This is a genomic window from Caulobacter hibisci (assembly GCF_016135805.1).
Classification (GTDB): Bacteria; Pseudomonadota; Alphaproteobacteria; order Caulobacterales; family Caulobacteraceae; genus Caulobacter; species Caulobacter hibisci.
This window is the reverse complement of sequence record NZ_JADWOX010000001.1, coordinates 330,022-554,692: the sequence shown is the minus strand read 5'-3', so window position 1 is coordinate 554,692 and position 224,671 is coordinate 330,022. Positions and strand designations below refer to the sequence as shown.

Annotated in this window: 206 protein-coding genes, 4 tRNA genes, 1 riboswitch and 1 other annotated feature (2 of these 212 running past the window's edge); of the genes, 74 read left to right on the top strand and 136 right to left on the bottom strand. The window is 68.9% G+C overall.

The genetic code is table 11. The features are described 5' to 3' along the window. The 4 genes from I4Q42_RS02670 to I4Q42_RS02655 form a co-directional block, all read right to left on the bottom strand. Window positions 1–145, bottom strand: the 5' portion of a protein-coding gene (locus I4Q42_RS02670; protein ID WP_198574509.1) for a hypothetical protein. Its footprint begins 1,262 nt before the window's first position; the window shows 145 of its 1,407 coding nt (coding positions 1–145); the start codon lies at window positions 143–145; the stop codon falls past the left edge of the window. Continuing rightward, window positions 142–1,707: a tetratricopeptide repeat protein gene (locus I4Q42_RS02665; RefSeq protein WP_198574508.1), complete on the bottom strand. Its 1,566-nt coding sequence runs from the start codon at window positions 1,705–1,707 to the stop codon at window positions 142–144. Before I4Q42_RS02665 ends, I4Q42_RS02670 begins: the two co-directional genes overlap by 4 nt. A 293-nt stretch (window positions 1,708–2,000) precedes the next feature. Next, window positions 2,001–3,221, bottom strand: coding sequence for an acyl-CoA dehydrogenase family protein (locus I4Q42_RS02660; RefSeq protein WP_198574507.1), 1,221 nt, complete (start codon window positions 3,219–3,221; stop codon window positions 2,001–2,003). A gap of 14 nt (window positions 3,222–3,235) precedes the next feature. Further along, a complete protein-coding gene (locus I4Q42_RS02655) occupies window positions 3,236–4,369 on the bottom strand; it encodes an acyl-CoA dehydrogenase family protein (RefSeq protein ID WP_198574506.1) in 1,134 nt (377 codons plus the stop codon). Between the two features lie 156 nt (window positions 4,370–4,525). Here I4Q42_RS02655 and I4Q42_RS02650 point away from each other — a divergent pair, with 156 nt between their 5' ends. The 3 genes from I4Q42_RS02650 to I4Q42_RS02640 all read left to right on the top strand — a co-directional run bounded on the left by I4Q42_RS02650 (window position 4,526) and on the right by I4Q42_RS02640 (window position 5,949). Continuing rightward, a complete protein-coding gene (locus I4Q42_RS02650) occupies window positions 4,526–5,080 on the top strand; it encodes a hypothetical protein (protein ID WP_198574505.1) in 555 nt (184 codons plus the stop codon). Between the two features lie 189 nt (window positions 5,081–5,269). Continuing rightward, window positions 5,270–5,578: an autorepressor SdpR family transcription factor gene (locus I4Q42_RS02645; protein WP_198574504.1), complete on the top strand. Its 309-nt coding sequence runs from the start codon at window positions 5,270–5,272 to the stop codon at window positions 5,576–5,578. Next, complete coding sequence (locus I4Q42_RS02640; protein ID WP_198574503.1) at window positions 5,575–5,949, top strand: ammonium transporter; 375 nt, start codon at window positions 5,575–5,577, stop codon at window positions 5,947–5,949. Before I4Q42_RS02645 ends, I4Q42_RS02640 begins: the two co-directional genes overlap by 4 nt. 9 nt (window positions 5,950–5,958) lie before the next feature. Here I4Q42_RS02640 and I4Q42_RS02635 read toward each other — a convergent pair whose 3' ends face one another. Beyond that, a complete protein-coding gene (locus I4Q42_RS02635) occupies window positions 5,959–6,612 on the bottom strand; it encodes an OmpW/AlkL family protein (RefSeq protein ID WP_198574502.1) in 654 nt (217 codons plus the stop codon). 82 nt (window positions 6,613–6,694) lie between these two features. Further along, entirely contained in the window at window positions 6,695–7,597 is a 903-nt protein-coding gene (locus I4Q42_RS02630) for a hypothetical protein (RefSeq protein ID WP_198574501.1), read from the bottom strand. Window positions 7,598–7,695: 98 nt separating this feature from the next. On the opposite strand from I4Q42_RS02630, the gene pepN reads away from it, so the two are divergent. From pepN to I4Q42_RS02600, 6 genes are all read left to right on the top strand, one after another. Continuing rightward, entirely contained in the window at window positions 7,696–10,287 is a 2,592-nt protein-coding gene (gene pepN / locus I4Q42_RS02625) for an aminopeptidase N (protein ID WP_198574500.1), read from the top strand. Between the two features lie 430 nt (window positions 10,288–10,717). Next, entirely contained in the window at window positions 10,718–13,186 is a 2,469-nt protein-coding gene (gene pleC / locus I4Q42_RS02620) for a cell cycle histidine kinase PleC (protein WP_198574499.1), read from the top strand. A 51-nt stretch (window positions 13,187–13,237) separates the two neighbouring features. Then, window positions 13,238–13,615: a VOC family protein gene (locus I4Q42_RS02615; protein ID WP_198574498.1), complete on the top strand. Its 378-nt coding sequence runs from the start codon at window positions 13,238–13,240 to the stop codon at window positions 13,613–13,615. Window positions 13,616–13,719: 104 nt separating this feature from the next. Next, the gene (locus I4Q42_RS02610; RefSeq protein WP_198574497.1) at window positions 13,720–14,868 is read left to right on the top strand and encodes a helix-turn-helix domain-containing protein; all 1,149 of its coding nucleotides are present in this window, start codon (window positions 13,720–13,722) and stop codon (window positions 14,866–14,868) included. 117 nt (window positions 14,869–14,985) lie between these two features. Then, on the top strand, window positions 14,986–15,771 hold the full coding sequence (locus I4Q42_RS02605) for a MipA/OmpV family protein (protein ID WP_198574496.1): 786 nt from the start codon (window positions 14,986–14,988) through the stop codon (window positions 15,769–15,771). A gap of 17 nt (window positions 15,772–15,788) precedes the next feature. Continuing rightward, on the top strand, window positions 15,789–16,574 hold the full coding sequence (locus I4Q42_RS02600) for a CPBP family glutamic-type intramembrane protease (protein WP_198574495.1): 786 nt from the start codon (window positions 15,789–15,791) through the stop codon (window positions 16,572–16,574). On the opposite strand, the gene I4Q42_RS02595 is transcribed toward I4Q42_RS02600, so the two are convergent. Further along, complete coding sequence (locus tag I4Q42_RS02595; protein WP_198574494.1) at window positions 16,558–18,030, bottom strand: SulP family inorganic anion transporter; 1,473 nt, start codon at window positions 18,028–18,030, stop codon at window positions 16,558–16,560. The genes I4Q42_RS02600 and I4Q42_RS02595 overlap by 17 nt on opposite strands. 20 nt (window positions 18,031–18,050) lie before the next feature. Beyond that, window positions 18,051–18,106 (bottom strand) — a sequence feature (sul1 is cis-regulatory element that is thought to sense ions involved in sulfur or methionine metabolism; They are found in Alphaproteobacteria). 162 nt (window positions 18,107–18,268) lie between these two features. Here I4Q42_RS02595 and I4Q42_RS02590 point away from each other — a divergent pair. Continuing rightward, a complete protein-coding gene (locus tag I4Q42_RS02590; RefSeq protein ID WP_198574493.1) occupies window positions 18,269–21,040 on the top strand; it encodes a M14 metallopeptidase family protein in 2,772 nt (923 codons plus the stop codon). A 180-nt stretch (window positions 21,041–21,220) separates the two neighbouring features. On the opposite strand, the gene I4Q42_RS02585 is transcribed toward I4Q42_RS02590, so the two are convergent. From I4Q42_RS02585 to I4Q42_RS02555, 7 genes are all read right to left on the bottom strand, one after another. Then, complete coding sequence (locus I4Q42_RS02585; protein WP_198574492.1) at window positions 21,221–22,327, bottom strand: PfkB family carbohydrate kinase; 1,107 nt, start codon at window positions 22,325–22,327, stop codon at window positions 21,221–21,223. Further along, on the bottom strand, window positions 22,327–23,001 hold the full coding sequence (locus I4Q42_RS02580) for a bifunctional 4-hydroxy-2-oxoglutarate aldolase/2-dehydro-3-deoxy-phosphogluconate aldolase (protein WP_198574491.1): 675 nt from the start codon (window positions 22,999–23,001) through the stop codon (window positions 22,327–22,329). Before I4Q42_RS02580 ends, I4Q42_RS02585 begins: the two co-directional genes overlap by 1 nt. Window positions 23,002–23,423: 422 nt before the next feature. After that, a complete protein-coding gene (ppc, locus tag I4Q42_RS02575) occupies window positions 23,424–26,150 on the bottom strand; it encodes a phosphoenolpyruvate carboxylase (RefSeq protein WP_198574490.1) in 2,727 nt (908 codons plus the stop codon). Between the two features lie 350 nt (window positions 26,151–26,500). Next, window positions 26,501–27,259, bottom strand: a complete 759-nt coding sequence (gene kduD / locus I4Q42_RS02570; RefSeq protein WP_198574489.1) for a 2-dehydro-3-deoxy-D-gluconate 5-dehydrogenase KduD — start codon at window positions 27,257–27,259, stop codon at window positions 26,501–26,503. A 193-nt stretch (window positions 27,260–27,452) separates the two neighbouring features. Further along, window positions 27,453–28,298 (bottom strand): 5-dehydro-4-deoxy-D-glucuronate isomerase, encoded by an 846-nt coding sequence (gene kduI, locus I4Q42_RS02565; protein WP_198574488.1) that lies wholly within the window; start codon window positions 28,296–28,298, stop codon window positions 27,453–27,455. Between the two features lie 25 nt (window positions 28,299–28,323). Continuing rightward, window positions 28,324–29,778 carry a glucuronate isomerase gene (gene uxaC / locus I4Q42_RS02560; protein ID WP_198574487.1) on the bottom strand — a complete coding sequence of 485 codons (1,455 nt, stop codon included), beginning with the start codon at window positions 29,776–29,778 and terminating at the stop codon, window positions 28,324–28,326. A 104-nt stretch (window positions 29,779–29,882) separates the two neighbouring features. Further along, window positions 29,883–30,965: a LacI family DNA-binding transcriptional regulator gene (locus tag I4Q42_RS02555; protein WP_198574486.1), complete on the bottom strand. Its 1,083-nt coding sequence runs from the start codon at window positions 30,963–30,965 to the stop codon at window positions 29,883–29,885. A 158-nt stretch (window positions 30,966–31,123) separates the two neighbouring features. Here I4Q42_RS02555 and I4Q42_RS02550 point away from each other — a divergent pair, with 158 nt between their 5' ends. Further along, window positions 31,124–32,632: a UxaA family hydrolase gene (locus I4Q42_RS02550; RefSeq protein WP_198574485.1), complete on the top strand. Its 1,509-nt coding sequence runs from the start codon at window positions 31,124–31,126 to the stop codon at window positions 32,630–32,632. Between the two features lie 10 nt (window positions 32,633–32,642). On the opposite strand, the gene I4Q42_RS02545 is transcribed toward I4Q42_RS02550, so the two are convergent. Then, the gene (locus I4Q42_RS02545) at window positions 32,643–33,200 is read right to left on the bottom strand and encodes a serine O-acetyltransferase (protein WP_198574484.1); all 558 of its coding nucleotides are present in this window, start codon (window positions 33,198–33,200) and stop codon (window positions 32,643–32,645) included. Window positions 33,201–33,429: 229 nt separating this feature from the next. Between I4Q42_RS02545 and I4Q42_RS02540 the strand changes: the two genes are divergently transcribed. Beyond that, window positions 33,430–34,506, top strand: coding sequence for an acyltransferase family protein (locus I4Q42_RS02540; RefSeq protein ID WP_198574483.1), 1,077 nt, complete (start codon window positions 33,430–33,432; stop codon window positions 34,504–34,506). 20 nt (window positions 34,507–34,526) lie between these two features. On the opposite strand, the gene I4Q42_RS02535 is transcribed toward I4Q42_RS02540, so the two are convergent. Then, window positions 34,527–34,877, bottom strand: coding sequence for a hypothetical protein (locus I4Q42_RS02535; protein WP_198574482.1), 351 nt, complete (start codon window positions 34,875–34,877; stop codon window positions 34,527–34,529). A gap of 212 nt (window positions 34,878–35,089) precedes the next feature. On the opposite strand from I4Q42_RS02535, the gene I4Q42_RS02530 reads away from it, so the two are divergent. Continuing rightward, window positions 35,090–36,538 carry a mannitol dehydrogenase family protein gene (locus I4Q42_RS02530; protein ID WP_198574481.1) on the top strand — a complete coding sequence of 483 codons (1,449 nt, stop codon included), beginning with the start codon at window positions 35,090–35,092 and terminating at the stop codon, window positions 36,536–36,538. A gap of 204 nt (window positions 36,539–36,742) precedes the next feature. Here I4Q42_RS02530 and I4Q42_RS02525 read toward each other — a convergent pair whose 3' ends face one another. From I4Q42_RS02525 to I4Q42_RS02510, 4 genes are all read right to left on the bottom strand, one after another. Beyond that, window positions 36,743–37,108, bottom strand: coding sequence for a PRC-barrel domain-containing protein (locus tag I4Q42_RS02525; protein WP_198574480.1), 366 nt, complete (start codon window positions 37,106–37,108; stop codon window positions 36,743–36,745). A gap of 65 nt (window positions 37,109–37,173) precedes the next feature. After that, window positions 37,174–37,734 (bottom strand): sugar transferase, encoded by a 561-nt coding sequence (locus I4Q42_RS02520; protein ID WP_198574631.1) that lies wholly within the window; start codon window positions 37,732–37,734, stop codon window positions 37,174–37,176. Between the two features lie 7 nt (window positions 37,735–37,741). Then, complete coding sequence (locus tag I4Q42_RS02515) at window positions 37,742–40,822, bottom strand: polar localization protein TipN (RefSeq protein WP_198574479.1); 3,081 nt, start codon at window positions 40,820–40,822, stop codon at window positions 37,742–37,744. Window positions 40,823–41,031: 209 nt separating this feature from the next. Further along, window positions 41,032–41,316, bottom strand: a complete 285-nt coding sequence (locus I4Q42_RS02510) for a hypothetical protein (protein ID WP_198574478.1) — start codon at window positions 41,314–41,316, stop codon at window positions 41,032–41,034. A gap of 172 nt (window positions 41,317–41,488) precedes the next feature. On the opposite strand from I4Q42_RS02510, the gene cysD reads away from it, so the two are divergent. Both cysD and cysN read left to right on the top strand, forming a co-directional pair. Then, window positions 41,489–42,460 (top strand): sulfate adenylyltransferase subunit CysD, encoded by a 972-nt coding sequence (gene cysD / locus I4Q42_RS02505; protein ID WP_408611034.1) that lies wholly within the window; start codon window positions 41,489–41,491, stop codon window positions 42,458–42,460. Continuing rightward, window positions 42,460–44,367 (top strand): sulfate adenylyltransferase subunit CysN, encoded by a 1,908-nt coding sequence (cysN, locus tag I4Q42_RS02500; protein WP_198574476.1) that lies wholly within the window; start codon window positions 42,460–42,462, stop codon window positions 44,365–44,367. The genes cysD and cysN overlap by 1 nt, the downstream gene beginning before the upstream one ends. A gap of 12 nt (window positions 44,368–44,379) precedes the next feature. Here cysN and I4Q42_RS02495 read toward each other — a convergent pair whose 3' ends face one another. The 4 genes from I4Q42_RS02495 to I4Q42_RS02480 all read right to left on the bottom strand — a co-directional run bounded on the left by I4Q42_RS02495 (window position 44,380) and on the right by I4Q42_RS02480 (window position 48,860). After that, entirely contained in the window at window positions 44,380–44,802 is a 423-nt protein-coding gene (locus I4Q42_RS02495) for a YybH family protein (RefSeq protein WP_198574475.1), read from the bottom strand. 58 nt (window positions 44,803–44,860) lie between these two features. After that, window positions 44,861–46,027 (bottom strand): MFS transporter, encoded by a 1,167-nt coding sequence (locus tag I4Q42_RS02490; RefSeq protein ID WP_198574474.1) that lies wholly within the window; start codon window positions 46,025–46,027, stop codon window positions 44,861–44,863. A 210-nt stretch (window positions 46,028–46,237) separates the two neighbouring features. After that, window positions 46,238–47,947 carry a methionine--tRNA ligase gene (gene metG / locus I4Q42_RS02485; protein WP_198574473.1) on the bottom strand — a complete coding sequence of 570 codons (1,710 nt, stop codon included), beginning with the start codon at window positions 47,945–47,947 and terminating at the stop codon, window positions 46,238–46,240. 406 nt (window positions 47,948–48,353) lie between these two features. Next, entirely contained in the window at window positions 48,354–48,860 is a 507-nt protein-coding gene (locus I4Q42_RS02480; RefSeq protein WP_198574472.1) for a hypothetical protein, read from the bottom strand. Window positions 48,861–48,996: 136 nt separating this feature from the next. On the opposite strand from I4Q42_RS02480, the gene I4Q42_RS02475 reads away from it, so the two are divergent. The 3 genes from I4Q42_RS02475 to I4Q42_RS02465 are packed head-to-tail and all read left to right on the top strand — an operon-like array spanning window position 48,997 to window position 50,733. Then, window positions 48,997–49,593, top strand: a complete 597-nt coding sequence (locus I4Q42_RS02475) for a DUF2975 domain-containing protein (protein ID WP_198574471.1) — start codon at window positions 48,997–48,999, stop codon at window positions 49,591–49,593. Next, window positions 49,593–49,853: a helix-turn-helix domain-containing protein gene (locus I4Q42_RS02470; protein ID WP_198574470.1), complete on the top strand. Its 261-nt coding sequence runs from the start codon at window positions 49,593–49,595 to the stop codon at window positions 49,851–49,853. The genes I4Q42_RS02475 and I4Q42_RS02470 overlap by 1 nt, the downstream gene beginning before the upstream one ends. 28 nt (window positions 49,854–49,881) lie before the next feature. Beyond that, a complete protein-coding gene (locus I4Q42_RS02465) occupies window positions 49,882–50,733 on the top strand; it encodes an alpha/beta fold hydrolase (RefSeq protein ID WP_198574469.1) in 852 nt (283 codons plus the stop codon). Between the two features lie 131 nt (window positions 50,734–50,864). Here the strand turns inward: I4Q42_RS02465 and I4Q42_RS02460 are convergent, their stop codons facing one another. Both I4Q42_RS02460 and I4Q42_RS02455 read right to left on the bottom strand, forming a co-directional pair. Continuing rightward, the gene (locus I4Q42_RS02460; protein WP_198574468.1) at window positions 50,865–51,326 is read right to left on the bottom strand and encodes an EF-hand domain-containing protein; all 462 of its coding nucleotides are present in this window, start codon (window positions 51,324–51,326) and stop codon (window positions 50,865–50,867) included. 8 nt (window positions 51,327–51,334) lie between these two features. Then, window positions 51,335–52,117, bottom strand: coding sequence for a DUF4198 domain-containing protein (locus tag I4Q42_RS02455; protein ID WP_198574467.1), 783 nt, complete (start codon window positions 52,115–52,117; stop codon window positions 51,335–51,337). Window positions 52,118–52,281: 164 nt separating this feature from the next. On the opposite strand from I4Q42_RS02455, the gene I4Q42_RS02450 reads away from it, so the two are divergent. The 6 genes from I4Q42_RS02450 (at window position 52,282) to I4Q42_RS02425 (ending at window position 57,627) form a co-directional block, all read left to right on the top strand. Further along, on the top strand, window positions 52,282–54,519 hold the full coding sequence (locus tag I4Q42_RS02450; RefSeq protein WP_198574466.1) for a TonB-dependent hemoglobin/transferrin/lactoferrin family receptor: 2,238 nt from the start codon (window positions 52,282–52,284) through the stop codon (window positions 54,517–54,519). A 260-nt stretch (window positions 54,520–54,779) separates the two neighbouring features. Then, window positions 54,780–55,385, top strand: coding sequence for a YqaA family protein (locus tag I4Q42_RS02445; RefSeq protein ID WP_198574465.1), 606 nt, complete (start codon window positions 54,780–54,782; stop codon window positions 55,383–55,385). Next, a complete protein-coding gene (locus I4Q42_RS02440; protein WP_198574464.1) occupies window positions 55,382–55,942 on the top strand; it encodes a disulfide bond formation protein B in 561 nt (186 codons plus the stop codon). Before I4Q42_RS02445 ends, I4Q42_RS02440 begins: the two co-directional genes overlap by 4 nt. Next, entirely contained in the window at window positions 55,939–56,511 is a 573-nt protein-coding gene (locus tag I4Q42_RS02435) for a demethoxyubiquinone hydroxylase family protein (protein WP_198574463.1), read from the top strand. The genes I4Q42_RS02440 and I4Q42_RS02435 overlap by 4 nt, the downstream gene beginning before the upstream one ends. Before the next feature lie 11 nt (window positions 56,512–56,522). Continuing rightward, window positions 56,523–56,993, top strand: a complete 471-nt coding sequence (locus tag I4Q42_RS02430) for a hypothetical protein (protein ID WP_198574462.1) — start codon at window positions 56,523–56,525, stop codon at window positions 56,991–56,993. Window positions 56,994–57,093: 100 nt separating this feature from the next. Further along, window positions 57,094–57,627 (top strand): VanZ family protein, encoded by a 534-nt coding sequence (locus I4Q42_RS02425; protein WP_198574461.1) that lies wholly within the window; start codon window positions 57,094–57,096, stop codon window positions 57,625–57,627. A 12-nt stretch (window positions 57,628–57,639) separates the two neighbouring features. On the opposite strand, the gene I4Q42_RS02420 is transcribed toward I4Q42_RS02425, so the two are convergent. Then, window positions 57,640–57,924, bottom strand: coding sequence for a hypothetical protein (locus tag I4Q42_RS02420; RefSeq protein ID WP_198574460.1), 285 nt, complete (start codon window positions 57,922–57,924; stop codon window positions 57,640–57,642). A gap of 139 nt (window positions 57,925–58,063) precedes the next feature. Between I4Q42_RS02420 and I4Q42_RS02415 the strand changes: the two genes are divergently transcribed. Further along, entirely contained in the window at window positions 58,064–58,900 is an 837-nt protein-coding gene (locus I4Q42_RS02415) for a carboxylesterase family protein (RefSeq protein ID WP_198574459.1), read from the top strand. A 191-nt stretch (window positions 58,901–59,091) separates the two neighbouring features. Here the strand turns inward: I4Q42_RS02415 and I4Q42_RS02410 are convergent, their stop codons facing one another. From I4Q42_RS02410 to I4Q42_RS02395, 4 genes are all read right to left on the bottom strand, one after another. Beyond that, window positions 59,092–59,358 (bottom strand): helix-turn-helix domain-containing protein, encoded by a 267-nt coding sequence (locus I4Q42_RS02410; protein WP_198574458.1) that lies wholly within the window; start codon window positions 59,356–59,358, stop codon window positions 59,092–59,094. Window positions 59,359–59,616: 258 nt separating this feature from the next. Then, window positions 59,617–60,078, bottom strand: coding sequence for a hypothetical protein (locus I4Q42_RS02405; protein ID WP_232792780.1), 462 nt, complete (start codon window positions 60,076–60,078; stop codon window positions 59,617–59,619). 45 nt (window positions 60,079–60,123) lie between these two features. After that, window positions 60,124–62,952 (bottom strand): ATP-dependent DNA helicase, encoded by a 2,829-nt coding sequence (locus tag I4Q42_RS02400; protein WP_198574457.1) that lies wholly within the window; start codon window positions 62,950–62,952, stop codon window positions 60,124–60,126. Between the two features lie 172 nt (window positions 62,953–63,124). Continuing rightward, on the bottom strand, window positions 63,125–64,798 hold the full coding sequence (locus tag I4Q42_RS02395) for a M28 family peptidase (RefSeq protein ID WP_198574456.1): 1,674 nt from the start codon (window positions 64,796–64,798) through the stop codon (window positions 63,125–63,127). Between the two features lie 129 nt (window positions 64,799–64,927). On the opposite strand from I4Q42_RS02395, the gene I4Q42_RS02390 reads away from it, so the two are divergent. The 3 genes from I4Q42_RS02390 (at window position 64,928) to I4Q42_RS02380 (ending at window position 68,656) form a co-directional block, all read left to right on the top strand. Next, complete coding sequence (locus I4Q42_RS02390) at window positions 64,928–67,522, top strand: ligase-associated DNA damage response DEXH box helicase (protein WP_198574455.1); 2,595 nt, start codon at window positions 64,928–64,930, stop codon at window positions 67,520–67,522. Then, the gene (gene pdeM, locus I4Q42_RS02385) at window positions 67,522–68,229 is read left to right on the top strand and encodes a ligase-associated DNA damage response endonuclease PdeM (protein WP_198574454.1); all 708 of its coding nucleotides are present in this window, start codon (window positions 67,522–67,524) and stop codon (window positions 68,227–68,229) included. The genes I4Q42_RS02390 and pdeM overlap by 1 nt, the downstream gene beginning before the upstream one ends. A gap of 79 nt (window positions 68,230–68,308) precedes the next feature. Continuing rightward, window positions 68,309–68,656: a hypothetical protein gene (locus I4Q42_RS02380; protein ID WP_198574453.1), complete on the top strand. Its 348-nt coding sequence runs from the start codon at window positions 68,309–68,311 to the stop codon at window positions 68,654–68,656. Here I4Q42_RS02380 and I4Q42_RS02375 read toward each other — a convergent pair whose 3' ends face one another. From I4Q42_RS02375 to I4Q42_RS02365, 3 genes are all read right to left on the bottom strand, one after another. After that, a complete protein-coding gene (locus I4Q42_RS02375) occupies window positions 68,657–68,983 on the bottom strand; it encodes a DUF6968 family protein (RefSeq protein WP_198574452.1) in 327 nt (108 codons plus the stop codon). 10 nt (window positions 68,984–68,993) lie between these two features. Further along, on the bottom strand, window positions 68,994–69,455 hold the full coding sequence (locus tag I4Q42_RS02370) for a DUF3429 domain-containing protein (protein ID WP_198574451.1): 462 nt from the start codon (window positions 69,453–69,455) through the stop codon (window positions 68,994–68,996). Between the two features lie 253 nt (window positions 69,456–69,708). Further along, window positions 69,709–72,702, bottom strand: coding sequence for a peptidoglycan-binding protein (locus tag I4Q42_RS02365; protein WP_232792779.1), 2,994 nt, complete (start codon window positions 72,700–72,702; stop codon window positions 69,709–69,711). A 285-nt stretch (window positions 72,703–72,987) separates the two neighbouring features. Here I4Q42_RS02365 and I4Q42_RS02360 point away from each other — a divergent pair, with 285 nt between their 5' ends. Then, complete coding sequence (locus I4Q42_RS02360; RefSeq protein ID WP_198574449.1) at window positions 72,988–73,200, top strand: hypothetical protein; 213 nt, start codon at window positions 72,988–72,990, stop codon at window positions 73,198–73,200. Here the strand turns inward: I4Q42_RS02360 and I4Q42_RS02355 are convergent. After that, entirely contained in the window at window positions 73,175–74,833 is a 1,659-nt protein-coding gene (locus I4Q42_RS02355) for a phosphatidylglycerol lysyltransferase domain-containing protein (protein WP_198574448.1), read from the bottom strand. The genes I4Q42_RS02360 and I4Q42_RS02355 overlap by 26 nt on opposite strands. A 187-nt stretch (window positions 74,834–75,020) precedes the next feature. On the opposite strand from I4Q42_RS02355, the gene I4Q42_RS02350 reads away from it, so the two are divergent. Genes I4Q42_RS02350 through I4Q42_RS02335 form a run of 4 tightly spaced genes read left to right on the top strand, consistent with a single transcriptional unit; the run spans window position 75,021 to window position 78,466 of the window. Continuing rightward, window positions 75,021–76,229, top strand: coding sequence for an acyl-CoA dehydrogenase family protein (locus I4Q42_RS02350; RefSeq protein ID WP_198574447.1), 1,209 nt, complete (start codon window positions 75,021–75,023; stop codon window positions 76,227–76,229). Between the two features lie 56 nt (window positions 76,230–76,285). Next, entirely contained in the window at window positions 76,286–76,720 is a 435-nt protein-coding gene (locus tag I4Q42_RS02345; protein ID WP_198574446.1) for a hypothetical protein, read from the top strand. Beyond that, a complete protein-coding gene (locus tag I4Q42_RS02340; RefSeq protein ID WP_198574445.1) occupies window positions 76,717–77,331 on the top strand; it encodes a 2-hydroxychromene-2-carboxylate isomerase in 615 nt (204 codons plus the stop codon). The genes I4Q42_RS02345 and I4Q42_RS02340 overlap by 4 nt, the downstream gene beginning before the upstream one ends. A 1-nt stretch (window position 77,332) precedes the next feature. Next, window positions 77,333–78,466: an acyl-CoA dehydrogenase family protein gene (locus I4Q42_RS02335; RefSeq protein ID WP_198574444.1), complete on the top strand. Its 1,134-nt coding sequence runs from the start codon at window positions 77,333–77,335 to the stop codon at window positions 78,464–78,466. A gap of 19 nt (window positions 78,467–78,485) precedes the next feature. On the opposite strand, the gene I4Q42_RS02330 is transcribed toward I4Q42_RS02335, so the two are convergent. Continuing rightward, window positions 78,486–78,737 carry a superinfection immunity protein gene (locus I4Q42_RS02330; protein ID WP_332872999.1) on the bottom strand — a complete coding sequence of 84 codons (252 nt, stop codon included), beginning with the start codon at window positions 78,735–78,737 and terminating at the stop codon, window positions 78,486–78,488. A gap of 407 nt (window positions 78,738–79,144) precedes the next feature. Here I4Q42_RS02330 and I4Q42_RS02325 point away from each other — a divergent pair, with 407 nt between their 5' ends. Further along, window positions 79,145–79,843, top strand: a complete 699-nt coding sequence (locus I4Q42_RS02325; protein WP_232792778.1) for a Crp/Fnr family transcriptional regulator — start codon at window positions 79,145–79,147, stop codon at window positions 79,841–79,843. Window positions 79,844–80,015: 172 nt separating this feature from the next. Here I4Q42_RS02325 and pyk read toward each other — a convergent pair whose 3' ends face one another. The 4 genes from pyk to I4Q42_RS02305 all read right to left on the bottom strand — a co-directional run bounded on the left by pyk (window position 80,016) and on the right by I4Q42_RS02305 (window position 88,873). Further along, window positions 80,016–81,446 carry a pyruvate kinase gene (pyk, locus tag I4Q42_RS02320; protein ID WP_198574442.1) on the bottom strand — a complete coding sequence of 477 codons (1,431 nt, stop codon included), beginning with the start codon at window positions 81,444–81,446 and terminating at the stop codon, window positions 80,016–80,018. A 31-nt stretch (window positions 81,447–81,477) separates the two neighbouring features. Continuing rightward, window positions 81,478–83,952 carry a glycoside hydrolase family 3 protein gene (locus I4Q42_RS02315; protein WP_198574441.1) on the bottom strand — a complete coding sequence of 825 codons (2,475 nt, stop codon included), beginning with the start codon at window positions 83,950–83,952 and terminating at the stop codon, window positions 81,478–81,480. Between the two features lie 379 nt (window positions 83,953–84,331). Then, complete coding sequence (locus I4Q42_RS02310) at window positions 84,332–85,843, bottom strand: tryptophan halogenase family protein (protein WP_198574440.1); 1,512 nt, start codon at window positions 85,841–85,843, stop codon at window positions 84,332–84,334. A gap of 78 nt (window positions 85,844–85,921) precedes the next feature. Beyond that, window positions 85,922–88,873 carry a TonB-dependent receptor gene (locus I4Q42_RS02305; protein ID WP_198574439.1) on the bottom strand — a complete coding sequence of 984 codons (2,952 nt, stop codon included), beginning with the start codon at window positions 88,871–88,873 and terminating at the stop codon, window positions 85,922–85,924. 380 nt (window positions 88,874–89,253) lie between these two features. Here I4Q42_RS02305 and I4Q42_RS02300 point away from each other — a divergent pair, with 380 nt between their 5' ends. Further along, on the top strand, window positions 89,254–91,314 hold the full coding sequence (locus I4Q42_RS02300; protein ID WP_332873006.1) for an ATP-binding protein: 2,061 nt from the start codon (window positions 89,254–89,256) through the stop codon (window positions 91,312–91,314). A gap of 157 nt (window positions 91,315–91,471) precedes the next feature. Next, complete coding sequence (locus tag I4Q42_RS02295; protein ID WP_198574437.1) at window positions 91,472–91,999, top strand: hypothetical protein; 528 nt, start codon at window positions 91,472–91,474, stop codon at window positions 91,997–91,999. Window positions 92,000–92,029: 30 nt separating this feature from the next. Here I4Q42_RS02295 and I4Q42_RS02290 read toward each other — a convergent pair whose 3' ends face one another. The 5 genes from I4Q42_RS02290 to zwf all read right to left on the bottom strand — a co-directional run bounded on the left by I4Q42_RS02290 (window position 92,030) and on the right by zwf (window position 98,274). Continuing rightward, window positions 92,030–93,049 (bottom strand): LacI family DNA-binding transcriptional regulator, encoded by a 1,020-nt coding sequence (locus tag I4Q42_RS02290; RefSeq protein ID WP_198574436.1) that lies wholly within the window; start codon window positions 93,047–93,049, stop codon window positions 92,030–92,032. A gap of 234 nt (window positions 93,050–93,283) precedes the next feature. Then, on the bottom strand, window positions 93,284–94,273 hold the full coding sequence (glk, locus tag I4Q42_RS02285; protein ID WP_198574435.1) for a glucokinase: 990 nt from the start codon (window positions 94,271–94,273) through the stop codon (window positions 93,284–93,286). Between the two features lie 17 nt (window positions 94,274–94,290). Then, on the bottom strand, window positions 94,291–96,102 hold the full coding sequence (gene edd, locus I4Q42_RS02280; RefSeq protein WP_198574434.1) for a phosphogluconate dehydratase: 1,812 nt from the start codon (window positions 96,100–96,102) through the stop codon (window positions 94,291–94,293). Between the two features lie 4 nt (window positions 96,103–96,106). Further along, window positions 96,107–96,808, bottom strand: coding sequence for a 6-phosphogluconolactonase (gene pgl / locus I4Q42_RS02275; RefSeq protein WP_408611031.1), 702 nt, complete (start codon window positions 96,806–96,808; stop codon window positions 96,107–96,109). Beyond that, window positions 96,808–98,274, bottom strand: coding sequence for a glucose-6-phosphate dehydrogenase (gene zwf, locus I4Q42_RS02270; RefSeq protein WP_198574433.1), 1,467 nt, complete (start codon window positions 98,272–98,274; stop codon window positions 96,808–96,810). Before zwf ends, pgl begins: the two co-directional genes overlap by 1 nt. Window positions 98,275–98,475: 201 nt before the next feature. On the opposite strand from zwf, the gene I4Q42_RS02265 reads away from it, so the two are divergent. Beyond that, on the top strand, window positions 98,476–98,988 hold the full coding sequence (locus I4Q42_RS02265; RefSeq protein WP_198574432.1) for a GNAT family N-acetyltransferase: 513 nt from the start codon (window positions 98,476–98,478) through the stop codon (window positions 98,986–98,988). 129 nt (window positions 98,989–99,117) lie between these two features. Here the strand turns inward: I4Q42_RS02265 and I4Q42_RS02260 are convergent, their stop codons facing one another. The 3 genes from I4Q42_RS02260 to I4Q42_RS02250 all read right to left on the bottom strand — a co-directional run bounded on the left by I4Q42_RS02260 (window position 99,118) and on the right by I4Q42_RS02250 (window position 101,153). Next, window positions 99,118–99,267, bottom strand: coding sequence for a hypothetical protein (locus tag I4Q42_RS02260; RefSeq protein WP_198574431.1), 150 nt, complete (start codon window positions 99,265–99,267; stop codon window positions 99,118–99,120). Window positions 99,268–99,331: 64 nt separating this feature from the next. Continuing rightward, window positions 99,332–100,228 (bottom strand): transglutaminase family protein, encoded by an 897-nt coding sequence (locus tag I4Q42_RS02255; protein ID WP_198574430.1) that lies wholly within the window; start codon window positions 100,226–100,228, stop codon window positions 99,332–99,334. A 256-nt stretch (window positions 100,229–100,484) separates the two neighbouring features. After that, the gene (locus I4Q42_RS02250) at window positions 100,485–101,153 is read right to left on the bottom strand and encodes a TetR/AcrR family transcriptional regulator (RefSeq protein ID WP_198574429.1); all 669 of its coding nucleotides are present in this window, start codon (window positions 101,151–101,153) and stop codon (window positions 100,485–100,487) included. Between the two features lie 190 nt (window positions 101,154–101,343). Between I4Q42_RS02250 and I4Q42_RS02245 the strand changes: the two genes are divergently transcribed. Genes I4Q42_RS02245 through I4Q42_RS02235 form a run of 3 tightly spaced genes read left to right on the top strand, consistent with a single transcriptional unit; the run spans window position 101,344 to window position 105,529 of the window. Further along, a complete protein-coding gene (locus I4Q42_RS02245) occupies window positions 101,344–103,032 on the top strand; it encodes an MFS transporter (protein ID WP_198574428.1) in 1,689 nt (562 codons plus the stop codon). Next, entirely contained in the window at window positions 103,029–104,159 is a 1,131-nt protein-coding gene (locus I4Q42_RS02240) for an HlyD family secretion protein (RefSeq protein ID WP_198574427.1), read from the top strand. Before I4Q42_RS02245 ends, I4Q42_RS02240 begins: the two co-directional genes overlap by 4 nt. After that, complete coding sequence (locus tag I4Q42_RS02235; protein ID WP_232792777.1) at window positions 104,159–105,529, top strand: efflux transporter outer membrane subunit; 1,371 nt, start codon at window positions 104,159–104,161, stop codon at window positions 105,527–105,529. Before I4Q42_RS02240 ends, I4Q42_RS02235 begins: the two co-directional genes overlap by 1 nt. A 237-nt stretch (window positions 105,530–105,766) precedes the next feature. On the opposite strand, the gene I4Q42_RS02230 is transcribed toward I4Q42_RS02235, so the two are convergent. The 15 genes from I4Q42_RS02230 to I4Q42_RS02160 all read right to left on the bottom strand — a co-directional run bounded on the left by I4Q42_RS02230 (window position 105,767) and on the right by I4Q42_RS02160 (window position 114,582). After that, window positions 105,767–105,843 (bottom strand) — tRNA-His (locus tag I4Q42_RS02230). A 198-nt stretch (window positions 105,844–106,041) separates the two neighbouring features. Continuing rightward, window positions 106,042–106,782, bottom strand: coding sequence for an energy transducer TonB (locus tag I4Q42_RS02225; RefSeq protein ID WP_198574426.1), 741 nt, complete (start codon window positions 106,780–106,782; stop codon window positions 106,042–106,044). A gap of 10 nt (window positions 106,783–106,792) precedes the next feature. Next, complete coding sequence (locus tag I4Q42_RS02220; RefSeq protein ID WP_198574425.1) at window positions 106,793–107,227, bottom strand: biopolymer transporter ExbD; 435 nt, start codon at window positions 107,225–107,227, stop codon at window positions 106,793–106,795. Between the two features lie 5 nt (window positions 107,228–107,232). After that, the gene (locus tag I4Q42_RS02215) at window positions 107,233–108,144 is read right to left on the bottom strand and encodes a MotA/TolQ/ExbB proton channel family protein (protein WP_198574424.1); all 912 of its coding nucleotides are present in this window, start codon (window positions 108,142–108,144) and stop codon (window positions 107,233–107,235) included. Window positions 108,145–108,732: 588 nt separating this feature from the next. After that, a complete protein-coding gene (locus I4Q42_RS02210; RefSeq protein ID WP_198574423.1) occupies window positions 108,733–109,050 on the bottom strand; it encodes an addiction module antidote protein in 318 nt (105 codons plus the stop codon). A gap of 41 nt (window positions 109,051–109,091) precedes the next feature. Next, window positions 109,092–109,394 (bottom strand): type II toxin-antitoxin system RelE/ParE family toxin, encoded by a 303-nt coding sequence (locus I4Q42_RS02205; RefSeq protein WP_198574422.1) that lies wholly within the window; start codon window positions 109,392–109,394, stop codon window positions 109,092–109,094. A gap of 144 nt (window positions 109,395–109,538) precedes the next feature. Beyond that, window positions 109,539–109,614: transfer RNA gene (locus I4Q42_RS02200), tRNA-Phe, on the bottom strand. Between the two features lie 101 nt (window positions 109,615–109,715). After that, entirely contained in the window at window positions 109,716–109,886 is a 171-nt protein-coding gene (yacG, locus tag I4Q42_RS02195; RefSeq protein WP_198574421.1) for a DNA gyrase inhibitor YacG, read from the bottom strand. Continuing rightward, window positions 109,883–110,923: a ribonuclease E/G gene (locus I4Q42_RS02190; protein WP_198574420.1), complete on the bottom strand. Its 1,041-nt coding sequence runs from the start codon at window positions 110,921–110,923 to the stop codon at window positions 109,883–109,885. Before I4Q42_RS02190 ends, yacG begins: the two co-directional genes overlap by 4 nt. Further along, window positions 110,920–111,519, bottom strand: a complete 600-nt coding sequence (locus I4Q42_RS02185; protein WP_198574419.1) for a Maf family nucleotide pyrophosphatase — start codon at window positions 111,517–111,519, stop codon at window positions 110,920–110,922. Before I4Q42_RS02185 ends, I4Q42_RS02190 begins: the two co-directional genes overlap by 4 nt. 13 nt (window positions 111,520–111,532) lie before the next feature. Further along, a complete protein-coding gene (gene infA, locus I4Q42_RS02180) occupies window positions 111,533–111,751 on the bottom strand; it encodes a translation initiation factor IF-1 (RefSeq protein WP_004617696.1) in 219 nt (72 codons plus the stop codon). A gap of 98 nt (window positions 111,752–111,849) precedes the next feature. Continuing rightward, on the bottom strand, window positions 111,850–112,308 hold the full coding sequence (locus tag I4Q42_RS02175) for an arsenate-mycothiol transferase ArsC (protein ID WP_198574418.1): 459 nt from the start codon (window positions 112,306–112,308) through the stop codon (window positions 111,850–111,852). Between the two features lie 2 nt (window positions 112,309–112,310). After that, window positions 112,311–112,787, bottom strand: a complete 477-nt coding sequence (locus I4Q42_RS02170) for a UPF0262 family protein (RefSeq protein WP_198574626.1) — start codon at window positions 112,785–112,787, stop codon at window positions 112,311–112,313. A gap of 21 nt (window positions 112,788–112,808) precedes the next feature. Continuing rightward, window positions 112,809–114,107: a histidinol dehydrogenase gene (gene hisD, locus I4Q42_RS02165; RefSeq protein WP_198574417.1), complete on the bottom strand. Its 1,299-nt coding sequence runs from the start codon at window positions 114,105–114,107 to the stop codon at window positions 112,809–112,811. Window positions 114,108–114,162: 55 nt separating this feature from the next. Next, on the bottom strand, window positions 114,163–114,582 hold the full coding sequence (locus tag I4Q42_RS02160; protein WP_198574416.1) for a hypothetical protein: 420 nt from the start codon (window positions 114,580–114,582) through the stop codon (window positions 114,163–114,165). A 191-nt stretch (window positions 114,583–114,773) separates the two neighbouring features. Here I4Q42_RS02160 and I4Q42_RS02155 point away from each other — a divergent pair, with 191 nt between their 5' ends. Together I4Q42_RS02155 and I4Q42_RS02150 are read left to right on the top strand one after the other, a co-directional pair. Beyond that, window positions 114,774–116,474, top strand: coding sequence for an Hsp70 family protein (locus I4Q42_RS02155; protein WP_198574415.1), 1,701 nt, complete (start codon window positions 114,774–114,776; stop codon window positions 116,472–116,474). After that, window positions 116,471–118,234 (top strand): J domain-containing protein, encoded by a 1,764-nt coding sequence (locus tag I4Q42_RS02150; RefSeq protein WP_198574414.1) that lies wholly within the window; start codon window positions 116,471–116,473, stop codon window positions 118,232–118,234. Before I4Q42_RS02155 ends, I4Q42_RS02150 begins: the two co-directional genes overlap by 4 nt. An 8-nt stretch (window positions 118,235–118,242) precedes the next feature. On the opposite strand, the gene I4Q42_RS02145 is transcribed toward I4Q42_RS02150, so the two are convergent. Together I4Q42_RS02145 and I4Q42_RS02140 are read right to left on the bottom strand one after the other, a co-directional pair. Then, entirely contained in the window at window positions 118,243–119,091 is an 849-nt protein-coding gene (locus I4Q42_RS02145; RefSeq protein WP_198574413.1) for an enoyl-CoA hydratase-related protein, read from the bottom strand. Between the two features lie 63 nt (window positions 119,092–119,154). Beyond that, a complete protein-coding gene (locus I4Q42_RS02140; RefSeq protein ID WP_198574412.1) occupies window positions 119,155–120,747 on the bottom strand; it encodes a carboxyl transferase domain-containing protein in 1,593 nt (530 codons plus the stop codon). Between the two features lie 112 nt (window positions 120,748–120,859). On the opposite strand from I4Q42_RS02140, the gene I4Q42_RS02135 reads away from it, so the two are divergent. Together I4Q42_RS02135 and I4Q42_RS02130 are read left to right on the top strand one after the other, a co-directional pair. After that, window positions 120,860–122,593 carry a patatin-like phospholipase family protein gene (locus I4Q42_RS02135; RefSeq protein WP_198574625.1) on the top strand — a complete coding sequence of 578 codons (1,734 nt, stop codon included), beginning with the start codon at window positions 120,860–120,862 and terminating at the stop codon, window positions 122,591–122,593. A 403-nt stretch (window positions 122,594–122,996) separates the two neighbouring features. After that, window positions 122,997–123,932, top strand: a complete 936-nt coding sequence (locus tag I4Q42_RS02130; protein ID WP_198574411.1) for an IS110 family RNA-guided transposase — start codon at window positions 122,997–122,999, stop codon at window positions 123,930–123,932. 337 nt (window positions 123,933–124,269) lie between these two features. Here I4Q42_RS02130 and I4Q42_RS02125 read toward each other — a convergent pair whose 3' ends face one another. Next, window positions 124,270–125,061 (bottom strand): methyltransferase domain-containing protein, encoded by a 792-nt coding sequence (locus tag I4Q42_RS02125; RefSeq protein WP_232792776.1) that lies wholly within the window; start codon window positions 125,059–125,061, stop codon window positions 124,270–124,272. Between the two features lie 143 nt (window positions 125,062–125,204). On the opposite strand from I4Q42_RS02125, the gene I4Q42_RS02120 reads away from it, so the two are divergent. Together I4Q42_RS02120 and I4Q42_RS02115 are read left to right on the top strand one after the other, a co-directional pair. After that, window positions 125,205–125,357, top strand: a complete 153-nt coding sequence (locus I4Q42_RS02120) for a hypothetical protein (RefSeq protein ID WP_198574410.1) — start codon at window positions 125,205–125,207, stop codon at window positions 125,355–125,357. A 1,431-nt stretch (window positions 125,358–126,788) separates the two neighbouring features. Continuing rightward, entirely contained in the window at window positions 126,789–129,944 is a 3,156-nt protein-coding gene (locus tag I4Q42_RS02115) for a TonB-dependent receptor (RefSeq protein ID WP_232792775.1), read from the top strand. Between the two features lie 258 nt (window positions 129,945–130,202). Here the strand turns inward: I4Q42_RS02115 and I4Q42_RS02110 are convergent, their stop codons facing one another. Further along, window positions 130,203–131,135: a glycine zipper 2TM domain-containing protein gene (locus I4Q42_RS02110; protein WP_198574409.1), complete on the bottom strand. Its 933-nt coding sequence runs from the start codon at window positions 131,133–131,135 to the stop codon at window positions 130,203–130,205. 377 nt (window positions 131,136–131,512) lie between these two features. On the opposite strand from I4Q42_RS02110, the gene I4Q42_RS02105 reads away from it, so the two are divergent. The 3 genes from I4Q42_RS02105 to I4Q42_RS02095 all read left to right on the top strand — a co-directional run bounded on the left by I4Q42_RS02105 (window position 131,513) and on the right by I4Q42_RS02095 (window position 133,666). Beyond that, a complete protein-coding gene (locus tag I4Q42_RS02105) occupies window positions 131,513–131,821 on the top strand; it encodes a hypothetical protein (RefSeq protein ID WP_232792773.1) in 309 nt (102 codons plus the stop codon). 93 nt (window positions 131,822–131,914) lie between these two features. Next, window positions 131,915–132,727 (top strand): hypothetical protein, encoded by an 813-nt coding sequence (locus tag I4Q42_RS02100; RefSeq protein WP_198574408.1) that lies wholly within the window; start codon window positions 131,915–131,917, stop codon window positions 132,725–132,727. Between the two features lie 579 nt (window positions 132,728–133,306). Next, window positions 133,307–133,666, top strand: coding sequence for a hypothetical protein (locus I4Q42_RS02095; RefSeq protein WP_198574407.1), 360 nt, complete (start codon window positions 133,307–133,309; stop codon window positions 133,664–133,666). 57 nt (window positions 133,667–133,723) lie between these two features. On the opposite strand, the gene I4Q42_RS02090 is transcribed toward I4Q42_RS02095, so the two are convergent. From I4Q42_RS02090 to I4Q42_RS02070, 5 genes are all read right to left on the bottom strand, one after another. Continuing rightward, a complete protein-coding gene (locus I4Q42_RS02090; protein ID WP_198574406.1) occupies window positions 133,724–134,884 on the bottom strand; it encodes an isovaleryl-CoA dehydrogenase in 1,161 nt (386 codons plus the stop codon). Between the two features lie 108 nt (window positions 134,885–134,992). Next, window positions 134,993–136,291 carry a lysozyme-family localization factor SpmX gene (spmX, locus tag I4Q42_RS02085; protein ID WP_198574405.1) on the bottom strand — a complete coding sequence of 433 codons (1,299 nt, stop codon included), beginning with the start codon at window positions 136,289–136,291 and terminating at the stop codon, window positions 134,993–134,995. 117 nt (window positions 136,292–136,408) lie between these two features. Further along, entirely contained in the window at window positions 136,409–137,851 is a 1,443-nt protein-coding gene (gene mgtE, locus I4Q42_RS02080) for a magnesium transporter (RefSeq protein ID WP_198574404.1), read from the bottom strand. A 166-nt stretch (window positions 137,852–138,017) separates the two neighbouring features. Then, window positions 138,018–138,102 (bottom strand) — tRNA-Leu (locus tag I4Q42_RS02075). A 99-nt stretch (window positions 138,103–138,201) separates the two neighbouring features. After that, complete coding sequence (locus I4Q42_RS02070) at window positions 138,202–138,453, bottom strand: FliM/FliN family flagellar motor switch protein (RefSeq protein WP_198574403.1); 252 nt, start codon at window positions 138,451–138,453, stop codon at window positions 138,202–138,204. Window positions 138,454–138,529: 76 nt separating this feature from the next. Between I4Q42_RS02070 and lipB the strand changes: the two genes are divergently transcribed. Beyond that, complete coding sequence (gene lipB, locus I4Q42_RS02065) at window positions 138,530–139,255, top strand: lipoyl(octanoyl) transferase LipB (RefSeq protein ID WP_198574402.1); 726 nt, start codon at window positions 138,530–138,532, stop codon at window positions 139,253–139,255. Here lipB and I4Q42_RS02060 read toward each other — a convergent pair. The 5 genes from I4Q42_RS02060 to I4Q42_RS02040 all read right to left on the bottom strand — a co-directional run bounded on the left by I4Q42_RS02060 (window position 139,252) and on the right by I4Q42_RS02040 (window position 143,171). Next, window positions 139,252–139,656 carry a DUF805 domain-containing protein gene (locus tag I4Q42_RS02060; RefSeq protein WP_198574401.1) on the bottom strand — a complete coding sequence of 135 codons (405 nt, stop codon included), beginning with the start codon at window positions 139,654–139,656 and terminating at the stop codon, window positions 139,252–139,254. The genes lipB and I4Q42_RS02060 overlap by 4 nt on opposite strands. An 82-nt stretch (window positions 139,657–139,738) precedes the next feature. Next, window positions 139,739–140,131: a DUF805 domain-containing protein gene (locus I4Q42_RS02055; protein WP_198574400.1), complete on the bottom strand. Its 393-nt coding sequence runs from the start codon at window positions 140,129–140,131 to the stop codon at window positions 139,739–139,741. Continuing rightward, on the bottom strand, window positions 140,128–140,655 hold the full coding sequence (locus I4Q42_RS02050; protein WP_198574399.1) for a DUF805 domain-containing protein: 528 nt from the start codon (window positions 140,653–140,655) through the stop codon (window positions 140,128–140,130). The genes I4Q42_RS02055 and I4Q42_RS02050 overlap by 4 nt, the downstream gene beginning before the upstream one ends. A 76-nt stretch (window positions 140,656–140,731) precedes the next feature. Further along, the gene (locus I4Q42_RS02045) at window positions 140,732–141,151 is read right to left on the bottom strand and encodes a DUF805 domain-containing protein (RefSeq protein WP_198574398.1); all 420 of its coding nucleotides are present in this window, start codon (window positions 141,149–141,151) and stop codon (window positions 140,732–140,734) included. Between the two features lie 43 nt (window positions 141,152–141,194). After that, entirely contained in the window at window positions 141,195–143,171 is a 1,977-nt protein-coding gene (locus I4Q42_RS02040; protein WP_198574397.1) for an acetyl-CoA carboxylase biotin carboxylase subunit, read from the bottom strand. Window positions 143,172–143,311: 140 nt separating this feature from the next. Between I4Q42_RS02040 and I4Q42_RS02035 the strand changes: the two genes are divergently transcribed. Together I4Q42_RS02035 and I4Q42_RS02030 are read left to right on the top strand one after the other, a co-directional pair. Further along, complete coding sequence (locus I4Q42_RS02035; RefSeq protein ID WP_198574396.1) at window positions 143,312–147,100, top strand: LamG domain-containing protein; 3,789 nt, start codon at window positions 143,312–143,314, stop codon at window positions 147,098–147,100. A 44-nt stretch (window positions 147,101–147,144) separates the two neighbouring features. After that, complete coding sequence (locus tag I4Q42_RS02030; protein ID WP_232792772.1) at window positions 147,145–147,576, top strand: GlcG/HbpS family heme-binding protein; 432 nt, start codon at window positions 147,145–147,147, stop codon at window positions 147,574–147,576. A 108-nt stretch (window positions 147,577–147,684) separates the two neighbouring features. On the opposite strand, the gene I4Q42_RS02025 is transcribed toward I4Q42_RS02030, so the two are convergent. Together I4Q42_RS02025 and I4Q42_RS02020 are read right to left on the bottom strand one after the other, a co-directional pair. Further along, a complete protein-coding gene (locus tag I4Q42_RS02025; protein ID WP_198574394.1) occupies window positions 147,685–148,263 on the bottom strand; it encodes a type 1 glutamine amidotransferase family protein in 579 nt (192 codons plus the stop codon). Then, entirely contained in the window at window positions 148,263–148,583 is a 321-nt protein-coding gene (locus I4Q42_RS02020) for a heavy metal-binding domain-containing protein (protein ID WP_198574393.1), read from the bottom strand. Before I4Q42_RS02020 ends, I4Q42_RS02025 begins: the two co-directional genes overlap by 1 nt. A 69-nt stretch (window positions 148,584–148,652) precedes the next feature. On the opposite strand from I4Q42_RS02020, the gene msrB reads away from it, so the two are divergent. Then, a complete protein-coding gene (gene msrB / locus I4Q42_RS02015; RefSeq protein WP_198574392.1) occupies window positions 148,653–149,132 on the top strand; it encodes a peptide-methionine (R)-S-oxide reductase MsrB in 480 nt (159 codons plus the stop codon). A gap of 267 nt (window positions 149,133–149,399) precedes the next feature. Here msrB and I4Q42_RS02010 read toward each other — a convergent pair whose 3' ends face one another. The 8 genes from I4Q42_RS02010 to I4Q42_RS01975 form a co-directional block, all read right to left on the bottom strand. After that, window positions 149,400–149,792, bottom strand: coding sequence for a hypothetical protein (locus tag I4Q42_RS02010; protein ID WP_198574391.1), 393 nt, complete (start codon window positions 149,790–149,792; stop codon window positions 149,400–149,402). Window positions 149,793–149,861: 69 nt separating this feature from the next. Beyond that, window positions 149,862–150,281, bottom strand: coding sequence for a hypothetical protein (locus I4Q42_RS02005; RefSeq protein ID WP_332872998.1), 420 nt, complete (start codon window positions 150,279–150,281; stop codon window positions 149,862–149,864). Between the two features lie 10 nt (window positions 150,282–150,291). After that, complete coding sequence (locus I4Q42_RS02000; RefSeq protein WP_198574390.1) at window positions 150,292–150,645, bottom strand: DUF1428 domain-containing protein; 354 nt, start codon at window positions 150,643–150,645, stop codon at window positions 150,292–150,294. 73 nt (window positions 150,646–150,718) lie between these two features. After that, a complete protein-coding gene (locus I4Q42_RS01995; protein ID WP_332873005.1) occupies window positions 150,719–152,005 on the bottom strand; it encodes a S41 family peptidase in 1,287 nt (428 codons plus the stop codon). An 85-nt stretch (window positions 152,006–152,090) separates the two neighbouring features. Next, window positions 152,091–152,249, bottom strand: coding sequence for a hypothetical protein (locus I4Q42_RS01990; protein WP_198574388.1), 159 nt, complete (start codon window positions 152,247–152,249; stop codon window positions 152,091–152,093). Continuing rightward, entirely contained in the window at window positions 152,246–152,617 is a 372-nt protein-coding gene (locus I4Q42_RS01985) for a zeta toxin family protein (RefSeq protein ID WP_198574387.1), read from the bottom strand. Before I4Q42_RS01985 ends, I4Q42_RS01990 begins: the two co-directional genes overlap by 4 nt. A gap of 82 nt (window positions 152,618–152,699) precedes the next feature. Beyond that, a complete protein-coding gene (gene thiC, locus I4Q42_RS01980; RefSeq protein ID WP_198574386.1) occupies window positions 152,700–154,538 on the bottom strand; it encodes a phosphomethylpyrimidine synthase ThiC in 1,839 nt (612 codons plus the stop codon). A 73-nt stretch (window positions 154,539–154,611) separates the two neighbouring features. Further along, window positions 154,612–154,717, bottom strand: a riboswitch (TPP riboswitch). A gap of 27 nt (window positions 154,718–154,744) precedes the next feature. Beyond that, window positions 154,745–155,968, bottom strand: coding sequence for a rhomboid family intramembrane serine protease (locus I4Q42_RS01975; protein WP_198574385.1), 1,224 nt, complete (start codon window positions 155,966–155,968; stop codon window positions 154,745–154,747). A 180-nt stretch (window positions 155,969–156,148) separates the two neighbouring features. Between I4Q42_RS01975 and I4Q42_RS01970 the strand changes: the two genes are divergently transcribed. After that, window positions 156,149–158,275, top strand: coding sequence for a hypothetical protein (locus tag I4Q42_RS01970; RefSeq protein WP_198574384.1), 2,127 nt, complete (start codon window positions 156,149–156,151; stop codon window positions 158,273–158,275). Between the two features lie 3 nt (window positions 158,276–158,278). Here the strand turns inward: I4Q42_RS01970 and ypfJ are convergent, their stop codons facing one another. Genes ypfJ through I4Q42_RS01955 form a run of 3 tightly spaced genes read right to left on the bottom strand, consistent with a single transcriptional unit; the run spans window position 158,279 to window position 160,140 of the window. Beyond that, entirely contained in the window at window positions 158,279–159,124 is an 846-nt protein-coding gene (ypfJ, locus tag I4Q42_RS01965) for a KPN_02809 family neutral zinc metallopeptidase (protein ID WP_198574383.1), read from the bottom strand. A 15-nt stretch (window positions 159,125–159,139) separates the two neighbouring features. Then, a complete protein-coding gene (locus tag I4Q42_RS01960) occupies window positions 159,140–159,523 on the bottom strand; it encodes a hypothetical protein (RefSeq protein WP_198574382.1) in 384 nt (127 codons plus the stop codon). Window positions 159,524–159,552: 29 nt separating this feature from the next. Further along, window positions 159,553–160,140, bottom strand: coding sequence for a tetratricopeptide repeat protein (locus I4Q42_RS01955; protein ID WP_198574381.1), 588 nt, complete (start codon window positions 160,138–160,140; stop codon window positions 159,553–159,555). Between the two features lie 225 nt (window positions 160,141–160,365). Here I4Q42_RS01955 and cuyA point away from each other — a divergent pair, with 225 nt between their 5' ends. Beyond that, a complete protein-coding gene (gene cuyA / locus I4Q42_RS01950) occupies window positions 160,366–161,367 on the top strand; it encodes a D-cysteate sulfo-lyase (RefSeq protein WP_198574380.1) in 1,002 nt (333 codons plus the stop codon). 27 nt (window positions 161,368–161,394) lie between these two features. Further along, window positions 161,395–162,057 (top strand): cysteate racemase, encoded by a 663-nt coding sequence (cuyB, locus tag I4Q42_RS01945; RefSeq protein ID WP_198574379.1) that lies wholly within the window; start codon window positions 161,395–161,397, stop codon window positions 162,055–162,057. Window positions 162,058–162,948: 891 nt separating this feature from the next. Here cuyB and I4Q42_RS01940 read toward each other — a convergent pair. From I4Q42_RS01940 to I4Q42_RS01925, 4 genes are all read right to left on the bottom strand, one after another. Beyond that, window positions 162,949–163,095, bottom strand: coding sequence for a hypothetical protein (locus I4Q42_RS01940; protein ID WP_198574378.1), 147 nt, complete (start codon window positions 163,093–163,095; stop codon window positions 162,949–162,951). Window positions 163,096–163,175: 80 nt separating this feature from the next. Continuing rightward, complete coding sequence (locus I4Q42_RS01935) at window positions 163,176–165,122, bottom strand: transglycosylase domain-containing protein (RefSeq protein ID WP_332872997.1); 1,947 nt, start codon at window positions 165,120–165,122, stop codon at window positions 163,176–163,178. A gap of 86 nt (window positions 165,123–165,208) precedes the next feature. Continuing rightward, on the bottom strand, window positions 165,209–166,231 hold the full coding sequence (locus I4Q42_RS01930) for a sensor histidine kinase (protein WP_198574377.1): 1,023 nt from the start codon (window positions 166,229–166,231) through the stop codon (window positions 165,209–165,211). Window positions 166,232–166,303: 72 nt separating this feature from the next. Further along, window positions 166,304–166,483 (bottom strand): hypothetical protein, encoded by a 180-nt coding sequence (locus I4Q42_RS01925; RefSeq protein WP_198574376.1) that lies wholly within the window; start codon window positions 166,481–166,483, stop codon window positions 166,304–166,306. Between the two features lie 529 nt (window positions 166,484–167,012). On the opposite strand from I4Q42_RS01925, the gene I4Q42_RS01920 reads away from it, so the two are divergent. Continuing rightward, window positions 167,013–168,650: a pectate lyase gene (locus tag I4Q42_RS01920; RefSeq protein WP_198574375.1), complete on the top strand. Its 1,638-nt coding sequence runs from the start codon at window positions 167,013–167,015 to the stop codon at window positions 168,648–168,650. A 170-nt stretch (window positions 168,651–168,820) separates the two neighbouring features. On the opposite strand, the gene I4Q42_RS01915 is transcribed toward I4Q42_RS01920, so the two are convergent. Continuing rightward, complete coding sequence (locus I4Q42_RS01915; protein WP_198574374.1) at window positions 168,821–170,338, bottom strand: DUF885 domain-containing protein; 1,518 nt, start codon at window positions 170,336–170,338, stop codon at window positions 168,821–168,823. A 191-nt stretch (window positions 170,339–170,529) separates the two neighbouring features. On the opposite strand from I4Q42_RS01915, the gene I4Q42_RS01910 reads away from it, so the two are divergent. Beyond that, the gene (locus tag I4Q42_RS01910; protein WP_198574373.1) at window positions 170,530–172,356 is read left to right on the top strand and encodes a glycoside hydrolase family 9 protein; all 1,827 of its coding nucleotides are present in this window, start codon (window positions 170,530–170,532) and stop codon (window positions 172,354–172,356) included. A gap of 75 nt (window positions 172,357–172,431) precedes the next feature. Here the strand turns inward: I4Q42_RS01910 and efp are convergent, their stop codons facing one another. Further along, a complete protein-coding gene (gene efp / locus I4Q42_RS01905) occupies window positions 172,432–172,998 on the bottom strand; it encodes an elongation factor P (protein WP_198574372.1) in 567 nt (188 codons plus the stop codon). Window positions 172,999–173,136: 138 nt separating this feature from the next. Between efp and epmA the strand changes: the two genes are divergently transcribed. The 3 genes from epmA to I4Q42_RS01890 all read left to right on the top strand — a co-directional run bounded on the left by epmA (window position 173,137) and on the right by I4Q42_RS01890 (window position 175,107). Next, window positions 173,137–174,189 carry an EF-P lysine aminoacylase EpmA gene (gene epmA, locus I4Q42_RS01900; RefSeq protein WP_408611027.1) on the top strand — a complete coding sequence of 351 codons (1,053 nt, stop codon included), beginning with the start codon at window positions 173,137–173,139 and terminating at the stop codon, window positions 174,187–174,189. A 19-nt stretch (window positions 174,190–174,208) separates the two neighbouring features. Further along, window positions 174,209–174,556: a hypothetical protein gene (locus I4Q42_RS01895; RefSeq protein ID WP_198574371.1), complete on the top strand. Its 348-nt coding sequence runs from the start codon at window positions 174,209–174,211 to the stop codon at window positions 174,554–174,556. 110 nt (window positions 174,557–174,666) lie between these two features. Beyond that, window positions 174,667–175,107 carry a VOC family protein gene (locus I4Q42_RS01890; protein ID WP_198574370.1) on the top strand — a complete coding sequence of 147 codons (441 nt, stop codon included), beginning with the start codon at window positions 174,667–174,669 and terminating at the stop codon, window positions 175,105–175,107. Here I4Q42_RS01890 and I4Q42_RS01885 read toward each other — a convergent pair whose 3' ends face one another. Next, window positions 175,108–175,986 carry a LysR substrate-binding domain-containing protein gene (locus I4Q42_RS01885; protein ID WP_198574369.1) on the bottom strand — a complete coding sequence of 293 codons (879 nt, stop codon included), beginning with the start codon at window positions 175,984–175,986 and terminating at the stop codon, window positions 175,108–175,110. Between the two features lie 128 nt (window positions 175,987–176,114). Between I4Q42_RS01885 and I4Q42_RS26285 the strand changes: the two genes are divergently transcribed. The 8 genes from I4Q42_RS26285 (at window position 176,115) to I4Q42_RS01850 (ending at window position 188,112) form a co-directional block, all read left to right on the top strand. Beyond that, window positions 176,115–176,240 (top strand): hypothetical protein, encoded by a 126-nt coding sequence (locus tag I4Q42_RS26285; protein ID WP_269816438.1) that lies wholly within the window; start codon window positions 176,115–176,117, stop codon window positions 176,238–176,240. A gap of 260 nt (window positions 176,241–176,500) precedes the next feature. Then, window positions 176,501–177,541, top strand: coding sequence for a lysine-2,3-aminomutase-like protein (locus I4Q42_RS01880; RefSeq protein WP_198574368.1), 1,041 nt, complete (start codon window positions 176,501–176,503; stop codon window positions 177,539–177,541). Between the two features lie 4 nt (window positions 177,542–177,545). Then, entirely contained in the window at window positions 177,546–178,307 is a 762-nt protein-coding gene (locus tag I4Q42_RS01875; RefSeq protein WP_198574367.1) for a pseudouridine synthase, read from the top strand. Window positions 178,308–178,681: 374 nt separating this feature from the next. Next, entirely contained in the window at window positions 178,682–178,939 is a 258-nt protein-coding gene (locus I4Q42_RS01870) for a BA14K family protein (RefSeq protein ID WP_198574366.1), read from the top strand. Between the two features lie 127 nt (window positions 178,940–179,066). Beyond that, the gene (locus tag I4Q42_RS01865; protein WP_198574365.1) at window positions 179,067–180,368 is read left to right on the top strand and encodes an efflux RND transporter periplasmic adaptor subunit; all 1,302 of its coding nucleotides are present in this window, start codon (window positions 179,067–179,069) and stop codon (window positions 180,366–180,368) included. Window positions 180,369–180,383: 15 nt separating this feature from the next. After that, on the top strand, window positions 180,384–183,515 hold the full coding sequence (locus I4Q42_RS01860; protein WP_198574364.1) for a multidrug efflux RND transporter permease subunit: 3,132 nt from the start codon (window positions 180,384–180,386) through the stop codon (window positions 183,513–183,515). Further along, window positions 183,512–186,715: an efflux RND transporter permease subunit gene (locus I4Q42_RS01855; protein ID WP_198574363.1), complete on the top strand. Its 3,204-nt coding sequence runs from the start codon at window positions 183,512–183,514 to the stop codon at window positions 186,713–186,715. The genes I4Q42_RS01860 and I4Q42_RS01855 overlap by 4 nt, the downstream gene beginning before the upstream one ends. Next, window positions 186,712–188,112 (top strand): efflux transporter outer membrane subunit, encoded by a 1,401-nt coding sequence (locus tag I4Q42_RS01850; protein WP_198574362.1) that lies wholly within the window; start codon window positions 186,712–186,714, stop codon window positions 188,110–188,112. The genes I4Q42_RS01855 and I4Q42_RS01850 overlap by 4 nt, the downstream gene beginning before the upstream one ends. A 6-nt stretch (window positions 188,113–188,118) precedes the next feature. Here I4Q42_RS01850 and I4Q42_RS01845 read toward each other — a convergent pair whose 3' ends face one another. Next, window positions 188,119–188,481 (bottom strand): CZB domain-containing protein, encoded by a 363-nt coding sequence (locus I4Q42_RS01845; RefSeq protein ID WP_198574361.1) that lies wholly within the window; start codon window positions 188,479–188,481, stop codon window positions 188,119–188,121. 259 nt (window positions 188,482–188,740) lie between these two features. Then, complete coding sequence (locus I4Q42_RS01840) at window positions 188,741–191,743, bottom strand: TonB-dependent receptor domain-containing protein (protein WP_198574360.1); 3,003 nt, start codon at window positions 191,741–191,743, stop codon at window positions 188,741–188,743. 226 nt (window positions 191,744–191,969) lie between these two features. Between I4Q42_RS01840 and I4Q42_RS01835 the strand changes: the two genes are divergently transcribed. Beyond that, a complete protein-coding gene (locus I4Q42_RS01835; protein ID WP_198574359.1) occupies window positions 191,970–192,176 on the top strand; it encodes a hypothetical protein in 207 nt (68 codons plus the stop codon). 122 nt (window positions 192,177–192,298) lie between these two features. Further along, the gene (locus tag I4Q42_RS01830) at window positions 192,299–193,552 is read left to right on the top strand and encodes a dicarboxylate/amino acid:cation symporter (RefSeq protein ID WP_198574358.1); all 1,254 of its coding nucleotides are present in this window, start codon (window positions 192,299–192,301) and stop codon (window positions 193,550–193,552) included. A gap of 140 nt (window positions 193,553–193,692) precedes the next feature. Here I4Q42_RS01830 and I4Q42_RS01825 read toward each other — a convergent pair whose 3' ends face one another. The 5 genes from I4Q42_RS01825 to murA all read right to left on the bottom strand — a co-directional run bounded on the left by I4Q42_RS01825 (window position 193,693) and on the right by murA (window position 200,081). Further along, window positions 193,693–194,868, bottom strand: coding sequence for a glycoside hydrolase family 5 protein (locus I4Q42_RS01825; protein WP_198574357.1), 1,176 nt, complete (start codon window positions 194,866–194,868; stop codon window positions 193,693–193,695). Window positions 194,869–194,939: 71 nt separating this feature from the next. Then, window positions 194,940–196,847 carry a M1 family metallopeptidase gene (locus I4Q42_RS01820; protein ID WP_198574356.1) on the bottom strand — a complete coding sequence of 636 codons (1,908 nt, stop codon included), beginning with the start codon at window positions 196,845–196,847 and terminating at the stop codon, window positions 194,940–194,942. A 52-nt stretch (window positions 196,848–196,899) separates the two neighbouring features. Then, entirely contained in the window at window positions 196,900–198,012 is a 1,113-nt protein-coding gene (locus I4Q42_RS01815; RefSeq protein WP_198574355.1) for a hypothetical protein, read from the bottom strand. Window positions 198,013–198,350: 338 nt separating this feature from the next. Then, window positions 198,351–198,788 carry a DUF2948 family protein gene (locus tag I4Q42_RS01810; RefSeq protein WP_198574354.1) on the bottom strand — a complete coding sequence of 146 codons (438 nt, stop codon included), beginning with the start codon at window positions 198,786–198,788 and terminating at the stop codon, window positions 198,351–198,353. 3 nt (window positions 198,789–198,791) lie between these two features. After that, window positions 198,792–200,081 (bottom strand): UDP-N-acetylglucosamine 1-carboxyvinyltransferase, encoded by a 1,290-nt coding sequence (murA, locus tag I4Q42_RS01805; RefSeq protein WP_198574353.1) that lies wholly within the window; start codon window positions 200,079–200,081, stop codon window positions 198,792–198,794. 341 nt (window positions 200,082–200,422) lie between these two features. Between murA and I4Q42_RS01800 the strand changes: the two genes are divergently transcribed. Together I4Q42_RS01800 and I4Q42_RS01795 are read left to right on the top strand one after the other, a co-directional pair. Continuing rightward, window positions 200,423–200,497: transfer RNA gene (locus I4Q42_RS01800), tRNA-Thr, on the top strand. 122 nt (window positions 200,498–200,619) lie between these two features. Next, window positions 200,620–200,907 carry a hypothetical protein gene (locus I4Q42_RS01795; RefSeq protein WP_198574352.1) on the top strand — a complete coding sequence of 96 codons (288 nt, stop codon included), beginning with the start codon at window positions 200,620–200,622 and terminating at the stop codon, window positions 200,905–200,907. 79 nt (window positions 200,908–200,986) lie between these two features. On the opposite strand, the gene I4Q42_RS01790 is transcribed toward I4Q42_RS01795, so the two are convergent. From I4Q42_RS01790 to I4Q42_RS01740, 12 genes are all read right to left on the bottom strand, one after another. After that, window positions 200,987–204,028, bottom strand: coding sequence for a hypothetical protein (locus I4Q42_RS01790; protein WP_198574351.1), 3,042 nt, complete (start codon window positions 204,026–204,028; stop codon window positions 200,987–200,989). Window positions 204,029–204,097: 69 nt separating this feature from the next. After that, window positions 204,098–204,220, bottom strand: a complete 123-nt coding sequence (locus I4Q42_RS26280) for a hypothetical protein (RefSeq protein WP_269816437.1) — start codon at window positions 204,218–204,220, stop codon at window positions 204,098–204,100. Next, window positions 204,220–206,532: a hypothetical protein gene (locus I4Q42_RS01785; RefSeq protein WP_198574350.1), complete on the bottom strand. Its 2,313-nt coding sequence runs from the start codon at window positions 206,530–206,532 to the stop codon at window positions 204,220–204,222. The genes I4Q42_RS26280 and I4Q42_RS01785 overlap by 1 nt, the downstream gene beginning before the upstream one ends. Next, a complete protein-coding gene (locus I4Q42_RS01780) occupies window positions 206,529–206,948 on the bottom strand; it encodes a DUF6950 family protein (protein WP_198574349.1) in 420 nt (139 codons plus the stop codon). The genes I4Q42_RS01785 and I4Q42_RS01780 overlap by 4 nt, the downstream gene beginning before the upstream one ends. After that, window positions 206,945–207,538, bottom strand: coding sequence for a hypothetical protein (locus I4Q42_RS01775; RefSeq protein WP_198574348.1), 594 nt, complete (start codon window positions 207,536–207,538; stop codon window positions 206,945–206,947). Before I4Q42_RS01775 ends, I4Q42_RS01780 begins: the two co-directional genes overlap by 4 nt. Then, window positions 207,535–208,230, bottom strand: a complete 696-nt coding sequence (locus I4Q42_RS01770) for a hypothetical protein (RefSeq protein ID WP_198574347.1) — start codon at window positions 208,228–208,230, stop codon at window positions 207,535–207,537. Before I4Q42_RS01770 ends, I4Q42_RS01775 begins: the two co-directional genes overlap by 4 nt. Further along, on the bottom strand, window positions 208,227–210,269 hold the full coding sequence (locus tag I4Q42_RS01765) for a phage tail length tape measure family protein (RefSeq protein WP_198574346.1): 2,043 nt from the start codon (window positions 210,267–210,269) through the stop codon (window positions 208,227–208,229). Before I4Q42_RS01765 ends, I4Q42_RS01770 begins: the two co-directional genes overlap by 4 nt. Beyond that, entirely contained in the window at window positions 210,269–210,436 is a 168-nt protein-coding gene (locus I4Q42_RS01760; RefSeq protein WP_198574345.1) for a hypothetical protein, read from the bottom strand. The genes I4Q42_RS01765 and I4Q42_RS01760 overlap by 1 nt, the downstream gene beginning before the upstream one ends. A gap of 20 nt (window positions 210,437–210,456) precedes the next feature. Next, on the bottom strand, window positions 210,457–210,981 hold the full coding sequence (locus I4Q42_RS01755) for a GTA-gp10 family protein (RefSeq protein WP_198574344.1): 525 nt from the start codon (window positions 210,979–210,981) through the stop codon (window positions 210,457–210,459). Between the two features lie 2 nt (window positions 210,982–210,983). Next, window positions 210,984–211,427: a phage tail protein gene (locus tag I4Q42_RS01750; RefSeq protein WP_198574343.1), complete on the bottom strand. Its 444-nt coding sequence runs from the start codon at window positions 211,425–211,427 to the stop codon at window positions 210,984–210,986. A 130-nt stretch (window positions 211,428–211,557) separates the two neighbouring features. Then, window positions 211,558–211,980, bottom strand: coding sequence for a DUF3168 domain-containing protein (locus I4Q42_RS01745; RefSeq protein WP_198574342.1), 423 nt, complete (start codon window positions 211,978–211,980; stop codon window positions 211,558–211,560). Window positions 211,981–211,983: 3 nt separating this feature from the next. Next, window positions 211,984–212,499: a hypothetical protein gene (locus I4Q42_RS01740; protein ID WP_198574341.1), complete on the bottom strand. Its 516-nt coding sequence runs from the start codon at window positions 212,497–212,499 to the stop codon at window positions 211,984–211,986. A gap of 159 nt (window positions 212,500–212,658) precedes the next feature. Between I4Q42_RS01740 and I4Q42_RS01735 the strand changes: the two genes are divergently transcribed. Beyond that, on the top strand, window positions 212,659–212,979 hold the full coding sequence (locus I4Q42_RS01735) for a hypothetical protein (RefSeq protein WP_198574340.1): 321 nt from the start codon (window positions 212,659–212,661) through the stop codon (window positions 212,977–212,979). A gap of 215 nt (window positions 212,980–213,194) precedes the next feature. Here the strand turns inward: I4Q42_RS01735 and I4Q42_RS01730 are convergent, their stop codons facing one another. From I4Q42_RS01730 to I4Q42_RS01635, 20 genes are all read right to left on the bottom strand, one after another. Next, on the bottom strand, window positions 213,195–213,617 hold the full coding sequence (locus tag I4Q42_RS01730) for an HK97-gp10 family putative phage morphogenesis protein (RefSeq protein WP_408611042.1): 423 nt from the start codon (window positions 213,615–213,617) through the stop codon (window positions 213,195–213,197). 1 nt (window position 213,618) lies between these two features. After that, complete coding sequence (locus tag I4Q42_RS01725; protein ID WP_198574339.1) at window positions 213,619–214,026, bottom strand: hypothetical protein; 408 nt, start codon at window positions 214,024–214,026, stop codon at window positions 213,619–213,621. After that, window positions 214,014–214,451 carry a DUF4054 domain-containing protein gene (locus I4Q42_RS01720; protein ID WP_198574338.1) on the bottom strand — a complete coding sequence of 146 codons (438 nt, stop codon included), beginning with the start codon at window positions 214,449–214,451 and terminating at the stop codon, window positions 214,014–214,016. The genes I4Q42_RS01725 and I4Q42_RS01720 overlap by 13 nt, the downstream gene beginning before the upstream one ends. Window positions 214,452–214,525: 74 nt before the next feature. After that, complete coding sequence (locus I4Q42_RS01715) at window positions 214,526–214,846, bottom strand: hypothetical protein (protein ID WP_198574337.1); 321 nt, start codon at window positions 214,844–214,846, stop codon at window positions 214,526–214,528. A gap of 9 nt (window positions 214,847–214,855) precedes the next feature. Then, window positions 214,856–215,806, bottom strand: coding sequence for a DUF2184 domain-containing protein (locus tag I4Q42_RS01710; protein ID WP_198574336.1), 951 nt, complete (start codon window positions 215,804–215,806; stop codon window positions 214,856–214,858). A gap of 14 nt (window positions 215,807–215,820) precedes the next feature. Beyond that, complete coding sequence (locus tag I4Q42_RS01705) at window positions 215,821–216,279, bottom strand: structural cement protein Gp24 (RefSeq protein ID WP_198574335.1); 459 nt, start codon at window positions 216,277–216,279, stop codon at window positions 215,821–215,823. An 18-nt stretch (window positions 216,280–216,297) separates the two neighbouring features. Further along, window positions 216,298–217,470 (bottom strand): DUF2213 domain-containing protein, encoded by a 1,173-nt coding sequence (locus I4Q42_RS01700; protein WP_198574334.1) that lies wholly within the window; start codon window positions 217,468–217,470, stop codon window positions 216,298–216,300. Window positions 217,471–217,771: 301 nt separating this feature from the next. Next, window positions 217,772–218,035, bottom strand: coding sequence for a hypothetical protein (locus I4Q42_RS01695; protein ID WP_198574333.1), 264 nt, complete (start codon window positions 218,033–218,035; stop codon window positions 217,772–217,774). Then, complete coding sequence (locus tag I4Q42_RS01690) at window positions 218,032–218,217, bottom strand: hypothetical protein (protein ID WP_198574332.1); 186 nt, start codon at window positions 218,215–218,217, stop codon at window positions 218,032–218,034. The genes I4Q42_RS01695 and I4Q42_RS01690 overlap by 4 nt, the downstream gene beginning before the upstream one ends. Before the next feature lie 3 nt (window positions 218,218–218,220). Further along, window positions 218,221–218,403: a helix-turn-helix domain-containing protein gene (locus I4Q42_RS26540; RefSeq protein WP_408611041.1), complete on the bottom strand. Its 183-nt coding sequence runs from the start codon at window positions 218,401–218,403 to the stop codon at window positions 218,221–218,223. Between the two features lie 48 nt (window positions 218,404–218,451). Continuing rightward, entirely contained in the window at window positions 218,452–219,264 is an 813-nt protein-coding gene (locus tag I4Q42_RS01680) for a minor capsid protein (protein ID WP_198574330.1), read from the bottom strand. Continuing rightward, the gene (locus I4Q42_RS01675; RefSeq protein ID WP_198574329.1) at window positions 219,261–219,653 is read right to left on the bottom strand and encodes a hypothetical protein; all 393 of its coding nucleotides are present in this window, start codon (window positions 219,651–219,653) and stop codon (window positions 219,261–219,263) included. Before I4Q42_RS01675 ends, I4Q42_RS01680 begins: the two co-directional genes overlap by 4 nt. A 2-nt stretch (window positions 219,654–219,655) precedes the next feature. Next, a complete protein-coding gene (locus tag I4Q42_RS01670) occupies window positions 219,656–221,548 on the bottom strand; it encodes a phage portal protein (protein WP_198574328.1) in 1,893 nt (630 codons plus the stop codon). 76 nt (window positions 221,549–221,624) lie between these two features. Continuing rightward, window positions 221,625–221,783 (bottom strand): hypothetical protein, encoded by a 159-nt coding sequence (locus I4Q42_RS01665; protein WP_198574327.1) that lies wholly within the window; start codon window positions 221,781–221,783, stop codon window positions 221,625–221,627. Between the two features lie 31 nt (window positions 221,784–221,814). Then, a complete protein-coding gene (locus I4Q42_RS01660; RefSeq protein ID WP_198574326.1) occupies window positions 221,815–222,228 on the bottom strand; it encodes a hypothetical protein in 414 nt (137 codons plus the stop codon). Continuing rightward, window positions 222,225–222,851 carry a glycoside hydrolase family 19 protein gene (locus I4Q42_RS01655; RefSeq protein ID WP_198574325.1) on the bottom strand — a complete coding sequence of 209 codons (627 nt, stop codon included), beginning with the start codon at window positions 222,849–222,851 and terminating at the stop codon, window positions 222,225–222,227. The genes I4Q42_RS01660 and I4Q42_RS01655 overlap by 4 nt, the downstream gene beginning before the upstream one ends. Beyond that, a complete protein-coding gene (locus I4Q42_RS01650; RefSeq protein WP_198574324.1) occupies window positions 222,848–223,273 on the bottom strand; it encodes a hypothetical protein in 426 nt (141 codons plus the stop codon). The genes I4Q42_RS01655 and I4Q42_RS01650 overlap by 4 nt, the downstream gene beginning before the upstream one ends. Continuing rightward, the gene (locus I4Q42_RS01645) at window positions 223,270–223,593 is read right to left on the bottom strand and encodes a hypothetical protein (protein WP_198574323.1); all 324 of its coding nucleotides are present in this window, start codon (window positions 223,591–223,593) and stop codon (window positions 223,270–223,272) included. The genes I4Q42_RS01650 and I4Q42_RS01645 overlap by 4 nt, the downstream gene beginning before the upstream one ends. Window positions 223,594–223,716: 123 nt before the next feature. Next, the gene (locus I4Q42_RS01640; RefSeq protein ID WP_198574322.1) at window positions 223,717–224,529 is read right to left on the bottom strand and encodes a hypothetical protein; all 813 of its coding nucleotides are present in this window, start codon (window positions 224,527–224,529) and stop codon (window positions 223,717–223,719) included. Further along, window positions 224,526–224,671, bottom strand: the end of a protein-coding gene (locus I4Q42_RS01635) for an SGNH/GDSL hydrolase family protein (RefSeq protein ID WP_198574321.1). 2,425 nt of this gene lie beyond the right edge of the window; 146 of the gene's 2,571 nt are visible here — the last part of the coding sequence; its start codon lies beyond the right edge, outside the window; it ends in the stop codon at window positions 224,526–224,528. Before I4Q42_RS01635 ends, I4Q42_RS01640 begins: the two co-directional genes overlap by 4 nt.

The window sequence follows — 224,671 nt, the reverse complement described above, 5'->3', positions numbered from 1 at the left end:
TCGGCTCCAGCAGCAGGCCGAAGCAGGGTCGGATCTGCTGATCGACCTTCGCGTCGGGCGAGGCCAGTGCGAGCTCGGGTGCGCCGGCCGTCACGACCAGGCCCAGGGCGACGAGCGCCGTCGCGAGCAGGCGAAGGGGCCTCATCGATAGTCCCTCTCAAGATTGGCGGGAGTGGCGGTCGCGGGACCCGCGTTGGCCGGACCGGCATAGGGCCTCGCCTCGTAGGGCCGGGGCCGCTCGCCCGGCGCGCGCGGCGGGCGTGAGACCTGGGCCAGCAGCTGTTGCAGCCGCCAGACCGACGGCTTGAAGCCGGCCAGGGCCCCGTCCAGCTGGTAGACCACCGCCTTGGCGCGATCCTGGTCCGCCACGCCTTGCAGGCCCAGCGAGAAGAAGGTCGACATGGCGTACTTGGCCTCGGGCGAGCCCTGGCGTTCGGCCTCCTCGTACCAATGGTAGGCGCGGGCGTAGTCGCGCGGCACGCCGACGCCTTCGGAATACATCACCGCCAAGACCAGCTGGGCCTTGGACGAGCCGTTGACAGCCGCGTACTGCACCGCCCTCACCTTCTCGATCGGCGTCAGCCGGCCGGTGGTCGGGCGGCCGATCGAGGCCTGGAAGGTCTGGGCGTCGTTGAGGCTCAGCAGCCGCTCGTCGAGCAGCGGCGCGGGGATGATCCGCAGATAGGACAGCGCCTCGCCGACATGGACGAAGGGCAGCTCGTGCAGGCGGGCCAGGGCCGATTCCCGGGCCTCGCCCGACGGATCGCTCTCGTCGGAATGGGGCACGCCGGAATCGGGGGAGTCGGCCGGATAGAACTCGTAGGGCGGGATCCAGCGCTTGGCCTTGCCCTCGACGAAGCCGCCGTAGGAGGCCCGCTGCGGCGAGGACCGCTCGAAGTCCTTCAGCATCACATAGGCCGAGACGTCGCCGGTCTGCACCGCAAGGTAGTTGTAGAGATAGGCGTCGACGTCGTTGCGGCGGAACAGGTCCAGCGCCGCAGGGGCACCGATGCGCTTGCGGTCGCCATAGGCCTCGACGGCCTGGAGGTTGTCGGACGGCTCGCCATAGGGCCCGAAATAGCCGTCGTGCATCCGCGCCAGGGTGCGGAAGCCGTCGGCCCCTTGCGTCGACAGGATGTAGATCACCCGGTTGCGGACCTGCTCGCGCTCCTCGGTCGACATCCGCGACAGCTGGCGGTCGAGGGCGCCGTAAGCGGCGTGGCGCTCATAGGCCCGGCAGTCGTCGAAGCGCGAGGCCGAACGGCCCTTGCCGCGCGGCTCATAGGCGGCGATCGGCGCATAGCCGGCAGAATTGGCCAGGGCCGTGGCGTACCAGGTGGCCGCCTCGACCGGGTCGTCGAGGTTCTTGTCGCTGGCCCGCTGGCCTTCGTAACGACGGGCCAGCTCCAGCTGGGCGAAGAAGTCGCCGCGGAAGCCGCCCTGGCGCAGGTTGCGGATCTCGATCTGCTGCTGGTTGAACTGGCCCGATACCCCTTGCGCCGCCTGCGGACGCGGACAGGCGCTGGCGCGCTTGGCGAACCACTGGTTGACGGAAAGGTCGCAGCCGAACAGCGGCGCGGAGAGCAGCACAGCGGCGGCCACGCCCAATGGCAGCCGGCGGGTCGGCCATCGGCGCGCCGCGACCCACGAGGTCGCCCTGCGCGTCAGCTTGGAGAGGAGCGAAACAGCATCGCTGGCCTCGTGCATCGCTCCCCCTTCAGCACGCCGTTAACCATAAATCGGAGTCACTCATGAGCCGCCCTCGCGGAGGCTGTCAAGCTCGCGAGACCGCCGTTCAGCCACCGTTGGTCGCCGTGCGTGAATTCAAGCGTTAGGGAAGGTCGAAGAGCACCTAATTGTGTGTAATCACACAATTTTCGCCTGTCAGGGGATTGTTGCATTTCCCCTTTCAGGCGAGTTTCGCGGGGCTGCGGCGGGCGTGATTCTCGGCGGCGCAGGCGCCGCTGCCCCCTCTCAACGAGAGAGGGGGCAGCGTTACCTCACCGCCCCGTCGGTATGTCCTTGAAGGCGACGTCCTTGTCGACCCGCACGTCGCCGGGCAGGCCCAGCACCCGCTCGGCGATGATGTTCTTGAGGATCTCGTCGGTGCCGCCGGCGATGCGCAGGCCCGGCGCCCACATCAGGCTCTGCTGGAAGGCCGCGCCGGCCGCGGCTTCGGCGCCGGTGAGGATGCCGTATTCTCCCTGCATCTCGACGGCGGTGTTGGCCAGGTCCTGCAGCTGGTTGGCCGAGATGATCTTGCCGATCGAGCTTTCCGGACCCGGGGTCTGTCCGCGCGACAGGGCGGTCATGGTGCGGAAGCGGGTGAACTTCAGCCCCTGGGAGGCGACGAACCAGTCGGCCAGCTTCTCGCGGAAGGCGTCGTTCTTGAGCGCGGGGCCGTCCTCGCCCGGCAGGGCACGGGCCAGTTCCAGCACCTCGCGGTAGTTGGGGCCGGCCGAGCCGCCGACTGCCAGGCGCTCGTTCATCAGGGTGACCAGGGCCACCTGCCAGCCTTGGCCCACCTCGCCCAGGCGCTGGCTGTCCTTGACCCGCAGGTCGCTGAAATAGACCTCGTTGAAGTCGCGCCCGCCCGACATCTGGTGGATCGGCCGGCACTCGACCGCCGCGTCGCGCATGTCGATCCAGAACATGGTCAGGCCCTTGTGCTTGGGCGCGTCTACGTCTGTTCTGGTCAGGAGAATGCCGAAGTCGCTGTAGTGGGCGCCGGTGGTCCAGACCTTCTGGCCGTTGATCACCCACTCGTCGCCGTCCTTCACGGCCCGCGTGCGCAGGGCCGCGACGTCGGAGCCGCCGGCCGGTTCGGAGAACAGCTGGCACCAGATCTCCTCGCCCTTCACGGCCGGCGAGACGAAGCGCTTCTTGGTGTCGGTGTTGGCGAAGGCCATCACCGTGGGCACGCACATGCCCAGGCCAATGGTGAAGTAGCCGTAGGCGACGCCGGCCTTGCCCTCCTCCTGGCCGAAGATGACCGACTCGATCGGCGTGCCGCCGCCCCCGCCGACCACGGCCGGCCAGGTGATGCAGGCATAGCCGGCGTCCGCCTTGCGGGCCTGCCAGGCCTTGGCGGCGGCCATGTGCTCGGGAGTGTTGGGCTTGGGCTCGCCATGCTGCGCCTTGTGGGCGGCGGCGGCCTCTTGCAGCCAGGCGCGGGCCTTGTCGCGGTAGGCGGCTTCGCTGGGGGAGTCGTTGAAATCCATGATCCTGTTCTCCCTTAAGCCGCGTTCTTCTTCTCGAGCTCGCTGACCAGCCGCTCTTTCCAGAGCCGGGGCGAACCGGCGACCAGGGAGAGCTGCCGCGAGCGGCGGTAGTAGAGGTGGCAGTCGACCTCCCAGGTGAAGCCCATGCCGCCATGCACCTGGACGCTTTCCTTGCTGGCGAACCAGAAGGCGTCCGAGGCGGCGATGCGGGCGGCGGCGGCGGCCGTGGGCAGCTCGGGGGCCCCATTTTCTTTGAGGGTGGAGGCATTGAGCGCCCAGGCGCCGTAATAGGCGTTGGAGCGGGCGACCTCGTTCTTGACGTAGATGTCGACCAGCTTGTGCTTGATCGCCTGATAGCCGCCAATTACCCGCCCGAAGGCGTAGCGACCCAGGGCGTATTCCTTGGCCATCTCCAGGCAGCGGTCGGCGCCGCCCAACTGTTCGAAGGCCAGCAGCACGGCGGCGCGGTCGAGGATGGCCTGGACGAGATCGAAGCCCTCGCCCGCCGGGCCCAGCCGCTCGGCGGCCGCGCCGTCGAAGGTCAGGCGGGCGACCCCCCGGGTCGGATCCAGGCTCTCCAGCGTCTCGCGCGTCACCCCCGCGCCAGTCAGGTCGACCAGGAACAGGCCCGGCTTGCCGTTCTCGGACGCCAGGACGATGGCGGTGTGGGCGACATCGCCGTCTGTGACGGGGATCTTCACCCCGGTCAGCTTGCCGCCCTCGACCTGGGCCGAAAGCGCGGAGGGCGTGAGGGCGCCCGGCCCTTCGCTGACGGCCAGGCAGCCGATCCGCTCGCCCGCGGCGATGGCCGGCAGGATCGCGGCCTTCTGGGCGTCAGAACCGTGGGCCATCACGGCCTCGGCCAGGATGTAGACGGTGGAAGCGAAGGGGATCGGGGCCACGGCGCGGCCCAGCTCCTCGGCGATGGCGCACAGCTCGACGCGACCGAGGCCCAGGCCGCCATGCTCCTCGGCAATGGCCGCGCCCAGCCAGCCCTGCTCGGCCACCGCCTTCCAGAGGGGCTCGTCATAGCTCTTGGCCGGATCGTCGAGCACCCCGCGCACCACGGCGGGCGGACAGCGGCCGCCCAGGAACTTGCGGGCCTCGTCCTTGAGGAACTTCTGGTCGTCGGAATAGTCGAAATCCACGGCCGTTTCTCTCCCTTGGCCGTTCTGACGACGGCCGTTGAAGCGACGATGGACCACGTTTGGAGACGTGGAAAGATTGACCCGGCGTCAAGAATTTCAGGTTCTTATGCGCGGCGAGTATTTGCAGCCGAAGTTCCAGCCGAGTTCCGGAGTCCCATGGCCAAGACCGTCTATCAGCGGAACCAGAAGGTTTGGGTCGAGAGCGTCGGCGCCTGGGCGGTAATCGAGAAGATCGTGCCGATCTGGGCCAAGGGCTTCGACGAGCCGGTGCGGGTGACCTACGACGTCGGCCTGGGCCGCGAGTTCCTGGCCCACGAGCTGAAGCCCGAGGACAAGATGGACCCGCAGGAAGGCGGCGTCCTGTCGAACTGGCGGGTCCTGCGGGCGCGTAACAAGTGGCAGCAGGAAAGCGACTGCCTGCACCACCCCTTCCCCGGCAGCTATCCGGTGGTGGTCACCGACCCCAACGACTGGGGCGGCTGGCGCACGCCGGGGGCCGAGTACGACCGCGACCCGCGCAAGATCGAGTTCCAGGCCCGGCTGATCGCCGCCGCCCCGCGCCTGCACGCCCTGGCCCGCGAGGTCATGGCCCTGACCGGCGACCATCCCGAAGACGCCCCGCCCGCCCTGCTGGCCCTGGCCCAGAAGGCCTCGGCCATCGAGCGCGAGCTGCACGAAACGCCGGCGGTAAGCGGGTCGGTGGAGGGGTAGAGACCCTCACCTTCAATCCGACTATCCCCGCGAAGGCGGGGATCCAAGCTGCCTCTCATAGCGAGGCGCGACCTTGGGTTGACTGTGGACTCGGCTTGGATCCTCGCCTTCGCGGGGATGCTCGGTGGAAAATATAGCTGACAGCCCGCGCCACTTGACTCAATTCGATGATTAGCTAATCATCGCAATATGAGCCAGGTGTTCAAAGCCCTTTCCGATCCGACCCGCCGGCGGGTGCTGCAGCTGCTGCGCCAGGGGCCGATGAGCGCCGGCGAGCTGAGCGACCAGTTCGACGTCTCCAAGCCGACCATGTCGGCCCACTTCGCCGTGCTCAAGGAAGCCGACCTGGTGCACGCCGAGAAGGCCGGCAAGTCGGTCATCTATCACCTGAAGCTGTCGGTGCTCGAAGAGGCGCTGCTGGGCTTCGTCCATTCATTCGGGGTCGGCGAGCACACGCCGGCGCCCATGCCCAAACCCAAGACGGAGAGCGCAACATGAAGAAGGACATCATCGCCGACTTCGCCTGGGGCCTCGGCATCGTGGTGCTGGCCCTGGCCGCGACCCTGGCCCGCAAGCTGGGCTATATCGACACCGACATGGTCAACCGGCTGGTCATGGGCGCCATCGGCCTGATGGTCGCCTGGTCGGGCAACCGCATCCCCAAGCGCTTCGTCCCCAACGCCCAGGCCCAGCGGGCCAGCCGGGTCGCGGGCTGGTCGCTGGCGTTGAGCGGTCTCGTCTATGCCGGCCTGTGGGCCTTCGCGCCACAGGGCGTGGCCGTCGTCGGCGGCAGCGGCGCCATCCTGCTCGGCCTGGCGGTGACGATCGGCTACTGCCTGTCGCTGCGGGACAAGGCGAAAACCGCCTAGACTGGCGATCTAGAACCGCCGCCCGATCCCGACCGAGACCACCGTCGGATCCAGGTTCACCTTGGACTTCAGCGCCCCGCCGTTGATCTTGGCGTCGGTCTCGAACCACACCTTCTTGACGTCGAGATTGACGACGTACGGACCCTTCACGGCGATGTCGGCGCCGGCCTGCAGGGCGTAGCCAAAGCCGTCGTCGAGATCGACGGTGAAGCCGTTGCGATCCTTGCCGCTGTAGAACAGCATGTAGTTCAGCCCCGCCCCGACATAGGGATTGAACCGCGCCCTGGGCGCGAAGTGGTACTGGGCCGAGACCACCGGCGGCAGCACCCAGGTCTTGTGGACCACGACGTCGGTCCCCGGCCCCACGGCCTTGATCGTGTGCTGGGTCGTGCCGGCGATCACCTCGACGGCGAGCTTGTCGGTGAGGAAGTAGGAGACGCCCAGGGTCGGCTTGACGTCGTCCTTGACGTCGGCCTTCAGGCCGGTGGCCGCGCCGGCGGCCGTGACGATCGGATCGCCCGCGTCTGGCAACACGCCGGTGGCGCGCAGATTGACCTGCCAGGTCCCCTTGGCGGCGGGCATGAACGCCTCCTGGGCGTAAGCGCCCGTGCCGGCGGCGGCGAGCGTTAGGCCGGCGAGCAGGGCGAGGCGGAGGGCGGTCATGATCTTATCCCCTTGGAATTCGACGCGTCGAGGCGTCGAAGGGGGTGATGCGCCCGCCAGCCAGGGCGCACATTGATCCGCCTCAAGCCTTGGAGAAGCAGCCTTCCTTCCAGGCGCGCCAGGCCAGCCAGCCGACACCGACGACGCACCCGATCAACAAGAGGACCGAGTTTTCCGGACCCTCGGTTCCTCGCAGCCAGGCGATCAGGATCCCCCGCCCAGGCTCGTAGATGGACGTATCCTCAGCGCAAAACAGAGCAGGACCGCCGATGACCGCCCCCGACAGCGCGCCCCACCCCGTCGATAGGCCAAGCCCAAGCCACAACCGCTGACGGCGAAGCCACAGCAGGCCGAGGATGGCTCCGCCCAGCGTAGCGTTCACGCGCAGGATCGGCGCCAGCTTCCACCCCGGCGATACAAGCCAGGAGGCCAGCAAGGCCGCGAGCACGACGCCCGCGACCGGTCCGAGCGCCCGAGTAGCCAACCGTGCGGTCCCGCCCTGTACGGCCAAGCCCAGCAGCCATCCGCCGAACACGCCCTGGGGCAGACCGCTCGCCAGCGCCCCATACCAGTCGATGGACGTCGTCGGCCGCCAGACCACGGCTCCGCTCAATGTGAGAACGCCCATCAACAGGCCGAAGGCGAGCGCAGCCGCGGTAATCCCCAGGCTCAGTTCGGGAATCGCGAAGGCCGGCGCCAACTCTGACGGCCAGCGCCGTTCAGCCAGCCGAACCAGCAGGATGTAGGTCCCGAGCGCGGCCAGGATCGCCGCCAGAGCGGCCAGGGGCTCTTCGCCCAGAGCGAAGTAGAACGAGAGGCTGGGCGGCGCGAGATGAGCGCTGAAGCCGCCGGCAATGTTCCTGCTCGCCAGCACGACGAGCCCCGCCACACAGGGGACCAGCGTCAGGATCATCGCCCAGACCAGGACGATGATCCGACGGCCTGTTGAAATGCGGCCGCCGCCTTTGGCGAGGGTCTCCGACATCGGCGCCTCCGGTTGAGCTTCGAAACTTAGCCGATAAATCGACAAACCGCGCAACCGCCGGCCTCGCCGCCGCCACGAGGCGCGACTACATTGGCCGTATGCGCACCGAAACGCCCCAGCCGATCCGGCTCTCCGACTATCGTCCGTTCCCGTTCGAGATCGAGACGACGCATCTGTCCTTCCAGCTCGAGCCGTCGGCGACGCGCGTGACGGCCACGCTGAAGGTCAAACGGACGGGCGCGGCCGGCGAGCCGCTGTCGCTGAACGGCGAGCGGCTGAAGCTGATCTCGGTCGCCATCGACGGCCAGGCGCTGAGCGCCAACCAGTACGATCTGGACGACGAGCGGCTGACGATCGACGACGTGCCCGACGCCTTCGAGCTGGTCACGCAGGTCGAGATCGATCCGTCGGCCAACAAGGCGCTGATGGGCCTCTACATGTCGGGCGGGCGGTTCTGCACCCAGTGCGAGGCCGAGGGCTTCCGCACCATCACCTTCTTCCCCGACCGGCCCGACGTGCTGAGCCGCTACACGGTGCGGATCGAGGCCGACGCGGCCTTCGAGCACCTGCTCAGCAACGGCAACCTGATGGACTCGGGCGAACTGCCGGACGGTCGCCACTTCGCCGTCTGGAACGACCCCTTCCCCAAGCCGGCCTACCTGTTCGCTCTGGTCGCCGGTCGGCTGGACGTGCTGGCGGACGATTTCACCACCATGAGCGGCCGCACCGTGGCGCTGAAGGTATTTGTCGACCCCGGCCAGGCCTCGCGCGCCGCCTACGCCCTGGACGCCCTGAAGCGCTCGATGAAGTGGGACGAGGAGGCGTTCGGCCGCGAATACGATCTGGACCTGTTCATGATCGTCGCCGTGCGTGACTTCAACTTCGGGGCCATGGAGAACAAGGGGCTGAACATCTTCAACAGCTCCCTGCTGCTGGCCGAGCCCGAGACGGCCACCGACTTCGATTACGAGCGCATCGAGAGCGTGGTCGCCCACGAATATTTCCACAACTGGACCGGCAACCGCATCACCTGCCGCGACTGGTTCCAGCTGTGCCTGAAGGAGGGCCTGACGGTCTTCCGCGACCAGAGCTTCAGCGCCGACATGCGCGGTGAGGCGGTCCAGCGGATCAAGGACGTCAAGGCCCTGCGCGCGCGCCAGTTCGCCGAGGACGCCGGCCCGCTGGCCCACCCCGTGCGGCCGTCCAGCTATCTGAAGATCGACAACTTCTACACCGCGACCATCTACGAGAAGGGCGCGGAGATCATCCGCATGCTGAAGACCATCCTGGGCGCGCAGGCGTTCCGGGCGGGCCTGGACCTCTATTTCGAGCGCCACGACGGCGAGGCGACCACGGTCGAGGCCTTCATCGCCTGTTTCGCGGAAGCCTCGGGCCGCGACCTGTCGTCGTTCTTTTCCTGGTACGAACAGGCCGGCACGCCTTCGGTGTCTCTGACCCACGCCTATGACGCGGCCGCCCAGGCGCTGTCGATCACCCTGAGCCAGAAGACCGCCCCGACCAGCGGCCAGCCGGTCAAGACGCCGCTGCCGATCCCAGTGACCATCGGCCTGCTGAGCCAGGACGGCGAGCCCTTGCGCTACAGCGAGGTGGTGCTGCTGGAGGGCGAGAGCCTGACGGTGTGCTGGGAGGGCGTGGCCGAAACGCCGGTGATCTCGGCCCTGCGCGGCTTCTCGGCCCCGGTGACCCTGACCACCGACGCGCGCCCGGCCGACGCCTATGTGCTGTTCGCCGCCGATCCGGACCTCTTCAACCGCTGGGAAGCCGGCCAGACCCTGGCCCGCGGCCTGATCCTGTCCCGCGCGGCCGGCGCGCCTGACGAGGTCGGCGAGGAGCGCTACGCCCAGGCCCTGGGCCAGGCGCTGGACGACGAGGCCGCCGATCCGGCCTTCAAGGCCCTGCTGCTGGCCCTGCCCAGCGAGGGCGACCTGGCCCTGGCCGTCGATCCGGCCGATCCGGCCGCCATCCACGAGGCCCGCCGCCTGCTGCGTGCCCGCATCGCCGTGCACCTGGGCGAGCAGCTGGGCCGCATCCACGGCGCCATGCAGAGCGATGGCGAGTTCTCGCCCGACGCCGCCTCGGCCGGCCGCCGGGCCCTGCGCAACGCCTGCGTCGACCTGCTGGCCGCCGATCCGCACGCCGACAACGTGCAGCGCATCGTCGGCCATTTCGAGAGCGCTTCGGCCCTGACCGACGCCATGGGCGGCCTGTCGGCCCTGCTGGCGGTCGGCGGCGAGCCCTGCGAGACGGCCCTGGCCGCCTTCCACGCCAAATGGCGGCACGAACCGCTGGTGCTCGACAAGTGGTTCTCGGTGCAGGCCCGCGATCCTTCGGAGGGTGCGCTGAAGCGGGTTCTGGCCCTGACCGAGCACGCCGACTTCGACGCCGGCAATCCCAACCGCTTCCGCGCCCTGGTCCAGGGCTTCGCCAGCGCCAACCCGGCCCGCTTCCACGACCCCAGCGGCGCGGGCTACCGTTTCCTGGCCGACCAGATCCTGGCCGTGGACGGCTTCAATCCAATGACCGCCGCCCGCCTGGTCGAGCCCCTGGGCAGTTGGCGGCGCTATGTGCCGGCGCTGGGCGACCTGATGCGGCGCGAACTGGAACGGGTGAAGGCCGCGCCGGGCCTGTCGAAGAACGTGCTGGAGCTGGCCGGCCGGGCGCTGGATTGAAGTCCATCCCCAGCAAGCTGTACTAAAAGCTCCATATTATCAAAGTCATCGCCCGGCTCGTCCGGGCGACCCAAGCGGCGTCTCAGCTTCTGGCTGGCTCGGCTTGGGTCGCCCGCATGAAGCGGGCGATGACTTTCTAAAAATAAGGGCGGTCGAACACGCCTCCGGCCGCCCCCTCTCCCGCAGAGGGGGAAGGACACCGGGGACGAGAGCCTCAGGTGATTCCTCCGCGCAACGGTTGCGACCAATCCGCTCAGCCCCCAGGGAATTGACCCACGCCAGGGTGACGCCGACCGAACGGGTACGGTAGATTTACCATGACTGGCGAACTGACTCGCCTGGGGTGCGGGAGTTCGTGGCGTTGCGGATTGGCGGGGCGAAAACCGGAAGGACGGCGAAGGCCGGACTTACGGCTGCGGGCGTGGCCCGCATGCGCGCCGCCCGGTCGTCGCAGGCCTATGTCCGCATCGTGATCCTGGCCGCCCTGCTGCTGCTGGCCGTCTACACCGCCCTCGGCGCCCACAAGCTCCAAAAGGAAGCCGCCGCCCCGCCCGGCGGCGCGGCCCTGACGGCCCAGGCCCAGATCCTGGCCGGCAAGGTCGAGACCAACCTGGCCGCCCAGCGCGCCGGCCTGTCGGCGGCAGGCGACCTGCTGCAACGCGATCCGACCGCCGCCATGGACGCGGCCGAAACCGCCCTGCGCGCCGCCGGCGGCGAGGCCATGGCCGTAGCCGTCACCACCACTGGCGAAGTCATGGCCGTCGCCGGCCGTGATCCTTCCGCCGACTGGCGCGCGGCCGCTCGCGCCGCCGCCGCTTCGGGCCGCAGCGTGTGGGTGGGCGGCGTCGGCCGCAGCGGACGCCTCTATGTCGCCATGGCCGCCCAGACCACCGCCGGCCCCGGCTATGTGGTGGCCGCCGGCGATCCGTCGCGCCTGCTGGGCGAGACCGAAAAGACCCGCTCCACCGCCCTCTTCCTGCCGGACGGCGGCCTTCTGGTCGGCCTGGGCCGCGCCGTCCAGGGCGCCGCCAGCCTCGACCAGGCCTACGCCTTGACCATCGACGACCTGCAAGGCGGGGCCGCCGCCCTGACCGGCAAGGGCCTCGACGGCTCGGGCCAGGACGTGGCCTTCGAGCCCCTGGCCCAAGGCGCCCTGATCGCCGCCGTCAGCGCCCCCAGCCACACCGTCGCCAATGTCGACCGCCGCCTGATGGAAGGGGCGTTGTCGCTGCTGATCCCGCTGGCGGCCGGCATCGCCCTGGCCCTGATCCTGATCCTGCAGAGCCGCCGCGCCGAAAACGCCCAGCGCGAGTTCCTCGACAGCGAGCAGCGCTTCCGCCTGGCCGTCGAAGCCGCCCGCTGCGGCATCTGGGAATGGGACCTGCGCTCGGACGAGGTCTACATGTCCGACGTCACCGGCGCGATGTTCGGCTGGGGCGGCGGCGGCGTCGCGCCCGGCCAGGACCTGATCGAGCGGATCTCGGCCGACCACCGCGACCGGGTGCGCCAGGCCCTGGCCAACGCCGCCCAGTTCGGCGCCTTCGACGTCTCGTTCCGCATTCCCGCCCGCGAGCACGGCGGCCGCTCGATCTGGGTGGACGCCCGCGGCCAGGGCTTCGGCAAGCCGGGCGAGGACGGCTATTCGCGGATCATCGGCGTGGCGCTCGACGTCACCGAGGAGCGCCTGGCCCAGGCCCGCGCCCAGGCCGCCGAGATCCGCCTGCGCGACGCCATCGAGAGCGTGTCGGAAGCCTTCGTGCTGTGGGACCGCCAAGGCCGGCTGCTGATGTGCAACCGCAACTACCGCGACGTCTTCTCGATCGAGCCGCGGGTCCTCAAGCCCGGCGCCGCCCGCGCCGAGGTCAACCGCTTCGCGGCCCTGGCCATCCGCCAGGAGATCCCCGATCCGAGCGGCGCCAAGGGCGTGCGCGAGGCCGAGATGAACGACGGCCGCTGGATCCAGATCAGCGAGCGGCGCACGGCCGAGGGCGGCCTGGTGATGACCGCCGCCGACATCACCGCCATCAAGACCCAGGAAGAAGCCCGTCGCCGCAACGAGGAGCAGCTCCAGAACGCCGTCGCCGGCCTGGAGCGCAGCCAGGAACAGCTGGCCGAGCTGGCCCGCAAGTACGAGATGGAGAAGGTCAAGGCCGAGGGCGCCAACAAGGCCAAGAGCGAGTTCCTGGCCAACATGTCCCACGAGCTGCGCACGCCGCTGAACGCCATCAACGGCTTCTCCGAGATCATGATGAACGAGATGTTCGGCCCGCTCGGCGACCAGCGCTACAAGGGCTACAGCCTCGACATCCACAATAGCGGCCAGCACCTGCTGGCCCTGATCAACGACATCCTCGACATGTCGAAGATCGAGGCCGGCAAGATGAACCTGAAGTTCGAGCCGCTGCACATGGAAGACGTCACCGAGGACGCCGTGCGCCTGGTGCGCAACCGCGCCGAGGCCGCCGGCCTGAAGCTCGAGATCGACTTCCCGCCCCTGCCCGAGATCGAGGCCGACTATCGAGCGGTCAAGCAGGTGCTGCTGAACCTGCTGTCGAACGCCATCAAGTTCACCCCGCGCGCCGGCCGCGTCACCGTGCGCGCCGAGATCCGCCGCGACCCGCTGGGCGAGCGCATCAAGGTGTCGGTCACCGACACCGGCATCGGCATCGCCGCCGAGGATCTGGCCCGCCTGGCCCGTCCGTTCGAGCAGGTGGAAAGCCAGCACTCCAAGACCACGCAAGGCACGGGCCTTGGCCTGGCCCTGACCAAGTCTCTGGTCGAGATGCACGACGGCGCCCTGGAGATGGTTTCCAACCCCGGCGAAGGCACGACGGTCAGCTTCATCCTGCCGGTCAGCCAGAGCAGCCCGATGATGCTGCGCGACTACGCGGTGGCGTAGGCCCGGGGTTCGATGCCAAGCTCTGGGCAGGACAGCTCAGGGGCTCAGACCGTGCCAGCCATCTCCGGAACACCCGTCGCCTTCATCCATGTCGGCGACCGCCAGCGCGCCCTGGCCTTCTATGGCGAGACCCTGGGCCTGACCCTGCACAGCTCCGATGGCTTCGGCGATTTCCTGGCGGCCGAGGGCGCGCTGATCCGCCTGACCGCCCTGCCCGACTTCAAGGCCGGCGCCCATCCGGTGTTCGGCTGGCACGTGCCCGACATCGCCGCCGCCGTGCGGACTCTGCGCGAGCGGGGGGTGGTCTTCACGATCTACGAGGGCTTTGGCCAGGACGAGCTGGGGATCTGGACCGCCCCGGACGGCGTCGCCAAGGTCGCCTGGTTCGCCGATCCCGACGGCAACGTGCTGAGCCTCTCTCAAGCCTGAGACCTGAAGCCTGAGACCAACGTTCGCTCGATTGCGCCGGCGCACGTTCCGCGACACTCTCCGCGCCGCTTCGCACGGGAGGGTCCACGCGGGGATTCGGGGGAATGACGGACGGAATGACCGGCTCACTGGTGCTGATCCTGTCGTCGGCCGCCGCCGCGATCGGCCTGTTCGCGGCCGCGCAACTGGCCCTGCGTCCCGGCTGGCGCGCCGCCCCCTCGACGGCCCTGGGCGTCTTCCTGCTGCTGAGCGCGTTGTCGGGCGTCGACCTGATCCTGGATCGGGGCGGCGTCTATGCCGTCGCGCCGTGGGCCACGGGAATCTTGTGGTCGACCTCGCTGTTTCTGGGGCCGGCGATCCTGTCCTATGTGGTGGCCATGACCGGGGATCCGGAAGCGGGCTGGAGCCCGCTCCGCATCGCCCGCCTGGCCTGGCCGGCGGGGATCGCCCTGCTGCTGGCCCTGCCGTTCTTCCTGCTGCCGATCCCCACGCGGATCGCCATCTATACCGGCGTCGGGGCGGAGACCGACGTCTGGGCCGGCCCGCTGCAACTGGCCTTCGTGGCGCTGTTCCTGGTCACCACCCTGGGCTATCTGGCCGCCGCCTTCCGGGTGATGGGGCGGCATGTGCAGCGGGTGCGCGACCTGTTCTCCAACATCGAGAACCGCACCCTGAGCTGGCTGCGGGTGCTGCTGCTGGTGATGCTGGCGGCCTGGATCTGGGGCGCGGTGAAGTCGGGGCTGGCGCTGAACGTCGCCCACGCCAGCTGGCTGGACGTCGCGGGCGCGGCGGTCGAGCTATTCTGGACGGCGGCGATCGGCCTGTTCGGCCTGTCGCAGCAGCCGATCTTCACGCCCCAGACCGAAACCCCCAAGGCCCTGCCCGCGCCGGAGAAATACGCCCGCTCGGCCCTGCCGGGCAGCCGTCAGGCCGAGATCGCCGCCCGGCTGGACCAGGCCATGCGCGCCGACCACCTGTATCGCGATCCGCTGCTGTCGCTCAGCGCCCTGGCCGCGCGCATCGGCGTGACGCCCAACCACCTGTCCCAGGCCCTGAACGAGCACCTGGGCCAGAGCTTCTTCGACTATGTGAACCGCTGGCGGGTCGACGAGGCCGTCGAGCGGATCCGCGCCACCGACGAGGCCATACTGTCGATCGCCTACGACGTCGGCTTCAACTCGCGCTCGACCTTCAACGCCGCCGTCGAGAAGCACGCCGGCCGTCCCCCGAGCGCTTTCCGGCCTGCTGCCTGACGTCCGATCCTGCCGGATAGGAAGCCTTCCACCTTCGAGCCTACCCGTCCGGACGACGTATCGGCGGGACCTCGCCCATCGTCGTGACTGTCCCCTCCCCGTTCGAGAGAAACAGTCATGATCCTCCGCCTCAAGGGCGCCGCCCTGGCCGCCTGCGCCCTGGCGCTCCACCCGTTCGCCGCCCATGCGGAGACCGAAGAGCCCGACCACCTGCTGCTGCTCGGGGCCGGCGTCTACGCGACCAGCAACCCCTACGCCTCGGCCCGCGAAAAGACCGAGACCGGCGTCCTGCCGCTGTTCTTCTACCAGAATCGCTACCTGACGGCCGACCTGTCGGGCCTGGCGGTCAAGGCTTACGAGACCAGGCACTTCAAGCTGGAGGGTCGCATCAGCCCGCGCTTCCAGTTGGTCGATCCGAAGGACACCCGCGACTTCGCCTTCCTGAAGCGCGACACCGGCGTCGATGTGGGGGCGCGGTTCAGCGGCATGGCCGGGCCGGCGACGCTGAGCCTGGAGGTGCTGGCCGACGCCACCGGCGAGACCGAAGGCCAGGAGCTCAATCTCGACCTGACCCTGGCCGCCCGGCCCACCGAGCGGCTGTCTCTCGAAGCCGTCGCCGGCCTGTCCTGGAAGGACGAGAAGCTGGCCACCTGGCTCTACGGCCTGCGCGAAAACGAAGTCAGCTCGGCCCTGGCCTATGAGTTCGGACGCACGCCCCGCGCGCCGTCCGGCGGCGTGCTCGTGCCCTCGCTCGGCGTTCAGGCCCGCTACCAGCTGACCGAGCGGCTCTATGTCATCGCCGCCGCCGAGGTCGAGGTCTTCGACAAGGACATCAAGAACAGCCCGCTGATCGCCAAGGGCCAGACCACCGCCGGCTTCGTCAGCCTGGTCCGCCGGTTCTAGGCGTGCGCCCGGTACATATGACGCGGATCTTCGTCGTCCCCAGCGGTCTGGCGACCGTCTGGGAGACCACGGTCATCCTGCTAATCTGGCTGGCCGCCGTCGCGCCGATGGGCGTGCTGGCCTGGGTCGTCGCCCCGGCCCTGATGGCGCCGGGCGACCCGCTGCCGGGGCTGGTGTTCTGGCGGATGGTGGTGATCGGCATGGCCTGGCAAGGCGTGCTGGCCCTGGTCGTGCTGAGACTGGAGGGCGTGCCGTTTCGCCTCTCCGCCCTGCGTCGGCGGCTGTGGCTGAAGGCGCCGACCTGGCGGTCCACCGGCCGGCCGTTCGCCTCGGCCTACTTGCTGGTCCCGCTGTTCGTGGGCCTGGGCTTCCTGGGCGACGAGGCGGTGACCGCGCTGTTCCAGGCCACGCCCTGGGGCGAGCGGCTGGCGGCGCTGGCGCCGCCCTTCGCCCAGATCGAGCACCTGATCACCCCCGACGCCAAGGGCCGCTGGGACATTCTCGCCCTGGCCCTGGTCTCCAGCCTGTTCAACTACGCCCTGGGCGAGGCCCTGCTGTTCCATGGCGTGCTGCTGCCGCGCATGGAGCGGGCCTGGGGCCGCTGGGCGTGGCTGGGCAACGGCCTGCTGATGGCTGCCTATCACGTGCACAAGTTCTGGGTGATGCCCGGCCTGGTGATCAGCTGCCTCTGCTACAGCCTGCCCGCCCAGGCCTTCCGCTCCAACTGGCTGGCCGTCGTGATCCACGGGGTGGAAGGCGTAGTGCTGATCGCCGCCGTGCTAATCGTCATCCTGCAGCCGTAAGGGTGCCGTCGGGCGCGCCCAGCCTGCCCACCAGCGCCGTTCCCGCCGGATCCAGGCCGATGACGGACACCGCAGCGCCCTGGCGGCGATAGCGCGACACCACCTTGTCCAGCGCGCCGACGGCGGTCAGGTCCCACAGGCGCACGCCGGTCATGTCGATCTCGACCCGCTGCGGATGGCCATGGAACTCGAAGCCGGCGGCGAACAGTTCGGCCGAGACGAAGAACAACTGGCCCTCGGCGACGTAGCGGCGGACGGTCTCGTCGCTGTCCGCCCGCTCCTTCACCGCGATCATCTTTCCGACCTTGCGGGCGAAGAACAGCACGCTGAGGAGCACGCCCAGCACGACGCCCTTGGCCAGGTCGTGGGTCAGCAGCACGGTAACCGTCGTCGCCAGCATGACGATGGTCGATTGCAGCGGCGTCGAACGCAGCTTGCGCACTGAGTTCCAGTCAAAGGTCGTGAACGACACCATGATCATCACCGCCACCAGGGCGGCCATCGGGATGCGCGCCACCCAGTCGCTCAGCACCAGGATCAGGATCAGCAGGAACAGGCCCGCCCAGAAGGTCGACAGTCGCGAGCGGCCGCCGGACTTCACATTTATGATCGACTGGCCGATCAGGGCGCAGCCGGCCATGCCGCCCAGCAGCGGCGAGACGAGGTTGGCGATGCCCTGGCCGCGGGTCTCGCGGTCCTTGTCCGACGGGCTGTCAGTCAGGTCGTCCAGCAGGTTGGCGGTCAGCAGGCTCTCCAGCAGGCCGACGAACGCCAGGGTCAGGGACACCGGCGCGATGATCCTCAGGGTCTCCAGCGTCAGCGGCACGGCCGGCAGGTGGAAGCCCGGCAAGGCAGTCGGCAGCTGGCCCATGTCGCCGACCGTGCGCACCGGCAGGTGCAGGGCGACGGCCACAGCGCTCAGCGCCAGGATCGCCACCAGCGACGAGGGCATGGCCTTGGTCAGGCGCGGGAACAGATAGATGATCGCCAGGCCCGCCCCCACCAGGGCGAAGGTCTGCCAGTTGCCGCCGATCAGCTGGGGCATTTGCGCCATGAAGATCAGGATCGCCAGCGAGTTGACGAAGCCGCTCATCACCGAGCGCGACACGAACTTCACATAGCGGCCAAGGCGCAGGGTCCCGATGACGATCTGGATGAGACCGGTCAGCAGGCTGGCGGCGAACAGGTACTCGATGCCGTGCTCGCGCACGAGGCCGCCCATCAGCAGCGACATGGCCCCGGTGGCGGCCGAGATCATCGCCGGCCGGCCGCCGACGAAGGCGATGGTCATGGCGATGACGAACGAGGCGTAGAGGGTCACGGCCGGATCGACACCGGCGATGAACGCGAAGGCCAGGGCCTCGGGGATCAGGGCCAGGGCGACGACCGTGCCGGCCAGCAGGTCGCGGCCAGGATTGGCGAGCCATTGCTGGCGCGTCTTGGCGAGGAAGCTCATGGAGATCTGTCTTGGGTGCGGGTTTCCCGAGGGATCGGCGCCCGGGGTAGCCATCCGGCGCGAGGCCGGATCCGTTGTGCGGCCTGCTGATGCCGCATCCGGCGGCGCGGGGCAAGCCTGGCCGCGGCGAACCATTTTTTGCGTCCCGACTGGCTCCACATGCGGTTTCATGCTCCGCCTGCGTCAAGCTAGAGGGGCCAGCGAAAAACGCGCCCCGCTTTGGTGGATGGGGAGTGCGATGACGCGACACGTAGCGATGGCCGGGGCCGCCCTGGCGCTGGTGATGAGTTTCAGCGGCCAGGCCGCATACGCCGCAGAGATCACCCCGCCCGCCCAGGCCTTCGCCCAGGACCCCGGCAGCGACTACTTCCTAGCCGACTACACCGCCTACGAGGCCTATCTGAAGACCCTGGCCGGCCAGTCCGACCGCATGAAGCTGGTCGACATCGGCAAGTCCGAGGAAGGCCGCACCCAGTGGGTGGCCATCGTCTCCTCGCCCGCCAACCTGGCCAAGCTGGATGAGTATAAAGAGGTCGCCCGCAAGCTGGCGCGCGGCGAGGTCTCCAGGGAAGAGGCCGAGAAACTGGCCGCCACCGGCAAGGCCGTGGTCTGGATCGACGCCGGCATGCACGCCACCGAGACGGTGACCTCGCAGGGCCAGATCCAGGTGCTCTACCGGATGCTGACCAAGACCGACGCCGAGACGATGCGCATTCTCGACGACGTCATCGTGCTGTTCGGCCACGACAATCCGGACGGCATGGAGCTGGTGTCCGACTGGTACATGCGCAACGCCGACCCGCAGAAGCGCGAGTACAACTCGATCCCGCGCCTGTACCAGAAGTACGTCGGCCACGATAACAACCGCGACAGCTTCATGTCGCAGATGTCCGAGACCACCAACGTCAACAAGGTGCTGTTCCGCGACTGGTATCCGCAGATCATCTACAACCAGCACCAGCCGGCCCCGAACGGCATGGTGGTGTTCGTGCCGCCGTTCCGCGACCCCTTCAACTACAACTACGACCCGCTGGTCATGACCTCGCTGCAGGAGGTGGGCATGGCCATGCACAGCCGCCTGGTGGCCGAGGACAAGCCGGGCTCGGGCGCCCGCAGCGCCGCGCCCTACTCGACCTGGCACAACGGCATGGAACGCTCCATCGCCTATTTCCACAACGCCGTGGGCCTGCTGACCGAGATCACCGGCGGCCCGACGCCGATGCCGCTGAATCTGGTGCCGGACGTGCAGCTGCCCAACGGCGACCGTCCGATGCCCGCCCCGCCGCAGACCTGGCATCTGGCCCAGACGGTCGAGTACCAGTGGAGCCTGGACCGGGCGGTGATGGACTACGCCTCGCGCAACCGCGAGCGGATGCTGTTCAACATCTGGAAGATGGCCAGCAACTCGATCGCCAAGGGCAGCAAGGACAGCTGGACGATCACCCCCACCGAGATCGACGAGCTGAAGGAAGCCGGCGCCAAGGTGAAGTTCGACGGCAAGGTCACCGGCTCGCCGACCTCGGCCTCGGTGGATCCGTCGCTCTACAAGACCATTTTGCAGGCCCCTGAGAAGCGTGATCCACGCGGCTATATCCTGACCGCCGACCAGGCCGACAAGCCGACGGTCGTGGCGTTCCTCAACGCCCTGATCAAGGCCGGCGTCGACGTCGACGAGGCGACCAAGCCCTTCACCGTGGCCGGCAAGACCTATCCGGCCGGCTCCTACGTGGTGAAGACCGCCCAGGCCTATCGCCCGCACATCCTCGACATGTTCGAGCCGCAGGATCACCCGCACGACGCCGAATATCCGGGCGGCCCGCCCAAGGCCCCCTACGACGTCACCGGCTACACCCTGGCCTACCAGACCGGGATCAAGTTCGACCGCGTGCTCGACGGCTTCGACGGGCCGTTCGCCCGCGTGCCCGACCTGATCGCCGTCAAGCCGGGCGCCGTGAAGGGCTCGGGCAAGGCCGGCTGGCTGATCGACCACGCGCCCAACAACGCCTTCACCCTGACCAATCGCCTGCTCAAGGCCGGCGCCCAGGTCTCGTGGTTGAAGGACGGGGCCAAGGCCGGCAAGCAGAGCTTCGCGGCCGGGGCCATCTGGGTCCCCTACTCGCCCGCCGCCGCCACCGTGATCGCCGACGGGGTCAGGGAGCTGGGCATCGACGCCTGGGCCGTCGGCGCCAAGCCGGGCGGCTCGGCCCTGCCGCTGAAGCCGATCCGCGTCGGCGTGGTGGACGTCTACGGCGGCTCGATGCCCTCGGGCTGGAACCGCTGGATGTTCGAGAAGTTCGAGGCCCCCTTCCAGGTCGTCTACCCGCAGCGCCTCGACGCCGGCGACCTCGCCAAGGACTTCGACGTGCTGGTGTTCGCCGACGGCGTGGTCCCGGCGCCGGCCGGCGGTCCGTTCCGCGCCGGCCGCGGCTATCCGCAGCCCAAGCCCGAAGAGATCCCGGCCGAGTTCCGTCCGTGGCTGGGCACGGTGACCGACGAGACCACCCTGCCCCAGCTCAAGGCCTTCGCCGAACAGGGCGGCACGGTGATCGCCATCGGCGCCTCCACCCGCCTGGCCACCGCCTTCGGCGCGCCGGTCGAGGTGGCCACCGCCAAGACCGAGAACGGCAAGCTGGTGGGGCTGTCGACCAAGGAGCTCTACATCCCCGGCTCGGTGCTGCGGGCCAAGGTCGACGTCACCCAGCCCCTCGCCTACGGCATCCCGGCGGACGTCGACATCTTCTACGACCGCTCACCGACCTTCACCCTGAAGTCGGACGCCAAGGGCGTGGCCAAGGTCTCGTGGTTCGACAGCGCCAAGCCTCTGCGCAGCGGCTGGGCCGTCGGCCAGGAACGCCTGAAGGACACCACGGCGATCCTCGACGTCGATATCGGCAAGGGCAAGCTGTTCGTCATGGGCCCGGAGATCACCCAGCGGGCGCAGTCGTACGGGACCTTCAAGTTCCTGTTCAACGGCATGCTGTACGGGCCGGCGGTGAGCGCGGGCAAATAACGTCTTCAGACCCTTCTCCCCTTGCGGGAGAAGGTGTCGCCGCAAGGCGACGGATGAGGGGTCGCACTCACGAAAAACGCCGCGACGGCCGATCGGCTGTCGCGGCGTTTTATGTTTGAGAGACCCCTCACCCGACCTGCTTCGCAGGCCACCCTCTCCCGCAAGGGGAGAGGGAACAGGTCAGCGAATAACCCGCGCCCCCGCGCCCTTAACCAACGCCTCGACCTCCTTCAGCCGCACCATTGAGGTGTCGCCGGGGGTGGTCATGGCCAGGGCCGCGTGGGCGGCGCCGTAGTCGACGGCGGCTTGGGGACCGAGGTTCTCCATCAGGGCGTAGGCCAGGCCCGAGGCGAAGCCGTCGCCGCCGCCGATGCGGTCATAGATGGCCAGGCCGTCGCGCATCGGGGCCTCGTAGAACCCGCCGTCGGCCCACAGGATGGCGCCGAAGTCGTTGACGCTGGCCGAGCGTACGGCCCGCAGGGTAGTGGCCAGGACCTTCAGGTTCGGGAAGGCCTTCACCGCCTGCGGAGCCAGGGTCTTGAAGTTCGCCGGATCAGTGGGCGGCAGCCCCTTCACCAGGCCGTCGATCTCCATCCCCAGGCAGACCACGAAGTCATGATCGTTGCCGATCATCACGTCGGTCATGGCGGCGATCTTGCGGTTCAGGGCCTGGGCGGCGTCGAGGCCGCCGCGGTCCTTCCACAGCGAGGCGCGGTAGTTCTGGTCGAAGGAGACGATCACGCCGTGCTTCTTGGCGACCTCCAGGGCCTCCAGAACCACCTCGGCCGTGTTGGACGCCAGGGCCGTGAACACGCCGCCGGTGTGGAACCAGCGCACGCCTTCCTCGCCGAACAAGCGCTCCCAGTCGATCTCGCCGGGACGCAGCTGCGAGGCGGCCGAGTTGGCGCGGTCGGAAACGCCCAGGGCCGGGCGCACGCCGAAGCCGCGCTCGGTGAAGTTCAATCCGACCCGGGTGTTGCGGCCCAGGCCGTCGAATTCGCGCCAGACCACGTGGGACATGTCCACGCCGCCCTGGCCGATCAGGTCCTGGGCCAGCCAGCCCAGGTCGCTGTCGGGCAAGGCCGTGGCGACGGTGGCGCGCTTGCCCCAGCACTTGCTCATGCCGCGGGCGAAGTTGTACTCGCCGCCGCCTTCCCAGACCTGGAACTGGCGGGCGTTGCGCACCCGCCCGTCGCCGGGATCGAGCCTCAGCATCACCTCGCCGAGGGCCGCGCAGTCCCAGCGGGTCTCCGACGCCGGGCGAAGCTTAAGGATCGGATCGCTCATCAGGCCTTGCCGCGCACCTTGGCGATCAGGTCGACCGTCTCACGCACCTTGCGGGAGATGCCGGCGTAGTCCTTGGCGTCGAGGGCTTCCTGCGTGATCAGCTTGGAGCCCATGCCGGCGGCGACGATGCCCGCGCCGAACCACTTCTTGATCGAGGCCTCGTCGGGATCGACGCCGCCGGTCGGCATGATCTTGGTCCAGGGCATCGGACCCAGCACCGCCTTGATGAAGTCCGGGCCGCCGACCGACGAGCCGGGGAACACCTTGACGATCTCGCAGCCCAGTTCCTGGGCGTAGGAAATCTCGGTCGCCGAGCCGCAGCCGGGGCTGTAGGGGATCATGCGGCGATTGCAGAGCTTGGCGACGTCGGCGTTGACGATCGGGCTGACCATGAACTTGGCGCCGTTGGCGATGTAGAGGCCGGCGGTCGGCGCATCGACGATCGAGCCGACGCCCAGGATCACGCGCGGGTCGGCGGTCTCGAAGTGGCGGGCGACGTCATAGAAGACGTGGGCGGCGAAGTCGCCGCGGTTGGTGAACTCGATGCAGGGCGCGCCGCCGTCGGCGCAGGCCTGGATGACGTTCTTACAGATCTCGACGTCCGGGTGGTAGAACACCGGCACCACGCCCTGGGTCTCAAGGGCTTGCAGCACCGCCATACGGTTCTTCAGCATTCTCGTACTCCTCCCGGAAGGGATGGTCTTGCGCGATGCGCCGCTTTGCGCCCCGCGCGTGGAAGATCTGTTCGGCGATCCCTTAGCCCGCGCGCGCGGCTTGCGCCACAGGCCCGGGCTGCCGCCACGTCAATTTCGCCGGAGCGCTGGGCTCCGGCAAAATGAAGGGCGTCGAGCCGAAGCCCGACGCCCTGGAAAGTTTGCGCAGGAGCGAACTCAAAGAGCCGCCGGACGCCAGGACCGGGGAGCCAGTCCGAAACGTCATGACACCGGTATCAAATTGAGCTCGGCTCGCGTTGTCACCGGTGTCATGAACAGATAAGCGTAGTTTCGGCATTTGAGCAAGCCTGTAGAAAACGCAGGTTCGGCGGTCTGTGGATTTTTGACGGGCGCGCCGATTTGGCCAGCGCGCCCTTCCCTGATCAGCCGGTGTTGCGCAGGCCGGCGGCGATGCCGGCCACGGTCAGCTGGATGGCCAGGCGGACCTCCTCGGCCTGGTCGCCGCCGCGACGGCGGGCCAGCAGCTCCAGCTGCAGGTGGTTCAGCGGATCGACCGAGTGGCCGGCCAGGGCCACCGACTCCGCCAGCTCCGGCTGGTTATCGAGCAGGCTCGCACCGCCCCGGATCGCCAGGGCGATGGTCGACGCCGCCTCGTGCTCGCGCTTGATGGTCTCGAAGATCCGCTGGGCGTTGGCCTGGTCGGGCGACAGGGCCACGTAGCGGGCGGCGATGCCCATGTGGCTCTGGGCCAGAGCCAGCTCCATGTTCGACAGCAGCGAGGCGAAGAAGTCGAAGTCGCCAGCCAGGTCCTGGAGCTGTCCGGTCGACAACCCCGCCCGCTCGACGCCCGAGGCGAAGCCGTACCAGCCCGGCAGCATGAAGCGGGCCTGCGACCAGGAAAACACCCACGGAATGGCGCGGAGATCCTCGATCTTGCGGCTGGCGGTGCGCGACGCCGGACGGCTGCCGATGTTGAGGCCGACGATCTCGCCGATCGGGGTGGCCGACCAGAAGAAGTCCTCGAAGGCCGGATCGTCATAGACCAGGGCGCGGAAGCCGTGGAACGAAGCCTCGGCCAGGGCCGTCATGGCCGCCTCGACCTTGGGATCGGCGCGGTTGACCGGGCGCTGGCTCGACTGCACCACCGCCGCGGCCAGGCCGTCGAGGTTGCGGCGGGCCGTCGGCTGGTCGCCAAAGCGGCGGGCGATCATCTCGCCCTGCTCGGTCATGCGGATGCGGCCCTGGACGGTGCCGGCCGGCTGGGCCAGCACGGCCTCGGCGGCCGGCCCCCCGCCCCGCCCGACGCTGCCGCCGCGACCGTGGAACAGCTGCAGGCCCACGCCCATGCGGTCGGCCTCGAACGCCAGGGCCGAGGCGCCGCGCGCCACGCCCCGACGCGACGCGACATAGCCGCCGTCCTTGTTGCTGTCGGAATAGCCGAGCATGATCTCCTGCACCGGCCGGTCGCCCAGGATGGTGCGGCTGATCGGCAGCTCCAGCCACTGGCGCAGCACGCGCGGGCCGTTCTCCAGGTCTTCGATGGTCTCGAACAGCGGAGCGATCTTCAGCGACGAGCGCGGCGCCGCGCCGCCCCAGACCAGGCCGACCTGCTTGAGCAGCACCAGCGGCTCGAGAATATCCGACAGGGTCGCCGACTTGGAAATGATGTAGGCGCCGATGCAGGCGTGGCCGTAGTCGCGCACGGCCTGGGCCGCGGCTTCCATGGTGGCCAGCTCCTTGGTCGTCTCCTCGCCATAGGCGGTGAACGGCGAGACCAGGGGCCGCTGGTGCGACAGCTCCTCGATCAGCAGCTTGGAGCGGGCGTCCTCGTCGAGATCGAGATAGCGCACGCCCGAGCCGGCGCGCTGATACAGCTCGTGGATGGTGCGCTCGTGGACGTCGGCGTTCTGGCGCAGGTCCAGGCTCATCAGGTGGAAGCCGCAGGCCTTGGCCACGGCCACCAGGGTGCGCAGGGCCGAACCGACCAGGCGCTCGCCGCCGCTGGCTTCCAGCGAGTCGATGACGATCTGCAGGTCGGCGACGAAGGCGTCCGGATGGGCGTAGGGCTCGACGTCGGTGCGGCTGGTGGCGTAGGCGACCCACTGGTTGGTCAGCTTCTGCGACACGGCGGTGAGGCGGTCGAAGATCAGCTCCAGGGCCAGGCGATAGGGCTCGTCCAGGCGGTGCACCGACGGGTCCTTGGCCTGGGCGGCCAGGGCCAGCAGTTCCTGCGACACAGGCGTGTAGGCGGTCGAGACCGCCAGGTTCGACCACAGCTTGCGCACCTCGCCGGCGTACCAGTCGAGGATCACCCGCGACTGCGACGACAAAGCCAGCTTCAGGGTGTCGCCGTTGACGCCGGGGTGGCCGTCGCGGTCGCCGCCCAGCCACGAGCCCATCTTCAGCAGCGGCGCGATATGGCCGTGGCTGCCGATCTTGCCCGACCATTCCTCGTACAGGTCGACCAGGGCCGGCAGGATCGAGGTGCGGACGATCGACAGGGCGTTGCGGATCTCGTCCTTCACGGTGATCCGCTCGGGCCGGTACAAGCGCGTGCGCCACATCAGGGCGATCTCGCGGAACAGGCGCTCGCGGATGTCGGCTTCCAGGTCGGCCGGCAGGTGGTGGCGGCGCAGGCTCATCAGGCGTGAGATCTCGGTCTCGCGATCGACCATGCTGCGGCGGCGCACTTCGGTCGGGTGGGCGGTCAGCACCGGCACCACATTCATGGCGGCGAAGATCCTGGCCAGGTCCGCGTCCGTCTTGCCCTCGGCCTTCAGGGCCGCGACGGCGTCGACCAGGGTGCGGGCCCTCTCGTCGCCCGGCTGGGCGTCGGCCTCGGCGTGACGACGGCGACCGGCGACATCCTCGCCGATATTGGCCAGCAGCGAGTGACTGGCGAAGGCGCGGGCCAGAAAGATCGCCTGGTCGTTGGACAGGTCGGCGAACAGGTGGTCGAGGCCGGGCGCCTCGCCGTCGGCGGTCTCGTGCGACGCGGCCTTGCGGGCCTTGGTCACCAGCTCGCCGGCCTCGTCGCCCTCCAGATAGGCGATGGCTTCGATCAGCAGTTCGCCCAGCAGGTTGGCGTTCTGCCGGACGTTCCGGCTCGTGGGGCGGCTTGAGCCGAGGGAGAGGGCCGAGTCGCGCATGCGCATGCTCCATCACCGCCGCGAGGAGGAACGGCGGATCGTCGGGACTAGAACTGATCTAACGGTTCTTGCGTCCAACCCGGCCCGGACAGACGCTAGGCGCGTCTAGCGCCCTTCGCCGCCCGGGGGAAGCCGGGCGGCGACATGGTTGCGCTACCATCCACTTTTTGTGCGCGAAGAACGCATCCGCGTCGCGGCGCTTTCCCCTAAACCGAGCATCCCCGCGAAGGCGGGGATCCAAGCCGAGTCCGCGGATGGACCCGCGGCCGCGCCACAGTAGGTACGCCAGCTTGGATCCCCGCCTGCGCGGGGATCAGTCGGATTAGAAATAGAGCTGGAGACCGGCCGCCTTAGCGGGCCAGCCAGCCGCCGTCGACCGGCAGGGTGACGCCCTGGATGTAGTCGGCGGCCGGCGAGGCCAGGAACACGGCCGCGCCGCCCAGGTCTTCCGGACGACCCCAGCGGCCGGCCGGGATGCGGGCCAGGATCGAGGCGTTGCGGTCGGCGTCGGCGCGCAGGGCCTCGGTGTTGTTGGTATCGAAATAGCCCGGCGCGATGGCGTTGACGTTGATGCCCTTGGTCGCCCACTCGTTGGCCAGGATCTTGGTCAGGCCGGCCAGGCCCGACTTGGCGGCCGTGTAGGACGGCACGCGGATGCCGCCCTGGAACGACAGCAGCGAGGCGATGTTGATCACCTTGGCGCCGGTCCCTTGAGCGAGCGCCTGCTTGGCGAAGGCTTGCGTGAGGAAGAACACGACCTTGAGGTTGGTGTCGATCACCGCGTCCCAGTCGGCTTCGGAGAATTCGATCGAGTCGGCGCGGCGGATGATGCCGGCGTTGTTGACCAGGATGTCGACCTTGCCGAGGGCGGCGACGGTCTCGTCGACCACGCGCTGGACGGGCTCGATGGTCGAGAAGTCGGCCTTGATCGACACGAACTTGCGGCCCAGAGCCTCGACGGCGGCCTTGGTCTCGGTCGGTTCGCTGCGGCCCGCGGCGGCGATGTCGGCGCCGGCCTGAGCGAGCGCGATGGCGATCCCCTGCCCGATGCCGGTGTTGGCGCCGGTGACGAGCGCGACCTTGCCTTCGAGGCTGAACGGATTGGCCATATGATGTTCCTTAGTCGTCGAGATCGGTTCGGCGGGAACAGCGGGACCGCCCCGCCCGATCCCCACCAGAAGTCATCGCCCGGCTTGTCCGGGCGACCCAAGCTGACCTTACCGATCGGCCGGTTCGGCTTGGGTCGCCCGCATGAAGCGGGCGATGACGTCAGTTAGAGGGCATGAAGAAGAAGGGCGAGCCCTACTTCAGCTGGCAGATGTCCAGCACGTTCATGTCGGTATAGTCGAGGTTCTCGCCGCCCATCGCCCAGATGAAGGTGTAGTTGGCGGTGCCCGAGCCCATGTGGATCGACCACGGCGGGCTCATGACGGCCTCTTCGTTGGCGATCACGATGTGACGCATCTCATCCGGCTCGCCCATATAGTGGAACACCCGGTCGTTCTCGCCGAGGCCGAAGTAGAAATAGGCTTCCGAGCGGCGGTCGTGCAGGTGGGGCGGCATGGTGTTCCAGACGCTGCCCGGCTTCAGCACGGTCATGCCCAGCAGCAGCTGGGCCGACTTGCAGGTGGTCGGCACGATGTACTGGTAGATGGTGCGCTCGTTGGAGGTCTCCAGCGCGCCGCGCTCCAGCGGGATGGCGTCGGCGAAGGCCAGCTTCTTGGTCTCGAACGCGGCGTGGGCCGGCAGGCTGACCAGGTAGAAGCGGGCCGGGGCCGAAGCGTCGACGCCTTCGAAGATCACTTCCTTGGCGCCCATGGTGACGTACAGGCCGTCACGCGGAACGATCTCGTAGACCACGCCGTCGACGGTGATCTTGCCGGTGGTGTCGCCGACATTGATCACGCCCAACTCGCGGCGCTCCAGGAAGGGGTGACCGGCGGCCGAGGCCGGTTCGGTCTGGTCGGGCAGCTTGACGGCCGCGCCGGCCACGACGCCGCCGACGACGAAGCGTTCGGCGTGATTGTAGGTCAGGACGACCTCGCCTTCGACGAACAGGTCCTGCATCAGGTAGCGGTCGCGCAGGTCGTCGTTGCCGACGGCGAACATCATGTCCGGATGGGTGGCGTGATAGGTCTTGGCGAACATCGAGAATACTCCGGAAGTGGTGTTCTTATTCGGCGGCGAGAGCCGGGGCCGGGAGGGGCCGCGGCTGGTCGAGCTTGTAGGCCTTCTTAGGCAGATTGTACGTCAGGTCTACGATGAGCTCCTGAGCTTCCACCAGATCCATGCGGTGCTCGGTCACCATGCGCGCCAGGAAGGCGCTGTCGACGCGTCTGGCGACATCGTGGCGGGCCGGGATCGACAGGAAGGCGCGGGTGTCGTCGTTGAAGCCGACGGTGTTGTAGAAGCCGGCGGTCTCGGTGACCTGCTCGCGGAAGCGCATCATGCCTTCCGGGCTGTCGTGGAACCACCAGGACGGGCCCAGCTTCAGCACCGGATAGTGGCCGGCCAGCGGGGCCAGTTCGCGGCTGTAGGTCGTCTCGTCCAGGGTGAACAGGATGATCGACAGGCGCGGGTCGTTGCCCAGACGCGTCAGCAGGGGCTTCAGCGCATCGACATATTCGGTGCGCATCGGGATGTCGGCGCCCTTGTCGCGGCCGTGGCTGTCAAGCAGGCCGAGATTGTGGTTGCGGTGCGAACCCGGGTGGATCTGCATCACCAGGCCGTCCTCGAGGCTCATCTTGGCCATCTCGGTCAGCATCTGGGCGCGGAACAGCTCGGCCTTGGCCGGCGTGACGTTGCCCTTCACCAGGTCGGCGAACAGGCTTTCCGTCTCGGCTTCCGACAGGTCGGCCGTGGCGGCGGTCGGGTGGCCGTGGTCGGACGAGGTGGCGCCGGCCTCGATGAAGGCCTGACGGCGGATGCGGTGGGCTTGCAGATAGCCCTTCCAGCTGTAGACGTCCTGGCTGGAGATCTCGGCGAAGCGTTCGAAGGCGCGCGGGCTGCGCTCGTCCTCGAAGTCGATGACCGCGTCGGGGCGATAAGCGGTGATGACGTGGCCGCCCCACCCGCTCTCACGGATCGCCTTGTGATGCTTCAGCGGATCGTGCGGGCCCTCGGTGGTGGCCAAGGTCTCGATGTTGAAGCGGTCGAACAGGGCGCGCGGGCGGAAGGCGTCGGTCGCCAGGGCCTCGTTGATGCCGTCGAAATAGGCGTCGGCGTTGTCCTCGCCGAGGAATTCGGTGAAGCCGAACACCTTGGAGAACACGTGGTTCAGCCAGATCCACGACGGCGTGCCGCGGAACAGGTGGAAGTTCTTGGCGAACACCTTCCAGGCCGCGCGCGGGTCGGTGGCCGGCACGCCCGACTTGCGAGGCACCTTCAGGTCGTCCAGCGCCACGCCCTGGCTGTAGAGCATGCGGAAGACGTAATGATCGGGCGCCAGCAGCAGGTCGGTGGCGTCGCGGAACGGCTCGTTTGTCGCGAACCAGGCCGGATCGGTGTGGCCGTGCGGGCTGATGATCGGCAGGCCGGCCACGGTCGCATAGAGCTCGCGGGCGACTCCGCGGACGGTGGGATCGGCCGGGAACAGGCGATCGTCGTGCAAGATCAGGGGCCGGGCCATGGCGTGTCTCCTCGTCCCTTCGCCTCGAACCCTAAAGGGTCGCTTCGAGGCGTTTGGTAACCGGTGTCAAAGCTTGGTGCAAGGTGCAGGGCGCGGCGCGCACCCTACACAGGTTTGGGAGCGGCGGAAGACTCCCGCACCACAAGATGGGGGATGATGCTGGCTGGATCACCGGGCTCGTGGCCCTCACGGGCGATCAGCTTCTCGGTGGCCATGCGGCCGACCTGGCGCGTCGGGATGTGCACGGTGGTCAGCGGCGGCCAGACGGCCTGGGCGATCTGGAAGTCGTCGAAGCCGACCACGGTCAGGTCTTCCGGCACGGTCAGGCCGGCGCGGCGGGCGGCCTGCAGCACGCCGGCGGCCATTTCGTCGTTGCCGGCGAAGATGGCGGTGGGCCGGGGCGTCTTGGCCAGCAGCGCCTCGCCGGCTGCCAGGCCCGATTCGAAGGTGTAGGCGCCCTGCACAACATAGTCGGCGTCGAGCTTCAGCCCCGCCGCCGCCAGGGCGTCCTCGAAGCCCCCCTTGCGCTCGTGCGACGAGCGGAAGCTAGGCAGGCCGGTGATGAAGCCGATCCGCTGGTGGCCCAGGCCGACCAGGTGCTCGCCCATGGCCTGGGCGCCCAGCCGGTCGTGGCCGACGATCATGTGCTCTTCCTCGTCCAGCGGGACCGAGGCGATGCGGATATATTCGCAGCCGATGTCGCGCAGCAGGTCGGCGACGCGCTCGTCTTCCGACACCGACGGCGGCAGGATCACCCCGAACAGCTTCTGCCTCTCGATGAACATCCGCACGTCCTGCAGGAAGGTCGGGCTGGAGCGGTCGCAGGGGTGCACCACCAGCTCGAAGCCCGAACCGCGCATGCCGTCCAGCAGGCCCAGCTGCATGTTGACGACGTACTGGGGGTTGGGGTTGTCGTAGATCATGCCGATCAGGAACGAGCGGCGGAAGGCCAGGCCCCGGGCCTGGGGATCGGGGGCATAGCCCCACTCGGCGATCACCGCCTCGATCCGCTGGCGGGTTTCCTCGCGCACGAACGGCGACTGGTTGATGACCCGCGAGACGGTCTTCTTGGAGACCCCGGCCAGGCGGGCGATGTCGTTGATGGTGGCGCGGCGACGACCGCTTTCCAGAGCAGCGTTCGCATCCGTGTCGTCGGCGGACTTGTTGGGCGTCTTTGACGAGGTCACGGCGCTTCCATGCAGTGGTTTTCGTTTTTTGTCATACTCCAGCGCCGGAAGCGTCGCCAATCAAGCGGCAAAAAGCGCGCTGGCGAAGCTCTTGACACCGGTTTCCACTCCCTTAGGACCGGATGGCAGCACAAAAAGTCGCAAAGACAAAGACCCAGATGAGCGAAACAGCCTCCCTCCCCGGCGAATCGATCCACGGCGTCGACCCGCGCGACCACGTCGCCACCGCCCTGCGCCCGCTGACGGCCGGCGAGAGCATCGACCTGCACGGCGTGCCGATCCGGGTCCGGAGCGACATCCCCAAGGGCCACAAGATCGCCGTCCGCGCCGCCGCTAAAGGCGAGGACGTCCTGAAGTACGGCTGGCCGATCGGCCGGGCGACGCTCGACATCGCCGTCGGCGACCACGTGCACGTCCACAATGTCGAGACCCGGCTGAAGGGCGTCGAAGGCTACGCCTACGCCCCGGCCGCGACCGACAACACCGAGGTGGTCGGCGACCGCAACTTCCTTGGCTATCGCCGCAAGAACGGCCGAGTCGGCACCCGCAACGAGATCTGGGTGCTGTGCACCGTCGGCTGCGTGGCCAACACCGCCCGCCGCATCGCCGAGAAGGCTAACGCCCGCTTCGCCGGCCGCGTCGACGGCGTCTTCGCCTTCCCCCACCCGTTCGGCTGCTCGCAGCTGGGCGACGACCTGTCCCACACCCGCCAGCTGATCGCGGGCCTGGCCGCCCATCCCAACGCCGGCGGCGTGCTGATCCTGGGCCTGGGTTGCGAGAACAATCAGCTCAAGGCCCTGCTCGACAGCGCCCCGGACCTGGATCCCGAGCGCCTGCGCTCCTTCACCACCCAGTTCGTCGAGGATGAGTACGAAGAGGGCCTGGACGCCATTGAGGCCCTGGTCGCCATCGCCGAGCAGGACCGCCGCGAACCCGTTCCGATCTCCGAACTGGTGGTCGGCCTCAAATGCGGCGGGTCGGACGGCTTCTCGGGCGTCACCGCCAATCCCCTGGTCGGCCGCATCGCCGACAAGGTGGCGGCCGCCGGCGGCACGCCGGTGCTGACCGAGATCCCCGAGGTGTTCGGGGCCGAGAACGTGCTGCTGCAGCGGGCGGCCAGCCGCGAGATCTTCGACGAGGCCGTCGCGGTGATCGACGACTTCAAGCGCTACTTCATCGACAACAACCAACCCATCTACGAGAACCCCTCGCCCGGCAACATCGCCGGCGGCATCACCACCCTGGAGGAGAAATCCCTGGGCGCTGTGCAGAAGGGCGGCCGCGCGCCCTTGGCCTCGGTGCTGCGCTACGGCCAGCGGGTCGGCCCGCACGGCCTGACCCTGCTCGAGGCGCCCGGTAACGACGCGGTGTCGTCCACCGCCCTGACGGCGGCCGGCGCCACGGTGATCCTGTTCACCACCGGCCGCGGCACGCCCCTGGGCTTTCCCGCCCCGACCTTGAAGATCGCCTCCAACAGCGCCCTGGCCGCCCGCAAGCCATCGTGGATCGACTTCGACGCCGGTGTCGTGCTGGACGGCCAGACCATGGACCAGGCGGCCGACTCCCTGCTCGACCTGGTGGTGGCCACGGCCTCGGGCCAGGAGACCAAGGCCGAGCGCAACGGCGAGCGCGAAATCGCCATCTGGAAGTCGGGCGTGACGCTATAGGCGGCGAGCGTCAGAGACGCTCGTTCACCTTCACGCCGTCCCGATTGATGATGACGGCGGGATTGCCCACCACTACGCAGTTGGGCGGTACATCCTTGGTTATCACCGCCCCAGCGCCGATCGTCGCATGGTCGCCGATTTCGATCTCGCCCACCACGATGGCCCCAACTCGGATAGTGACGTTGTCACCTATGGTCGGGCCGTAGGCGGTGCCGTTCACGCCGATGGTGACCATCTGGTTGACATGGAAGTTTGCGCCGATCCGGCGCGCGACTACGATCGTCGAAAATCCGTGTTGGATGTAGAGGCCTGGCCCGGTCGACGCGCAGTAGAAGTAAAAAGCCGGCGAACCCGGCGCCAGGAAGCGCAGGAGCTTGGCCTTGGGAAATCGGTAGTAGAACAGGCTGCGAAATTCGGGTTCACGCATGGACCGCAGGAAGAACCGCAAGCGATCTCCAAGCGTCTTCAGTTCGATCTTGGCTCTTACAGCCCAACGATCGAGATCCGCGTTGAAGGTCGGATTCCGCGCAAGCGCGTAGATGACCACATGTGGCAAGTGATTCAGCAAACTTCGAGTCTCCGCAGACGCCCTACCGCTCCGTAGTCGTAGCCAGAGCATCGCATTGGCATCAGGGGCCAGTCGAAAATAGAGGCGGCGCGCTGTTTTGTTGCAGCGCACACCGAAATCGACATAATTGTCCGGCAAAACTCCACAATGATGCGCCCTTGCAACCCCGGGGCTGGCGCGCCCTTTTGAGCGCACGCAACGTCCTAACTTCTCTAACTGAAAGCAACCGATGAAGGCACGCATCCTGGGTTTTGACGGACTGCGCGCCATCGCGGTGTTGCTGGTCATACTCACCCACAAGACCAGCCAAGGCGACAAGCTGGGGTTGGGCGGCTATGGCGTGCACCTTTTCTTCGTGCTCAGCGGCTTCCTTATAATCGGCATTCTCCATGGCCGTCGCCAGGCGCTGGAGACCGGCGCAGCTTCCTGGCGACGAGAATTCCGCCACTTCTACGAGAACCGCTTGTTCCGGATCTGGCCACTCTACTACTTGGTGGTCACGGCATGCATCATCCTGGGTCTCGTCGGCGCCTGGCGTCAGATGTCGCCCTCGGAACTTGTCGGGACCCTGACCTACACCTCCAACTGGTTTCAGGCTTATGTCTGGAAGGCCTATCCGCATCACTTCGGACACCTCTGGAGCGTGGCGATCGAGGAGCAGTTCTATCTGTGGGCGGCGCCCGTGTTCCTGCTGACGCCGCACCGTCACTTCAAGACGATCTGCCTGGCGGTTATCGTGCTGGCCGTCACAGTCGGCTCCGCGCACATCGCCCTGGGCTTTCCCAATCGCGCCAACTACGTGGGATCTTTCACCAATTTCGGCCTGATGGCGCTCGGAGGTTGGGCGGCGGTGGCGATCAAGCCGAACCGGCTGCTCGCCCGTGCGGCGCCTTTCGCGCTGCTGCTCTACCTGATCGCGCCCGTGGCGGCGTATGTGGTGGGCAGGGGAAGCCTGACCGGAACGGTCATCTTCTGGAGCAGCGGCCTCCTGATCGCCCTCGCGCTTCCAGGGATCGTGGCCGACCAGAAATCGCTTCTGGTGCGGATCCTCAGTCTGCCGCCCGTGGCTTACTTCGGAATGATCAGCTACGGCGTCTACATTTTCCATCCGATGATTGAGCTGGCCGACTACGGGTTTGATCTTCCACGGCCTGTGGCCGGTGCAATCGAAACGGCGCTCACCTTCATCGTGGCCAGCATCAGCTGGTTTGTTCTTGAAAAGCCCCTGCTGAATTTGCGCGACCGTCTGCGCCGACGTTCCGAAACTTCGCTCGCCCAAGGCGGCGCCAGAACCTCGGCGGCCTGAGGAAGGAACTCGCCGAGAATCTAGCGGCAATCTGCGGCCACCTTTGCCAGCGGTGACCCGTCGTGGATCCTGGTCGTGTTGAAGAGAACTCGTTCTTCCGCGGGAAGGGTCGGCAGGGCGCCGGCGTAGCCGTCCTGGCGGCCCCGGGCGTAGTTCTCAAGCGCGGTCATGGCGGCGGGCGACAGCTGGGCCTGCAGGACGTTGGCCGCGCAGGCGCAGCCGATGCGGTCGTACTTGAGGCCGAACCTGGTCAGCTTGCCGTCGACGCAGGCCCGGGCGACCACCGCCCGCTGGGCGGCCGGCGCGTCGTTCGGCGCGCGCTCGCAGCTCCACGCGGCCAAGGCGGCCGCCATAATCAGAAATAGACGCATGCTCTTCCCCTACGGTGGCGCAGGATGGTCATGCACGCTTCGGTTTTATGTGAAAATTGTAACGCCGCGCCGGTTTCCGCATGCGACGCCGCCGCTACGGAAGCATCAAGGCAAGGTGCCATGCAAAGCGCCATTGCCACCGGTGTCTTGGCGCCTCATCTAGGCGTCCGGGCGGGCCGCAGATCCGCCGCAGCATTATCGAGGCGCCTTCCGTGACCACCGACACCGCCGCCCCCTCGTCCCTGCGCCTGCGCGCGTCCAGCGTCCCGGCCGCCGCGCCGGGTACGGCCGCGCCCGGCTATGATCGCGACAAGGTGCAGATCGGCGTCGTCCACTTCGGCCCCGGCGCCTTCCACCGCGCCCACCAGGCCTTCTATTTCGACCGACTGCTGGAGACCGATCCGCGCTGGGGGATCTGCGCGGTGTCGCTGAAAAGCCCCGGCGTGCGCGACGCCCTCGCGCCGCAGGACGGCCTCTACACCCTGGCCCAGCTGGACCGCGAGACCAGTTTCCGCGTCATCGGCTCGATCCTCGAAGTTTTGGTCGCTCCCGAGGACCCCGAAGCGGTCTTCGCCCGCCTGGCGTCGCCCCAGACCCGTCTCGTCACCCTGACCGTCACCGAGAAGGGCTACACCCTGACCGGCGAAGGCAAGCTCGACACGGGCCATCCGGACATTGTCCATGACCTGGCCTCGCCCCGCCAGCCGGTCAGCGCCGTCGGCTACATCGTCGAGGGTCTGCGCCGCCGCTTCGCCGCCGGCCTGCCGCCCTATGCCGTGGTGGCCTGCGACAACCTCGCCGACAACGGCTGGCGGCTGAAGGCCGCCACCATCGCCTTCGCCCAGGCCGTCGATCCGGCCCTGGCCGCCTGGATCGAGGCCGAGGCCGCCTTCCCGCGCACGATGGTCGACAGCATCACCCCCGCCACCGACGACGCCCTGCGCACCCGGGTCGAGGCGGCCACCGGCCTGCACGACGCCTGGCCGATCCAGCGCGAGGCCTTCACCCAGTGGGTGGTCGAGGACGTGCTTGGAGACGGCGCTCCGGACCTCGCCAGCGTCGGCGTCACCCTGACCGACGACGTGCGCGGCTTCGAGCGGGCCAAGCTGCGTCTGCTGAACGGCGTGCACTCCACCCTGGCCTATGCCGGCCTGCTGAAGGGCCACGAGACGGTGTTCCAGGCGGTCGGCGACCCGGCCCTGGAGGCCCTGGCCCGCGACCTGATGGTCCAGGACATCATCCCGACCCTGACCGCGCCGCGCGGCCTGGACCTGACCGCCTATGCCGAGGCGATCCTCGACCGCTTCCGCAATCCCGAGATCCGCCACCTGCTGAGCCAGATCGCCTGGGACGGCTCGCAGAAGCTGCCGTTCCGCATTCTCGGCACAGTCAAGGACGCGCTGGAGGCCGGCCGGCCGGTCGACCGCCTGGCCGTGCCGATCGCCGCCTGGTTCCAGTTCCTCAAGGCCCGCGCCGCCGAGGGCGTCGCCGTCACCGACCCGCTGGCCGGGCAACTGCTGGCCGTGATCCAGGCCCTGCCGGGCGACGCGAAGGGCGACGTCGTTGCGCTTCTGGCGATCGAGGCGGTGTTCCCGGCCGACTTGGCGGAGGACGCGCGCTTCGTGGCGGCGGTGGAGAAGGCGTACGGGGAACTGGGCTAAAGCCAGCCTAGTCCTTCGCCTTCGCCCTCGCCCTCGCCCTCGCCCTCGCTTAAAAACTCCCGTCATTCCCGCCCCTGTGGCGGGAAGCCTTGGTTCCGCCGACATGTGACGCAAGCGGCGTGCTGAGCACGCCGCCCCATCCGCACCTGCAGCTGACAGAGGGGTTCCCGCCACAGGGGCGGGAATGACGGGAAGAGGTAGAGTCTACGGCTTCCATTCCGGCAGGTTTGTCAACTGGTCCTTGGTCAGCTTGGTACGCACCAGGTAGTCGTTCGGATCGCCCGCCTCGGGCGCCACCGAGATGTCGGCCAGGGCGACCGAGACCTTCTTGTCGGGGCCCACGCGGTCGATCTCGATGATCACGGCGGTCGGCTTGCCGGCCGCGTCGAGGATCACATGCTCGACCTCACCGGCCTTCTTGTTGGCCGAGTCGATGACGTCGGCGTCCTCGATCTGGCCGACGGTGAAGGCGCCCTTTGCGGCCAGGGCCTCGTCGCGGGCGATGGCCTGGGCCATGGCCCCGCTGGCGATCAGGGTGAGCGAAAGGGCGATCGGTGCGATGTGCTTCATCGGTATGTCCTCCGAAACGGTTGGCACAAGCCAACGCTCCGTGCACGGACGCCGTTCCGCTAAGCCTAGCCCCGCACGCCCTTGCCCAGCAGCACCGGCGCGACGGTGCCGATCAGGATCTTCAGGTCGAACAGGAACGAGGCCTTGGCCAGGTACTCGGCGTCCAGCGCCACCTTGCCCTCGATGGAAAGCTCGTCGCGGCCGTTGATCTGGGCCCAGCCGGTCACCCCCGGGCGCAGGGCGTCGACGCCGGCGGCGGTGCGGGCGGCGACGAGGTCGTCCTGGTTGAACAGGGCCGGGCGCGGGCCGACCAGGCTCATGTGGCCCACGAGCACGCTCCACAGCTGCGGCAGCTCGTCGAGGCTGGTCTTGCGCAGCAGCGGCCCCACCGGCGTCAGCCAGCGACGGGGATCGTCCAGCAGGTGGGTGGCGACCTCGGGCGTGTCGATCCGCATGGTGCGGAACTTGGGCATCGGGAACAGGCGGTTGCCCCGCCCCACCCGCTGCGACCAGTAGAGCGCCGGCCCGGGCGAGGTGGCGCGCACCAGGATCGCCACGATCATCAACGGCAGGGCCAGCACGAGAAGGCCGGCGCCGCTGGCGACCGCGTCGAAGGCCCGCTTCAGCACGAGATCAGGCCAGGTCGCTGGCCGCCGCGTCGAGCAGCAGATAGGCGCGGCCGGCTTCCGAGGCCAGCAGAGCGGCCACCAGGAAGCCCTCGCGGTCCTGCTGGGCGGCCTCGTTGATCATGCCGGCGTAGCGGCGCACGAAGCGTTCGGCGTTGGCCTTCAGCGGCGCGTCCGAGAACAGCCGGCGGACCAGGCGGCGAATGGCGGCCGGGGCCAGCTTCTTGACCACCTCGCGGGCCCCGCCCTCGTCGTGGGTCTGGATGGCGGCGGCGATCTCGTCGATGCGGCCGCGCGGCAGCAGGGCCGACGGGTCGATGCCCATGGCCAGGATCTCGCCGGCCAGCTTTTCCCCAAGCGCCGCGTCGCCGGGCGAGCTGGTCTGGGCGTCGCTCAGCAGGTTCTTCCAGCTCCAGCCGCCTTCGTCGTCGGCCGGCTCGGGCGGAGGCGGCGCGGGGCCGCGACCGCCGGCCGCGTCGAACATGGTGCGGAACTCGTCGTCGGTGGCCGTGGGCGTCAGCTTCAGGCGCTGGCGCGGCGGCGGCTCCAGCGGCGCGAAGTCCTCCCCCGGATAGGGCGGCGTGTAGGGCGCGGGCGGCGGGGTCTGGGCGCGCGGCGGCTGCGGTTGCACCGGCGGCGGGGCCTGGCGCTGCTGCGGCGGCGGAGCTTGCGGCGCGGGCTGGGGAGCCGGCTGCGGCGCGGGTTGCGGCTGACGCACCAGGCCCGCCGCGCCCCGGTTCTGCGGCGGGGCGGCGAAGCTCGGCGGCGCGGCGGCGGCCGCGGCGTTCATCGTGCTGACCGCCTCGGCCAGCATCTCGTAGTTGCGACGCACGCGCTCCTGGAAGGCCTGGTCGATGGCCGCCGTCTCCTCGGCGGTCTTGCGGGCGGCGGCGCGCAAATCATCGATGCCCTTCTCGATCTGGGCGCGCACCTCGGCGGCGCGGGCCAGGGCCTCGCCCGGCATGGCGGCGCTGCGCTGGCCGGCTTCGGCCAGCAGGCGCTCCATCTCGGCGATGGAGACACGGGCGGTCTCGACGCTCTCGGCCAGCTTCTGGGCGGTGCGGGCCCCGGCCTGCTCGACCACCTGGGCCGAGTTCTCAATCAGGTCGCGGGCCTCGTCCATCCGCGATTCGAACACCGCGTCGGCCTTCTGGCCGGCGGCGAAGGCGATCTCGTTCAGCTGGTCGACGCGGCCGCGAGCGGTCTCGACGCGCAGTTCGACGCCCTCCCCGGCCCGCTGGGCGGCGTCGGTGATGGCGTTCATGGCCCGGGTCAGCTCGCCCTCGAGATCGCCGCGACGATCGGCGGCGGCGGCTTCCAGGCGGGCCAGGGCTTGTTGCGTTTCGGCGGCCAGGGCCTCGCGCTCGGCGCGGGCGGCCTCGGCCATCTCGCGCAGTTGGTCGCCCGACGAGACGATCAGGCCGCGCAGCACCTCGGCGCCCATGGCGGCGATGTCGCCCAACTCCGAAGCGCCGACACGGGTATAGGCCACGAACTCGGTGAGCTGGGCGGTGCGGGTCTCGGTCTCGGAAGAGAAGTCCTCCTGGTCCGAACGCAGGGCCTGGGCGGCGGCCACCAGGGCGGCGCGCTGCGAGGCCAAGCTGCGCTCGACGCTGCCGATCTGGTCCCCGACGCCTTGGCCGGCGGTCTCCAGCCGGGCGATCTGGCGCGACAGGTCCTCGGCTCCGACGCGGGCGGCGTCCGAGGCTTCGGCGGCGGCGGCGGCCAGGTCGGCGGCGCGGGCGGCCAGGGCCGCTTCGGCTTCGCGCAACTGGGTTTCGGCCAGATCCGAGGCCTCGGCAACCATCCGAGCCTGGCTGCCGATGGCGTCGACCACCGAGGTCGACTGGGCGTCCAGCGTGCTCGACAGCGCCTGCATGGCGCTGCGCTCGTGGCCCAAGCCCTCGGCCAGTTGCCTGGCCATGCGGCTGGACGAATCGGCGGCCTCGACTAGGCGGGCGGTTTCTTCGGCCAGGGCCTGGCGCAGGGTGACGATGCGCTCGCGGGCGGCGTCGGCGGCGGCCGTGGCCGCGTCGATCTGGACGCTGAGGGCGTCGACCACGCCGGTGGCGCCGGCGGCGGCCAGGGTGGCCGGGGTCAGCAGTTGGTCGGTCAGCTGGCGCGTGCGGCGCAGCTCGGCCGACATGGCCAGGGCCTGGCGCAGCATGTAGGCGGCCAGCAGGATGAAGGCGGCTGGGCCGGCGGCGAGGGCGGCGAACACCGCCAGGGTGATCGTCATCGGCATGGCCGGTCCGTAGCCGAGGGCGAACATCACCGGGGCCACGGCCCACAGGGCGGCGACGCAGACCGACAGGCTCCAGTAGAGGCCGCCCGGCATGGGCTTGCGCTCGGTGGTCTCCGCCAGGGCGTGGATCGGACGCCCGGCGGGTTGGGCGGGAGTCTGGGCCGCGGTCTGGTGCGCGACCGACTGCTTGGCAGGCTCGGGCTTGGCGGGCGGTTCGGGTTCGGCGCGCGGCGCGGGCGGCTGGGCGGCGGCGGGCGCGGTCAGGAAGGTCGGCAGCGGCGACAGGTCGTCGGCCGGCGAGCGCTCGCGCTCGGCCTTCCAGCGGCTGCGCGGCGGTTCGGGCGCGAACTCGGGCAGCGGCTCGGGCTCCGGCTCGGGCGCGACCTCGGCCACGGGCTCGGGTTCAGGCTGAGGCTCGGGCTTGGGCGTCGTGCGGAAGAACGAGCGACGGGCCGTGCTGCGATCCTCGCGCAGCACCGGCTCGAACGGATCGGGCGAGGGCTCGACCGACGCCTCGGGCTCCGGCTGGATCTCGGGTTCGGCTTCGGGCGCGATGGCCGAGGTCAGGGGCTCGGGCGCCGGCTCGACCTCGGGCTGCGGCTCGGGGCGCTGGTAGGACGGCGGTCGCGCGCCGCGCGGCGGAGCGGCCAGGAACCCGGCCTCCGGCAGGTCGGCGATGTCGAGATCGTTGTCGGGCTCGGTGACCGGCGCGTCGGGATCCGGCTCCGGGACGCGCGAATCCAGTTCGAGTTCGGGCAGACCAGAGGGGGGCGCCGCATCCTCGCGGGGCGTCTCCACCGGCAGGGTGGAAAAGTCGAGCGGTCGGCGCTTCTTAGGCTTCATACGCAGCCACTGTTCCCAAGGCGAACGACAAGGGGGCCTCTCACAGCGATGCAGCGCGCAAGCCCCTTCTTCGCGCAGGCGAATAAACCTAGCCGCGAAAGACGCCTGCGCATAGCCGCTTGCAACGGTTTTCCCCAAAGCAGACCGTGTCTTGCGACCACCGGGCGGGCTTGGAGCGAGGTTCGGGAGGCGATCCTAGGCCGGAAGGATCAGGCGCGGACGAGGCGGGCGTCGCGTTCGGGGCAGACGATCTGCGGCGGCGTGTCGATGCGCGCGGCCGCCCGCGGCGAGCGCGCGACGGTGCGCTCGGCCTTCGGCTTTACGAGCTTTTCCTCGATCACCACGCCAAATTGGCAGAGGGCCATGGCCGAGAGCCACAGCACGATCGCCGCGAAGATTTCAGTCAGAAATGACATCGGTTCACCCATCGGTCCGATATCGTCGTTATGCCGCAACCCATGGCCAAGCCCGAATGAACTTTTGGTCATGTTCACGCAATGCGAGGCCCGCACAACGCCCACACTTGCTGCCCACACTTGCTGATAGCGACCCTAGATTTCTGCGCCTTGCTCCAACGGGCCTGGGGACCTAGGTCGCAGGCTCCCCCGGTTCTTCGTCTCCCGCCGTCGGCGCGAGGCGAAGTCTTTCTGTTTGCGGACGACCGTCTTGGCCCCTACCCAGTTAGCATCCCAGGCGTCCGCCGTCGCTTTCGAGCCGTCCATGCCCGTGATCTCGCCCGCCCGCCTCACCCACCTGCAGCGCCTGGAAGCCGAGAGCATCCACATCATGCGCGAGGTCGCGGCCGAGTGCGAAAACCCGGTCATGCTCTATTCGATCGGTAAGGACAGCGCGGTCATGCTGCACCTGGCCGCCAAGGCCTTCTATCCGTCCAAGCCGCCCTTCCCGCTGCTGCACGTCGACACGACCTGGAAGTTCAAGGCGATGTACGCGCTGCGCGACAAGGTCGCCGAGCAGCTGGGCTTCGACCTTCTCGTCCACAAGAACCCCGAGGCCGAGGCGCGCGGCATCAATCCGTTCGACCACGGCAGCGCCCTGCACACCGACCTCTGGAAGACCGAAGGCCTCAAGCAGGCCCTGGCCAAGTACGGCTTCGACGCGGCCTTCGGCGGCGCCCGCCGCGACGAGGAGAAGAGCCGGGCCAAGGAACGCGTGTTCAGCTTCCGCTCGGCCGAGCAGCGCTGGGACCCCAAGAACCAGCGCCCCGAGCTGTGGAAGCTCTACAACACCCGCAAGCACCCGGGTGAGAGCCTGCGCGTCTTCCCGATCTCCAACTGGACCGAGCTGGACGTCTGGCAATACATCCACCTGGAGAACATCCCGATCGTGCCGCTCTACTTCTCGGCCCCGCGGCCGGTGGTCGAGCGCGACGGCGCCCTGATCATGGTCGACGACGAGCGCTTCCGCCTGCGCGAAGGTGAAGAGCCGCAGATCAAGAGCGTCCGCTTCCGCACCCTCGGCTGCTACCCGCTGACCGGCGCCGTCGAGAGCACCGCCTCGACCCTGCCCGAGATCATCCAGGAAATGCTCCTGACCACCACCAGCGAGCGCCAGGGCCGGGTCATCGACCACGACCAGTCCGCTTCGATGGAGAAGAAGAAGCAGGAGGGCTATTTCTGATGGCGCACCAGTCCGCTCTCATCGCCGAGGACATCGAGGCCTATCTCGAGGCCCACCAGAACAAGTCGCTGCTGCGCTTCATCACCTGCGGCAGCGTCGACGACGGCAAGTCCACCCTGATCGGCCGGCTGCTCTACGACAGCAAGATGATCTTCGAGGACCAGATGGCCGCCCTTGAGGCCGACTCCAAGCGCGTCGGCACGCAAGGCGGGGCGATCGACTTCGCCCTGCTGGTCGACGGCCTGGCCGCCGAGCGCGAGCAAGGCATCACCATCGACGTCGCCTACCGGTTCTTCTCGACCGACAAGCGCAAGTTCATCGTCGCCGACACCCCCGGCCACGAGCAGTACACCCGCAACATGGTCACCGGCGCCTCGACCGCCGACGCGGCGGTGATCCTGATCGACGCGCGCAAGGGCGTGCTGACCCAGACCCGTCGTCACAGCTACCTCGTGTCCCTGCTCGGCATCCGCAATGTGGTGCTGGCGGTGAACAAGATGGACCTGGTCGGCTGGGACCAGACGGTGTTCGACGCCATCGTCGCCGACTACCGCGCCTTCGCCGAGAAGATCGGCCTGTCGGTCTTCACCCCGATCCCGATCTCGGGCCTGGGCGGCGACAACGTGGCCTCGCGCGGCGAGCACACGCCCTGGTACGACGGCCCGATCCTGATGGACTGGCTGGAGAGCATCGAGGTCGAGGACAGCCTGCAGGCCCAGCCGTTCCGGATGCCGGTGCAATGGGTCAACCGTCCGAACCTGGACTTCCGCGGCTTCTCGGGCCAGCTGGCCTCGGGCGTCGTCAGGCCGGGCGACCGGGTCAAGGTGCTGCCGTCTGGCCGCGAGAGCCGGGTGTCGCGCATCGTCACCCTGCCGGGCGACCTCGACCAGGCCGTCGCCGGCCAGTCGGTGACCATCACCCTGGCCGATGAAGTCGACGTCAGCCGCGGCGACGTGCTGGTCGCGGCCGACAGTCCCTCGGCCGTCGCCGGCCAGTTCGAGGCCACCCTGGTGTGGATGGACGACGAGCCCCTGCCGCCGGGCCGCTCCTACCTGCTGAAGATCGGCGCGCGTCTCGTGGGCGCCAGCGTCACCGAGATCAAGCACCGGGTGAACGTCAACACTCTGGAGCACACGGCCGCCAAGCGGCTGGAGCTCAACGAGATCGCCCACGTCAACATCTCGCTCGACCAGGCCATCCCGTTCGAGGCCTATGCCGAAAACCGGGATCTCGGCGGCTTCATCCTGATCGACCGGATCAGCAACCGCACCGTCGGCGCGGGCCTGCTGAACTTCGCCCTGCGCCGGGCCGACAACATCCACTGGCAGCACACCGACGTCAGCAAGGCCTCGCGCGCGGCCCTGAAGAGCCAGCGCGGCCGGGTGGTCTGGCTGACCGGCCTGTCGGGCGCGGGCAAGTCGACCATCGCCAACCTGGTGGAAAAGCGCCTGCACGCCCTGGGCCGCCACACCTACCTGCTGGACGGCGACAACGTCCGCCACGGCCTCAACAAGGACCTCGGCTTCACCGAGGAAGACCGCGTCGAGAACATCCGCCGGGTGGCCGAGGTCGCCAAGCTGATGGTCGACGCCGGCCTGATCGTGCTGACCGCCTTCATCTCGCCGTTCCGGGCCGAACGCCAGCTGGCGCGCGAGATCCTCAACGACGGCGAGTTCGTGGAAGTCTTCGTCGACACTCCCCTGGCCGTGGCCGAGAGCCGCGACGTCAAGGGCCTCTACAAGAAGGCCCGCTCGGGCCAGCTGAAGAACTTCACCGGCATCGACAGCCCGTACGAAGCCCCTGAGGCGGCCGAACTGGTCATCGACACGACGAAGGTCGACCCGGTCGCCGCGGCCGAGCAGATCGTGGCGTGGCTGGAAGGCGAAGAGATCTCTTACGATATCTGAGGTCGGAAGGCCCTAGGCGCCCGGCGGCTTGGGGTCGGCCAGCGGGTCGGCGTGGCGATGGATCATCTTCCAGTCGCCGCCCTCCCGGCGGAAGATCTCGGTGATGCGCAGGTGCATCTCGACCGCCTCGGACTTGCCTTCCATCCGCACCGTGGCGTGCTGAAGGCCGGTCCAGTAGGCGAGATCGCCGTCGGCCTCGCTGTGCAAAATCTCCAGGCTGGTTTCGCCGCCGCCGGCGAAACTCCTCGCACCGCGGGCGTTGACCGCGATGACGTGGCCGGCCCCCTCCTCCCGGCCGCCGTTCGGTGGAAAGAAGCTGGCCGGCTCGGCGCGGGCGGCGATCTCGGTCAGCGGTCCCCCGTCACCGTTGACATAGGCCTGCGCCACCCGGCGGCGCTCTTCCAGAAACGCGGCGAAGTCGCTGTCCTGCGGCATTGGTTCCTCCTCGGACGTCCGGCGTCGAGGCCAGAACGCGCGACGTCGCCCGGCGGGTTCAAGCCGCCGCCTTCACCCGCGCGCTGCGGCCGAGCACCAGGGCGCCGGCCAGGCCCGCTGCTCCCAACGCCGCCATCGCCCAGTAGCCCTTCACGCCCAGGGCGTCGAACAGCGGCCCCGAGGCCAGGGTCGCGGCTCCCAGGGTGAAGCCCTGCGACACCGCCGAATTCAGGGCCTGGGCGGCCGAGGCGCTGCGCGGCGGGGTCAGGCGCTCGATCAGCTGCAGCGAGGCCAGGAAGCTGGCGGCGAAGGTGAAGGCGTGCAGGGCCTGCAGCGGGAACAGCGCCCACAGCGGCGGGGCGAAGGCATAGGCCGTCCAGCGGATCACCGCCGCCCCCGCCCCCATGGCCAGCAGCTTGCCGGGGCCGACGCGGCGTCGCCACGGCTCCAGAAACCACATGAACCCGACCTCGGCCGCGACGCCGACGCCCCACAGCACGCCGATGACCGGCTCGGGGATCTCCTGGCGCCGCCAGAGCAGGGTCGAGAAGCTGTAGTAGAAGCCGTGCGCGCCCTGGATCAGGCCGGCGGTGACCACCGCCAGCACGAACACCCGGTCGGTCAGCAGCGCGCCCAGGCCCTTCCAGCGGTCGCGCTTGGCCGGCGCCTCGCCGTCCTCGTGGACGCGCTCGGGCGGCACCAGCACGAAGGCGGCGGCGGCCGCCAGCAGCGCCGCCACGGTGATCCAGACGACGATGACGTCGGCCCCGACCAGGGTCAGCACCACGCCCATGACGAGGTTGGCGGCGATGAAGGCGCTGGATCCCGATCCGCGCGGCAGGCCGTAGTTGAACCCCTCCAGCCGCGCCCGGCGCAGGGTGACCACGTCGATCAGCGGCGAGATGGTCGAGAGTAAGGTGGCGCCCAGCAGCCAGCAGACCAAGAGACCCCAGAATCCCGGCGCGACGAGCATGGCGATGTAGGCGACGGCGGCGGCGATCGCCAGCAGGATCATTGGCGAGCGGCGAAGCTTGAACCCGTCGGCCCATACGGCCAGCACCGGTCCGGTGAAGGGCTTCAGCAGTAGCGGCGCGGCCAGCACCGCCCCGATCTCGGCCCCAGACAGGCCCCGCGCCCGCAGGAAGGTGGCGATGTAGGGCAGGCTGACGCCCGTGCCCAGATAGATGGCCACGTAGAACAGGCTGAGGCGGGCGACGGGCGGCATGGCCCGTCCGTAGATCGGCGTTGGGCGAAGGGGAAGAAAATCCTTCTCCCCTTGTGGGAGAAGGTGTCGGCGAAGGCCGACGGATGAGGGGTCGCACGAACGGAAAACGCCGCGACGGCGGTTCGGCTGTCGCGGCGTCTTGCTTTTGAGAGGCCCCTCACCCGACCTCCTTCGGAGGCCACCCTCTCCCGCAAGGGGAGAGGGATCAGCTCATTCAGCGCCCCCAAACCGCGCGGCCCATTCGGCGATCATGTCCTCGTCGATCTTCTTGAACAGCACCTCGGGCGCGCGCACCGCCTGGCCGGCGGGCACGGTCGAGAGCTCGGCCGCCACGTCCGACGTCGGCCAGGCCGGCGGCCAGGGCTGCGCGAAGGCCTCGCCGATCTTCTCGGCGGCGAACGGGATGAACGGCGCGGAGATGCGGGCGTAGAGCGCGGCCAGGTTCAGGGCCGTGCGGACGATGACGGCGGCCCGATCACGGTCGGTCTTGATCGCCGTCCACGGGGCGGCTTCCTGCAAGTACTCGTTGCCGACCACCCACAGGGCCCGCAGCGCCTGGGCGCTCTTGCGGATCTCGATGGCGTCCATCTGCTCGGACAGGTCGGCCAGGCGCGCGGCGACGTCGGCGTAGAGCTTCTCCTCCAGCGGACCGATCTGCCCGCCATCCGGCACGAGGCCGTCGAACTTGCTCTCGTTGAACTTCAGGATGCGGTTGACGAAGTTGCCCAGCACGTCGGCCAGGTCGCGGTTCACGGCGCTGGCGAACTGCTCCCAGGTGAAGGCCGTGTCGCTGCCTTCCGGCGAGTTCGAGGTCAGGTACCAGCGCCAGAGGTCGGGCGGCAGGATGTCGAGCGCGGCGTCCATGAACACGCCGCGCTTATTCGACGTCGAGAACTTGCCGCCGTACCAGTTCAGCCAATTGAAGGCCTTGAGCATGTCGACGCTCTTCCACGGCTCTTCGGAGCCGAGGATGGTGGCCGGGAAGCTGACGGTGTGGAACGCCACGTTGTCCTTGCCCATGAACTGGACGTAGCGGACGTCGTCGGCCCCGGCGTCGGTGCGCCACCACGAGCGCCAGTCGCGGCCCTCGCCCGCCTCGGCCCATTCCTGGGTCGCGGCGATATATTCGATCGGGGCGTCGAACCAGACGTAGAAGACCTTCTCCTCCATGCCCGGGCGCGGCAGGCCGTCCTTGGTCACCGGCACGCCCCAGGCGAGATCGCGGGTGATGCCGCGATCGATCAGGCCTTCGTCCAGGTGCTTGTAGGCGATCGACTTGGCCAGGGTCGGCCAATCGGGATGGCTGTCGACCCAGGCGCGGATGCGCTCGGCCATCTTGGTTTGGAGCAGATAGAGGTGCTTGGTGTCGCGCACCTCCAGGTTCCGCGAGCCCGAGATCACCGAGTACGGATCCTTCAGGTCGGTCGGGTCCAGCAGGTTGCCACAGTTGTCGCACTGGTCGCCGCGGGCCTTTTCGAAGCCGCAGTGCGGGCAGGTGCCTTCGATGTAACGGTCGGGCAGGAAGCGACGGTCGTCGATCGAGTAGACCATCTGGTCTACCCGCTCCTCGATCAGGCCCTGGGCCTCCAGCACCTCGGCGAAGTGCTGGGTCAGACGATGGTTCTGCGGCGAGGACGAGCGGCCGAAATGGTCCCACGACAGGCCGAAGGCGCGGCCGACATCGTGCTGCAGCACGTGCTGCTCTTCGCAATAGGTGGCGACGTCCTGGTCGGCGGCGGCGGCGGCCAGCTCAGCCGGGGTGCCGTGTTCGTCGGTGGCGCAGATATAGAGGGTCTCGTGGCCCCGGGCCCGCTGGAAGCGCGCATAGACGTCGGCCGGCAGCATCGAGCCCGCGAGGTTACCCAGGTGCTTGATGCCGTTGATGTACGGCAGGGCCGAGGTGATCAGGATGCGGGCCATGGGACGGGACGTCTTTCCGGGAGAAACAGGAAGCGTCCGCATATAGAAGCCCCGGGGCCGGAGGGAAAGCGTCGGCCGCTTCACCGCCCCCCTCCGGGCCACCTCCCCCAGCGGGGGGAGGATCTGGTTGGCGCGGCGTTCTCAAGATGCTCCCCCTCTGGGGCAGGGCTATCGCATATGGAAAAACGACTATTTCAGTTTGCGGCAAGGCAGATTGAAAACGGCTGATATGAGTAGCGGAGCACCCCAGCTTTCGCCTTCGGCGGTGGGAAAAGCCAGTTTTGGACTGGCTTTGTTCCGCCTTCAACAAGAGGTTTTTTCTATCCAACCGGATCCATCGAGAGGTTGGATCCATATGCAATAGCCCTGCCCTCTGGGGGAGCTGTCGCGGAGCGACTGAGGGGGTCTAGCGCGAAGCCGCCACGTCCACCCGATACCCCGCCCCGGCCGGCGTGTAGCTGAACACCAGCCCGCCGACGGCCGCCTGGGCCGGTTCGGAGGCGTCGGAGAAGATCTGCAGCCTGTGGGCGGCGGCTTCGGCTTCCGAAGCCAGGTGCGGCGGGAGAGCGGCGACCACGAAGTTTCGGATCGGCGAGCCCTTGTCGATCGAGGCCGGCCGCTCGGCCGCCGACAGGGTATAGCCGGCGGCGGCCCCGGTCGGGGCGTCGCGGGCGGTCAGCACCAGCCCCTCCCCGGCCGTGGCCGTCCAGAGGCCTGGCCCAGCGGCGGACCAAGCGGCCTTGGGGCCGAGGAAGCGCTGGGGAACCACGCGGCCGAGCAGGGTGTCGCGGGTCGGCAGGCCGTCGGCTTGCCACGCGGCTTTCTGTGACGCCCCGCCACCGGCGGGAAGGCAGCCGGCCAGGGGCGACAGGCCCAGCGCCAGGATCATCACCACCTCGGTCTGCCGTCGCATGTAGACCCTCGCGCACCGTCTCCCGCATCAATGGCCTGGGCCGCCCGGACGTTCCGCGCAGACCGCTTCGCCATATCGATTGACAGAAATTATTTTCTGTAAGAACGATGATCGACCAGATGTCGAGGGGAGGTCCATGTCCACCGTCGTATCCCTGCGACCGCCGCCGGTCGAACCGCCGCCGCCCTCGGCCAGCCACCGTCGGCTGCGGCTGGGCAGCCGCGCCCTGGCCTGGCTGCTGACCGCCCTGCTGGCGCTCACCGGCCTGATCGCCGGGACCCTGATCCTGGCGGTGCTGGCCTATCCAGGCGACAATTTCCGCATCGGCCCGACGGCCGCCTGGATCGGCAAGGGGCCGCCCGACTCGGTCGCCTTCGCCTCGCTGTCGATCCCGCACCGCATCGCCTACGCCCTGGTCGGCGCCGCGCGCATCGCGCCGGTGCTGGCGATCCTGGCCCACCTGCGGGCCCTGTTCCTGCTCTATGCCGGCGGCGAGGTGTTCGGCGCGGCCAACGCCCGCCACATCGGCCGCATCGGCGCCTGGCTGTGCGCCTACGCGGTCTCGCCGTTCCTGTGCCACCTCTTCCTGTCGGCGACGGGCTGGGAGATCGACAGGAACTGGTTCCACCTCTCGAGCATCCAGGGCCTGATCCTGGGCCTGCTGGTCTTCGTCATCGCCCAGGTGATGCAGGTCGGCCGCGAGATCGAGGAAGACCGGGACGCGTTCATCTGATGCCGATCCTGCTGCGCCTCGACGTCATGCTGGCCCGCCGCAAGGTGCGCTCCAACACCCTGGCCCGCGCCGTCGGCATCACCGACGCCAACCTGTCGCTGCTGAAGTCGGGTAAGGTGAAGGGCCTGCGCCTTTCGACGCTGGACGCCATCTGCCGCTATCTCGACTGCCAGCCCGGCGACATCCTCGAATACCTGCCCGACGACGGAACCCAAGGCGGGACCCAAGACGGGCCTCAAGAAATCCGCGACGCGGGCTAACCGCCCTTCCCCACACAGGAGACGAAAGATGCGCCTTCCCTCAACGCCCGCCTGGGCGATCGCGGCCGCATGCCTGCTGCTCGCCGCACCAGCCAGGGCCGAGCCGCCCGCCGAGGCCTTCATCCAAATCGGCGACGCCAAGCTCGCCTACGAGACCTGCGGCCAGGGCCAGACGACCCTGGTGCTGCTGCACGACGGCATACTGCACAAGGCCGCCTTCGACGCCGCCTGGCCGGCTCTTTGCCAGCGCTACAAGGTCGTACGCTACGACCGGCGCGGCTTCGGCGCCTCGACGCCCGCCGCCGCGCCCTACCAGACGATCAAGGACCTGGAGGCGGTGATCACCGCCCTGAAGATCGAGCGGCCGGTGCTGGTGGGATCCTCGGCGGGCAGCGGCCTGGCGGTGGACTACGCCCTGGCCCATCCGGACGGTGTCGCGCGGCTGGTGCTGGTCGGCCCCTTCGTGGCGGGGTTCAAGCCGTCGGCCGGCTTCATCGCCCGGGGGCTGAAGCTGATGGCGCTGTTCAAGATTGGCGACATCGAGGGTGCGGCGCGCGATCCCTACATCCTGACCAAGGACGCCGACGCTCAGCGCAAATGGGTGGTCGATCAGTTGAAGGCCCATCCGGGCAACATCGGCGCCAACCAGAAGGAGCGCTTCGCCGTCGACGCCAAGCCGCGGCTGGCGGAGATCAAGGTCCCGACCCTGATCCTGGTCGGCGAGGTCGATATCGACGACGTGCAAGACCAGGCAAAAGCCCTGGAAGCCGCCCTGCCCGACGCCAAACGCGTCGTGATCCCGGGCAGCGGTCATTTCCTCTATCTCGAACGGCCGGAGGCCTTCGTGCGGGCGATCGAGGATTTCGTCCCGGCGAGGTGAAGTATCGCCCCCGGCTCCTCAAGGGGATGAACGGAGCCGGGGGCGGCGGCGGCCTCAGCCCTCAAGCCAAGCGCGGCGGTCGCTGGGACCGCGCGCGCTCCAGGCCGCCGATTTCAGTCGATATCCAAGGCTCAGTTGGTGTCGGCGGGGACCGGGTCGGCCGCCGAGACGGTCCCATCCTTGTTGGTGTCGTGGGTCACGAACATCCGCCAGCCCGAATAGGCGAACTCGGCGGCGGTGATGGCGCCGCTCTTGTCGCTGTCGAGCACGCCGAAGCGCACGTCGGCTTGGCGCATCTGGCGAACGCGCTCCTCTTCCTTCTTCTCGGCCGGGTCGGTCGAGGCGGCGAGGCGCTTTTCGAGGCGAGCCTTGAACTCGCCCACATATTCTTCCTTCGACAGCGAGCCGTTCTTGTCGGCGTCGATGGCCTTGAACAGCTGGTCGCGGGTGATGACGAACTCTTCCTTGGAGACAACGCCGTCGCCGTTGACGTCCTGTTCCTTGATGAAGGTGTCGCGGGCGTGCGAGGCGGCGAAGGCCGGGGCGGAAACGGCGGCCAGGGCGGCGGCCAGGATGAGGCTCTTGCGGATCATGTCGGTTCTCAGCGCAGGGATTCGAAGGTCAGGGAGTAGGTGTGGCTCTGGCCGGGCTGGCCCTCGGCCGCCGGGGCCACGCGGTAGCGGGCCTGGATCTGGTAGACGCCCGAGTGGTCCGGCTTGATCTGGAAGCGGCCCTGGGCGTCGCTCTTGACGGTGACCGGGGCGAACTTGACGTCGGCGTAGCGGTCGCCGCCGGCGCTCAGGGTGACCTCCTGATCAGCCACCGGCTTGCCGTCGTACAGCACCACGAACTTGGCCGGCTGGCCGGTGGTGATGTCGCTGGGGTGGGTGATCGCCTGGAACTCCAGACCCTTGCCGACCGGGGCCAGGGCGCCGGTGCTCGGCGCGCCGCGGGTCACATAGACGTCGGCGGTGGTGATGCTCTGCATGTCCACGACCTGCACGCCGGCCGGGGCCTTGCCGGGTTCCATGAACTCCCACTCGCCCTTGATCAGGGCGGCCTTGCCGACGCGGCCGGCGCGCTGGCCGGTGGTGACGCGATAGGTGCCGGCCGCCTCGACCGGAACCTCGACCAGGGCCAGCTCGCGCAGATAGGTCGCCGTCAGCGGCTTGCGCGCGCCGTCGGGACCGATCACCGCGTAGCTGTCGGACTTCATCGCCACCTCGGGGATGAAGAAGCTTTCGGTGAACGAGCCCTGGACGGTTACCACCTTGCGGTCGGAGACGTCGAAGGTGCTGGGCAGCATGTAGGGCGAGTGGGCGTGCGCCAGGCCGGCCAGGCCCAGGCCCGCCAGCAGCGCCGCCGAAGCGAGCATGGTCTTCATCGGAATCCCCCTTCCAGGACGATCGGTGTGTTGGAGAGGGCTCTATTGCGGATGAATCTTAGAATCAATCGCAAATAGCTTGACCAGGTCGCCAGACGGTTTTAGCACCCCCGGCAACGAATGCGAATAATTCGCATCAGAGGCCGAAACTGGGGGTTCCTTTCTTGTCGCGCAACACGCTGTTCTTCGCCGCCGCATCCGCCGCCGCCCTGCTCTGCTCGGCGGCCGCCCACGCCGCCGACACGCCCGAGGCTCCCGATGCGGCCGCCGCCGAGGTCGACAAGGTCACGATCACCGCCACCCGCTCGGAGAAATCCGTGCTGGCCGTGCCCGCCACCGTCAGCGTGATCACCGAGCGCGAGATGGAAGACGCCCTGGTCGCCGACATCAAGGACCTCGTCCGCTTCGAGCCCGGCGTTTCGGTGCGCAGCGCGCCGGCCCGCTTCACCGCCGCCGGCGCCTCGACGGGCCGCGACGGCAACGCCGGCTTCAACATCCGCGGTCTGGAAGGCAATCGCGTGCTGGTGCTGGTCGACGGCGTGCGCGTTCCCGACGGCTATGCCTTCGGCGCCCAGTCGGCCGGCCGTGGCGACTATGTCGACCTGGACGTGCTGAAGTCGGTCGAGATCGTCCGTGGTCCGGCCTCGGCGCTCTACGGCAGCGACGGCCTGGCCGGTTCGGTCAACTTCTTCACCAAGGATCCGTCCGACATCCTGAAGGGCAAGAGCTTCGCCGGCCGCGCCCGCGTCGGCTACGGCTCGGCCGACGAGAGCTGGAGCGAAAGCGCCCTGGTCGCCGGTGCGACCGGCCGCTTCGAAGGCCTGTTGGCCTACACCCGCCGCGACGGCCACGAGACCGAGACGCAAGGGACCAACGCCTCGCGCAACGTCACCCGCACGGTTGCCAACCCCGAAGACAACAGCTCCAACGCGGTGCTCGCCAAGCTGGTCTTCAACCTGGACGACCGCAACAAGTTCTCGCTGACGGTCGACCACCTCGACCGCGACGTCGACTGGAACGTCCTGTCGGGGCCCACCTATGTGGCCGCCGGCGCCTCCCCGGCCTCCACCGCCGTCATCGGCCTGACCGCGTTCGACAAGCTGCGTCGCGACCGCGTCAGCCTCGGCCACGTCTTCACCGGCGGCCAGGGCCTGATCGCCACCGCCCGCACCAACCTCTATTACCAGAACAGCACCACCCGCCAGTTCTCGGCCGAGGACCGCTACACCGCCGCCGACCGCACCCGCGACGCCAAGTTCGACAACGAGGTGTTCGGCGGCGCGGTCGAGCTGACCAGCAAGGCCAGCTTCGCCGGCATCGACCACAGCTTCGTCTGGGGCGGCGACGCCTCGCTGACCCGCCAGGAAGGCCTGCGCAACGGCACGGTTCCGCCGGCGGGCGAGACCTTCCCGGCCCGCGCCTTCCCCAACACCGACTACACCCTGGTGGGCGGCTACGTGCAGGACGAGTTCGCCGTCGGCCCGGTCACTTTCTACCCGGCCCTACGGTACGACTATTACAAGCTCGACCCGAAGAACGACCCGCTGTTCACCGCCAACGTGCCGCAGGGCCAGAGCGACTCGCGCTTCTCGCCGAAGCTGTCGGCCGTGTGGCAGGCCACCGACCTGATCAGCGTCTTCGCCAACGCCGCCAGCGGCTTCAAGGCGCCGGCCCCCTCGCAGGTCAACACCGGCTTCGCCAATATCATCGCCAACTACAAGTCGATCTCGAACCCCGACCTGAAGCCGGAAACCAGCCGCTCGTTCGAGGCCGGCATCCGCCTGGTGCAGCCGACCTGGACAGTCAGCGTCACGGGCTTCACCGGCAAGTACAAGAACTTCATCGAGCAGATCCAGGTCGGCGGCGCCTTCACCGCCGCGAACCCGGCGATCTACCAGTTCGTCAACTTGGCCGAGGCCGAGATCAGCGGCGCCGAAGCGCGAGGCGAGGTCTATCTCGGCGGCGGCTTCGCCCTGATGGGCGCGGCCTCCTACGCCCGCGGCGCCTCGACGACCAACGGCGTCAACACCCCGCTGCCGACCATCGACCCGGCGAAGTTCACGGCCGGCCTGGCCTATCGCGACCCCGCCGGTCGCTTCGGCGGTCAGCTCAGCACGATACACGCCAACAAGAAGACCGTGGGCCGCGCGGGAGTCACCTGCACCGGCGGCTGCTTCGTGCCGCCCGAGTTCACCGTCGTCGACGCCACGGCCTACTACAACCTCACCGACGCCATCACCCTGCGGGGCGGCGTCTTCAACCTGACCGACGAAAAGTACTGGTGGTGGAGCGACGTCCGCGGCCAGTCGGCTTCACCCACCTCTACGGTTCCCGCGGTGGTGGTCGACGGCTCCTCCGCCCCCGGCCGCAACTACAGCGTCTCGCTGTCGCTGAAGTTCTAGGCCTTTCCATAGCCTGGGGCGCGTTCGCGCCGCCCCGGGTCCCGAGATACGCGGTCGTAATGTTGCGGCGACCGCGTAGCCCCGTCCTCCTCGCGCCAAGTCGGCCCGGCGCTTGGAGGGCGGGGCGTTTTACTGCCCGGAGGGCCGTGAAACGCCCGTCTTCGCATCGCAGCGAAAAGAACCTCGCCTCGCGCTCGCATCGCTCGCGACAAGCGCGCCGGCCCCTGCTAGCAACGGGCGCATCCGCAAACGGAGTCCGCATGCTGCGTCGCCTTTACGACTGGGTCATGGGCATGGCCGCCTCGCGCCACGCCCCGACCAGCCTGTTCGCCGTCTCCTTCGCGGAAAGCTCGTTCTTCCCCGTTCCGCCCGACGTCATGCTGGCCCCGATGGTGCTGGCCCGGCCCGACCGCGCCTGGCGCTACGCCTTTATCTGCACCCTGGCCTCGGTGCTGGGCGGCATTCTCGGCTACGCCATCGGCTATTTCCTGACCCCGGTCGGCCAGTGGATGATGGCCGCCACCGGCCACGCCGGCGGCCTGGTCGAGTTCAAGTGCTGGTACGACAAGTACGGGGTGTGGGTGATCCTGGCCAAGGGCCTGACCCCCATCCCCTACAAGCTGGTGACCATCGCCTCGGGCCTGGCCCAGTTCAGCTTCCCGATGTTCATCTTCGCCTCGGTCGTCACCCGCGCCGCGCGCTTCTTTCTGGTCGCCTTCGTGATCAAGACCTTCGGCCCCACCCTGCTGCCGATCATCGAGCGGCGCCTGGCGATGGTGGCCGGCGGTTTGATCCTGCTCCTTGTCATCGGTCTCGCCGCGAGCCATTTCCTGGGAGGAAGCAGCGGAGGCGCGTGCGCCGTATGACCACCGACACCCCGACGATCCAGGCCGGCCCGCTGGTTCCCAAGCGACCGCCGCTGGACTGGATCGCCCGGCATTGGCCGGCCCTGGCCCTGGCCGCCAGCGCGACCATGCTGGGCGCGGCCCACGCCTTCGAGAGCTTCGGGGGCCTGGCGCCCTGCCACCTCTGCCTGAAGCAGCGCGAGGTCTATTGGGTCGCCGGAACCGTCGGCCTGATCGCCACGATCCTGCAGCGCACCGGCCTGTGGACCCGTCTACGCCGTCCGACTCTGTGGCTGCTGGCGGTGATCTTCCTCTACGGCGCGGGCCTGGCGGCCTTCCACGCCGGGGTCGAATGGAAGTGGTGGCCCGGTCCCAGCACCTGCACCGGCGGGGGCTTGGCCACCTCCGACGACCTGGTGGCCATGCTGAAGGGCGCCAAGATCGCCGCGCCGATGTGCGATAAGGCCGCCTGGGTGTTCCTGGGCCTGTCGATGGCCGGGTGGAACGCCCTGGTCTCGCTGGGCCTGGCCGTCGTCTCGGCCTTCTCCGCCCTGCGCAGCAAGGAAGCCGTGCAATGAGCGCCGCTCAGCAGAAAGCCGTCCCGCCCCGTCCCGGCCGCGGCGCCCAGGCCGCCCGCCTGGCCGAGATCCTGCGCGTCGACCAGGCCGGCGAACTGGCCGCCGTCCACATCTATCGCGGCCAGCAGGCCGTAATGAAGCACGCCCGCGGCCGCGAGCGCATGGCCGAGCAGCTGAAGGAGATGGAGGGCCATGAGCAGGTCCACCTGTCGCGCTTCGACGAGCTGCTGTCCGAGCGCAAAGTGCGCCCCACCCTGATGTCGCCCCTGTGGCGGCTGGCGGCCTTCACCCTGGGGGCCGGCACCGCCCTGATCGGCGACAAGGCCGCCCACGCCTGCACCGAGGCCGTCGAGTCGGTGATCGAGAAGCACTATGCCGGCCAGATCGAGGAGCTGAAGGACCGCGATCCGGCCCTGGCCGCCGAGCTTTCGAAGTTCCGCGACGACGAGCTGATGCACCGCGACCTGGCCATCGAGGAAGGCGCCCACGAGGCGACCGCCTATCCCCTGCTCAGCGCGGTGATCCAGGCCGGCTGCAAGGCGGCCATCAAGCTCAGCGAGAAACTCTAGGAGACGGGCGCATGCTGGTCCTGGTCGCGGCCATGTTCCTGCAGGCGTCTTCGCCGCCTCCGCCGCCCTCCCCGCCTGAAAGTCACTGCTTCGTCCGGGAGCAGACGAATGGACACGTCTTCGTCCGCTATCTCGGCGACCGGGCCTGCGTCGACTTCGCCCCGGCTCGCACGATCTCCGGCGTCTGGATCGACCAGTTCGAGGGCTCGTCTTTCTATGAAGGCGCGACCAGCCTCTCCGACATCGCCGGCCGGAAGCACACCACTTGGCTGACCCTCGACGCGCAGACCGAGCTTCCCGCCGGCTTCGTGCGGAAACGTCCTACGGCGCGCGCCTATCGCCTGACCTTCGTCGGCCGCAACGCCCGGGACATGGATCGACTGCCGCTGGAGGGCTACGGCCATTTCGGCGTGTCGCCCGGCCTGGTGCTGGTGGATCGGCTGACGGTCTGGGAAGACCTGGGACCTGCGCCTGGCCGCTGAAGCCGCCGAGCACCCTGGTCATCTTCCGTTGACCCTCTTCCTTCACCGTTTGCTCGGCATAGGGCCTTAGGAATCGAGGCTCCACAGCGAGCTTGAGTCCATGCTGACCCCAAACCACGTCGTGACCATCGCCAAGACCGTGCTCTTCCTCGGCGCGGCGACCGCCGTGACCCTGATGCTCGGCCCGTTCCAGCACCTGGAAGAGGTCATCGGCCTCAGCGACAAGACGGCCCACGCCATCGCCTTCGGGGCGCTGACGTCGCTGTCGTTCCTGTCGTTCCCGCGCATGCGCCGCACCGACCTGGCGATCGCAGCGGTGATGCTGGGCGCCAGCATCGAGATCGCTCAGCTGTTCACCCATCGCAGCGCCAGCTTCGGCGACCTGGCGGCCGACGCCATCGGCGTGGGCGTGGTCTTCCTGGCCAGCCACATCGAGGCCGTCCGCCGCGACGCCCGCGAGCGTGGCAAGATGACCTTCGCCGAGATGGCGGCCCAGGATCAGCGCCGTCGCCGCCGTCGTCGCGACGCGGCCGCCGCCAAGCCGACCACGATCAGCGCCATGGCGACCGAGCGCAGCGCGCCGCGCGGCGGCTTCGCGGCCCGCGCCTCCGCGCACTTCCCGCGCGGGGCATGAGCGTTCTCCTGATCAGGTGATGCGCTTTACGCTGACGGGGTCGCTGCCCGGGAAGCTCTCTTCCAGGCCCTCGTCGAGCAGGGCTTCCTGACGGCTTTCCGAGCAGTCGACCTTCTCGGCCAGCTGGTCATGCTTCTCGCCTTCAACCAGCGGCTTCTCGGCCAGCTTGGCGTGCGGGGCCTCGATATGGCGGTCCTCGGGCTTCAGCTTGGCTTCCGAGGCGGCGTCGGCGGTGCTGGCCGCCGTGCCGTGCGTGAAGTGGCGACCGTCTTCCTGAGAATGCTTGTGACCGATCATGACCGGTTTCTCCCGTTCTTCGCCCGAAGGGGCGTCGGGAGTTAAACCCGCCGACCATGGCGAGGGTTGCCGCGCCTCGCACGAATGGCTTGGCTGTCGCCTACCAGACATTCTTCGCGAAGCAGTTTATGCAAACGGCATGCAAAAGCCGTTCGCCCTGCTCGCTTGCCTTCTGCTCGGCGCCTGCGCCGCGACGCCGGGTCCACGCCCGGCCGCGCCGAGCCTGGCGGTCGAGATGCGCAGCTATGCGGCCACGCCCCTGCCGCCGCCGGTCGACCTGCCGCCGGTCGAGGCCTTCGCCGCCGCCAGCTTCACCGCCCCGGACGGTGTGCGTCTGCCCTACCGCCTGCTGTCGCCGAACACCAAGGAGCGACTGCCGCTGGTGATCGTGCTGCACGGCTCGGGCGCGGTGGGCGGCGACAACCGGGCCCAGATGGGCGCCTTCGCCCGCGACTGGGCCCGGCCCGAGACGGCCAAGGCCTTCCCCGCCTTCGTGCTCGTGCCCCAGGCGCCGACCCGCACCGCCGACTACGCCAAGGGCGCCGACCGCCTGCTGGCCTCGCGCCCCGGCGCCAGCCTGCCGGCCATCCTGGCCCTGATCGACGACCTGGCCACGCGCCTGCCGATCGACCCCGACCGCATCTATCTGGTCGGCTTCTCGATGGGCGGCTCGGCGGCGATGAACGCCGCCGCCGTGTCGCCAGGCAGGTTCGCCGCCGTGGCCGCCTTCTCCGGCGTGCCGCCCGAGCGCAGCCAGGCCGCCAAGGTCGCCCCGACCCCGGTGCTGATCGTCCACGGCGACAAGGACCGCGAGAACCCCTACGCCCCGGATCTGGCCTGGGCCGGCGCCCTGGCCGACGCCGGCGGCGCGGTGCGTTTCGTCTCCTACAAGGGCATGGCCCACGTGGTGCCGCCGGACATGATGCACAACGCCGACTGGCGGGCGTGGCTGTTCTCGCAGAAGCGCGGGAAGTGAGGGGGGCGGCCCCTCTTCTCGCACGCTCACCTTTAATCCCGTCATTCCCGCCTTGTGGCGGGAAACCCTGTTTCCGCTCGCATGTGAAGCGCCAGCGGATCGCCAGCGATCCGCCTCTTCTGCACTTGCGGCTGACAGAGGGGTTCCCGCCACAAGGGCGGGAATGACGGGAGTTTGGGAAACGCGGAGCCCTAAACCCCCGCCCGCGTCAGCGCCTCGCGCACCACATCGGGCGCGTGATCGATGACCCGCAGATAGGCCAGCATGGCCGCGTCGGGACGAGCCTCGCCGTGCTCCAGCTCGCTCAGCGTCGGCAGGGGAATGGCGAAGGCGCGGGAAAATTCACTCTGGCTGAGCCCGCTTCGCCAGCGGACCGCCTGCACCAAGGCGCGGGAGGACCGAACCTCGCTGGGCGCGGCCTGATCGTCGATGGCGAGGTCGATGGTGGTCACGGCCATAAGGATCGCTCCCGTCGCTGCGTTGTCTCCCCACGCGATCTCTATACCCGCTCGATTGCACAAATTCGACGGTCGAGAGTCGTCAATACGACGGTTCGAGGGCGGGTGCCGCTTCCTCCAAAACCACCTCTCCAAAAGAAGTCATCGCCCGCTTTATGCGGGCGACCCAAGCCGAGCTGGCCCGAGACTTCCTGTTGAGTCTGCTTGGGTCGCCCGGACAAGCCGGGCGATGACTTCCAGAGGAAGAAGACGCGGGCCTCAGCCCTTGGGCTGCGACAGCAGCGCCCGCGCCTTGAGTTCCACGGCCTCGACGCCCTTCAGCGGGTCGCCGGCGTCGTCGAGGATGTTGGAAAAGCGCTTCAGGTCCTGGGTGCTGATCCGCTTGATGCGGCGGTCGCGCGCCCATTCCATGCCGATCATCTGGCCCAGCTTGCAGGCCTTGGGCAGCAGGGCCGGCTTCTCCGACGCGCCGCCCTTGATGACCAGCTTGGTGACGATGTCGTTCCAGTTGGGCGAGCCGGGGAAGCACAGCGACAGGTCCTGGCAGTTGCCGGTCCAGAAGCGCTTGTACCAGCGGGCGTGCTCGTCGTTCTCGAAACGCAGGCTCTTGGTCGGCTGGACCACGCCCATGCAGTCGCCGCGCACGAATTCCTGCGCCGAAGCCGAGCCGGCCATCACGCCGGCGAGCACCAGGGCCGTCGCCCCAAACCGAAACCTCAACTCGTCCTCCTGGATCCTCCCCCCACGGAGGATGAACACGCTGCTTTAATCTCGTGCTTCGGACAGAAATGCGGCCGTCGCTTCAATGACTTCGACGAGCGTGAGTCGCTCTATCGTCACCCCTTCGGGCAAGCTTGAAAAGAGCCGGGTGGGCGCGGCCGCGTCGAGCATCACGAACACGCCGCGGTCGTCGGCCCGGCGGATCAGGCGGCCGAAGGCCTGGCTGATGCGGGCCCGGGCGATCGAGTCGTCATAGCCCTTGCCGCCGAACTTGGTGCGCCGCGCCTTGTGCAGGATGTCCGGCCGCGGCCACGGCACCCGGTCGAAGACCAGCAGGCGCAGGGACCGGCCCGGCACGTCCACGCCATCCCGAATGGCGTCGGTGCCCAGCAGGCAGGCGTCCTCCTCGGCCCGGAAGATGTCGACCAGCGCCCCGGCCTCCAGCGGGTCGACATGCTGGGCGTAGAGCGGCAGGCCCTTGTCGGCCAGCGGCGCGGCGATGCGCTCGTGCACGGCCTTCAGCCGGCGGATGGCGGTGAACAGGCCCAAGGCCCCGCCATTGGCCGCCAGGAACAGCTCGCGCATGGCGGCCGAGACCTGGCGCGCGTCCTCCTTGTTGACGTCGGTGACGACGAAGGCGCGGGCGTTCTTCTCGTAATCGAAGGGCGAGACCAAGCGCAGCACCTTGGGCGGCTGCGGCAGGCGGGCCGCGCCGGTGCGCATCTCGGCCAGGGCGAAGGGATCCTCCAGCGCCGGATCGACCAGGGTGGCGCTGGTCACTAGCACCCCGTGGGCGGGGCTCAGCACCGCCGCGCGCAACGGCTCGGTCGGGTCCACCCAGTGGCGGCGGCAGGCCGCATCAACGACGCGGCCGTAGAGGAACGTCGCCTCGAACCAGTCGACGAAGTCGGGATCGTCCTCGGCGTCCTCGTCGATGGCCTTGAGGATCGAGCGCCAGGCCGGGAGGGTCATGCGGGCCCGGCGGTCCAGGCCCCGCAGCGCGCCCTCGATACGAGCGCGCTCGGACGGACCAAGGTGCTCGGCGTCCTCGTCGAGCACATCTTCCAGCTGGCGGGCCAGGGCCAGCAGCGGCGCCTCGACGCCGGCCAGGGCCCGGGCGGCCTCGCCGGCCCGCTCGCGCACCAGGTCGACGGCCGGACGGGCGGCGCATTGCAGGCCAAGCTCCGGCCCGCCGCGTTCGCTGGACCGCGCCCGCAGCTGTTCGATGACGGCGACGAGGTAGTTCTCGATCGGCCCGATCGGATTGACCTGGCCGTCCGGCGGCGCGATCCGCCCCGACCAGCCTTCGCCCGGCAGGGCGGTGGCGGCCTGGATCACCGCGCTCAGGGCCTGGCGGGCGCTTTCCTTGTCGCCCAGGATGTCGAGCAGCCGGGCTTCCAGCCCCCGGCCCCGTCGTCCGCGCCCCTCGGGTCCGCGGATCCAGCGGCGCAGCTCGGCGGCCTCGGCGCCGGAAAGCGCGGCGGAGAAGGCGCTGTCGGCGGCGTCGAACAGGTGGTGGCCCTCGTCGAACACCACCCGCTTGACCGCCGTGGTCTCGTTGTCGCCCTTCAGGCCCCGCGCCGTGCGCGCGCCGTCGAAGGCCGCCTGGGTCATGACCAGGGCGTGGTTGGCGATCACAAGGTCGGCGCGCTTGGAGGCCCGCACGGCCTTTTCGATGAAGCAGACGCGATAGTGCTGGCAGCCGGCGTGGATGCACTCGCCCCGGCGATCGACCAGATTGGCGGCGCTGGCTTGAGCGGACGGCGGCACGGAAAACAGGGTCGGCAGCCAAGCCGGATAGTCGCCGCCGGTCATGTCGCCGTCGCGGCTGACCCGCGCCCAGCGCGCGGCCAGGGCCAGGCCGACCAGATCGCCATTGCCCAGCTGGGCGCTATTGGCCTGCTCCTGCAGGTTCAGCAGGCACAGGTAGTTCTCCCGCCCCTTGCGCACCACCGCCTTGCGGGCGCGCACCAGCGGGTCGGGATAGATGGCGGCGCTCTCGCGCTCGATCTGCCGCTGCAGGGCGCGGGTATAGGTGCTGATCCACACCGACGGCCCGTTGGCCTCGGCCCAGACGCTGGCGGGCGCCAGATAGCCCAGCGTCTTGCCGACCCCGGTGCCGGCCTCGGCCAACATCATCCGCGGCTCGCCTTCGCGATCGCGCGGCTGGAAGGCGTACGACGTCTCGCGGGCATAGGTGTCCTGGGCCTCGCGCAGTTCGTCGAGACCAGCGCGGGCCAGTAGCGACTTCAGGCGCTCCGACGCAGCCTCGGGATCGATCGGACGCGACAGCGGCTCGCCGACCGGGGCTTGGTCCTCCCACTCCACCAGCCGCGCCCAGACGTCGAGGCCGGAGCTGCGGAACTGGTTGCCGACCGGAACCGAGCGCAGGGCGCCGACCACCGCCGGTCCCCAGGCCCAGCCGGCCCGGGCCAGGGTCTCGGCCACGGCCAGGGCTTCCTCCCGCGACGGACGCGGGGTCAGGGCCAGCTCGCGCAGCAGGACATCGGCGGCCTCGCGCAGGGTCTGGGCCTGGGCCGCCGCGCCCTTCGGCTCCGGCAGGCCCAAGGCCATGGCCAGGCCCACCGACGAGGGCGCGCAGAAGGTCGCCGGCCGGGTGAAGGCGTAAAGCTCCAGCACGTCGAAGATGGCCGGGCTGCGATAGGGCGCGTGCAGGTTCAGGCGCTTGGCGGTCATGGCCGCGTGGGCCACCAGCACCGGCCCGTGCTCGAACAGGTCGCGCGCGTCCGGCGGCCGGATCACCCGCCCGCCCAGCTCGCCCGGTCGCGTGCTCCCGTCGGCCACGCCGGCGCGCGGGCCCGGCAGCACCACCAGGGCCGGGGCCAGATCAAGACTCGCAGGAAGGGCGCTCACGAGGGGTAATTAACACTTCGCGGCGAGGAAACGAACGGGGAACTCAGCGCGCACACGCCCGCCCCCGTAAAATCCCCGCGAAAGCGGGGACCCAGGTGTTTTATCGTCGAGCGCGGCGGGTGGCAGAAAAGCCTGTGTCCCCGCTTTCGCGGGATTGTTCGGATTTTGGATCCTACTTCCGCTCCGCCGCGCTCGCCGCGCGCACCGGCTTGAACTCCGACCCGGCGTTCCAGTCCGGCCAGACCCGCGAATTGGCGATCGCCTTGCCGGCCTCGTAGACCAGGGCCACGTCCTGGGCCGCGCCGCGCAGGTCCCAGTCGGGGCTCCAGGCGTCGCAGGGCTGGTGGTAGCAGCGGGCGGTGTAGTCGGCGACCCAGGCGTCGCCGGCCGCTCGGCCGCCGTTCAGCAGGTCGGCCCCGCCGCCCAGGCCCATGACCAGCAGCACCGGCACCCCGCGCTTGGCCAGCGAGAAGTGGTCGGCACGATAGAACAGCGCCCGCTCGGGCTTGGCGTCCGGCGTCACCGTGCGCCCCTGCGCGGCGGCGGCCTTGGCCAGGCCGTCCTCCAGCTGGTTCTGCCCCGCCCCGACCAGCACGATGTCCTTGGCCGGGCCGGCGGTTTGCAGCACGTCGAGCGTATAGTTGGCCGCCATCTTGCCGAGCGCCGCGTCACCCGCCTTCACCGCGTAGTACTCCGAGCCCAGCAGGCCCCGCTCCTCGCCCGTCCAGGCGGCGAACAGGATCGAGCGCTGCGGCGCCGGACCCTGCTTGAAGGCCCGCGCCACCTCGATGACGCCGGCCACGCCGATGGCGTCGTCGGCCGCCCCGGCCCGGGTCGTCTTGCCCTGCGGATCGGGCGCCCCGACGCCATAGGCGTCCCAGTGGGCGGCGTACATCAGGCTCTCATCGGCGTGGGTCGTGCCCGGCAGCTTGGCCACGACGTTGTGGCTGACCATCGGCTCGTGGGCGACCTTGTAGGCGGCCGAGAAGCTCGCGCCCTTCAGGGCCACCGGCTTGAAGCCGGGATCGCGCGCCGAACGCTTCAGCACCTCGAAATCCAGGCCCGAGCGCTTGAACAGATCCACCGCCACGTCGCGCTGGATCCAGCCCTGCAGTTGCAGCTTCTCCTTGGCCGGGTTCGGACGGACGATGTCGTAGCCCTCGCCGTTCGAGGCCTTGACCGTGCTCCAGCCATAGCCCGCGCCCAGGGTCTCGTGGACGATCAGCGCCCCGACCGCGCCGCGCCGCACGGCCTCCTCGTACTTGTAGGTCCAGCGGGCGTAGTAGGTGGCCGCCTTGCCGCCGAACTTGCCGTAGGCGGGCTCGCCCTCAGCCGCTTCGAGGTCGGGGTCGCTGATCAGGAAGACGGCGACCTTGCCCTTCAGGTCCGCACCCTTGAAGTCGTCCCAGCCGCGCTCGGGGGCGCTGACGCCGTAGCCGACGAAAACCAGCGGCGCGTCCTTGATCGCCACCTGATCGACCGGCAGCAGCGTCATGACCTGGGCCTGGTCGCCCTGGGCCACGCTCACCGGGCCTGCGGCAGTGGCGAAGCTCATGCTGACGGGCCCGTCGATGCGGGTGTGCACCAGCGGCACCTTCTGTGTGTAGCTGCCCGCGTCGCCAGCCGGCTCCAGGCCGAGCGCCTTGAACTGGGCGGCGATGTAGTCGGTGGTCTTCTGCTCGGCCGGACCGCCCGGCGCGCGGCCGAGAAACGCGTCGCTGGACAGCACGCGGGTGATTTCCGACAGCCGCGCGGGATCGATCGGGCCGGTGTCGACCTTCTGGGCATGGGCCAGGCTCGGCAGCGCGAGAGCGGCGGTCAGCAGGAGGGCGGCGCGGCGGGACATGGACGAACTCCGGAAACTTGCGGCCTGACCCTAGGGAGCCCCGCCGGCCAGGGCAAACTTCGCACGCCGTTCTCCCGCTAAGTCGATTTCCCGGCAGAAACAGAACAGGAACATGCTATAGCCCCCTCGATGGTTCCGGCCGACCTGCTTCCCCCGCGCTTTTCAGAGTGGTTCGCCGCCCGCGGCTGGGCCCCGCGCGCCCACCAGCTGTCGATGATCGCAAAGGCCAAGGCCGGGCGCGACGCCCTGCTGATCGCCCCGACCGGCGGCGGCAAGACCCTGGCGGGCTTCCTGCCCAGCCTGATCGAGCTCTACGAGCGCCCGCCGCGCAATGCGCCGGCCGGCATCCACACCCTCTACATCTCGCCGCTCAAGGCCCTGGCCGTCGACGTCGAGCGCAACCTGATGACGCCGATCCGCGAGATGGGCCTGTCGATCGTCGCCGAAAGCCGCACCGGCGACACCGGCGAAAGCCGCAAGGCCCGCCAGCGGATCCGTCCGCCCGACATCCTGCTGACCACCCCCGAACAGCTCGCGCTGTTCTGCGCCTGGGAAGGCGCGCGCGAATACTTCGCCGACCTCTCCTGCGTGATCATCGACGAGGCCCACGCCATGTGGCCCTCCAAGCGCGGCGACCTCCTGGCCCTGGCCATGGCGCGCCTTCAGGTCTTCGCACCGCGCCTGCGCCGGGTGGGGCTGTCGGCGACGGTGGATGATCCGGACCTAGTGCGGAAGTGGTTGGGACGAGGCCCGATCCAAAACGAACCTCCCCCTGTGGGGGAGGCGGCGCCTAGCGCCGGTGGGGGGGCGGTTTCAGCTTCAGCAACGCCGGAAATACTCCCCCCTCCGTCGGCTTCGCCGACACCTCCCCCACGGGGGGAGGTTCCTTCCCTTGCAGGCTCGTCGGTCGACCTCGTCCTCGGCTCCGGCGGCGCCCAGCCGGTGGTGGAAGTCCTGGTCTCCGACGGCCGCGTGCCGTGGGCCGGCCACACCGCCCAGCACGCCATGGCCGAGGTCTATACGATCATCGCCGCCAGCCGCACGGCCCTGATCTTCGTCAACACGCGCTTCCAGGCCGAGTTCGCCTTCCAGGAACTATGGAAGCTCAACGACGAGGGCCTGCCGATCGCCCTGCACCACGGCAGCCTGTCGGCCGAGCAGCGGCGCAAGGTCGAGGCCGCCATGGCGCGGGGCGAGCTGCGAGCCGTGGTCTGCACCTCGACCCTGGACATGGGCATCGACTGGGGCGACGTCGATCTGGTCATCCAGCTGGCCGCGCCCAAGGGGGCCTCGCGGATGGTCCAGCGGATCGGCCGCGCCAACCATCGCCTCGACGAGCCCAGCCGCGCCCTGTTCGTGCCCGCCAGCCGCTTCGAGATGCTGGAGTGCCGCGCGGCCGCCGACGCCATCCTGGAGAACCACCTCGACGGCGAACCGGCCCGCATCGGCGCCCTCGACGTCCTGGCCCAGCATGTCATGGGCTGCGCCTGCTCCGAGCCCTTCAAGCTGCTCGACCTCTATGACGAGGTTCGCACCGCCGGCCCCTATGCCGACCTGTCGTGGGAAGACTTCGAGACCGTCGTCGATTTCGTCTCCACCGGCGGTTACGCGCTGAAGACCTACGACCGCTTCCGTCGGATCGTGGAGGACGCGGACGGCCTCTGGAAAGCCCGCAACGCCCAGGTGATCCAGCGCCACCGGATGAACGTCGGCGCGATCGTCTCGCCCGCCGTGGTCAACGTGCGCATCGGCGGCGGCCGCAGGCCGATGGGCGGACGCAAGATCGGCGAGGCCGAGGAAGGCTATTTCGAGCAGTTGGCGCCCGGCGACACCTTCGTTTTCGCCGGACAGGTCTGGCGCTTCAACAGCCTCGTGGGCGCCGACGCCTTCGTGACCCCCGCCCCCGACAAGGACCCCAAGATGCCCAGCTGGGGCGGGTCGAAGTTCCCGCTCTCGACCTATCTGGCGTCGCGCGTGCGCAAGATGATGCACGACGAGGCCGAATGGCTGGCCCTACCACCCGACGTCCAGGAGTGGATGGCCTACCAGAAGGCCCGCTCGCTGATCCCGGACGAGGACGAGATGCTGCTGGAGACCTTCCCGCGCGGGAAGCGCTTCCACATGGTCTTGTATCCGTTCGAGGGGCGCCTGGCCCACACCACCCTGGCCATGCTGCTGACCCGCCGGCTCGACCGACTGGGCGTCGGGCCGCTGGGCTTCGTCTGCAACGACTATGCGCTGAACGTCTGGTCGCTGCGGCCGATGGACGAACTGGATCTGGCCGACCTGTTCGACCAGGACATGCTGGGCGACGACCTGGAGGACTGGCTGAACGAAAGCTTCCTGATGAAGCGCGCCTTCAAGGCCTGCGCCCTGATCGGCGGGCTGATCGAGCGGCGCTATCCCGGCGAGGAGAAGTCGGGCCGCCAGGTCACCTTCTCGACCGACCTGATCTACGACGTTCTACGCAAGCACCAGCCCGACCACCTGCTGCTGCGCTGCGCCCGCGCCGATGCGGCGACCGGTCAGCTGGACGTGGCGCGGCTGGGGGATCTACTGGCCCGCATCAAGGGCCGCATCCGCCATGCGGCGCTGGACAAGGTTTCGCCCTTCGCCGTGCCGATCATGCTGGAGATCGGCCGCGAGCGCGCGCCCGGCGACGCGGCCAGCGACATGATCCTGGCCGAGGCGGAGGAAGACCTGATCGCGGAGGCGCTTTCCTGATGACGAGGTTCCAGCTCAGCGACTGCGGCGGCCTGACGGTCATGGTGTCCGAGCGGCTGGTGCTGCTGCGCGGCTCCGGCGCCCTGTGGCTGGAGGCCGAGCGCGCCCTGGTGGTCGCCGACCTGCACTTCGAGAAGGGCTCGTCCTACGCCGCGCGGTTCGGCCAGATGCTGCCGCCCTACGACACCCGCGAGACCCTGACCCGCCTCGAGGCCGAGGTCGCGGCCCTGACGCCGGCCACCCTGATCTTCCTGGGCGACAGCTTCCACGACGGCGCGGCCGAGGAGCGCCTGGCCGCTGATGACGCCGACCGCCTGCGGGCGCTGGCCGTCGGCCGTGACCTGATCTGGGCGGTGGGCAACCACGACGCCGACGGCCCGCGCGCCCTCCCCGGCCAGGTCATCGACGAGCTCTCGATCGGCGGCCTCACTCTGCGCCACGAGCCCGAGCCCGGCGTCCAGCCCGGCGAGGTGGCCGGCCACCTGCATCCGGCCGCCCGCGTCACCAGTGGTCGCGGCAGCGTGCGCAAGCGCTGCTTCGTCACCGATGGCCAGCGGCTGATCCTGCCGGCCTTCGGGGCCTATACCGGGGGTCTCAACATTCTCGACCAGGCCTTCTCCAACCTGTTCGCCGCCCCGCCCCTGGCCGGCGCCCTGGGCGGCAAGCGGGTGCACGCGGTGGGGCCGCGCTCGCTGCTGCCGGACTGAACGCCAAGCGCCGCCTTAGGATCGCTCGCCCCGCAGGCGGCGTTTGCCCGGAGACATCCACACGGGAGACCTCCGCCCCATGCGCCCGCCGATCCCGAGCCTCGCCGTCCTGCTGCTGTCGGCCTGCGCCACCGCGCCGGCCCCGAAGGACACCATCGCCAAGCTCGACAAGACCCAGCCGGCCTATGGCAGCCCCGAATGCCAGAAGGCCCGCGCCGAGGCCGAGCAGTACAACGATCACCGCATCGTCCGCGCCGTGGTCGGGGTCGGCGGCAATGTCGTGGCCCCCTTGGCGGGCGCGGCGGCCGGCACGGCCCTGACCCAGCGACTGGAAAAGAAGAAGGCCAAGCTGAACCACGCCGTCGCCTCGTCCTGCCTCAGCGATCCGCTGGCCGGCGGCGATCCGAAGGCGGTGGCGACGCGGTAGCTAAACTTTCGGCGGGGCCGACGCCCCAGTCTCCATCCAGGCCCCGAAATAGGGCTCGAAGCGAAAGACCTCGCCATCCATCAGAAGCTTTCCACCCCTGGCGACGAAGTCCTCGAGAAGCGTTTTCGATAGACGCATCGCCAAGCAAAGCGCCTGCAGAGAGTCGCTTCCCGTCTGGTCGATCAATTTCTGATGGAGCGGCCGCACTTCGACTGGGCAGCGCCAAGTCATTAGCTCGTCGTCGAGATAAGGCGTTCCCACGCCGATTGTGAGCGGAAAGCGTCGACCATCTGGTGCGATAGCCTCAAGTTCGAGACTGGCGATCATCGAACGCCCCCTACAGCGCCAGCGCCTGCTCAAGCGCAAAGGCCAGCGACAGGGCCGCGCCGGTGGTCAGCAGGGTGCGCAGGCGGGGCCGCCAGGCAGGGCCCTCATGGCTGGTGACGTCCCACAGCCATTGCAGCAGGAACACGAACAGGAAGCCGGAAAGCTGCCAGGCCGCGCCGAAGCGCTCGGCCCCGAGCATCAACGCCACACCGGCCAGCGGCGGCAGCCACGACAGCGCCAGGGTCGCCCAACGCGGCTGGACGTGGCCGATCTCGAGCCCGCAGCGCACGCCGCCCAGATAGGACAGCATGGCGGTCGAATAGGCCAGCAGGGCCACCAGGGCCGGCGCGCGCTGGCCGGCGGGGCCATAGCAGAACAGGCCCGAGGCGATGACGAAGGGAACCAGAGTCGCCAGGCCGAACACCCATACGGTGCGCGGAACAGGCACGCGTTCGCTCACGTGGTCCGTCATCAAGTCTGCACTCCTTCGGAAGGTCCGAGAACCTTCCCCCCGCCCCGTCCACGGTCGTCAGCGTCCCGGCCGACCGCATACTCACAGCAACGATAGCTCAAGCCCGGCGTCCAATTGTTTCGCCCGCCGGGCGTTTGCGTCGAAACGATGACTATTACCGAGGCGCGCGCCGACGTCCACGCGCGATCTGCATGCGAAAACGCCCCCGGGACCGGGTCCCGAGGGCGTTCTCAAGCGCTTGATGTCGCTCGACTTATCGCGCGAAGGCCGACAGTCGGTCGAGGGTGTCGCCGTCCAGGGCGCCCGAGGCGGCCAGGTTCTGGTCGCGCTGATAGGCCTGGATGGCCATCCGCAGGGCCGGCGAAGCAGCCCCGTCCTGGGGGCCCTGATAGTAGCCGAGGCGCGACAGGGCGCGTTGGGCGGTGACCATGCCGGCCGCCGGCGGGACCGCCGCCGTCTGCGTCACGCGCGGCGCGGCGGCCAGGCGCGAGCGGAAGGATTCGGCCGAGCGTTCGGCGATGCGCTGGCTTTCCGGGGTCAGCTGGCCGCGCAGGGCGGTGGCCCGGGCGCGGGCGTCGGCGTCGCCCGAGCGGGCGGCGATCAGGTACCAGCGATAGGCCTCGGCCGGGTTCTGCGCGACGCCGCGGCCCTTGGCGTAGAGCTGGGCCAGGTTGAACTGGCTGTCGACCAGGCCGGCCTCGGCCGCCTTGCGGAACCAGGTGGCGGCCGTGGTCCAGTTTTCCGGGCCGCCCTGGCCGCGCGAGGCGAACAGGCCGACATTGTGCATGGCGCTGGCGTCGCCCGACTGGGCGGCGCGCTCGTACCAGCGACGGGCCTCGGTGAGGTCCTTCTTCTGGCCGCCCTCGCCCATCTCGTACATCTTGGCCAGCAGGAACTGGGCCTTGGGCAGGCCCAGGTTGGCGGCCTTGCGCAGCGGCGCGATGCCGGCGCGATCCTTGGCTTCCAGGCGACGGACGGCGTCGGCGAACAGGGCCTCGCCATCGGCGGCAGCGGCGCTTTCCGGATCGGCGGCGGTGGGCGCGACCGTGGTCGCCGCGACGGCCCGGGCCGCCGGCTGGACGGTCGGGCTGGCGACGGCGATGGCCACGCGCGGCTGGCTCGGAGTGGTATCGACCTCGGCGGTCTTGATCTCGACGTCGGAGGCGCGGCCGGCGATGGCCTTGGCCACGCGGTCGTTGACAGCACCTTCGCCGTCCTTGGGCAGCATGGAGAAGCCCGCCGCGCCCACGCCCAGCGCCGCGGCGCCGGCCGAGACCAGCAGCATGGTCACCAGGGTCGAGGACGCGCCGCGCTTGGCCTTCTTGGGCAGGGCCTTGCCGAAGCCTGCGAACAGCGACTTGGCGGGCGCCTTGTCGGCCTTGGCCTTCGTCTTGGCGTCGGCGCCGGCGGCCGCGGCGCGGGCGGCGGCGCGGGCCTGCTCGATGACTTCACGGGTCGACAGCGGACGGTTCGGCGCGGCCGGGGCCTGCGGCTCGGGATCGAACTCGTCAGTCTCGAAGGATTGGGCTTCGAAGGCCGGAGCCTCGAAGGACTGGGTTTCGAACGCTGGCGCATCGAACGACCGATCTTCGAAGGCCGACTCCTGGGCCGACGGCGCGGCGCCGAAGCCGTCGGCGGCCTCGAAGTCCTCGGCGGCGAAGCTCGGGGCTTCCGGTTCGTCGACCGGGAACTCGGCCTCGAAGACGTTCGAGGGAGCGGCCGGGGCCACATAGGTCGTGGCCGGAGCCAGGGCCGCGTGGGCGATCGGCGCGGCGGCCGGCGGGAAGCTCGGCTGCGGGAAGGTCGGCTGCTCGAACACGTCCTCGCTGACGGCCTCGCCGCCGAACGAGAAGCGGTCGTCGTCGAAGGGCGACGGTTCGGCCGAGCGACGGGCCGGGGCGGCCGGGGTCTCGACGAGGCGACGCTGGGCGTCGGCAAGGCGGGTGTCGATCTTCTCGCGGGCCTCGTCGAGCATGCGCGCGGTGCGCTCCTCGGACTGGCGGATGCGGTCGATCAGTTCCTGCGAGCTGCGCTCGGCGCGCTGGTTCAGGCGGTCGGTGACGCGCACGACCTGTTCGCCGACGTCGTCGATGGCCTGGGCGTTGCGGCGCTCCGAGGCGCTGATGCGCTCGGCCAGCTTCTCGGTGATGCGGGCGATCTCGACGCCCAGCTTCTCCAGGGCCTGGCCCTGGATGCTGTCGGCGCGATTGAGCTTGTGCTCGACGCTCGAGGCGATGCGGGCCACTTCGCCGCCGACCTGCTCGATGGCGTTGGCCTGGCGGGCTTCGGAGGTCTGGATGCGGCGGTTGAAGGCGTCGGCCAGGCCGACGACCTCGCGGCCCATGCGCTCGATCGCCTGGGCCGAGCGATGCTCGGCGGCCTGGATGTGGGCGGTCATCTCGCCCAGCTTGCGCTCCATGCGGTCGAAGCGGCCGTCGGCTGTCTCGCGCAGCTTGGCGGCCATCTCGGCGCGCGCGGCTTCCATCTTGGCCGAGAGGCCGCCGGCCAGTTCCTCGAGACGCTTCTGGGCGCTGCCGCCCTCGCCTTCGACGGCCGACAGACGGTTGTCCAGGGCCGAGAACGACCCGCCCAGCGCCTGCAGCGCTTCGGCGGTGCGAGCCTCGGCGGCCTCCAGGCGTTCTTGCAGGCGAGCCACGACCTCTTCGGCCACACCGGCGGCATGGGCCGGCGCGGCCTCTTTGGCGGCGACCTTGGCTTCCAGGGCGGCCAGGGTCTCGCGGGTGCGGCCCTCGCCTTCATAGAGGTGGTTGGCGACGCGGCCGACGGCGCTTTCCAGCGCGCGCAGGGCCTCGGCCGAGCGCGGACCGGCGGCCTCGTTCTCGATGCGGCGCAGGCGTTCGGCGTTGCGGGTCTGCTCGGTCTTGATCTCGTCGGCCAGGCCCTCGAAGCGGGCGGCGACGGCGATCTGCTCGCGCTCGGAGCTCGACAGGCGTTGCAGGGCGCCGCGCACCGACTGGTCGATGCCGCTGATGGCGTTGGCCGAACGGGCCTCGGCGGCCTCGATGCGCTGGGTCAGGCGGTCGAGCGCGATCGTCATGCGCCCCACCTCGTCGGCGGGATGCTCGGGCGCTTCTATACGCGCCGGCGCCTCGACGCGGTCGTTTTCAAGGTAAACGGGGCGGCCGTTCGAACGGCCGGTATCGTTAAAGGAGTCGTTGCTGGCGGCTTCAAAACCGGGGGCGTCGCCCTCGATGATCATCCGGTTCAGCCACTCGCCAAGGGTCATGCCCGAGCGACGCGCGAGGTCTTTGGCGACCTCCCGTGCTTTCGGGTCAATTCCCTTTACGCTCCACGGAGCAGCGGCAGTCATGCGAATCGTTCTCCCCGCACCTGGGGACCCACGCTAGTCACCGATTCCTAGCGTGTAAACGCGACCAAAAACGCTAGATGTAGCGTTCTTGTGGATGGTTAACAGACACAGTTACCAAGGTATGTACAGATGATTTGGTTCCCGTGTGTTAATGCACGTTAACCTATTGCCAGGCCGATTGTCGCAGGTCATTTGCGCCTGATGGAAATGATCCCGACCCTGATCGCCGGCGCGACCACGATCGCCCTGACCGTGCTGTTCGGCTGGCTGGGCGCGCGCCCTTCCAATCCAGCAAAGGGTCCGCGCATGGCGCCGTGGCGCCCGATGATGATGGTGACGGCGGTGGCGACCCTGCTTTTGGCCGCTCACGCGCTCAATCTGCTGGGCCTTAAGACGGGCGACCCGCGCTATTAGGTCGCGGCCGTTTGGCCAGGCCCGAGACCCCGCCCGACGACAGCAGGCCGATATCGGCCAGCAAAAAAGGGATCGCCCAGCGACGAGGCGCCGCAATGTAGCGCGGTTGCCACATGGGGTCGTACTTGTCCTTGTAGCGCCGAACGCCCTGGAAATTGTAGATTCCCTCGCCGCGCTCGTAGAGCAGGCGGCCCACGCGCGACATGATCGGGGCCAGCGGCCGGTCGTCCAGGCCCGCCAGCGGGGCCATGCCGAACTCGAACGCCGTATAGCCCTCCGCCTTGCCCCATTGCAGGAGCTCGACGAACAGGTAGTCCATGATGTTCTTGGGCGCCTCGTCGGAGTAGCGCATCAGGTCCATCGAGAACGCGGCCTTGTGCGGCGTGGTCCACAGGGTGGCGAAGGCGACGATGCGGCCTTCCGAGCGCACCAGGGCGACCGGGAACTCGGCCACGTAGCGCGGATCGAACCCGCCCATCGAGAAGCTCTTCTCGCCGCCGGAGTGGTGGCCCAGCCAGGCGTCGGAGATCACCCGCAGCTCGGCCATCACCGTCATGGACGCGCCGGCCGGCAGCACTTCGAAGCTGGCCCCGCCCTCGCCGGCCTTGCGCCAGTTGCGGCGCAGCACCTCGCGACGGCGGCCGGCGAGCGAGAAGCTCTCCAGCGGCACCGCGGCGCTCTCGCCGGTCTTCTGGATCGCCAGGCCCAGATCGACGGTGTCGGGCAGGTCCTCGGGACCCAGGGCGTAGAAGCCGGCCCGCGCCGCATGGGCGTCGGCCAGCTCGCGGAAGCGCCAGAACAGCTCCATCCGCTCGTCGTGGCGACCCACGGGCGGTCCCATGGCGATCCACGAGCGGCGGCGCACGCCGAACATCAGGAAGCTCTCGCCCGAGGCCGAGAACAGGAAGCGCTTGTCGCCCAGCAGGGCCAGGCTCGACGACGGCTCGGACGCCTCGGCCTTGGCCAGGATCGCCCGCACGCGGTCGAAGTCGGGATCGGTGTCGTCGACGACCGGCGGCGTGGCCGGGGTGGCGATCAGCCGCCACAGGCCGATGCCCATCAGCACCACCGCCGCGGCGATCGACGAGCGGATGGCCCGGGCGGCGTCCTGGTCGCCCATGATCCGCATCCACGAGCGGTCGGCATATTCGGTGTGGTGGAACATCCACCAACCCAGGAAGGCCGCCCCGCCGATGGCCGCGGCCGCCGACAGCAGCCAGCCGGGGGTGATCTCCATCCGCGACAGGGCCGCCTTGCGCGGGAAGGCCTCGTGGAACGGCACGATGGCCAGGAAGAAGACGCTCAGCGTCGCCGTCTCTTCCCAGTTCAGGCCCTTGAAGATGGCCAGCACGGCGCCGGCGGCCAGCATCACCAGGGTCGCCCACCAGGCCGCGTCCAGCCGCGAGCGCAGGCCGAAGGCCAACAGCACCAAAACGAGACCGAGGATCGACGAGAAGAAGTGGCTGATCTCGATCAGCGCCGACGGCGCGAAGGCCAGCAGAATGGCGAAGCGGGTGGGCTCCGACGGGGTCGCGCCAGAAGCCAGCAGCAGCACGCCGGCCGAGGCGGCGAGGATCGCCGAGAGGCTCGGGGCCACCGCCAGAAAGGCAGGTCTCAATTCGGGCGCGGACATCAAGACCCCTGATCGGCGAATCCCGGCCGGGAAACGTCATCGGCGTCTCTATAACGCGCCGGGAGCCCTCCCGTCGCGCATCGCGATGCGAACGACCGTTTGAATCGACTTGCTCCCGGCGTCGCCTCGCGTAGTCTGCCGCCTGAAGCGGGCCGCCAGCGCTCGCCGCCTGACAGGGAGTGCAGCCATGGCCGACTTCGGCGCCACCGAACTCGACACCTTCCGCGCCGAGACGCGCGCCTGGCTGGAAGCCAACTGCCCGCCCTCGATGCGCACGCCGATGGCCGACGAGAAGGAAGCCCCCTGGGGCGGCGCCAAGGCGCAGTGGAAGAACCCCGACGCCAAGCTCTGGCTCGACCGCATGGCCGACAAGGGCTGGACCGCCCCGATGTGGCCCAGGCAGTACGGCGGCGGCGGCCTCTCCAAGGCCGAGAACAAGGTGCTCGAGCAGGAGCTGCGTCGCATCAAGGCCCGCCCCGCCCTGATGAGCTTCGGCGTCTGGATGCTGGGTCCCGTGCTGCTGGAATACGCCACCGAGGAGCAGAAGCAGCGCTTCCTGCCCGGCATCGTCCGCGGCGAGACCCGCTGGTGCCAGGGCTATAGCGAACCCGGCGCCGGCTCCGACCTCGCCTCGCTGCAGACCAAGTGCGAGGACAAGGGCGACCACTGGCTGATCAACGGCCAGAAGGTCTGGACCAGCTACGCCGATCAGGCCGACTGGATCTTCTGCCTGGTGCGCACCGACACCTCCAAGAAGCACGAGGGCATCTCGTTCGTGCTGTTCGACATGACCTCGCCCGGCGTCGAGGCCCGGCCGATCAAGCTGATCAGCGGCTCCTCCCCCTTCTGCGAGACCTTCTTCGACAATGTGAAGGTCCCCAAGGAGCAGCTGGTCGGCAAGGTCAATGGCGGCTGGGACATCGCCAAGCGCCTGCTCCAGTACGAGCGCCAGAACATCTCGGCCTCGGGTTTCGGCGGCGGCGGCGGTCTCGACCCGGTCGATGCGGCCAAGACCCATGTCGGCGTCGACGCCGAGGGCCGCATCGCCGACGGCGACCTGCGCGCCCGCCTCGCCGCCCACAAGATGGACGCCCACGCCTTCCTGCTGACCGTGCGCCGGGCCGAAGCCGAATCCAAGACTGGCTCTGGCCCCAGCGCCGCCGTCTCGATCATCAAATACGCCGCCGCCAAGATGAACCAGGAGCGCACCGAACTGCTGGTCGAGGCCCTTGGCCTGCAAGGCCTGGGCTGGGAAGGTGAAGGCTTCGCCCCCGACGAGATCGCCGCCCTGCGCGCCATGCTCCGCGCCAAGGGCAACTCGATCGAGGGCGGCACCAGCGAGGTGAACCTGAACGTCGTCGCCAAGCGCGTGCTTGGCCTGCTGGATCACCAGTGAGACGCTGTCGCTGACGCCGGACCACCGCCCGGTCAATTGGAACGATACGCAGCCCCATGATCAGCGCCGAGAAACTGCCCGACGAGATTCTGAGCCGCGCCTCGCTTCGCGGCGGGGAATACGCATGGCCGTTGGCCGACATTCCGGCGGTCATAGAGGCGGCGCGCGCGGCGAACCTTCTGAATATCGGGGGGCAGCTGCAGTTTCGCCTGCCCGACCAGGCCATCTGCGAATGCTACTGGGTGGAGGTCGACACCTATCGCACGGTCTCGAAGAAACAGTCGTGGAATGGGCGGGTCGAAGCCGCGGCCGCCGACGCGCTCTCGGCGTTCCGGCAATTGCCGGATGAGTATGACTTCCTCGCCGAGGGCCAGAAAGCCTTCGCCGAACATTTGGACGCCTTGAAAACCACGGGCCGCGATCCGCGAGATGCGATGTGCTTCGCTTGGTACGTCGCCGGCGCGGAAGACGAGAGAGGGGAAGCCCCTTGATCGAGTTCTGGTACGAGTTCGCCTCCACCTATTCCTATCCCGCCGCCATGCGGGTGGAGGCCCTGGCCGAGCAGGCCGGGGTGGCGGTGGCCTGGCGGCCGTTCCTGGTCGGGCCGCTGTTCCACGAGCAGCAGGGCCTGACCGACAGCCCGTTCAACACCTTCCCGGTGAAGGGCGACTACATGTGGCGCGACCTCCAGCGGGTCTGCGACCGCGAGGGCCTGCCGCTGCACCATCCCAGCCAGTTCCCGCGCAACGGGCTCCTCGCCGCCCGCGTGGCGATCTGCGGCCTGGAGGACGGCTGGACGCCGGCCTTCAGCCGCGCCGTCTATCAAGCCAATTTCGTCGATGACCTCGACATATCGAGCCCCGAGATCCTGGCGCCGCTGATCGCCAGTGTCGGGGCCGGCCCCGAACACGTCCTGGCCGCCGCCCAGTCCGCGCCGATCAAGGACCAGCTGAAGGACCACGTCCGCCAGGCCCGCGAGCGCGGCCTGTTCGGCTCGCCCTCCTTCGTCACCGCCGACGGCGAGCTCTTCTGGGGCAACGACCGTCTCGAACAGGCCCTCGACTGGGCCGTCCGCCACCATCATGACCTGGAGAGCGCCTGACATGGCCGTCCTGACCGAAGAACAGACGATGCTGCGCGACGCCGCCCGGAGTTGGGCCCAGGAAAGCGCGCCGGTCTCGGCCCTGCGCAAGCTGCGTAACGAGGGCACGAAGGCCAGCTTCGATGCGGCCGCCTGGAGCGAGATGGGCCAGATGGGCTGGGCCGGCGTGGTCGTGCCCGAGGCCCATGACGGCTCGGGCTTCGGCTATCTGGGCCTGGGCCTGATCCTGGAGGAGACCGGCAAGACCCTGGCCGCCTCCCCGCTCCTCTCCACCGCCCTGATCGCCGCCAGCGCCCTGGAGCTCGGCGGCTCCGACGCCCAGAAGGCCGCCTGGCTGCCGAAAATCGCCAGCGGCGAACTGGTCGCCACCCTGGCCGTCGACGAGCACGCCCATCACAATCCCACGCGGATCAGCCTAATCGCCGGCGAAAAGGGCAATGGCTTCGTCCTGAACGGAACCAAGACCTTCGTCCTCGACGGCGCGGCCGCCGACCTGCTGATCGTCGCGGCCCGCACCGGCGGGACGACCGGCGACACCGACGGCATCACCCTGTTCCTCGTGCCCGCCCACGCGCCGGGCGTCACGCGCACCCACTTAGCGCTGGCCGACAGCCGCGGCGCGGCCCGCATCGTGTTCGACGGCGTCGAGGTCGGGGCCGACGCGGTGCTGGGCGAGGTCGGAAAGGGCTGGGCGATCCTCGAACCCGTGCTCGACCGCGCCTATGCGGGCCTGGCCGCCGAGATGCTGGGCACGGCCACCGCCGCCTTCGAGATCACCCTCGACTACCTGAAGACCCGCACCCAGTTCGGCCAGGTGATCGGCACCTTCCAGGCCCTGCAGCACCGCGCCGCCAAGTGGTTCACCGACCTGGAGACCACCCGTTCCTGCGTCGAGGCCGCGCTCGAGGCCCTGGACGCCGGCGCCGACACCCGGGCCCTGGCCTCCCTCGCCAAGGCCAAGGCCAGCGAGGTGCTGCACCTGGCCTCCAACGAGATGGTCCAGATGCACGGCGGCATCGGCATGACCGACGAGCACGACGCCGGCCTCTACATGAAGCGCGCCCGCGTCGCCGAAGCCCTGTTCGGCGCCGCCGCGTTCCACCGCGACCGCTACGCCCGGCTGATGGGGTTCTGAGGTCCCGGGGAAGCCCGCCTCAGCGGGGCGGGCTTGCCGCCAGGTCGTGGATCCGAGCTTCGGACGCGGGCCGGACGAAGGCCCAGATCAATGCGCCGATCCAGCCGAACACGGTCCAGCCCAGCAACAGGTTGAGGATCAGGATCGGCGTCTTGTGCGGATGGCCGCGCCCGGCCGCCACCCAGAACGGGATCAGATAGAGCAGGCCGATCAGGAAGATCCGCGCGGCCACGATGCCGTAGATCGGCAGAAAATAGGTCAGATCCTGCACGCCGCCCCTCCCCACGCCAGGCGGGCAGTATGCACCGCGCCGACACGCGAAACGAACACACGGCGAGCGCTTACGTAGGCGAACGCGGACGGCCTTCGACGCCGCCGATCGCGACCGCCCTGGTCGCCTCAGGCGACACCGCGCGAACTCTATCCACGCCGCGCCCGCCTTTGGATTTGCTGTAGATTCGGCCGACCCCAGCACTCTTTGTCGGGAACCCGACATACGCCATATGTTATGAGGTCTAGGGCGTTCAGCAGTCACTATATAACCATCGTTCGATTTACCTCGGACGACCACTGCATTGCGTCGGCTACCTGACAGCGCCGCACCCCAGTCCTGCCTATAGCTTGCAACCCTTGCCGCAAGCCGGCGTTCGATTCGCCATGACAGGGCCACTCCACCCCTTGAAGAACCGTCTGCTCGCTTCCCTTCCCCCCGAGGACTTCGGCTACATCGCCGCCCAGCTGTCCCATCAGGACCTGGAGAAGGGGAAGCTGCTGTACGATCCCGGCGATCAGATCGACACGGTCTACTTCCCGCACGACTGCGTCATCTCGCTGATGACGCTGATGGACAATGGCGCGGCCATCGAGTCCGCCACCATCGGCCGCGAGGGCGCGCTGGGGCTGATGGCCGCCATCGCCCCGCGTCAGTCGCTGTCGCGCGCCATCGTCCAGGCCCCCGGCGGGGCCTCGCGGATCAGCGCCGCGGCCTTGCGTGAGGGGGTCGAGCGCAGCCCGATCCTGCGCGACCTGATCGACCGCCACAACGAGGCCCTGTTCGGCCACGCCATCCAGTCGGTGGCCTGCAACGCCCTGCACGGGGTGGAAGCGCGGTTCTGCCGCTGGCTGCTGGGCTTCCGCGACCGCATCGACGTCGACACCATCAGCCTGACCCAGGAATTCCTGGCCGACATGCTGGGCGTCCAGCGCACCACGGTCACCGCCGTGGCCGGCGCCCTCCAGGCCAAGGGCCTGATCCGCTATCGCCGCGGCGTCGTCGACATCCTCGACCGCGCCGGCCTCGAGGCCATCGCCTGCGAATGCTACGGCTCTGTCCGCAAGGGCTACGAGCGGCTGCTGCCGGAGCCGTTTGGATCCTGATCCTTCTCCCCTTGCGGGAGAAGGTGTCGCCGATAGGCGACGGATGAGGGGTCGCACCAACCAAAAACGCCGCGACAGCTGATCGGCTGTCGCGGCGTCTTGCTTTTGAGAGACCCCTCACCCGACCTCCCTCCGGGAGGCCACCCTCTCCCGCAAGGGGAGAGGGAAAGGATCAGCGCTTCCGCACCGGGAACGGCGCGTGCGCCAGGCGCAGCAGGTTGGCCGCCCCGGGCGCGCCGAAGGGCGTACCGGCGACGATCAGGATGCGCTCGCCGGGCTTGGCCAGGTCCAGCTCCAGGGCCCGGGCGGCGGCGTCGGTGGTGACGACCTCCAGGCTGTCGGGCTGGGCGGCCACGCGCGGCTCGACGCCCCAGACCAGGGCCATGCGGCGCACGGCCTCGATCTTCGGCGACAGGGCCAGCACCGGTTGCAACGGCCGCTCGCGAGCCAGACGACGTGCGGTCGCGCCCGTGGTGGTGAAGGCCACCAGGCACTTGGTCGAGCCCGACTTGGCCGCGCCGGCGGCGGCGACCACCAGCACGTCGGCGTCTTCGTCGACATGCGGCTGCTCGGCCTGCATCAGCTCGGGCCAGCGCGGATCGCGCTCCACCCGCTCGATGATGCGGTTCATCATCGCCACCGACTCTTCGGGATAGTCGCCGGCCGCGCTCTCGGCCGACAGCATCACCGCGTCCGCGCCCTCATAGACGGCGTTGGCCACGTCCGAGGCCTCGGCCCGGGTCGGGGTCGGCGAGTTGGTCATCGACTCCAGCATCTGGGTGGCGACGATCACCGGGATGCCGCGCTCGCGCGCCGCCCGCAGGATCTCCTTCTGGGCCACCGGCACTTCTTCCGGCGCCATTTCGACGCCGAGGTCGCCGCGCGCCACCATCACGCCGTCGCAGAGGTCGAGGATCGGACCCAAGGTCTGCAGCGCCTGTGGCTTTTCGATCTTGGCCAGCACCGCCGCGCGTCCTTCGACGATGCGGCGCAGCTCAGCCATGTCTTCGGGCGCCTGCACGAACGACAGGGCGATCCAGTCGACGCCGAGACGCAGGGCGAAGGCCAGGTCCTCGCGGTCCTTTGGGGTCAGGGGCGACATCGGGATGATGACGTCCGGCACCGCCACGCCCTTGCGCTCCGACAGCTTGCCGCCGTTGACGACCGTCGTGTTCGCATAGCCGGGACCGGCCTCGGTCACGGTCATCCGCAGCTTGCCGTCGTCGAGCAGCAGGGTCGCGCCCGGCTTCATCGCCGTCAGGATCTCGGGGTGGGGAAGATGAACCCGCGTCTCGTCACCGGGGGTCGGGTCGGAATCGAACCGGAAGGCCTGGCCGGGCTTTAGCTGCACGGGGCCGTCGGCGAACTTGCCGACGCGCAGCTTGGGGCCTTGCAGGTCGGCCAGGATGCCCAGGGGACGCGCAACCACCGCCTCCGCCGCGCGAATGGCGGCGTAGACGGCGGCGTGGGTCTCGTGGGCGCCGTGGCTGAAGTTCAGCCGGAACACGTCGGCGCCGGCCTTGGCCAGCTTGACGATCATTTCCGGCGAGGCCGAGGCCGGACCGATGGTGGCGACGATGCGGGAACGACGCGCGCGGATCATGCGGCCGCTCCTTTGTTGTTTTTGGGGGATTTTACTTGGGACAGAACGCGTCGCCCTCGTTGGACGCCAACTGGATCTCGGTCAGAGAAACGGTCAGCGGCCCCGAGGTGCTCAGGCCGAACGGAGAGGAAACGTGCGCCATTTGGGCGCCCGCTGCCTGGAAGCAGGAAAGTTTGATCTTGGCGCTGCGCCATTCGCCGATTTTCAAGCCTGACAACGTTGACGTTACGTCTAGCCGTCCACCGCAGGATTCGCCACAACCGACAGTCAGATAAACCGGCGCAACCGGCGCCTTGTCGACTCGCCAGCGAACCAGAATCGCCATGTCGCCCGTCGTCTGGCGCGACAGGTCGACGGGCGGTCCCTGCACGGCCAGAAGGCCTTCGCCCTCGCCCGTCCAGGTCGCCTGGCGACCGTTCTCCTGGGCCCCGGCGTCGATCGACTTGACCGCGCCAGCGCCCGAGAAGCTCAGCATCCACGGCGCCGGCGTACGACCGGCCACGAAATAGCGATCGACGCTGGCGGCGGTTCCCAGGTCGCCGGCGTTCTCCGACAGCTCACCCACCTTGGCCGGCTTGGCGTAGGACAGGCCGTAGCCGTAGGCGAACTGCGGGTCGTAGCCGCTCTGGCCGCGGTTCAGCGGGCCCTGGTCGGCGCGCTTGGGCCAGCTGAACGACAGCTTGCCGGTGAAGTCGCGCTTGGACTTGCCGTCCTTGCCGGCCACCAGCACGTCGGCGACGCCGCCGCCTTCCGAGCCCGGCAGCCAGGCCGCCACGAAAGCGTCCGAGGCGTTGATCTCGGGGTTGGTCCACAGCGGCCGGCCGCTCAGGAACACGGCCACCACCGGGATGCCCTGGGCCTTCAGCTTCTTCAGCAGCGCCAGGTCGGTCTTGCCGTTGGGCTGATAGGCGAGGTTGGCAACGTCGCCCTGGAACTCGGCATAGGGGTCCTCGCCGAACACCACGATGGCCACGTCAGGCTTGTCGGTGAACGACCCGTCCTTGGCCAGCGTCGCCTTGCCGCCGGCCGCCTCGACGGCCTCTTTCACGCCGCCCCAGATCGACTGGCCGTTGGGGAAGTCGCTGTTCTTGTTGCCCGTGCCCTGCCAGGTCAGGGTCCAGCCGCCCGAGGCCTTGCCGATGTCGTCGGCGTCGCCGGCCACAAGCACCTTCGCGCCGGCCTTGATCGGCAGCACGCCGTCGTTCTTCAGCAACACCAGCGACTTGGACACGGCCTCACGGGCGATCGCCCGATGATCGGCCGAGCCGAGACGGTCGAACTTGCCTTGCACCTGCGGGGCGACGCGGTCGAACAGGCCGGCCTTGACCTTGACCCGCAGGATCCGCCGCACGGCGTCGTCCAGCCGCGCCATCGGGATCTCGCCCGCCTTCACCTGCTTCAGCGTATTGTCGTAGAGCCCCTTCCAGCTGTCGGGGGCCATGTACATATCCAGCCCGGCGTTCATCGCCTGCGGGCACGAGACGTTCGAGCAGCCCTGGAGTTGGCCGTGGGCGTTCCAATCGCTGACCACGAAGCCCTCGAAGCCCAGCCGGCCCTTCAGCACGTCGGTGATCAGGGTCTTGTTGCCGGTGATCTTCTGGCCGTTCCAGCTGGAGAACGAGGCCATCACCGTCAGGATGCCGGCGTCGATGCTGGGCGGATAGCCCTGGGCGTGGACGGCCACCAGTTCCTGCTCGGAGATCAGGGCGTCGCCCTGGTCGCGGCCGTCATGGGTGCCGCCGTCGGCGAGGAAATGCTTGGCGCTGCCCGCGATGCGGCCCGGCGCGATGGGCTTGCCGGGAACCAGCTTGCCTTGCAGGCCCAGGGTCATCGGACCCGAATAGCTGGCGACGATCTCGGGATCCTCGCCATAGCCCTCGTAGCTACGGCCCCAGCGGTCGTCGCGGGGAACGGCCACCGTCGGGCCGAAGGTCCAGTCGCCGCCGACCACCGCCACCTCCTCGCCGGTGGCCTGGCCGATGCGCTCGATCAGGACCGGGTCGCGCATGGCGCCCAGGCCCACATTGTGCGGGAAGATCGTCGCGCCGACGATGTTGTTGTGGCCGTGCACGGCGTCGATGCCGAACAGCAGCGGGATCGGCGTGCGGCCCGGATGCTTGGCCAGGGACTCCTTGCGATAGGCGTCGACCAGGTCGGTCCAGGCCTTGGGCGTGGCGCGGTCGTTGCCGTCGGGGGCGGAGTTGCCGCCGGCCAGGATGGAGCCCAGCGGATAGGTCGCCAGGTCGGCCGGGGTCATCGAGGCGATGTCGCCCTGGATCGTCTGGCCGACCTTTTCCTCAACCGTCATCTTCTTCATCAGTTCGGTGATGAAGGCCTCGGTCTTGGCGTCGGTGATGCTGGCCGGGCTGTGAGCCTTGGGCCAGGCTTCGGGATGGGCCGTCGTCTGCGGGGTGGTCGCGACCAGGGGCTGGGCCAGCACGGGCAGGGCCAGGCCCGCGGCCAGGGTCGGCAGCGAGGCGCGAAGAAGCAGGCGACGAAGGTTCATGGCGAGGCCCTAAACGGAAATCTGGAAAAGAACGGCGCGGCGAATCCGCCGCGCCGCAGTGGGAGCAACCCCTTGCAGGAGGGGTCTCCAGCCAACCGCCCGACGGCCGGGGGGGACCGGCGGCCGTCGGGCGTCATCCCCGCCGACGCGGAGCGTCGACGCTGGAGCGGGATGAAGTCGAACGCGTTGAACTGACAGGCCCCGGCGCGGTCGCGCGCCGGTCGGCCCCTGTGGTTTCCTTCCCTTGTTCTTCTCGTTTCGCCCTCGCCGTCAGCCTCGAAAGGCGCGCTGCGATAGCGGTCACATTAATCAGACACCATGAATTGACAGCGCTGTCCATCCTCTTTTGAGGATCTTCGGCGCGGTTGATTTCGATCGCTCATGCCGCCGGCCTGGCCTGGGCGGCGACCGCGTCGAGCACCGCGTCATGGGTCGCCGCGCCGCGCACGGCCTCGTCGACCTTGGCCCGCCAACCGGCCAGTCCGGCCCGCGTTTCGGCGAGGTTCGAGTGGTCCACCAGCGGGTCATAGGCCGCCGGCCGCACGCCCACCCCCTCCAGCACGTAGAACCAGGAGAGGTCGGTAAAGAGCTCGCCCGGCCGAAACGGAATGCGGCCCGTGCCGCGATAGAGCTCCAGCCGCGCGGCCAGGCTGTCGGGGATCGCAGCGCTCGCCCGCTCCCGCCAGAACGGCTCGTCCCGCCGGGTTGGCTGGTAGTGCAACACCAGGAAGTCGCGCGCGGCCTCGTAGTCGGCGATCAGGGCGGTGTTGTAGGCGGCGATGTTGGCCGGATCGAAATCCTTGTCGGGGAAGTGGTCGAGCAACTTCATCAGGCCGCTGGTCACGAAGTGGATGCTGGTCGACTCCAGCGGCTCCAGGAAGCCCGACGCCAAGCCCAGCGCCACGACGTTGCGGTTCCAGAACGCCTTGCGCCGGCCGCCGGTGAACTTCAGCACCCGCGGCTCGGCCAGCAGCGGCCCGGCCTCGCGCGTCAGGTCGGCCAGGGCCTCGTCGTCGCTGACATGGGCGCTGGAATAGACATAGCCGCTGCCGGTGCGATGGCGCAGCGGGATCTTCCAGCGCCAGCCGGCCGGCCGCGCCGCGGCCAGGGTGAAGGGGGCGGGATTGGCCTCGCGCGGCGTCGGCGCCGCCACCGCCCGGTCGCAGGGCAGCCAGCGTTTCCAATCCTCGTAGCCGGTCTTCAGCGCCCCCTCGATCAACACGCCGCGAAAGCCGCTGCAGTCGATGAAGAAGTCGGCCGCCAGCCGCTCGCCGCCGTCCAGCACCAGGGCCTCGACGAAGCCGTCGTCGCGCAGGGTCGCGCCCTCGACGCGCCGCTCCACGCGCTTGACGCCGCGCCGCTCGGACCAGGCCCGCAGGAAGCGCGCCACCAGGCCGGCGTCGAAATGCAGGGCGTGACGCAGGCCGCCGGTCGGCCCCTGGCCGCCGGCCCGCGGATCGTTGAACGCCGCCTTGCCCGCATCGCCCAGGGCGGCCGACAGGTTGTAGGCCTCGACCTTGGGATCGTCGCCCGCCGCCCGCAGCCGGTGCCACATGTTGTGAAAGGGCCGCCGGTCGATGGTCGGCCCGAAGGTTCCGAACGGATGCCAGTAGCGCTCGCCCGGAACGGTCCAGTCCTCGAAGCGAATGCCCAGCTTGAAGGTGCCCTCGGTGGCGACCATGAACTGGGCCTGGTCGATCTCGAGCAGGCGAAGAAAGTCGATGATCGGCGGGATCGTCGCCTCGCCCACCCCCACCGTCGGAATTTCGGGCGACTCGACCAGGGTGATCGTCGTCCCCGTGCCGCGCAGCAGCTGGGCCAGGACCGAGGCGGCCATCCAGCCGGCCGTGCCGCCGCCCAATATGGCGATGGAGCCGATCGCGCGATCCATCTCAGCGCCCTCCCCTAGGTCGCTCCCGAAGAAAAGAACGCCGGCGGCGGCTCGCAGCCCGCCGCCGGCGCCTGGCCCTTACAGGCCCAGCTTGAACCGGGCGCCCAGCACGATCCGGCGGTCGCCGGTGGCGTAGCGGAACGGCAGGTTTTCCCACTGCAGGTAACGGCCGGTCGGCTCCTCGGTCAGGTTGATGCCTTCCAGCACCACCTTGATCGCCGGGGTCACCGCATAGCCGATCTGGGCGTCGAGCTGGCCATAGGCCCGCTCCCAGGTGCCCAGGTTGTGGCGGTCGGCGCCCGAGCCGAACGCGAAGTCGCCCTGGTAGCTCTTGTCGCGCCAGGCGTAGGAGACGCGGGCCTCGAAGCCGTGGCCTTCGTAGTAGCCCTGCAGGTTGAAGGCGTTCTTGGCCACGCCCGGGATCGGCAGGTTGTTGTCGTAGTCGTTCGACTTGTCGGTCTCGGAGTCGGAGTAGGTGTAGTTGGCGTTGAACCCGAAGCCGTTTTCGAAGGCGTACTGAGCCGCCAGTTCGATACCCTTGATGGTGCCGCCCTCGCCGTTGATCGGCTGGGTGAAGATGCCCAGGGTCGCGCCCTCGACCGAGCCGTCCGCGACGGTGCGCGGCGCGGTCTCGTCCTGGATGAACGAGTCGACGCTCTTGTAGAAGAACGCCCCCGAGATGATGCCGCTGGCGCCGATGTAGCGCTCATAGGCGATGTCGAACTGCGAAGCGCGATACGGATCGAGCTCGGTGTTGCCGCCGCTGCCGTTGGTATAGAGGAAGCGGTTCTCGTTCGGCCCCGGGGTGGTGCTGCGGGTGTAGTTGTAGGACGCGCCCTGGCCCAGCTGGAACAGGTCCTGGCGGGAGACGACGCGGGCCGCCGAGACGCGCACCTTGTCGCTGTCGTTGACGTCGAACACCGCGCTCGCGCTGGGCAGGACGTCGGTATATTCGCGCGTCGTCTTGATCGAGTCCGGGTTGGCGATGACGCCGTTCCAGCTGTCGGTGCCCCAGTACCAGGGCGAGGCCGGCGTATCGCTGGAGTCGATGTTCAGCTCGGTGCGGACCACGCGGACGCCGGCGTTGACGTGATAGCGATCCTCGCGGCCGCCCAGGTCGACCATGCCGTAGCCGGTGGTGGTCTTTTCCTTGATCCGGAACGACTGGATCGGATCGACGAACTTCTTGAACGGCGTCGAGGAATAGAGGCCCGACAGCCAAGCCGTCGGATTGCTCATCTGGCTGCGCTTCTGGAACAGCGCGTTGATGCCGCCCACCGTCAGGGTTTCGAAGCGCTCGGGATTGGTCGCCGCGGTTTGGTAGGGCGTGATCAGGGCCGGCGAGTCGCCGAAGCGGCCGCCCGCCGAGCAGGTCGGGCGCCCGGGGGTGCCAACCGGCAGTTCGCACGACTTGAAGCCGATGGCCCCGTCCTGGAAGTAGCCGTACGGCGTCCAGTCCTGACCGAAGGAGCGACCGTTCAGCTCGCCCTTGCCCGAATAGTCGGCCAGCAGCTGCCAGAACTCGGAGTCGATCTTGCGCTCGGCGTAACGGACGCCGGCGGTCAGCACCAGGTTGCCGCTCTCGCCGAACTCGGGACGGAACTTCAGGTCGCCGCGGATCGAGGTGTTGTCGATCTGGGTGTCTTCACCAAACACCCAGTGCGACTTGGCGAACACGCTGGAGGGCGTGGTGAACTGGGCCGGGTTGGCCGGGGTGAACTTCGGATTGTCGCCGTTGGCGTAGCTGTAGGTGAAGGTCGCCGGCGCGGTGGCGTTGGGCACCAGGCCCGCCGAGGTGCCGTTGCGCACGGTGTATTGGGTGTAGCGCACGTCGTTGTTGGCGCTTTCGCTGGTGTAGTCGGCCGTGGAGTAGGCCGCGCGCACGCTGCCGCTCAGTCGGCCGCCGTTGTCCCAGTTCAGGGCGACCTGGAAGTTGTCGGTCTTGGCCTCGGCGTTCTGGAAGTACGAGGTGCCTTCGGCCGAGTTGGCGGTCAGCGTGCCCGATTGCAGCACGCCGTCGCCGTCGACGCTGGCGCCGGCCGCATAGGTGGCGTTCTCGTTGGCGAACGGGAACTTGATCGAGGCTTCGCTGGTCTTGATCTTGAGATCCGAGTGGAACCAGTCGCCGGTCAGCTGCAGCGAGTCCGTCAGGGCGAAATCGAGGTTCAGCGAGGCGCCGAGACGCTTGCGCTCCTGGTCGCGATAGGTGGCGTAACGATATTCCGGCGACCACACGTCGAGGGTCGCGCCGCCGGCCACCGGGCGGTCGTTATAGGCCCAGCCGCCGCGGTTTTCGCCGCCCAGCACGTCGGTGTGGATCTCGGTCTTGTCGTACGAGATCGTGCCCAGCACGGCGAAGCGGTCGCTGAACTTGTAGCCCAGCACCAGCGAGCCGGTCGGGTTCCAGTCGGTGTCGCCGGCCTTGTTGGCGCGCAGGTCGCCGGCGATCGTCACGTCGTCGCGCAGGGACCGGGCGTTGCGGGTCTTCAGATTGACGACGCCGCCCAGGCCGCCTTCCAGCAGCGAGGCGTCGGGCGACTTGTAGACATCGACCCCGCCGATCAGTTCGGACGGAATGCCTTCCAGCGAATTGGTCTGCTTGCTCTTGCCCTCGCCCAGGCGGAACAGTTCCAGGCCCGAGACGAAGATGTCGTTGTTCAGCACCGTGACGTTCTGGTCGAGGCCGCGGATGCGGACCTTGGTGCCCTGGCCGTTCTCGCGGTCGATCTGCACGCCGGGCAGGCGCTGCAGCGACTCGGCGATGTTCTGGTCGGGGAACTTGCCCATGTCCTCGGCCGTGACCGACTCGATGATCAGGTTCGAGTTCTTCTTGGCGTTCAGCGCGCTCTGCAGCGAGGCGCGGAAGCCGGTGACGATCACCTCCTCAACCTGTGAGGGTTCCTGAGCCGCCGCCGGCGCGGCCGCGGCCGAGGCCGGCGTCTGGGCGAAAGCCTGGCCGGCGCCCAGCAGGACGACCGAGGAAGCCGCCGCCATCAGCGCGGACCTGGTCGCGTAAGTCTTCGAAATCATGAGCATTCCCCTAGGTTACGGCCGCAGAGAGCCGATCTCCGCCGACAGGGTCGACGCAGTTAAGTCGCCAAGTTTTTCGGGATGCCTTGCGCATCCTCCCTTGTTCTCCGGCCCTTCTTGGGAGCCGGCGACTGCAACCTATGAGTAACGCGACAGCGCTGTCAATGGACAACGCTGTCAATCGCGTAACAAAATTCGTTGACCGTAATTGTACGAATTATCCGCTTAATGCGCGAAGCCAGGCGGGAAAAGGGACTGCGCGGTCCGCCCATAAATTGCGGATCCCGGCGCCCCCCTTCACCTTATAGGCGTGCATCTGCGCGAATTTGCTCGCGATTTCGATCGAGTTCAGTGGGTCGAGGACGAGCGTCTTGAGTGCAGTGAAACGATTCGAGGGCGAGCCTCGCCAGACGCGCCTGCTACTGGCGCTGATCGTCACCTACGCCGTCGTGATCGGCTATTGCGACCTGCTCACCCGAGGGCCGTCCGGCATGGCCTCGCTGTGGCCCTGCAACGGCGTGCTGGCCGCCGGCCTGCTGATGCTGACGCCGGGCCGCGCAGCGATCCTGTTCGCCGTCAGCGCCATCAGCCATCTGGTGCTCGACACCATCGGCGGCACGCCGCCGGCCATGACCGGCCTGTTCACGTCGCTGGATTCCATCGAAGCGGTGCTGATCGCCCTGGTGCTGGGCCGCGTCTATGGCGGCCCGCCCCGGCTGAAGACCCTGCGGCGCGCCCTCACCGTGGTCGGCCTCGCCCTCCCCGTCAGCGTCGGCCTGGCGGTGTTCGGCGCCTTCGCCAGCGAGCCGATGCTGCACGTCCCCCTGCACGTGCTGATCAAGAACTGGCTGTTCATCAACCTGCTGGGCATGACCGTCGGCCTGCCCGTCACCCTGATCCTGTTCGATCCCGACATTCCGCACGGCTTCGAGCGGTCGCCGTGGGAGAAGCTCGCCTGCTACCTGGCCGTCGCCGTCGGCGCGGGGCTGGCCTTCGGCCGCCCGGGCCACACCTTGCCGTTCCTGGTCTTCCCGGTCGGCGTGCTGGCCGCCTTCAGGCTGGGTCCCAAGGGCGCGGCCTGGGCGACGGTGATCATCGCCGCCATCGCCGCGCCGCTGAACGTGCTGGGCCTCACCGCCGAGGCCGCGACCCGCGCCCAGGCGTCTGAGCGGATGCACGCCCTGCAACTGCTGATCAGCGCCCTGCTCTTCACCTGCATGACCGCAGCCCTCGCCCTGGCCAACCAGCAGCGGCTCAAGCGCCTTCTGGTGCGCCGCCAGGGCCTGGCCCGCAAGGCCCAGGCCCGCGCCCAGGCCGCCAGCCAGGCCAAGACCGAGTTCCTGGCCACCATGAGCCACGAGATCCGCACGCCGCTGAACAGCGTGCTGGGCTTCACGCGCCTGCTGGCCGACCGCGACGACCTCGCCCCCGAGGCCCGCCGCCATGTCAGCCTGATCGACGGCGCCGGCGGCGCCCTGCTGACCCTGGTCAACGACGTGCTCGACTTCTCGCGGGTCGAGGCCGGCCGGGTGGAGCTCCAGATCGCCCCGGCCAGCGCCGAGGCCGTGCTGCGCGACGCCGCCGCGATCGTCGCCCAGGACGCCCAGGCCAAGGGGCTGGCGCTGGATATCGAGGTCGCCGGAGAGACCGGCCGCCATCACGGCCTGGACGCCGCCCGCCTGCGCCAGGTGCTGCTCAACCTGCTCAACAACGCCGTCAAGTTCACACCGGCCGGCCGCGTGACCGCGCGCCTGTCGGTCTCGGCCGGCGCCGGAGCCGACGCCCTGCGGGTCGAGGTCAGCGATACCGGCATCGGCGTGCCGCCCGAACTGCGCGACCGGCTGTTCCAGCGCTTCTCCCAGGGCGACAGCTCGGTCACCCGCGCCTTCGGCGGCGCGGGCCTGGGCCTGGCGATCAGCAAGGCGCTGGTCGAGCTGATGGGCGGACGCATCGGCATGATCGCCCACGCGGGCCAGGGCTCGACCTTCTGGATCGAGCTTACGGCCCAGCCCTGCGAGGCGCCGGCGCCCGCCGCCGACACGGGCTTGGAGCGCACGGCCGCGGCCCGCATCCTGCTGGTCGACGACCACCCGATGAACCGCGAGATCGGCGGCGCCTTCCTGACCGTGGCCGGCTGCGAGGTGGTCACCGCCGAGAACGGCCTGCAGGCGGTCGAACTGGCCAAGGCCGGCGGCTTCGACATCGTGCTGATGGACATCCACATGCCGGGCATGGACGGCCTGACCGCCACCCGAGCCATCCGCGCCCTGCCCGGTCCGGCCTGCGCCGTGCCGATCATCGCCATGAGCGCCGACGCCCTGCCCCAGCAGATCGCCCTGTGCCGCGAGGCCGGCATGGTCGACCACGTCGCCAAGCCGATCCAGAAGGAAGTGCTCTACGCCAAGGTCGACGCCTGGCTGCGCGAGGGCGCGGCGGTCTAGGCCGCCGGCCGCCCTTCCGAAACTCAAACCCTCGTCATCCGAAAGTTCGCGGTCTACCCGACCTATCGTTGGGCCGCACGCAAATCACCACATGGTTGAATTATTCAATAACTCACTCAGTGGGCGACCTAAGCTCTAGCTTTCAGAGGAGGGTGAAATGAAACTGTTACCCCTTTTGGTGCTTAGCGTATCAGCTCTGATGACCTCGGGATGCGCTGGCACCCTCTATCAGGTGTTCAACCGTCCAGTGACCTCGGACCACCTCGACACGGACAAAGGCCCCAATAAGCTCAAGACCGTTTCGGGTGATCGAAGACTAGTGCGCGCCGCTCGCGTTCTAGGATCCAACGGAGAAATTAAGGCGTACATTATTTGCGCTGAAACCCAGGCGGACGCCATATCGGCTCGATCAGCGAAAAGCGACCTATCCGTCAAATCTGGGCAGGCTTTGAAGGAAGAATACTCAGAGCTACTCTCAAAAACCGTGGAAAGATCCGAAGTATCGGACGTCGTCAGGCAGCTTTCCTGGCAGATATGTAACGCTCAAATGAACGGGTATCTGCAAAACGGATCTTACGAAAAGATGCTCGGCTCCATAATCGACCGAGCCTTTACGACGCTCGACGAAAAGGGCAAGACAACGACACAATCGAACACTGGGAAGCCTGGCACGGGGTCGCAATAGACCTCGATCTATCGCCTCAAGCTGGAAATTTCAGACCGCCGGCCCCGTCGACTCCCGCACCACCAGATCGAAGTCGAGCAGGCGCGAGGGCGGCGAGGAGCCCTCGTCGACGCGCGCCGCGCCGCTCAGCAGCAGGTCGGCCGCCGCCGCCGCCATGGCCTGGATCGGCTGGCGCACCGTGGTCAGTTGCGGCCACACCACCTTGGCGCCGGGCGTGTCGTCGAAACCGGCCACCGACAGGGTCTCGGGCACGTTCAGCCGCAGGCGGTTGGCCACGGCCATGACCCCCAGAGCCATGTCGTCGTTGGAGGCGAAGATGGCGGTCGGGCGGTCCTCGCCGGCCAGCAGCACCTCGGCCGCCTCGAAGCCCGAGCGGAACGAGAAATAGCCCTGGGCCACGCGGTCGTCGCGCACCGCCAGGCCGTGCTCGGCCATGGCTTTCGCATAGCCGTCATAGCGCAGGTGGGCCGCGCCGTGGTCGGGGTGGCCCTTGATGAAGGCGATGTCCTTGTGGCCCAGCTTGATCAGGTGGGCGGTCATCTCATAGGCGGCGGCCACGTCGTCCATCCGCACATAGGCCGAGCGGTCGAGATCCTTGTCGGGCGAAAGCCGCACATACGGCACGCCCTCGGCGTCCAGCACGGCCAGCACCCGGGCGTCGTCGCAGACCGGCGGGGTCAGGATCACCCCGTCCATGCGCAGGGTGGCCAGCATCGGCGCCACCTGCTCCTCGACGTCGCCGGCCGAGTCGAGCGGCTCGACGATCAGGTGATAGCCTTCCGTCCGGCAGCGTCCGATGGCGCCCAGCTGCACGTCGGTGACGTAGGCGGGGCTGGGGTTGTCGAAGAACACGCCGATCAGATAGGCCTTCGAGCCCGCGAGGCTGCGGGCCGAGATGTTGGGCCGGTAGTTCAGCGACGCCACCGCCTCCTGCACCCGGTCACGAGTGTCGGCCTTGACGTTGGGCTCGCGGTTGAGCACCCGCGACACGGTCTTGATCGATACGCCCGACAGGCGGGCGACGTCGTGGATCGTAACCTTGGCGTTCAACTAGGGGCCTCGCGCGGCGTGATTCAGCCTTCAAGCGAGACAACAGGCCATGACAACCTTGTCAAGGCGACCCCTTTTTGGACGGGGGTGCTGAAAACGGAGGTTTTGGGAGCGCGCCTCGTGCCGGAAACCTCGTCCTTCGACGGGCTCAGGATGAGGTTTCTATACGTCCTGAATGCTGGCCATGGTCCTCACCCTGAGCTTGTCGAAGGGCGAGGACCACGCACAGAATCCCTACGAAATCGAAGCCTGCCCGTCCGGCGTCATCGCCACCGCCGCGCCGATCAGGGCGGTGTGGGGATGCAAGATCACGTGGGTCGGGATGGCCTTCACATAGTCCGACAGCCGGCCCTTGGCCTCGAAGCGGGCGCGGAAGGCGCTGGCTTCCAGCAGGTCGACGATCCGGGGCGCGATGCCGCCGGCGATGAACACCCCGCCCCGCGCGCCGAGCGCCAGGGCCAGATCCCCCGCCGTCGAGCCGAGAATGGCGCAGAACCGCTCGACCGTGGTCTTGCAGCATTCGCGGCCGGCCACGGCGCCTTCGGTGATGGCCTTGGCGGCCAGCTCCTCGACCGGACGGCCCTCGATCTTGGCCAGCAGGACGTGCAGGTCCTCCATGCCCTGGCCCGCCAGGATGCGCTCGACCGACACGCGGCCGTACATCGCCTGCAGGCCGCGCAGGATCTCGATCTCGAGGTCGTCGACCGGCGCGAACGAGATATGGCCGCCCTCGGTGGTCAGGGGCGTGTCGCAGCCATGGCGACGCACCATGCCGGCGGCGCCAAAGCCCGTGCCCGGGCCGATGATCGCCAGATCCCCTTCGCCCGAGGTCGGCAGCGGGCCAAGCTGGCGCAGGTCCTTCGGCGATAGGCGCGGCGCGGCCAGGGCCTGGGCCGTGAAGTCGTTGATCAGCCGGGCGTTACGGAACCCGCCCGTGCGACGCAGGCTGTCTTCCGACAGCTTCCAGTCGATGTTGGTGAAGTGAACGGCGCCATGCTCGATCGGGCCGGCCACCGCGACCACGGCCTGGTCGGGGTGCTTGACCCCCACCTTGGCCAGGTAGTCCTCGATGGCGTCCTCGGCCGTGTCGTAGTCCGCGCCCTTATAGGCGGTGGGCTCGATCAGCCGGGGATCGGGACCGTCGAAGTCGACCAGGGCGAAGCGGGCGTTGGTGCCGCCGATGTCCCCGACCAAACCCAGACCATTTGCGTTGGCGCCGTTCATTGGGTTTCCCGTTCCCTTTATGCAAACAGCACGGAGGCGCCGGCGTCGGCGGCGCCGACTCCGTGTCGCATCCAGCCGAAAAGTTCGCGCCCGAAGCCCGGCTTGGACGCCGGGACTGGTGCAGGCGTGCGGGCGAGGAGTTCGGCCTCGTCCACATGGATGAAGAGCTCGCCGGTCTCGGCGTTCATGGTGATGACGTCGCCGTCCTGGACGTAGGCCAGCGGCCCGCCCTTGGCGGCTTCCGGCGTCACGTGGATGGCGGCCGGCGTCTTGCCCGAGGCGCCCGACATGCGGCCGTCGGTGACTAGGGCCACCTTGAAGCCGCGGTCCAGCAGCACCGAAATCGACGGCGACAGGTTGTGCAGCTCGGGCATGCCGTTAGCCGACGGGCCCTGGAAGCGCACCACCACCACGACGTCGCGCTCAAGCTCGCCGCGCTTGAAGGCGGCGATGAAGTCTTCCTGCTCCTGGAACACCGCGGCGGGCGCGGTGATCACGTGGTGCTCGGGCTTCACGGCCGAGATCTTGATCACGCCGCGACCGAGGTTGCCGGCCAGCAGCTTGAGGCCGCCTTCCTTGCTGAAGGGGTTGTCGACCGGGCGCAGGATGGCCTCGTCGAGCGAGACCTCCGGGCCTTCGCGCCACTTCAGCTCGTCGCCGTCCAGGTAGGGCTCCTGGTGATAGTTCGACAGGCCGGGGCCGGCGATGGTCAGCACGTCCTCGTGGGCCATGCCGGCCTTCAGCAGTTCGCGCACCACGAAGGCCATGCCGCCGGCGGCCTGGAAGTGGTTCACGTCGGCCGAGCCGTTCGGATAGACCTTGGCCAGCAGCGGCACGGCCTTGGAGATGTCGTCCAGGTCTTCCAGCGTCAGCAGGATCCCCGCCGCCCGGGCCATGGCCACGATGTGCAGGGCCAGGTTGGTCGAGCCGCCGGTGGCCATCAGGCCGACGACGCCGTTGACCACGGCCTTCTCGTCGATCACCCGACCGACCGGGATCCAGTCGTTGCCCTTGTGGGTGACGGCGGCGACGCGGCGGGCCGACTCCTTGACCAGCGCGCTGCGCAGCGGGGTGTTGGGATGCACGAAGGCCGAGCCCGGCAGGTGCAGGCCCATCAGCTCCATGAGCATCTGGTTGGTGTTGGCCGTGCCGTAGAAGGTGCAGGTGCCCGGGCCGTGATAGCTGGCGCTTTCGGCGGCCAGCAGCTCGTCGCGGCCGACCTTGCCCTCGGCGTAGAGGGCGCGGATGCGGGCCTTCTCGGAGTTCGGAAGACCGGACGTCATCGGACCGGCCGGCACGAACACCGCCGGCAGGTGGCTGAAGGCCAGGGCCCCGATCACCAGGCCCGGCACGATCTTGTCGCAGACGCCCAGATACATGGCCGCGTCGAACGCGTCGTGGGTCAGGGCGACGGCCGTGGCCATGGCGATGACGTCGCGCGAGAACAGCGACAGCTCCATGCCCGGGCGCCCTTGCGTGACGCCGTCGCACATGGCCGGCACGCCGCCGGCGAACTGGGCCGTGGCGCCGACCTCGCGGGCGGCCTCCTTGATCAGCGCCGGATACTCTTCCAGCGGCTGGTGGGCCGACAGCATGTCGTTATAGGCCGAGACGATGCCCAGGTTCGGCGCGTTCGGATCCAGCGCCCGCACCTTGTCGGCGGCCGGCGAGGCGGCGAAGGCGTGGGCCCAGTTGGCGCAGGACAGCTTGGCGCGGCCCGGCTGGGCCAGGGCGGCGGCTTCCATCTGGGCCAGATAGGCCTCGCGGGTCGGGCGGCTGCGCTCGACGATGCGCTGGGTGATTTCGGCGATGACGGGATTGAGGGCCATCTGACTACTCCGCCCAGAGAATGCGGACCGGCACGCGGTCCTGATCGAGAATCCTGGCCACCGGCAGGCTCGGATCGACCGGGCCTTCCAGCAGCTTGCGCTTGGCCTCGCCCGTGACGAGCAGGACGATCAGCGACGTTTGAATCAACGCCTTGAAGGTCAGGCTGATCCGAGGAAGGTCCGGGGCCGGCTCGCCTTTCGGCACGGCCAGCACCAGACGCTCGGTCTCCAGGTCCAGACCCTCGGACAGAACCGGGTTGCCGGGGAACAGCGAGGCGAAGTGGCCGTCGCCGCCGACGCCCAGCAGGGTTACGCCGAACGGCAGGGCCTCGGCCACGCCGGCTTGCGCCGCGTCGGCCGCGGCTTCCGGCGAGGCCGGGTCGGCATAGAGCGGCGCGAAACCGGCCTTGGCGGCCTCGCCCTGCAACAGCGAGCGGCGCACGAGGCCCTCATTGCTGCTCGGGTCCGAGGCGGGCACGAAGCGCTCGTCGGTCAGGGTCACCGTCACCTTGTCCCAGGGCAGGGTCAGGGTGGACAGGCGCTGATAGACCGGCTCGGGCGTGCTGCCGCCGGTGGCGGCGAAGCCGGCCTTGCCGTGGCTGGCCACCGTGGTGGTCAGGGCGTTGGCCAGGGTCGAGGCCGCGGCGTCGTACAGGGCGTCGCGGGTCGGGAAGACTTCGATCTTGGGCATGTTGCGCGCACCCATCACGATTTCCAGGCCCGGCCCTGCGGCGCGATCAGCGAGGCGGCGCTGGGCGGACCCCAGGTGCCGGCGGCATAGGGCGCCGGCTCGATGCCGGCCTCGGCCCAGGCCTTGGCCACGCCGTCGACGAACCGCCACGCGGCCTCGACCTCGTCGCGACGGACGAACAGGGTGCGGTCGCCGCGGAAGGCGTCCAGCAGCAGCTTCTCGTAGGCGATCCGGCGACGGCTGCCCGGGGCGGCCATGTTCAGCTTCAGCGACAGCGACTGCAGCCGCATGCCCTCTTCCGACAGGCCCGGACGCTTGGTCATCACGCTCAGCGAGATGTCTTCTTCCGGCTGCAGGTCGATGACCAGGCGGTTGGCCTGCATCTCGCCCTGGGTCACCTGGCCGAAGATGTTGTGCGGCACGGGCTTGAACTGCACGACGATCTGGGTGCGGCGGTCGGGCAGGTTCTTGCCGGTGCGCAGGAAGAATGGCACGCCGGCCCAGCGCCAGTTGTCGATGGCCACCTTCATGGCCACGAAGGTCTCGGTCTTGGAGCCCTTGCCCACCTCGTCGAGATAGCCCGTGCGGGCCGTGCCCTCGACCACCCCGGCCACGTACTGGCCGCGGACGGTGTCGTGCGCCACGTTCTCCTTGTCGAAGGGCCGCAAGCTGCGCAGCACCTTGACCTTCTCGTCGCGCACGGCGTCGGGGTCGAAGCCCGACGGGGCCTCCATCGCCACCAGGCACAGCAGTTGCAGCAGGTGGTTCTGCAGCATGTCGCGCAGGGCGCCGTACTCGTCGTAATAGGGCCAGCGGTCGCCGACCTTCTCGGTCTCGGCGATGGTGATCTGGACGTGGTCGATCGAGTTGTGGTCCCACAGCGGCTCGAACAGCACGTTGGCGAACCGCAGGGCCGTCAGGTTCTGGACCGTCTCCTTGCCCAGATAGTGGTCGATGCGGAAGATCTGGCTCTCGTCGACCACGGCGCCGACGGCGGCGTTGGTGATCTTCGAGCTCTCGAGATCGCGGCCGATCGGCTTTTCAAGGATCAGGCGCGTCGAGGGGCCGGTCAGGCCGGCGGCCTGCAGCGCCAGGCAGGCGGGTGGATAGAGGCTGGGCGAGACGGCGAAGAACACCACCAGCGAGTCGTGCGCGCCGATCTTGTCGGCCAGGGCCTGAGCCCCCTCTTCCTTGGTGATGTCGACCGAGAGGTAGTCGAGGCGGGCGGCCAGGCGCTCCCAGGCGGCCTCTTCGACATTGGCCCGCTTGCCCAGGTGTTCGCGCACCAGCTTGCGATAGCTGGCCGCGTCGTGATCGCCGCGGGCGACGCCGAAAATCTTCAGGTCGTGCGGCAGCAGCCGGTCGACTTCCAGGAAATACAGCGATGGCAGCAGCATGCGCAGGGCCAGATCGCCGGCGCCGCCAAGCAGCACCAAAACCTCGCGGCCCGTTTCGCCGTTCTCGGTCTTTTTCTTGGTCACTTTTCGTCCACCCTATGACAACGTTGTCATGACACGCCCGTGCGCGCTTGGCAAGCACGCGGTCGACCAGGCCCCTTGGGCGACCGGTAGCGCGGCCCCTACCTAGGCGGTTTGTCGGCCGGTCGCCATAAGACCAATCGCTTTTCGAAAACGCGCGACGGCGCTTGTCCGCCCCGCCTTTTTCGAGGCATCACCTGCGCCATGAGCACGACCCTGCGCCGCGCCGTCGCCGAAGACGCCCCGATCCTGTCCGCCCTGGGGGCGCGCACCTTCACCGAGACCTTCGCGCACCTCTATCCGCCCGAGGACCTGGAGACCTTCCTGGCCTATGCCTACGGCCTGGAGCGCACGCAGCGCGACCTCGCCAATCCCGACAAGGCCTGCTGGATCCTGGAAAAGGACGGGGACGCGATCGGCTACGCCCTGGCCGGCCCCTGCGACCTGCCCCACCCCGACGTCCAGCCGGGCCATGGCGAGCTCTACCGAATCTATGTGCTCAAGGCCCACCAGGGCGGCGGCGCCGGTTCGCTGCTGCTGAACACAGCCCTGGACTGGCTCGAACAGGACGGCCCGCGCCCGCTGTGGATCGGCGTCTGGTCCGAGAACTACGGCGCCCAGCGCCTCTACGGCCGGCTGGGTTTCGAGAAGGTCGGCGAATACTTCTTCCCGGTCGGCCGGGTGCAGGACCTGGAGTTCATCCTGCGGCGGGGGTGACATCCATTTCTGAAAGTCATCGCCCGGCTTGTCCGGGCGACCCAAGCGGCGCGTCAGTATGGAGCCAACTCAGCTTGGGTTGCCCGCATGAAGCGGGCGATGACAGCTGAGAGATGGAGACCGCCTCGCTCAATGCCCCGGACGCGGCTCGAACGATCGCTTCTCGTCCTTCAGCTCGACGCATTCCTTGGCCGGCTTCTGGCCGTGCTGGGCCTTGGGTTCCGACTTCGAAAACGCGAAGTCGGTCATCGGCTTCTGGTGCTGGAACATCTTGATCATGGCGACGCCTCCCATCTGCAAGTCTTAGTCTGCGCGCCCTAACCGCGCGTCTCGTTGATCTTCCTCAAGCCGCCTCGCACAGCCCGTCCAGCTGCTGCACGTCGACGACGACGCTGAGTTCGGAAAGTCCCGGATCGCCGATCACCGTGCCCGAGACCGGCAGAGCCTCGGCCGGCGTGCGGGTGGCGGCCACCCGGATCAGGTCCTCGGATTCGGCGATGCCGTTGGTGGGGTCGAACTCGGTCCAGCCCAGGTCGGGCAGGAACACCTCGCACCAGGCGTGGGTCGCGCCGGCCCCGCGGATCTTGCCGCCGCCGGGATTCTGGCCATGGCCGGGGCTGTACAGATAGCCGGTGGCGAACACCGCCGCGTAGCCCAGCCGCCGCAACGCCTCGACCATCAGCCAGGCGAAGTCGCGACAGGTGCCCACGCCGCGCGCCACGGTCAGGGCCGGGCTCTGGGTGCCCTCGGCCGCGCGGGCCTGGTACTCGAACTGGTCGTGGATCGTCGCATTGAGCCGCAGCAGGAAGTCCAGCGCCGGCTCGTCGGGCCGCTCCATCTGCTCGCGCAGCCAACGCAGCATCACCCGGTCGGCGTCCTCGGTGGCGGGACGGATGAACGGGTCCAGCACCGCCCGGTCCTCGCGGCCGTAGACGATCGGCGAGACGGTGTGTGGGTCGGCCACCGCGGAGTCGGTCAGGGGCGCGGGAAAGCGGTCGATGACCAGGCGGCTGGTGATGGTCAGGTGGTTGGCCTTGCCCTCCGGCTGGAAGGTGCAGACGCAATTGCCGTTGGCGTCGTACGACCAGCGCCTCTGCCCCGGCAGCGAGGTGGCCAGCGAGGCCTCGACGATGCGGATGGCATGGCTGTCGCGCGGCCGAATCAGCAGCCGATGCGGCCCGAACGCCACCGGGCGCTCGTAGCTGTAATGCGTCTCGTGAGTGATGCCGAGCCGAGCCATGGGGCCACCTTAACCCGCTGACACGACGAACGTTCCTCACATACCAGTGATTCGTGCAGGTGATCGGAATGGGTGGTGGTGCGCGTTTCGCAAACCCTCTCCCCCTGTCCGCCCGTCATTCCCGCCCTTGTGGCGGGAACCCCTCTGTCAGCCGCAAGGGAGGTAGGGGCGGATCGCCAGCGATCCGCTTGCGCGGCACGTGCGGGCGGAAACAGGGTTTCCCGCCACAAGGGCGGGAATGACGGGACAAAAGGCTTCAGGCCGCGAACCCGGCCTCGGCGAAGCTCAGCATCCGCTCCAGCAGGGCCACCACGTCCGCCTCGCTGGTCTGGCCTTCCGACAGCACGTTCAGCCGGTCGAACTCGGCGAAGCGGTTGTTGTGCAGCATGCCCAGGGTGAAGTGCAGCCGCCAGTAGACGTCTTCGGCCGACAAATCAGGCCGCGCCTTCAGCAGGGCGTCGGAGAAGCGGCGCAGGTGCGAGACGTCGGTCTTCAGCACGGTGCGGATCTCGTCGGTGCCCTCGCTGCGGGCCCGGATCAGGAACTGCAGCGAGATGCGGCGCTCGTGGTCGGGCGCCAGCCAGCGCAGCGGCGGGGTTAGCAGGGCCGCCAGGATCTCGCGCACCGGCGGCGCGCCCTCGTTCCGATCGTTGGCCTCGTGCAGCATCTTGGCCCGCTCGCGATTGAGCTCGGCCGTGCGCCGCTTGAAGATGTCGAACAGCAGGGCGTCCTTGGAGCCGAAGTGATAGTTCACCGACGCTAGGTTCACGCCCGCCGCGGCGGTGATGTCGCGCACCGAAACGTTCTGGAAGCCGTGCAGGGCGAACAGCCGCTCGGCGGCCGTGAACACCAGGTTCTTGGTGACGGCTTCGGTTTCCCCCGCATCAGCCTCGTGGCCGGCGGCGATCTCGGTAGACGGACTCAAGACTTCAATCCCCTTTACCCCTAGGGAACCCTTACAAGCGTTTGATTTCGGCGCAAGCATCAAGATGCGCCGCCGACTGAGGAAATTCATTCAAGACCCGCAGCAAAACTGCGGCGAGTCTCCCGTCACACGATATTTGACCGCCGTCGCGGGGCGTCCCACAGTGCCGTCGTCAGCATCATGAGGCGCGATGCCCCAGCACGGCGAGACGATCGGCCAGACCCCGGATTGGCTGCCGCACGAGCGGCCGCTGCTGCCCGGCTCGCCCTCGACGCCGGACTTTCCCCTGCCCTTCCGCATCATTCACGGCCTGATGGCGCTGCTGATCGGGATCACGGGATCGCTGGGCACGGCGCTGATCTCGGTCAACCTGCCGGCCATCCAGGGCTCGCTGGGCCTCACCCCCACCCAGGGCGCCTGGCTGACCACAATCTACGTGATGACCAACATCTCGATGAACCTCTTGCTGGTGAAGTACCGCCAGCAGTTCGGCATCCGCCGGTTCGCCCTGGTGTTCCTGACCCTCTACACGGTCGCCGCCTTCGCCCACCTGGCGCTCGACAACTACCCCATGGCCCTGGCCCTGCGGGCGATCAGCGGCGTCGGCGCGGCCGCCCTCACCGCGCTCGCCATGTTCTACATGCTGCAAGCCTTCCCGGCCTCGTTCCGGATGGGGGCGCTGGTGCTGGGCGTGGGCGTCTCGCAGCTGGGTTCGCCCCTGGCCCGGGTGATCTCCACCGGTCTGCTCGACGCGGCCTACTGGCACGGCCTCTACGCGCTGGAGGCGTGCCTCGCCGCCGCGTGCCTGGCCGCCGTGCTGCTGTTCCGCCTGCCCCAGGGCGTGCGCATCCACGTCTTCAAGCGGACCGACGCCCTGACCTTCGGCCTGCTCGGCGGGGGCCTGGGCCTGATCGTCGCCGTGCTGGGCCTGGGCCGCATCGTCTGGTGGTTCGAGGCCCCGTGGCTGGGCTGGTGTCTGGCGGCCGCCGTGGTGATGATCGCCGTCGCCTCCCTGGTCGAGCACGGCCGCGTCCACCCGCTGATCGACACCCGCTGGGTGGCCACCGCCGCCTTCCTGCGTTTTTGCCTCAACGTCGCCCTCGTGCGGGTCATCCTGTCCGAGCAGAGCGTCGGCGCCGCCGGCCTGATGAACGCCCTGGGCCTGGCCGCCGAGCAGCAGCGCTGGCTCTACGGCGTCGTCCTGGCCGCCACGGCCGCCGGCGTCGTGGTCAGCGCCGCGACCCTCAACCAGAAGACCCTGGCCCCGCAGTTCCTGGGCTCGATTCTGCTGATCGCCGTCGGCGCCTTCCTCGACGCCCGGGCCACGGTGCTGACTGCACCCGTCGACCTGTTTCTGAGCCAGGCCCTGCTGGCCTTCGCCGCCGCCATGTTCCTGGGGCCGGCCTTCATGTTCGGCATCGGCCAACTGCTGACCCGGGGCCTGGGCTCGATCATCACCTTCTCGGTGATGTTCGGGGTGGCCCAGAACCTCGGCGGCCTGTTCGGCGCCTCGCTGCTGGGCACGCTGCAGACCGTCCGCGCCCAGCATCACGCCGTCTATCTGGCCGAGCACCTGACCGGGTCCGATCCCGCCGTCGCCGCCACCTTGCAGGCCTATGGCGGGGCCTACGCCGCCACCCAGGGCGACGCCGCCTTCCGCGCCGCCGACGGCGTCGCCCTGCTGACCCAGCAACTGATCCAGCAGGCCAATATCCTGGCCTTCAACGACGTCTTCCGGGTGATCGGGATCATCGCCGTCGCCCAGTTCTTCTATGCCGCCCTGCTGTTCGTGCTCCTGGCGCTGCGTAACAAGCGAACGGCCGCCCAATCCCCCACGCCTTCCCCGACACCTTCAAAGCCCGCTTCGGAACCCACATGACCGACGCCGCCGACCCGCCGCCCCCGAAGTCGCCCCAGCCGGAGGACCGCGCCGCCGCGGCCGCGCCGCCGCCCTCTCGCCCGCCGCCGCCGGGCGTGCGCGCCATCGTCGTGACGGCCCTGGTCACCCTGGCCCTGGTGCTGCTGATCCTGTTCCTGTGGAAGCTGCCGCCCTTCGCCGGGACCGTGCAGCGCACCGACAACGCCACCGTCCGCGGCCAGGTCACCGTCGTCGCGCCCCAGCTCAGCGGCTACGCCGTCAAGGTGCTGGTCCAGGACTTCCAGACCGTCCGCGCCGGCCAGCCCCTGGTCGAGATCGACCGCCGCATCTACGCCCAGCGCCTCGACCAGGCCCAGGCGACCCTGGCGGCCCGCCAGGCCGACCTCGCCAACTCCGCCCAGGCCCAGGCCTCGCGCCAGGCGGCCCTGGCCAGCCGCCACGCCGACATCGGCTCGGCGGAAGCCCAGCTGGAACGGGCCCGCGCCGACATGGCCCGCGTCGCCGACCTGGCCACCGACGGCTCGGTGTCCCTGCGCGAGCGCGACCAGGCCCGCGCCGCCCTGCGCGCCGCCGAGGCCCAGGTCGTCTCGGCCCGCGCCGGTCGCGACATCGCCCAGCAAGACATCCGCTCGGTCGGGGTCTCGCGCCAGGGGCTGGAGGCCGCCGTCGCCGCCGCCCGCGCCGCCCTGCGCCTGGCGGAGATCGACATGGACAACACCCTCGTCCTCGCCCCGACCGACGGCCAGCTGGGCCAGATCGGCGTGCGCCAGGGCCAGTACGTCACCGCCGGCACGCAGCTGGTTTCGCTGGTGCCGCCCCGGCGCTGGGTGATCGCCAACTTCAAGGAGCGCCAGGCCGGCCGCATGCGCCCCGGCCAGGTCGCCTATGTCACCGTCGACGCCTTGGGCGACCAGCGCTTCCGCGGCCGCATCGAGCAGATCTCGCCGGCCACCGGCTCGGAGTTCAGTATCCTCCCGGCCCAGAACGCCACCGGCAACTTCACCAAGATCGCCCAGCGCCTGCCCGTGCGCATCGTCCTCGACCCCGGCCAGCAGGATCTCGCCCGCCTGCGCCCCGGCATGTCGGTAGAGGTCGAGGTCGACACCGCCGGCGGGACCCGACGCTGATGCGGCCCGCCCTTCCCGTCCTGGCCGCCGGCCTGTTGCTGTCGGCCTGCGCCACGCCCGGCCCCAGGACGACGCCGCCGCGCGAGGCCGCCCTGTCGCCGCCGCCCGTCTGGCGCGCCGATTCGCCGGCCGGGCCGGACGCCGTCTCGGCCGACTGGTGGAAAGCCTTCGGCGACCCGCGCCTGTCCGACCTCATCGCCGCCGCCCTCGTCCGCAACGCCGACCTGGGCGCGGCCGAGGCCCGGGTGCGCGAGGCCGAAGGCCTGGCCGCCCAGGCCCGCGCCGCCTTGCTGCCGTCGATCAACGCCACGGGCGGGGTGCAGAAGCAGCGCGAGCTGTCGGCCTTCGGCGTTCCCACCGAGCCCCTGGCCGCGCAAGGCCAGCTGCAGGCGGCCTACGAGATCGATCTCTGGGGCCGCGTGCGGGCCAGCGACGCCGCCGCCCGCGCCAGCCTGCAGGCCAGCCGCTACGCCCGCGACGCCGCGAGGCTCTCGGTCGCCGCCGCCGTCGCCCGGGCCTATGTGTCGCTCGCCTCGCTGGACGCCCAGCTGGCCACCGCCCGCGCCACCCTCGCCTCACGCCAGGAGGCCGAGGGCCGCGCCCGCCGCCGGGCCGAGCGCGGCGTCACCTCCGACCTCGAACTGCGCCAGGCCCAGGGCGAGCTGGAAGCCGCCGCCCAGCGCGTCCCGGCCCTCGAACTGGCCGTCCGCCGCCAGGAGGCGGGCCTGGCCCTGCTGGTCGGCGACGCCCCCGGCGCCATCACACGCGGATCGCTGGACGCCCTGTCCATCCCCCAGCCGGCCGCGCCCCTGCCCGCCGCCCTGCTGGCCCGCCGCCCCGACATCGCCCAGGCCGAGGCCAGCCTCGTGGCCGCCGACGCCAGCCTGGACGCCGCCCGCGCCGCCTTCCTGCCGCAGGTGCGCCTGTCGGCGGCCGGCGGGGGGCTGAAGGTGCTGCACGTCGATCCCCTGACCACCTGGAGCCTGGGCGGCAGCGCCCTGGCGCCGATCTTCGACGGCGGCCGCCTGCGCGGGGCGTCCGACGCCGCCGCCGCCCGCCGCGACCAGGCCGCCTTCGCTTACCGCAAGGCGGCGCTCACCGCCTTCAACGAGGTCGAGAGCGCCCTGGAGGGCCAGGGCCGCCTGGCCGAGCAGGAAGACCACGCCCGCCGGCAACGCGCCGCCGCCGCCCGCACGCTGGAGCACGCCCGCAAGCGCTACCAGGCCGGCTATGTCAGCTATCTGGAGGAACTGGACGCCCAGCGCGCCCTGCTGGCCACGGACCTGGCCCTGTCGCAGGTCCGCGAGGCGCGCCTGCTGAACGCCGTGGCGCTATACCAGGCCCTGGGCGGCGGGTGGACGGAGCGGTAGAGCCCGCACCCCCTCTCCCGTCATTCCCGCCCTTGTGGCGGGAAACCCTCTGTCAGCCGCGAGGTGGATTGAAGCGGATCGCCAGCGATCCGCCGCCTCTTCACGTGCAAGCGGAACCAGGGGTTCCCGCCACAAGGGCGGGAATGACGGGAGGAAGAGGATCTACCCAGCCAGGCGTCATCCACGCCGGCAAACGAAAAAGGCCCGGCGTCGCCGCCGGGCCTTTTCATCGTCGCGTGGTACCACCTCTCGGGCTCGAACCGAGGACCTCTAGATCCACAATCTAGCGCTCTAACCAACTGAGCTAAGGCGGCTCCGCGAAGAGGCGTGTTCTTAGTCGCAGCCGCTTTCGGGATCAAGCGGCGAAACGCCGCCGCCCCCAAGAAAAACGGCGCCGGAAAAACGACGGCTGCAACAACCCCGCCGGAAATCCGCCTCAAGCCGCGCCCAAAGAAAAACGCCCCGGGGCGCGAGCCCCGAGGCGTCTTCTTGGGATCGTTCCCAGGCCGTCGCTATTGCGGGACCTGGAAGGTGATCGGCACCGTGATCTCGCCGCCGTCCACCGGAGCCCCGTCGAGGGTCTTCGGCTTCATGCGGAAGAGGCGCGACAGCTTCAGGGCCGCGTCGCCGAAACCGTAGTCGGCCGGAGATTCCGACACGACCGAGCAGTTCTCGAGCGAACCCTTGGCGTTCACCGTACAACGGATCGTCGCACGACCACCCGTTTCCGTCCGCTGTGCACGGTCCGGATAGTACCGGGCCATGTCGTCGGCGTTCGGCTTACGCGCCCAATCGGGACGCGTCACGACCGAAGCCCGGGCGGGCGGGGCCGTCACCGGCGCCGGCGGAGCCGACGAGATGATCGGCGGCGCCGTCTGCTCGACCCGCTCCTTGACGGGCGGGATCGGGAGCGGCGGCGGCGGCGTCACGTCCGGCGGCGGCGCGATCGGCGGCCTCGGCTGCACCACCGCCGGAGGCGGAGGCGGAGCGTTGGTCGGCGGCGGCGGCGGCGGCGGCGGAGGCGGCGGCGGAGGCGGCGGAGGCGGAGGCAGCTCCACATCCACGGCTTCGTCGCTGTACTCCTTCAGCGCCGCTTCGAACTTCTGCCCGGCCAGGTAGACAAACAGGGCCAAGTGGAAGCCGACGACGATGATCGTGGCGACGCCGAAGGTGCCGAGGCCCTTCTTGCGACGCGGACCTTCCGACGTGAGCGGGTCGTAGTGGCGATGCTCGGGCGCTTGTTGTTCAGCCATGCATCACCCCTCAGCTATTCTCATCCCGGCCGATAAGGGCCACGCTGTAGAACCCGTTGTCCTGGAGGGTGTTCATCACCTCCATGAACGAGCCATAGCGAGTCTTTTCGTCCGCGCGGATGAAGATGCGCTCCTTGGAGGGATCGCGTCTGCCGATGCTCTTCGTGAGGTCTTCACCCATGGTGTCGATCGAGGTGCGGTCGTCTCCGATATAGAGCTGACCATTGGCCTTGATCGAGATGTAGACCGGTTTCGGCGGGTTGGGGGTCGCTTTCGCTACCGCCGGCGGCAGGTTCACTTCGATCGACACGGAGGCCAGCGGGGCCGCCACCATGAAGATGATCAGGAGAACCAGCATGACGTCCACGAAGGGCGTAACGTTGATCTCGCTGTTCTGTTCGACGTTGAACCTGTCGCCGCCGCCACCCGAAAGTTTGGCGGCCATCGGTCTTACGCCCCCTTGTCGAGCTGACGCGAGATAGCGTTCATCAGTTCAGCAACGAAACCTTCCGAGCGAGTGCCGAAGGCCGAGATGCGGGTTTGGAAGTAGTTGTAGAAGATAACGGCCGGGATAGCGGCAAACAGACCGATACCGGTGGCGAGCAGCGCTTCGGCGATACCCGGGGCCACGACGGCGAGGTTGGTCGTGTTGGTGTTCGCGATGCTGATGAACGAGGTCATGATCCCGTAGACCGTACCGAACAGACCGATGAACGGACCGCCCGAGCCGACCGAGGCCAGGAACACCATGCCGCCCGACAGGCGCTTGGCCAGCGAGGCTTGCACCGCGTTGATGGCGTAGGTGGCGCGAGCCAGGGTCGAGTCACGGTGCTCGCCGGCGACTTGCAGGCCAGCTTGACGCGACAGTTCGACTTCCTGGGCGGCCGCGGCGGCCATGTCGGCCAGCGGGTTGCCTTCGAATTCTTCCGACGACCCGATGCGGGCGATGTCGGCGATCGAGCGAGCGCCGCGGAAGGCTTCCAGGAACTGGTCGGTTTGCTTGTTCAGGCTGCCGAACTCGAGGAGCTTGGTGATCAGCAGAACCCACGAGAAGACCGAGGCCAGCAGCAGGCCGATCATGACGACCTTAACGACGATGCCGGCCGCGAGGAACATGCCGACCGGGGTCAGCGAGTGCGACTTCATCTTTTCGGTGGCGGCTTCACCGGCGTTTTCGCCTTCGGCCGGAGCGGCTTCAGCGGCCGGGGCCGGGGTTTCGGCCGGGGTCGCGGCCGGAGCGGCGGCTTCGGCGGCAGCCGGCGCGGGAGCGGCGGCGTCCTGAGCGAAGGCCGGGGCGCTCACCATCAGCGCCATGGCGCCGACGAGAGCGATGAGGGGGGTCTTCCGTTTAATGTCGAGCATCTGTCGCCAGTTCCTGATTGGTCTAGCACGTTTGGACCGAGGGTCGTCGCGCGAGAGCGTCTCCACCCTAACTTGAAAAGCCCGCTTTCCCATCCGATCTCTCGGAAGATGGGCGGACCCGCTTCGCTGCGCTCGACCCGTTACGCCCCCCTCGCCGAGCTCATGCCCGACTAGAAGGATCGTTTCGAAGCGCGAGTGACCGCAGCCCCTTTCGAGGCTCAGGTCTTACCGCAATGTTAGAATTGCGGCAGGGGTCCTTTGGCAACCCCTTTTCGCACCGTCAAGGGGGCGGCTTGGGCATAAATTTACGACAGTCAGCGCTCGAAAGCGGTTATTGCTGCACTGCACAAAAGCCAAATCAACATTTCAAGGCGGTTTTTCCCTGTCAAAGGGAATACCGGCGCCGCAGCGCAGCATGCCGACAAAACAACGATCTGTCGCCGACTGCACGGAAGGTGGTCAGACATCCGCCAAACCAGGCGCCGCAGAATCCCTGGCAGCGCTCTCAGATGTCCTGACCGGACAAGAATCCGTCGGCTTGACGCCCCAGGCCGGCGATTGGTCAGACCTGATCGGACGCACCTAACGCTAGGCGGCGTCCGCGGGCTCTTCCAGGCGCACCGTCAGCTGCAGGCCGAGCGCCTGCATCACCTTCAGCACGGTCTCGAAGCGGGGATTGGCGCCGTCCTTGAGCGCCTTGTAGAGGCTTTCACGGCCCAGGCCCGCCCTCTCCGCAACCTCGGTCATGCCGAGCGCCCGAGCGGCGACGCCCAGGGCGTGCTGGATGTAGGCCGCATCGCCGGTCTCCATCGCATCCGCCACGAAGAACGCGACGTCCTCCGGGCGGTCGAGCAGCCGAGCGGGATCGAAAGGAAGCGTCTCCGTGGGCGCGGTCTTCTGGGTCATGGTCATCCTCTCCGTTGGCGGCGGCGTCCGCCCTCCCCTCTTCATCCGGGCGGGGGAAGCCCGCGGGCGAGTTCCTTGGCCTTCGCGATATCCCGGTCCTGGGTCGACTTGTCGCCGCCCGCCAGCATCACGATCACGACGTCGCCTTGGCGCACATAGTAGAGGCGGTAGCCTGGCCCCGTGTGGATCCTGAGCTCGCTCACCCCTTCACCGACCGCCTTGGCGTCGCCGAAATGGCCGTAACCCAGGCGCGCCACACGGGCGGCGACCTGTCGCCTGGCGATCGGATCGCGCAGCGCGTCCGACCACGCGCTGAACCCAGCGGTCTGGCGAACCTCGATCATGCCCGCATGTATCCACATGGATACTCAAGCGTCAAGCGCGGTGTATCCGTACGGATACAAGCCCCTGAAACGAACTCGACGACGGACCGTTCAAGCTCCAAGCGGAGGCTCGACAACACGATCAATTTTAAAGGAAAAAGAAGGTGGTGCCTGGGGCCGGAATCGAACCAGCGACACGCGGATTTTCAATCCGCTGCTCTACCAACTGAGCTACCCAGGCCCTTGGACCTTGGAGGCGGTTAAGGCCGCCCCGGCCTCGCCCTGCGGCGAGGAGCCGGGTCTATAGGAGAGCCCGGCGGGCTTGTCCAGCGCCCTTTTCGACTAATCTTCAAAGTCTGTGGACAGTGGGTTTTCGTCGTCATCCTGGCCGCCGGGCACGACGTAGCGGTCCGACAGCCAGCGCTGCAGATCAACGTCCGCGCAGCGCTTGGAGCAGAATGGACGGGCCTCCTGGGTCGCCGGCTTGCGGCAGATGGGACAGGGGCTGCTCATGACGCGGAGACCTCGAGGCGGTCGTTGGACCAGCCGGATACGGCCGTGACCGTGAAGCGCCGGCCAAGGCGGTCGGCGAGGCCGGCGTCGAGCGCGGCGAAGGCCTCGAGCACGGCGGGGGCGCAGCGGGCGACGAGGCGACCGCCGGGATCGGCCCGCCCTTCCCGCTCCAGGGCCCGCGCCAGGCGTCGGGCGGCGTAGGCCGGCGTCCAGGCCCCGCCGGGACCGACCAGCCGCTCCATGACCGGCTTGGCGCGCCGCGGCACGGCCATCTCCAGCGCCCCGAATTTGCTGAGCGCCCCGATGGCCACGCCCGGATTGTCGGGCGCGAAGGCCACGCGGGCGGCCGTGGTCAGGGCCTGGCCGTCATGGCCGCGCCCCACCAGGTCGAACACCACCAGGCCGCCCAGGCCCTTCAGGCGCATGACGCGGGCCGCCACGCCCAGGGCGGCCATGTTGGCCTGGCGGGCGGCGCGCTTGGCGTCGCCCTCGCGGCCGCCCAGGTCGACGTCGATCGAGACCAGGGCTCGCGTCGCCTCGACGGCGATGTCGCCGCCGCCGGGCAGCGGGAAGACGGTGTCGAGAATCTCGGCCTCGGCGGCCTCGACCGCCTCCAGCGCCCGCTCGCCCGTGGTCGGGGAGCCGGCCTTCACGTGGTGGCGCAGCTGGTCCTCGACGCTGGGCGCCGTCTCCAGCACGCGCGGCTCACCGTCGGCTTCGGCGATGAACCGGGCCACGGCGGCCTTGTCGGCGCGCGAGGCGGTGCGGATCTCGATTTCCACGAGCCCGCCCTGCACCAGCTTGGGCATGTCGGGCTTGAGCGGCAGCAGCACGTCGGCGCCGCCCGGCAGGGCCACGAAGGCGGCGGCGAAGGCCCGCTCGATGGATTTCACCCGGGCCACGCCGCGAACGCCCTCGGCGTCCAGCACGTCGTCGCTGGGCCACTGGACGATCAGGCGCTCGGGCCGGCCGTCCAGGGTGACGACGCCGACGGTCTCGCCGACGCCCTTGTGGAGATAGGCGCGACGCTCGCTCATGCGGCGGCCTCGCGGCGGGTCCAGCCCCGGCCTTCGAGCATGCAGAGGGTCTCGTAAAGGGGCAGGCCGACCACGCTGGGATAGGAGCCCTGCAGGTCTACGATGAAGCCGCCCGCCACGCCCTGCACGCCATAGCCGCCGGCCTTGCCGCGCCATTCGCCGCCGGCGACGTACGATTCGAATTCGCTCGCGGACAGGCGCTTGAACACCACCCGGGTCTCGACCACCCGCGAGCTGATCCCGCCGTCCGGCCCGATCAGGGCCACGCCCGTCAGCACCTTGTGGGCGCGGCCGGTCAGCAGGTTCAGGCAGTGGCGAACGTCGGCCTCGATCTCGGCCTTGGGCAGGATGCGACGGCCGACGGCCACCACCGTATCGGCGGCCAGCACGAAGTCGCCCGGCGCACGGGCGGCGACGGCGCGCGCCTTCTCCTGCGCCAGGCGCAGGGCGTGGCGGCGCGGGGTCTCGTCGCGCAGGGGCGACTCGTCGATGTCGGCGGGATCGACCCGGTCGGGCGTGACGCCGACCTGGGCCAACAGGTCCAAGCGCCGGGGGCTCGCACTGGCCAGGACCAGCTGAGGCTGGGCGACCGTCATGTGCGCGCCCGGCTTACTTGAAGCGGTAGGTGATACGGCCCTTGGTCAGGTCGTAGGGGGTCATTTCCACGAGCACCTTGTCACCGGCCAGCACGCGGATGCGGTTCTTGCGCATCTTGCCGGCGGTGTGGGCGATGATCTCGTGATCGTTCTCGAGTTTCACGCGGAAGGTGGCGTTGGGCAGCAATTCGCTGACCGTGCCGGGAAACTCGAGCAGTTCTTCCTTAGCCATCAGGCCTCTCAAAAGGGGTTCAATAGCAACGCGGCCCGCGCGACCCGAAAACGAGTCGTGACGCGAGCCGCGGCTGCGAGGCGGGGCTTATAGCGCATTCACCCCCCGAACGTCGATGGTGTCCCGAAGCGAGCGCGAATCGCGGCCGAAAGCGTGTCGCGAACCTCGCGATAGGCGGCCAGCATGGCCTCACGCGAGCCTTCGGTCACCAGGGTGGGGTCGTGGGTCGGCCAGTACTCGATCTCGACCGCCCGGTCGCGCGACAGCTCCACGGCCCGGTGCTGGGCTTCGGGGGTCAGCGAGACCACCACGTCGAAGCTGTCGTCCTCCAGTTCGGCGAAGGTCTTGGGCCGGTGCTTGGCCACGTCTACGCCCAGCTCGTCCATCACCGCCACCACGAAGGGGTCGATCCCCTCCCCGGCCGGATCCGACTTCAACCCGCAGGAATCGACATAGGCGCTGGTGCCGTAGAAGCGCTTGAACAGCGCCTCGGCCATCGGCGATCGCACGCGGTTGTAGTTGCAGGTGAACAGCACCGCATCGGGCAGCTCGACCACCCTCAGCCCCGCCAGTGCAGCGCGCAGATCAGGGTGAACAGCCGCCGGGCCGTGTCGAGGTCGGTCTTGACCTTGCCCTCCAGCCGCTCGCGCAGCAGGTTGGAGCCCTCGTTGTGCAGGCCGCGCCGGCCCATGTCCAAGGCCTCGATCTGCTGCGGCGTCGAGTTGCGGATCGCCTGGTAATAGCTGTCGCAGATCATGAAGTAGTCGCGGATCACCCCGCGGAACGGCGACAGCGACAGCAGGTGGCGCTTCTCGTAGCCGCCGCCGGTGATGTCGAGCGCCAGCCGATTCTCGATCAGCGACAGCTTCAGGTCATAGGGGCCGGCCTCGGCGTCGGCGGGCTGGAAGTAGTTGCCGTCCAGCAGGTCGAAGATCGCCACCTGGCGCTCCTGCTCCTGGTCGCGCGAGGCGGCTGCCAACGAATCCTCGTCGATGGCGATGGTCTTCAGGAAATGCTTGCTGGCGTCGTCGGACATCTTGGCCACGAGGTTGGCGCGTCAGCTCTTGGAAGGCAACCGGCCCGGAAGCCGAATAGACGCCGACAAGGCGTGGGCCGGCAGGCCCTCGGCCTCCGCCAGCGCCGCCGTGTGCGGTCCCAGGATGCCGAACGAGGCCGCGTCGCACTTCACGATCGAGGTGCGCTTGATGAAGTCGTAGATCGACAGGCCCGACTGGAAGCGCGCCGCACGGCTGGTCGGCAGCACGTGGTTGGAGCCGGCCACGTAGTCGCCGATCGCTTCCGGCGTCAGGCGGCCCAGGAAGATCGCCCCGGCGTGGCGCACGCGGTCGGCCAGCCGTTCGGGCTCGTCGAGGGCGAACTCGACGTGCTCGGGGGCGATGGCGTCGACCAGGGCCGGGCTCTCGTCCAGCGGCGCGATGATCACCGCGCCGTGGTCGCGCCACGAGGCGGCGGCGTCCTCGCCGGTGGCCAGGGTCTTCAGGCGCGCGATCACGGCCTCTTCGACGGCGGCGGCGAAGGCCTCGTCGTCGGTGATCAGGATCGACTGGGCGGCGGGGTCGTGCTCGGCCTGGCTCAGCAGGTCGGCGGCGATCCAGTCGGGATCGTTCTTGGCGTCGGCGACCACGACGATCTCCGACGGCCCGGCCAGGGCGTCGATGCCGACCACGCCGTACAGCCGGCGCTTGGCGGCGGTGACATAGGCGTTGCCGGGGCCGACGATCTTGTCGACCGGCTGGATCGGTCCCGCGCCATAGGCCAGGGCGGCGACGGCCTGGGCCCCGCCGATGCGCCAGATCTCGGTGACGCCGGCTTCCTTGGCGGCCGCCAGCACCGCCGGCTGCAGCTTGCCCGGCGGGGTGACCATGGCGATGCGGTCGACACCAGCCACCTGGGCCGGCACGGCGTTCATCAGCACGGTCGAGGGATAGGCCGCCCGGCCGCCGGGCACGTAGACGCCCACGGCCTCCAGCGCCGTCCAGCGCCAGCCCAGCTCCACCCCGGCCTCGTCGGTCCAGGCCTGGTCGGCCGGACGCTGGCGGCTGTGATAGACGCGGATGCGTTCGGCGGCGAAGGCGATGGCCTCGCGCACCTCCGGCGAGCACTCGGCCGCGCCCGCCTCGATCTCGGCGGCCGTGACGCGCACGGTCTCGGGCGTCAGCTCCACCTTGTCGAAGCGGCGGGTGTAGTCGAGCACGGCCTCGAGACCGCCATGCTTGACCGCCTCCAGCACGTCCGCGGTCGCGGCGTCGACATCGGCCGGCGAACCGCGGCGCTCGTCGAGGAAGGCCTTGAAGGCCTGGGCGAAGTCGGGGCTGGAGAAGTCGAACCGGCGCATGGCGCCTAGATGCGCGTTTTTACGGCGGGGGCAAGGGGTTTCGGGACCGGAAGGCTCAACCGATCTTCGCGCGCACCTGCTCGGCCAGCGCGGCCGAGCGCGCCTCGCAGGCCGGCTTCTGCCTGGCGCTGGGGCAGAACGAGACCGGCACGACCACGGTCTCCCCGACCGGCAGCTGATGCGAGCGGATGACCATCTGGTCGGCCATCCGCAGGGCCGAGTCGGCGAAGCCGTAGCCGGCGGGCGTCTCCAGCTCGACCCGGCAGCCAGTGATCCGCCCCTCCGGCGCCTGGATGCAGACCAGGATCGCCGCGCCCTCGACGTGGTTGAACACGGCCTTGCGCGAGGTGAACTGCTGGTCGGATGGCGAGGCCGCCGGGCCGCCCCAGTTCTCGCCGGCCACCTTCTCGGGAATGCAGCCGCAGAGCGCCAGACCGCTCGCCGCCAGGACTGCCAGCACCGCACGCGAAACCATCGTCTTCCCCCGAAGCCGCTCCACCGCACATTGATCGAGCAGTAAGCCAGACTTGGCGCTGGCGTGCGAGCCCCAGGCCCAATGGCCGCGAGGCGGGCGCCCCGGGCGCTCCTCCGCCCTTGAGTTCCCGCCGCCGACAACGCTAAACCCAAGCTTGAGTTTGCGTACATTGGGCGTGACGGGGGCGTGGCGTGATCATCGGCATCGATCTGGGAACCACCAACAGCGCCGCCGGCGTCTGGCGGGACGGCAAGGTGGAGCTCATCCCCAACAGCCTGGGGGCGGTTCTGACGCCGTCGGCCGTGGGCCTCGACGACGACGGCGCCCTGCTGGTCGGCCTGGCCGCGCGCGAGCGCCGCTCGACCCACCCGCAGCTGACCGCCACCACCTTCAAGCGCTACATGGGCACGACCCGCGCCACCCAGCTGGGCAGGCAGTCCTACCAGCCTGAAGAACTGTCGGCCCTGGTCCTGGCGCGCCTCAAGGCCGACGCCGAGGCCTATCTGGGCGAGCCGGTGACCGAGGCCGTCATCACCGTGCCGGCCTATTTCAACGACAAGCAGCGCAAGGCCACCCGCCGGGCGGGCGAACTGGCCGGCCTGAAGGTCGAGCGCCTGCTCAACGAGCCCACCGCCGCGGCCCTGGCCTACGGCATCCACGAACTGGCCGACGAGACCCGCTTCCTGGTGTTCGACCTGGGCGGCGGCACCTTCGACGTCTCGGTGCTGGAGATCTTCGAGGGCGTCATCGAGGTGCGCGCCTCGACCGGCGACAACCGCCTGGGCGGCGAGGACTTCAACCGGCTGCTGGTCGACCGCCTGCGCGCGGCCCACCGCGAGGCCCTGGGGGCCGACGCGATGAACGAGGCCCTGACCACCCGCCTGGAGGCCGCCGCCGAAAAGGCCCGCCGCGCCCTCACCCAGGCCGAGCGCGCCGAGATGGCCGTCACCTGGAAGGACCGCACCCACACGATCGAGATCACGACGGAAGACTTCGAGGCCGCGGCCGCGCCGCTGCTGGCCAAGCTGAAGGAGCCGGTCAGCCGCGCCCTGCGCGACGGCGGCCTGGGCCCCAACGACCTGAAGGAGATCATCCTGGTCGGCGGCGCCACCCGCATGCCGCTGGTGCGCCGCACCGTCACCCGGATGTTCGGCCGCTTTCCGTCCACGGCGGTCCACCCCGACGAGGCCGTGGTCGCCGGCGCGGCGATCCAGGCGGGCCTCAAGAGCCGCGACGCCGCGCTCAAGGACGTGGTGATGACCGACGTCTGCCCCTATTCCCTGGGCGTCGACGTGGCCGAACCGGGCCCGATGGGCTCGATGCGCACCGGCATCTTCTCGCCGGTGATCGAGCGCAACACCGTCGTCCCGGCCAGCCGCGCCAAGATCTTCGGCACCCTGCAGAACAACCAGCGCAAGGTGATCTTCGGCATCTACCAGGGCGAGGCCCGCATGGTGGCCGACAACGTCCGCCTGGGCGAGGTCGAGATCCCCGTGCCACCCGGCAAGGCCGGCGAGGTCGCCGTCGAGTGCCGCTTCAGCTACGACGTCAACGGCCTGATCGAGATCGACGTCCTGGTGCCCCAGACCAACGAGCGCCGCCAGCTGGTGATCGTCGACGAGGACGACCAGCGCTCGTCCGACCTGGAACAGCGCCGCGCCGCCCTGGCCGCGCTGAAGGTCCATCCGCGTGACACCGACGCCAACCGCGCCGCCATCGCCCGCGCCCAGCGCTGCTACGAGCTGTTCCTGGGCGAGACCCGCGAGCATGTCGGCGCCCTGCTGTCGCAGTTCGAGGGCGTGCTCGAGGGCCAGGATCCCCGCCAGATCGAGATCGCCCGCCAGCAGCTGCTGACCGCGCTGGACGCCCTCGAAGGCGAGAGCTTCCTGTGAGCGACGACATCTGGGACGTCCTGGGCCTGGCGCCGACCCGCGATCGCGACCAGATCCGCCGCGCCTACGCCCGCAAGCTGCGCGCCACCAATCCCGAGGACAACGCCGAGGGTTTCATGCGGCTGCGCGAGGCTCATGACGAGGCGCTCGAGCGTATCCGGCACGACTGGATGTGGGACGACGAAGGCGAAGACGCAGACGAAAGCGGCGCGGAGGCCGGCGGCGCTCCGAGCCTGGTCCTCGATTCCACCTCGCTGCAGACCCTGCTGCGGACCGGCCGCATCGCCCAGGCCGAGACCTTCGCGCCTCAAACCGCCCTGCCCCCAACCGCCCTGTGCGACGCCGCCACGCCCGAGGCCGAGGAACTGCGGGCCCGGTTCGACCGCCTCGAAAGCCTGCTGCGCGCCGCCGAGCGACCGCCCGTCAGCGCGCTCGAGGCCGCCTTCCACGCGGTGCTGAACGCCGAGGCCCTGGACGAGATCGCGGTCGCCGCCGCCGTCGAGGCGCGGATCGCCGACCTGCTGCTGCACGGCCTGCCCCGCGCCGACCCGCTGCTGGCCCCGGCGATCGACGCCTTCCGCTGGCGACGCAACGACCTGCGCTTCGAGCCCGGCCCGACCGTCGAGGCCCTGGTCGCCCGCCACGACTTCGTGGAAAGCCGCGCCCGGATGCTGAAGTTCGACGACTACACCCGCAAGGTGGTCGAGCTGCTGCAAGGCCCGCCGTCGGCCAAGCCGCCGCTGCTGTGGCGCTTCGATCCCGGCTTCGACCGCGCCATGAAGGACATGCTTGGCCGGATCGGCGACGGCGATGGCGCGCTGGCGGCCGATTTCGACGCCCGGACCCTGACCCTATGGCGCGAACGCTACGCCCGGCCGCGCCTTTCGGCGGGAATGGTCGCGGCCATCGGCTCGGCGGCCCTGCTCGGACCGGTATTCGGGGTTTTTCTGGACAAGGGACTGCCTGGCGTCATCGCCAGCGCCCTGGCCGCGCCGACCTTGGTTCTCGCCGGCCTGATGGCCTATCTCCATGGCTATCTGCGCCTGAAGACCGCCTGGGAAGACCACCGCGCCTGGCGCGCCGGCATTCTGGAGCGGACCGGCTGGTGGCCGCTCAGCCTGGCGTTGCTGCTGGCCTCGGCCCTGCTGCCCGATACGCTGGCGAGCGCGGGGATCGTGGCCGGCCTCGCCGCGCCCATCCTGGCCTGGACCTTCATCACCGCCGCTCCGCTTTTACCCCCGGCGCCCCTTCACCATCGGCTATTGGCGCAGGTGGTGCCTTTCGCCTGGGCGTTGACTCTGCCGCTGTTCGACATCGACGTCGTCACCCAGCCGGTGATCGTCGCCCTGGCCGCGGCGGCGGCCGTCGACCTGCGCGGCGGCGCGCTGTCGAGCCAAGTCTGGCACACAGAGATCGGCAAGATCGGACGCGTCGTCGGCGCGCTTGCCATGTTGGCCGCGGCGATCGCCCTTGGCGTAACCGCGTGGCGTATGGCCGGCGAGACGCCGCCGACCTGGGCTCCGCTCTGCGTCGCCGGGATCCTCGCCCTGGCCATCGCCCACCGGCTGCCGGTCGCCATCCTGGGCGAGGATATCGCGAAGATGCGCTACTATGGCATGTTCGCCCTGTTCTGGATCATCAAGGGCTTCGACGCCCTTGTCGGCTCCTGGCTGGTGACCAGCTCGCTGTGGATGCTGACCGGCATGGTCGCGGGCTTGATCCTGTCGCTCGCCATTGAGGCTCGCGACAGAACCCGCTGACGCCTCGGCTATTGGCTCTCAGCGATCCAGCTCGGTTTCCGCTTGGCCAGGAACGCCCTCAAGCCCTCCTGGCCCTCGTCCGACACGCGCCGGCGGGCGATGCGGCGGGCGCTGTCGTCGATCAGGCCGCGGTCGATCTTCTCGAAGGCGAAGTCGTTGACCAGGGCCTTGGCGTCGCCGATCGCGCCGGGGGCGCAGGGGGTCACCTCCTCGATCAGGGCGTCCTGCGCGGCGACCAGGCCCTCGACATCGTCGAACACCTCGTCGACCAGGCCGTAGCTCCAGGCCGCGTCGGCGTCGAACACCCGGCCGGTGGCGAACAGCAGCTTGGAGGTGCGCGGCCCCAGGGCGGCGATCACATAGGGGCTGATGGTCGCCGGGGTCAGGCCCAGCTTCACTTCCGAGAAGGCGAACTTGGCGTCGGCCGTGGCCAGGGCGTGGTCGCAGGCCGCCACCAGCCCCGCCCCGCCGCCGAAGGCCGCGCCCTCGACCAGGGCCACGGTAAGGGCTGGCACGTCGTGCAGCGCCTTCAGCATATGCGCCAGCTCCAGCGCGTCGGTCCGGTTGTCGTCCTCGCTCCAGTCGGCGGCCGCCGCCATCCATTCCAGGTCGGCGCCGGCGCAGAAGGTCCCGCCCACGCCGCGCAGGAACACCACCCGCACGCCCTCGGCCCCGTGCAGGGTCTCGAACGCTTGAGCAAGAGCGGCGATGGTCGCCGAATCGAAGGCGTTCTTCTTTTCCGGCCGATTGATCCACACCGTCACCGCCCCCTCGGGCGTCGAGTCGATATGGACCAGCGGGCTCATGGCGTCGGTGTCCGGCACCTCGACGATCGGGTCGGCGATGGGGTTGGTCATGAGCACGCTCCTTCTAATGGGAAGTCTAATGGTACGCCCAAAGCCGAGGTTCCGCTTGAACCGTCACATCCTGAAGACGCCGAAGGTGGTCTCGGGAATCGGCGCGTTGAGCGAGGCCGATATGGCCAGGCCCAGCACGTCGCGGGTTTGCGCCGGATCAATGATCCCGTCGTCCCACAGCCGCGAGGTGGCGTGGTACGGATTGCCCTCGTCCTCGTAGCGCTGGCGGATCGGGGCCTTGAAGGCCTCGGCTTCCTCGTCGGTCCAGGTGGCCGCATCACGATGCACCGTGGCCAGCACGCTGGCGGCCTGCTCCCCGCCCATCACCGAGATCCGCGAATTGGGCCAGGTGAACAGGAACCGGGGTGAATAGGCCCGGCCGCACATGCCGTAGTTGCCGGCCCCGAAGCTGCCGCCGATCAGCACCGTGAACTTCGGCACCTCCGCGCTCGCCACCGCCGTCACCAGCTTGGCCCCGTCCTTGGCGATGCCGCCGGCCTCGTACTTGCCGCCGACCATGAAGCCCGAGATGTTCTGCAGGAACACCAGCGGGATCTTCCGCTTGCAGGCCAGCTCGATGAAGTGCGCGCCCTTCAGCGCGCTCTCGGAAAACAGCACGCCGTTATTGGCCAGGATCGCCACCGGCTGGCCCCAGATCCGGGCGAAGCCGCAGACCAGGGTCGTGCCGTACAACGCCTTGAACTCGTCGAACACCGAGCCGTCGACGATGCGGGCGATGATCTCGCGCACCTCGTAGGGGGCGCGCACGTCGGTCGGCACGACGCCGTAGATCTCCTGCGGGTCGTAGAGCGGCGGCTCGGCGTCGGTGACCACCGCCTCGTGACGCTTCTCGGCGTTGAGGTTGGAGACGATCGAGCGAACGATCTCCAGCGCGTGCTCGTCGTCGTCGGCCACGTGGTCGACCACACCGGAACGGCGTCCGTGAGTGTCGGCCCCGCCCAGCTCTTCGGCGCTGATCACCTCGCCGGTGGCGGCCTTCACCAGCGGCGGGCCGGCCAGGAAGATGGTGCCCTGCTCGCGCACGATCACCGTCTCGTCGCTCATCGCCGGCACATAGGCCCCGCCGGCCGTGCACGAGCCCATGACGCAGGCGATCTGGGCGATGCCCTTGGCGCTCATCCGGGCCTGGTTGAAGAAGATGCGGCCGAAGTGGTCGCGGTCGGGAAACACCTCGGCCTGGTGGGGCAGGTTGGCCCCGCCGCTGTCGACGAGGTAGACGCACGGCAGGCGGTTCTGCTCGGCGATCTCCTGGGCGCGCAGATGCTTCTTCACCGTCATCGGGAAATAGGCGCCGCCCTTCACCGTGGCGTCGTTGGCCACGATCATCACCTCGCGGCCCGACACCCGGCCGATTCCCGCGATGATCCCCGCGCCCGGCGCCTCGCCCTTGTAGAGGTCGAAGGCGGTCAGCTGGCCGATCTCCAGGAACGGCGAGCCGGGGTCGAGCAGCCGCTCCACCCGCTCGCGCGGCAGCAGCTTGCCGCGCGCCACATGGCGTTCGCGGGCGCCCTCGGGGCCGCCCAGGGCCGCGCTCGCGACCCTTTCGCGCAGTTCCTCCGCCAGGGCCGTGTTGTGCGCAGCGTTTTTCGCGAACGAAGCGCTGTTCTTGTCAATAAGCGTGTTCAGCTTCGGCATAGGCGAGGCATAGCCTTTTCCATTTCACACCGAAAGCGGCGATATTCGACCTCGATAGCCAAGGTCACCGCATCGGTTTAGCGTCCCGTCCGTGGTCACCCTTCCAGACTTCATGGCCGATACGGCCCTGGCCCGGTTGTTCTCGCGCGAGCGGCGCGAGGGCGACGCCGCCTGGTTCTCGTTGCCGGGCGGCTCCCTACTCTATGCGCCCGGCGAGGCCTCCGACCACCTCTACTTCCTGCGCACCGGGCGCCTGGGGGCGTTCCGGCGCGAGGAGGGCCAGGAGCCGCAGTTCCTCGGCGTGATCCGCCCGGGCGAGCCGGCCGGCGAGATGGCGATGATCGCTGGCGCCCCGCACTCGGCCCACATGGTCGCCCTGCGCGATTCGGAAATCCTGGCCCTGCCCCGTGCCGCCTTCTTCGAGGCGGTCGAGGAAGACCCCGCCGTGATGATCGAGCTGTCGCGGCTGATGATCCGCCGCGCCCGCCAGGCCGGCGCCCACGCCTCGATCGGCGATCCTTCGGTCTACGGCTTCATCGCCGCCGGCGACTGCCACGCCATCCGCCCCGTCGTCGAGCGCATCGGCCGCTGCATCGCCGCCCTGGGCTACGCCGTCACCGTCGAGGGCGGCGAGAGCCTGCTGGCCCCCACCGAATGGTTCAGCCGTGTCGAGCGCTCCCACGACTTCGTGCTCTATGTCGCCGAGGCCCACGAGACCGCCTGGAAGCACGTGGTCGGCCGCCAGGTCGACCGCCTGTTCCGCGTCGGCCGCGGCGACCAGGCCCCGCCGCCCGAGCCGCCGGCCTACGCCTCGCGGCCGCTCCAGGCCCAGCGGCTGATCGACCTGATCCTGCTCCAGCCGCCCGCCGCCGAGCGGCCGCAGGGCTCGCAGGCCTGGCTGGAGGCCACCGACGCGGCCCGCCTGTTCCACCTGCGCGAAAACCGCCTGGCCGACGTCGAGCGCCTGGCCCGGGTGCTCACCGGCCAGTCCGTGGGCCTGGTCCTGTCGGGCGGCGGCGCGCGGGCCTACGCCCATATCGGCGCCATCCAGGCCCTGCGCGAGCGCGGCATCCCCATCGACTTCGTCGGCGGCGCCTCGATGGGCGCCATCGTCGCGGCGGGCCTGGCCATGGGCTGGGACGACGGCGAGATGGAGGCCCGCATCCGCAAGGCCTTCGTCGAGACCAGCCCGCTCGACGACATCGCCTTCCCGCTGGTGGCCATGACCCGGGGCGACAAGGTCAAGGCGCGGCTGCACGAGCATTTCGGCGACATCGACATCGCCGACCTGTGGCTGCCGTTCTTCTGCGTCTCGTCGAACCTGACCTCGGGGGCCTATCACCTGCACCGCTCGGGGCCGCTGCACCGGGCGCTGCGGGCCTCGATCTCGCTGCCGGGCGTGCTGCCGCCGGTGGCCGACGGCGACCAGGTGCTGGTCGACGGGGCGGTGATGAAGAACTTCCCGGCCGACGTCATGCGCGCCTTCCAGCTGGGCCCGATCATCGGCGTCGACGTCACCCGCGGCCGCTCCATCACCGCCGCCGACATCGACCGCCCGCCGTCGCTATGGACCTGGCTGGTCTCCGGCGAATGGCGCAAGGGCCCGCCGATCGTCGCCCTGCTGATGCGCGCCGCCACCGTCTCCACCGGCCGCGACCTCGCCGCCAGCCGCGAAGCCAGCGACGTCCTGATCACCCCCAAGCTCGAAGGCGTCGACATCCGCGACTGGCGCGCCTTCGAACCCGCCGTGGCGGCGGGCTTCGAGGCGGCCGCCATGGTGCTCGACAGCCTGGAGATCCCCGTAGCCGAGCTGCGGCGGAGGAAGAGCCTGGCGGAGATGGGGTGAGGTCTGTTTTCCCTCTCTCTTTGAGAGAGGGAGGGGCCCGCCGCGGAGCGGTGGGAGGGTGAGAGGTTTCACCGCCAACCGGCAAACCTCTATCCCTTCAGCTGCGCGTGAAGTCCCGCGACAACTGGCGAACGCCCGCCTGATCGCGCGTCATTCGGACAGAGTGTAACCTCTCACCCTCCCACGCCTGCGGCGCGGGCCCCTCCCTTGTATCTGGATCGCAGCGCCATTGCGTGATGGCTTGGTGCTGTGAAGGGACCGGCGGCCACCGGTCCCTTCACGCGGCGCGCGTCGCCCGTCTTCCCTCTGGCCTCAACCGCGAGAGAGCTAAGGGACCGCCGCCGCAGTCACGCACGACCGAACAGTCGCTTGATCTTCGATCGCATGCACAAGGCAGGTTACCGTGGCGAACATCATCTGTGGAGTGGACGTCTCGTCGGAGACGCTGGACTGCCGGATCGGCGGGACGACCCTGGAGGCGAGGGTGCGGCGTGATCCGGAAGGGATCGCGGCGTTGGGCCGGTTCTGCGTCGAGCACGGCGTGGCGCTGGTGGTGATGGAGGCGACCGGCGGCTACGAGAAGCTGCCGTTCGGGCTGCTGTGGGAAGCGGGCGTGCCCTGCGCGATCGCCAACGCCCGGTCGGTGCGGCGCTTCGCCGAGGCGATGGGCGTGCTGGAGAAGACCGACCGCATCGACGCGGGGATCATCGCCGACTACGCCCGGGCCAAGGGGCTGACCGCCCAGGCCCCCGAAGGCCCGGCCCAGCAACGACTGCGGGCGCTAGTGACGCGGCTGCGCCAGCTCACCGAGCTGAAGGTGGCCCAGGCCAACCAACGTCGCCTGGTCCTGGAGCCGACGGTCCTGGCGATCATCGACGAGATGCTGGCGCTGATCGCCCGGCAGTCGCGGGCGCTGGAAGTCCAGATCGCCGAGTTGCTGAGCCAGGACCCGCTATGGCGCGCGCTGGATGCGGCCTTCCGCGAGATCAAGGGCGTGGCCGGCCGCACCGTGGCCCGGCTGATGGCCGAGATGCCCGAGATCGGCACGGTGTCCAACAAGGCCGTCGCCAAGCTCGCGGGCCTGGCCCCGATCGCCAGCGACAGCGGAAAGCGCCAGGGCAGGAGATCCGTCCGCGGCGGCCGCGCCCAGGTGCGCTCGATCCTGGTCGTCGTCGCCGGCGTCGTGGCCCGGCATGATCCGGACCTGGCCGCCTTCCACCAGCGCCTCATCCAGGCCGGCAAGCCCAGGATGAGCGTCAGGATCGCCGTCGCCCGCAAGCTCCTCGTACGTCTCAACGCCAAGGCCAGAGACGCTCGAGCCCTACTGCTCGCCGCTTGACGATCCAGACAGTCGCTCTCCCTAAGAGAGAGGGAGGGGCCCGCCGCGGAGCGGTGGGAGGGTGAGAGGTTTCACCCTAAACCTGCAAACCTCGATTCCCTTTTGCTTTCCTCGTCATCCCGGCCGAACGCCCGCGAAAGCGGGCGGTAGAGCCGGGACCCAGGGGCCGCCGCCGGGCGTCGGCCAAGGCTTGGGCGGCGCCGCTTCTCCCGCATCCAGTCCCCTGGGTCCCGGATAAGCACTGCGGGCTTTCCGGGATGACGAAGAGGGGGCGAAGTCGGACAGAGTGTAACCTCTCACCCTCCCACGCCTTGCGGCGCGGGCCCCTCCCTCTCTCTCAGAGAGAGGGATCAAATACCCCTACCGCCGCGCCACCACGAACAACCGCGTGAACGGGCAGCGTGATTCCGTCCGCGCGCCAGGGGTAATCCACCGCCAGCCGCTCGCGCCAAGCCGCCAGGAACGTCCCCTTCTCGCCGTCCTCCAGCCGCTCCAGATACGGCCGCAGGCTCGTGCCCGAGGTCCAGTCGATGATCGGGTCCTCGCCCTCCAGGGCGTGGACATAGGTGGTCGTCCAGACGTCCAGGTCGGAAGCCAAAGGCGAGAGCCAGTCGTGATAGGCGCGCGGGTCGTGGCCCGGGCGCACGCCGTCCAGATCGGCCAGCCGCGCCGCCCACGGCCCGTCGGCGGCCACCTCGCGCAGGCTGCGCCGCCAGCCGGCGTCCTCGACCTGCGGGATCTGGCAGGCCAGCACCCCGCCGGGCGCCAGGCTCTCCAGCAGGCGCGGGAACAGCGCCGCGTGCCCGTCCAGCCACTGCAGGGCGGCGTTGGTGAAGATCAGGTCGGGCGGAACCTCCGGCGACCACGGCCCGATGTCGCCCAGAACCCAGTCGACGTCCGCCCCCTGCCCCTTGGCCCGCGCCAGCATCTCGGGGCTGGAATCCAGGCCGTGGACCGCCGCTTCGGGATGCCGCGCGGCCAGCAGGGCCGCGTGCTCGCCGGTCCCACAGCCCAGGTCCCAGATCTCGCGCGGATCCAGGTCGCGGGGGATCTTCAGCATCAGGTCCAGGGCCGGCCGATCACGATAGGCGCGGTAGCGCGAATAGACGTCCGGATCCCAGGCGGGCATGGCGAAACTCCCTGCGACAATTCGCGCACGGCCCCAGGGCCCTACGACCGTTTTGTCGCATATGAAACTATCTGGCGACTTCCTATCTTTACTAGGACAGAGGCGCACGCAGTCGGCGCCCTTTTTTGGAAGGAATCGTCGCCGTGGCCCGCATCATCGCTCCCGCCCTCTCCGCCCAGACTGAGCGCCCGCGTGCCCAGACCACGGCCGTGCGCGTGAACGGTGCACCCCTGGCGGCGCTGACGCTCAACATCGGTCTCTGGACCGCGATCCTCCTGGCCTGGCGCGCCCTCTAGCCGGTCCAGGAGCTGCGGCTCCGGGTCGCGCATCGTCCCCCCTTTGCGCGACCCGGGGCCGCTCCCCCGCTCCAAGGCCGCGACGCCGACGTCGCATCGCCCCTCTTGCCAAGACCCGCCGCGCACCCAACCTTAGTCCTGCGTCAGGGTGTGACGCGCAGCCGAAAGGAGGTGACCCAGTGTCTCATTTGTCGATCGCGAATGCGCTGGAAAGCTCCGTGAAGATCGAAGGTCTGAACTGACCCCAGCGCTTTAGCGGACAAATGCCGTCTTTCGGTCGCGCATGAGCGCCGGCCGACGAACGGATCGGGAGCCCCGGACATGTTCCGGGGTTTCTTTCGTTCAGGCCTGTCGATGGTCAGGTCGATGTTCAGGAAATCTGAGGTCGCGCGTCCCACGCGCGAGGCGGCCCACAGGGCGCGCCGCGGCCCTTCGAGGCCGAAAGTCGAGACCCGCCAAGCGCTCTTCACGCCTCGGCGAGTCCCCCCAGTAGATAAATTGTCCCGCTCCCTGCGGAGCGGAGACCAAGTCCCGGACGTGCCCGCAACCCCTTGCGAAACGCGCCCGTCGGATGGCGTTGACCCACGGCACAAAAACACATCGCCGAGTAACGCCGCCCATATCGCTGTAGTTAAAGACCGCTCAAAGACACCGGTGTCGTCACTGCGCGGAACCGTGAACGAGTCCCTTGGATGCGCCGTCGATCCGACCGGTGGAAATCTTGTCCCTCCCTGCTGCCTACCCCGAACAGCCGGCGATCAGGGGCGGGCGAGTGGAGGGGCGGAAGGGGCGCGTGGCCATCTCCTGTCGTCTCCTCTCGATCCGATCTTGTCGTCGGCCGGGCGCGCGGACGCGCCGAATGTCGACACGATGGGCAGGGTAAGCGCCAAAATCAAGCACTAATCCCGATTGTTGCATGCTCATTCCACCATATGGGAACATGGTGCTTTAATTGTCACATGATTGCAGCTAGCCCCCGCCGCCGCGCAAAAATGTCGCCACGACATTGACTCTTTGCGTCAGCTTGGAAATGGATGGATCCGCCTCGTAGCAGAGACCAAAGGTCCGCGAAGGGCGACAGACCGCCTCAATGAAGCGACGCCGCGCTCCCGCTGACGCGCACGCTCGCCAGACGATCGAGACACCGGCCCTGCGGCGAACAGCCGCCTGGGGTCGTTAGGCCAGCCCCTACCCCGTGCTCGCCATCAGGATTTCGCCCCTCGAGCGCCTCGCGCCGCGGACGGCGACGTCCCGTTCTCGATCCCGCGCATCGCCACGGTCCTGGCCCCCGCTCCCCGATTCGACTGCCGGTCTTCATCGGACGCGCCACCGCCTCGGCTTCCATTTCACCAGAACGGTCGGCCGCGCCTTGAGGCGCCGCACGGCCCGAAAAGACAGGGCGGCGACGTCCCCGCACTTGGAGGAATACTAATGATGGTCAACAGCAAGATCCGGCGCGAAGCCGGGCTCATGCGCACCACCGGGATGGCCGCCATCCTGCTGATGGTCGGCGGCGGCGCCGCCTTCGCCCAGACCGCCCCCGCGCCCGAGCCCGCCCAGGCCGCGGCCGACGCGAACGTCGAGAACGCCGTCGAGGAGATCGTCGTCGTCGGCACCCGCGCCAGCCTGCAGTCGGCCATGAGCCGCAAGAAGCGCGCCGGCACCGTCTCCGACTCGATCGTCGCCGAAGACATCGGCGCCTTCCCCGACAAGAACGTCGGCGAGGCGCTGGGCCGCGTCACCGGCGTGCAGCTGGCCCGCGACTTCGGCGAAGGCAACAGCGTCTCCATCCGCGGCGTCGAGCCCGACCTCAACCGCGTCGAGATCAACGGCGTCAGCGCCCTGTCGACCGCCAGCAACCTGTCGGTCTACGGCGGCGGCGGTCGTTCGAACGACTTCCGCGAACTGCCGTCGGAAATGGTCAAGTCGATCGACGTCTTCAAAGGCTTCACCGCCGACATGACCGAAGGCGGCGTCGGCGGCACGGTCTCGGTGACCACCCGCAAGCCGCTGGACTTCAAGAAGCCGACCCTGTCGTTCACCGCCTCGGCCCAGAACCTCGACACCCTGCCCGGCTGGAAGCCGCGCACCAGCGTGTTCGGCGCCACCCAGCTGTTCGACGGCCGCCTGGGCCTGATGGGCAACGTCAACTACGACCGCGTCCTGACGCGCGGCGACTTCGTCGACAACAACGCCTGGGCCCTGCTCGGCGACTTCGACAACTCGGCCGAAAAGACCCTCGACTACTACAGCCAGACCTACGGCCGCGCCGTCAGCGACTACATCGCCGGCATTCAGACCGAGGCCGGCTGCGCCACCGCCGTCACGCCCGACGCCGCGCTGCTGACCACCGCCCAGACCCGCACCGCCTGCGAAAGCCAGTGGTACGACTACAGCCCGCGCGTGCCGCGCTACCGCGTCTGGACCCGCGACGACACCCGCACCTCGGCCGAGTTCACGGCCCAGTACAAGTTCAGCGACAATCTGAGCGCCTTCGTCACCTATCAGAAGAACAAGCGCGAACAGGTCCTAAACGACATCAACTACGGCACGGGCCTGACCGTCCTCGATCCGTTGAACCGTTCGGCCAACAGCTGCGCCCGCGTCACCGCGGCCACGGCCCAGAACGTCCCGGGCGTTAAGGTCGACGCCAACCACAACGTCACCGAATACGTCGTCGGCGACTGCCTGACGACGGCCAACCGCGGCGGCAACAACGCCTTCAGCATCTCGTCGCGCGACTTCAAGCAGACCAACGATTCCGACTACATCACCTTCGGCGCCAACTTCCAGAACGAGCGCTGGAAGATCGATTTCGTCGGCGCCCGCGGCAAGACCAAGACCCTGAACCTGACCAACAACGCCTCGGTGTCGTTCAACACCCCGGGCCTGAAGGTCACCGTCGATCCGAACAATGACTCGGTTCCGGTCTTCACCTTCGCCCAGGGCTTCAGCCCGGCCGACGCCGCCGCCGTCAACCAGTGGCAGATCCAGTACCGTCCGTCGGACTCCAAGAACACCGAGGACCAGTACAAGATCGACCTCGAATACCGCGCCGACCTGCCCTTCCTGAAGAGCGTCAAGTTCGGCGGCCGCTATTCGAACGCCGAGACGGGCGGCTACGGCTACGGCGGCTTCATCGTCAGCGGCGGCGCCAACCTGGCCAGCAACCTCGACGACACTGTGATCTACGCCAACTCGGTCAACTCGACCGCCACCGTGGTCAACACCCAGGCCGCCGACCAGACCGCCGCGATCCTGGGCAACGCCTACCAGACCACCTACTGGAACTCGACCGAGACCTGGTCGCGCGCCTTCTCGAACGCCCTGTTCGCCCAGGCCATGGTCGACCTGCCCGACAGCTTCTACTACGGCGGCGGCGGCCTGCCGAACTCGTGGAAGTATCCGTCGTTCAACGCGATCTCCCAGTACCTGGATACGTCGCACTTCAACCTGGACAACCTGTACACGACCACCGGCAACGACGGTAAGACGTACAACCAGATCCCGTACAACGTCACCGAGAAGAGCGACGCCCAGTACATCCGTCTGGACTACGGCTTCCCGCTGCTGGGCCGCGAGATCATCGGCAACTTCGGCGTCCGCCGCGTCCACACCCAGACGACGGCCGCCGGCCAGTACACCCGCCGCGAGACCCGCCTGGTCAACGGCGTGGCCTCGACCGCCGTGGTGGCCAACACCCTGACGTCGATGACCAAGGACTACACGGTCTATCTGCCCAGCTTCAACATCCAGGGCTGGCTGATCGACAACCGTCTGAGCGCGCGCTTCGGCTTCGCCCAGCTGATGGCCCGCCCGCTGGTCAACTACCTGATGCCCAGCATGACCTGCACCATCAACTACACCAACGACGGCACCTCCGACGACGGTCCCGACAGCTGCGACGCCGGCAACCCGGCGCTGAAGCCCTACCGCGCCAACCAGTACGACCTGTCGTTCGAATGGTACCCCGACAGCGACACCCAGCTGTCGGCCGGCTTCTTCTACAAGGACATCCGCTCGTTCTACCTGTCCTCGCGCTCGAACCTGGGCCAGCAGGACGTGTTCGGCGACGGCACCCTGTACTTCTACAACACCTACGTGAACGGCGACGGCGCCAAGATCTCGGGCGTCGAGCTGACGGCCAAGACCGCCTTCACCTGGCTGCCGGGCCTGCTGTCGGGCCTCGGCGCCGACGTCAACTACACCTACCAGAAGGCCTCTGACGTGGGCGTCTTCAGCGGCGTCGACGGCTCGGCCCTGCCCTATCCGGGCCTGTCCAAGAGCAGCTACAACGCCACCCTGTGGTACGAGAAGGGCCCGATCAGCGCCCGCCTCGCCTACAACTACCGCTCGGGCTACCTGCTCACCGCCTCCGACACCCTCGGCCAGCCGGTGTTCAAGGACGCCACGGGCTATCTCGACGGCAAGTTCACCTGGCGTCCGGGCCCGCAGGGCCTGTCGCTGTTCGTCGAAGGCAAGAACCTCACCAAGGAAGACGAATCCAGCTGGGCCGGCGACACCCGCCTGATCAACAGCAACTATTCGGGCCGCCGCTTCTTCGTCGGCGCCTCGTACAAGTACTAATACTAACCACTAGGCAGACTCACGTTTCGGCGTGACGGGCCGCTCCGGGAAACCGGGGCGGCCCTATTTTTTGGCCCTGACGCGGACGGCGGCGGGGCGCGGCCCGGCGAATAGCCGGAACGCCAGGGGCAAGGCGAGCGCCGTCGCCACGCAGGCGGCGGCGGTGATGAACAGGAACGTCATGAGGGGCCTTTGTCTGATGCGGCCTGGGCGGCTCCGCCATCGTGGCGGGCCGCCCAGGCCGGTGAACCTGTTGGTCTAGCGGTCGTCGCGGATGTCGCCGCTGATGCTGTCGCTCAGCCGATCCAGCCGCGCGGTGATGATGGCCCGGCCCTTGGGACCCAGCGCGCCCTGTCGGGTGCGCAGCGACCGCTCCTGGCGCTCGATCGCGGCCAGGGTCCGGGTCGCCTGGCCCGCCTCGGCCCGGCTCAGCCGGCCGCTATAGGCGCCGCGGTTGATACGCTCGGCCAGCTGGGCCTGGCGGTCGTCGATGCTGAGCCCCGCCCGACCATTGGGATACTGGCCGGCCGGATAATCGACGCGCCGGGCGCGGCCATCCGTCGAGATCCAGGCGCCGCGGGCGTCGTAATAGCCCACCGCCTCGCCGCGCACCCAGCGCCCCTTGTCGTAGTGGCCAAGCTGGGGATCGGCGATCCAGGCGCCGCTGACGTCGCGCCGCCCGCTCGCCTGACCGGCCATCCAGCGCCCGTCGGCGTCGTAGCGACCCGTCGCGGGGCCCGCGACCCAGCGCCCGGAGCGGTCGTAATAGCCCGAGGCCGTCGCATCGACCCACTGGCCGCCCCGGCCGTAATAGCCCTGGGCCGAGGCGGGCGCCCACAGGCCGTCGGCGTAGTAGCCGGCCGTCTCGACGTCGGCGCTCGCCTGCACCCATCGCCCGTCCTCGGCGTAGTAGCCACGCGGCGCGCCCGCGACCCATTCGCCGCCGCGGTCGAAATAGCCGACGGCCTGGCCGCGAGCGACGGTGGTGCTGGCGTGCCACGCCCCTTGATCGTCGTAATAGCCGTAGGCGCGAGCGCAGTCGGCCCCGCCCGTTTTCCCCTTGGCTGCCTGGTTGCCGATCAGCGCGCCGGCGACGCCGCCGATCACCGCGCCCTTGCCGCGATCGTCGCGGCCCGCCACGGCCGCGCCCGCCACCGCGCCGAGACCGGCGCCGGCGACCGTTCCAGCCACGCGACTTGCCTGCCGCTGCTCGCAGGTCTGTTGAGCGAGCGCGACGGCGGGTATCAACGCCGCGGCGCAGACGCCCGCGACCAAAGTTTGAATACGCATTGTGTGGGTTTCCTTGGGATGAGACGGACTCTTCCCGACAAACCCATGTGGCTACGATGCGTACAATATTCAACGAATTACGATAATTATTATTTGAAGTTCATAAAGCTTCACCGCCAAAACGATATATTTGAAAATACTTATCCAGATACACGGAACAAAATCATCGGCGCGAAAACATAACTTTATTGCCACTGAGCGACACGACTGAACCATCGACCTGTTCGTACGCTTTTCAACAGGCGCTTCACACGCATCCAGCCTGATGCGAGCGCCGTATGAAAGGGTTCGACATGCCGGCCTTCGAAGAGTCGCTTGAAGTCGTCCTCGGCTATCTCGACCACCCTCCGACCGAGGGAACGCTGGAGGACGCCGCCTTCCTCGCCGCGCTGGACCATGTCCTCACGGCCTCACTGCCAGAGGACGACGACGAGGACCTCATAGACAGCCTCGGCCTCGACGACGACCTGCGCTCGCGGCTCGAAGCCGTGGCCCTTCGCCGCCACGCGTCCCATCCGTTCGGCGAGCATCCCGGCGGCATCGGCCCGACGCTGGGCATGGACCTGCGCCTCAAGCGCCCGCATTAGCGGCTGACGAGCCGCCCGCCCTCGAAGCCAAACGCGATTGGAATAACGTTGGTTTTCAAATAGCCTCGCCGCACGTTCGGAAGGGGGCTTTCGATGCCGTACCGTCATGCGCACTTCTACGTCCTGGCCATCTTTCCGCTGGCGGGACTGGCCTTCTGGCCGGCCTACCTGTCCCAGGTGACCACCGCCTCGATCGAGTTCCACGCCCACGGGATCACCGCCACCCTGTGGCTGGCCCTGCTGGTGACCCAGAGCGCCCTGATCCACGGCGGCAACCGGCCCACGCACCGCGCGCTGGGTTTTGCCAGCCTGGCGCTGTTCCCGCTGTTCCTGGCCGGCGGCTCGGGGATCTTCCTGGGCATGGCCCGCCGCCTCGCCGCCAACGTCTCGCCGTTCTACGACCTCTACGCCGCGCGCCTGGCCTGGCTGGACATCGTCACCGTGGCCGGCTTCGCCTGGTTCTATCACCAGGCCCTGGCGCGCCGTCGGACCACGCCCGTGCACGCCGGCTACATGCTGGCCACCACCATCTTCCTGCTGCCGCCGATCCTGGGCCGCCTGGCCCCAGCCCTGCCGCCCCTGGCCATCGCCGGCCCGCAGGACTTCTGGAAGCTGGGGATCGGCTTCCAGCTGGCCAACGCCATCGCCGCCGCCATCGCCCTGGTCGTCGCGGCCCGCGCCCGGGGTCACGGCCGGCCGTTCCTGGAGGCCGCCGGCCTGACCCTGGTCGGCGCCCTGGCCTTCCAGTTCGTCGGCCCGTTGCCGGCCTGGCGGGCCCTGTTCACCCAGGCCGCGGCCCTGCCGCCCCTGCCCTTCGCCCTGGCCGCCGCCATCGCCGGCTGCGTCATCGCCTATGCCGGCTGGCGGGCGGGGGAAGACCCCGCGCCCCGCCCGGCGACTGCCTGATCCCCCCAAACCCGGCATCCCGGAAAGCCCGCAGGGCTTATCCGGGACCCAGGGACCCGGATGACGAAGGAAAGGCTCAGCGCACACCTCTCCCGCCCCCAACCCCTTGAAATCCCTACCCCTGCTCCACCTCCATCCGCCCCTGCTCCCGCCGCCGCATAATCACCGGGTCTCGAGGCGATGGGGAGGGCGCGCGGCCAGCGACCTTCGCGGCCCCGGGATGCTGTCGAGCGGGACTGGGGCGGGCGAGGAAAGCCCGTCGTGTCCGGGACCTGGCGCTGGCCAGGCCCGCCCGCCATCCGCTGAGGCGGGGGTTACGGGCGGCCCAACGGTCGCCTCCCCGCCGCTGTCGGCCTCGGGAAACCGGGGCCAGCGACTTCCAGTAAGGCGCCAACAACGCCATCGACCGGAGGCGGACGTCAAAACGGCGGCGCGGAGCGCCTCGGCTTCGTCGAAACGGTACACACAACAGCACCTCCGGGCGTCGCCCGGGCGCTCCGCTCCCTCCCCGTTCGCGGCTTGCCGCGCGCGGACGTAGGCGCGCGCCATTCCGGCGCCGCATCCCGAAGGGAAACGCCATTGCCCGCTCCAAAATCGAAAAAGCCGCGCGGTCCGCTGAGGAAGCCGCCTCGCCTGGTCTTGCTGGACGCCTCGACCCGCCAGAAATCCGAACGCGCCGCCGTCGAGGCGCGGGCGATGTGGGCGGCCTGGATGGCCGAGAACAACATCGGTCCGGACAACCGGCGGACCATGGTCGAGCTCCCGCCCCTGCCGCCCGAATTCTGGCTTCGCCGTCAGGAGGCCCTGCCCTTCATCGAGGAGCGCCATTTGTCGGCGGCCTGGGCGGTGCATCGCCAACACGTGAGGAAGGATCGCCGCGCCAAGGCCAGAGCCGCCAAAGCCTCGGGGCGAGCCAAGCCGGTTCGCCGGAGCTTCTAGACCCCCTCGATAAGACTCCACTCTCGCGAGGATTTTACGGGAGAGAGCGTAAGCCTCCTAAGCCCCCACCAGCTCCCGGCCGATCAGGAACCGGCGGATCTCGTTGGTGCCCGCGCCGATGTCGTAGAGCTTGGCGTCGCGCAGCAGGCGCTCGACCGGCCATTCCTTGGTGTAGCCGGCTCCGCCCAGGGCCTGGATGGCCTCCAGAGACACCTTCACGGCGTTCTCGCTGGCCATCAGGATCGCGCCGGCCGCGTCGAAGCGGGTGGTCTTGCCGGCGTCGCAGGCGCGAGCCACGGCGTAGACATAGGCCCGGGCTGAATTGAGGGCCACGTACATGTCGGCGACCTTGCCCTGCATCAGCTGGAACGAGCCGATCGCCTGGCCGAACTGCCTGCGCTCGCGCACGTACGGCAGAACGTAGTCGAGGCAGGCCTGCATGATGCCCAGGGGGCCGGCGCTGAGCACGGCGCGCTCATAGTCGAGGCCGCTCATCAGCACCCCGACGCCGCCGCCCACCGGGCCCATGACGTTCTCCTCGGGGATCTCGCAGTCCTCGAACACCAGCTCGGCGGTGTCGGACCCGCGCATGCCCATCTTGTCCAGCTTCTTGGAAACGCTGAACCCCTTCATGCCCTTCTCGACGATGAAGGCGGTGATGCCCCGGCTGCCGTCGCCCGTCTTGGCGTAGACCACCAGCGTGTCGGCGTGCGGCGCATTGGTGATCCAGAACTTGGTCCCGTTCAGCACGTAGCGGTCGCCGACAGCTTCCGCCCGCAGCTTCATCGAGACGACGTCGGAACCCGCGCCGGCCTCGCTCATCGCCAGGGAGCCGACATGCTCGCCGCTGATCAGTTTCGGCAGATAGCGCTGCTTCTGCTCGGGAGTCGCCCAGCGGCGGATCTGGTTGACGCAGAGGTTCGAGTGCGCGCCGTAGGACAGCCCCACCGAGGCCGAGGCGCGGGAGATCTCCTCCATCGCCACCACGTGCTCGAGATAGCCCAGGCCCAGGCCGCCAAACTCTTCCTCGACCGTGATGCCGTGCAAACCGAGGTCGCCCATCGGGACCCACAGCTCGCGCGGGAAGGCGTTGGTCTCGTCGATCCGGGCCGCCAGGGGCGCGATCTTGTCGGCGGCGAAGCGGGCCGTGGTCTCGCGAATCGCGTCGGCCGTCTCGCCCAGGGCGAAGTCCATCGAGGGTGCGGTTTGCAGCGTCATGCCCGCAGCCATAGCACAAACGCCCGCCGATCAACGAGACCGGCGGGCGTTCATGCTCTTTTTCACGACGAACCGGGGATGAACCCGGTCTTTTCGAAACGCCGTTCTCTACTCGCCGTCGTCATCGATGTCCGGGCCGCCCAGCTTGCGCAGCAGCAGATAGGCCGAGACCGCGAAACAGATCACGCCGATGACGCTGGCGCCCCAGCCGAACATCCGCACCGGGGTGAGGCCGGGATCGGAGGCCACCGACAGGTTCCACAGCACCCCGCCGCCGAACAGGGCCAGGCCCAGCAGGCCCAGGCTGACCAGCAGGCTGGAGCCGCCAAATACCGGCCGCTCCGGCGGGGTCAGCGGCACGTCCAGGGTCTGCAGATCGACCTCGGCGCCGCTGGTGGAGAAGCCGCCCAGATTGAACGGCGAACGCGAGGGCTCGCGCGCGGTCTCGAACAGGGTCGGCTCGACCGGAGCCTGGGGCGCGGCGGGCGCAACGGGCGGATCGGGCGTGAACAGCGGGGCCTGGGCCAGGATCGGCTCCTCGGGCGTCAGGCGGAACGGCTCCAGGGTCGGCGCGGCCTCGACGGGCGCATGCAGCACCGGCGCGGGCTCGCTGGCGGCCACGGGCGCGATCACGGGCGCCGCGGGCGGCGGCTCCGGCACGACCAGGTCCTCCACCGGCTTGGCGACGGGCTTGGCGGCCGGCTCGTCGGCCAGGATCTTCTCCAGGCGGGCGCTGACGCCGGCGGCGGCCACTTCGGTGGCGGTCGGCGCATCCTCTTCCGGCTCGACCGGAGTCAGGGGCGCGGCGACGCCCTCCTCGCGCTCGGCGACGGCCTTGTCGCCCTCCAGCCGGGTCGAGACCGCGGCCGGGGTCTGGCGAGGGATGGCGCAGGTCGCATCGTAATCGACCTTGGGCCGCAGCACGGGGCTCGGCGCGGGCACCCACTGGCCGTCGGGCGGGGTCAGGAACAGGGTCTTCTCGGCCGCGCGGCGACGCACCAGGGCGTCGATGACGATCCGCTCGCCCTCGAAGTCGGCCTTGCGCCACATCTCCATGGCGCAGGCGGCCTGCAGCAGCGAGCCCTCGTTGATCCGGCGCAGCACGCCCGAGCGCAGAAAGTTCTCCGTCCCGATATTGAACGCAAAGCAGGTCAGGGCGTCGAACTGGTTCTGGTTCAGCGGCGCATAGCTGTTCTCGTTCACCGCATGGGCCACGGTGATCAGGTCGTAGAGCAGCAGGGCCTCGGCGTCCTGTTCCGAGACGGTAGCGCCGCCCCGGGCGGTCAGGGTGTGCCCATAGCCGATCGTCCAGCGCCCGTCGGGCAGCTGGGCGGCTTTCTGCCGATAGCCTTCGAACCTCTTGATGAGATCGACGGCGGCGCGGGAGACCTGATGACGCGGTTTCATCGCGAACTGACCCAATTTGAAACGCGGGCGGATGCCCTCGCCCGGTCCCGCGCAAGACCGGCGCCGTTTTTTAAGGTTCAGGTAAGGAAATTTACGCGAGCCCTGGCCCGCTTGGCGTCAGTTGAACAGCAGCGCCGCGATCAGCAGCACCGAGAAGAAGCCCGCGAAGTCGGTCAGGAAGGTCACGAAGATCGACGACGACACCGCCGGGTCCCGGCCCATCTTCTCCAGCGCCAGCGGCGCCAGTATGCCGCCGACGGCGGCGGTGAAGATGTTGGCGACCAGGGCCAGGGCCACGGTCAGCGAGAGCTTGGGATTGTCATAGAAGACATAGACCGCCGCCCCCATGACGATCGCCAGGGTCAGGCCGTTCATGACGCCCACCAGAAGCTCGCGGGTGATGATCCGCGAGGCGTTGGCCGCCGTCAGCTCCTTGCTCGACAGCGCTCGCACGGCCACCGCCAGCGTCTGGGTGCCGGCGTTGCCGCCCAGCGACGAGACGATCGGCATCAGCACCGCCAGGGCCACCAGCTTGGAGATCTCTTCCTGGAAGAGCGCAATGCCGGAAACCGAGATCGTCGCGGTCAGCAGGTTGAGCAGCAGCCACGGCAGGCGCGAGCGCACGATCTCCACGACGCTGGCGTCGCGGCCCACGTCCGACACGTTGGCCAGCGCCAGAATGTCTTCCTGCGCCTCTTCACGGATGACGCCGACGATGTCGTCGACGGTGATCTGGCCCACCAGCCGCCCACCGGCCTCGACGACCGGGGCGCTGATCAGGTGATACTTGTCGAAGATGTAGGCCACCTCCTCCTGGTCCATGTCGACGGTGATCTCGGTCACCGGTTCCATGATCTCGGCCAGGGGGGTCTCCAGCTTGCTGGTCAGCAGCAGGCTGATCGGCAGGGCGCCGACCGGGGTGAACGACGGGTCGACCACATAGACGTCGAAGAACAGCTCCGGCAGGCTGTCGCCCGACTGGCGCACGTGCTCGATCGTGTGGCCCACGGTCCAGAACTGCGGCGCGGCCAGGAACTCGCGCTGCATCAGGCGGCCGGCGGTCTCGTCCTCATAGGACAGCGTCGTCTCGATGGCCGCCCGGTCGGTCTCGCCCATGGCCGCCAGCACCTGGAAGCGCTTGGTGTCATCCAGATCGTCGATGACGTCGGCGGCGTCGTCGGTGTCCAGTTCCTCCAGCGCCCGGGCCAGGGTGACCGACGGGGTCGCCTCCAGCACCTCTTCGCGGATATTGTCCTCCAGCTCGGCGATGATCTCGCCGAGAGCCAGGGGATCGAGGACCGGGATGACCTCCTCGCGATAGGCGGCCGACAGGAAGCCCATCAGGTCGGCGACGTCGGCGGGATCCAGCGCCCCGACCAGCTCGGCCAGGCGCGCGGTGTCGCCGCGATCGGCCGCGTCGACCACCATCTCCACATAGTCGGGATTGAGGGCGTAATCGTCGCCGAGCGCCAGGTCCTCGAGGTCCTCGACGACCTCGGGCTCGGGAATGGTCAGGGCGTGGCGCGCGTCGTCGCTCAGGTCGGCTGTTTCCCGGGTCATGGGGACCTCCTGAACTTGATGCGAGGCTTAAGCTGCGCGCGCGTGATCCGAATGATTGAAAGCCGAAGCTCGGCAGGCGGTTGCCCGCAAACCTTGGCCTAAAAATGGTTAGAGCGCGGAAGGCGATTCGGAAACCGAAGCCTGCCGCGCTCTACGCAAGTTCACCTGGTGCGGTCGAGAAGACTCGAACTTCCACGGGTTGCCCCACAGCGACCTCAACGCTGCGCGTCTACCAATTCCGCCACGACCGCTCGTGGTGAGGCGCGGCAGGTAGCAAACTGAATCGGCTTTGGGAAGAGGAGAGTTCGAGAATGTCGAACCAACCCACAGGCTTCTTGGTCGCAGGCCCCTTAGGCGCCGCCGGCCATGTAATCGTAGACGTCGGCCGGGCCGGTCACCTGGATGGCGATGCGATCGTCGTTGATCTGGATCTCGCCCCGGGCGATCGGGTGATTGTTGGCCAGGATCCAGACCTCGTCATTGGTCCGGGCGTCCAGCGGGATCACCGCGCCGCGGCCCATGCGCAGCAGTTGCTGCATCGGCAGGATCGACCGGCCGAGCAGAACGGAGATCTCGACATTGACGGCGTTGACCTGGCTCACGAACTAAGGCCCCTGGAACTGAAAATTGCCGATGGCGGAAAAGCCCGCGCCTCGGCTCATGCAAGACTAAGGCCGCATGCTTGATCGCCCGTTAAACCTTGAAGATAAAGGTCTTCCCGATCTGTCACGCCCCGACGGGGGGGCGGCGGGGTGGGCGGTTTCGACCGACTACGTCCCCTACCCGGCAGCCGTTGCCGCCATGGAAGCCCGCGCGGCCGCCATCGCCGACGGGACGGCGGGCGAGCTGATCTGGCTTCTGGAGCATCCGCCGCTCTATACGGCCGGCGTTTCGGCCAAGACCGCCGACCTTCTGGAGCCCGAACGCTTCCCGGTGTTCGATAGCGCCCGCGGCGGCCAGTTCACCTATCACGGCCCCGGCCAGCGCGTGGCCTATGTCATGCTCGACCTGACCCAGCGCGGCCGCGACGTGCGCGCCTTCGTCGCCGCGCTCGAAGCCTGGATCATCGACGCCCTGGGCGTCTTCAACGTCGTCGGCGAGATGCGCGAGGGCCGGGTCGGCGTCTGGGTCGAGCGCAAGGGCGCTGGCTGGTCGCGCGAGGACAAGATCGCCGCCATCGGCGTCAAGCTGCGCCGCTGGGTCAGCTTCCACGGGATCAGCCTGAACGTCGAGCCGGACCTGAGCCACTTCTCCGGCATCGTGCCCTGCGGCCAGACCGAGCACGGCGTCACCAGCCTCGTGGATCTCGGCCTGCCCGTCACCCTCGACGAGGCCGACGAGGCCCTGAAGGCCAGCTTCCAGAAGGTGTTCGGGGCCGTGGAGGCCGCGCCGCCGCCGGTCTAGATCGCGGGGGCCTTCAGCGGCGGCTGGCCGTAGCGGTTGGCGCCCTGCTCGCCGCCCATGACGCCCAGCTCGACGATCGCCCAGACCAGGACGATGGCGAAGGCGAAGTCGAGGAAGTGCTGCGGGGTCGGCCAGACGGCGACCATGGCCGCCAGCACCAGGGCCGCCCACCAGCCCGACCGTCCCCGGTCGTGCAGACGCTTGGACAGGACGCAGGCGCCCGAATACAGCAGGGCCGAATAAACCAGCCAGCCGGTCAGCAGCCGCAGCACGTCGCCGGCTATGGCCTCGTACAGCACCGCGACGCCGACCAGCACGGCCGAGGCGATCAGGAACGGCGTGCGCGCCAGCCTGCCCGTTGAGGACAGGAACAGCTCCGCCCAATCGATCCGACCGTTCATGCTCGCCAAGGCTCCGCGACTCTCTTCGAGCGGAACCTAGGCGGAGCGGGCGCGATGCGGAAGTCGCGACGGGGTCACACCGTCAGGCGAAAACGTCGTCGAGGCTTTCATCACCGAGCGGCGAAGGCCCGAAGCGGTTGGCGCCGGCCTGGCCCCGCAGAAAGCCCAGCTCGATCACGCTCCACCCCCAGCCCAAGACAGGGACCAGCACGAACATCAGCAACCAGAAACGCCCCTTGCCGCGATCGTGACAGCGTTTGAGGCCGATCGCGTACAGCGCCCAGATCAGCGGCGCCGAAAGCGCCAAGCGCAGAAAGGCCGGACCACTGTAGGCCGCCTCGCCCGGGCCGGCGCCGACCGTCACCAGCAGATTGACCGCGATCAGTCCGATGAAGGCCGGCAGGCCCAGCCGCCACCAGTCGCCCCGCGCCAGCCGCCCGCCAAAGCCGAACAGCTTCCAGGCCAGCAACTTCAAGCGAAGACCTTGGCCACGTCCTGCTCGTCGGGACCTTTCACGCCCTTCGGCGAGGGCCCAAACCGGTTGCGGCCCTTGGTGCCGTCCAGGCAGCCGTAGTCGACGAACCAGTAGATCGCCAGGATGACGTAGACGAGCCAGACCGAGGCGAAAGCCAGCAAGGCCCCCGGGTCGGGATTCTGTCCGGCGGCGCTGATCGGGCCCATCAGCAGGATCATCGCATAGCCGAAGATCGCCATGATCACGGTCAGGACGATCGAATAGAGGGTGGCGCGGTTGCGATCATGTCCGCGCCGGACGGCGAACGCCATGACCGGCCAAAAGAACAGCACGTCCACCACGAACCGCACGGCCACCGTCCGCGAATCCGCCATGTCCCCGCCGATGACGCTCGAAATCACCAGGGTCAGCAGGAACTTGAACACGCCCATGCCGATGCTCATCAGCCAGAACTCGGACCGCCGCATGCGGCCCTCGAGCCCGAACAGTCCTTCGATCAGAAAATGTGTGCGCTTCTTGGCCATGGCGAAGCTTAAGCACGCGGCGCGGCGATTGACAAACCAGAGGTTGACCACCGCGCCGCAAACCTTTCGACCTGGGTCAGGCGAAGACCTTTTCCAGGTCCTCTTCGGCGGCGCCGACACCCTTGGGCGATGGACCGAAGCGGTTGCGCCCCTGCGTGCCGTCCAGGAAGCCCAGTTCGACGAAGCTCCAGATCCAGCCGACGATCGGGACCAGGATGAAGAACGCCACCCAGCCGCCGCCCTTGTTGCGATCATGGCAGCGCTTGAGCATCAGGGCGATGCCGATCCACACGGTCGGAACGTAAAGCAGGATGGAGATCACGCCGCTCAGGCCCGACGGCTCAGACCCGAGCATATCGACGTTCCAACCGCCCAATGCCAGGGTCTGGAGGATGTCGATGAGAGCGATGCTGACATTGGCCGCGATGCTGAGCAGCCAATAGTCGCGCCGCCGGATACGGCCCGAAGCGCCAAACAGCTTGTGCGTCAATTTCATGGAATCGCCCCCGCTACACTAGAGGCAGAGCTAAGCACGCAGCTCACGCGAACTCCACCAGCACCTGGTCGGCGGCGACCGGGTCTCCGGCCTTTGCGTTGACGGCCTTGACGACGGCGTCGCGCTCGGCGCGCAGGATGTTCTGCATCTTCATGGCCTCGAGCACGCAGACGATCTCGCCCTCGCGAACCTGCTGGCCGACCGCGACGTCCATCGACACGACGAGCCCCGGCATCGGCGACAGCACCAGCTTGGACGTATCGGCCGGCGCCTTTGCCGGCAGCTTCTCGTGCAGCTCGGCGCTGCGGGCGGTCAGCACCAGCACCCGGGCCTTGGCGGCGCGGTGGCGGATGGTGAAGCCCTCGGCGGCGGGCGCCACCTCGGCGGTGAAGGCCGCGCCGTCCAGCTTGGCGCGGAAGGTCGCCAGCCCAGGCCGCCAGACGATGTCGGTCAGCGCGAGGCTGCGGCCTTCGTCGAGCAGGCTGACCGTCAGGCCCTGGGCGCTCTCGGCCTCGAACCGCACCCGCCGCTTGGCGTGGCCGACCACCACCGTCCAGTCGGTGCGCCTGGACCCCAGCCGGCGGGCCAGCACCCGCTGCAGGGCGCAGCCGGTGGCGGCCAGGATGTCCAGTTGGGCCGGCGTCGGCTCGGTCCCGGCGAAACCGTCGGGGAATTCGTCCTTGATGTAGCTGGTGGCCAGCTGGCCTGAGATGAAGCGCTCCTGGTCCATCACCGCGGCCAGGAACGGCACGTTGTGGCTGGGCCCCTCGATGTGGAAGTCCTCCAGCGCCCGGGCCATGCCCTTGACCGCCTCGGTCCGGGTGGGAGCCCAGGCGCACAGCTTGGCGATCATCGGATCGTAGTACATCGAGATCTCGTCGCCCTCGCGCACCCCGGCGTCGTTGCGGACGAGATAGCCGTCCTTCTGGCCTTCCTCGGGCGGCGAATAGCGCACCAGCCGGCCGATGCTGGGCAGGAACTTGCGGTAGGGATCCTCGGCGTAGATCCGGCTCTCGACGGCCCAGCCGTTGATGGACAGATCCTCCTGCGCGAACGCCAACGGCTCGCCGGCCGCGCTGCGGATCATCTGCTCGACCAGATCCAGGCCCGTGATCAGCTCGGTGACCGGATGCTCCACCTGCAGGCGGGTGTTCATCTCCAGGAAGTAGAAGCTCTTGTCCTGGCCGGCCACGAACTCGACGGTGCCGGCGCTGTCGTAGTTCACGGCCTGGGCCAGGGCGACGGCCTGGGCGCCCATCGCTGCGCGGGTTTCAGGATCGAGCAGCGGCGACGGCGCCTCCTCGATGACCTTCTGGTTTCGCCGCTGGATCGAGCATTCGCGCTCGAACAGATGGACGACGTGACCGTGCTTGTCGCCCAGCACCTGGATCTCGATGTGGCGGGGGCTCTCGATGAACTTCTCGATGAAGATGCGGTCGTCGCCGAACGCCCCGGCGGCTTCGGCCCGCACGGCCGGGAAGCCTTCCTCGACGTCCTGCCGGTTCCAGGCCACCCGGATGCCCTTGCCGCCGCCGCCGGCGCTGGCCTTGATCATCACCGGATAGCCGATCTGCGCCGAGATCGTCAGCGCCTCGGCGACGTCGGCGATCTCGCCGATATGGCCGGGCACGCAACTCACCCCAGCCGCGGCGGCGAACTTCTTGCTTTCGATCTTGTCGCCCATCGCCGAGATCGCGCCGGGATTGGGACCGATGAACACGATCCCCTCATCAGCGCAGCGCTGGGCGAACTCGGCCTTCTCGGAGAGGAAGCCGAAACCCGGATGTACGGCCTCGGCTCCGGTCTGCTTGCAGGCGGCGATGATCTTGTCGGCGACGAGATAGCTCTGCGCGGCCGGCGAGGCGCCGATGTGCACCGCCTCGTCGGCCATCTCCACCGCCAGGCTGTCGGCGTCGGCGTCCGAATAGACCACCACCGTGGCGATCCCCAACCGACGGCACGTCTTGATCACCCGCACCGCGATCTCGCCCCGGTTGGCGATCAGGATCTTTGAAAACATCGGCCCATCCCTGCGCGGCTTTTCGCCTTGTCCCTAGGCGTAACAGGCCAAGGCCGGTTTGCAACGCGGACGGCTCGCGCTAAAAGCGTCGCAGGAACCATGACACCGGTTTCCAATAAGAACGACTTAGGGAGTGACGCGTGGTGAAGCAGGCGCTTTTTCTAGCCTCCGCCTTTTCGGTCATCGCCGCCGCCAGCGCGGCCGTAGCCGCAGGGCCGCCTGAACCCGCCCTGCTCTTCCACGTCTCCGGCGACAAGGGCCTCAAGGCCGACTACGCGGCCGGCGACGCCATCCCCAACTTCGCCGACAAGGTCGCCGTCATCCCGACCGGCAAGGCCGGCCCTGCCCTCTCGGCCCAGGACGACGGCGTCCTGGCCTGGAACGCGCCCGGCAACATCCAGGCCCAGCGCGGCACGCTCTCGTTCTTCTGGCGCTCGGGCTATCCGGTCGGCGTCGCGCCCTTCGTGATCTTCCGCGTCGGCTATGCCGACCACACCAGCTGGGACATGGCCTTCCTGCGCATCGACTGGAACGGCCACGGCTTCGACGCCTTCGTCACCGACAACGGCCTGGCCCGTACCCGCGTCTCGTTCAAGCTGGACAAGCCCCCGACCGCCGACGCCTGGACGCACCTGGCCTTCACCTGGGACGAGCAGACCGGCGTCCAGCTGTTCGTCGACGGCAAGCCCGTGGCGAAGAAGGAAGCCAAGCGGGTCTATGACGCCGGCCTCGACCAGTTCGGCGTCGCCGGCCGGGTGATCGCCCCGCACCAGGTGCAGAGCCGCTACAACTTCCTGCGCGGCGGCGACCTGGACGAGATCCGCGTCTACGACCGCGCCCTGGACGCGGCCGGGGTCGCCGCCCTGGCCCGCAACGAAATCCCGGCCGCGACCGCGCCGGTCCCGACGCTGGACGATCCGGCCACGCACGCCGCCTGGAAGCTGCGCTACGGCTGGACCGGCGAGGCCCCGCCCCTGCTGACCGATCCGGCCACCCGCATCCGCAAGGTCGAGTTCACCGACGCCAAGGACCTCAAGGAATGGATGTGGCGGGCCAACGACGGCATCCCCGAGACCACCTGGCCCGGCGTCTACAACCGCTCGCGCCTGGAAGGCCGCGACGACTATTTCCAGCTTCCCGACTGGAACACCTATGTCGAGGGCGGCAAGGCCCTGACCCTGGCCCTCCCCGACGAGCCGATCAGTCGGCTGGAAATCCAGGGCGCGGCCTATGGCGACCTGACCTGGGCGGCGAAGGCCGGCGACAAAGCCACGAAGGTCGGCGTCCGCGCCAAGGGCCTGGCCCGTTCGGTCACGACCCTGGCCCAGCCGCTGAAGGGCGGCGTGCTGACCTTCACCAACACCGACCAGGAAACCCCGATCCAGGAGATCTGGACCTATGACGTCAGCGCCGGCAAGGAGCCCGACGGCGTCTTCAAGATGGCCTACACGGTCCGCGCCGACGTCGCGCCGGACTATCTGAACCTGGCCGACCTCAACGCCTATGTCGCCGGGCGCTTCCCGGCCAGCGAGCGCGCGACGGTCGTAGCCATTCCCGACGCGGCCCCGCAGCGCAAGCGTCCGGCCGCCGACCTCACCGCAAAAGGTCTGCCGATCGTCCACGTGCTGATCCCGTCGGGCTTCGGCGACGCCCCGGCCGCTCAGGCCCTGGCCCGCAACTGGGCCTATGGTTGGGAGAACGCTCGCGACGGCCTGGACGGTATCGCTATCGACATCCCCGCCCTGCCCGGCGCGGTGGGAACGACGATCCCCCTGAACATCCAGGTCAAGGATCCCATCTGGCCGGGCCGCAACATGATCGACGTCTCGGTTTCGGTGAAGGCCGGCGAGGCGCGCACGCTGTGGCTCGACCTGCGCGACCGGATTCTCACGGCCGACAGCCTGTACCTTACGATCGCCGCCGACAGCGCCGAGTTCGGCCCCACGGCCCTGGACGGCGCCAAGATCCGCCTGGTCTTGAAGGCCCGCGAGGACGCCAAGGCCGAGCACGTCGCCGACCGCTTCAACCAGGTGAAGGACAACTGGGCCTTCCTGGTCGAGGAGCACACGACCTCCAAGCGCCAGGGCCTCTATCGCCGCCTCTACGCCGACATCTCCGACCTGCTGCGCGTCGATCCCGACCACAAGGAAGGCCGCGAATACTGGGGCGACATCACCTATGGCAGCCAGGGCTGGCCGGCCTTCGAGCAGCCCAAGGCGCCGGCGGGCGTGCCGCTGTGGGCCTTCCGCCAGACCGAGGATCTCAAGCGGGTCGCCAAGTTCATCAACTGGTGGATCGACGAGCGCCAGGTTCCCTACGGCGACTTCGGCGGCGGGCTGTCGGACGACAGCGACCTGCTGCAGCAGTGGCCCGGTCTGGCCCTGATGGGCGTCGACCCCGACAAGGTGCGCGACTCGCTGAACAGGTTGACCGACGCGGTCTATCGCAACGGCATGTTCACCAACGGCCTGTCGACCATCGTCACCGACGAGCTACACGCCTACGAGGAGGGCATCAACTCCAACAGCGAGGCGATGTATCTCGACTACGGCGACCCGCTGGCCGTCGAGCGGCTGTTCACGACGGTGAAGGCCCTGCCGACCATCATCGACCGGAACCCCGCCGGCCACGTCCACTTCAACACCAACTGGTACAGCGGCGCGATCTCGTACCGCGAAGGCCCGTGGGAGTGGCAGAAGCCCTACTCGTTCGGCGTCGTGCACCCCGCCATCCTGATCGGCGACTACAACGGCGACCGCACGGCGCGCGACATCGTGCTGGGCCTGGCGGACGGCTACCTGGCCCACGCCAAGGCCGACGGTTCCTATCCCAATGAGATCAACTGGCGCACCGACGCCGAGCGCGGCGGCACTGTGCTCCAGGGGTCCGGCGCGAGCGGCCCGTTCCAGATCTTCTGGCAGGCCTGGCGCTGGACCGGTGACGCCAAGTACCTGGCGCCGATCCAGTGGCGGATGGGCAAGAACGGCGTCAAGTCGCTGAACGACCTCAACGACAACGCCCTGTCGATGCTGGGCCTGGGCGAGGCCAACAAGGACGCCATCGTCAAGTCGGCCGCCAAGGGCGCGGCCATCGAGCGCTTCGCCGCCTGGAGCCTGACCGGCGACAAGGCCTGGCTCGAAAAGGCCTATGCCGACGAGATCCAGTGGGCCGACCAGCACATGTACATGCACACCGACGGCCACTGGTGGTCGGACCGGGTGGAGATCCCATCGGACGTGTTGCAACGCTCGCGCCTGGGCGGCATCGCCAACAAGCGCGGCCAGATGAACCCTGGCCACCTGGTCAGCTGGCGCTTCGAAGGCGGCGCGAAAGGCGAGGACGTGGCGATCCTGGTCAAGGACGGCACGGCCAAGGGCTTCAAGGTCGTGGCCTACAACCTGTCGGACAAGCCGGTGACGGCGGTCATGACCGGCTGGAACGTCACGCCCGGCCAGTGGAGCCTGGCGCAAGGGATCGACACCAGCGGCGACGATGCGATCGACGGCGCCGGCGAGACCCGCCAGGTGGCTTTCGAGCGCACCAAGGCCGTGACAATCATCCTGCCGCCCGGCCAGACGACGATCATCGACATGGCGCTGGCGACGGCCGGCGACGATCCCGCCAGGCGCGCCGACCTCGGCGTCGGTCGCGGCGACGTGGCGGTCAAGGGCTCGGCGATCACCGCCAAGGTCCACAGCCTGGGCGCCCAGGACGCGGCGGCATCGCGGCTGGAGCTGGTCGACGCCGCTGGCAAGTTGCTCGCCTCGGCGGCCGTGCCCGCCCTGGCCGCGCCGAAGGACCTGCTGCCCAAGACCGCCACGGCCCGCCTGAAGATCCCGGCCGGGGCCAAGCCGTCCGAACTGCGCCTGCGCATCGTCAGCGCCCAGCCGCAGATCACCGCCCTCAATGACGAGGTGAAGCTGCCATGAGCCGCAGCATCGCCGCCGCCCTTGCCGTTCTTGGAGTGCTCTCGATGTCCGCCCCCGCCGCGCTTGCCGCCGACGCCCTGGAGTACGGGCGCAACATCACGCTGAACGAGGCCAAGGCGGCAGCGAACGCCGCCGAGGCCGAGGCGCGGAAGAACGGCTGGGCCGCCGTCATCACCGTGGTCGAGCCCAACGGCCAGACCGTGCTGTCGTGGAAGATGGACGGCGCCTCCTACGCCGCGCCGGGCGTCGCGCGCCGCAAGGCCGAGACCGCCGCCGGCTTCAAGCGCCCGACCAAGGCGTTCCAGGACGCGGTCAAGGCCGGCAACCTCAACGCCCTCTCCAACGGCGCCCTGGCCATCGAGGGCGGCGAGTTGCTGATCGCCGACGGCAGGATCGTCGGGGCGATCGGCGTGTCGGGCGCCACGCCAGAGCAGGACGGGATCATCGCCCGCGCCGGCGCGGCGGCGGTGAAATAGGCGGCGTGAATTCCCCGCCCTTCGACAGGCTCAGGGTGAGGCATTCAAACCGACCACGGAAATCACCCTCATCCTGAGCCTGTCGAAGGACGAGGGTGACACAAAAGGTCAGCCCTCGCCGAACTCCTTGGCGAACATGGCGATGTAGCCGTCCAGCCGCTCGGAGGCCTCCGGCGCGATCAGCCGCGTGACCTCGGCCGCGAAGGTGACCGGGGCCGAGCCGGGCGCGGTGACGATCTTGCCGCCGACCACAGCGCGGGGGCTTTCGACATAGCGCTCGGCGCCCGCATAACCCGGCGCCTGCTCGGCCAGCCAATCCTTGCCGTTCGAGGTGTGGGCCTTGCCGGCCAGCAGTCCGGCCCGGGCCAGGGCGATGGTCGCCCCGCAGATACCGGCGACGATCTTGCCGTCGGCATGGGCCTGGCGCAGCAGGCCAAACAGCGCCTCGCTCTGATAGGTCTGCCAGGCGTCCGAGCCGATCAGCAGGAAGACGTCAGCGTCGGACAGCACCGGGTCCTCGAAGCCGTAATCGGCGGCGGCCAGGATGCCGCCGATCGAGGTCTCCGGATCGCCGGTCGGGGTGGCGATCTCGATCTGGACCTTGAAATATTCGCGCAGCGAGGCCAGCACGGGACCGGCTTCCCAGTCGGCCCAGCCAGGCTGGAGAAAAGCGACGGCGACGGTCATCAGCGCAGCTTCACGGCGGTGCCGGCCGCCGTGACCATCAGCATGCCATTGTCGGCGCCCAGGGCTTCATAGTCGAGATCCACGCCCACCACGGCGTCGGCGCCCAGGCGGCGGGCCTCGTCGATCATTTCCTGCAGGGCGATGTCGCGCGCCTCGCGCAGGGCCTTCTCGTAGCCGCCGGCCCGGCCGCCGATGATGTTGGTGATGCCGGCGAACAGGTCGCGGAAGATGTGCGCGCCGATAATCGCCTCGCCCGAAACGACGCCCAGGGTGGCCACGGTCTCGCGCTCGGCTATGTGCGGAGTGGTCGAGGTGATCATGAGCAGCTTTCCGTCCCTTGATGCGGACCACCCTACCGGCGGACCGTTCGAAACCCTAGATTGGCATCCATGACCCAAGCCGCCACCCTTTCCTCCACAGGTTTCGACCTGACCCCGCCCACCGAGCCCGAGCGCGAGCGCCTGGAAGGCGACCTCACCGCCGAGGAGGCGCGCGTCCTGCTGCATCACGGCACCGAAGCGCCGTTCTGCGGCGGCCTGCTGGGCGAGAAGAGCCCGGGCGTCTACGGCTGCCGGCTGTGCGGCCTGCCGCTGTTCAAGCACGAGACCAAGTTCGAGAGCGGCACCGGCTGGCCCAGCTTCTACGCGCCGTTCGACGAGGACCACGTCAAGGCGGTGCGCGACACCTCCTACGGCATGGTGCGCATCGAAACCCGTTGCGCGCGCTGCGACAGCCACCAGGGCCACGTCTTCCCCGACGGCCCGGCGCCGACCCGGCTGCGCTACTGCATCAACTCGGTGTCGCTGCAGTTCGTGAAGGCCGGCGATCCCCTGCCCGACCCGCTGCATCGCGGTGATCGGATACCCTGACGACGCCTCAAGCTTCCTCAACGGAAGTTCGACCGTCGGTGGAAAAAATGGGTTGCCCGACACAACTATAAAGAGCACGGTCAGCTCGACGCCGAGGGATCGGCGACTCACTCGGGCGACGTCCCCCTAGACGATTTGCCCGAACCGCCCGCGTACAGCCTCCGGCAGGGTTGTGACGCTCCATGGCGGACGCGTCGGAAGGGGGCCCTTCCCCCCAACCTCCTTCCGACGCGAACCCCTCTTCAGGTTCAGGGCGCGTCTTGAGGGTCAGGGCTGCGTGGATGGGCCGTAGGCGACGTAGCCGCGCTCGACCATCCGGCGCAGGGCCTCATAGGCCGTCGACAGTTCATCATAGGCGTTGCGCAGGCTCGCCAGGGTCTCGACTTCCGAAGGCTCGGGCGCACGGCCCGACTGGCCGATGGCCAGGGCGGCGGCGGCCCAGCGGGCGCGGGCCTGGGCCGTGGTCACGGCCAGCTTCTGGAAATGCCCGGCGTCGAGCCGCCCCAGGGCCTGGGCCATGATCTCGCGGTTGGAGACGAAGGCGGTGTAGTCGATCTGCTCGAGATGGCCGCGCAGGCGCCGCTGCTCCTGCGGATCGATGTCCTGAGGCTCGAAGTGATCGCTGAAACGCCGGGTGCTGGACGTGACGGTGGACGACATGACGGCCTCCCTGACCGCATCGCATAGGCAAGGGAGTCTGCGCCCGAGGCCTTAAGCGGTCCTTACACGTCAATCGGGCGTGAACAGTCCCTGCAACCCGACGATCATGGCGATAATCCCGAAGATCGCCAAGACCAGTCCCGCACCCTGCGAGCCGCTGGTGCCCAGGCGGCGGGCGACCGCCCCGGCCCGCAACCGATCCCACAGCAGCAGGACGCCAACGGCCAGGCCGACGATCTCGAAGTGGAAGACGCGCGGTCCCGAGATCAGGTGCACGACCAGGAAATAGCCGCCGCAGACGAGGGCCACGATCCCGACGATCCAGCCGAACGGAGCCAGACGGCCGGCGAACCGGCCCAGGTCGTCGCCGGCGCGCGGCAGCAGGGCCAGCAGGCCGATCGCCAGCAGGAAGCCGCCGAGGATGTTGCAAAGGTCGAGAAGCAGTTCGAGCATGACCGTGGAATGCCGGCCGGCGGGCAGGCGTTCCACGGCCGGGACCTCAGTACTGCACGATGCTTTCGAAGCCGCCGAAGATCATCCGCTTTCCGTCGAACGGCATGTTCTGCATGTACGGCTTGAGGCGCTCGTCCTCCATCACCTTGGCCATCACCTCGTCGCGCTTGGCCTTGCTGTCGTAGGTGATCCACGAGAACACCGTGATCTCGTCGTCCTTAAGCTGCACGGCGCGGGGAAACGAGGTGACCTCGCCATAGGGCGTGTCCTCGGCGATCGCCTCGACATAGGACAGCGCGCCGAGCTCCATCCAGATCGAGCCGGCCAGCGTGGCCATCTCCTTGTAGGCCTCGACATTGGCCTTGGGCACGGCGAGCACGAAACCGTCGACATAGGTCATGGGATCCTCCCTGGTGTTGTCGTTCCCTAAGGACGATCAAACGTCCGGGACGCCGACATGGGCGAGGAAAAGTTCAGCGACCTTGGATCAGCGCCAGCAGGCGGTTCAGGGTTTCGGCATGCCCACCGCCGGGCGCATCGGAGGCCGAGACCGGCAGCGGCATCTGCGGCGTCAGCCCTCGGCCCTCCAGTTCGGCCCCCGACGAGTCGCGATAAAGTTCCGCCGGCAGGGCGAAGGCCCAGCCGTTCGGCAGCGGCTTGGGAAGCTGATCCGACAGCGCGCCGCGTGTACGCGTCCCGACCTGACGGACGTTCGGCAGGCTTCGCATCATCAGCACGAAGGTCTCGCCGGCGCTGACCGTGATCGGGCCGGTCAGCAGCCAGACGGGTCCGAGATAGCGCGGCCCTGGCGCGGGCTCGATCGTCAGGGGCTGGGGAACCGCCATGACGCCGGCCGGCCGCTTGGACCCGACGACATGCCGCGCGTCCGCGAACCGCCCCGCGATCCGGCGGCTGACTAGGTCGTAGCCGCCGCGATTGTTGCTGACGTCGACGATCACCGCCTTGGCGTCGGCGAAGGCTGCCATCGCCTCGTCGAGCGTCGCATCCAGCGCGACCATGTCGTCGTCGCCCGCCTCGGCATCGAAGCCGCCCATGGTGACGACGGCAAGGTATCCGACCTCGCCCTCGCGCCCCCAGAAGATCCTGCCATTGGCGACGCGGCGCGCCTTGAACGGCGCGGCCAGCACATCGTCCCGCCAGACCCGCCCCCAGGCGGCCTCGCCGCCGGGTCGTCCCTGGGCCTGGAGCAGCACCTTGGCCTCGCCGAAGCGGCGGCTGCGCGGCTGTCCGTCGACCACGCCATCCAGCTCCACATGGGCGTCGTCGATCCCGCGCAGCAGGACGCCCAGCGCCTTCCACAGATCGGCGTCCGTCGGCGAGCCGCCCAGCGCGGCGATCGCCTCTCGCCGCCGCACCGACCAGTCCAGGCCGCGCTCGGCCGACAGCGGATAGTAGGCGGCGAAGGTGTCGGCGACCGCGGACAAGGTCCGCTGCGGCGTCCACGGCGCGTTGGCCAAGCAGGCGGCCGGCAGGGCCTTCAATCGATCGAAGCGATAGAGCGTCCCGTCTGGATCGCCGGCGGTCTCGACGACGCCGCCTCCGGCCTGCCGCCACAGCTTGAACACGCCGTCCGGATCGGCCTCCGATCGCGGATCACGCCAGCAGTCCTCGCCAGCGACATGGTAGAGAACCGGCCCCGCCGCCTCGAACCTTACGATCCAGCCATAGCCACGCGAGCGCCAGACGCCTTGCAGCGGCTTGGCGACGACGGCGTTCTCGAAAACAGGATTGAAAGACACTGCAGCCAAGGACGGTGCGCCGACAGCCAGCCCCGTAAGAAAGGCAATGCTGGTAAGTGCTTTCATGAGGTCGCAGCGATCAGTCTCAACCGACCTTCTTTTGAAGAGCGGCGACTGCCTTCTCCACCGCGACCTGACGCCCCAAAAACTTGCCCGCCCGCTCCTCACGCGTACCGTGACGCGCCTTCCAGGCGGCCTCCTTCAAGGCTTCCTCGACGAGCTTGATGTCGGTTCTCTGGCTCATGACAGGCTTGAATCTAGCAGTTCCAAACCTTCCTCGCCACTCCGCCAGACCTGCCAACTGTCGACGAGCGGTTTGTAGATTTTGTCGAGATATTGGAGGCTCTTTGGAAAACGACGCCGAATATCCCGCTCGGGAATATCATGCCCTCCCATCGCCACCCGACGACGGACGCGGGCTAGCAACTCCTCGACGTTTGCCAGGCGCAGATAGACGAGCTCCACTCGGTAGCCGACGGCTCTCCAGTGATCGATGCGGCGAGCGTAGGAAAGGCTGGCGAGGGTCGTCTCGAGCGCTATGTCTCGTTGTTCTTCCGTCAGCGCCGCCAGAAGTTTCAACATCTCCCTGCCCGCGATCACGACTGACGGCATGGCCCCCTGCATGACGAAGGCCCGGCTCTAAAGAACCGGGCCCCGTCAGCTTCACCTCAAGAGAAGCGGTTGGAAAGCCGCCCTACTCCGTCTTCAGGTAGATCTCGCTCCCCTGCTCTTTGAACTTCTCGCTCATCTCCGCCATGCCGAGGTCGGCCGCGTTCGGGGCCTGGGCGGCGGCGAAGTCGCGGACTTCCTGGCTGATCTTCATCGAGCAGAACTTGGGACCGCACATCGAGCAGAAGTGCGCGGTCTTGTGCGCCTCCTTGGGCAGGGTCTCGTCGTGGAACTTGCGGGCCGTCTCGGGGTCGAGGCCGAGGTTGAACTGGTCTTCCCAGCGGAACTCGAACCGCGCCCGGCTGATGGCGTCGTCCCACATGGCCGCGCCGGGATGGCCCTTGGCGAGGTCGGCGGCGTGGGCGGCCAGCTTGTAGGTGATGACGCCGGTCTTGACGTCGTCGCGGTCGGGCAAACCGAGGTGCTCCTTGGGCGTGACGTAGCAGAGCATGGCCGTGCCGAACCAGCCGATCATCGCCGCCCCGATCGCCGAGGTGATGTGGTCGTAGCCAGGAGCGATGTCGGTGGTCAACGGACCGAGGGTGTAGAAGGGGGCCTCGTGGCAGTGCTTCAGCTGCTCGTCCATGTTGGCCTTGATCTTGTGCATGGCCACGTGGCCCGGCCCCTCGATCATCACCTGCACGCCGTGCTTCCAGGCCACTTTGGTCAGTTCGCCCAGGGTGCGCAGTTCCGAGAACTGGGCCTCGTCGTTGGCGTCGGCGGTCGAGCCGGGACGCAGGCCGTCGCCCAGCGAGAACGACACGTCGTAGGCGCGCATGATCTCGCAGATCTCGTCGAAGCGCTCGTAGAGGAAGTTCTCCTTGTGGTGGGCCAGGCACCACTTGGCCATGATCGAGCCGCCGCGGCTGACGATGCCGGTGACGCGCTTGGCGGTCATCGGCACGAAGGGAAGCCGCACGCCGGCGTGGATCGTGAAGTAGTCGACGCCCTGCTCGGCCTGCTCGATCAGGGTGTCGCGGAAGACCTCCCAGTTCAGGTCCTCGGCCACGCCGTTGACCTTCTCCAGCGCCTGATAGATCGGCACGGTGCCGATGGGGACGGCGCTGTTGCGGATGATCCAGTCGCGGATGTTGTGGATGTTGCGGCCCGTCGACAGGTCCATGACCGTGTCGGCGCCCCAGCGCGTGGCCCAGACCATCTTGTCGACCTCGTCGGCGACGGTCGAAAGCACCGCCGAGTTGCCTATGTTGGCGTTGATCTTGACCAGGAAGTTGCGGCCGATCGCCATCGGCTCAAGCTCGCCGTGGTTGATGTTGGCCGGGATGATGGCGCGGCCCCGAGCCACTTCCTGGCGCACGAACTCCGGCGTCACGAAGTCGGGGATGCTGGCCCCGAAGTCCTCGCCGTCGCGCACGCAGGGGCGGCTCTGCTCGCGGCGCAGGTTCTCGCGGATGGCGACATATTCCATCTCGGCGGTGATGATGCCGGCGCGGGCGTATTCCAGCTGGGTGACCAGCTTGCCCTGGGTTCCGCGATAGATCTTGCGGCCATTGTCGGGGAACTGCGGGGCCAGGTGCTTGCCCTGGGCGAAGCCGTTGTCCTCGGGCTTGACCTCGCGCGGGTTGGCGACCACTTCGACGTCGCCCCGGGCGATGACCCAGGCTTCGCGTGCGCGTTGCAGGCCCTTCTCGATGTCGATGGTCACGGTCGGGTCGGTATAGGGACCCGACGGGTCGTAGATGGTCACCGGCGGCTCGTTGGCCGACGGGTGGACGGCCACCTCGCGGAACGGCACGCGGATGTCCGGGAACAGCTCGCCGGCCTGATGGACCTTGCGCGACCCGGGAATGGGGCCGGTGGCGACGTCGCTGGTCGCCGGGATGATGGGGGTTTGGGCGTTCATGTTGCGGGCTCCTCAAGCATTGAAGAGACCCGGACGTGTCGAGCTAAGTCGGTTTACGGGCTGGAATAGACGCCTCCAGACCGCGTTCCCTCCCTTCGCCGGCATGACCCGGATCAGGTTCGACGGGTCAGGGCTCAAGCCCAATCTCAGCCGCGACAGCGACCCCCCGGTGAACAGGGCGGACACTAGGGATGTTGACGCCTAGGTCAAGGGAGCGCGGGACAAAGCCCGTCGCTGCGGACCAGCTTGTCCAGCGGCTTCAAGGCGGGATCGACGTCCTTCAGGGCGCAGAGCGGGCGGGCTTCTTCCGTGGCCTCCTGGCGACGCCCCTGGGCGGCGACCAGGGCGACGAGGTGGTAGCGCAGCAGCAGTTCGAACTTCGTCGGCAGATCCTCGGTCAGAATCTCGCGCTCGGCCAGGGCCAGGCGGACTTCCCGTTCGCCCTCGGCCAGACGGTGAGCCTGCAGGTGGGCGCGGGCGAGCAGCAGGCGCGTCCGCGGATCCCGCGGATAGGCCGCGACCAGGGCGGCGATCTCGCGCGGGTCGGACTCGACCTTTTCCGTGAACAGGTCGCCGGGCGCCAGCAGGCGGCCGCGCTCGATGTAGCGATCATGGCGGGTGGCCACGAGGGCGAAGGCCGTGACCGCCAGCGCCAGGCCCGCGCCGCCGATAAACCAGAGCCAGCGGCCGGCGCTGGGGTGGTCGGCCTCCTCGTCCCAGGTGGCCAGCAGCAGGAAGCCGATGGCGCCGCCGGCGACGGCGCCGCCCAGATGGCCGTTGTAGTCGATGTTCGACCCGGTCAGCGCCCCGAACGGGATCACCGACGGCACGAACAGGCGCAGGGTGATCCAGCGCAGGCGCTTGGCGTGCTCGTGCATGCTGGGGTGCAGGCTGATCGCCAGGATCATCGCCAGCAGGCCCATGATCGCTCCCGAAGCGCCGACCGTGACCGTCCGCGGATCGTTGAGCAGCAGCGACCCGATGGAGCCCCCGATCGCCGAGACGACGAAGGCCGCCGCCAGCCAGGCGCGGCCGGCCACCCGTTCCAGCGTGATCGCCGCGAAGGCCATGACCACCGCGTTGCCGACGATGTGGGCCAGGTTGGCGTGCAGCAGGGGCGCGGTGAAGATCCGCCACCACTCGCCGCCTTCGACGACCAGTCGCCGGCTGACGCCGCCCACGGCCATCAGGTTATGGAGGGCCAACTCCATGCCCTGGCCCATCGGCAGGCCGCGCGTGGGCTCGAACACGAAGATCAGCGCCAGCAGCGTCAGCAGGGCGACGCTCAGATACGGGGTACGGTCGGGAACGGCCTCGGGCTCGGCGGCCGCCGCCTGCGGCGCGGACGATCGGATCGGCGGCAGGTCCCAGGCGTCCGCCAGGGATTTGGGCGGAACGGCCCGTTTGCCGAAGGTTGAGGTTGCAGACATGGGCTCCGGCCTCGCTCAACCTCCGGAATACATGCCGCGTCCTTACGTCGCATGAATCGGCATGGTTAGCGGATCGCAACCGCCGGCTCCTTCAGGCCTGCAGCCGAGCATTCACATTTACAGGTTGCACGATTAGGCGGATACATCTTCAGCGACAAGCGCCGTGGCGAGGGGAGCCGCATGGGCGAACGTTCCGAACTTCTGGCCTTCTTCGAGCGGTCCAAGGTGCCCGTGGGCCTGCCCCTGCTGGCGGCCGGGACGATCCCGGCGAGCCTGATCGGCCTGCTGCTGTTCTATCTGCCCGACCTGCCGCTGGACCTGGCCTTCTTCGGCGGCTGGCTGGCGCTGCTGTCGCTGGCCGCCCTGATCTGGGCCACCGTGCTGTGGGGCCTGGTCGTGGCCGTGACGCCGCAGAAGCAGGCCCTGACCAGCGCCTCGGTCGTGGCCGTGGCCATGTCGCTGGCGATCGCCTCGGTCGCCTCGCCGCCGGCCATCGGCTCGCTGGCCCAGAAGACCGGCCGGGTGGTCGAGGCGGCCCTGGCCTGGACGCCGGCCCTGGTGTCCCAGGCGGTCAGCGGCGTGGATCCCTGCTCGGGCGGCGTGCTGAAGCCGGAACAGCGCCGCCAGACCGTGCTGAAGGGCCGGATAACCGGCGTGCTGCACGGCTTCATCAGTCGCGGCGACCGGGGCTGCACCCCGGCCGACCTGATCCCGGCCGGCCTGTCGTCCGCCCCCGCCGGAACCATGACCGGCGGCGCCTGGATCTGGTTCCTGATCGTGTTCGGCATCTGCCTGGTGCTGGCCCGCGCCATCGCCGAGGCTCGCACCGAATGGTATCCGGCCGACGGCTCGCGCGAGCCGATCATCGCCTATCCCAAGTGGATCGCCGCGGTCGTCTACACCGCCATCCTGATCCCGGCCTCGTACCTGGCCATCGGCTCGCTGCTACTGTTGACCCAAGAGACCACGGCCGTCGACCAGGCCGAACTGAACCGAAGGCTCGACGACGTCGAGGCCAAGGCGATGTCGAGCCAGAGCATGGAGCCCCTGCCCGTCAATACCGGCCTGCTGCTGGGCCAGGCGGTCAATGCGGCCAACGCCGTGCCGCCTACGCCGGCGCCGATCGCGGCGCCCGGCCCGGAGGTCGGCGGAGAGGCCAAGCCCGCCGCCACGCCGGCGGCGCTGGCCGTGACCCCGGCGGTGGACCAGGCCGAGCAGCTGCGGATCATCGTCCAGGGCGTCAACGACTACCAGAAGCTCAGCCAGCGGTTCGAGCAGTACCGGGTGTCGCGCAAGCTGGAGATCGTCCGCGACTACAACGAGGCCGTCGGCCGGTTCCCGCCCAGCCAGCTGCCCGGTTATGTCGACATCCTGGTCGAGCGCTATCGCGAGCAGGTCACGACGCGCCGGTTGCAGCTGCGCCAATGCCTGGGGGCGCTGTCGGGCGTGCAGACCGTGTCGATCGTCGATCGCAGGATGAACCTGCGCAACCTCGCCGCCGCCGCGCCCTATACCGAGGAGATCAAGAAGACCTGCAAGGCGCCGGTCGAGGTGGCGACGGCGGCCGGATCGACGATCGAGGCCGATCGCAACCTGCGGCTGGGCAACCTGATCGAGCGGGTGCTGTATCGCTGGCTGATCGGCGTGCCGGCCTCGACCCTGCTGATCCTGGGCCTGATCGGCTTTGGCCTGTTCGGCGCGGCGATCCGGATGCTGGGCCGGCCCGACCGTCCCGAGCTGAACGCCGAGCCCGACCAGCCGGTCGATGCGGAAGCCCGCGTCCAGGTCGACGCCCTGTTCGCCCGCAGCGAAGCCCTCAGCCATGCCCCGCCGCCGGCCGAGGACGACGTCTCGTCGCGGGCCCAGCGCGAACGGCAGTTGCGCCGGCAGGAGATCCTGGCGCTCAAGGCCCTGGCCCTGCGGATCAACGCCGCCTCGCGCTCGGACCATGCCGGCAGCAACAACATCGTCTATTTCCGCGCCAACTACGTCGTGGGCGACGACGGGCTGGTGCGGGTGGGCGAGCGGGTGGCGGTCAGCGGCGCCCCGGCCCGGGTGCTGGTCCACGGCATGGGGGCGGCCTTCACGATCTTCCTCCTCAGCGAATGCGGCGCGCGGCTGTTCAACGAGGGCGGCCAGACCAATCCGATCGGCATGCTGGCCATGGGCTTCATCGGCGCGGTGTTCGCCGAAGACATCTGGAAGCGGGCCCGCGAAATCCTCGGCGAGAACCTCAAGCGCAAGCCCGAACCCAAGGAGCAGCCGCAGGCGCCGGCTGCGGCGCCCGCGGCCCTGCCTGCCGAATAACCGCTAGAGCGTCGCCGCAGAGAAGGTGTCGCAGGCCGCCGGCTTGCCCGCGTCATAGCCCTTGCCGAACCAGCGCATGCGCTGGGCGCTGGAGCCGTGGGTGAAGCTGTCGGGCACCACGCGCCCCTGGGCCTTTTCCTGGATCGTGTCGTCGCCGACGGCGGCGGCGGCGCCCAGGCCGTCCTCGATGTCGGCGCGGGTGATCTGGATGTTGGAGACCTCGGGCGCATGTCGCGCCCAGACGCCGGCGTAGCAGTCGGCCTGCAGCTCCAGCCGCACCGAGCCGCTTTCGGCGCCCTGGCGGCCCAGTCGATCGGCCTGGCGGTTGGCGCCCAGCTGGTTCTGGATGTGGTGGCCGATCTCGTGGCTGATGACATAGGCGCGAGCGAACTCGCCCTTGGCGCCGAAGCGGCTTTCCAACTCGTTCCAGAACGACAGGTCGAGATAGACCTTGCGGTCGGCCGGGCAATAGAACGGCCCCATGGCCGACTGGCCGGTTCCGCAGCCGGTGCCGGTCGAGGCGTCGTAGAGCACCACGGCCGACGGCGGCACGTACTTGCCGCCCGAGCGGGCGAAGATCGGCCCCCAGACGTCGGCGTTCGAGGTCTCGATGACGTCGACGAAGCGGCCGCCTTCGTCCTGGGTGGAACCCCGCTCGCCTTGCTGCTGGGCCGCCGGTTGCTGGGCGCCGTTGACGACGCTGAGCGTGGTCTCGGGACTGATGCCGAACACCAGATAGCCGACCACGGCCAGGGCCACCGCCCCGATGCCGCCGCCGGCCACGCCGACCGGACCCAGACCGCGCCGGTCCTCGATATTGCCGGAGCGCCGGCCGCCTTCCCATTCCATGCGTTCAGCGCTCCCTTAGCGTTCGGAGGCGGGCTTGATGGCCCGGATGGCGGCATTGCTCCGCGCCAGGCGGGCGTCGGTCAAGCGGTCAAGCTCGTCGAGGCGCAGCGACTGGGCCGCGGCCGGATCGCCGCGCTCGGGCAGGGCCCTGAGCGGACGCGGCGAGGCGGGCGCCGTCGCCAGACCGTGCACGGCGGCGCCGGCGGCGGCCCGATCGCGAGCCGCCTGGACCCGCCGGGCCGAGGCCAGCTGGTCCTGGCGCAGGCTGTCGATCTCCATCCGCGCGGCGTTGCGGTCGCGCAGAGCCCCCGGATCGACCTGGGCCAGGGCCGCGCCGCTCCAGGGGGCGCCCGCCAAAGCCACGGCCAAGGCGGCCGCCCCCATCGATCGTCCGGTCATTCCACGCCTCCGCGTCGTTCCCCCTGCCGTCAGGGGCTCTCGATCGAGAAACGCGCCAGCTCCTCCTTCGGCGCCGCCCAGTCGGGATCGAGTTCGGAGGCCCGGCGGTAGTCGCGATAGGCGGCCGGCAGGTCGCCCAGGTTCTCGTGCGCCAGGCCGCGGTTGTAGAAGGCCCGTTCCGGCGAGACGACGCCCAGGGCCAGGCCTCGATCGATCTCGGCCAGCCCCTCGACGAACCGCTCCTCGGCCACGAAGGCCGCGCCGCGATTGACATAGGCCTCGCCCAGCTTGGGATCGATGCGGCCGGCGGCGTCGAAGTCGTCACGGGCCTCGACATAGGCCTTGCGGCGCAGCTGGATCACGCCGCGATTGACCAGGGTGCGGGCCCGGTCGCCGGACTTCAGGGCCTCGACCTCCAGGGCCGAGGTGCACAGGCGCATCGTCGTGTCGTCCGAACGGCCGCGGACCACGGCTTCCGAACAGTCCTGGGCCATGCCGCCGCCGAAGATCAGCGTCGAGGCGCCGGCGCCGCCAGGCGGCGTCAGCAGGGCCAGGGCGGCGACGCCCAGGATCCAGCCGCGAGCGGGCGGCCGAGACTTCGCAGTCTGGGTGTTCATGCGTTTTCTCCCAACGTTCACCCGGCCTTCCGGCAGGCCCGCGGGATGGGAGAACCCAAGCCGCGGACGTGCGGGGACGGGCTTTTCGAACCGGTCGACGTCGAGGCCGTCCGGCCGGGCCAGCATAGCACCGGACGGGAGCGGGCGGCGCGGCAAAACGCCCGAAAACGCTTTGCCAGCCGACGGGCGGCGGCCTATCTCGGAGCGGTCGAACGGAGTTCCCGCATGCATCTGGCCCGCTTTCCCCGCGCCCGCTTCGCCCACCTGCCGACGCCGCTGGAGCCGCTGCCCCGGCTGGGCGCGGAACTGGGCATCGACCTGTGGGTCAAGCGCGACGACTGCACGGGCCTGGCCGGCGGCGGCAACAAGACCCGCAAGCTGGAATTCCTGCTCGGCGAGGCCCTGGCTCTGGGGGCCGACACCCTTGTGACGCAGGGCGCTGTTCAGTCCAACCACGTGCGCCAGACCATCGCGGCGGGGGTGCGCTTTGGCCTGCCGACCGAAGTCATTCTCGAGGAGCGCACGGGCTCGAAGGCCAGCGACTATGTCGGCAACGGCAATGTGCTGCTCGACAAGCTGATGGGCGCCTCGATCCGCTTCGTGCCCGGCGGGACCGACATGAACGAAGAGCTGGAGGCGACCGCCGAGATCGTCCGTCGGCGCGGCGGCAGGCCCTATGTGATCCCCGGCGGCGGCTCCAACACGGTCGGGGCCCTGGGCTATGTCGACTGCGCCCGCGAGTTGGTGGTGCAGGCCGATGCCCTGGACCTGAAGATCGACCGCCTGGTCACCGCCACCGGCAGCGCCGGCACTCATGCGGGCCTGGTCGCGGGCTTCGCCGCCCTGTCGGTCGACATACCGATTCTGGGCTTCGGCGTGCGCGCGCCGAAAGTCAAACAGGAGGAAAACGTCTTCAATCTGGCCGTTGCTACCGCCGAGACCATCGGCGCGGCGGGACGGGTGAAGCGCGAGGCTGTGGTGGCCGACTGCGACTATGTCGGCGAGGGCTATGGCCTGGTGGACCAGGGGGTGATCGACGCCCTGGCGCTGGCGGCGCGCACCGAGGGGCTGCTGCTGGATCCGGTCTATTCGGGCAAGGCCATGAAGGGGCTGATCGACCAGGCCCGCAAGGGAAGGTTCAAGAACGAGCGGGTGGTGTTCCTGCATACGGGCGGGGCCCAGGGCCTGTTCGGCTACCAGTCGGTGCTGGAACCGGCGCTGGGCTGAGGGACCCTTGGCTGAAGGAACAAGACGATGAGCAAGATCCTCGGCGTGCTGGGCGGCATGGGACCGGCCGCCACCCTCGACTTCCTGGCCAAGCTGCAGGCGGCCACGCCCGTGGTCCGCGAGCAGGACCACATCCGGGTGCTGGTCGACATCAATCCCAAGGTTCCCGACCGCAACCACGAGGGCGACGCGGCCGGGCCGGTGCTGGCGGCCATGGCGGCGGGGCTGCGGGACGCGGGCGCGCAGGTGCTGGCCATCGCCTGCAACACCGCCCACGCCTTCGCCGATGAGGTGCGCTCCAGCGGCCTGCCGCTGATCGACCTGCCGGAGACGGCGGTCGAGGCCGCCCGGGTGCACGGCGCGACGCGGATCGGCGTGCTGGGCACCGGCTCGGCGCTGTCGATCTATCGCGACCGGCTCTCGCACCTGGGGCTGGAGGCCGTGACCCTGGGCGACCACGAGCAGGTCGAGTTCATGGCCCTGCTCTATCGCATCAAGCGCGGCGACCTGTCGGACGGAGCCCGCGAGACCATGGCCGCCCTGGCCCACCGGCTGGTGGGGCTGGGCGCCGAGGCCGTGGTGGCGGGCTGCACCGAGGTTCCGCTGGTGCTGGGCCAGGGTGATCTTGTCGTGCCTTTCGTGGATGCGACGCAGGCGCTGGCGGCGCGGTGCGTGGCGGTTTGCACCTGATCTTTCCTTCTCCCCTTGCGGGAGAAGGTGGCGGCGAGGGCCGTCGGATGAGGGGTTTCTCAGACAGGAGACACTCCACCCGGCCCGACCGCTGCTCGCAGCTTCGAGGTTTGAGAGACCCCTCACCCGACCTGCTTCGCAGGCCACCCTCTCCCGCAAGGGGAGAGGGACATGGGTGAGCGTTCTCCCGCGCGAATGCGCGTTAGGTCGGGAAGGCGCGGAGCGGTCGGGCGGAGCCCGGAGACCGTAGGGTTTGTTTGCGTTTCGGCTTCGTCTGACCGCTCCGCCACATCGTTGGCTCGAAGGACCGGGGGCGTAGGCGCTATTTCAGCCATTGGCCCGGCTAGCCCTCGGACGGGCAGGATCGACAGCCCCGCGGTAATCCGGCGCGGCCTCGGCTGATCCTGTTGAACCGGTTTGAACGTTCCCGGCCTGTCGACCCGCTTGTCGCGTCACGGAACGGCTGGCGGTCCAGTCACGCCTTCTGAGCGATCCTGCAAACCCGCCCTTCCCATGACGCAACAAGCGGCCCCGCTCGATGCGATCACAGCCGCAACTTGGGCCGGTACCAAGAGCCCTCCCCATGGCTGGGATGGGTTTGAGTATGGGGGCGGTTTGAGTGGGTGGGGATAAGTTGGGGTCGAGAAAGTTTAGAGCGTTGATTTTGCTGGACTCTTTTCCGAGTTCGCCGTGTGAGCAGCGTGCGTAAGGCCGTCCTCAAACCGTAAAACCCCCGCGAACGCGGGGCCCCAGGTGTTTTATCGTCTGGCGCCGAGGGTTGCAGAAAAAGCCTGGGTCCCCGCTTTCGCGGGGATTTTACGGAGGGGGGTGGGACCGCAGGCGGCGTACCCCCTCACCCTCCCAGGCTCTCGCCTGGGCCCCTCCCTCTCCCTATGGGAGAGGGTTCAGATGCACGATGATTTCCGTCGCGGCCTTGGCGGCTTCGCGGGCTTTGGCGGCCTTGGCGTCGCGTTGGGCCTGGCCGGCCTGCATCGCGGCGGCCCATTTGGTTTTCGGGGGTGGTTTGGGGAGCGGCATGGCGTCCTCCGTGGATCAGCCGCAGCAGGTCACGGCCGCGCCTAACCGTCCAATCACGACTCTGCGACACAGAGCACCTATCAGCCGCCGAACAGCCGCTTCAGCCAGCGGGGGATGCCGTCCACGGCGCGGTCGATATCGCGGCCGACCTCGTCGTCCTCGGACGGCGGGGCCGCTCGGGGAACCGGGGCGCGGTCGCGGGCGATCAGGCCGGCCTTGAGGCCCGAACCGACGAAGTCGCGCCAGATCTGGGCCGGCAGGCCGCCGCCGGTGACGCCGTTCATCGGCGAGTGGTCGTCATTGCCGACCCAGACCCCGACCACCAGGTCGCCGGTGAAGCCGACGAACAGGGCGTCGCGATGGTCCTGGGTGGTGCCGGTCTTGCCGTAGGTCAGCTGGCCGGTGCGGGCGGCGCGGCCGGTGCCCTCCTCGACCACCGCCCCGAGCAGCTCGTAGAGGGCCGCGCGCTGGGCGGGATCGAGCGCCTGGCTGGGCGGCGGCGCCTGGCCGGCCGGGCGCGGACGGCCGTAGGGCGCAACGGGCGTATGTCCCGAGGCGACGGCGGCGTAGGCGCTGGTCAGTTCCAGCAGCGTCGTCTCGGCCGTGCCCAGCGACAGGCTGGCGTCGGTCGCCTTCAGCGGCGAGGTGATCCCCAGGTCGCGAGCGGCCTGGACGACGGCCTCGCCGCCGGCGGTCTGCCAGATCCGCGCGGCGATGACGTTGTTGGACTGGGCAAAGGCGTCGCGAAGGGTCAGGTCGGTTCCCGCCCCGCCCTCGTAGTTCTTCGGGGTCCAGCCGCCGATGGTGATCGGATCGCCGACCACCCGCATGTCGGTGCGGGCCCCGTCGCGCAGGGCGGCCAGGTAGACGAACAGCTTGAAGGCGCTGCCCGGCTGGCGCTTGGCCTGGACGGCGCGGTTGAACTGGCTGGCGGCGTAGGAACGGCCGCCGACCATGGCGACGACCTTGCCGTCGGGGCGCATGGCGACCAGGGCCGCCTGCCCCGCCTTCAGCCGGCCGCCGGACTTGGCCAGCGCCCGGTTGACCGCCTGCTCGGCCCGGCGCTGCAGGCGGCCGTCGAGGGTGGTGGGAACCTTGACCTCGCCATAGCGGGCGGTCTCGAAGGCGTCGGCGATCTGGGGCGAGACCCAGTCGGCGAAATAGCCGCCGACCGGCAGGCTGGCGCGCACGGCCCGGGCGCGGGCGCCATGGGCGGCGGCGGCCTGCTGCGGCGTGATGGCCTTGGTCTCGACCATGTCGGCCAGGACGAGGTTGGCGCGGGCGGCGGCGGCCTTGGGGTTGTCGACTGGATCCAGGCGGCTGGGCGCATTGACCATGCCGGCCAGGATCGCCGCCTGGCCGAGGGTGAGCGTCTCGGGCGGGCGGCCGAAATAGTGCCGCGAGGCCGCGCCCAGGCCATAGACCCCGTCGCCGAAATAGATGCTCGACAGATAGCGGGCGAGGATCTCGTCCTTGGACAGGCGCAGTTCCAGCCAGATCGCGATCACCGCCTCCTGCGCCTTGCGGCGAAGCGTGCGCTCGTTGCTGAGGAAGGCGTTCTTGGCCAGTTGCTGGGTGATGGTGCTGGCGCCCTCGCGCGCCTCGCCGGCCTTGATGTTGACGGCGGCCGCCCGGCCCATGCCCCAGAGGTCGAGGCCGAAGTGATGGCGAAAGCGCCGGTCCTCGATGGCGATGAAGGCGTCGGGCACGTAGGCCGGCAGGTCGGCGACGACGACCGGGGCCTCCTTGTAGGCCCCTCGGCGGGCGAAGGGCTTGCCCTGCGCGTCCAGCAGCACCACCGCCGGGCTCGGCAGCGGCTCCAGCGAGCGCGACAGCGGCAGACTGACCCCGACCCAGACGAAGGCGGCCAGCAGCACGACTAAGACGAAGCCCAGCGCGGCCATCCAGCGCGGATGGCGACGGACGAAGGCGACGACGCCCCGAACTCTCGCGGCGACGAAAGCGACTACGGTCAGGGCGACATGACGCGCCTTCACCGTCCAAGCTCGCCAATCGAAGTCGGCCACCCGGCCCCCGTTTCCTGTTCAGCCCAACCCTGGATGGCAGGCACTTGCGGCAGGAAAGCGTCCGGACACGGTCAAGGTTGCGCGGCTCAGCTCTGCAGCGTCATGAACGAGTCGACCTTGTCCAGCGCGGCCAGCGGCGCGTGGATCCTGCAGACCAGGCCCTCGGGGCGGTAGTCGAGAACCACCTGGCCGTCGAGCTCGCTGGCCAGGGCCAGTTCGATGATCCGCGAGCCGAAGCCGCGCCGGGTGGGCCGGACCACCGGCGGTCCGCCGTACTCGGTCCAGGTGATGGCGATACGCGCGCCGGGCTCGGAAGCCCAGCCGACCTCGACCGAACCGCCGGGAACCGACAGGGCGCCGTACTTCAGGGCGTTGATGGCCAGTTCGTGGAAGGCCAGGGCCATGACCACGGCCGGCTTGGGCGAGACCATCAGGTCGGGGCCGGCGATCGTCGCCGCGTGCTCGCCGCCGAGATACGGCTTCAGCGAACCCTCGACGATCTGGCGCAGGCTGGCGGCGGCCCAGTTCTCGTCGGTCAGCACGTTGTGGGTGGCGGCGATGGCCATCAGCCGGCCCTCGAAGGCCCGCCGCACGGCCGGATCGACCCCGGCGTTGCGCAGCGACTGGGCGGCGATCGACTGGACGATGGCCAGGGTGTTCTTGACCCGGTGATTGAGCTCGTTGACCAGCAGCTGGCGATGGCGCTCGGCCAGCATGGCGGCGGTGACGTCGCGCGAGGCGGCTAGCACCCGCACCACCCGGCCCGCTTCGTCGAGCACCGGCGAGACGGTGGTGTCCCACCAGCGGATATTGCCCCTGGCGGTCGGGCACAGGGCGCGGAAGGCGGCCGAGCCGCCGGCCAGGGCCCCGTTCAGGGCGCTCTCGACGGCGGGGCGGCTTTCGGGCGGCCACAGGTCGGGCCAGTACTGGTTGCGGTTGCGGCCTTCGAAGTCGTCGATCTCGAAGAGCTCGCGGCCGCGGGCGTTCATGTATTCGACGCGGCCGGCGGCGCTGATGACCCGGATGCAGTCCTGGCTGGCTTCCAGCACGCTGTGGAAATAGACCCCCGCGTCGGCCAGCACGCCCATGTCCGCTTGGTCGTCCGCCATTCCCCCTCCATCGCTCGGCAGCGAGAGTTGCGCGAGACCGCGACGCTCGTCAAAGGCGCATGTGAGACGGCCTCAGAACGAGATGCTGGGCGCGTCCTCGGCGCAGGCCTCCATCAGCCCGACCATGGCGGCGGTGACGCGCGAGGTCTGGGCCATGCGGCGAAGGGCTTCGCGGGCGTGGGCGCTGTCGGCGATCTCGGCCTGGCGCTCCAGCCGTTCGGCTTCTTTGAGGTGTTCGTGTTGGCTCGGCATGGGATGATTGTTTACTGGAGATGAACGCCGTTCTCCATGCGACCGCACGACGCAGCTCAGCGAACTTTGTTAGCGCTCACGGGAGCTTAGAGTGCGATTGCACGCGACCGGCGTCACGGCGGTGCGAGGGGCCGGAAATGAAAACACCCCCGGGTCCTTGGGACCCGGGGGTGTCGTCCTGTTCCCCAACAGGACGGCGTCGCCCGCTGCCATCCGGCGCGGCGGCGTCGCCTCATAAACCGATGGTCGTCATTTCGGGGATATCGCGCCTGGAGACAACGTGGCGGCCTGTCACACACGCGCCAGGGGATTTTTCCGGCCGGCTCGCCCAGAGCGTGCTTGCCATTGATGACACCGGTGGACATCATGCCGTCCAACACGCGCCGGGCCAACGGCGGCAAGGACTCGGGACATGGTTCCGATCGGGGAAGGAAACCAAGGCGACGCTTCCTGGAAGCGGGCTTTTCGCGTCTCCGCCCCCGCCGCCTGCGTCCCTGCGCCGCGCCTGGTTTTCCTGGAGTTCGCGTCGATGCCGCTCAGCCCGCTTTCCCGCCGCCGCCTGATGGCGACCACCGCGGCCGCCTTCGCCGCCTCGGCGGGTCTCGCGCCATTCAAGGCCCTGGCCGCCGAGGCGCCGAGCAAGGCCCAGGCGCTGGAGACCATGAAGCGAGCCACGACCTTCATGGTCGACAAGGTCGCCTACCAGGGCGGCTACGTCTGGAGCTACCTGCCCGACTTCTCGCGCCGCTGGGGCGAGATGGAGGCCTATCCGACGATGATCTGGGTGCAGCCGCCCGGCACGGCGACCATGGGCCACCTGTTCCTCGACGCCTATCACGCCACCGGCGACGCCTATTATTACGAGGCCGCCAAGCAGGTCGCAGACGCCCTGATCAAGATCCAGCATCCGGCCGGGGGCTGGAACTATCTGGGCGACCTGGCCGGCGAGAAGTCGATCAAGAAATGGTACGACACCATCGGCAAGAACGGCTGGCGGCTCGAGGAATTCCAGCACTATTACGGCAACGCCACCTTCGACGACGCCGGCACGGCCGAGAGCGCCCAGTTCCTGCTGCGGCTGTATGTGGAAAAGCACGACAAGGCCTTCAAGCCGGCGCTGGACAAGGCCATCGCCTTCGTCCTCAGCAGCCAGTACCCGGTCGGCGGCTGGCCGCAGCGCTTCCCGCTGAAGGACGAGTTCCACCATCACGGCCGGCCCGACTACACCGGCTACATCACCTTCAACGACGACGTGGCCGGCGAGAACCTCGAGTTCCTGATCATGGTCTGGCAAGCCCTGGGCGACCCGCGCGCCCTGCCCGCGATCCACAAGGCCATGGACAGCTTCCTGGCCTGCCAGCAGCCGCAGCCCCAGCCGGGCTGGGGCCTGCAGCACCGGGTCAGCGACCTGAAGCCTGCCGGCGCCCGCACCTATGAGCCCGAAGCCTTCGCCACCCACACCACGGCCGCCAACATCACCGCCTGCATGGGCTTCTACGAACTGACCGGGGATCCGAAGTACCTGGCGCGCCTCTCCGAGGCGCTGGACTGGCTGGAGACCCTGCGCCTGCCCGTGGAACACCAGAAGGGCCGGGCCTTCCCGACCTTCGTCGATATCGGCACGAACAAGCCGCTCTACGTGCACCGCACTGGCAGCAACGTCGTCAACGGCCGCTACTTCGTCGACCAGAACCCCGAGAACACGGTGGCGCACTATTCGTCGTTCCGGGGGATCAACATCCCGGCCCTGCGCAAGCGGCTGGAGACCCTGAAGGCCACGCCGCCCGAGGTGATCAGCAAGGCCTCGCCGCTGAAGGCCGGCCGCCAGGCGCTGCCGAAATACTTCACCCTGAAGGACGTGTCGGTGTCGGACCTCAATGTCGGGGCCCTGAAGGGCGACACGACCGCCAGCGCGCCGGACAAGGTCGCCGGCCTGATCGCGGCGCTGAACGAAGCCGGCTGGTGGCCGACCGAGCTGAAGGCGACGTCCAACCCCTATATCGGCGACGGCTCGGCCACGCCCGCGCCGGGGGATTTCAGCAGGACGCATGTGGGCGACGCGTCGGACACCTCGCCCTATGTGACCGACAAGCCGAAGATCGGGATTTCGACGGGCAGCTACATCGAGAACATGGTGACGCTGCTGAAGTATGTGGGGGCGGGGTGAAGCGCGCCCTTCTCCCCTTGCGGGAGAAGGTGTCGGCGCAGCCGACGGATGAGGGGTCGATAGGCCTGTCCATCGCGAAAAGCGGATAAGCCGGGTGGGGCGTCTCGTGTTTGAGAGACCCCTCATCCGACGGCCTTCGGCCGCCACCTTCTCCCGCAAGGGGAGAAGGGTCAGAGGAGCGCCAACGGCAGCGTCCCGCGATCCAGCACCCGGCTATGGAACTCCCGCAGGGTCCCGCGCCAGCCCTGGCGCAGGCGAGCCAGCTCCAGCCAGTAGAGCCCCTGCCCCGCCGCGGCTCCCGGCGCGATGGCGGCGCGCTCCACTTCCTGGGTGAAGGGGGCAAAGATCACCGGGTCGCCCTGGGTTTCGGCGAGGAAGGCCATGGCCCGCTCCGGGGTCCAGCCTTCCAGGTGAATGCCGAGATCCATGCGGGCGCGGGCGGCGCGGAAAAGGATCCAGTAGAGGCCGCCGATCTCGGCCAGTGGCTCGCCGTCGAAGGCGCCGGTTTCCCAGAAGAGGTGCTCGGCATAGACGGCCCAGCCCTCCATCGCCGCCGGGCAGGCGACGCGCGTGCGGTACGGGTGCGCGCCAGACGCCTCCTCCAGCGGGATCTGCAGCATGTGGCCGGGGATCACCTCGTGGTGGACCACGGCCGGCAGGCTCCAGCTGGGACGGCGGCGAATCTGCTTGAGGTCGAGATAGTAGGCGCCGGGCTTTGAGCCGTCCGCCGAGGGCAGGTCGCGATAGCCTTGGCGGCCGGCGGCCTCGTCGGCGGGCGACATGCGGCGCACCGAGACGGCGTCGACGGCGGCGGGCAGGCCCTTGAAGCTTTGCGGCAGGCGGGCGCGGGCCTTGGCCAGCCACGGCGCCATGTCGGCGACGGCGCGGTCGCGGCCGGCGTCGTCGTCGCTGTAGAGCCAGCGTTCGTCGGCGGCGAGAGCGCGCAGGCGCTCGCCCACCCCGCCGCTCGTCAGGCCCTGGGCCTTCAGCAGGACGTCGGCGCGGGCGTGCAGAGCGCGGATCACGTCGTCCAGCCGGCGCCGGGCCTCGGCCGGCGCGACCGCCGCGCCAAGCTGGGCCTGCAGCATCATGGCGTAATAGGCCTCGCGGTCCTTGAAGCGGACGCCGGCGGCCCTTCCGGCGCGGGGCTTGAGGGTGGACAGGGTCTCGGCCTGCCAGGTCAGCGAGGTGGCGAGCGCCGGCGCCGCGGCGACCTTGCGGGCGACCTCGACAATGGCTGTCTCGAGGCGAGCGATCTGGACATGCGGCAAGATCACGCCCCGCGCGGCGTCATGCTCGATCTGGTCGGTCTCGGCGTCGATGCGCTTGACCAGGGTCGCTTCGGCCTCGGGCTTGCCTACCGCCTCGGCCGCCTTCAGCCAGGCGCCGGCGCGGGTGGTGACGACATAGGGACCGGCCAGGCCCGCGCCGAACGGAAAGCGGCGAACCAGGGCCGCCTCGCCCTCGGCGGCGATCCGCACGGCGTCGTGGTCGATCCGGGCATGCGGCGACAGGGCGGCGGCGTCGATCGCCGCCAGCGCCTTCAGCCGCTCGGCCGCCGTGCCGCCCTTGGCGAAACCGTCGAGCAGAACTTTCAGCGCCGTGTCGGCGTCCGTCTCGCGCGCGGTGGCGGGCCCCGCCGCCAGCCCGGCGGCGGCCAGCAGCATCATCGCCCGACGATCGATCATTTCCCGGCCGCTCCCTTGTCGTTGTTGACCCCTGTCGTAGTGGCAAAGACACCGGTGTCCAGGGGCGTCGGTCGCGGATTTCACGGTCAGAGGGGTGACGGGCGCAGCGCGTGACAACGCTGTCAGACATCGCCTAGAGTGTCGGCGGGGCGCGATAAGACGCCCGGTCCATTCGCGTCCCGGAGGAAGCCTTGCCATCCCGTCCAATCCTCGCCCTGCTGGCCGCCTCCGCCCTCGCCGCCTCCGCCGCCTTCGGCGCCCGGGCCGCCGAGCCCCTGGCGCCGATCCGGCTGAACCAGGTCGGGGTGCTGGCGAACCTCGGCAAGCAGGCGGTGCTGCCCGAGGCTTCGGCGACGCCGCTAGACTGGACACTGGAGGACAAGGTCGGGGGCGTCGTGCTGAGCGGCCAGACCCGCGTGATCGGCCCGGACGCCGCCTCGGGCGAGAGCCTGCACCGGATCGACTTTTCGGCCGCGCCGGTCGGCGACGGCTACCGCCTGAGGGTCGGCGAGCGGGCCAGCCGGCCGTTCGCGGTCGCCGCCCATCCCTATGCCCGGCTGAAGCGCGACGCCCTGGCCTTCTTCTACCAGAACCGCAGCGGCATACCGATCGAGGCCCGGTTCGGCGACGATCCCAAGCTGGCCCGCCCGGCCGGCCACGCGCCCGACAAGGCCACCTGCTTCCACGGCAAGGACGAGCGCGGCCAGGCCTGGGCCGGCTGCGACTACACGCTCGACGCCAGCAAGGGTTGGTACGACGCCGGCGACCAGGGCAAGTACGTGGTCAATGGCGGCATCGCCGTGTGGACGCTGGTGAACTATCACGAGCGGCTCACAGCCCTGGGCCGGCCGGACGCCTTCGGCGACGGGACCCAGCGCATTCCCGAGGCCGGCAACGGCGTCTCCGACCTGCTGGACGAGGCGCGATGGGAGCTGGAGTTCCTGCTGGCCATGCAGGTTCTAGCCGGCACGACCATGGCCCTTCCGGTCGGCCATCAAGGCAAGGGGCCGCTGGCCCTGACGCCGATCGACGCCTCGGGCATGGCGCACCAGAAGCTGACCGACGTCTATTGGACCGGCCTGCCGACCGCGCCGCACGAGGATCCGGCCCCGCGCTTCCTCTACCATCCGACCACGGGCGCGACCCTGAACCTGGCCGCCGTCGCGGCCCAGTGCGCGCGGGTGTGGAAGACGATCGATCCGGCCTTCTCGGCCCGTTGCCTGGGCGTGGCCCGATCGGCCTTCGAGGCGGCGCGGCGCAATCCGGAGATCTACGCCCACAGCCAGTTCACCGGCGGGGGCGGCTATGGCGATCCGGAGCTGTCGGACGAGCTGTTCTGGGCGGCGGCCGAGCTGTGGGCGACCACCGGCGAAGGCTCCTACGGCGAAATCGTGCGGGCCTCGCCGTTCGCGCCGGCCGCGGGCAAGGCCGCCGAGGCGCCGGGCTGGGGCAACACCGCGACGCTGGGAGTGATCAGCCTCGCGCTGTCGGACAAGGTTCCCGCCGAGGTGCGCGACGCCGCCCGCCAGGGGCTGTCGCTCGCCGCCGACCGGTATGTGACCGAGGACGCCCGGTCCGGCTATCGGCTGCCCGACAACGGGACGCGCTATTCCTGGGGGTCGAACGGCGGCCTGATGAATCGGGCCATGGTGCTGGGCCTGGCCCACGACTTCACCGGCAAGCCCACCTATCGCCAGGCCGCGGCCGACGCCATGGACTACGTGCTGGGCCGCAACCCGCTGGACCAGTCCTATGTGACCGGCTGGGGCGCGCGGCCGATGAAGCATCCGCACCACCGGTTCTGGTTCGGCCAGGGCAAGTATCCCGCCCCGCCGCCGGGGGTGATCTCGGGCGGGCCCAACAACACCGCCTTCGGCGACGAGGTCGCCCGCAAGATGCAGGGCCAGTGCGCGCCCCAGACCTGCTGGACCGACGACGTCGGGGCCTTCACCCAGAACGAGGTGGCGGTGAACTGGAACGCGCCGTTCTTCTGGGTGGCGGCGTTCCTGGACGAATAGGCGCCGGCGCAAACAAAAACCCCGGCGGCCTCGCGGTCGCCGGGGTTCTGCAAGCTTCGGATCGCGAAAGGACGATCAGTCCTTGGCGCGTTCCTGATAGCTGTTGTCTTCGGTCAGGATGACCACGCGGGTGCCCACGGCGATGTACGGCGGGACGGTGGTCTTGACGCCGTTGCTGAGCAGGGCCGGCTTGTAGGACGAGCTGGCGGTCTGGCCCTTCACCGACGGTTCGGTGTCGACGACTTCCAGGATCATGGTGCGCGGCAGTTCGATGGCGATCGGCACGTCGTTGTGGGTCGACAGCTGGACCGTCATGTTCTCCTGCAGGTAGGGCGCGGCGTCGCCGATCACTTCCTCGGTGGCCACGAGCTGGTCGTAGGTTTCCGGGTTCATGAAGTGATAGCCGTCGCCGTCCTGGTACAGGAAGGTGTGGTTGCGCTGGTCGACGAAGGCGCGCTCGACCTGCTCGGTGGTGCGGTAGCGTTCCGAAACCTTCACGCCGTCGCTGATGCGGCGCATGTTCAGCTGGGTCACCGGGGTGCCCTTGCCGGGGTGGATGTTGTCGACGGTCAGGACGACATAGAGCTTGCCTTCCATGTCGACGACGGCGCCCTTGCGGAGCGAACTGGCGGCTACCTTCACGTGAGAGTCCTCGAAGATCGGGCGACGGCGCGTTGAGACCGCGCGCGCGTGTATTGCAGATGAATCCGTGTGCCCCTCTATAGCGAACGGGGCTAGATCGCCAGCCCTTCCGTCGTTTCGCCCTTTGCGAGCCCGCCCGTGTCAGCCCCCCCTTATTCTCCCTGGTGGAGCCCGAGCAAGCACCAGGACCGCCGGCCCTTCCTGCTGGCCCGCAACCGGATCACCGCGGCGGTGCGCGACTGGTTCGCTCAGCGCGACTTCCTGGAGATCGACGCGGCCTGCCTTCAGGTCTCGCCCGGCAACGAGGCGCACCTGCACGCCTTCTCGACGGAAGCGATCAGCCTTACCGGCGAGCGCGCGGCCCTGCACCTGCATACCTCGCCGGAATTTGCCTGCAAGAAGCTGTTGGCGGCGGGCGAGCAGCGGATCTTCAGCCTGGGCAAGGTGTGGCGTAACCGCGAGCGCGGGCCGCTGCACCATCCGGAGTTCACCATGCTGGAATGGTACCGGGTCGGGCAGCCCTACGAGACCCTGATGGACGACTGCGCGGCTCTGCTGGCCCTGGCGGCGGAGACGGCGGGGACGAGGCTGTTCTCGTTCCGCGGCCTGGACTGCGATCCCTTCGCCGCGCCCGAGCGGCTGACGGTGGCGGAGGCTTTCACGCGCCATGCCGGCGTCGACCTGCTGGCCAGCCTGGGCGACGGCGGGCAGACCGATCGCGACGCCCTGGCGGCCTCGGCCACGGCGGCGGGGATCCGTGTGTCGGCCGACGACACCTGGGCCGACGTCTTCAGCCGGGTGATCGTCGAGAAGGTCGAGCCGAACCTGGGGATCGGCCGGGCCACTGTGCTGTGCGAATATCCCACGGCCGAGGCGGCCCTGGCGCGACCCAAACCGTCCGATCCACGCGTGGCCGAGCGCTTCGAGCTCTATGCCTGCGGGGTGGAGCTGGCCAACGCCTTCGGCGAACTGACCGACGCGGCCGAGCAGCGCCGGCGGTTCGTGGCCGAGATGGACGAGAAGCAGCGGGTCTACGGCGAGCGCTACCCCATCGACGACGACTTCCTGGCGGCCCTGGAGCACATGCCGCCCGCGGCGGGCTCGGCCCTGGGCTTCGATCGCCTGGTGCTGCTGGCGACCGGCGCGCGGCGCATCGACGAGGTGCTGTGGGTTCCGGTAGCGGAGGTTTGAGGCGATGAAGCGGCTTGCCTTGACCTGCCTCGTCGTCGCGGTCCAGGCCTGCGCGCCCAATGCTCAGGATCAGCGCCGGGCGGCAGCGCGCGAGGCCGCCGCCGCCGCCGGCTTCGCCGACGCCCGGTTCGAGCGCGGCCAGTCGCCGACCTTGCTGAGCCTGTGCGACGTCGGCCAGGTCCGCAAACGGGGCTGGGCCTTCCATTGGCGAACGGAGGCCGCCGAGGGCCTCTACTGCGCCCGCGACGACGGACGGGCCGACACGATCATCCTGCTGGAAGGCTCCCCGCCCTCGGCCCCGGGCGGCGGCGCGCCGATCGAAACGGCCACGCCGCAGGCGCGAAAGCTGGCCCGGACCGTACGCTGATCCCGAGGCCAAGCGATGGCCTTGCGATTTTTGTCGGCGGAATGTCGGTTCCGTCGGCGGCCGCGCGTCCTATTGTCCGGAAAACAGCCGCGGAAAAAGGGAGAGCCGCCATGAAGATCGTCACCAGCCTCAGCTTCAAGGGCGAGTGCCGCCAGGCCTTCGACTTCTACGCCCAGGTGCTGGGCGGCAAGGTCACCGCCGCCATGCCGTTCGGCGACGGCCCGCCGGACATGCCGATCGACGCCAAGTACAAGGACTGGCTGATGCACTGCTGGCTGGAGGTCGGCGATCAGGCCCTGATGGGCGCCGACATGCCGCCCGAGTTCGCCCCCAATATCGACAAGCCCAAGAACGGCTTCGACGTGACCTTCCACTCGGAAGACGCCGCCGAGGCCAAGCGGGTGTTCGACGCCCTGGCCGAGGGCGGCAAGGTGGGCATGCCATTCGCGGCCACCTTCTGGTCGCCGGGCTTCGGCGGCCTGACCGACAGGTTCGGCATCCCGTGGATGATCAACACCGTTCCGGGCGCGGACTGGAAGCCGGGGCAGTAGCTACCCGACTTCTCGCCCCACCTCGGCCAGCAGCCAGTCGCGCACCTTGAGGATCCGCGCCAGCCGGGGCGCGTCGGCGCGCCAGACGACGTGGTGGCCGGTCTCGACCTCGACCTCGCCGGGGAAGGGCCGCACCAGCCGGCCGTCGCGCAGGTCGCGTTCGGACAGGCCTTTACGGGCCAGGGCGACGCCGATCCCCTGCGCGGCCGCGTCGAGCATCACCGAGGTGTCGTCAAAGGCCAGTCCCGTGATCATCTGCGGGGGCTCCAGCCCCATGCCCCGGAACCAGACCGACCAGTGGACGCCGGTGTGGCGCAGCAGCGGCACGGCCTGGAGGTCGGCGGGTTCGCTGATCGGGTTTTTTTCCAGAAAGCCTGGCGAGCAGACGGGAAACAGCCGCTCGCCCAGCAGCGGGATCGACTCCAGCTCGGGCCAGGGGCCGCGCCCGAAGCGCAGGGCGATATCGACGCCGTCGGTGCGCAGGTCGGCCTTGCGGTCCTCGATGCGCAGCTGCAGGTCGGCCTCGCCGGTGTCGGCCGCCAGGCGGGCCAGGCGCGTGACCAGCCAGCGGCTGGCGAAGGCGGCGGTGGCGCTGACCACCAGCGGGCCGTGCTGGGTCTGGCGGGCGCTCTCGACCCCGGCCCGCAGGGTCGACAGGGCCTCGGCCACATGCTCGGCGAGGCGCCGGGCGGTGAGCGTAGGGACCATGCCGTTGCCCTCGCGCTGGAACAGGGTGGCCCCCAGCTCGTCCTCCAGCTTGCGGATCTGCTGGCTGACGGCGCCGTGGGTGACGTGCAGCTCGTCGGCGGCGCGGCTGTAGCTCTGGTGGCGGTAGGCGGCCTCCAGGGCGACCAGGGAGCCGAAGGGCGGCAGGCGCATGGGGAGCAGTCCCGTTAGCTGGACTCACAACCTGGCGGAGAAGCCATCGTTCGTAAAGCACGCCTGAATTTGAGATCGTCTTCCTGCGGCCGGCCTTCCCCACGACCGCATCTAACAGGATCAAGACGATGAAACTGCTGCTTGCCGGCGGCGCCCTTGTGCTCGCCCTGCTCGGCGCGATCGACCTCGCGCCCTCCTCGCCCTTCCGCGCCGAGCCCTGGCCCGGCAGCGTTCCCATCCACAGCCCGCGGTGATCTCACTTCTCTTCCTGTCATTCCCGCCCCCCGGGACCAGCCGAAGGCTGGCCCGAGGGCAGGCCAAGTGGCGGGAACCTCTGGTTCCACCCGCACGTGAAGCGCAAGCGGCGTGCCGAGCACGCCGCCCCACTCGCCCTTGCGGCTGACAGAGGGGTTCCCGCCACAAGGGCGGGAATGACGGGACTGAGGGAGACGCCGAGCCACAATAGCCCCCAGATTTGCCAACCTCGCCCGTTCGGCGCATATCCCCGGCGATCATGATCGCCGCCAAGACCCTTCGCAGCGCCAGCGCCCTGGCCGAGGCCGGACTCGTCGACGCCGAGCGCCTGCCGTCGCTGGAGCGCGTGGCCGCCCAGTACGCGGTGGCCATCACGCCCGACATGGCCCAACTGATCGACGAGGCCGACCCGCTCGACCCGATCGCCCGCCAGTTCGTGGCGACCGAAGCCGAGCTGACCACCCTGCCCGCCGAAAGCGCCGATCCGATCGGCGACTTCGCCCACAGTCCGGTCGAGGGGATCGTCCACCGATACCCCGACCGCGTGCTGCTGAAGCCGACCCACACCTGCGCGGTCTATTGCCGGTTCTGCTTCCGCCGCGAGATGGTCGGGCCAGAAGGCCTTTCCAACCTGTCGCCCGCACAGCTGGACGCCGCCTTCGCCTATATCGCCGCCCGCCCGCAGATCTGGGAGGTGATCGTCACCGGCGGCGATCCGCTGGTGCTGTCGCCGCGCCGCCTGGCCGACCTGATGGACCGGCTGGAGGCCATCGAGCACGTCAAGGTCGTGCGCTTCCACACCCGCATCCCGTCCGTCGATCCGGCGGCGGTGACCCCGGAGCTGGTGGCGGCCCTGAAGCGCGGGAGCAAGGCGGTCTATGTCGCCCTGCACGCCAACCACGCCCGCGAGCTGACGCCCGCCGCCCGAGCGGCCTGCGCGCGGCTGGTGGACGCCGGCGTGCCAATGATCGGCCAGACCGTGCTGCTGAAGGGCGTCAACGACGATCCCGAAAGCCTGGGCGCCCTGATGCGGGCGCTCGTGGAGACCCGGATCAAGCCCTACTACCTGCACCAGGGCGATCTGGCCCCCGGCACCAGCCACCTGCGCACCACCGTCGCGGAAGGCCAGGCGCTGATGAAGGCGATCCGCGGCCGGTTCTCAGGGCTCTGCCAGCCGACCTATGTGCTCGACATCCCCGACGGCCACGGCAAGGTGCCGATCGGCCCGACCTATCTGGACGACGGCGCGGTGGAAGACCCGCGCGGCCAGACCCACGCCTATCCCCCGAAAGCCGACTGATCCCATGGCCTGGACCCGCACCTACGACGAGGCCGAGCCTCAGCGCGTCAACAAGTGGCTGGCCCAGAGCGGGGTCTGCTCGCGCCGGGAGGCCGAGGCCCTGATCGGCCAGGGCCTGGTGACCATCGACGGCGAGGTGGTCGAAGACGCCGGCCGCAAGATCCTGCCCGGCCAGACCCTGGTGCTGAACGACGGCGCCACCGCCCAGCTCGGCGCGGCGATGACGGTGATGATCCACAAGCCGATCGGCATCGTCTCGTCCCAGCCCGAGGGCGAGCAGATCCCGGCCGTGCGCCTGCTGACCCGGGGCGCCCAGTTCGGCCAGCCCGGCCCCATCCCCGGCCGCGACAGCAAGCTGGCCCCGGTGGGCCGGCTGGACATGGACTCGCGCGGCCTTTTGATCCTGTCCGAGGACGGGGTGGTGGCCAAGGCGGTAATCGGTCCGGAATCGACGCTGGAAAAGGAATACCGCGTCCGGGTGCGCGGCGAGCTGACCCGCGAGAAGATCGACTGGCTGCGTCACGGCCTGGAGCTGGACGGCCGCAAGCTGAAGCGCGCCGTCGTCGACCGCCTGGGCCAGGAGACCCTGCGCTTCGTGCTGACCGAGGGCCGCAACCGCCAGATCCGCCGGATGTGCGACCTCGTGGAGCTGGACGTCATCGACCTGTTCCGCCACCGCGTCGGCCCGATCGTGCTGGGCGACCTGCCCGAAGGCCGCTGGCGCCCGCTGACCAACGCCGAGCGCGAGGCGCTGATCCGGGGTTAGAATCCCTCTCTCTTCGAGAGAGGGAGGGGCCCGCCGCGTAGCGGTGGGAGGGTGAGAGGTTTCACCCTCGGCAAGCCTATCCCAATGCCGCCATCAAGCCTCAAGACCGGGCGGCAAGATGTGCGACGAACACCCATGTGTAAGAAGCGCCGGCTGAACGACGGTGCTTCAATCGGTGAGACTGTAACCTCTCACCCTCCCATGGCTTCGCCATGGGCCCCACCCTCTCTCAAAGAGAGAGGGACTATCGTGGCCCCCCTGTACCGAAAGTTTCCGGCCATTTTTGCGCCTTAGACGGACGCCGTTTCAAAGCGGCAACATCGCCGCCATTTCGCGTTGCTAGCCGTGCGGTCCCCCTAAGTTAGGAGACCGACATGAAAGCCGTTCTCGCCGCGCTCGCCCTGAGCGTCGCCGCCGTTTCTTCCCCCGTCCTGGCCCAGCCGCAAGGCGGCCACGACCAGCACGGCGCGCAACCCGCGCCGGCCACCCAGCAGCGTCACGACGCCAAGCCGGGCAAGGAGTCCAAGCAGGACCGCCACGTCCGCGCCTGCAAGGCCAAGTACCGCTCGTACGACGCCAAGCGCGACGCCTTCCGTGGGCCGAACGGCAAATGGATCAAATGCCGCCTCTAGCAGTTTAGCTTGAGCATCGGGTCGCCAAGGTCGGCGACCCGACACTTCGCCTATAGTCCAGCCATGGCCGCCGCACGACGCGCCGGCCCGTCTCCGCCGTCCGCCCGCCCGCGCCCAGAGGCCGTCCATGACCGATCCCCGCCCGTCCCTCCCCGTCCGCAAGCCCAGCCGCCGGTCGCGGATCATCGGCGGCGCCGTCGCGATCGCGGCCCTGGCGGGCGTGGGCGTCCTGGCCTGGACCCTGCTGCACAACGACACCGGCGGCGGCGACATGGGCGGCGGACCGGGTGGTCCCGGCGGCCCGGGCGGCGGCGGCGGTCGGCGCGGCCCGGCCAGCACCGTTGCGGTGGCGACGGCGGCCAAGGCCGACCTGCCGGTGATCATCGAGGCTCTGGGCACGGTGACCCCGGCCGCCACGGTCACGGTCAAGCCGCAGGTCTCGGGCGTCATCACCCAGGTGCTGTTCCGCGAAGGCCAGCTGGTCCAGGCCGGCCAGACCCTGGTGCAGATCGATCCGCGCCCGTTCCAGATGAGCCTGATGGAGGCGCAGGGCAACCTGACCCGCGACGACGCCCAGCTGTCGGTCGCCCAGCTCACCCTGAAGCGCTACCAGACCCTGCTGGCGCAGGACTCCATCGCCCGCCAGGAGGTCGATACCCAGGCCGCCACCGTCAAGCAGCTGGAAGGCACGGTGATGGCCGACCGCGCCGCCGTCGGCACCGCGCGCCTCAACGTCGGCTTCGCCCGCATCGTCGCCCCGGTCAGCGGCCGGGTCGGCCTGCGCGTGGTCGACGTCGGCAACTACATCGCCTCGGGCGACTCCAGCGGCGTGGCGGTGATCACCACCCTGTCGCCGATCGACGTCGAGTTCACCGTGCCGCAGGACGACGTGCCGCGCATCTCGCAGCGGGTGTTCGGCGGCGCGACCCTGCCGGTCACCGTGCTCGACCGCACCCGCGCCAACACCCTGGACCAGGGGACCTTCTCGACCCTCGACAACCTAGTCGACACCGGCACCGGCACGGTGAAGGGCAAGGCCCGCTTCCCCAACACCGGCGGCAAGCTGTTCCCCAGCCAGTTCGTCAATGTCCGCATCCAGCTCGACACCCTGAAGGACGCCATCGTCGTGCCGGCCACGGCCGTGCGCCAGGGCTCGGACGGCTCGTTCGTCTGGAAGCTGAAGAGCGACCAGACCGTCACCAAGACCAAGGTCACCACCGGCCAGGCGACGACGACCCAGGTGGCCGTGACCCAAGGCCTCGCCATCGGCGACAAGGTCATCACCGAGGGCGGCGACCGCCTGACCGAAGGCGGCAAGGTTCAGCTGCCGGGCCAGGTGCAGCGTCAGGGCGCCGGCAAGGGCGGCAAGGGTGAGCGCGGCAAGGGCGGCCCTTCTGGCGGCGGTGAAGGCCGTCGGCGTCCGGAATAGGCCGGAAGCCGCCCCATGAACCCCTCGCGTCCCTTCATCCAGCGGCCGGTCGCCACGGCCCTGTTCATGGCGGCCATCGTCCTGGCCGGCCTGGTCGGCTTCAAGCTGCTGCCGCTGTCGGCCCTGCCGGAGGTGGATTACCCCACCATCCAGGTCCAGACCCTCTATCCCGGGGCCAGCCCCGAGGTGATGAGCCAGACCGTCACCGCCCCGCTGGAAAAGCAGCTGGGCGAGATGTCGGGCCTGACGCGGATGAGCTCGGTCAGCACGGCCGGGGCCAGCATCATCACCCTGCAGTTCGGCCTGGGCGAGACCCTCGACGTCGCCGAGCAGGAAGTGCAGGCGGCGATGAACGCGGCCAATTCGCTGCTGCCGGCCGACCTGCCCGCCCCGCCGACCTACGCCAAGGTCAATCCGGCCGACGCGCCGGTGCTGACCCTGGCGATCACGTCGGACACCCTGCCGCTGACCGAGGTGCAGAACCTGGTCAACACCCGCCTGGCCCAGAAGATCAGCCAGGTCTCTGGCGTGGGCCTGGTCTCGCTCAGCGGCGGCCAGAAGCCGGCCATCCGCATCCAGGCCGACACGCAGGCGATGGCCTCCTATGGTCTGACCCTGTCGAACCTCGAGACCGCGATCAGCAACGCCAACGCCAACAGCGCCAAGGGCAGCTTCGACGGCCCGACCCGCACCTACACGATCAACGCCAACGACCAGCTGCTGAGCGTCGACGACTATCTGAACCTCGTCGTCACCTACAAGAACGAGGCCCCGATCCGCATCCGCGACGTGGCGGGCGTGGTGCAGAGCGCCGAGAACACCCGCCTGGGCGCCTGGGCCGGCAAGACCCCAGCGATCATCGTCAACGTGCAGCGCCAGCCCGGCGCCAACGTCATCCAGACGGTCGACGCCATCAAGGCCAAGCTCCCCGAGCTGCAGGCCGGCCTGCCCGCCACCCTGAAGGTGCAGGTGCTGGCCGACCGCACCACCGGCATCCGCGCCTCGGTCCACCACGTGGAGATGGAGCTGGTGCTGGCCGTGGTGATGGTCGTGCTGGTGATCTTCTTCTTCCTGCACTCGATCCGGGCGACGATCATCGCCAGCCTGGCGGTGCCGATCTCGCTGATCGGCTCGTGCGGGGTGATGTACCTGCTGGGCTTCTCGCTCAACAACCTGTCCCTGATGGCCCTGACCATCGCGACCGGCTTCGTCGTCGACGACGCCATCGTCATGATCGAGAACATCATCCGCCACATGGAGAAGGGCGAGCGGCCGATGCAGGCGGCGCTGAAGGGCGCGCGCGAGATCGGCTTCACGATCATCTCGCTGACCATCTCGCTGATCGCCGTGCTGATCCCGCTGCTGTTCATGGGCGACGTGGTGGGGCGGCTGTTTCGCGAATTCGCCATCACCCTGTCGATCACCATCCTGATCTCGGCCGTGGTGTCGCTGACCCTGACGCCGATGCTGTCGGCCCGCTGGCTGAAGAGCCACGACGAGGAGGAAAAGCCGAACGGGATCGGCCAGAAAAGCCAGCAGCTGTTCGAGAAGATCGAGGCCCGCTACGAGGTCGCCCTGGCCTGGGTCATGGCCCGGCAGAAGGCCACCCTGGTCGTCGCCGTGGCCACCCTGGTGCTGACCGGCCTGCTGTACATGGTCATCCCCAAGGGCCTGTTCCCGACCCAGGACACCGGCCAGCTTCAGGCCCGCACCGAGGTCGAGCAGTCGGTGTCCTACGAGCGCATGGCCGGCCTGCAGCAGCAGGCGGCCGAGGCGATCCTGGCCGACCCGGCGGTCGAGAACGTCGCCTCGTTCATCGGGGTCGACGGCGCCAACAACAGCATGCTCCACACCGGCCAGATGCAGATCAACCTGAAGGCCGACCGTTCCGGCTCGCAGGAGAAGATCATGCAGCGGCTGCGCGAGCGCGTGGCCGGCGTGCCGGGCGTGACCCTCTATCTCCAGCCGACCCAGGACCTGACCATCGACGCCGAGAGCGGCCCGACCCAGTACCGCCTGTCGCTGGAAGGCGCCGACACCGCCACGGTCAAGGAATGGGCCGGCAAGCTGGCGGCCAAGCTCGCCGAAGTGAAGGCCGTTCGCAACGTCTACAGCGACGCCTCGGCCACGGGGTCGGCGGCCTATATCGACATCGACCGCGACACCGCCGCGCGGCTTTCGATCACCGCCTCGGACATCGACGACGCCCTCTACAGCGCGTTCGGCCAGCGGATCGTCTCGACCATCTTCACCGAGACCAACCAGTACCGGGTGATCCTGGAGGCCAAGCCCGGCCTGCTGACCGACCCGACCTCGCTGGGCAACCTGAACCTCAAGACCGGCGGCGGCTCGCCCGCCCCGCTGGCGGCCTTCTCGACCATCAAGGAACAGCAGGCGCCGCTGCAGGTGACCCACGTCGCCCAGTTCCCAGCCACCACCATCGGCTTCGACACCGCCTCGGGCGTGTCTCTGGGCCATGCGGTGGACGAGATCCGCACGGCGATGAAGGCCATCGGCATGCCCTCGTCGGTGACCCACACCTTCCTGGGCGCGGCCGGGGCCTACGAGAACTCGCTGTCCAACCAGCTGTGGCTGATCCTGGCGGCCGTGGTCTGCGTCTACATCGTGCTGGGCGTGCTCTACGAGAGCTACATCCACCCGCTGACCATCCTGTCGACCCTGCCCTCGGCCGGCGTCGGCGCCCTGCTGGCCCTGTGGCTGACGGGCAATGACCTCGGCGTAATCGGGATCATCGGCATCATCCTGCTGATCGGCATCGTCAAGAAGAACGCGATCATGATGATCGACTTCGCCATCGAGGCCGAGCGCAACGAAGGCAAGTCGCCGCAGGACGCCATCTTCCAGGCCGCCATCCTGCGCTTCCGCCCGATCCTGATGACGACGCTGGCGGCCCTGTTCGCCGCCGTGCCCCTGATGCTGGGCTTTGGCGAAGGCGCCGAGCTGCGCCGTCCGCTGGGCATCGCCATCTTCGGCGGACTGCTGGTCAGCCAGCTGCTGACCATGTTCACGACCCCTGTCGTCTATCTCGCCTTCGACCGCCTGGCGCCCAGCGCCCGGGGCCGCCGCGAGGACGGACAGGCCGACGAGGGCCGGGTCGAGCGTCCGCTGCCGGGCCTGCCGTCATGAACCTGTCGGCGCCCTTCATCCGCCGGCCGGTGGCCACGGTCCTCCTGACCGTCGGCCTGGCCATGGCCGGGATCTTCGCCTTCTTCGTGCTGCCGGTCTCGCCCCTGCCGCAGGTGGACTATCCGACCATCTCGGTGTCGGCCAGCCTGTCGGGGGCCAGTCCCGCGACCATGGCCTCCAGCGTCGCCACGCCGCTGGAGCGCCGGCTGGGCACCATCTCGGGCGTCAACGAGATGACCTCGCAGAGCTCGTCGGGCTCGACGCGGGTGACCCTCCAGTTCGACCTCAACCGCAAGATCAACGGGGCCGCCCGCGAGGTGCAGGCCGCCATCAACGCCGCCCGCGCCGACCTGCCCGCGACGCTGAAGAGCAACCCGACCTATCGCAAGATGAACCCGTCGGACGCGCCGGTGATCATCCTGGCCCTGACCTCGGACACCAAGACCCCGGGCCAGATCTACGACGCGGTGTCGAACATCGTCGCCCAGCGGGTCTCGCAGGTGAAGGGCGTCGGCGACGTCGAGATCGGCGGCGGCTCGCTGCCGGCGGTGCGGATCTCGGTCAATCCGTTCCTGCTCAACAAGTACGGCGTCAGCCTGGAGGACGTGCGCGCCTCGATCCAAGCGGCCAACGCCAACCGCCCCAAGGGCGCGGTCGAGGGCGACGGCAAGCGCTTCCAGATCTACACCTCGAGCGGCGGCCGCAAGGCGGCCGACTATGCCGGCCTGCTGGTGGCCTGGCGCGGCGACGCCGGCGTCAAGCTGTCGGACGTGGCCGAGGTCAAGGACAGCGTCGCCGACACCCGCACCCTGGGCCTGTTCAACGGCAAGCCGGCGATCATCGTGCTGATCACCCGCCAGCCCGGCGCCAACATCATCGAGACCGTCGACAGCGTCCGCGCCTCGCTGCCCGAACTGCGCGAGCAGTTGCCCAGCGACATCAAGGTGCAGGTGGCCAGCGACAGCACCAACTCGATCCGCTCGTCGCTGAAGGAGATCGAGATCACCCTGCTGATCTCGATCATCCTGGTGGTGCTGGTGGTCAGCGCCTTCCTGCGCAGCGCCCGGGCGACCTTCATCCCGACGGCGGCGACCATCGTCTCGCTGCTGGGCACCTTCGGCGTGATGTACCTGATGGGCTTCTCGCTGAACAACCTCAGCCTGATGGCCATCACTGTGGCGACCGGCTTCGTCGTCGACGACGCCATCGTCGTGCTGGAGAACACCCAGCGCCACATCGAGGCGGGCATGGACCGCTTCAAGGCCGCCGTGCTGGGCGCGCGCGAGGTCGGCTTCACGGTGCTGTCGATCAGCGTCTCGCTGGTGGCGGTGTTCATCCCGCTGCTGTTCATGGGCGGCCAGGTCGGGCGGCTGTTTCGCGAGTTCGCCGTCACCCTGTCGGCGGCGGTGCTGATCTCGCTGGTCATCAGCCTGACGACCACGCCGATGATGTGCGCCTATCTGCTGAAGCCCCCGCCCGAGGGCCATCGCGAAGGCCCCATCGCGCGCTTCTTCGAGAAGATGTTCGACCGCATCCAGGCCCTCTACGCCCGCTCGCTGGACTGGGCCCTGGCGGCCAAGCCGTTGGTGCTGCTGATCCTGGTCGCGGTGATCGGCATGACCGTCTGGCTCTACATCGCCGTGCCCAAGGGCTTCTTCCCGCAGCAGGACAGCGGCCAGCTGCAGGCCGGCATGCGGGCCGACGAGAGCGTGTCGTCCCAGGCCATGCAGGGCAAGCTGCGGGCGGTCGTCGACATCATCCGCAAGGACCCGGCGGTCGACACCGTGGTCGGCTTTACCGGCGGCAACCGCGCCGGCGGCGGCTTCATGTTCGTCAATCTCAAGCCCGTCGGCGAGCGCAAGGAAAAGGGCAGCGCCGTCATCGCCCGCCTGAAGCCGCAGTTGCAGAAGGTGACGGGCCTGTCGCTGTTCCTGAACCCGGTGCAGGACGTGCGGATGGGCGGCCGGTCGAGCAACTCGACCTACCAGTACACCCTGACCAGCGACTCCAGCGCCTCCCTCAAGGAATGGGCGCCGAAGCTGGCCGAGGCGATGAAGGACCATTCCGACGTCATGACCGACGTCGACAGCGACCAGGCGGAGAACGGGGTGGAGACCCTGGTCACCATCGATCGCGACAGCGCCTCGCGCATGGGCGTCACGCCCCGGGCCGTGGACAACGCGCTGTACAACGCCTTCGGCCAGCGCCAGGTCGCGACCATCTACGAGGACGTCAACCAGTACGGCGTGATCCTGGAGTGGAACCAGAAGTTCGCCCAGGGCCCCGAGGCGCTGAACGATCTCTATGTGCCGACCTCGACCACCGACACCACGACCACGGCCAGCACCAGCGGGGCGTCGGTCAATCCGTCGCTGCGCGACGCCTCGACCGGCTCGACGCTGAACACCTCGGCCACCCCGATGACGCCGCTGACCGCCATCGCCAGCGTCGCCCAGAACGCCACCCCGACCTCGGTCAACCACCAGAACGGCGAGCTGGCGACCACCGTGTCGTTCAACCTGCCCGACGGGGTGTCGCTGTCCCAGGCCCAGGCGGCCATCACCCAGGCCGAGGCCGATATCGGCCTGCCGACCAATGTGCGCGGCAGCTTCCAGGGCAGCGCCCGCAGCTACAACGAACAGATGAAGCAGCAGCCCTATCTGATCGCCGCGGCCCTGGTGGCGATCTACATCGTGCTGGGCATCCTCTATGAGAGCTACGTCCACCCGGTGACCGTGCTGTCGACCCTGCCGGCGGCCGGCGTCGGGGCGGTGCTGGCCCTGCTGATGTTCGGCATGGAGTTCTCGATCATCGCCCTGATCGGGGTGTTCCTGCTGCTGGGCATCGTCAAGAAGAACGCCATCCTGATCATCGACTTCGCCCTGGAGGCCCAGCGGGCCCGGGGGCTGACGGCGATGGAGGCGGTGCGCGAAGCAAGCCTGCTGCGCTTCCGCCCGATCCTGATGACGACGCTGGCGGCGGCCCTCGGCGCCCTGCCCCTGGCCATCGGCTTTGGCGAAGGCGCGGAACTGCGCCGGCCGCTGGGCATCACCATCATCGGCGGCCTGATCGCCAGCCAGCTTCTGACCCTGATCACCACCCCGGTCGTCTACGTCTACATGGACCGCCTGCGCGGCAAGCGGCGCAAGGACGAGCGCGACCTGACCCACATGCCCTCCGCTCCGGAGCCCGCCCAATGACCGCCCGCATCCTGACTTCGCTTCCGCTGCTGGCCCTGGTGGCCGCCTGCTCGACCGCGCCGGCCTATGAGACGCCCAAGCTGGCCTCGCCCACGCCCGCGACCTGGAAGGCGCTGGACGGCTGGAAGGCCGCCAGCCCGTCCGACCACCTCGACCGCGGCGACTGGTGGACCCTGCTGGGCGATCCGCAGCTGGACGCCCTGGCCCAGCGGGTGAAGGTCAACAACCAGACCATCGCCTCGGCCGAGGCCGCCTATCGCCAGGCCCGGGCGCTGGTCAAGGAGCAGCGCGCCTCGCTGTTTCCGACGATCGACCTGTCGGGCTCGGGCACGAAGACCGGCGGCGGCGGCGCGGGCTCCAGCAAGGGCGAGCGCTACCAGGCCGGCATCGGCGCCAGTTGGGAGCCGGACGTCTGGGGCCGCATCCGGGGCGCCGTCAACAGCGCCGGGGCCAGCGCCCAGGCCAGCGCCGCCGACCTGGCCGCCGCCGAGCTGTCGGCCCAGGGCGAGCTGGCCACCAACTATCTGGGCCTGCGCCAGACCGACGCCGAGATCGCCCTGGTCGCCGCCACGGTCGAGGCCTACCAGCGCAGCCTGACCATCACCCAGAACCGCTACGCCGCCGGCATCGCCCCGCGTTCGGACGTGCTGCAGGCCCAGACCACCCTGGCCAACGCCCAGTCGACCCTGGAGGGCCTGGCCCAGACCCGCGCCACCTACGAGAACGCCGTGGCCGTCTTGGTCGGCGAGCCGGCCAGCAGCTTCACGATCGCCGCCGACCCGAACTGGAGCGCCAGGCTGCCGGAGATCCCGGTCGGCCTGCCCTCGGCCCTGCTGGAGCGCCGTCCCGACGTCGCCGCCGCCGAGCGCCGCGTGGCCGCCGCCAACGCCGAGATCGGCGTGGCCCGCGCCGCCTACTTCCCGACCTTCACCCTGTCGGGCGACGGATCGAGCAGCGCGACCAAGCTGGGCGACCTGTTCGCGGCCTCGACCAACACCTGGTCGCTGGGCCTGGCCGCCGCCCAGACCCTGTTCGACGCCGGGGCCCGCAAGGCCCAGGTCGCCCAGGCCCGCGCCTCCTACGACGCGGCGGCCGCCGACTACCGCCAGACGGCGCTGGAGGCCTTCCAGGATGTCGAGAACCAGCTCACTGCGGTGCGGGTGCTGGAGCGCCAGTACGCCCTCTTGCAGACCGCCTCGACCGCCGCCGACCAGACCGAGCAGATGCTGCTGAACCAGTATCGCGCCGGCCAGGTGGCCTATACCGACGTCGTCACTGCCCAGGCCTCGGCCCTGTCGGCCCGGCGCGAGCTGGCCACGGCCCGAGTGTCGCGCCAGGCGGCGGCCGTGGCGCTGGTGCAGGCGCTGGGTGGTGGATGGACGGGGGTGGAGGGGTAGGCTCCCCTACCCCGCCGTCGCCTCGGTGGCGATGCGCATCTTGCGCAGGGCCGAGGCCAGTTCGGTCTTGGCCAGGGCCAGGGTTCCGCCGTTGCGCAGGGACTTGCGGGCGTCGGCGGTCGCGCCGCGATTGATCATGTCGGCGACCTGGCCGGCGGCGCGGTGGAAGTCGCGATGCGCCTCCAGGCAGTGCAGGTGCAGATGGCTGCCCGGCATCCGGCGATGGCCCTCGCCATGCAGCCATTGGCCCGCAGCGCACTGGCGTTCGGCCCGGACCGCGGCCGCATCGACGGTCGCGCCGGCGGCCAGGGCGGTGTCGAGCTCTTCGCAGATGCGATTATGGAAGTGGGTCTGTTCCTGGAAATCCATGGCCGGGCCCCGAATTGATGCAATCGGGCGCGGAATGGCCGCTTTCGGTTACGTCCGTATTGCACTTCCATTGCGGGAGTAATCGGCGCGAGCGGCTCGTACGCCACGCCTGTTCCGTGGACGGATGACAAGCCGCCAGGACGAGAAAAGGGCGCCGGCCCGCCAAAGACCGGCGCCCCGCTTCGCCGCCGCCGGGGGGAGATCGGCGGCGAAGGCCGGGCGCGTCAAAGGGGGCCGACGCGCCCGGGATGTCGAGACGTCAGAACCGCTTGCGGACGCCCAGATAGTAGGCGCGGCCCAGCACGTCGTAGTTCTGGGCGTCGTAGTTGCCCTCGGTGTCGCCCACCTGCGGCGGGGCCTTGTCGAACAGGTTGTTGACGCCGAAGCGCAGGTCGGTGTCCCACGGCAGCTTGACGCGGCCGTTGAGGTCGAAGGCGTTGTAGGCCTCGACGCCGCGCGAGGTGCTGGTCGGGGTGACCACCTTGGCGGAGTTGTCCATCGCCTCGATCCAGCGCCAGCGCAGGCCCAGGCTCGCCGGACCCCAGGTGTAGGTGGTCGAGGTGACCGCCTTCCACTTCGGGTGGGCGGTGCCGGCGGTGCTTTCCACGCCCGTGCCGATGGTGCCGGCATAGTCGTAGGTGGCCGCGCCGGGCAGGCTCTGGATCTTGAACTTGTCGGTGTAGCCGAGGGCGACGTTGACCGACAGCGAGCCGGGGACCTTGTCGAGCAGAGTGTCGGCGAAGTCGAAGCTCCAGTCGACCTGCACGTCGACGCCGGTGGTCTGGAACTGGCCCAGGTTCAGAAGCGGCTGGACGGGGTTGGTCGGCACGCCGCTGGCCGAATTGCGGGTCAGCAGCGAGCAGTAGTAGTTGCTGGGATCATAGCTCGGGTTGGCGCCGCCCGAGTTGAAGCAGAACTGGAAGGCGTTGACGATCGACAGGCTGCCGATCGCGTCCTTCACCTTGATGTCGTACCAGTCGATCGAGGCCGTCAGGCGGCTGAGCAGCGGGGTCTCGAACGGCGAGCGCAGCACGGCGCCGAACGAGTAGGTGTCGGCGGTTTCTTCCTGCAGGTCGGGGTTGCCGCCGGTCAGGGCGAAGACCTGGGCCGTGCCCAGCTGGTAGCTGTCGATGATCGCCGTCGGCACGCCCTGCGCCAGGCAGAGGGTGCGGACCGCCGCGGCGTTGGCGCCGGTGCGGTAGGACGAGCGGACGTCGCAGGGGTCGCCGTTGGTGGTGGTCGACGAGGCCGTGCCGATGGCCACCGAACCCGTCGAGACCGGCGCGTAGAGCTCGCCGACGCTGGGGGCGCGGATGGCGCGGTTGTAGCCGCCGCGCAGGCGCACCGGCTCGATGATCTTCCAGTCGAAGTCGGCCTTGTAGGTCTGCACCCCGCCCACCGAGCTGTAGTCGGAATAGCGGTAACCGAGGTCGAGGTTGAACTCCTCGACGAAGGGCAGGTCCTTGACGATCGGCACCAGCAGCTCGCCGTAGACCTCGTAGGTGTCGACCGAGCCCGAGGCGTCGCGCAGCACGCTGTAGCCGAGGATGTCGCTGGTGCCGTCAGGCTGGTTCAGCTGGCTGTCGGGCTTGAAGGTGTATTCGTTCGAGCGGTAGTCGGTGCCGGCGGCGAACTTCACCGGGCCGGCCGGCAGGTCGAACAGCGTGCCCGAGACGTTCAGTTCGACCATGCGCTGCTCGAGGCTGTTCTGGTTCAGGGTGCGGCGCGACATGTAGCGGGCGCACTCGGCCGACGGGGTCAGGTTGCCGAAGGGATTCCAGCCGCCGGCGCAGTATTCGGTGCCGCCCGTGGGGCTGTTGAGCAGGCGCGAGATGGCGCTGGCGCTGGCCCCGCCGGTCTGCTCGTTATCGAACTTGGCGCGGCTGAACGAGACGTAGCCGTCCCAGGTCCAGTCGCGGAAGCCGGTGTCGCCCGACAGGCCGTTGGTGAACTGGAAGACGTCGTAGCTGTACTTCTGGACGCGCGGACCCAGGATATCGAGCGCCTTGTAGAAGGTGAAGGCGGCGTTCGGGGTCGGACGCGAGGCCAGGATCGCCTTGAAATCGCTGGGGATGAACGGGTTGGTGACCGGTACGGTCAGGCCATAGACGTTCGAGGCCAGGGTCGGGTTGGACACGCCCACCGAGGTGTAGTCGGTGAAGGTGAACTGCGAGAAGAACCGCAGATTGTCGGTCAGATTGTAGTCGACCTTGGCGAAGACGGCGTAGCGGTCGAGGTCCGACTGCATCGAGCTGCCGTTGTAGCCGAAGTTCACCTGCTGCGAGGTGCCGGCGGCGTTGGCGTTGACGATGTAGGCGTTGTCGGTCTGCGGGTCGCGGAAGTTCAGGACCGGCACGCCCGAGGTCGAGAACAGGGTCTGGTCGGTGTTGAAGCCGATCTGGCCGGTGTAGCGGCCGGCGCTGTTGCCGGTCAGGGCGGCGGTGCCGTAGGTCCCCTGGAACAGGCTATTGACCGCGGCCAGGGTCGGCAGGTTGGCGCCGAACAGCACCGTGCCTTGCGGGATGGTCGACAGGCCCGGGGCGCTGGTGCGGAAGATGTAGTAGTCGCGGGCGCTCTGCAGGGCGCGGTCGCGGTTGGTGTAGTCGAACGACAGCACCGCCCGGCCCTTGCCGTCGGCGAAGGACGAGCCGCCGGTCACCGAGAAGCGGAACGACTCCGCGTCGCCCTTTTCCGAGATGCCGTACTGGGTGTCGGCGGTCAGGCCCTCGAAGCTGCGCTTGAGCTTGAAGTTGACGACGCCGGCCGTGGCGTCCGAGCCGTAGGCGGTGGAGGCGCCGCCGGTGATGACCTCGACGTTCTCGATCAGGGCTTCGGGAATGATGTTGAGGTCGACCGAGCCGTCGGGGTTGGACGGCTGCAGGCGGCGGCCGTCGAGCAGGATCAGGGTGCGCTTGGCGCCGAGGCCCCGAAGGCTGGCGTAGGACTGGCCGCCGTTAAGGCCCGTGCTGGTGCTGCCGGTGTTGCCCTGGCCGAACGAGCCGGTGAACTGGGGCATCTGCGACAGGGCCTTTTCGACCGTCACCTGGCCGGTGGCTTCGATGGCCGCCGCGCCGACCGTCTGGATCGGGCTGTTGGCCACATAGTCCTGACGGGCGATGCGCGAGCCGGTGACGACCACGGCCTCGACGGCCTGGGGCTCTTCCGGCGTCGCCTCCTGGGCGTAGGCGCCGTTCGCGCCGATCATCAGCGCGCCCAAGGCGCAGCCGCCGGCCATCATCGCTCGCAAGGTGCTGGATCGCATCGCTTAAGTCCCCTTCGTATCGGTCGCGCCCCTCGCGCTTCCGAACTTCAAGACGCAGCCTGTTGCGGAACCCACATCTTCCCGACGACATTTTGCCGTAAAGCCAAGTCACGGATTGGTAAGGAGAAAATATTTTGCCGTCAGACGTGAGGAAACGTCGCGCACCTGCGTCTTGATAGATGCGGGCCGCTTATGTCGGCCTTCTGAACAGAGCTACGGGACCGTTATGCCGGACGTGATCCAGATCCCCGCCGAACACTTCGAGCGCTTGAAGAGCCGCCTGCCCGCGATCACCCGCGAGCACCTCAACAACGTCTACGGCATCAGCGAGACCACCTGGACCAAGCTGCGCCGAGGCGAGCCGATCAAGCGGGTCACCTGGGAGCGGCTGCTGAGCCGCTACGAGCGCCTGCAGAAGGCCGTCGCGTCCTGACGACCGCGCGGCGGCGTCGAGCCTGAACGGCTGCCGCCACTCACTCTTCCTGAAAATTCACGAGCTTCCGGACGCCTGTGCAAGAGGCGGCTTGCCGGCCGCCTGCGTAGAGGTCCCGCCCGATGAACAAACGCTTCGCCTATCTGATCATCGGCGCGATGGTGCTGGGGGTGCTCGTCGGCTGGGGGTGCAACCAGTTCCTCGACGCGGCGGGCGCCAAGGCGGCGGCCTCGAACCTCGGCTTGATCACCGACATCTTCCTGCGGCTGATCAAGATGATCATCGCCCCGCTGGTGTTCACCACCCTGGTGGCCGGCATCGCCCACATGGAGGACGCCGCCGCGGTCGGCCGGATCGGGGCCAAGACCCTGGGCTGGTTCATCGGCGCCTCGGCCGTGTCGCTGCTGCTGGGCCTCTTGATGGTGCACCTGCTGCAACCGGGCCATGGGCTGCACCTAGTGGAGGCGGCGGTTTCCTCGAAGCCGGCGGCCACCACCGAGGCCTTCACCCTGAAGGGCTTCATCACCCACCTGGTCCCGACCTCGATCTTCGACGCCATGGCCAAGAACGAGATCCTGCAGATCGTGGTGTTCAGCCTGTTCGTCGGCACCGCCGTGGCCGCGCTCGACGACAAGGCCCCGCAGGTGCTGCACCTGGTCGAGCAGTGCGCCCAGATCATGCTGAAGGTCACCGGCTTTGTCATGAAGCTGGCCCCGCTGGCGATCTTCGCGGCCCTGGCCTCGACCATCGCCACCCAGGGCCTGGGCATGCTGGCCACCTACGCCAAGTTCGTGCTGGGCTTCTACGCCACCATGGCCACCCTGTGGGTGCTGCTGTTTGGCGCGGCGTTCCTGATCCTGGGCAAGCGGGCCATCGCCCTGTTCGGGGTGATCCGCGAGCCGGCCCTGCTGGCCTTCTCGACCGCCAGTTCCGAGGCCGCCTACCCCCGCATTCTCGACACCCTGCCCAAGGTGGGGGTGCGCCGCCGCATCGTCTCGTTCGTCCTGCCGCTAGGCTATTCGTTCAATCTCGACGGCTCGATGCTCTACTGCACCTTCGCCACCATGTTCATCCTGCAGGCCCATGGCGTGCACCTGACCATCCAGCAGCAGATCTTCATGCTGCTGCTCTTGATGGTGACCTCCAAGGGCATCGCCGGCGTGCCGCGCGCCTCGCTGGTCGTCATCATGGCCACCCTGACCTATTTCGGCCTGCCCGAGGCCTGGATCGCCCTGGTGCTCGGCGTCGACCACCTGCTCGACATGGGGCGCTCGGCGACCAACGTGGTGGGCAACTCGGTGGCCGCCGCGGTGGTGGCCAAGTGGGAGGGGGAGCTGGAGGATATCCAGCCGGAGGGCGAGGCGGCCACGGCCTGATCAACCGCCCTCATGCCCTATTACCCGAGCATCCCCGCGCAGGCGGGGATCCAAGCTGACTCTCAGGAAGGGCGAGGACTTTCCGGCAGCTCGGCTTGGACCCCCGCCTTCGCGGGGGACTTTCGGGTTAGGGGTGGGGATCAGCGAACGGCCTTCCCCGTCAACGCCTCGACCACTTTGGGATCGGCCCACTTGCCCCAGGTCGGATCCAGCAGGCCGTAGGGCTCCACCGCCCCGACCGTGCGGTTGTACCCGCCCGACTGCGTGCCGTTCAGCGGCCACCAGGCGAAGTCGATGCCGGTGTCCCGCGCATACTTCGCCAAGGCCTGGACGAAGGCGATGCGATCGGGCTTGCAGGGTTGGCCGTCGGGGCCGTTCTGGGTGCAGCCGCCCCACTCGCTCATATAGACCGGCGCGGTCCAGGGCTGGCCGGGGTCGCGGACGAAGCCCCAGCGCTCGTGCGACCGCCGCGCGAAGGCGGCCGGGTCGGACAGTTCCTCGGGCTTGCGGTTCCAGGCGTAGTCGTGGGCCGCGTAGACCAGCTTGCGCGGGACCGACAGGGTGACCAGCTGGTCGCGCACCCCGGCCAGGTTGCTCTGATAGTCGATGCCGCCGACGACGATCAGCAGCTTCGGATTGACGGCCAGCACAGCCTCCGCGCCGCGCATCGAGGCCGCCCGCCAGTCGGTGCGTGGATCGCCGCCGCCCCAGACGGGCTTGAGGCCCAGGGACGGGTCGGGGCGGATCTCGTTGCGCAGCTCGGCGGCGACCACGAACGGGCGGCCCTTGTAGCGGGCCGTCACCGTCTTCCAGTCGGCCAGCCAGGCGCTTTCGGGATAGGCGGGCGTCCACCACAGGCCGTCGCCATGGGCCTCGTCGCAGCACCAGTCGCCGCGGCTGCGATGGTTGTCGAGCACCACCATCAGCCCCTCGCGGCCGAGGGCGTCGACCACCGCGTCGAACACGGCCAAGGCGGTCTTGCCCTTCAGAGTCGGGTTGGCGGCCAGGAAGCGGTCCTCGACCACCGGGTTGCGCTCGACCAGCTCGTTCGACCACGGCAGGCGCACCGAGTTGAAGCCGCCGGCCTTGATGGTCTTCACAATCGCGTCGAGCGGCTGCCTGTCGAGCCCGCCGACCACGAACTCGCCCGACTCCGCGCCGAACCAGTTGACGCTGACCAGCCGGACCTTCGCGCCCCTGGCGTCGACGATGTCGGAGCCGCGCGTCGAAAGCGGATATTTGGGCGCCGCCAGGGCGGGCGTCGCCAGCAGAACGCAGGCCAGGGCGGCCGCGAGGCCTCTAAGGAATGCCGACAAGAAAACGCTCCGCCACCAGCAAGGGGACGGAGCGCATTCATCCTACAATTCTGTAGCGGCGCAAGCGGCCCCTACTTCACCGTCTTGTCGACCGTCTCGCGGGTGACGGCGTGATAGAGCGGCCGGGACTGCGCGTAGATGCGCTTGGCGATCGGCTGGCCCCAGTCGCCCTGGCCCCACAGCGACACGAACAGCGGGGCGACGAACTTGCGGCGGCCCTGGCCGGTCAGGAACAGCTCCAGCGACGACACGGCCGGCTCGTAGCGGTTGGCGATGGCCAGCTGCAGCCAGGCAAAGCGGATCTCGCTATTGCCCTGGGCCGAAAGACCGAACGCCGTATCGACGGAGGCCAGCTGGGCCGGCGTCAGCTTGCGCGGCAGTTGCCCGACGAACCGCACCCGCTCCGAGGTGCCCCAGCCCTTCCAGGCGTCGAGGGGCGCGGGACCGCCGGCCGCGAACGCCTTGGCCTGGGCGTCCACTGGCTCGAAGGCCTTGGACTGGATGTGGACGGCGTTCTCGGGAAGGCCCGGCTGGTAGATCCAGCGCTGGACGTCGATCTTGGCCTCCAGGGCCTTGTCGCCCTTGAACAGGTTGGCGCGCAGGTCGGCGATGAAGCCCTCCGCGGTCTGCGGCTGGAAGGCGTGGCGGTCGAAATAGCCGCGCAGATAGGCGTCCCACTTCGCCCGGCCGACCTCCTTCTCGATGGTTCGCAGGAAGGCCGCGCCCTTCTCGTAGGGGATGTCGGTCATGCCGTCGTCGGGATCGCGGCCGGTCAGGTCGATATGCAGGCGGGTGTCGGGACCGGTCATGCCGCCCGCTTCCTCGATCGCCTCATGCAGGTCGGTCCAGCCCAGGTCGGCCAGCATGGCGGCCGTGTCCTTGCCGTACAGGCTCTCCATGATCCGGTTCTCGAAATAGACCGTGAAGCCCTCGTTGAGCCAGAAGTCGGCCCAGGTGGCGTTTGTCACCAGGTTGCCCGACCAGGAGTGGGCCAGCTCGTGCGCCACCAGGCTGACCAGCGAGCGGTCGCCGGCGATGATGGTCGGGGTGGCGAAGGTCAGGCGCGGGTTCTCCATGCCGCCGAACGGGAAGGACGGCGGCAGCACCAGCAGGTCGTAGCGGCCCCAGCGATAGGGGCCGTAGAGCGCCTCGGCGGCCTCGACCATCTTCTCGACGTCGGCCAGCTCCCAGGCGGTGGCCTTCATCACCGACGGCTCGGTGTAGACACCGGTGCGCTTGCCCAGCGGCTGGAACGTCAGGTCGCCGATGGCGATGGCGATCAGGTAGGGGGCGACCGGCTTGTCCATCTTGAACCGATAGGCGCGGCCGCCGCCGGCCACGGGCTCGCCGTCGGGGGTCAGCATCTCGGCGCTCATCACCGCCTTCAGGCCTTCGGGCGCGACGATGCGGGCGGTCCAGGTCTGGCGGATCCCGGGGCTGTCCTGGGTGGGGATCCAGGTGCGGTTGAGGGTCGCCTCGCCCTGGCTGAACAGGTAGGGCTTGGCCTTGCCGGCCGTCTGCGAGGGCGACAGCCATTGCAGGGCCGCGCCACCCGGGGCGCTTTCATAGGCGATGACGATGCGCTTGGCGCCGTCCAGCGTCACGGTCAGCGGCGAACCCAGGTGCGGGTCGGCCGCGCCGAGGGTCCACTTCAGCGCCTGGCCCTTGGCGTTGGTGATCGACTTGATCACCAGGCCCTTGCTGTCGAGCACAACCTCTTTCGCGCCGGGTGCGAGCTTCAGGTCGAGGGCGGCCGTGCCGACCATCTTCTTGCCCGCGAAGTCGGCCGTCAGGTCGAGATCGACGTGGGTGACGCGGGCGATCGTGGGCTGGGCGTAGGAGTGGATGTCCTTGGCGTCAGAGCGGGTCGACAGCGGGGCGACCATCGGCTTGGCCTGCGCCAGGGCCGGAACGGCGGCCGCGCCGAGCAGGGCGGCCAGCACGAGGGCGCGCGAGGTGTTCGAGATCAGGCGGGGCATGGGCCATCCGTGGAAGCGGAACGTTTGCCCCCCTTATTCCAGATGCCGGGGCCTACAGATAGTCGAGCAAGCTCATGCCGGTCTTCAAGGTCCCGTCCTCGCCGAACATCGAGGAAAGCTTGGCCGAGAGGGTCTGCAGCGAGATCATCTTGTCGTATAGCGCCGGGGTCCAGCCGACCGCCTCGCGCTCCTCGTCGCTCATCGAGACGTATTGCGACACCAGGGTGCGGCCGAAGGCGGCGCTGTCGCCCGACTGCTGGGCCGACTTCCAGGTCGAGGAGACGCCGTCGCGGTTGCGGGTGCGGACCTCGTCGGCGGCGGCCTTGGCCTCGTGCTCGGAGAACTGGCCGCCCTTGTTCAGGGCGATGGCCGACAGCGAGCGGTCGTCGAAACGTGTGAAGTCGATGGTCCCCGCGTCTGCGTCGGTCGCCATGCCCTCCCCGGTCGCAAGGCTGTACTGCCGGTCCAGGGCGGTGCGGACGTCGGAGACTAGGGCGTCGATGTCGCGCGAGCGGGGATTGGAGACGACGCCGCCGTTCTCCTTCAGCCAGGCGGGGATCGGGTCGTTGGCGACGCCGGTCGGGGCGGTTCCGGGCTTGGCGGTGGCCTGGCGCAGGCCCTCGACCAGGGCGGCCTTCTCGTTCTGCCAGGCCAGGGTCGCCTTCTCCTCGGTCCCGGCGGCCTCGTGGCGGGTCAGGGCGGCCTTGTAGAGGCCAGCATAGTCGCCGGTGACGCGGAGGCTGGCGGCGGGCGCGGCCAGGGCGGCGTCGTCGCCGGCCTTCAGCTGGAGGCTGGCGACCACCTGCTCCTCGATCGGAAAGCTTCCGCCCTGGTTGGACGCCACGGCGTAGAGGGATCGGCGATCGAGGCCGGACACGTCGATGGTCGCCTTGCCGTCCTTCAGGGCGCTGGTCGCCTTGGCGGCCGACAGCAGGGCGTCCAGGCTCTTGCGGGCGTCGGCGACGACGGTGTCGAGGCTTCGGGCGTCCAAGGTGGTGGCGAGGGCCGCCTGGGCCTGCGCCGACAGGGTGACGCTGACGCTGGACGCGGTCGTCTTGGCCACCTCCGCTGCCTTGGCCTGGTCGGCGGCGATGCCCGTCTGGCTGCTCGTCGCTCCGGTATAGGCGTAGGCGGCGGCGTAGCCCTGAGAGCCGATCCTGGTCATCACGCACTCGAAGTCGATTCAACTGCGAGTTAACGTATCAGGTTGGACGCGGTTTGAAATGTTTGGAAATCAGGGAGGTTGGGTGGTTAACGGCCTTTCCCGTGGCATTGGCGCCGTCCCATTTCCCTCTCTCTTAGAGAGAGGGAGGGGCCCATGCGCAGCATGGGAGGGTGAGTGGTTACACCCTCAACCGGCGTGCCGGCACATCGCCTGCAACAGCGCCAAGATCGTCGCCAAGATCGTCCAAGGGCTTCGCCTACCCACTCACCCTCCCACGTCTACGGCGCGGGCCCCTCCCTCTCTCCATGAGAGAGGGGGCGAAGAAAGGGGACCGAACCCTACCCCTCGTGTCCCGGCTTCCTGGGCGTGGCCCAGGGCTCGGACACGTCGGCCAGGGCCGCTTCGACGCAGTCGACGGTGACCCGCAGGTCGCCGCCGCCGGCGAAGGTCAGCAGGATCACGCCGCCCGGAGCTTCCTCGCCCGGCTCGAAGGTGACCGACAGCAGCTCGACCACCGCCTGCTTGGCGTCGCGGCGCAGGTTGCGGGCCTGGACGCCGACGACGTCGCCCAGTTGCAGGGCCGAGCGCACGCGCTCGCCGCCCTGCTTCTTGCCGCCGACTTCCCAGCGGAAGCGGTTGCAGGCCAGGGTCAGGGTGCGGGCGGCCGCGTCCCAGCGTATGTCGCCGATCTTGGCGACGGCGTCCTGCAAGGCGGCCGAGATCACCGGCAGGTCTTCCGGCTCGTGGGCCAGCAGGCGGAGGGGCGCGGCGCTCATCGCTTACAGCTCCGGCTCGCCGTCGCCCTTGATGCGGCGCACCTGGGCTCCGCAGGCGCCGAGCTTCTCTTCCAGCCGCTCGAAGCCGCGGTCGAGGTGGTAGATGCGCGACACCACGGTCTCGCCGCGGGCCACCAGGCCGGCGATCACCAGGCTGACGGAGGCGCGCAGGTCGGTGGCCATCACCTCGGCGCCTTCCAGCTGGGCGACGCCGCGCACGCGGGCCTCGCCGCCGTGCACCGAGATGTCGGCGCCCAGGCGCATCAGCTCGGGGGCGTGCATGAAGCGGTTCTCGAAGATGGTCTCGCGGATGCGGCTCTCGCCGTTCGCCGTGGTCATCAGGGCCATGAACTGGGCCTGCAGGTCGGTGGCGAAGCCAGGGAACGGCGCGGTCTCGAGATCGACGGCGTTGAGGCGCGAGCCGTTGCGCTTGACGATGACGCCGTCCTCGGTGCGGACGACGGTGGCGCCGGCCTCCTCGAGCTTGACCGACAGGCTCTCGATCAGTTCCGGGCGAGCCTTGGTCAGGCGCACTTCACCGCCGGCCATGGCGGCGGCGACGGCGTAGGTGCCCATCTCGATGCGGTCGGGAATGACCGAGTGGCTCGCGCCGTTCAGGCGGGCGACGCCGGTGATGGTGACGGTGGGGGTGCCCGCGCCCTCGACCTTGGCGCCCATGGCGTTCAGGCACTCTTGCAGGTCGACGAGTTCCGGCTCGCAGGCCGCGTTCTTGATCACCGTCACGCCGTCGGCCAGCACGGCGGCCAGCATGGCGTGCTCGGTGGCGCCGACCGAGACGATCGGGAAGACGATCTCGGCGCCCTTCAGACCGCGCGGGGCCTGAGCGTAGACGTAGCCTTCATGCAGGTCGATCTTGGCGCCCAGGGCCTCGATGGCCTGCAGGTGCAGGTCGACCGGGCGCGCGCCGATGGTGCAGCCGCCGGGCAGCGAGACCTTGGCCTGGCCCGAGCGGGCGACCAGCGGGCCCAGCACGTTGAACGAGGCGCGCATCTGGCGCACCAGGTCATAGGGCGCGAAGCCGCTGGTGATCTCCGGCGCGTGCAGCACCGTTTCCTGGCCGTCGGGACCGTCGCTTTCGGTGACGCTGACGCCCAGGCGGGTCAGCAGCTTGCCGAGGAATCGCGTGTCGGCCAGGCGCGGCATGTTGGTCAGCCGCAGCGGCTGATCCGTGAGCAGGCTGGCGGCCATCAGCTTGATGGCAGAGTTCTTGGCGCCGCTGACGGGGATGGTCCCGTTCAGCTGCGCGCCGCCGGTGATGGCGATGCGATCCAATGAAATTCCCTCGAACGCGCGGAAAAGCCGTCTGCCGCGCGGGTCACATGTGAGGTCGCGGTTCTAACGCTTGCAAGGGGGCATGCAAGAGGCCGCGCCGATTCCTATTCCGAAGCCGATTCCGGCTTGGCCGAAGCGCTGGCGGGCGCCTTTCGACGGCGAAGGTTGGTTCGCAGGGCCTGGGCCAGACGCGCCTCGCGTTCGGCTTTTTCCTTGTCCTGGCTTGGGTTTGGCTTCGATGACTGACTCATGTGTCCACAGGTGAATGGCCTGCGACGTTCAGTCAACGCGATTTGGGCTTTGCAATCCCCGAAATCGTTGGCTATACGCCCCTCCTCGTCGCCGCCGTAGCTCAGTGGTAGAGCGCATCCTTGGTAAGGCTGAGGTCGGCAGTTCAATCCTGCCCGGCGGCACCACGGGGACCCCAAGCCAGATAAGGCTTTGGGGTCCCCGCCAATCCTGCGACGAGACTTCCCGAATTGTCAGAAGTTTGCGAAACGTTCCGCGAACACGCTGCCCAGGTTGGGAGATTTGTGGGATGATCGACTCAGGCGTCCCCCTAGCCCACTACCGCCAGCACAAGGCCGACGTGCTGCTCGACTGCGACAACTGCATGCTCAGCCGCTCGATCCCGCTAGAGATCGTCATCGAGCGCCTGAACGCACGCGGCCTGGACGGCGAAAATGTCGGGATCCGCGAGGTGGCGCGCTATACCAAGGGCCCCTGCCCTCGGTGCGGCAAGCGGGCTTGGTCCACCCGCCCCGACTTCCCCGGATGGCCCGGCCAGGACGGCTTGCCTAGGGACTGGGATCGGCGTCAGCGCTGATGGCCGCCCCGCGCCGGCCTTGGAGCCGAAGAAGGTATATCGGGCGGCGACGGTAGCTTCCGACCGTCGAAACCGTCGCCTATGCGACCCTGACGACCCCGTTGCGAACCACGCGTAGCAGCCCCATCGTCCCGCCCTTGGACACCTTGCCCGGCGCGGCGGCGTCGATGCTGAAGGTGTCGCCGAACGCGGTTGACGCGCCGTCGGTGCGGATCAGGTTCTCCAGCGGCTCTTGTCCGGCGATGTGGACGCGCCCGTAGTCGCCCGGGATGATGTCTTCCCAGGCGACGCCAGCGTAACGCCAGGCCGGGTCGGTCGAGGTCATGAGACGGATCGTCCGGTTGTTCTGGTCATAGGCGCAGATGGAGCCCATCGGAATGCCGACCGCCGAAGTGTTCTTCAGCGCCTGCTGCTCGGCGAGGAACTGCGGACGATACCGGGCCGACAGATTGTAGAGGCTGGCGGTCGCGTTGGCGCCCAGGGCGGCGTTGATGATCCCCAGGACCGTCGCGTTGCTCTGGGCGGTGTGGTTGGCGCTGAAGGTGACCACGATCGGCGAGCCGCCATTGACCACGACCGACAGGGTCTTGGAGACGCTGGAGCAGTCGCCGAGGCGCTGTCCAAGTCTCGTGATGATGACGTCCTCATTAGCGCCCACAGCGATACCGGAGACATCGACGGAGCCGTAGGCATAGCCCTTGATCCCGCCGCCGCCGGGCATGGTTGTCGGCTCACCGAAGATCGCGGCGACAGCCGAGCCGGAAACCGCGATCGAGGATCCGCCGGAAGTCGACGCGCTCTCGATCTTCAGCGCCCGCGCCTCGTCGTCGGTGAAGTAGAATGGCGCGTCGACCGGCCCACGCGCCGTAATGGCGAACTCCATCCGCGACGACGGCTGATAGGCCAGCGTTTCCGGGAGCCAGGACGCGCCGCTCACATAGATGTCGCCGCCGTAGCGGTTGCCGTCGAGGTCGACGACCGTGACCAGACCAGCGCCAAGAGCCTGGAGCGCCACGGCGTGGCCGACGTCGTCGGTGGTCTGCAGGTCGCAGCCGTACAGCTCCAGGCGGGCCGTGCGGGTGAAGGCCAGTTGGTTGTGCGCGTAGACCGCCGAGGTCGGCGAGCGGAACGTGCTGTTGCGCGCCCGCAGGGTGCCTCCGCTGGACAGGCCGCCTCCCAAAGCATGCTGCGTCGGCCAGACCGCGTCAGGAGCGCCCAAGTGCTCGATCCAGCAGTTGTCGATCTCGATCAAGCGGTCCTTGAGCACGCCGGAACTGTCGGAGTGCACCGGATAGCGCATGTTCAGCGCCGTCACCTTGACGTTGGCCAGGCGGTTGCGGTTGACCAGGTTGATAGTGGAGTTGCCCTTGATGTCGGCGTCGGGAGCGTCCGAGGCTTGCACGCCCTTCAGCCAGACCCGGTCGCGGTCCACACCCACCAGATCCATGTCATCGGGTAGGAACCACTGAACGTCGGTGTAGACGCCGGCCGCCGTCCTGATCTCGGTCGTGTTGGTGATCCGCTCGCCGATGACGGCTTCCGCCGCCGCCTTCGGGCTGGTGTAGTTTGCTCCGCTCGGCGCGACGGTGACGAAGCTGGGACGCGAGCCGTGCACGATCTGCAACAGAGCGGACGCCAGGGCGCTGCGCGTGGCATAGCCCAGCGCCATGTCCAGATTCTCTTCGGTGAGCGTCTGGGCGTCGCTCGCGCTGCTCACGATCTGGAAGGTCAGGGTGTCGAGCTCGACCCACTCCTCGACGCCAACTGTGCCGCTGACGTTGCTTTGGAAATAGGGTTGAACGCTGAGCAACTCGTCGGGCAGATCAGCCGAGAACTCGATGATATGGCGAGTGCCGTTCTGGGTGTTGCGCACAACCGCAGCGGCCAGGTTCTCGGCCGGATCGCTCAGCGGATCGACCTGAAACACCGGCGTGATGGCGCGGCTGTAGTTGGCCGAGGTGTTGAAGGCGGCCTGAATGCGCAGGGTACGGCCAACCAGCGCCGCGACCTCGGTCGGATCGACCGGCACCACCACTTGCAGGTAGCTGTTAAGGCCGGTCTGCCCCGCAGGAATGGTCCAGCCCCGAGGGCGACCAAGTTCGTCGTAGCGCACGGTGGCGCCGCCGGCCGGATTGGATGCGACCGAGGCGCTGTCCAGAACCGGACCCATGGTCGCGATGAGCGGCGCTAGCCGCTGATCCAGCATCGCATCGGCCGGAGACGTCGCTTTGGCCAGCAGCGAGGCGTCATCGGCGAAGGTGGTCGAGATGACCTGGATGCTATGGGTCGATCCGGCCGCGCCGGCGCCGCTCGGCATCTGGATCGAAACCCCGATCGCCACCTCGTCGCCGATGACGGTGTAGAGGTCTTCCCGGGTCATCACCGTCCCGACCTGGGCGGTACGGTCGACCGAACCTTCGTTGATGTCCTGGGAGCCGTCGGCTCGGAAGACCCGCACGCCCAAGGCGGACGGCGTCTTGATCGTCAGGAAGTCGGCGGTGACTTGGTACTTGGTGATGAGGCGGATGACGTTGCCGACGCGGCGGGCCATGTCGGCGGGCGAAACCGGCATCATGGCGATCAGAGAGCTGTTGGCGCCGGTCTGGCCGCTGGGGATGGTGAAGCCGATGTTTCGGCCCTCGCCGTCCTGGATGGCGGTGGAGCCGTTGGAGAGGCCCAGCAGGATGTTGGCGACCTGGAACTTCTCGCCGGCGGTGATGATAGCCTTGGCGGCTTGCTCACGCGCGGCGGCCGTGGCCGCGTCGGTGGCGTCCTGGATAACCGTTCCAGACAAGGGATAGGCCGTCAGGGTCCACGAACCGGCTCCAGAGCCGCCGGACTTGACGTAGACCCCGATCTTGGCCGGGTCAGGATCGTCGTAAACGACGCCAAGCGTGTTGGCGGCATGAGCCAGATCGGCATAGAGCAGCGCGCGGGTCGAGTAGAAGACCGCATTGCCCAGAATAAGCCCGTCGAGAGCCGAGCTGACGGTCTGATCGATGGTGGCGAACAGGGCGCGGATCTCCGACTTCACCGGATCGTGGTCGCCGCTGGCTGGAACGCCATCGATGTTGTCTTCGCGATACACGCTGGCTCCGAGACTGGAGATGTTGCCGACCATGATGTCTCTCTCTCTGAGCTGCGGCGTCGCCCGACGCTGCATGGGAGTAGGTATGCCGACCTTTGTCGCTTACCGGAAGGCCACGACCTTGCAGGCGATGGCGTAGGAGGTTGCAATGGCCAGTAGGATCGGGTTCAGGGCGCCAGCACCGGGCCGCAGGCCGCCTAGCACCTTGACGAGCGTAAACACCATCAGGTCACCGTCGCGGTCACCGGCCCAACCGGACCAGAGCCGTCCCCATTCGCGTTGAAGGCCTCGATCCAGTAGCGATAGGTTCCGGCCGCGACCGTGTCGGTCACGCCCATGACCTCGCCCACGCCACCAACGATCGGCGACCCGATCGGAGAGGCCGATCCGAACGAGGTAGAGGTCCCGCGGTAGAGGACCAGGTGATCCAGGTTCAGGCTCGACGGGTTGCGCCAGCTGACCATGGCCGATCCGGATCCGCCAGTAGCGGCAAGGTCGGTCGGCTGGCCCGGCGCGATCTGATCGGTGGACGTCGAAACCGTCTCGGTTTCCGACCACGCCGCCTTCGTGCCGCCGCCGGTCTGGTAGGTGATCTGGAATTCGATGTCGGTCTCGGCCGGCAAGAACTCGCCGGTGTCCATGGAGACCGCGGCGGCCGGGTCGGTGTCGGTGCCTTGGCGCTCGGTCCAGCTGGTCGAGTCGACCGCGCGCCAGCGATAGAACCAGGTCAGGTCGCTGCGATCGGGACCGGCGCCTTCGATGCGCATGCGCACGCCGTCACCGCCGGTGCCGGTCGAGGCATAGAACGGCGTCAGGTCGGTGATCTCGGGCGCCTCCAGAGCCTCGGGCGTGGAGGTGTACCCCGCAACCGGCCCGTCGCCCTCTTCGGTGCCAGCATTCCATGCGTAGCGTGCCGCCGTAGCGAGGCGGCCCGTCCAGACGATGGAGCAGGTGCTGAACTCGATGCGGGGCGGCTCGGTCACCTCCATCACCGCGTCGTTCAGGTCTTCCTCCTCCTCGATGCGGATTCCGATGTAGCGCTCGCCCAGGGCCCGGCGGGACGACAGGGGCGTGCGCAGCGTCACCTTCGGCGCATAGGCGCGGTCCATCTGCGCCTTAGCCAGGCGTCGGATCTGGCTGTTGTGCTGCACGCCCTTGAGAACAAGATCAGTCGCGTTCTCAGCCCCCTCCGAGGTGATCGCGTCTTCGTTGCGCCATGCGTCGGTGTCGGTGCGGGTATAGCCGGCGACCGGGTCGTCGAAGGCCAGGGTGTAGATGTTGCTCTCGTCGCCCGGCATGGGGCTGTGATCAAGGCTGTAGTCGATCACCTCCTCTTCGCCGAAGATGACCGTGGGCTCCTCGTATGAGCCGGCGCGGATCACATAGGCGCCGTCTCGGCGCACTCCGAACCATCCATCCATGGACAGGCGCAGCCATTCGCGGACCTGCTTCTTGGCGACGCCCGCCTCCCACCAGAAGCCGACCTGGTAGCGGGGCGCGTAGACGGCCACGGCGTTGATCCAGCGCACCGGTGCGAAGTCGGGCAGGTCCGCATCGAGATTAGGGGTGTGATAGACCTTGTTGCCCGAAATGCTGGTGACTGTGAGCACTTGGCCGCCGGCTGTGAACTCGGCGCCGTTGGCCAGTCCCGCAGTCGAAAAAAGCGTGACGTTGTTCGACCCTTTGTTGGCCTGGCCATGGACCTGACTTGAACCGACACGCTGGAGCACAGGCTCGTCGCAGACGTCGGCCGCGGCGGTCAGCAGATCGAGCACAGGAGCAAAGCGCTTTTCCCACCTCGCACCGAACCGGCGCCACTCGACGTTCACGAACCAGACCACCGGGTTCATGGTGAAGTCCCAGGTGGCGTAGGCCGCGTCCTTCTCCGCCGCCGTGGCGTCGTCCGCAAACCTGCGCTGGGCGCCTGAACCGCCCGCAGTGTCGTCCTTGCGCCAGTCGTAGGCCAGTCCGAAGGCCTCGCGGGTCAGCTCGGTCAGCGCGCCGGCCGGAAACTGCTTGCGCGCGTCTTCCTGCTTTCCGTGCTCACAGGTCAGCTTGTTGCTGGGGACGCCGTCGCCGCGGTGCTCCTCGGTCCAGCCCACGTTCTCCAGGTCAGGATAGGCGGTCTGCACCTCGTAACCCAAGCGCTCCGCGACCCGGGCGCGACCGCTCTCGTAGCGACCGTCCGGCAGGGCCAGGATCCGGCCGTCTTCGTCGATCGTCACCTCGTCCTCGTTCAGCCAGGCCTTGCCGAACGACTGGAGGGGCCCTTCGGGATAGGCGAAGACCTGCAGGTAGACATTCTTGCCCGCACGGCGCAGGGCGTAGGCGCCGGACACGCGGGTGCGGCCGACCAAGAACCGCCGCACCGGGCGTGGCTGCTTGACGTTGGTCTTGCTGGCCTCCGGGCTGCTCTCATCTCGCCCGGTGAGCGATTGCACCGCCGCGTCGATCGCCACGGTGACAGCGACCTCCACGGCGAGTTCGATCGCGGCGACGGCCAGGTCTTCGAAAAAGTCGCCGGCGGACTCGCTCATGACAGGCTCCAGGCAGCGATGCAGCGGGCACGGATCGACGCGCGCAGCCCGGTCGCGGTGAGCATGACCCAGCGTCGACGGGTGCGGATCGCAGCCACCGGTTCAGGTCCGGCGGGCGTGACCTGCATGACCAGCCCCACGTCGCCCACCTGGGGCGTTTCAGTGCGGGCCAGACCGACGGCGGCCAGGCCAAAACCCATGATCGCGTGCATGCCGCCCTCTCGCCTTACGAGCCGGGCGCAGCCAAGTGCGGTGGAGTAGCGGCCGCGCCAAGGGGCGGCGGGGTCAGTGCCCCGCTCCTGCTCGACCCAGCGCGCCACCAGGCCAGAGGCGCAGTCCCAGCCGCGTTCATAGCTGAAGGGCTGACGCGCCGCCCAGGCGAGATAGACCGCGAGACGCTTGGCGATGTCGCTCATTCGGGCCACTTGATGATCATGAAGTTGGCCATCTGAGGCGTCTGGTCGAAGAACCGATCGCCCGGCGAGCGCACACGTTGGGCCGGGGGCGACCAGAAGTTCAGGGCCGATTGGTTGCGATCAAAGGCGTCGGTGACCACGGGAAGAACGATGGTGCGCAGCGCCTTGCCGTCCTGCCAGATCCGCGAACTGCGCGGCGCGCCGGCGATGCCCTCAAACAGCCAGTCGACCCCACCGACCGGCTGTTGATCGTCGTCCAGATCCATCACGCCCAGAAAGACAGAGGAGCCCTTCACGAGGGCTCGGTCCACGCCCAGCAGGCGCACCGCCGTAGCGCTGACGCCCGAGACGCCGAAATCCACGCTCGAGGCCTGCCCGTTGACGGCCAAGTCGAGGTCGGGGATTGCGGTGGGGAAGTCGAGGCCCTTGTAGAGGCCGCCGGTCGTGTCGGTGTCGTCAGGATCCAGCGCGAAGTCGCCCGCGCCAGACCAGACGCGGACCCAGTTGTCAGACGCGCCTACCTGGAGAACCCAGAAGAGGGCGAAGTTGCCCGTGTCGGGCACATAGCCGGCGTCGCTGGTGAAGCTCATAGCCTGAAGGTCTCCCGGAAGACCATCGAGACGTCGGCGTGCCAGGCGGGGTCATATTCTGGCCAGGCCGTGCCGTCGGCCATTCGGGCGCGCATCAAGCAGCGGGGGTCGCCGAAATCCACCTCCGCGCCGGCCGGATAGGCCTCACGCGCCGGCTTGGCGAACAGGACGGTGTAGGTGTTGGTCTCCACATCCACGGCGAGCACGCGGCGCACGCCGTAGAGCCGTTCCTGGTAGACGTTTCCGACCAGCGTGAAGGGTTCGCCGCCTAGAAGCGCGGCGCCCTCGGGCAGGATGATCTGCGCCGTCGTGTCGCGCAACGCCAGCGGCGCGGCCAGGGCGCCGAAGTGGCCGCCGGCATAGAGCGTCCCGTCGCTGAACGGAGTGCCGTCGCTGTGGGTCACTCGCGCCAGCGGCCGGGCGAAGACGGCCTTCAGCTTGCCGGCGCAGCGCGGCACGACAACCTTGGTGTCGCCCATGCTCCAGCCTAGGATGAGGGCTTCCCAGGTGCGCTGATCAGCCTCGGTCTCCAGGCGGATCCCCGAGCACGACGCCACCCAGGCGCCGCCGCCGTTGGCGCTGCGCTCCTGCTCTTCGCCGAAGATCGGCGCGCCGCCGGTGATGATGCCGCCGGTGTCGCTCCAGCGGAGCGCGTCAGGAGCCGCGAAGGCGTGGGGGAGGCGATCGGTCATCCGCGCTGCTTCTGGCTCTTGGCGACGGCCGCAGGGGCACGGCGAAGGCTGTCGCTGGTGGCGCCGACCCGGGCGCTATTGGCGGCGCGGTCGGCGTAGCGGTAGGCGCTGGCCAGAGCGTCCTCTGCGACCAGGGATCCGCTGAAATCCTGGTAGAAGCTCTGGTGCACCGTAGTGCCGCCACGGCCCGCCAAACGCGCAGCCGGGACCATCTGGCCCGAGACCGGCGGAACGAACACCTCCGGCCGCCCCTCGTTGACTTGATAGGGCACGCCCGCGACCATGTTGCCGCCCACGGCGCGGCCGAACAGCTTTTTGCCGCGCGACAGGAGCGCCGCACCCAGCGATCCGTCATCGCCACCGCGCCCATAGCCCGCGTCCCGGCCGCGCACGATGTTGGTCAGCAGCGCCGAGACATCCTCGATCAGAGCGCGCTTCAGCTCGTTGCCGAGGAACTCCGCAACCCCGGGCACGCCGTCGTTAAACGCCGCCTCCAGGCCGCCTTTGATGGAGTTGTAGGTCCCGTTGTAGAGCGTGTCCTGATAGGCCTTCAGCTCGTCGGAGGCCTCGGCGGAAGCCGCGCCCGCCGCCTTGAAGTCGGCGCCGCCGTTGCGGATGTATTCTTCCAGGCCGCCTTTGGAAACGAACAGCCGCTCCAGCGCCTCAAGGTCGTCAGCGCTCACCGTGTCGGTGTTCAGGCCGGTCCCGTACTTCGAGTCGTTGCCGAACACTGCCGGGCCAGCCACACGGCCCTCCGCACGGGCAATGGCCTCGCGCTCTTCCGCTTTGGTCGGCTTGGGCGCCTTCGGGCCTGCCCCGATGGACTGCATGTCCTCCTTGAGCTTCTTGATGGCCTTTGAGGCATCAGCGGCGTCCTTTCCGCCCGCGGCGACCCGCTTTTGCAGCAGATCGATTTCGCCCTGGATCTTGGCCCGCTGATCGTTCCCGAGGACACGGTCGATGACCGCTGCTGTAGCCGTGTCCTGTTGGTTCCGACGAGCCAGCCCGCCGCGACGCATCGCGGCGCGGTTCGCCTCGCGCTCGCTCTCTCCGGCCGGAGTAGGAACGCCGCCCAACGCCCTCGCCATTTGTCGCTGCTCGGCTTCAGCCTGCGCCTTGCCGTAGTCGCGCGCCGCGGCGGCCGCGTCGCTGATCGACTTGGTCAGGCGATCCCACCACCCCTTAAGGCCACCAACCTTCGGGACTTGGCCCTCCAGCGTGAAGCCGAGGCGCTCGAACAAGATTTCCTGCGCCTGGGCCGTCTCGCCTGACGCTTGCATCGACCTGATGAGGCGCAGCGTTTCAGCGTCAAGAAGGCCGAATTTGGCCTGCAGCATCTCGGCGCCACGAGTGGGATCCGCAAACGCCTTGCCAAGCTCCTCGGTCGCCTTCTTGGCGTCCTGCCCGGTAGCGCGCGCATAGTCGTCGGTGATGGTGATCAGCTTACCGATCACCTGGCCGCCGATCGCGCCAGTGTTAGAGTAGGCGATCGCCATCTGCTCGGCGGCAGCTCGCGTCACGTTGCCTGCGTTCGCACTGGCGGCAGCGAGATCGCGAAGACCCTGGGCCGAAAGACCGGTCGTGCGTCCGAGGCCGACCACGGAAGTTTCCAGCGCCTTAAACTCAGCGTCGGCCTTCTCAGCCGCTAGGATGGCCGCGCCCAGCGCAACCCCCATTGCCGTCAACGCGCCGCCGGCCGAGAAAGCGAACGGAGCTAGAGCCCGCAGCGTGCCGTTCAGACCGCCGAACGCCTGCGTCACCTGCCCGCCCTGCTGAGCAAGTATCGTCAGCGGGTTGGATCCCGACGCGAGCGAGGCGATCACGTCGTTAACGGTGTACTGGATGGTCTGAAGCTGGTTCGAGGTGAGCTTGGCCGTGCGGCTCATGGCCGCGCCGACGCGCTTCTCGGTCTGCACGGCCGCGCGCTCCATCTTGGTCATGGAGGCTTCGAACACGGTGACGGACTGCTTGATGTCAGCGTTGTAGCCGTCGACCTCGGCGTCGAGGATCACCTTCACCTGATCGGCGGTCACAGCCATCAGTTGGCCCTCCCGAGCGCGGCGGCGGGGATCTTGGCGAAGTTGCGCATCACGCGGTCAGACGACGGCGGATCGGGCTTGGCGTCGGGGTCGTCGGCCTTCAGCCGCTCGGACCTGGCCCAGGCCATGGCGTTGAACTCGCCCCATCCGATGGTGTGCGGGTCCACGCCAAGCTCTCCACAGATGTCTAGGTAGCCGGGGTAGTCGAAGAAGCCGTCGTCTCCCCCGGCGTCTCTTTTTTTGGCGCGGGGTCGCCCTCCTTGGGCGGGACGAAGCCTTGGCAGCAGGTCCAGAGGATCGCGGCGGCGAGGTTCCAGGCTTGGGATCGGGGGGCGGTCTTGACGTAGGTGTCGATCAGCTGGCGGGCGCGCAAAGCGTCGACCTTCACCTCTTGGCCATTGACCAGACCTCGCCCGCCGCCGATCAGGCCCAGCCGGATCGTCTCGTCGAGGTCGGCGTCGTGCCAGGCGCCATCCTCAATATGGCCCCAAGTGCCATTGCCGTCCGGCTTCTGATAGCGGCCCTTGAGCACGCGCGAGACGATGGCGCCCAGCCCGGTAGGAACGTCGATCGGCCCATATTGGGGATGGTTGGCCTTCACGCCGCAGAGACGCTGAAGCTCGGCCCGCTGGGGACCGTTCAGCTTGAAGAGGTAGGCGCCGTCAGCGAATTCGAGTTCGATTTCGCACGGCGGGACGACCGCGCGCTCCATCGTCAGACCTCCGTCTCGACCCATTCACCATCGGAGCCGATGGTCAGTTCGGTCTGGACGAAGTCGTCGTCGGCGCCGGTGATCTGGCGTTGGGTCAGCATGGCCGGGCCGCCGAAGTACGAGGTGTAGACCGCGTCGTCGGCCGGCTCGCCAATGAGGAACCGGTAGTTGGCGCGCACGCCGACCAGGGAACCGATCAGGGCGGCCTGGGCGCGGTTGTACTGCCCGGAACCAGACAGGTCCCACTGCTTGCCGGTCTGGATCAGACGGCGGAACGGGATGTCCTCGGGGTCGTCGCAGTTGCGCGTGAAGGCGTCGTTCGTGTTGACCTGCTCGGTCAGGGTGCGGGTGGTGATGCCGCAGAGGGGAAGGAAGGCCCCGGCGTTGTCGGGGTCTTCCACCAGGATCGAGACATAGGTCCCGCGGACGATCGAGGGCACAGTCATGGGCCGGGGCTCCTGCGAAAGGATAGGCGGCGTCATCTCGACGCTGCCGAAGTACGTGGCCCCTCCGCCCTAGAGCCTTGGTGCACAAGGTAGGTATGCCGACGAGGTCAGGGGTTGGGAAGAGCCGAAGTCAGGCCGTGACCACACCCTCGAAAGCGACGATGGCGTGCCAGCCCGTCGCCTCCGCTGGATCGCGGATGATGTCGGTTCCGGTCCAGCGGATGTCGGTCAGGCGGGCGGGCCATGGGGCTTCCGTCAGGGCGATCGAGCGGCCGTCCAGGCAGGCGGAAATGGCCCCGCCCAGCAGCGCCGCCTCGGTGTCGTCGACACCCTTGGCGAACCCGCTGATGCGGATCGAGTAGCGCGTTCCGTCGAGCCCGGTCGCCCGCATCGGCACGACCGTGAGTGGCGGGAGCTTGGTGAACGGCCACACCGGGTCAGCCGGCGGGTTTTGTCCATAGACGCGGGCGCCCACAATGGCGGCGACCGCCGCGTCGGCCTTCTGGGCCGACTGGAGCGCCTTGCGAACCCAGAGGGAGGCGTCACGGGCCACGGCTTAGGCGGCGACCGTACGGCCGATGATCAGGATGCTGTAAGTCACCGGCGTGCCGGCGGCGGAGTTGGCCACCTTCAGCAGGTCGCCGGTCCCAGCCGTCACCGGCCAGCCGCGCTTGCAGGTCAGGGCGATGAAGTCGCCGGGCGCCACCTTCACCACGTCGGTCACGTCGCCGAAGGGGCCGAGGAAGGCGTTCGAAGCCGCGCCGCCGATCACCACGTCATTGACGTTGCCGATGTCGGCCCGAACCACGATGGCGACGATCTCGGCCGCCGTGAAGGTCGTGCCCAGGCCCTGGGTCAGCACGCCGGCCAGGTCGAGGTTCTCGGTGGCGGACGCGGCCAGGGTGCGCGCGTCGGCGAACAACAGGTCGGCCTTGCCCGTGGTGTCGGTGCCCGGCGAGAACTGCAGAAGCGCGTCGAGATTGGCGGGCGCCCGGGGCGTGCCCAGGTCGGCCGTGCCGGTCAGTTGGGCCTTGATGCCGAGCGAAATGCTCGCGGTGACGCCTGCGACCATGGAATGGTCCTCCAGCTATGGGAAAGGGGCGTCTCCCGACGCTCCGAGGGGGTGCATGGGTAGGTATGCCAGCCGTTGGCAGGTCGGCCTAGATGCGGCATCCTTTAGGTCTTCGCAGAACGTCGAGATGACGTCCCACTCCTTCCAGAGGACCACACCATGAAGCGAAGTTACGCCTTCGGCCTGATCGCCGGCCTCCTGTTCGTCGCCCGCCGCTCCCTCGCTTTCGCCGTCGCCATCACCGAGCCGATCGCGCGAGCCATCGTCGAGCCGCTGGCCACGGCCTTCGTCATCGCCTTCCCCCCGGCCGCCAAGATCGGCGAAGCCGGCGCGAACACCCTGGACGTCATCGGCGAGGCCGATCGACAGAGCACCGAGACCTTCAAGGTCCGTTGCTTCGCCACCGCGCGCACCAACCGCCTCTCCAGCGTCGGCCTGAGGTCCGGCGCTCCCTGCTCGGGCATGGCCTTCGCCGCCTGATTTTTCGACGACCTGAATATGGGGCGGCCTCGGAGCGATCCGGGGCCGCTTTTCTATGCTATGCTGGTGATGTTCAGCAGCGGAGGCTTCGGCCGATGCTCGCGGCCGTTGAAGGCCAGCATTCAAGACCTCACCGCCTCGGCGATGGGGCCGCCAGGGTTCCTAGGCCTGGTGAAGGTGGGCGGCGCGGCCGGGCTTTTCTCAGCAGCGCCGCCCTACCCTTTCGGGTTCCCCTGGCCCGCCTGGTCCACCACCTTCTTCACCGCTCTGCGGACCAACTCCACGGCTTCGGCCTTCTTCTTCTGCGCCGCCGGGCGCATGTAGGGGCGCGCCGCCATCTTGGAGGTGCCGAATTCCAGAGCGGCCGAGTAAGGCGCATTGGAGGAGATCTCGACCTTGAGCGGCTCGACCAGCGTCGTCTCGATGTTGCCGTCAAGCACCCCCGTGTCCCTATTAGGGGGGGAGCCGGGCTTGGATGGGATGTGCCCAGCGCCCGACACGCTCCCTGCGGTAATCGAGATCTCCGCCTCCACCTCGATCATGTTGCCGGCCGCGAAGAGCGCCTTGCCGACCTCGCGCACCATCTCCTCGCCCTGGATCCGCTTCAGACGGGCGGCATGGGCCTTGGCGCCGGTGATCCTAGCTATCGTCGTCCGGGCTCTCGCCCGCCTCCGGCGGCGCCTGCGTCGGGCTCGCCCGGACGACCCAGTGCGTGCCGGCCGGGTCGCTCTCGCAGGACTTCACCGCCCAGCGCCGTTCAGGCTCGGCCGGAGCCTGTTTCGCGGTCAGCTCGGCGTCGGTGTTGAAGATGGGAACGCCCGCCTGCAGGATCAGGAACGCGGCGTCACGCTCGGTGTAGCCGTCCGCCGACCTCATCGCCTCCGTGACCTTGTCGGGCTGGTAGCGGATCGGGCTGTCGGCCCAGGTCACCGTCACGTCGCCGTCGTCGGCGTCGGTTCGGGTCTGGCGGTGCAGCGTGCCGGGCAGGTAGAGCGGCGCGAAGGCCGCGCCAAACACCGCCTGAAGGCTGCCATCTAGAAGGCCCACGGCCAGCCTCCCGAGTACGGCACGGTTCCGGCGCCCGTGACGCGCGGCCCGCCGACGTTCTGGAACCGCAGCGTGGCGAACTCCTGGCCATATCCGGTCGCCAGGACGGGATCCGTCTGGCCACCGCTCGACGCGCCGTTGTCGAAGCGCTCGAGCGACAGTTGGCCCGACTTCATGACCTTGAACCCGGACGCGCCGGCGGCGGCCGCCTCGCCCTCGGCGCCGGGCCAGAACCCCTCTTTCGTCAGCCAAGCGGCGGCATAGAGCAGCTGCCCCTCGGCGAAGTCGCCCTCGGTCCACGACGTGTCGACCTGACGCGCGGCTCTGGCCAGGGCCTGGGTCACCATGGCGTCGGACACGACAGCACCCGTCGCCCGGGGGAAGCGGGCTCGGAAGTCCTCCAGGGTCGGAGCGTTGTAGGCCATGGATCATACCTTCGAAAGAAAAGGGCCGCCGCGCTGAGCGGGCGGCCCCTTCTGATGTTCCTGGGCGATAAGGCTTAGGCCTTGCCGCCCGCCTTGCCCGCCTCGGCCAGCTTGGCCTTCAGGGCCTCGATCTCGGCATTGGCGGCGGTCAGCGCCCCCTCGGCCGTTTCGGCGCGCTCCAGGTAGGCGAGCGCCTCGGCGTCGTCCGTCTTGGCCTCCGGCTCGTCCTTGATCGCGCCGTCGATCTGGAACCAGCCGGTCTTCTTCAGAACGGCCAGTTCCTCTTTGGCGATGTCCAGATCCTCCTCGACCGTGCCGGGGGCGATGTGGACCAGGCTACCATCGGCGAGACGGGCGCCCTTGGGGCCGGCGGTGATGTTCTTGAGCTTGTGCATCGCAGCCTCCTAGATGCCGTCGCGGTAGGCCGCGCCCTTGGGACGGCGGAACTCGACGCCGCCGTAGTTGAAGAGGCCCGGGACCTCCCAGGTGAAAGCGCCCTTCTGCCAGGCCGGGAACAACTCGTGCGGGCCGGGCAGATAGAGCCGCAGCACGTCCTTTTCGTTGTCGTAGGCCATCATGCGCGCCGTGCCGGAGCCGCCGGCCGTTTCCAGCTCGCGGGTGCCGATGATGGTCAGCGGCTGCTTGGTCTCCAGGGTGTAGGAGTTGTTCTCCTGGATGAACTTCAGCACCGTGTCGGTCCCGGTCCCGATGCGGGTCGAGGCCAGGGACTGCAGGCGCGTGGTCGGCAGCAGCAGGGTATTGGCGCGCTGAGTCTCGCCGGACGCGTTGTAGGGCGCGTTCAGGATCTCGTTGATGTCGCGGTTGATCTGATCGGCCGTCTTGGTCGAGAACGCGGTCGCCGCTCCCGTCCCGTCGGCCGGAACGGTGGCCGTCGGGACGTTCGGGTTGTTGACGATGCCGGTCAGGCCCTTGGTCGCGTCGCCCCGGATCGTCATGGCGTAGATGTTGGCCTCGGCCACCTTGCGGCAGGCGGCGGCTTTCTCGTTGCCGAGGTTGCGGCCCATCTGCGCGGCCTGCTCCAGTTCCTGGCGGAACCACTGATAGCCCAGGGCCTTCAGGTGGTTCTCTTGCAGGAACTGAGTGGTTGAGATGTCGGCGTACGGGATGTCGAAGGCGCCGCCCGCGAACCACTCCGGCTTGCCGGCGATGTCGCCCGAGTAGAAGATCGAGCCGCGCGACCACATGCCGCCGTCGGTGTCGACGAACAGCAGGCGAGCGTAGTCGAAGCTCGGATACTTCTGCATGTCCACTTCGGTGTTGATCCGAAGCAGTTGCGGCGTGAGGAAGCCAACGGCTTGTTGGGCGTCGGCGAAGTTGATCTGGGAGTGGAACATCTTGGTCAGGCCCCTTAGCTGCGGCGCACGCGCAGACGCACCAGGGCGCCCGACGAGACGGTGTCATCGAAGACGGCCGGGATGGCCGTATTGCCCGACGAGGTGGCGGTGAAGACAAAGCCCGAGGTCACGTAGACCGCCGCGCCGTCGGTGGTGTTCGAGCCGGCGGTGACCCAGATCTGGCCTTCGTTGAGCAGGCCCGCCTCGCGGTACTGCGGGACGATGTCGGCCGCCGGGCCGCCGGGCACGACCGCCAGGCCGTGGTCGGCCATGACGATGCCCATGAAGGTGCCGGCCGCCGGGGTGGCGGTGACGCCGTGGTCGCCCGAGCCCCGGAAGGCGGCCTTGCCGAAGGCGATGCCGGCGGCGTCTTCCACGGTGCGCGAGATGCGGTTGCTGGTCTCGCCGTTGGCGACCATGCCGGGGTAGCCGACAGCGGGCGCCGGATTGAAGATGTCTTGGACGATGGCCATGACGGCGTCTCCTGAGGGTTAGGCCGCGGCGCCGGTGTGGGCGTCGGCGAAGCGAGCGAAGCGGGCGGCACGCGCCTTGTCGGCGGCGGTCTGCGCGTCGTTGATGGTGGCCCCCGCGCCCGCGCCGATGGCGTCAGCCAGCAGGTTGCCGCCGGTGGACTGGCGCTGGGCGTCGGTGATGCCGGAGGCCATGGTCTTGAACGAGACCTCGACCTGGGCGTCGTTCCAGTCCTTGGCGGCGTCGCCCAGCTTGGACGACACGACGGCCTTGCGGATCGCCGCCTCGTCCATGGCGTCGCTGATGGTCAGGGCGGGGGCCAGGATCTTCGCGTCGGCGAGGGTCTTGGCGAAGGCCTTGGCGGCGTCGCGCATCTGCTGCGGGGTCACCTTGGCGTCGGCCACGGCCTGCTTCAGGGTGGCGATCTCGGCGTCCTTGGTGGCGGCCACCGTACTCAGTTCGGCCACCTTGCCCTCGGCGGCGTCCTTGGCGGTCGTCGCGGCGGTCAGGCGGCCCTGCAGGGTGGTGATCACGGCCTCGGCGGCCGGGCTGACGTCGGCCACCGGCACGCCGTCGATCATGATCGTCTTCATGGGGGTGTGGTCCTTCACGGGAGGGGCGTCATCGTCTCGATGAGGCCAGGAGTCGCCGATGCGACAGGCGGAACCGGCCCGGCCCCGGTGGACCAGGGCGAGGTGGTTGGCTCGGATGTTGGTCTGGCGGGCGTCGTAGGCCTCGCCGGCGTCGGTGACGCCGGGCGTCCAGTCGACGTCGCAGGTGTAGCCGACCGACAGTTCGCGCTTGCCGGCGCGGTATTGGCTGATGGCGTCCCCGTCCATCATGGTCAGGGGGACGCGGATATAGTCGCCGTCCTGAGCGGTCTCGCGCTTCACCGCGTCGCCCAGCTGGCCGATGGAGTCACGCTTCCAGGTCTTGGAGGTGACCATGTCCTTAGGGTGGTCGTTGGTCAGCGGGCGCCAGGCGATCGAGGCCATGGAGGCCTTGTCGAACACCTCGTCGGCGGGGCGCAGCACGCGCACGACCTGGCCCGGCTTGGCGTCGGCCAGGCCGAGCTCGGAGGCGAGATAGGTCTGGATCCCCGTGCGGGCGATCCGGGCGTCAGCCACGAGGTAGCCGTCCGCTGTGATGCGAACGGACTCCTCGTCCAGCGCTACGGCATCGATTACCCGCATGCCTGTCCTCGTTCTAGCGATCGGGCGTCATCTCGACGGCCAACCGACCTGATCTCTCAGGCCGTGAGGGTAGGTATGCCGATGGTTTGAGGTCGTGCCTAGGGGGTCGTTTTCGGAGCGACCAAACCGCCCTCTGACAGCACGTAGCCGTCGGAAAAGCGGTGCTGTTGCGGCTGAGCCAATGCGGCGCGCAGCGGCTCTACGCCACCGTCAGCGCCGATGGTGACTGGCTCACCCCGTTCTAGGCCGCAGACGGCCCATGCCGTGAACCGGCCGGCCGTGCGGCGTCGGGCTCCATTCATCACTTCCCCTTCCTCACGGCGTCGATCATGGCGGTGAAGGCGTCGGCCAGTATGCCGGGGCGCGGCTCCTCCGCCATCGCTAGTTTGAACGAGTCCAAGCCCGCCAGGATCATCGGCTTATCGCCGTCCCGCAGCTCTGCCAGGATGCCGTCGACTATGTCGTCAGCCTGTTTGGTCGTGAGGATCACGGCGCCGGGTCCGATACCCCAGCCCGTTGCGCGACCGACGGATCGGATCAGCCGCTCTCGCATGGTCTGGGTCATGGCTTGGCCTTCTCGCAATGCTCGCGAAGCACAGCGACCAGCCTCGGTTCGACCTCGCCCGCTGCGATGTGGCTCTCGAACGGCCCGATGATGATGAACTTAGAGCCCTCGGGGAACTGGCTCTTGGAGGCGAACTCGACCGCACTGGTCGTGATCATGCGGATTTTGGTCTGGTCGCTCATCCCTCACCCCTTCGCTGGCGGCAGGCCGTGCGAGATAGCCGCACAGGCCAGACCAATGTGTTTCGGAAGCGATAGACGGCCCTCCATGCGCCGGTAGGTGTCGCGCGAGACGCCCAGCGCCTCGGCCGCTTCGCCTGCCCGCAGGCGCATCCTCGTGCGCCATGTCTTCAACTGCTCACCTGTCATGGGATAGGTATGCAGCATATTGCCGCGAAAACACGCGGTTTTTGACTATTACAGACTGAGGTGGGCCTGTCGTTTACAGCCGCACCGCGGAAGCTGCCCCGGCAGATCCTCCGGCGCCGTCTTGTCGGTGTAGATGTTCCCGTCCCGTTCCTTGTGCCAGAGCCTGGGGTGGAGCTTCCCGGAAGCGCGCCACTTCCACTCGTCCAGGCCCGCCTGGCGCTGGCGCTCGGCGTCAAGTTCCGACGAGAGCTTGTTCAGCTGGTCGCTGGCAATGAAGAGTGCGCGGCGACGGCTGGTCTGGAGGATCTCCTGGATGTCCTTCGCCACCTCGCGCGCGGGCGCCCGCCGCTGGTAGCCGGCGAACACCTCGGCCGCGATCTTGCTCTGGGCCTGGGCTGAGACGTCGGAGATCAGCGAGACGTTCCACGCCAGGATATCGGCGAGGGCCTGTTGAGCGTCGGCCGGGCCAAGCATGGTGGCGAGGTCCACGCCGGTCGCGGTCAGGACGGACGAGCCCCACTTGTCCCGGTGCCAGCGCTCGACCTGGAGCACCCAGTCCCGCATCTCGGGCGTCAGGCTGAGCACCAGCCGCTCGAACTCCGGCCCCAGATCGCGGAACAGGTCGCCCAGGCTGGCGGCGTCGTCGAGCACCATGCCGTCGCGGGCGGCGCGGCGCTCCAGGGCTTGCCGATAGGCCGGCATGACCCGGTCGCGGGCCGCCACGGCCCAGGCCCGAACCACCTTCATGTAGATCCGGGCCAGATCGTCTTCGAGGGCCTGGGTCGGAATGATGATCCGGAGGTCGATCGAGCCGCGCCGGTTGGTCTGGCGGCGGGCCATGGCGGCGAGGTCGAAGTTCATCGGATCACCCTCGGCGCGACCGAGAGGTCGATGAAGGGATGACAGCCCGCCGCGCTCTCGATGCACTGGTCGCTGAAGAGTAACAGGGTGTAGGAGCGCCGGCCGTGCGGTTTCTCGCCCACCTCTTGGTTCCGAAGGCAACGGCCGCCTGACGCCTCGGCGACAGCGAGGCGAATGGCCTCGACAGCAGCCAACTCGTCGGCAGCGTCCGCCGTCCATGGGAAGGCCAGGAGGTCTAGGTCGCGCTCCATACTGCCATGGACCGCCACGGCATAGCCAACAGCCCGCGCGGCCGCCTGAATGGGCGGTATGAGCCGCTCGCAGAACGCCCGGATGGCTGGCCGCAACTCGGCGGGCGGGCGAAAGCGATCCTCAAGGTCCGCGCCCAACGTCAGGACTCCGTGATCGACTTCGCCCAGTCTTCCTTCACCTCGGCGAAGATCTCCGGGCCGAAGACCAGCGGGCCGGTGTATGGCTCGACCGTCGACAGATCGAGGTCGCCCAGGTCCCAGGTGATGGTCACGTGCGGCTGGTAGGCGGGCCAGTCCCAGGACGCGCCGGCCTTCACGAACCGGTCGTGACGCCAGGACAGGCTCTCGTTGACGAAGGCCAGCACCACGGCCTTGCCGCCCTCGCCCAGGCGCTCGATCAGGCGAGGGCCGCCGGCCGGCACACGCAGCCAGCCCTTCTCGTCGCCGCTCCAGTCGGTCCCCATCTCCATCCAGTCGACGGCCTGGCGGCTGAAGCAGACGGTGACGTGCATGTCCTCCGCCTTCTGGGTGGTGGTGAAGCCCTGGCCCTTGGCCCAGCGGATCACCTCGTCGGCGTTGAGCAGCTTGCGCGAGACGTAGAGAGTCCGCGGCGCGGCGTCATTGGCCGCCCGGCGCTGGCCGGCGGGCGTCTGGGTCAGGGCCGACGGGTCGTCCTCGTTGGCCGGGTCCTGACCCTCTTCCAGGGCCGGGATGTCGAGCCCGTCGTCAGCTTCAGCCAGGCCCGCCTCAAGGCTGGGGAAGCGACCGCTCTCGACCATGCGGCTCTGAGCGGTCTTCGCCAGCGCAGTGACCGGAACGAGGCCCGTCTTCTGGTAGATGTCGATCGTCTCAGCTTCCAGCTTCTCGATTTCGGCGGCTTCCTTAGGCTCGGCGTCGGCCAGCGGCGCCCAGGCGTAGTGAATTTCCTTCGGCCGGGCGCCCAGGGCGGAGCGGATCAGCAGTTCGTCGAGGATCGGCGCCAGCACGGGCTGAAGCTCGTTCTCCTGCTTGGCGAAGATCATGGTGTTGTAGTTGTCCTCGTCGCCCTGGCCGGTGGCGTTGAGGCCCTTGGAGGACTCGCCCAGGAAGCGGGTGACAGGGATGTCGCAGGCGGCGGCGACCAGCTGGAGCTTCTGGCGCTCCACGTCGGGCAGGCCGGCGAAGTTGACCTGTTGGGTCTCCCACTCCTCGTCCTTGTCGACCAGGCGGGTGCGCATCATCGACTTGGCTTGGTTGGCCAGCTCGACGCGGCGGAGAAAGCGCGCCTCGTACTCGGCGGTCCCGATCTGGTTCATGAAGTTGGGGACCTTCAGGGTGTCGGTCTTGGCCTCCTGCACCAGAGCCGCGATCCCCGCCTGAACAAGGTCTGCGTTCGTGACGGCGTCCCAGATCGAGGTCAGCAGCGGGTCGCCCCAAAGCTGGTCCTGGGCGCTCATCATGCCTGTGGTGGGCTGGCCGACGAACGGAATGACGCGGGTCGGATGGATCTGCACCATGGCCGCGTCGCCGCCGGACATGGTCCACATTTCCGGCTGGCCGCGCGTGGGCGACATCGGGTTCTGGTCGATGCGCTCGTAGCTGATTTGGTGGCGACTGACGACGTGGACGAACTCCAGGCTGTTCTTGCCCATCGAGTCCAGGGTCAGCGGTTCCTTGGCCACGCCGCGCGCGCCCAGGATCAGGGCGCCGCCGCCGTAGAGGCGGGCGTACCAGAGCGCCAAGCGCACCCGCGCCTTCAGGCCCAGGCGCTTCTCCTCAGCCTCGATCGCTTCGATCTGATCGGCGTCGGCCTGCCAGTTGCGCCACTTGCGCGTCATGTCGAAGGGCGGCAGGTCGTGGGCCTTCTTCACCACCCAGGAGGTGCGATAGGCCGTCTCCGCCACCGCGAAGGACTGGGCGAACCGGCCGTCGAACGCATAGGTGTTGGCGACGTTCTTGTCGGCAGACGTGCCGATGCCGCTGATCAGGCTCGCGAAGCCGTCGCTGACGGCCAGGCCGCCCTTACGACCGGTGGATTGCGGCGCGCTGCGCATGCCTGCTCCTACGATGGGACCGGGGCGTCATCTCGACGCTCCATAGGGTCAGGTATGGCGACCCCGGCCGCCGTTGTCACTTCTGGCGCGCGTCACACCAGGCCTTCACGGCGACAAGTCGGCGCGTCTTCTCGGCGTTGTCGACCCCGTCCGCCGTCAGCCAGGCGCCGTAGAGGGCCACGGCCGCGCGCTCCTCGGGCGTGACGGGCAGCGGAAACCCCGCGCCATCGGGCACGCGGGGCGTCGCAGGAACGGCGGCGGTCGCCTCACTGGGGCAGCGTTCCGGCTTCACCGACAGGTCCAGCCTGTCCCGCAAGCTCGCGCACGCACTGAGCGTCGCACATGCCGCGAGAGCCATCAGGGTTCGGCTTCGCATTGGTGATCCTTTCGAGGGTTCGGCCGGCCTGGACGTAGATCGGCAGGCGGGCGGCGCAGGCGGCGGCGAGGCCGTCGTAGGAGACGGTCGCGCCCTGCCCTTCCAGGGCCCGCAGCCGCTCGCTGGCGTCCTTGGCGTCCTGCAGGGCGTCGAGCTTGCCGGCAGCGACGTTGAGGTCGTACTTCAGCCGGCCGATGCGCCAGGTCTGGACCGCGCCGAAGGTGGACGTGACCAGGATCGCAGCGCCTGCCGCGCCGGCGAGGTACGGCAGGACGGGGCCAGCGGCCCAGGACAGCAGGCTCACGCCCAGCCCCCCGCCTGGAGCGCCTTCTGGAAGGCCAGGGCGTAGTCGGCGATGTCGCCCGCCCGGTCCTGGCCGTTGATGATCCGGCGCGCTTCGACGAACTGCGCCCGCGTGCCGGCCGTCGTGGTGGTCAGGTAGCTTTTGAGCGAGCGACCCGTGAACCAGCCCTCCGCCATGCCCTTGACCATGATGGCCGCGGCGATGGCGTCGTTCATGGCCAGATCGGGGCGGTCGACGAGCGGCTGGCCCAGCTCGCGGCGGGCGCGGTCGTAATTGGCCCGGCCGGTGACCTGCACATATCCGCGGCCCGCGTACTTGGCACCATCGCCGATCTGGGTGTTGCCGAGCGTGCGGGCGATGTCGGGGCGCTGACCGCTGATGTCGTAGCGGCGGCGGAAGTAGTCCGGGCCGCCGATCTCCTTCACCGGCTGCATGGTGTGGGCCGTCTCGTGATAAGCCGTGGCCAGGGCGTAGGCGGTCCAGCTCGCGGGCCAGCCGGCGAGGCCTGCCGCCGCGGTGATGACGTTGAGGCCCTCGACTTCGTCGGCGGTCAGGACCGGGCCGAGCATGTCGTTGGCTCGGAGGTAGTCGAAGAAGGCTTTGGGCTTGGTCAGGCCGGTCATTTGATGACCTCCAACAGCTTGAGGATGATGGCGCCGCCCCCGGCTCCCGCGATGATCTTCAGCGCGTCGATCACCCACTTGCCGCCCTTGACCGCGCCTTGGGCCTGGGTCCGCAGGTTCATCAGGGCGTCGACATCGGTTCGGATGGACTTGAGGTCGGTCCTCATGCCGGTGTTGGCCGCGACCACGTCCTCGCGCAGGTCGCCGACCAGCTTGCGGGCCTCTGACCTGACCTCCGACACCCGCTCGAGCGCGTTCTGCTCTCGCAGGATGACGATGATTTCCTTGGCCAGGTCCCGGGCCTCGCGGGCGTCCTCAGCCGTGGCGGCCTGGGCGCGCTCCAGGCTTTCCATGCGGCCTTCCAGCGTGCCGAGGCGGACACTGACGTCGGGGTTGGCCCGGGCGCCGGCGGGCGGGCTCATTGGCCGGCCTTGGGGTCGGCGGCGCTGTCGACGGTGACGCTGGACTCGCCCGGCGCGGTGACCGTGACACCTTCCGGAGACTTGGACTGCCGGCTCTGGGCCAGCTGGATCCCGAAGTAGGCGCCGAAGATGCCGCCCACCATCGTCCCGCCGATGATCCCCAGCACCGCGAAGGCGAGGTTCTCGTTCCTGGCCGGGATGGCGATGTTCAGCACCGCCCAGACGAAATAGGCGATGAGCAGCATCGTCCCGACCGCCAGGAACGACATTGTGACCTCACGCACCAATTCGCGCTGGGCCTTCGCCTCGGTCTCGGTCACTGACCGCTCCATCATGGGATCGCGACGTCATCTCGACGCTGCTTCGCCCTTAGGTATGCCGATGGATCGCGGAACCTACTAGGGGCTAGGATGCCTCGTGACTCCGGGCCGGCATGGACACGGCTAGAGGCAGGTCGCGCCGAGTTTGACTGTCGTGTTCGCGGCCGACGCGCCCTCTTGGTAGAAGAGCACCGTCGATCCGGCGGGCAGCTTGCCCTCGCACTTTTTGACGATCAGCGTCGCCCCCTTGCCCACACCGAAGAGGGTCACGGGCTTCCCGGCGGCGGGGAAAATCTTCAGGGTGTCGATGGTGATGGACGCGCCCGGCTTGACCTGCACCGCGCCCTCCCGCCAAGCCTTGCAGGCGACCGTCGTGGCCTTGGCCGACCCCCAGATGCGCAAGCAGAACCCCACGTCCTCGGCGGTCACGCGATCGAGCACGAGGCCGGTGGTTTTGAAGTCGTAGCCCCCATCGCTGCAACCGATCGCGTAAGTCTGCCGCAGGGTGACGTTGTAGGACAGCCGCTCGCCGCTGAAGCAGTCGCCGTTGAGGTACGCGCCCTTGACCGGCTCCATGCGCCAGTTACGGGCCGTCACGCGCTCGATCAGCACGTCATGCCCATCCACAACCTCGACCGCGACGGGCAGGCTGTCGCCCGTCTGCGGCTTGGCGAGGATGAACGTCGAGTCCTTGATCACGACGTCGCTCTGGCCGTTGGCGATCCGAACCACGCCGCGCGTGACGGTCAGATAGAGCTTGGACAGGCGCAGGCCGTTGAGATCGCGCTCCTTGCCGTCCAGCCAGCGGTAGCTGTTGGACATGCCGGTGTACCGTTTCGAGGCGCTGTTGCCGGGACCGACCACCACGACAGGCGCGGCAATGGCCGGAGTGGCGACAAGCAGGGCCAGGGCGGCGGCGCGAGCGAGGCGGCTCATGGTACGGCGACGCCGATCGCTTGCAGATAGTCCCGGTTCGCAAAGTACAGGTCGTTGTGCTCACCGGATGGCAGGTAACCGCCATAGCCGCCCGTGCTCAACTCGATGGCCGAGAAGCTCGCCGCAGTGGTCGCGAAGAACT

What these genes read in the sequence shown, in the direction of transcription:
- I4Q42_RS02665 (WP_198574508.1), bottom strand. Translation starts at nt 1,707, where the DNA reads ATGCACGAGGCCAGCGATGCTGTTTCGCTCCTCTCCAAGCTGACGCGC.
- I4Q42_RS02660 (WP_198574507.1), bottom strand. Translation starts at nt 3,221, where the DNA reads ATGGATTTCAACGACTCCCCCAGCGAAGCCGCCTACCGCGACAAGGCC.
- I4Q42_RS02650 (WP_198574505.1), top strand. Translation starts at nt 4,526, where the DNA reads ATGGCCAAGACCGTCTATCAGCGGAACCAGAAGGTTTGGGTCGAGAGC.
- I4Q42_RS02645 (WP_198574504.1), top strand. Translation starts at nt 5,270, where the DNA reads ATGAGCCAGGTGTTCAAAGCCCTTTCCGATCCGACCCGCCGGCGGGTG.
- I4Q42_RS02640 (WP_198574503.1), top strand. Translation starts at nt 5,575, where the DNA reads ATGAAGAAGGACATCATCGCCGACTTCGCCTGGGGCCTCGGCATCGTG.
- I4Q42_RS02635 (WP_198574502.1), bottom strand. Translation starts at nt 6,612, where the DNA reads ATGACCGCCCTCCGCCTCGCCCTGCTCGCCGGCCTAACGCTCGCCGCC.
- I4Q42_RS02630 (WP_198574501.1), bottom strand. Translation starts at nt 7,597, where the DNA reads ATGTCGGAGACCCTCGCCAAAGGCGGCGGCCGCATTTCAACAGGCCGT.
- pepN (WP_198574500.1), top strand. Translation starts at nt 7,696, where the DNA reads ATGCGCACCGAAACGCCCCAGCCGATCCGGCTCTCCGACTATCGTCCG.
- pleC (WP_198574499.1), top strand. Translation starts at nt 10,718, where the DNA reads ATGCGCGCCGCCCGGTCGTCGCAGGCCTATGTCCGCATCGTGATCCTG.
- I4Q42_RS02610 (WP_198574497.1), top strand. Translation starts at nt 13,720, where the DNA reads ATGACGGACGGAATGACCGGCTCACTGGTGCTGATCCTGTCGTCGGCC.
- I4Q42_RS02605 (WP_198574496.1), top strand. Translation starts at nt 14,986, where the DNA reads ATGATCCTCCGCCTCAAGGGCGCCGCCCTGGCCGCCTGCGCCCTGGCG.
- I4Q42_RS02600 (WP_198574495.1), top strand. Translation starts at nt 15,789, where the DNA reads ATGACGCGGATCTTCGTCGTCCCCAGCGGTCTGGCGACCGTCTGGGAG.
- I4Q42_RS02595 (WP_198574494.1), bottom strand. Translation starts at nt 18,030, where the DNA reads ATGAGCTTCCTCGCCAAGACGCGCCAGCAATGGCTCGCCAATCCTGGC.
- I4Q42_RS02590 (WP_198574493.1), top strand. Translation starts at nt 18,269, where the DNA reads ATGACGCGACACGTAGCGATGGCCGGGGCCGCCCTGGCGCTGGTGATG.
- I4Q42_RS02585 (WP_198574492.1), bottom strand. Translation starts at nt 22,327, where the DNA reads ATGAGCGATCCGATCCTTAAGCTTCGCCCGGCGTCGGAGACCCGCTGG.
- I4Q42_RS02580 (WP_198574491.1), bottom strand. Translation starts at nt 23,001, where the DNA reads ATGCTGAAGAACCGTATGGCGGTGCTGCAAGCCCTTGAGACCCAGGGC.
- ppc (WP_198574490.1), bottom strand. Translation starts at nt 26,150, where the DNA reads ATGCGCGACTCGGCCCTCTCCCTCGGCTCAAGCCGCCCCACGAGCCGG.
- kduD (WP_198574489.1), bottom strand. Translation starts at nt 27,259, where the DNA reads ATGGCCAATCCGTTCAGCCTCGAAGGCAAGGTCGCGCTCGTCACCGGC.
- kduI (WP_198574488.1), bottom strand. Translation starts at nt 28,298, where the DNA reads ATGTTCGCCAAGACCTATCACGCCACCCATCCGGACATGATGTTCGCC.
- uxaC (WP_198574487.1), bottom strand. Translation starts at nt 29,778, where the DNA reads ATGGCCCGGCCCCTGATCTTGCACGACGATCGCCTGTTCCCGGCCGAT.
- I4Q42_RS02550 (WP_198574485.1), top strand. Translation starts at nt 31,124, where the DNA reads ATGAGCGAAACAGCCTCCCTCCCCGGCGAATCGATCCACGGCGTCGAC.
- I4Q42_RS02540 (WP_198574483.1), top strand. Translation starts at nt 33,430, where the DNA reads ATGAAGGCACGCATCCTGGGTTTTGACGGACTGCGCGCCATCGCGGTG.
- I4Q42_RS02535 (WP_198574482.1), bottom strand. Translation starts at nt 34,877, where the DNA reads ATGCGTCTATTTCTGATTATGGCGGCCGCCTTGGCCGCGTGGAGCTGC.
- I4Q42_RS02525 (WP_198574480.1), bottom strand. Translation starts at nt 37,108, where the DNA reads ATGAAGCACATCGCACCGATCGCCCTTTCGCTCACCCTGATCGCCAGC.
- I4Q42_RS02515 (WP_198574479.1), bottom strand. Translation starts at nt 40,822, where the DNA reads ATGAAGCCTAAGAAGCGCCGACCGCTCGACTTTTCCACCCTGCCGGTG.
- cysN (WP_198574476.1), top strand. Translation starts at nt 42,460, where the DNA reads ATGGCGCACCAGTCCGCTCTCATCGCCGAGGACATCGAGGCCTATCTC.
- I4Q42_RS02495 (WP_198574475.1), bottom strand. Translation starts at nt 44,802, where the DNA reads ATGCCGCAGGACAGCGACTTCGCCGCGTTTCTGGAAGAGCGCCGCCGG.
- I4Q42_RS02490 (WP_198574474.1), bottom strand. Translation starts at nt 46,027, where the DNA reads ATGCCGCCCGTCGCCCGCCTCAGCCTGTTCTACGTGGCCATCTATCTG.
- metG (WP_198574473.1), bottom strand. Translation starts at nt 47,947, where the DNA reads ATGGCCCGCATCCTGATCACCTCGGCCCTGCCGTACATCAACGGCATC.
- I4Q42_RS02480 (WP_198574472.1), bottom strand. Translation starts at nt 48,860, where the DNA reads ATGCGACGGCAGACCGAGGTGGTGATGATCCTGGCGCTGGGCCTGTCG.
- I4Q42_RS02475 (WP_198574471.1), top strand. Translation starts at nt 48,997, where the DNA reads ATGTCCACCGTCGTATCCCTGCGACCGCCGCCGGTCGAACCGCCGCCG.
- I4Q42_RS02470 (WP_198574470.1), top strand. Translation starts at nt 49,593, where the DNA reads ATGCCGATCCTGCTGCGCCTCGACGTCATGCTGGCCCGCCGCAAGGTG.
- I4Q42_RS02465 (WP_198574469.1), top strand. Translation starts at nt 49,882, where the DNA reads ATGCGCCTTCCCTCAACGCCCGCCTGGGCGATCGCGGCCGCATGCCTG.
- I4Q42_RS02460 (WP_198574468.1), bottom strand. Translation starts at nt 51,326, where the DNA reads ATGATCCGCAAGAGCCTCATCCTGGCCGCCGCCCTGGCCGCCGTTTCC.
- I4Q42_RS02455 (WP_198574467.1), bottom strand. Translation starts at nt 52,117, where the DNA reads ATGAAGACCATGCTCGCTTCGGCGGCGCTGCTGGCGGGCCTGGGCCTG.
- I4Q42_RS02445 (WP_198574465.1), top strand. Translation starts at nt 54,780, where the DNA reads ATGCTGCGTCGCCTTTACGACTGGGTCATGGGCATGGCCGCCTCGCGC.
- I4Q42_RS02440 (WP_198574464.1), top strand. Translation starts at nt 55,382, where the DNA reads ATGACCACCGACACCCCGACGATCCAGGCCGGCCCGCTGGTTCCCAAG.
- I4Q42_RS02435 (WP_198574463.1), top strand. Translation starts at nt 55,939, where the DNA reads ATGAGCGCCGCTCAGCAGAAAGCCGTCCCGCCCCGTCCCGGCCGCGGC.
- I4Q42_RS02430 (WP_198574462.1), top strand. Translation starts at nt 56,523, where the DNA reads ATGCTGGTCCTGGTCGCGGCCATGTTCCTGCAGGCGTCTTCGCCGCCT.
- I4Q42_RS02425 (WP_198574461.1), top strand. Translation starts at nt 57,094, where the DNA reads ATGCTGACCCCAAACCACGTCGTGACCATCGCCAAGACCGTGCTCTTC.
- I4Q42_RS02420 (WP_198574460.1), bottom strand. Translation starts at nt 57,924, where the DNA reads ATGATCGGTCACAAGCATTCTCAGGAAGACGGTCGCCACTTCACGCAC.
- I4Q42_RS02415 (WP_198574459.1), top strand. Translation starts at nt 58,064, where the DNA reads ATGCAAAAGCCGTTCGCCCTGCTCGCTTGCCTTCTGCTCGGCGCCTGC.
- I4Q42_RS02410 (WP_198574458.1), bottom strand. Translation starts at nt 59,358, where the DNA reads ATGGCCGTGACCACCATCGACCTCGCCATCGACGATCAGGCCGCGCCC.
- I4Q42_RS02395 (WP_198574456.1), bottom strand. Translation starts at nt 64,798, where the DNA reads ATGTCCCGCCGCGCCGCCCTCCTGCTGACCGCCGCTCTCGCGCTGCCG.
- I4Q42_RS02390 (WP_198574455.1), top strand. Translation starts at nt 64,928, where the DNA reads ATGGTTCCGGCCGACCTGCTTCCCCCGCGCTTTTCAGAGTGGTTCGCC.
- pdeM (WP_198574454.1), top strand. Translation starts at nt 67,522, where the DNA reads ATGACGAGGTTCCAGCTCAGCGACTGCGGCGGCCTGACGGTCATGGTG.
- I4Q42_RS02380 (WP_198574453.1), top strand. Translation starts at nt 68,309, where the DNA reads ATGCGCCCGCCGATCCCGAGCCTCGCCGTCCTGCTGCTGTCGGCCTGC.
- I4Q42_RS02375 (WP_198574452.1), bottom strand. Translation starts at nt 68,983, where the DNA reads ATGATCGCCAGTCTCGAACTTGAGGCTATCGCACCAGATGGTCGACGC.
- I4Q42_RS02370 (WP_198574451.1), bottom strand. Translation starts at nt 69,455, where the DNA reads ATGACGGACCACGTGAGCGAACGCGTGCCTGTTCCGCGCACCGTATGG.
- I4Q42_RS02365 (WP_232792779.1), bottom strand. Translation starts at nt 72,702, where the DNA reads ATGACCCTTGGCGAGTGGCTGAACCGGATGATCATCGAGGGCGACGCC.
- I4Q42_RS02360 (WP_198574449.1), top strand. Translation starts at nt 72,988, where the DNA reads ATGGAAATGATCCCGACCCTGATCGCCGGCGCGACCACGATCGCCCTG.
- I4Q42_RS02355 (WP_198574448.1), bottom strand. Translation starts at nt 74,833, where the DNA reads ATGTCCGCGCCCGAATTGAGACCTGCCTTTCTGGCGGTGGCCCCGAGC.
- I4Q42_RS02350 (WP_198574447.1), top strand. Translation starts at nt 75,021, where the DNA reads ATGGCCGACTTCGGCGCCACCGAACTCGACACCTTCCGCGCCGAGACG.
- I4Q42_RS02345 (WP_198574446.1), top strand. Translation starts at nt 76,286, where the DNA reads ATGATCAGCGCCGAGAAACTGCCCGACGAGATTCTGAGCCGCGCCTCG.
- I4Q42_RS02335 (WP_198574444.1), top strand. Translation starts at nt 77,333, where the DNA reads ATGGCCGTCCTGACCGAAGAACAGACGATGCTGCGCGACGCCGCCCGG.
- pyk (WP_198574442.1), bottom strand. Translation starts at nt 81,446, where the DNA reads ATGATCCGCGCGCGTCGTTCCCGCATCGTCGCCACCATCGGTCCGGCC.
- I4Q42_RS02315 (WP_198574441.1), bottom strand. Translation starts at nt 83,952, where the DNA reads ATGAACCTTCGTCGCCTGCTTCTTCGCGCCTCGCTGCCGACCCTGGCC.
- I4Q42_RS02310 (WP_198574440.1), bottom strand. Translation starts at nt 85,843, where the DNA reads ATGGATCGCGCGATCGGCTCCATCGCCATATTGGGCGGCGGCACGGCC.
- I4Q42_RS02305 (WP_198574439.1), bottom strand. Translation starts at nt 88,873, where the DNA reads ATGATTTCGAAGACTTACGCGACCAGGTCCGCGCTGATGGCGGCGGCT.
- I4Q42_RS02295 (WP_198574437.1), top strand. Translation starts at nt 91,472, where the DNA reads ATGAAACTGTTACCCCTTTTGGTGCTTAGCGTATCAGCTCTGATGACC.
- glk (WP_198574435.1), bottom strand. Translation starts at nt 94,273, where the DNA reads ATGAACGGCGCCAACGCAAATGGTCTGGGTTTGGTCGGGGACATCGGC.
- edd (WP_198574434.1), bottom strand. Translation starts at nt 96,102, where the DNA reads ATGGCCCTCAATCCCGTCATCGCCGAAATCACCCAGCGCATCGTCGAG.
- pgl (WP_408611031.1), bottom strand. Translation starts at nt 96,808, where the DNA reads ATGGGTGCGCGCAACATGCCCAAGATCGAAGTCTTCCCGACCCGCGAC.
- I4Q42_RS02265 (WP_198574432.1), top strand. Translation starts at nt 98,476, where the DNA reads ATGAGCACGACCCTGCGCCGCGCCGTCGCCGAAGACGCCCCGATCCTG.
- I4Q42_RS02260 (WP_198574431.1), bottom strand. Translation starts at nt 99,267, where the DNA reads ATGATCAAGATGTTCCAGCACCAGAAGCCGATGACCGACTTCGCGTTT.
- I4Q42_RS02255 (WP_198574430.1), bottom strand. Translation starts at nt 100,228, where the DNA reads ATGGCTCGGCTCGGCATCACTCACGAGACGCATTACAGCTACGAGCGC.
- I4Q42_RS02245 (WP_198574428.1), top strand. Translation starts at nt 101,344, where the DNA reads ATGCCCCAGCACGGCGAGACGATCGGCCAGACCCCGGATTGGCTGCCG.
- I4Q42_RS02240 (WP_198574427.1), top strand. Translation starts at nt 103,029, where the DNA reads ATGACCGACGCCGCCGACCCGCCGCCCCCGAAGTCGCCCCAGCCGGAG.
- I4Q42_RS02235 (WP_232792777.1), top strand. Translation starts at nt 104,159, where the DNA reads ATGCGGCCCGCCCTTCCCGTCCTGGCCGCCGGCCTGTTGCTGTCGGCC.
- I4Q42_RS02225 (WP_198574426.1), bottom strand. Translation starts at nt 106,782, where the DNA reads ATGGCTGAACAACAAGCGCCCGAGCATCGCCACTACGACCCGCTCACG.
- I4Q42_RS02220 (WP_198574425.1), bottom strand. Translation starts at nt 107,227, where the DNA reads ATGGCCGCCAAACTTTCGGGTGGCGGCGGCGACAGGTTCAACGTCGAA.
- I4Q42_RS02215 (WP_198574424.1), bottom strand. Translation starts at nt 108,144, where the DNA reads ATGCTCGACATTAAACGGAAGACCCCCCTCATCGCTCTCGTCGGCGCC.
- I4Q42_RS02210 (WP_198574423.1), bottom strand. Translation starts at nt 109,050, where the DNA reads ATGACCCAGAAGACCGCGCCCACGGAGACGCTTCCTTTCGATCCCGCT.
- I4Q42_RS02205 (WP_198574422.1), bottom strand. Translation starts at nt 109,394, where the DNA reads ATGATCGAGGTTCGCCAGACCGCTGGGTTCAGCGCGTGGTCGGACGCG.
- yacG (WP_198574421.1), bottom strand. Translation starts at nt 109,886, where the DNA reads ATGAGCAGCCCCTGTCCCATCTGCCGCAAGCCGGCGACCCAGGAGGCC.
- I4Q42_RS02190 (WP_198574420.1), bottom strand. Translation starts at nt 110,923, where the DNA reads ATGAGCGAGCGTCGCGCCTATCTCCACAAGGGCGTCGGCGAGACCGTC.
- I4Q42_RS02185 (WP_198574419.1), bottom strand. Translation starts at nt 111,519, where the DNA reads ATGACGGTCGCCCAGCCTCAGCTGGTCCTGGCCAGTGCGAGCCCCCGG.
- infA (WP_004617696.1), bottom strand. Translation starts at nt 111,751, where the DNA reads ATGGCTAAGGAAGAACTGCTCGAGTTTCCCGGCACGGTCAGCGAATTG.
- I4Q42_RS02170 (WP_198574626.1), bottom strand. Translation starts at nt 112,787, where the DNA reads ATGTCCGACGACGCCAGCAAGCATTTCCTGAAGACCATCGCCATCGAC.
- hisD (WP_198574417.1), bottom strand. Translation starts at nt 114,107, where the DNA reads ATGCGCCGGTTCGACTTCTCCAGCCCCGACTTCGCCCAGGCCTTCAAG.
- I4Q42_RS02160 (WP_198574416.1), bottom strand. Translation starts at nt 114,582, where the DNA reads ATGGTTTCGCGTGCGGTGCTGGCAGTCCTGGCGGCGAGCGGTCTGGCG.
- I4Q42_RS02145 (WP_198574413.1), bottom strand. Translation starts at nt 119,091, where the DNA reads ATGACCAACCCCATCGCCGACCCGATCGTCGAGGTGCCGGACACCGAC.
- I4Q42_RS02140 (WP_198574412.1), bottom strand. Translation starts at nt 120,747, where the DNA reads ATGCCGAAGCTGAACACGCTTATTGACAAGAACAGCGCTTCGTTCGCG.
- I4Q42_RS02135 (WP_198574625.1), top strand. Translation starts at nt 120,860, where the DNA reads ATGGCCGATACGGCCCTGGCCCGGTTGTTCTCGCGCGAGCGGCGCGAG.
- I4Q42_RS02125 (WP_232792776.1), bottom strand. Translation starts at nt 125,061, where the DNA reads ATGCCCGCCTGGGATCCGGACGTCTATTCGCGCTACCGCGCCTATCGT.
- I4Q42_RS02115 (WP_232792775.1), top strand. Translation starts at nt 126,789, where the DNA reads ATGATGGTCAACAGCAAGATCCGGCGCGAAGCCGGGCTCATGCGCACC.
- I4Q42_RS02105 (WP_232792773.1), top strand. Translation starts at nt 131,513, where the DNA reads ATGAAAGGGTTCGACATGCCGGCCTTCGAAGAGTCGCTTGAAGTCGTC.
- I4Q42_RS02100 (WP_198574408.1), top strand. Translation starts at nt 131,915, where the DNA reads ATGCCGTACCGTCATGCGCACTTCTACGTCCTGGCCATCTTTCCGCTG.
- I4Q42_RS02090 (WP_198574406.1), bottom strand. Translation starts at nt 134,884, where the DNA reads ATGACGCTGCAAACCGCACCCTCGATGGACTTCGCCCTGGGCGAGACG.
- spmX (WP_198574405.1), bottom strand. Translation starts at nt 136,291, where the DNA reads ATGAAACCGCGTCATCAGGTCTCCCGCGCCGCCGTCGATCTCATCAAG.
- mgtE (WP_198574404.1), bottom strand. Translation starts at nt 137,851, where the DNA reads ATGACCCGGGAAACAGCCGACCTGAGCGACGACGCGCGCCACGCCCTG.
- lipB (WP_198574402.1), top strand. Translation starts at nt 138,530, where the DNA reads ATGCTTGATCGCCCGTTAAACCTTGAAGATAAAGGTCTTCCCGATCTG.
- I4Q42_RS02060 (WP_198574401.1), bottom strand. Translation starts at nt 139,656, where the DNA reads ATGAACGGTCGGATCGATTGGGCGGAGCTGTTCCTGTCCTCAACGGGC.
- I4Q42_RS02050 (WP_198574399.1), bottom strand. Translation starts at nt 140,655, where the DNA reads ATGGCCAAGAAGCGCACACATTTTCTGATCGAAGGACTGTTCGGGCTC.
- I4Q42_RS02045 (WP_198574398.1), bottom strand. Translation starts at nt 141,151, where the DNA reads ATGAAATTGACGCACAAGCTGTTTGGCGCTTCGGGCCGTATCCGGCGG.
- I4Q42_RS02040 (WP_198574397.1), bottom strand. Translation starts at nt 143,171, where the DNA reads ATGTTTTCAAAGATCCTGATCGCCAACCGGGGCGAGATCGCGGTGCGG.
- I4Q42_RS02030 (WP_232792772.1), top strand. Translation starts at nt 147,145, where the DNA reads ATGTCCGCCCCCGCCGCGCTTGCCGCCGACGCCCTGGAGTACGGGCGC.
- I4Q42_RS02025 (WP_198574394.1), bottom strand. Translation starts at nt 148,263, where the DNA reads ATGACCGTCGCCGTCGCTTTTCTCCAGCCTGGCTGGGCCGACTGGGAA.
- I4Q42_RS02020 (WP_198574393.1), bottom strand. Translation starts at nt 148,583, where the DNA reads ATGATCACCTCGACCACTCCGCACATAGCCGAGCGCGAGACCGTGGCC.
- msrB (WP_198574392.1), top strand. Translation starts at nt 148,653, where the DNA reads ATGACCCAAGCCGCCACCCTTTCCTCCACAGGTTTCGACCTGACCCCG.
- I4Q42_RS02010 (WP_198574391.1), bottom strand. Translation starts at nt 149,792, where the DNA reads ATGTCGTCCACCGTCACGTCCAGCACCCGGCGTTTCAGCGATCACTTC.
- I4Q42_RS02000 (WP_198574390.1), bottom strand. Translation starts at nt 150,645, where the DNA reads ATGACCTATGTCGACGGTTTCGTGCTCGCCGTGCCCAAGGCCAATGTC.
- I4Q42_RS01990 (WP_198574388.1), bottom strand. Translation starts at nt 152,249, where the DNA reads ATGAGCCAGAGAACCGACATCAAGCTCGTCGAGGAAGCCTTGAAGGAG.
- I4Q42_RS01985 (WP_198574387.1), bottom strand. Translation starts at nt 152,617, where the DNA reads ATGCCGTCAGTCGTGATCGCGGGCAGGGAGATGTTGAAACTTCTGGCG.
- thiC (WP_198574386.1), bottom strand. Translation starts at nt 154,538, where the DNA reads ATGAACGCCCAAACCCCCATCATCCCGGCGACCAGCGACGTCGCCACC.
- I4Q42_RS01975 (WP_198574385.1), bottom strand. Translation starts at nt 155,968, where the DNA reads ATGTCTGCAACCTCAACCTTCGGCAAACGGGCCGTTCCGCCCAAATCC.
- I4Q42_RS01970 (WP_198574384.1), top strand. Translation starts at nt 156,149, where the DNA reads ATGGGCGAACGTTCCGAACTTCTGGCCTTCTTCGAGCGGTCCAAGGTG.
- ypfJ (WP_198574383.1), bottom strand. Translation starts at nt 159,124, where the DNA reads ATGGAATGGGAAGGCGGCCGGCGCTCCGGCAATATCGAGGACCGGCGC.
- I4Q42_RS01960 (WP_198574382.1), bottom strand. Translation starts at nt 159,523, where the DNA reads ATGACCGGACGATCGATGGGGGCGGCCGCCTTGGCCGTGGCTTTGGCG.
- I4Q42_RS01955 (WP_198574381.1), bottom strand. Translation starts at nt 160,140, where the DNA reads ATGAACACCCAGACTGCGAAGTCTCGGCCGCCCGCTCGCGGCTGGATC.
- cuyA (WP_198574380.1), top strand. Translation starts at nt 160,366, where the DNA reads ATGCATCTGGCCCGCTTTCCCCGCGCCCGCTTCGCCCACCTGCCGACG.
- cuyB (WP_198574379.1), top strand. Translation starts at nt 161,395, where the DNA reads ATGAGCAAGATCCTCGGCGTGCTGGGCGGCATGGGACCGGCCGCCACC.
- I4Q42_RS01940 (WP_198574378.1), bottom strand. Translation starts at nt 163,095, where the DNA reads ATGCCGCTCCCCAAACCACCCCCGAAAACCAAATGGGCCGCCGCGATG.
- I4Q42_RS01930 (WP_198574377.1), bottom strand. Translation starts at nt 166,231, where the DNA reads ATGGCGGACGACCAAGCGGACATGGGCGTGCTGGCCGACGCGGGGGTC.
- I4Q42_RS01925 (WP_198574376.1), bottom strand. Translation starts at nt 166,483, where the DNA reads ATGCCGAGCCAACACGAACACCTCAAAGAAGCCGAACGGCTGGAGCGC.
- I4Q42_RS01920 (WP_198574375.1), top strand. Translation starts at nt 167,013, where the DNA reads ATGCCGCTCAGCCCGCTTTCCCGCCGCCGCCTGATGGCGACCACCGCG.
- I4Q42_RS01915 (WP_198574374.1), bottom strand. Translation starts at nt 170,338, where the DNA reads ATGATCGATCGTCGGGCGATGATGCTGCTGGCCGCCGCCGGGCTGGCG.
- I4Q42_RS01890 (WP_198574370.1), top strand. Translation starts at nt 174,667, where the DNA reads ATGAAGATCGTCACCAGCCTCAGCTTCAAGGGCGAGTGCCGCCAGGCC.
- I4Q42_RS01885 (WP_198574369.1), bottom strand. Translation starts at nt 175,986, where the DNA reads ATGCGCCTGCCGCCCTTCGGCTCCCTGGTCGCCCTGGAGGCCGCCTAC.
- I4Q42_RS26285 (WP_269816438.1), top strand. Translation starts at nt 176,115, where the DNA reads ATGAAACTGCTGCTTGCCGGCGGCGCCCTTGTGCTCGCCCTGCTCGGC.
- I4Q42_RS01880 (WP_198574368.1), top strand. Translation starts at nt 176,501, where the DNA reads ATGATCGCCGCCAAGACCCTTCGCAGCGCCAGCGCCCTGGCCGAGGCC.
- I4Q42_RS01875 (WP_198574367.1), top strand. Translation starts at nt 177,546, where the DNA reads ATGGCCTGGACCCGCACCTACGACGAGGCCGAGCCTCAGCGCGTCAAC.
- I4Q42_RS01870 (WP_198574366.1), top strand. Translation starts at nt 178,682, where the DNA reads ATGAAAGCCGTTCTCGCCGCGCTCGCCCTGAGCGTCGCCGCCGTTTCT.
- I4Q42_RS01865 (WP_198574365.1), top strand. Translation starts at nt 179,067, where the DNA reads ATGACCGATCCCCGCCCGTCCCTCCCCGTCCGCAAGCCCAGCCGCCGG.
- I4Q42_RS01860 (WP_198574364.1), top strand. Translation starts at nt 180,384, where the DNA reads ATGAACCCCTCGCGTCCCTTCATCCAGCGGCCGGTCGCCACGGCCCTG.
- I4Q42_RS01855 (WP_198574363.1), top strand. Translation starts at nt 183,512, where the DNA reads ATGAACCTGTCGGCGCCCTTCATCCGCCGGCCGGTGGCCACGGTCCTC.
- I4Q42_RS01850 (WP_198574362.1), top strand. Translation starts at nt 186,712, where the DNA reads ATGACCGCCCGCATCCTGACTTCGCTTCCGCTGCTGGCCCTGGTGGCC.
- I4Q42_RS01845 (WP_198574361.1), bottom strand. Translation starts at nt 188,481, where the DNA reads ATGGATTTCCAGGAACAGACCCACTTCCATAATCGCATCTGCGAAGAG.
- I4Q42_RS01840 (WP_198574360.1), bottom strand. Translation starts at nt 191,743, where the DNA reads ATGCGATCCAGCACCTTGCGAGCGATGATGGCCGGCGGCTGCGCCTTG.
- I4Q42_RS01835 (WP_198574359.1), top strand. Translation starts at nt 191,970, where the DNA reads ATGCCGGACGTGATCCAGATCCCCGCCGAACACTTCGAGCGCTTGAAG.
- I4Q42_RS01830 (WP_198574358.1), top strand. Translation starts at nt 192,299, where the DNA reads ATGAACAAACGCTTCGCCTATCTGATCATCGGCGCGATGGTGCTGGGG.
- I4Q42_RS01820 (WP_198574356.1), bottom strand. Translation starts at nt 196,847, where the DNA reads ATGCCCCGCCTGATCTCGAACACCTCGCGCGCCCTCGTGCTGGCCGCC.
- I4Q42_RS01815 (WP_198574355.1), bottom strand. Translation starts at nt 198,012, where the DNA reads ATGACCAGGATCGGCTCTCAGGGCTACGCCGCCGCCTACGCCTATACC.
- I4Q42_RS01810 (WP_198574354.1), bottom strand. Translation starts at nt 198,788, where the DNA reads ATGAGCGCCGCGCCCCTCCGCCTGCTGGCCCACGAGCCGGAAGACCTG.
- I4Q42_RS01795 (WP_198574352.1), top strand. Translation starts at nt 200,620, where the DNA reads ATGATCGACTCAGGCGTCCCCCTAGCCCACTACCGCCAGCACAAGGCC.
- I4Q42_RS01790 (WP_198574351.1), bottom strand. Translation starts at nt 204,028, where the DNA reads ATGGTCGGCAACATCTCCAGTCTCGGAGCCAGCGTGTATCGCGAAGAC.
- I4Q42_RS26280 (WP_269816437.1), bottom strand. Translation starts at nt 204,220, where the DNA reads ATGGTGTTTACGCTCGTCAAGGTGCTAGGCGGCCTGCGGCCCGGTGCT.
- I4Q42_RS01785 (WP_198574350.1), bottom strand. Translation starts at nt 206,532, where the DNA reads ATGAGCGAGTCCGCCGGCGACTTTTTCGAAGACCTGGCCGTCGCCGCG.
- I4Q42_RS01780 (WP_198574349.1), bottom strand. Translation starts at nt 206,948, where the DNA reads ATGAGCGACATCGCCAAGCGTCTCGCGGTCTATCTCGCCTGGGCGGCG.
- I4Q42_RS01775 (WP_198574348.1), bottom strand. Translation starts at nt 207,538, where the DNA reads ATGAGCTTCACCAGCGACGCCGGCTATGTGCCCGACACGGGCAACTTC.
- I4Q42_RS01770 (WP_198574347.1), bottom strand. Translation starts at nt 208,230, where the DNA reads ATGACCGATCGCCTCCCCCACGCCTTCGCGGCTCCTGACGCGCTCCGC.
- I4Q42_RS01765 (WP_198574346.1), bottom strand. Translation starts at nt 210,269, where the DNA reads ATGGCTGTGACCGCCGATCAGGTGAAGGTGATCCTCGACGCCGAGGTC.
- I4Q42_RS01755 (WP_198574344.1), bottom strand. Translation starts at nt 210,981, where the DNA reads ATGGAGCGCGCGGTCGTCCCGCCGTGCGAAATCGAACTCGAATTCGCT.
- I4Q42_RS01750 (WP_198574343.1), bottom strand. Translation starts at nt 211,427, where the DNA reads ATGACTGTGCCCTCGATCGTCCGCGGGACCTATGTCTCGATCCTGGTG.
- I4Q42_RS01740 (WP_198574341.1), bottom strand. Translation starts at nt 212,499, where the DNA reads ATGGTCGCAGGCGTCACCGCGAGCATTTCGCTCGGCATCAAGGCCCAA.
- I4Q42_RS01735 (WP_198574340.1), top strand. Translation starts at nt 212,659, where the DNA reads ATGAAGCGAAGTTACGCCTTCGGCCTGATCGCCGGCCTCCTGTTCGTC.
- I4Q42_RS01720 (WP_198574338.1), bottom strand. Translation starts at nt 214,451, where the DNA reads ATGGCCTACAACGCTCCGACCCTGGAGGACTTCCGAGCCCGCTTCCCC.
- I4Q42_RS01715 (WP_198574337.1), bottom strand. Translation starts at nt 214,846, where the DNA reads ATGCACAAGCTCAAGAACATCACCGCCGGCCCCAAGGGCGCCCGTCTC.
- I4Q42_RS01710 (WP_198574336.1), bottom strand. Translation starts at nt 215,806, where the DNA reads ATGTTCCACTCCCAGATCAACTTCGCCGACGCCCAACAAGCCGTTGGC.
- I4Q42_RS01705 (WP_198574335.1), bottom strand. Translation starts at nt 216,279, where the DNA reads ATGGCCATCGTCCAAGACATCTTCAATCCGGCGCCCGCTGTCGGCTAC.
- I4Q42_RS01700 (WP_198574334.1), bottom strand. Translation starts at nt 217,470, where the DNA reads ATGCGGGTAATCGATGCCGTAGCGCTGGACGAGGAGTCCGTTCGCATC.
- I4Q42_RS01695 (WP_198574333.1), bottom strand. Translation starts at nt 218,035, where the DNA reads ATGACCCAGACCATGCGAGAGCGGCTGATCCGATCCGTCGGTCGCGCA.
- I4Q42_RS01690 (WP_198574332.1), bottom strand. Translation starts at nt 218,217, where the DNA reads ATGAGCGACCAGACCAAAATCCGCATGATCACGACCAGTGCGGTCGAG.
- I4Q42_RS26540 (WP_408611041.1), bottom strand. Translation starts at nt 218,403, where the DNA reads ATGACAGGTGAGCAGTTGAAGACATGGCGCACGAGGATGCGCCTGCGG.
- I4Q42_RS01680 (WP_198574330.1), bottom strand. Translation starts at nt 219,264, where the DNA reads ATGAACTTCGACCTCGCCGCCATGGCCCGCCGCCAGACCAACCGGCGC.
- I4Q42_RS01670 (WP_198574328.1), bottom strand. Translation starts at nt 221,548, where the DNA reads ATGCGCAGCGCGCCGCAATCCACCGGTCGTAAGGGCGGCCTGGCCGTC.
- I4Q42_RS01655 (WP_198574325.1), bottom strand. Translation starts at nt 222,851, where the DNA reads ATGACCGGCCTGACCAAGCCCAAAGCCTTCTTCGACTACCTCCGAGCC.
- I4Q42_RS01650 (WP_198574324.1), bottom strand. Translation starts at nt 223,273, where the DNA reads ATGAGCCCGCCCGCCGGCGCCCGGGCCAACCCCGACGTCAGTGTCCGC.
- I4Q42_RS01640 (WP_198574322.1), bottom strand. Translation starts at nt 224,529, where the DNA reads ATGAGCCGCCTCGCTCGCGCCGCCGCCCTGGCCCTGCTTGTCGCCACT.